The 226,163-nt window shown below is 70.8% G+C and carries 204 protein-coding genes, 19 pseudogenes and 1 riboswitch (2 of these 224 cut by a window edge); of the genes and pseudogenes, 109 read left to right on the top strand and 114 right to left on the bottom strand.

Annotated elements, in window-relative coordinates; genetic code table 11:
* From AQJ58_RS20865 to AQJ58_RS20850, 3 genes are all read left to right on the top strand, one after another.
* Window positions 1-138, top strand: partial view of an alpha/beta hydrolase domain-containing protein gene (locus AQJ58_RS20865; protein WP_067252221.1) — the end only. It extends 282 nt beyond the left edge of the window; the window shows 138 of its 420 coding nt (coding positions 283-420); its start codon lies beyond the left edge, outside the window; it ends in the stop codon at window positions 136-138.
* Window positions 139-282: 144 nt separating this feature from the next.
* Window positions 283-840, top strand: coding sequence for an NADPH-dependent FMN reductase (gene ssuE / locus AQJ58_RS20860; RefSeq protein ID WP_067252219.1), 558 nt, complete (start codon window positions 283-285; stop codon window positions 838-840).
* 269 nt (window positions 841-1,109) lie between these two features.
* Complete coding sequence (locus AQJ58_RS20850) at window positions 1,110-1,859, top strand: IclR family transcriptional regulator domain-containing protein (RefSeq protein ID WP_067252216.1); 750 nt, start codon at window positions 1,110-1,112, stop codon at window positions 1,857-1,859.
* A gap of 85 nt (window positions 1,860-1,944) precedes the next feature.
* Here AQJ58_RS20850 and AQJ58_RS20845 read toward each other — a convergent pair whose 3' ends face one another.
* The gene (locus AQJ58_RS20845; RefSeq protein WP_067252215.1) at window positions 1,945-2,739 is read right to left on the bottom strand and encodes an IclR family transcriptional regulator; all 795 of its coding nucleotides are present in this window, start codon (window positions 2,737-2,739) and stop codon (window positions 1,945-1,947) included.
* A 170-nt stretch (window positions 2,740-2,909) separates the two neighbouring features.
* Here AQJ58_RS20845 and AQJ58_RS20840 point away from each other — a divergent pair, with 170 nt between their 5' ends.
* From AQJ58_RS20840 to fdhF, 9 genes and pseudogenes are all read left to right on the top strand, one after another.
* Window positions 2,910-3,824, top strand: a complete 915-nt coding sequence (locus AQJ58_RS20840; protein WP_199844635.1) for an ABC transporter substrate-binding protein — start codon at window positions 2,910-2,912, stop codon at window positions 3,822-3,824.
* Window positions 3,821-4,651 carry an amino acid ABC transporter permease gene (locus AQJ58_RS20835; RefSeq protein ID WP_067252214.1) on the top strand — a complete coding sequence of 277 codons (831 nt, stop codon included), beginning with the start codon at window positions 3,821-3,823 and terminating at the stop codon, window positions 4,649-4,651. The genes AQJ58_RS20840 and AQJ58_RS20835 overlap by 4 nt, the downstream gene beginning before the upstream one ends.
* The gene (locus tag AQJ58_RS20830; protein ID WP_067252620.1) at window positions 4,651-5,400 is read left to right on the top strand and encodes an amino acid ABC transporter ATP-binding protein; all 750 of its coding nucleotides are present in this window, start codon (window positions 4,651-4,653) and stop codon (window positions 5,398-5,400) included. The genes AQJ58_RS20835 and AQJ58_RS20830 overlap by 1 nt, the downstream gene beginning before the upstream one ends.
* Window positions 5,397-6,311 carry a homocysteine S-methyltransferase gene (gene mmuM / locus AQJ58_RS20825; protein ID WP_267892073.1) on the top strand — a complete coding sequence of 305 codons (915 nt, stop codon included), beginning with the start codon at window positions 5,397-5,399 and terminating at the stop codon, window positions 6,309-6,311. The genes AQJ58_RS20830 and mmuM overlap by 4 nt, the downstream gene beginning before the upstream one ends.
* Window positions 6,312-6,473: 162 nt before the next feature.
* Complete coding sequence (locus AQJ58_RS20820) at window positions 6,474-7,457, top strand: isopenicillin N synthase family dioxygenase (protein WP_067252212.1); 984 nt, start codon at window positions 6,474-6,476, stop codon at window positions 7,455-7,457.
* A 157-nt stretch (window positions 7,458-7,614) separates the two neighbouring features.
* A pseudogene (locus tag AQJ58_RS45930) lies at window positions 7,615-7,689 on the top strand (ABC transporter ATP-binding protein); the annotation flags it as partial.
* A gap of 269 nt (window positions 7,690-7,958) precedes the next feature.
* Window positions 7,959-8,138, top strand: a pseudogene (locus AQJ58_RS41070) (DUF2252 family protein); the annotation flags it as partial.
* Window positions 8,139-8,556: 418 nt separating this feature from the next.
* Window positions 8,557-10,242, top strand: a complete 1,686-nt coding sequence (locus AQJ58_RS20815; RefSeq protein ID WP_067252210.1) for an NAD(P)H-dependent oxidoreductase subunit E — start codon at window positions 8,557-8,559, stop codon at window positions 10,240-10,242.
* Window positions 10,239-12,980 carry a formate dehydrogenase subunit alpha gene (gene fdhF, locus AQJ58_RS20810; RefSeq protein WP_067252617.1) on the top strand — a complete coding sequence of 914 codons (2,742 nt, stop codon included), beginning with the start codon at window positions 10,239-10,241 and terminating at the stop codon, window positions 12,978-12,980. The genes AQJ58_RS20815 and fdhF overlap by 4 nt, the downstream gene beginning before the upstream one ends.
* Window position 12,981: 1 nt before the next feature.
* On the opposite strand, the gene AQJ58_RS20805 is transcribed toward fdhF, so the two are convergent.
* From AQJ58_RS20805 to AQJ58_RS20785, 5 genes are all read right to left on the bottom strand, one after another.
* Window positions 12,982-13,854: a universal stress protein gene (locus AQJ58_RS20805; protein ID WP_067252615.1), complete on the bottom strand. Its 873-nt coding sequence runs from the start codon at window positions 13,852-13,854 to the stop codon at window positions 12,982-12,984.
* A 392-nt stretch (window positions 13,855-14,246) separates the two neighbouring features.
* On the bottom strand, window positions 14,247-14,705 hold the full coding sequence (locus AQJ58_RS20800) for an Hsp20/alpha crystallin family protein (protein ID WP_067252208.1): 459 nt from the start codon (window positions 14,703-14,705) through the stop codon (window positions 14,247-14,249).
* A gap of 57 nt (window positions 14,706-14,762) precedes the next feature.
* A complete protein-coding gene (locus tag AQJ58_RS20795) occupies window positions 14,763-15,050 on the bottom strand; it encodes a DUF1876 domain-containing protein (RefSeq protein ID WP_067252206.1) in 288 nt (95 codons plus the stop codon).
* 11 nt (window positions 15,051-15,061) lie between these two features.
* A complete protein-coding gene (locus AQJ58_RS20790; RefSeq protein ID WP_079079084.1) occupies window positions 15,062-16,417 on the bottom strand; it encodes a nicotinate phosphoribosyltransferase in 1,356 nt (451 codons plus the stop codon).
* A 36-nt stretch (window positions 16,418-16,453) separates the two neighbouring features.
* Window positions 16,454-17,062 (bottom strand): Rv1733c family protein, encoded by a 609-nt coding sequence (locus AQJ58_RS20785; RefSeq protein ID WP_067252203.1) that lies wholly within the window; start codon window positions 17,060-17,062, stop codon window positions 16,454-16,456.
* Window positions 17,063-17,392: 330 nt separating this feature from the next.
* On the opposite strand from AQJ58_RS20785, the gene AQJ58_RS45400 reads away from it, so the two are divergent.
* The 13 genes from AQJ58_RS45400 (at window position 17,393) to AQJ58_RS20730 (ending at window position 29,018) form a co-directional block, all read left to right on the top strand.
* Window positions 17,393-17,515 (top strand): hypothetical protein, encoded by a 123-nt coding sequence (locus tag AQJ58_RS45400; protein WP_267892070.1) that lies wholly within the window; start codon window positions 17,393-17,395, stop codon window positions 17,513-17,515.
* Window positions 17,516-17,819: 304 nt separating this feature from the next.
* Window positions 17,820-19,610, top strand: a complete 1,791-nt coding sequence (gene acsA / locus AQJ58_RS20780) for an acetate--CoA ligase (RefSeq protein WP_067252201.1) — start codon at window positions 17,820-17,822, stop codon at window positions 19,608-19,610.
* Window positions 19,607-20,653: a pyruvate dehydrogenase (acetyl-transferring) E1 component subunit alpha gene (gene pdhA / locus AQJ58_RS20775; protein WP_079079082.1), complete on the top strand. Its 1,047-nt coding sequence runs from the start codon at window positions 19,607-19,609 to the stop codon at window positions 20,651-20,653. Before acsA ends, pdhA begins: the two co-directional genes overlap by 4 nt.
* 2 nt (window positions 20,654-20,655) lie before the next feature.
* Window positions 20,656-21,648, top strand: a complete 993-nt coding sequence (locus AQJ58_RS20770) for an alpha-ketoacid dehydrogenase subunit beta (RefSeq protein ID WP_067252200.1) — start codon at window positions 20,656-20,658, stop codon at window positions 21,646-21,648.
* 1 nt (window position 21,649) lies between these two features.
* Complete coding sequence (locus tag AQJ58_RS20765) at window positions 21,650-23,023, top strand: 2-oxo acid dehydrogenase subunit E2 (RefSeq protein WP_067252198.1); 1,374 nt, start codon at window positions 21,650-21,652, stop codon at window positions 23,021-23,023.
* Window positions 23,024-23,025: 2 nt separating this feature from the next.
* The gene (locus AQJ58_RS20760; RefSeq protein ID WP_067252196.1) at window positions 23,026-23,280 is read left to right on the top strand and encodes an acyl carrier protein; all 255 of its coding nucleotides are present in this window, start codon (window positions 23,026-23,028) and stop codon (window positions 23,278-23,280) included.
* A gap of 14 nt (window positions 23,281-23,294) precedes the next feature.
* Window positions 23,295-23,993: a response regulator transcription factor gene (locus AQJ58_RS20755; RefSeq protein WP_067252195.1), complete on the top strand. Its 699-nt coding sequence runs from the start codon at window positions 23,295-23,297 to the stop codon at window positions 23,991-23,993.
* 2 nt (window positions 23,994-23,995) lie between these two features.
* Window positions 23,996-25,375, top strand: a complete 1,380-nt coding sequence (locus AQJ58_RS20750; protein WP_067252193.1) for a sensor histidine kinase — start codon at window positions 23,996-23,998, stop codon at window positions 25,373-25,375.
* Between the two features lie 98 nt (window positions 25,376-25,473).
* On the top strand, window positions 25,474-25,851 hold the full coding sequence (locus AQJ58_RS41060; protein ID WP_079079081.1) for a hypothetical protein: 378 nt from the start codon (window positions 25,474-25,476) through the stop codon (window positions 25,849-25,851).
* Entirely contained in the window at window positions 25,848-26,807 is a 960-nt protein-coding gene (locus tag AQJ58_RS20745; RefSeq protein WP_067252192.1) for an FAD:protein FMN transferase, read from the top strand. The genes AQJ58_RS41060 and AQJ58_RS20745 overlap by 4 nt, the downstream gene beginning before the upstream one ends.
* Window positions 26,804-27,490, top strand: coding sequence for a ferric reductase-like transmembrane domain-containing protein (locus AQJ58_RS20740; RefSeq protein ID WP_067252190.1), 687 nt, complete (start codon window positions 26,804-26,806; stop codon window positions 27,488-27,490). Before AQJ58_RS20745 ends, AQJ58_RS20740 begins: the two co-directional genes overlap by 4 nt.
* Window positions 27,491-27,645: 155 nt before the next feature.
* Window positions 27,646-28,815, top strand: coding sequence for an NADH-ubiquinone oxidoreductase-F iron-sulfur binding region domain-containing protein (locus AQJ58_RS20735; RefSeq protein WP_234360150.1), 1,170 nt, complete (start codon window positions 27,646-27,648; stop codon window positions 28,813-28,815).
* Window positions 28,812-29,018 (top strand): ferredoxin, encoded by a 207-nt coding sequence (locus AQJ58_RS20730; RefSeq protein WP_067252186.1) that lies wholly within the window; start codon window positions 28,812-28,814, stop codon window positions 29,016-29,018. Before AQJ58_RS20735 ends, AQJ58_RS20730 begins: the two co-directional genes overlap by 4 nt.
* A gap of 63 nt (window positions 29,019-29,081) precedes the next feature.
* Here the strand turns inward: AQJ58_RS20730 and AQJ58_RS44535 are convergent, their stop codons facing one another.
* A complete protein-coding gene (locus AQJ58_RS44535) occupies window positions 29,082-29,231 on the bottom strand; it encodes a hypothetical protein (RefSeq protein WP_234360148.1) in 150 nt (49 codons plus the stop codon).
* Between the two features lie 476 nt (window positions 29,232-29,707).
* Between AQJ58_RS44535 and AQJ58_RS20720 the strand changes: the two genes are divergently transcribed.
* On the top strand, window positions 29,708-32,038 hold the full coding sequence (locus AQJ58_RS20720) for a heavy metal translocating P-type ATPase (protein ID WP_107122100.1): 2,331 nt from the start codon (window positions 29,708-29,710) through the stop codon (window positions 32,036-32,038).
* A 601-nt stretch (window positions 32,039-32,639) separates the two neighbouring features.
* On the opposite strand, the gene AQJ58_RS20715 is transcribed toward AQJ58_RS20720, so the two are convergent.
* The 4 genes from AQJ58_RS20715 to AQJ58_RS20700 form a co-directional block, all read right to left on the bottom strand.
* Window positions 32,640-33,296: a potassium channel family protein gene (locus AQJ58_RS20715; RefSeq protein WP_067252185.1), complete on the bottom strand. Its 657-nt coding sequence runs from the start codon at window positions 33,294-33,296 to the stop codon at window positions 32,640-32,642.
* Window positions 33,293-33,952, bottom strand: a complete 660-nt coding sequence (locus AQJ58_RS20710) for a potassium channel family protein (RefSeq protein ID WP_067252183.1) — start codon at window positions 33,950-33,952, stop codon at window positions 33,293-33,295. The genes AQJ58_RS20715 and AQJ58_RS20710 overlap by 4 nt, the downstream gene beginning before the upstream one ends.
* Window positions 33,949-36,759, bottom strand: a complete 2,811-nt coding sequence (locus tag AQJ58_RS20705; RefSeq protein WP_079079080.1) for a cation-translocating P-type ATPase — start codon at window positions 36,757-36,759, stop codon at window positions 33,949-33,951. The genes AQJ58_RS20710 and AQJ58_RS20705 overlap by 4 nt, the downstream gene beginning before the upstream one ends.
* 179 nt (window positions 36,760-36,938) lie before the next feature.
* Window positions 36,939-37,835: a universal stress protein gene (locus tag AQJ58_RS20700; protein ID WP_067252182.1), complete on the bottom strand. Its 897-nt coding sequence runs from the start codon at window positions 37,833-37,835 to the stop codon at window positions 36,939-36,941.
* A gap of 208 nt (window positions 37,836-38,043) precedes the next feature.
* Here AQJ58_RS20700 and AQJ58_RS20695 point away from each other — a divergent pair, with 208 nt between their 5' ends.
* The 3 genes from AQJ58_RS20695 (at window position 38,044) to ppdK (ending at window position 43,165) form a co-directional block, all read left to right on the top strand.
* Window positions 38,044-38,748: a CBS domain-containing protein gene (locus AQJ58_RS20695; RefSeq protein ID WP_067252180.1), complete on the top strand. Its 705-nt coding sequence runs from the start codon at window positions 38,044-38,046 to the stop codon at window positions 38,746-38,748.
* 122 nt (window positions 38,749-38,870) lie between these two features.
* Window positions 38,871-39,551 (top strand): CBS domain-containing protein, encoded by a 681-nt coding sequence (locus AQJ58_RS20690; RefSeq protein WP_067252178.1) that lies wholly within the window; start codon window positions 38,871-38,873, stop codon window positions 39,549-39,551.
* 929 nt (window positions 39,552-40,480) lie between these two features.
* Window positions 40,481-43,165: a pyruvate, phosphate dikinase gene (ppdK, locus tag AQJ58_RS20685; protein WP_067252177.1), complete on the top strand. Its 2,685-nt coding sequence runs from the start codon at window positions 40,481-40,483 to the stop codon at window positions 43,163-43,165.
* 245 nt (window positions 43,166-43,410) lie between these two features.
* Here ppdK and AQJ58_RS20680 read toward each other — a convergent pair.
* From AQJ58_RS20680 to pflB, 7 genes and pseudogenes are all read right to left on the bottom strand, one after another.
* Window positions 43,411-43,850, bottom strand: a pseudogene (locus tag AQJ58_RS20680) (pyridoxamine 5'-phosphate oxidase family protein).
* Window positions 43,851-44,006: 156 nt separating this feature from the next.
* Window positions 44,007-45,077 (bottom strand): zinc-dependent alcohol dehydrogenase family protein, encoded by a 1,071-nt coding sequence (locus AQJ58_RS20675; RefSeq protein WP_067252175.1) that lies wholly within the window; start codon window positions 45,075-45,077, stop codon window positions 44,007-44,009.
* A 298-nt stretch (window positions 45,078-45,375) separates the two neighbouring features.
* Window positions 45,376-47,757: a phosphoketolase family protein gene (locus AQJ58_RS20670; RefSeq protein ID WP_067252173.1), complete on the bottom strand. Its 2,382-nt coding sequence runs from the start codon at window positions 47,755-47,757 to the stop codon at window positions 45,376-45,378.
* A gap of 85 nt (window positions 47,758-47,842) precedes the next feature.
* The gene (locus AQJ58_RS41050) at window positions 47,843-48,220 is read right to left on the bottom strand and encodes a universal stress protein (RefSeq protein ID WP_420712169.1); all 378 of its coding nucleotides are present in this window, start codon (window positions 48,218-48,220) and stop codon (window positions 47,843-47,845) included.
* 9 nt (window positions 48,221-48,229) lie between these two features.
* On the bottom strand, window positions 48,230-48,859 hold the full coding sequence (locus tag AQJ58_RS20660; protein ID WP_067252171.1) for a hypothetical protein: 630 nt from the start codon (window positions 48,857-48,859) through the stop codon (window positions 48,230-48,232).
* Between the two features lie 155 nt (window positions 48,860-49,014).
* Entirely contained in the window at window positions 49,015-49,743 is a 729-nt protein-coding gene (pflA, locus tag AQJ58_RS20655; RefSeq protein WP_067252608.1) for a pyruvate formate-lyase-activating protein, read from the bottom strand.
* A 5-nt stretch (window positions 49,744-49,748) separates the two neighbouring features.
* Complete coding sequence (pflB, locus tag AQJ58_RS20650) at window positions 49,749-52,007, bottom strand: formate C-acetyltransferase (RefSeq protein ID WP_067252169.1); 2,259 nt, start codon at window positions 52,005-52,007, stop codon at window positions 49,749-49,751.
* A 187-nt stretch (window positions 52,008-52,194) separates the two neighbouring features.
* Here pflB and AQJ58_RS44530 point away from each other — a divergent pair.
* Window positions 52,195-52,427 (top strand): annotated as a pseudogene (locus AQJ58_RS44530) (DNA-binding response regulator); the annotation flags it as partial.
* Window positions 52,428-52,572: 145 nt separating this feature from the next.
* The gene (locus tag AQJ58_RS20640) at window positions 52,573-53,556 is read left to right on the top strand and encodes an Acg family FMN-binding oxidoreductase (protein ID WP_067252165.1); all 984 of its coding nucleotides are present in this window, start codon (window positions 52,573-52,575) and stop codon (window positions 53,554-53,556) included.
* A 274-nt stretch (window positions 53,557-53,830) separates the two neighbouring features.
* Here the strand turns inward: AQJ58_RS20640 and AQJ58_RS41040 are convergent.
* Both AQJ58_RS41040 and AQJ58_RS20635 read right to left on the bottom strand, forming a co-directional pair.
* Window positions 53,831-54,103: pseudogene (locus tag AQJ58_RS41040) on the bottom strand (nuclear transport factor 2 family protein); the annotation flags it as partial.
* Between the two features lie 16 nt (window positions 54,104-54,119).
* Window positions 54,120-54,849: pseudogene (locus AQJ58_RS20635) on the bottom strand (molybdopterin-dependent oxidoreductase); the annotation flags it as partial.
* Here AQJ58_RS20635 and AQJ58_RS45650 point away from each other — a divergent pair.
* Window positions 54,803-55,381, top strand: a pseudogene (locus AQJ58_RS45650) (fumarylacetoacetate hydrolase family protein); the annotation flags it as partial. The pseudogenes AQJ58_RS20635 and AQJ58_RS45650 overlap by 47 nt on opposite strands.
* Window positions 55,382-55,514: 133 nt before the next feature.
* A pseudogene (locus tag AQJ58_RS45390) lies at window positions 55,515-55,913 on the top strand (transposase); the annotation flags it as partial.
* Here AQJ58_RS45390 and AQJ58_RS20625 read toward each other — a convergent pair.
* A pseudogene (locus tag AQJ58_RS20625) lies at window positions 55,838-56,295 on the bottom strand (transposase); the annotation flags it as partial. The pseudogenes AQJ58_RS45390 and AQJ58_RS20625 sit on opposite strands and share 76 nt — an antisense overlap.
* Here AQJ58_RS20625 and AQJ58_RS44520 point away from each other — a divergent pair.
* Complete coding sequence (locus AQJ58_RS44520) at window positions 56,273-56,746, top strand: cupin domain-containing protein (protein ID WP_234360146.1); 474 nt, start codon at window positions 56,273-56,275, stop codon at window positions 56,744-56,746. The pseudogene AQJ58_RS20625 and the gene AQJ58_RS44520 overlap by 23 nt on opposite strands.
* A 74-nt stretch (window positions 56,747-56,820) precedes the next feature.
* Here the strand turns inward: AQJ58_RS44520 and AQJ58_RS20615 are convergent, their stop codons facing one another.
* From AQJ58_RS20615 to solA, 8 genes are all read right to left on the bottom strand, one after another.
* On the bottom strand, window positions 56,821-57,804 hold the full coding sequence (locus tag AQJ58_RS20615; protein WP_067252162.1) for a D-2-hydroxyacid dehydrogenase: 984 nt from the start codon (window positions 57,802-57,804) through the stop codon (window positions 56,821-56,823).
* 1 nt (window position 57,805) lies between these two features.
* A complete protein-coding gene (locus AQJ58_RS20610) occupies window positions 57,806-59,257 on the bottom strand; it encodes an NAD-dependent succinate-semialdehyde dehydrogenase (RefSeq protein WP_067252160.1) in 1,452 nt (483 codons plus the stop codon).
* 43 nt (window positions 59,258-59,300) lie between these two features.
* The gene (locus AQJ58_RS20605) at window positions 59,301-60,581 is read right to left on the bottom strand and encodes an NAD(P)/FAD-dependent oxidoreductase (protein WP_067252157.1); all 1,281 of its coding nucleotides are present in this window, start codon (window positions 60,579-60,581) and stop codon (window positions 59,301-59,303) included.
* A 223-nt stretch (window positions 60,582-60,804) separates the two neighbouring features.
* On the bottom strand, window positions 60,805-61,572 hold the full coding sequence (locus AQJ58_RS20600) for an amino acid ABC transporter ATP-binding protein (RefSeq protein WP_067252156.1): 768 nt from the start codon (window positions 61,570-61,572) through the stop codon (window positions 60,805-60,807).
* Window positions 61,569-62,528 (bottom strand): amino acid ABC transporter permease, encoded by a 960-nt coding sequence (locus tag AQJ58_RS20595; RefSeq protein WP_067252155.1) that lies wholly within the window; start codon window positions 62,526-62,528, stop codon window positions 61,569-61,571. The genes AQJ58_RS20600 and AQJ58_RS20595 overlap by 4 nt, the downstream gene beginning before the upstream one ends.
* Before the next feature lie 7 nt (window positions 62,529-62,535).
* Window positions 62,536-63,555, bottom strand: coding sequence for an ABC transporter substrate-binding protein (locus tag AQJ58_RS20590; RefSeq protein WP_079079079.1), 1,020 nt, complete (start codon window positions 63,553-63,555; stop codon window positions 62,536-62,538).
* A gap of 144 nt (window positions 63,556-63,699) precedes the next feature.
* A complete protein-coding gene (locus AQJ58_RS20585) occupies window positions 63,700-64,380 on the bottom strand; it encodes a haloacid dehalogenase type II (RefSeq protein ID WP_067252153.1) in 681 nt (226 codons plus the stop codon).
* A gap of 109 nt (window positions 64,381-64,489) precedes the next feature.
* Window positions 64,490-65,626 (bottom strand): N-methyl-L-tryptophan oxidase, encoded by a 1,137-nt coding sequence (solA, locus tag AQJ58_RS20580; RefSeq protein WP_067252151.1) that lies wholly within the window; start codon window positions 65,624-65,626, stop codon window positions 64,490-64,492.
* 277 nt (window positions 65,627-65,903) lie between these two features.
* Between solA and AQJ58_RS20575 the strand changes: the two genes are divergently transcribed.
* Window positions 65,904-67,505, top strand: a complete 1,602-nt coding sequence (locus AQJ58_RS20575) for a PucR family transcriptional regulator (RefSeq protein WP_079079078.1) — start codon at window positions 65,904-65,906, stop codon at window positions 67,503-67,505.
* A gap of 282 nt (window positions 67,506-67,787) precedes the next feature.
* On the opposite strand, the gene AQJ58_RS20570 is transcribed toward AQJ58_RS20575, so the two are convergent.
* The 3 genes from AQJ58_RS20570 to AQJ58_RS20560 all read right to left on the bottom strand — a co-directional run bounded on the left by AQJ58_RS20570 (window position 67,788) and on the right by AQJ58_RS20560 (window position 71,842).
* Window positions 67,788-68,846 (bottom strand): tartrate dehydrogenase, encoded by a 1,059-nt coding sequence (locus tag AQJ58_RS20570; RefSeq protein ID WP_067252149.1) that lies wholly within the window; start codon window positions 68,844-68,846, stop codon window positions 67,788-67,790.
* A 79-nt stretch (window positions 68,847-68,925) separates the two neighbouring features.
* Entirely contained in the window at window positions 68,926-69,843 is a 918-nt protein-coding gene (locus AQJ58_RS20565) for a LysR family transcriptional regulator (RefSeq protein ID WP_067252148.1), read from the bottom strand.
* A 730-nt stretch (window positions 69,844-70,573) separates the two neighbouring features.
* Window positions 70,574-71,842: an aspartate aminotransferase family protein gene (locus tag AQJ58_RS20560; RefSeq protein WP_067252601.1), complete on the bottom strand. Its 1,269-nt coding sequence runs from the start codon at window positions 71,840-71,842 to the stop codon at window positions 70,574-70,576.
* A gap of 238 nt (window positions 71,843-72,080) precedes the next feature.
* On the opposite strand from AQJ58_RS20560, the gene AQJ58_RS20555 reads away from it, so the two are divergent.
* Together AQJ58_RS20555 and AQJ58_RS44515 are read left to right on the top strand one after the other, a co-directional pair.
* Complete coding sequence (locus AQJ58_RS20555) at window positions 72,081-73,706, top strand: PucR family transcriptional regulator (RefSeq protein ID WP_067252146.1); 1,626 nt, start codon at window positions 72,081-72,083, stop codon at window positions 73,704-73,706.
* Between the two features lie 570 nt (window positions 73,707-74,276).
* Entirely contained in the window at window positions 74,277-74,477 is a 201-nt protein-coding gene (locus AQJ58_RS44515) for a hypothetical protein (protein WP_067252144.1), read from the top strand.
* 448 nt (window positions 74,478-74,925) lie between these two features.
* Here AQJ58_RS44515 and AQJ58_RS20545 read toward each other — a convergent pair whose 3' ends face one another.
* Window positions 74,926-75,837, bottom strand: coding sequence for a LysR family transcriptional regulator (locus AQJ58_RS20545; protein ID WP_067252142.1), 912 nt, complete (start codon window positions 75,835-75,837; stop codon window positions 74,926-74,928).
* A 352-nt stretch (window positions 75,838-76,189) separates the two neighbouring features.
* Here AQJ58_RS20545 and AQJ58_RS20535 point away from each other — a divergent pair, with 352 nt between their 5' ends.
* Both AQJ58_RS20535 and AQJ58_RS20530 read left to right on the top strand, forming a co-directional pair.
* Window positions 76,190-77,344, top strand: coding sequence for an MFS transporter (locus AQJ58_RS20535; RefSeq protein ID WP_079079077.1), 1,155 nt, complete (start codon window positions 76,190-76,192; stop codon window positions 77,342-77,344).
* Between the two features lie 51 nt (window positions 77,345-77,395).
* A complete protein-coding gene (locus tag AQJ58_RS20530) occupies window positions 77,396-78,718 on the top strand; it encodes a D-arabinono-1,4-lactone oxidase (protein ID WP_067252139.1) in 1,323 nt (440 codons plus the stop codon).
* Between the two features lie 176 nt (window positions 78,719-78,894).
* Here AQJ58_RS20530 and AQJ58_RS45925 read toward each other — a convergent pair.
* Window positions 78,895-79,092 (bottom strand): annotated as a pseudogene (locus tag AQJ58_RS45925) (hypothetical protein); the annotation flags it as partial.
* Between the two features lie 5 nt (window positions 79,093-79,097).
* Between AQJ58_RS45925 and AQJ58_RS45920 the strand changes: the two are divergent.
* The 3 genes and pseudogenes from AQJ58_RS45920 to AQJ58_RS20520 form a co-directional block, all read left to right on the top strand.
* Window positions 79,098-79,142: pseudogene (locus AQJ58_RS45920) on the top strand (hypothetical protein); the annotation flags it as partial.
* Between the two features lie 58 nt (window positions 79,143-79,200).
* The gene (locus tag AQJ58_RS20525; protein ID WP_159056279.1) at window positions 79,201-79,524 is read left to right on the top strand and encodes a hypothetical protein; all 324 of its coding nucleotides are present in this window, start codon (window positions 79,201-79,203) and stop codon (window positions 79,522-79,524) included.
* On the top strand, window positions 79,521-79,769 hold the full coding sequence (locus tag AQJ58_RS20520; protein WP_067252135.1) for a hypothetical protein: 249 nt from the start codon (window positions 79,521-79,523) through the stop codon (window positions 79,767-79,769). Before AQJ58_RS20525 ends, AQJ58_RS20520 begins: the two co-directional genes overlap by 4 nt.
* Window positions 79,770-79,932: 163 nt before the next feature.
* Here AQJ58_RS20520 and AQJ58_RS20515 read toward each other — a convergent pair whose 3' ends face one another.
* Window positions 79,933-80,916: an AraC family transcriptional regulator gene (locus AQJ58_RS20515; protein ID WP_159056278.1), complete on the bottom strand. Its 984-nt coding sequence runs from the start codon at window positions 80,914-80,916 to the stop codon at window positions 79,933-79,935.
* Window positions 80,917-81,188: 272 nt separating this feature from the next.
* Here AQJ58_RS20515 and AQJ58_RS20510 point away from each other — a divergent pair, with 272 nt between their 5' ends.
* The 7 genes and pseudogenes from AQJ58_RS20510 to AQJ58_RS44510 form a co-directional block, all read left to right on the top strand.
* On the top strand, window positions 81,189-82,136 hold the full coding sequence (locus AQJ58_RS20510) for a carbohydrate kinase family protein (protein ID WP_234360144.1): 948 nt from the start codon (window positions 81,189-81,191) through the stop codon (window positions 82,134-82,136).
* A 32-nt stretch (window positions 82,137-82,168) separates the two neighbouring features.
* Window positions 82,169-83,332: an MFS transporter gene (locus tag AQJ58_RS20505; RefSeq protein WP_067252132.1), complete on the top strand. Its 1,164-nt coding sequence runs from the start codon at window positions 82,169-82,171 to the stop codon at window positions 83,330-83,332.
* A complete protein-coding gene (locus AQJ58_RS20500; RefSeq protein WP_067252130.1) occupies window positions 83,329-84,717 on the top strand; it encodes a flavin monoamine oxidase family protein in 1,389 nt (462 codons plus the stop codon). Before AQJ58_RS20505 ends, AQJ58_RS20500 begins: the two co-directional genes overlap by 4 nt.
* Window positions 84,714-85,133, top strand: a complete 420-nt coding sequence (locus AQJ58_RS20495) for a hypothetical protein (RefSeq protein ID WP_067252129.1) — start codon at window positions 84,714-84,716, stop codon at window positions 85,131-85,133. The genes AQJ58_RS20500 and AQJ58_RS20495 overlap by 4 nt, the downstream gene beginning before the upstream one ends.
* Window positions 85,134-85,216: 83 nt before the next feature.
* Window positions 85,217-85,864 carry a class II aldolase/adducin family protein gene (locus AQJ58_RS20490; protein WP_067252127.1) on the top strand — a complete coding sequence of 216 codons (648 nt, stop codon included), beginning with the start codon at window positions 85,217-85,219 and terminating at the stop codon, window positions 85,862-85,864.
* Window positions 85,750-86,172 (top strand): annotated as a pseudogene (locus AQJ58_RS41025) (aldehyde dehydrogenase family protein); the annotation flags it as partial. The gene AQJ58_RS20490 and the pseudogene AQJ58_RS41025, both read left to right, overlap by 115 nt.
* A 178-nt stretch (window positions 86,173-86,350) precedes the next feature.
* A pseudogene (locus AQJ58_RS44510) lies at window positions 86,351-86,499 on the top strand (transcriptional regulator); the annotation flags it as partial.
* 232 nt (window positions 86,500-86,731) lie between these two features.
* Here AQJ58_RS44510 and AQJ58_RS20485 read toward each other — a convergent pair.
* The 6 genes from AQJ58_RS20485 to AQJ58_RS45385 all read right to left on the bottom strand — a co-directional run bounded on the left by AQJ58_RS20485 (window position 86,732) and on the right by AQJ58_RS45385 (window position 90,013).
* On the bottom strand, window positions 86,732-87,910 hold the full coding sequence (locus AQJ58_RS20485) for an XdhC family protein (RefSeq protein ID WP_067252126.1): 1,179 nt from the start codon (window positions 87,908-87,910) through the stop codon (window positions 86,732-86,734).
* A gap of 23 nt (window positions 87,911-87,933) precedes the next feature.
* Window positions 87,934-88,821, bottom strand: coding sequence for a fumarylacetoacetate hydrolase family protein (locus tag AQJ58_RS20480; protein ID WP_067252124.1), 888 nt, complete (start codon window positions 88,819-88,821; stop codon window positions 87,934-87,936).
* Between the two features lie 12 nt (window positions 88,822-88,833).
* Window positions 88,834-89,166, bottom strand: coding sequence for a RidA family protein (locus AQJ58_RS20475; RefSeq protein ID WP_234360143.1), 333 nt, complete (start codon window positions 89,164-89,166; stop codon window positions 88,834-88,836).
* A gap of 84 nt (window positions 89,167-89,250) precedes the next feature.
* The gene (locus tag AQJ58_RS20470) at window positions 89,251-89,418 is read right to left on the bottom strand and encodes a hypothetical protein (protein ID WP_234360138.1); all 168 of its coding nucleotides are present in this window, start codon (window positions 89,416-89,418) and stop codon (window positions 89,251-89,253) included.
* Entirely contained in the window at window positions 89,403-89,840 is a 438-nt protein-coding gene (locus tag AQJ58_RS20465; RefSeq protein WP_199844632.1) for a cupin domain-containing protein, read from the bottom strand. The genes AQJ58_RS20470 and AQJ58_RS20465 overlap by 16 nt, the downstream gene beginning before the upstream one ends.
* Before the next feature lie 38 nt (window positions 89,841-89,878).
* On the bottom strand, window positions 89,879-90,013 hold the full coding sequence (locus AQJ58_RS45385) for a hypothetical protein (protein WP_267892068.1): 135 nt from the start codon (window positions 90,011-90,013) through the stop codon (window positions 89,879-89,881).
* A gap of 89 nt (window positions 90,014-90,102) precedes the next feature.
* Here AQJ58_RS45385 and AQJ58_RS45915 point away from each other — a divergent pair.
* A pseudogene (locus AQJ58_RS45915) lies at window positions 90,103-90,609 on the top strand (IS701 family transposase); the annotation flags it as partial.
* A 90-nt stretch (window positions 90,610-90,699) separates the two neighbouring features.
* On the opposite strand, the gene AQJ58_RS20460 reads toward AQJ58_RS45915, so the two are convergent.
* Window positions 90,700-91,260, bottom strand: a complete 561-nt coding sequence (locus tag AQJ58_RS20460; RefSeq protein ID WP_067252123.1) for a DUF1269 domain-containing protein — start codon at window positions 91,258-91,260, stop codon at window positions 90,700-90,702.
* 99 nt (window positions 91,261-91,359) lie between these two features.
* Window positions 91,360-91,662 (bottom strand): hypothetical protein, encoded by a 303-nt coding sequence (locus AQJ58_RS20455; protein WP_159056277.1) that lies wholly within the window; start codon window positions 91,660-91,662, stop codon window positions 91,360-91,362.
* Between the two features lie 504 nt (window positions 91,663-92,166).
* On the opposite strand from AQJ58_RS20455, the gene AQJ58_RS41005 reads away from it, so the two are divergent.
* Window positions 92,167-92,997, top strand: coding sequence for an IclR family transcriptional regulator (locus AQJ58_RS41005; protein ID WP_079079074.1), 831 nt, complete (start codon window positions 92,167-92,169; stop codon window positions 92,995-92,997).
* A gap of 125 nt (window positions 92,998-93,122) precedes the next feature.
* Here the strand turns inward: AQJ58_RS41005 and AQJ58_RS44505 are convergent.
* Window positions 93,123-94,463 (bottom strand): annotated as a pseudogene (locus AQJ58_RS44505) (MFS transporter); the annotation flags it as partial.
* A gap of 269 nt (window positions 94,464-94,732) precedes the next feature.
* Here AQJ58_RS44505 and AQJ58_RS20445 point away from each other — a divergent pair.
* Entirely contained in the window at window positions 94,733-95,488 is a 756-nt protein-coding gene (locus AQJ58_RS20445) for an SDR family NAD(P)-dependent oxidoreductase (RefSeq protein ID WP_199844631.1), read from the top strand.
* Here AQJ58_RS20445 and AQJ58_RS20440 read toward each other — a convergent pair.
* Window positions 95,458-95,934, bottom strand: coding sequence for an IclR family transcriptional regulator domain-containing protein (locus AQJ58_RS20440; protein ID WP_067252118.1), 477 nt, complete (start codon window positions 95,932-95,934; stop codon window positions 95,458-95,460). The genes AQJ58_RS20445 and AQJ58_RS20440 overlap by 31 nt on opposite strands.
* 345 nt (window positions 95,935-96,279) lie before the next feature.
* Here AQJ58_RS20440 and AQJ58_RS20435 point away from each other — a divergent pair, with 345 nt between their 5' ends.
* The 3 genes from AQJ58_RS20435 to AQJ58_RS20425 are packed head-to-tail and all read left to right on the top strand — an operon-like array spanning window position 96,280 to window position 98,641.
* Window positions 96,280-96,927: a carboxymuconolactone decarboxylase family protein gene (locus AQJ58_RS20435; RefSeq protein WP_067252596.1), complete on the top strand. Its 648-nt coding sequence runs from the start codon at window positions 96,280-96,282 to the stop codon at window positions 96,925-96,927.
* Window positions 96,924-97,796 carry a fumarylacetoacetate hydrolase family protein gene (locus AQJ58_RS20430; RefSeq protein WP_067252117.1) on the top strand — a complete coding sequence of 291 codons (873 nt, stop codon included), beginning with the start codon at window positions 96,924-96,926 and terminating at the stop codon, window positions 97,794-97,796. The genes AQJ58_RS20435 and AQJ58_RS20430 overlap by 4 nt, the downstream gene beginning before the upstream one ends.
* Window positions 97,793-98,641, top strand: a complete 849-nt coding sequence (locus tag AQJ58_RS20425; protein WP_067252115.1) for a fumarylacetoacetate hydrolase family protein — start codon at window positions 97,793-97,795, stop codon at window positions 98,639-98,641. Before AQJ58_RS20430 ends, AQJ58_RS20425 begins: the two co-directional genes overlap by 4 nt.
* 74 nt (window positions 98,642-98,715) lie before the next feature.
* Here the strand turns inward: AQJ58_RS20425 and AQJ58_RS20420 are convergent, their stop codons facing one another.
* The 9 genes from AQJ58_RS20420 to AQJ58_RS20385 all read right to left on the bottom strand — a co-directional run bounded on the left by AQJ58_RS20420 (window position 98,716) and on the right by AQJ58_RS20385 (window position 109,348).
* A complete protein-coding gene (locus AQJ58_RS20420) occupies window positions 98,716-99,156 on the bottom strand; it encodes a GlcG/HbpS family heme-binding protein (protein WP_067252114.1) in 441 nt (146 codons plus the stop codon).
* A gap of 76 nt (window positions 99,157-99,232) precedes the next feature.
* Window positions 99,233-99,994 carry an ABC transporter ATP-binding protein gene (locus AQJ58_RS20415; protein ID WP_067252112.1) on the bottom strand — a complete coding sequence of 254 codons (762 nt, stop codon included), beginning with the start codon at window positions 99,992-99,994 and terminating at the stop codon, window positions 99,233-99,235.
* Complete coding sequence (locus tag AQJ58_RS41000) at window positions 99,991-100,755, bottom strand: ABC transporter ATP-binding protein (RefSeq protein WP_079079072.1); 765 nt, start codon at window positions 100,753-100,755, stop codon at window positions 99,991-99,993. The genes AQJ58_RS20415 and AQJ58_RS41000 overlap by 4 nt, the downstream gene beginning before the upstream one ends.
* Window positions 100,752-102,803, bottom strand: a complete 2,052-nt coding sequence (locus tag AQJ58_RS20410; protein ID WP_159056276.1) for an ABC transporter permease — start codon at window positions 102,801-102,803, stop codon at window positions 100,752-100,754. The genes AQJ58_RS41000 and AQJ58_RS20410 overlap by 4 nt, the downstream gene beginning before the upstream one ends.
* A gap of 73 nt (window positions 102,804-102,876) precedes the next feature.
* Entirely contained in the window at window positions 102,877-104,091 is a 1,215-nt protein-coding gene (locus tag AQJ58_RS20405; RefSeq protein ID WP_067252110.1) for an ABC transporter substrate-binding protein, read from the bottom strand.
* 119 nt (window positions 104,092-104,210) lie between these two features.
* Window positions 104,211-105,929 (bottom strand): thiamine pyrophosphate-binding protein, encoded by a 1,719-nt coding sequence (locus tag AQJ58_RS20400; protein ID WP_067252109.1) that lies wholly within the window; start codon window positions 105,927-105,929, stop codon window positions 104,211-104,213.
* A 494-nt stretch (window positions 105,930-106,423) separates the two neighbouring features.
* Window positions 106,424-107,476 carry a VOC family protein gene (locus AQJ58_RS20395; RefSeq protein ID WP_159056275.1) on the bottom strand — a complete coding sequence of 351 codons (1,053 nt, stop codon included), beginning with the start codon at window positions 107,474-107,476 and terminating at the stop codon, window positions 106,424-106,426.
* Between the two features lie 242 nt (window positions 107,477-107,718).
* Window positions 107,719-108,522 (bottom strand): alpha/beta hydrolase, encoded by an 804-nt coding sequence (locus AQJ58_RS20390; protein WP_067252594.1) that lies wholly within the window; start codon window positions 108,520-108,522, stop codon window positions 107,719-107,721.
* Window positions 108,523-108,550: 28 nt separating this feature from the next.
* The gene (locus AQJ58_RS20385; RefSeq protein ID WP_067252105.1) at window positions 108,551-109,348 is read right to left on the bottom strand and encodes an SDR family NAD(P)-dependent oxidoreductase; all 798 of its coding nucleotides are present in this window, start codon (window positions 109,346-109,348) and stop codon (window positions 108,551-108,553) included.
* Between the two features lie 211 nt (window positions 109,349-109,559).
* On the opposite strand from AQJ58_RS20385, the gene AQJ58_RS20380 reads away from it, so the two are divergent.
* From AQJ58_RS20380 to AQJ58_RS20350, 7 genes are all read left to right on the top strand, one after another.
* Complete coding sequence (locus tag AQJ58_RS20380; protein ID WP_067252592.1) at window positions 109,560-110,852, top strand: amidohydrolase family protein; 1,293 nt, start codon at window positions 109,560-109,562, stop codon at window positions 110,850-110,852.
* A gap of 398 nt (window positions 110,853-111,250) precedes the next feature.
* The gene (locus AQJ58_RS20375; protein ID WP_067252103.1) at window positions 111,251-112,183 is read left to right on the top strand and encodes an ABC transporter ATP-binding protein; all 933 of its coding nucleotides are present in this window, start codon (window positions 111,251-111,253) and stop codon (window positions 112,181-112,183) included.
* Entirely contained in the window at window positions 112,183-113,058 is an 876-nt protein-coding gene (locus AQJ58_RS20370) for an ABC-2 transporter permease (RefSeq protein WP_067252101.1), read from the top strand. The genes AQJ58_RS20375 and AQJ58_RS20370 overlap by 1 nt, the downstream gene beginning before the upstream one ends.
* Window positions 113,059-113,078: 20 nt before the next feature.
* Entirely contained in the window at window positions 113,079-114,470 is a 1,392-nt protein-coding gene (locus AQJ58_RS20365) for a sensor histidine kinase (protein WP_234360134.1), read from the top strand.
* The gene (locus AQJ58_RS20360) at window positions 114,467-115,135 is read left to right on the top strand and encodes a response regulator (protein WP_067252100.1); all 669 of its coding nucleotides are present in this window, start codon (window positions 114,467-114,469) and stop codon (window positions 115,133-115,135) included. The genes AQJ58_RS20365 and AQJ58_RS20360 overlap by 4 nt, the downstream gene beginning before the upstream one ends.
* 110 nt (window positions 115,136-115,245) lie before the next feature.
* Window positions 115,246-115,476, top strand: coding sequence for an ATP-binding protein (locus AQJ58_RS20355; RefSeq protein ID WP_067252098.1), 231 nt, complete (start codon window positions 115,246-115,248; stop codon window positions 115,474-115,476).
* A 136-nt stretch (window positions 115,477-115,612) separates the two neighbouring features.
* Window positions 115,613-115,810, top strand: a complete 198-nt coding sequence (locus tag AQJ58_RS20350) for a hypothetical protein (protein ID WP_067252097.1) — start codon at window positions 115,613-115,615, stop codon at window positions 115,808-115,810.
* Window positions 115,811-115,829: 19 nt separating this feature from the next.
* Here the strand turns inward: AQJ58_RS20350 and AQJ58_RS20345 are convergent, their stop codons facing one another.
* The 5 genes from AQJ58_RS20345 to AQJ58_RS43390 all read right to left on the bottom strand — a co-directional run bounded on the left by AQJ58_RS20345 (window position 115,830) and on the right by AQJ58_RS43390 (window position 122,254).
* Window positions 115,830-117,419, bottom strand: a complete 1,590-nt coding sequence (locus tag AQJ58_RS20345) for a sensor histidine kinase (protein ID WP_079079098.1) — start codon at window positions 117,417-117,419, stop codon at window positions 115,830-115,832.
* Window positions 117,419-118,171, bottom strand: a complete 753-nt coding sequence (locus tag AQJ58_RS20340) for a response regulator transcription factor (protein ID WP_067252094.1) — start codon at window positions 118,169-118,171, stop codon at window positions 117,419-117,421. The genes AQJ58_RS20345 and AQJ58_RS20340 overlap by 1 nt, the downstream gene beginning before the upstream one ends.
* A gap of 31 nt (window positions 118,172-118,202) precedes the next feature.
* The gene (locus tag AQJ58_RS20335; protein ID WP_067252093.1) at window positions 118,203-120,482 is read right to left on the bottom strand and encodes an ArnT family glycosyltransferase; all 2,280 of its coding nucleotides are present in this window, start codon (window positions 120,480-120,482) and stop codon (window positions 118,203-118,205) included.
* Window positions 120,483-120,530: 48 nt separating this feature from the next.
* Window positions 120,531-121,805, bottom strand: coding sequence for a bifunctional glycosyltransferase family 2/GtrA family protein (locus tag AQJ58_RS20330; RefSeq protein ID WP_079079067.1), 1,275 nt, complete (start codon window positions 121,803-121,805; stop codon window positions 120,531-120,533).
* A gap of 302 nt (window positions 121,806-122,107) precedes the next feature.
* Window positions 122,108-122,254, bottom strand: coding sequence for a hypothetical protein (locus tag AQJ58_RS43390; RefSeq protein ID WP_159056274.1), 147 nt, complete (start codon window positions 122,252-122,254; stop codon window positions 122,108-122,110).
* A 110-nt stretch (window positions 122,255-122,364) separates the two neighbouring features.
* Here AQJ58_RS43390 and AQJ58_RS45910 point away from each other — a divergent pair, with 110 nt between their 5' ends.
* On the top strand, window positions 122,365-122,781 hold the full coding sequence (locus tag AQJ58_RS45910; RefSeq protein WP_420712168.1) for a DUF6192 family protein: 417 nt from the start codon (window positions 122,365-122,367) through the stop codon (window positions 122,779-122,781).
* On the opposite strand, the gene AQJ58_RS20315 is transcribed toward AQJ58_RS45910, so the two are convergent.
* The 6 genes from AQJ58_RS20315 to AQJ58_RS20295 are packed head-to-tail and all read right to left on the bottom strand — an operon-like array spanning window position 122,687 to window position 127,529.
* Complete coding sequence (locus tag AQJ58_RS20315) at window positions 122,687-123,103, bottom strand: 3-hydroxyacyl-CoA dehydrogenase NAD-binding domain-containing protein (protein WP_067252088.1); 417 nt, start codon at window positions 123,101-123,103, stop codon at window positions 122,687-122,689. The genes AQJ58_RS45910 and AQJ58_RS20315 overlap by 95 nt on opposite strands.
* Window positions 123,100-125,085, bottom strand: coding sequence for an acetoacetate--CoA ligase (locus tag AQJ58_RS20310; protein WP_199844629.1), 1,986 nt, complete (start codon window positions 125,083-125,085; stop codon window positions 123,100-123,102). The genes AQJ58_RS20315 and AQJ58_RS20310 overlap by 4 nt, the downstream gene beginning before the upstream one ends.
* A complete protein-coding gene (locus tag AQJ58_RS42585; RefSeq protein WP_159056273.1) occupies window positions 125,082-125,567 on the bottom strand; it encodes a Clp protease/crotonase-like domain-containing protein in 486 nt (161 codons plus the stop codon). The genes AQJ58_RS20310 and AQJ58_RS42585 overlap by 4 nt, the downstream gene beginning before the upstream one ends.
* Before the next feature lie 15 nt (window positions 125,568-125,582).
* Window positions 125,583-125,750 (bottom strand): hypothetical protein, encoded by a 168-nt coding sequence (locus tag AQJ58_RS43385; RefSeq protein ID WP_159056272.1) that lies wholly within the window; start codon window positions 125,748-125,750, stop codon window positions 125,583-125,585.
* A complete protein-coding gene (locus tag AQJ58_RS20300; protein WP_067252084.1) occupies window positions 125,747-126,682 on the bottom strand; it encodes a VOC family protein in 936 nt (311 codons plus the stop codon). Before AQJ58_RS20300 ends, AQJ58_RS43385 begins: the two co-directional genes overlap by 4 nt.
* A 1-nt stretch (window position 126,683) precedes the next feature.
* Entirely contained in the window at window positions 126,684-127,529 is an 846-nt protein-coding gene (locus AQJ58_RS20295; RefSeq protein ID WP_234360126.1) for a fumarylacetoacetate hydrolase family protein, read from the bottom strand.
* A gap of 246 nt (window positions 127,530-127,775) precedes the next feature.
* Between AQJ58_RS20295 and AQJ58_RS20290 the strand changes: the two genes are divergently transcribed.
* The 3 genes from AQJ58_RS20290 to AQJ58_RS20280 are packed head-to-tail and all read left to right on the top strand — an operon-like array spanning window position 127,776 to window position 130,332.
* Window positions 127,776-129,125, top strand: coding sequence for an acyl-CoA dehydrogenase family protein (locus tag AQJ58_RS20290; protein ID WP_234360124.1), 1,350 nt, complete (start codon window positions 127,776-127,778; stop codon window positions 129,123-129,125).
* An 11-nt stretch (window positions 129,126-129,136) separates the two neighbouring features.
* Window positions 129,137-129,652, top strand: a complete 516-nt coding sequence (locus AQJ58_RS20285; RefSeq protein ID WP_067252080.1) for a hypothetical protein — start codon at window positions 129,137-129,139, stop codon at window positions 129,650-129,652.
* The gene (locus AQJ58_RS20280; protein ID WP_067252078.1) at window positions 129,649-130,332 is read left to right on the top strand and encodes an NADPH-dependent FMN reductase; all 684 of its coding nucleotides are present in this window, start codon (window positions 129,649-129,651) and stop codon (window positions 130,330-130,332) included. The genes AQJ58_RS20285 and AQJ58_RS20280 overlap by 4 nt, the downstream gene beginning before the upstream one ends.
* A 959-nt stretch (window positions 130,333-131,291) precedes the next feature.
* Here the strand turns inward: AQJ58_RS20280 and AQJ58_RS20270 are convergent.
* The gene (locus AQJ58_RS20270) at window positions 131,292-131,939 is read right to left on the bottom strand and encodes a TetR/AcrR family transcriptional regulator (protein WP_234360122.1); all 648 of its coding nucleotides are present in this window, start codon (window positions 131,937-131,939) and stop codon (window positions 131,292-131,294) included.
* Window positions 131,940-132,150: 211 nt separating this feature from the next.
* Between AQJ58_RS20270 and AQJ58_RS20265 the strand changes: the two genes are divergently transcribed.
* Window positions 132,151-132,738, top strand: coding sequence for a flavin reductase family protein (locus tag AQJ58_RS20265; protein ID WP_079079066.1), 588 nt, complete (start codon window positions 132,151-132,153; stop codon window positions 132,736-132,738).
* A gap of 1,207 nt (window positions 132,739-133,945) precedes the next feature.
* On the opposite strand, the gene AQJ58_RS20255 is transcribed toward AQJ58_RS20265, so the two are convergent.
* The 9 genes from AQJ58_RS20255 to AQJ58_RS20220 form a co-directional block, all read right to left on the bottom strand.
* A complete protein-coding gene (locus AQJ58_RS20255; protein ID WP_067252072.1) occupies window positions 133,946-134,665 on the bottom strand; it encodes a TetR/AcrR family transcriptional regulator in 720 nt (239 codons plus the stop codon).
* A 424-nt stretch (window positions 134,666-135,089) separates the two neighbouring features.
* Complete coding sequence (locus tag AQJ58_RS43860; protein ID WP_199844628.1) at window positions 135,090-135,509, bottom strand: hypothetical protein; 420 nt, start codon at window positions 135,507-135,509, stop codon at window positions 135,090-135,092.
* Between the two features lie 9 nt (window positions 135,510-135,518).
* Window positions 135,519-135,641: a hypothetical protein gene (locus tag AQJ58_RS45380; RefSeq protein WP_267892067.1), complete on the bottom strand. Its 123-nt coding sequence runs from the start codon at window positions 135,639-135,641 to the stop codon at window positions 135,519-135,521.
* A gap of 5 nt (window positions 135,642-135,646) precedes the next feature.
* A complete protein-coding gene (locus tag AQJ58_RS20245) occupies window positions 135,647-135,835 on the bottom strand; it encodes a hypothetical protein (RefSeq protein WP_067252069.1) in 189 nt (62 codons plus the stop codon).
* Window positions 135,836-135,952: 117 nt separating this feature from the next.
* On the bottom strand, window positions 135,953-137,377 hold the full coding sequence (locus tag AQJ58_RS20240) for an MFS transporter (RefSeq protein ID WP_067252067.1): 1,425 nt from the start codon (window positions 137,375-137,377) through the stop codon (window positions 135,953-135,955).
* 307 nt (window positions 137,378-137,684) lie between these two features.
* A complete protein-coding gene (locus AQJ58_RS43380; protein WP_159056271.1) occupies window positions 137,685-137,825 on the bottom strand; it encodes a hypothetical protein in 141 nt (46 codons plus the stop codon).
* A 1,009-nt stretch (window positions 137,826-138,834) separates the two neighbouring features.
* Window positions 138,835-139,755 carry an IS3 family transposase gene (locus AQJ58_RS20230; protein ID WP_067252065.1) on the bottom strand — a complete coding sequence of 307 codons (921 nt, stop codon included), beginning with the start codon at window positions 139,753-139,755 and terminating at the stop codon, window positions 138,835-138,837.
* Window positions 139,752-140,060 carry a transposase gene (locus AQJ58_RS20225; RefSeq protein WP_030053558.1) on the bottom strand — a complete coding sequence of 103 codons (309 nt, stop codon included), beginning with the start codon at window positions 140,058-140,060 and terminating at the stop codon, window positions 139,752-139,754. The genes AQJ58_RS20230 and AQJ58_RS20225 overlap by 4 nt, the downstream gene beginning before the upstream one ends.
* A 171-nt stretch (window positions 140,061-140,231) precedes the next feature.
* Window positions 140,232-140,699 carry a winged helix-turn-helix transcriptional regulator gene (locus tag AQJ58_RS20220; protein WP_067252063.1) on the bottom strand — a complete coding sequence of 156 codons (468 nt, stop codon included), beginning with the start codon at window positions 140,697-140,699 and terminating at the stop codon, window positions 140,232-140,234.
* Between the two features lie 92 nt (window positions 140,700-140,791).
* Here AQJ58_RS20220 and AQJ58_RS20215 point away from each other — a divergent pair, with 92 nt between their 5' ends.
* A complete protein-coding gene (locus tag AQJ58_RS20215; RefSeq protein ID WP_067252061.1) occupies window positions 140,792-141,292 on the top strand; it encodes a PaaI family thioesterase in 501 nt (166 codons plus the stop codon).
* A 169-nt stretch (window positions 141,293-141,461) separates the two neighbouring features.
* Here the strand turns inward: AQJ58_RS20215 and AQJ58_RS43855 are convergent.
* Both AQJ58_RS43855 and AQJ58_RS43375 read right to left on the bottom strand, forming a co-directional pair.
* Window positions 141,462-141,551, bottom strand: a pseudogene (locus tag AQJ58_RS43855) (IS5/IS1182 family transposase); the annotation flags it as partial.
* Between the two features lie 127 nt (window positions 141,552-141,678).
* Window positions 141,679-141,822 carry a hypothetical protein gene (locus AQJ58_RS43375; RefSeq protein ID WP_159056270.1) on the bottom strand — a complete coding sequence of 48 codons (144 nt, stop codon included), beginning with the start codon at window positions 141,820-141,822 and terminating at the stop codon, window positions 141,679-141,681.
* A gap of 1,278 nt (window positions 141,823-143,100) precedes the next feature.
* Here AQJ58_RS43375 and AQJ58_RS20210 point away from each other — a divergent pair.
* The 5 genes from AQJ58_RS20210 (at window position 143,101) to AQJ58_RS20190 (ending at window position 147,171) form a co-directional block, all read left to right on the top strand.
* Window positions 143,101-144,432 carry a MarR family winged helix-turn-helix transcriptional regulator gene (locus AQJ58_RS20210; RefSeq protein WP_067252060.1) on the top strand — a complete coding sequence of 444 codons (1,332 nt, stop codon included), beginning with the start codon at window positions 143,101-143,103 and terminating at the stop codon, window positions 144,430-144,432.
* Entirely contained in the window at window positions 144,429-145,001 is a 573-nt protein-coding gene (locus AQJ58_RS20205) for a helix-turn-helix domain-containing protein (protein WP_234360120.1), read from the top strand. Before AQJ58_RS20210 ends, AQJ58_RS20205 begins: the two co-directional genes overlap by 4 nt.
* A 165-nt stretch (window positions 145,002-145,166) precedes the next feature.
* A complete protein-coding gene (locus AQJ58_RS20200; protein WP_067252056.1) occupies window positions 145,167-145,883 on the top strand; it encodes a ParA family protein in 717 nt (238 codons plus the stop codon).
* Complete coding sequence (locus AQJ58_RS43370) at window positions 145,880-146,737, top strand: hypothetical protein (RefSeq protein WP_159056269.1); 858 nt, start codon at window positions 145,880-145,882, stop codon at window positions 146,735-146,737. Before AQJ58_RS20200 ends, AQJ58_RS43370 begins: the two co-directional genes overlap by 4 nt.
* Before the next feature lie 122 nt (window positions 146,738-146,859).
* Window positions 146,860-147,171 (top strand): hypothetical protein, encoded by a 312-nt coding sequence (locus AQJ58_RS20190; RefSeq protein ID WP_067252052.1) that lies wholly within the window; start codon window positions 146,860-146,862, stop codon window positions 147,169-147,171.
* A gap of 227 nt (window positions 147,172-147,398) precedes the next feature.
* Here AQJ58_RS20190 and AQJ58_RS43365 read toward each other — a convergent pair whose 3' ends face one another.
* Window positions 147,399-148,217, bottom strand: coding sequence for a hypothetical protein (locus AQJ58_RS43365; protein ID WP_159056268.1), 819 nt, complete (start codon window positions 148,215-148,217; stop codon window positions 147,399-147,401).
* 32 nt (window positions 148,218-148,249) lie between these two features.
* On the opposite strand from AQJ58_RS43365, the gene AQJ58_RS42570 reads away from it, so the two are divergent.
* The gene (locus AQJ58_RS42570) at window positions 148,250-148,606 is read left to right on the top strand and encodes a hypothetical protein (protein WP_234360118.1); all 357 of its coding nucleotides are present in this window, start codon (window positions 148,250-148,252) and stop codon (window positions 148,604-148,606) included.
* A gap of 159 nt (window positions 148,607-148,765) precedes the next feature.
* Here the strand turns inward: AQJ58_RS42570 and AQJ58_RS20185 are convergent, their stop codons facing one another.
* Together AQJ58_RS20185 and AQJ58_RS20180 are read right to left on the bottom strand one after the other, a co-directional pair.
* Window positions 148,766-149,773 (bottom strand): M56 family metallopeptidase, encoded by a 1,008-nt coding sequence (locus tag AQJ58_RS20185; RefSeq protein ID WP_067252051.1) that lies wholly within the window; start codon window positions 149,771-149,773, stop codon window positions 148,766-148,768.
* A 4-nt stretch (window positions 149,774-149,777) separates the two neighbouring features.
* Complete coding sequence (locus AQJ58_RS20180; RefSeq protein WP_067252049.1) at window positions 149,778-150,203, bottom strand: BlaI/MecI/CopY family transcriptional regulator; 426 nt, start codon at window positions 150,201-150,203, stop codon at window positions 149,778-149,780.
* A gap of 140 nt (window positions 150,204-150,343) precedes the next feature.
* On the opposite strand from AQJ58_RS20180, the gene AQJ58_RS20175 reads away from it, so the two are divergent.
* Window positions 150,344-151,732: a glycosyltransferase gene (locus AQJ58_RS20175; protein ID WP_079079063.1), complete on the top strand. Its 1,389-nt coding sequence runs from the start codon at window positions 150,344-150,346 to the stop codon at window positions 151,730-151,732.
* Window positions 151,729-152,451 carry a polysaccharide deacetylase family protein gene (locus tag AQJ58_RS20170; protein WP_067252048.1) on the top strand — a complete coding sequence of 241 codons (723 nt, stop codon included), beginning with the start codon at window positions 151,729-151,731 and terminating at the stop codon, window positions 152,449-152,451. The genes AQJ58_RS20175 and AQJ58_RS20170 overlap by 4 nt, the downstream gene beginning before the upstream one ends.
* 110 nt (window positions 152,452-152,561) lie before the next feature.
* Here AQJ58_RS20170 and AQJ58_RS20165 read toward each other — a convergent pair whose 3' ends face one another.
* Entirely contained in the window at window positions 152,562-154,334 is a 1,773-nt protein-coding gene (locus AQJ58_RS20165; protein ID WP_324613791.1) for a hypothetical protein, read from the bottom strand.
* A gap of 178 nt (window positions 154,335-154,512) precedes the next feature.
* Here AQJ58_RS20165 and AQJ58_RS20160 point away from each other — a divergent pair, with 178 nt between their 5' ends.
* Genes AQJ58_RS20160 through AQJ58_RS20140 form a run of 5 tightly spaced genes read left to right on the top strand, consistent with a single transcriptional unit; the run spans window position 154,513 to window position 158,500 of the window.
* Window positions 154,513-155,181: a DedA family protein gene (locus tag AQJ58_RS20160; protein WP_067252046.1), complete on the top strand. Its 669-nt coding sequence runs from the start codon at window positions 154,513-154,515 to the stop codon at window positions 155,179-155,181.
* A complete protein-coding gene (locus tag AQJ58_RS20155; protein WP_067252044.1) occupies window positions 155,178-155,783 on the top strand; it encodes a phosphatase PAP2 family protein in 606 nt (201 codons plus the stop codon). Before AQJ58_RS20160 ends, AQJ58_RS20155 begins: the two co-directional genes overlap by 4 nt.
* Window positions 155,780-156,511 (top strand): phosphatase PAP2 family protein, encoded by a 732-nt coding sequence (locus AQJ58_RS20150; protein WP_067252043.1) that lies wholly within the window; start codon window positions 155,780-155,782, stop codon window positions 156,509-156,511. Before AQJ58_RS20155 ends, AQJ58_RS20150 begins: the two co-directional genes overlap by 4 nt.
* Entirely contained in the window at window positions 156,465-157,127 is a 663-nt protein-coding gene (locus AQJ58_RS20145; protein WP_067252041.1) for a response regulator transcription factor, read from the top strand. The genes AQJ58_RS20150 and AQJ58_RS20145 overlap by 47 nt, the downstream gene beginning before the upstream one ends.
* Window positions 157,124-158,500, top strand: coding sequence for a sensor histidine kinase (locus AQJ58_RS20140; protein ID WP_067252039.1), 1,377 nt, complete (start codon window positions 157,124-157,126; stop codon window positions 158,498-158,500). Before AQJ58_RS20145 ends, AQJ58_RS20140 begins: the two co-directional genes overlap by 4 nt.
* 6 nt (window positions 158,501-158,506) lie before the next feature.
* Here the strand turns inward: AQJ58_RS20140 and AQJ58_RS20135 are convergent, their stop codons facing one another.
* The 3 genes from AQJ58_RS20135 to AQJ58_RS45900 all read right to left on the bottom strand — a co-directional run bounded on the left by AQJ58_RS20135 (window position 158,507) and on the right by AQJ58_RS45900 (window position 160,187).
* Window positions 158,507-159,397, bottom strand: a complete 891-nt coding sequence (locus AQJ58_RS20135) for a COG4705 family protein (protein WP_079079062.1) — start codon at window positions 159,395-159,397, stop codon at window positions 158,507-158,509.
* Between the two features lie 12 nt (window positions 159,398-159,409).
* Window positions 159,410-159,904 carry a COG4705 family protein gene (locus tag AQJ58_RS45905; protein WP_067252037.1) on the bottom strand — a complete coding sequence of 165 codons (495 nt, stop codon included), beginning with the start codon at window positions 159,902-159,904 and terminating at the stop codon, window positions 159,410-159,412.
* Window positions 159,905-159,965: 61 nt separating this feature from the next.
* Window positions 159,966-160,187 carry a hypothetical protein gene (locus tag AQJ58_RS45900; protein WP_067252036.1) on the bottom strand — a complete coding sequence of 74 codons (222 nt, stop codon included), beginning with the start codon at window positions 160,185-160,187 and terminating at the stop codon, window positions 159,966-159,968.
* A 169-nt stretch (window positions 160,188-160,356) separates the two neighbouring features.
* On the opposite strand from AQJ58_RS45900, the gene AQJ58_RS20120 reads away from it, so the two are divergent.
* A complete protein-coding gene (locus AQJ58_RS20120; protein WP_067252034.1) occupies window positions 160,357-161,433 on the top strand; it encodes a bile acid:sodium symporter family protein in 1,077 nt (358 codons plus the stop codon).
* 27 nt (window positions 161,434-161,460) lie between these two features.
* Here AQJ58_RS20120 and AQJ58_RS20115 read toward each other — a convergent pair whose 3' ends face one another.
* Both AQJ58_RS20115 and AQJ58_RS20110 read right to left on the bottom strand, forming a co-directional pair.
* Entirely contained in the window at window positions 161,461-162,150 is a 690-nt protein-coding gene (locus AQJ58_RS20115; protein ID WP_067252032.1) for a response regulator, read from the bottom strand.
* A complete protein-coding gene (locus AQJ58_RS20110) occupies window positions 162,147-163,829 on the bottom strand; it encodes an ATP-binding protein (protein ID WP_234360116.1) in 1,683 nt (560 codons plus the stop codon). The genes AQJ58_RS20115 and AQJ58_RS20110 overlap by 4 nt, the downstream gene beginning before the upstream one ends.
* 233 nt (window positions 163,830-164,062) lie before the next feature.
* On the opposite strand from AQJ58_RS20110, the gene AQJ58_RS20105 reads away from it, so the two are divergent.
* From AQJ58_RS20105 to AQJ58_RS20095, 3 genes are all read left to right on the top strand, one after another.
* Window positions 164,063-164,923, top strand: a complete 861-nt coding sequence (locus AQJ58_RS20105) for an ABC transporter ATP-binding protein (protein WP_067252031.1) — start codon at window positions 164,063-164,065, stop codon at window positions 164,921-164,923.
* The gene (locus AQJ58_RS20100; protein WP_079079060.1) at window positions 164,920-165,801 is read left to right on the top strand and encodes an ABC transporter permease; all 882 of its coding nucleotides are present in this window, start codon (window positions 164,920-164,922) and stop codon (window positions 165,799-165,801) included. Before AQJ58_RS20105 ends, AQJ58_RS20100 begins: the two co-directional genes overlap by 4 nt.
* 68 nt (window positions 165,802-165,869) lie before the next feature.
* On the top strand, window positions 165,870-166,958 hold the full coding sequence (locus AQJ58_RS20095; protein WP_067252029.1) for an ABC transporter substrate-binding protein: 1,089 nt from the start codon (window positions 165,870-165,872) through the stop codon (window positions 166,956-166,958).
* A gap of 508 nt (window positions 166,959-167,466) precedes the next feature.
* Here AQJ58_RS20095 and AQJ58_RS20090 read toward each other — a convergent pair.
* A complete protein-coding gene (locus AQJ58_RS20090) occupies window positions 167,467-168,852 on the bottom strand; it encodes a sensor histidine kinase (RefSeq protein WP_199844627.1) in 1,386 nt (461 codons plus the stop codon).
* A gap of 113 nt (window positions 168,853-168,965) precedes the next feature.
* Complete coding sequence (locus AQJ58_RS20085; protein WP_067252027.1) at window positions 168,966-169,661, bottom strand: response regulator transcription factor; 696 nt, start codon at window positions 169,659-169,661, stop codon at window positions 168,966-168,968.
* A gap of 158 nt (window positions 169,662-169,819) precedes the next feature.
* On the opposite strand from AQJ58_RS20085, the gene AQJ58_RS20080 reads away from it, so the two are divergent.
* From AQJ58_RS20080 to AQJ58_RS20065, 4 genes are all read left to right on the top strand, one after another.
* A complete protein-coding gene (locus AQJ58_RS20080; RefSeq protein WP_067252025.1) occupies window positions 169,820-170,614 on the top strand; it encodes a hypothetical protein in 795 nt (264 codons plus the stop codon).
* Window positions 170,614-171,294, top strand: coding sequence for an ABC transporter ATP-binding protein (locus tag AQJ58_RS20075; protein WP_067252023.1), 681 nt, complete (start codon window positions 170,614-170,616; stop codon window positions 171,292-171,294). The genes AQJ58_RS20080 and AQJ58_RS20075 overlap by 1 nt, the downstream gene beginning before the upstream one ends.
* An 85-nt stretch (window positions 171,295-171,379) precedes the next feature.
* Window positions 171,380-172,051 (top strand): ABC transporter ATP-binding protein, encoded by a 672-nt coding sequence (locus AQJ58_RS20070; protein ID WP_159056267.1) that lies wholly within the window; start codon window positions 171,380-171,382, stop codon window positions 172,049-172,051.
* A 5-nt stretch (window positions 172,052-172,056) separates the two neighbouring features.
* Window positions 172,057-174,717, top strand: coding sequence for an ABC transporter permease (locus tag AQJ58_RS20065; protein WP_067252020.1), 2,661 nt, complete (start codon window positions 172,057-172,059; stop codon window positions 174,715-174,717).
* 264 nt (window positions 174,718-174,981) lie between these two features.
* Here the strand turns inward: AQJ58_RS20065 and AQJ58_RS20060 are convergent, their stop codons facing one another.
* A complete protein-coding gene (locus AQJ58_RS20060) occupies window positions 174,982-176,571 on the bottom strand; it encodes an alkaline phosphatase family protein (RefSeq protein ID WP_199844626.1) in 1,590 nt (529 codons plus the stop codon).
* 282 nt (window positions 176,572-176,853) lie between these two features.
* Window positions 176,854-178,170 carry a HAMP domain-containing sensor histidine kinase gene (locus tag AQJ58_RS20055; RefSeq protein ID WP_067252016.1) on the bottom strand — a complete coding sequence of 439 codons (1,317 nt, stop codon included), beginning with the start codon at window positions 178,168-178,170 and terminating at the stop codon, window positions 176,854-176,856.
* Between the two features lie 155 nt (window positions 178,171-178,325).
* Between AQJ58_RS20055 and AQJ58_RS20050 the strand changes: the two genes are divergently transcribed.
* The 5 genes from AQJ58_RS20050 to AQJ58_RS20030 are packed head-to-tail and all read left to right on the top strand — an operon-like array spanning window position 178,326 to window position 183,852.
* Window positions 178,326-179,006, top strand: coding sequence for a hypothetical protein (locus AQJ58_RS20050; RefSeq protein WP_067252015.1), 681 nt, complete (start codon window positions 178,326-178,328; stop codon window positions 179,004-179,006).
* Window positions 179,007-179,011: 5 nt separating this feature from the next.
* Window positions 179,012-179,752: an ABC transporter ATP-binding protein gene (locus tag AQJ58_RS20045; RefSeq protein ID WP_067252013.1), complete on the top strand. Its 741-nt coding sequence runs from the start codon at window positions 179,012-179,014 to the stop codon at window positions 179,750-179,752.
* Window positions 179,739-180,401: an ABC transporter ATP-binding protein gene (locus AQJ58_RS20040; RefSeq protein WP_067252010.1), complete on the top strand. Its 663-nt coding sequence runs from the start codon at window positions 179,739-179,741 to the stop codon at window positions 180,399-180,401. Before AQJ58_RS20045 ends, AQJ58_RS20040 begins: the two co-directional genes overlap by 14 nt.
* The gene (locus AQJ58_RS20035; RefSeq protein WP_067252008.1) at window positions 180,398-183,049 is read left to right on the top strand and encodes an FtsX-like permease family protein; all 2,652 of its coding nucleotides are present in this window, start codon (window positions 180,398-180,400) and stop codon (window positions 183,047-183,049) included. Before AQJ58_RS20040 ends, AQJ58_RS20035 begins: the two co-directional genes overlap by 4 nt.
* A gap of 56 nt (window positions 183,050-183,105) precedes the next feature.
* A complete protein-coding gene (locus AQJ58_RS20030) occupies window positions 183,106-183,852 on the top strand; it encodes a response regulator transcription factor (protein WP_067252006.1) in 747 nt (248 codons plus the stop codon).
* Window positions 183,853-183,966: 114 nt separating this feature from the next.
* On the opposite strand, the gene AQJ58_RS40985 is transcribed toward AQJ58_RS20030, so the two are convergent.
* On the bottom strand, window positions 183,967-184,170 hold the full coding sequence (locus AQJ58_RS40985; RefSeq protein ID WP_079079058.1) for an acyl-CoA carboxylase subunit epsilon: 204 nt from the start codon (window positions 184,168-184,170) through the stop codon (window positions 183,967-183,969).
* Window positions 184,171-185,234: 1,064 nt separating this feature from the next.
* Here AQJ58_RS40985 and AQJ58_RS20025 point away from each other — a divergent pair.
* Window positions 185,235-186,071, top strand: coding sequence for an ABC transporter permease (locus AQJ58_RS20025; RefSeq protein WP_067252005.1), 837 nt, complete (start codon window positions 185,235-185,237; stop codon window positions 186,069-186,071).
* Between the two features lie 55 nt (window positions 186,072-186,126).
* Here AQJ58_RS20025 and AQJ58_RS20020 read toward each other — a convergent pair whose 3' ends face one another.
* Both AQJ58_RS20020 and AQJ58_RS20015 read right to left on the bottom strand, forming a co-directional pair.
* Entirely contained in the window at window positions 186,127-187,059 is a 933-nt protein-coding gene (locus tag AQJ58_RS20020) for a lysylphosphatidylglycerol synthase transmembrane domain-containing protein (RefSeq protein ID WP_067252571.1), read from the bottom strand.
* 11 nt (window positions 187,060-187,070) lie between these two features.
* The gene (locus AQJ58_RS20015; protein WP_067252003.1) at window positions 187,071-188,558 is read right to left on the bottom strand and encodes a hypothetical protein; all 1,488 of its coding nucleotides are present in this window, start codon (window positions 188,556-188,558) and stop codon (window positions 187,071-187,073) included.
* Between the two features lie 222 nt (window positions 188,559-188,780).
* Here AQJ58_RS20015 and AQJ58_RS20010 point away from each other — a divergent pair, with 222 nt between their 5' ends.
* Window positions 188,781-189,572, top strand: a complete 792-nt coding sequence (locus tag AQJ58_RS20010) for a COG4705 family protein (protein WP_067252569.1) — start codon at window positions 188,781-188,783, stop codon at window positions 189,570-189,572.
* Window positions 189,573-189,686: 114 nt separating this feature from the next.
* Here the strand turns inward: AQJ58_RS20010 and AQJ58_RS20005 are convergent, their stop codons facing one another.
* The 7 genes from AQJ58_RS20005 to AQJ58_RS19975 form a co-directional block, all read right to left on the bottom strand.
* Window positions 189,687-190,958: a COG4705 family protein gene (locus AQJ58_RS20005; protein WP_067252001.1), complete on the bottom strand. Its 1,272-nt coding sequence runs from the start codon at window positions 190,956-190,958 to the stop codon at window positions 189,687-189,689.
* A 39-nt stretch (window positions 190,959-190,997) separates the two neighbouring features.
* Window positions 190,998-192,266 (bottom strand): sensor histidine kinase, encoded by a 1,269-nt coding sequence (locus tag AQJ58_RS20000; RefSeq protein ID WP_067252000.1) that lies wholly within the window; start codon window positions 192,264-192,266, stop codon window positions 190,998-191,000.
* A complete protein-coding gene (locus AQJ58_RS19995) occupies window positions 192,257-192,910 on the bottom strand; it encodes a response regulator transcription factor (RefSeq protein ID WP_067251998.1) in 654 nt (217 codons plus the stop codon). The genes AQJ58_RS20000 and AQJ58_RS19995 overlap by 10 nt, the downstream gene beginning before the upstream one ends.
* Window positions 192,911-193,295: 385 nt before the next feature.
* On the bottom strand, window positions 193,296-194,834 hold the full coding sequence (locus AQJ58_RS19990; protein WP_067251996.1) for an ABC transporter ATP-binding protein: 1,539 nt from the start codon (window positions 194,832-194,834) through the stop codon (window positions 193,296-193,298).
* Window positions 194,831-195,715 (bottom strand): ABC transporter permease, encoded by an 885-nt coding sequence (locus AQJ58_RS19985; RefSeq protein WP_079079057.1) that lies wholly within the window; start codon window positions 195,713-195,715, stop codon window positions 194,831-194,833. The genes AQJ58_RS19990 and AQJ58_RS19985 overlap by 4 nt, the downstream gene beginning before the upstream one ends.
* Window positions 195,712-196,731: an ABC transporter permease gene (locus tag AQJ58_RS19980; RefSeq protein WP_079079056.1), complete on the bottom strand. Its 1,020-nt coding sequence runs from the start codon at window positions 196,729-196,731 to the stop codon at window positions 195,712-195,714. The genes AQJ58_RS19985 and AQJ58_RS19980 overlap by 4 nt, the downstream gene beginning before the upstream one ends.
* Window positions 196,716-198,269 carry an ABC transporter substrate-binding protein gene (locus AQJ58_RS19975; protein WP_067251994.1) on the bottom strand — a complete coding sequence of 518 codons (1,554 nt, stop codon included), beginning with the start codon at window positions 198,267-198,269 and terminating at the stop codon, window positions 196,716-196,718. The genes AQJ58_RS19980 and AQJ58_RS19975 overlap by 16 nt, the downstream gene beginning before the upstream one ends.
* A gap of 217 nt (window positions 198,270-198,486) precedes the next feature.
* Here AQJ58_RS19975 and AQJ58_RS19970 point away from each other — a divergent pair, with 217 nt between their 5' ends.
* The 7 genes and pseudogenes from AQJ58_RS19970 (at window position 198,487) to AQJ58_RS19940 (ending at window position 205,148) form a co-directional block, all read left to right on the top strand.
* Window positions 198,487-199,476 (top strand): TauD/TfdA family dioxygenase, encoded by a 990-nt coding sequence (locus AQJ58_RS19970; protein WP_067251992.1) that lies wholly within the window; start codon window positions 198,487-198,489, stop codon window positions 199,474-199,476.
* 50 nt (window positions 199,477-199,526) lie between these two features.
* The gene (locus AQJ58_RS19965) at window positions 199,527-200,516 is read left to right on the top strand and encodes an ornithine cyclodeaminase family protein (RefSeq protein ID WP_234360177.1); all 990 of its coding nucleotides are present in this window, start codon (window positions 199,527-199,529) and stop codon (window positions 200,514-200,516) included.
* Window positions 200,513-201,856, top strand: coding sequence for an alanine racemase (locus AQJ58_RS19960; protein ID WP_067252563.1), 1,344 nt, complete (start codon window positions 200,513-200,515; stop codon window positions 201,854-201,856). The genes AQJ58_RS19965 and AQJ58_RS19960 overlap by 4 nt, the downstream gene beginning before the upstream one ends.
* A 50-nt stretch (window positions 201,857-201,906) precedes the next feature.
* A complete protein-coding gene (locus AQJ58_RS19955; RefSeq protein ID WP_067251990.1) occupies window positions 201,907-202,980 on the top strand; it encodes a cysteine synthase family protein in 1,074 nt (357 codons plus the stop codon).
* Entirely contained in the window at window positions 202,980-204,389 is a 1,410-nt protein-coding gene (locus AQJ58_RS19950) for an MATE family efflux transporter (RefSeq protein ID WP_067251989.1), read from the top strand. Before AQJ58_RS19955 ends, AQJ58_RS19950 begins: the two co-directional genes overlap by 1 nt.
* 98 nt (window positions 204,390-204,487) lie before the next feature.
* Window positions 204,488-204,697: pseudogene (locus tag AQJ58_RS19945) on the top strand (ABC transporter ATP-binding protein); the annotation flags it as partial.
* A gap of 2 nt (window positions 204,698-204,699) precedes the next feature.
* Window positions 204,700-205,148 (top strand): annotated as a pseudogene (locus AQJ58_RS19940) (GNAT family N-acetyltransferase).
* A gap of 149 nt (window positions 205,149-205,297) precedes the next feature.
* On the opposite strand, the pseudogene AQJ58_RS19935 reads toward AQJ58_RS19940, so the two are convergent.
* The 6 genes and pseudogenes from AQJ58_RS19935 to AQJ58_RS19910 form a co-directional block, all read right to left on the bottom strand.
* Window positions 205,298-205,702 (bottom strand): annotated as a pseudogene (locus AQJ58_RS19935) (superoxide dismutase); the annotation flags it as partial.
* Between the two features lie 27 nt (window positions 205,703-205,729).
* Window positions 205,730-206,410: an ABC transporter ATP-binding protein gene (locus AQJ58_RS19930; RefSeq protein ID WP_067251985.1), complete on the bottom strand. Its 681-nt coding sequence runs from the start codon at window positions 206,408-206,410 to the stop codon at window positions 205,730-205,732.
* Window positions 206,403-207,407 (bottom strand): ABC transporter ATP-binding protein, encoded by a 1,005-nt coding sequence (locus AQJ58_RS19925; protein ID WP_420712167.1) that lies wholly within the window; start codon window positions 207,405-207,407, stop codon window positions 206,403-206,405. The genes AQJ58_RS19930 and AQJ58_RS19925 overlap by 8 nt, the downstream gene beginning before the upstream one ends.
* Entirely contained in the window at window positions 207,359-208,237 is an 879-nt protein-coding gene (locus tag AQJ58_RS19920; RefSeq protein ID WP_067251982.1) for an ABC transporter permease, read from the bottom strand. Before AQJ58_RS19920 ends, AQJ58_RS19925 begins: the two co-directional genes overlap by 49 nt.
* A gap of 5 nt (window positions 208,238-208,242) precedes the next feature.
* Window positions 208,243-209,211: an ABC transporter permease gene (locus AQJ58_RS19915; protein ID WP_067252560.1), complete on the bottom strand. Its 969-nt coding sequence runs from the start codon at window positions 209,209-209,211 to the stop codon at window positions 208,243-208,245.
* A 26-nt stretch (window positions 209,212-209,237) separates the two neighbouring features.
* Window positions 209,238-210,821 carry an ABC transporter substrate-binding protein gene (locus AQJ58_RS19910; RefSeq protein ID WP_067251980.1) on the bottom strand — a complete coding sequence of 528 codons (1,584 nt, stop codon included), beginning with the start codon at window positions 210,819-210,821 and terminating at the stop codon, window positions 209,238-209,240.
* A 138-nt stretch (window positions 210,822-210,959) separates the two neighbouring features.
* Here AQJ58_RS19910 and AQJ58_RS19905 point away from each other — a divergent pair, with 138 nt between their 5' ends.
* Window positions 210,960-211,721, top strand: coding sequence for a metallophosphoesterase (locus tag AQJ58_RS19905; protein WP_067251978.1), 762 nt, complete (start codon window positions 210,960-210,962; stop codon window positions 211,719-211,721).
* A gap of 18 nt (window positions 211,722-211,739) precedes the next feature.
* Here AQJ58_RS19905 and urtE read toward each other — a convergent pair whose 3' ends face one another.
* The 5 genes from urtE to urtA form a co-directional block, all read right to left on the bottom strand.
* Entirely contained in the window at window positions 211,740-212,432 is a 693-nt protein-coding gene (gene urtE, locus AQJ58_RS19900; protein ID WP_067252558.1) for an urea ABC transporter ATP-binding subunit UrtE, read from the bottom strand.
* Window positions 212,433-212,442: 10 nt separating this feature from the next.
* Complete coding sequence (gene urtD / locus AQJ58_RS19895; RefSeq protein WP_067251977.1) at window positions 212,443-213,216, bottom strand: urea ABC transporter ATP-binding protein UrtD; 774 nt, start codon at window positions 213,214-213,216, stop codon at window positions 212,443-212,445.
* Entirely contained in the window at window positions 213,213-214,325 is a 1,113-nt protein-coding gene (gene urtC / locus AQJ58_RS19890) for an urea ABC transporter permease subunit UrtC (protein WP_067251975.1), read from the bottom strand. The genes urtD and urtC overlap by 4 nt, the downstream gene beginning before the upstream one ends.
* Window positions 214,322-215,209: an urea ABC transporter permease subunit UrtB gene (gene urtB, locus AQJ58_RS19885; protein WP_067251973.1), complete on the bottom strand. Its 888-nt coding sequence runs from the start codon at window positions 215,207-215,209 to the stop codon at window positions 214,322-214,324. The genes urtC and urtB overlap by 4 nt, the downstream gene beginning before the upstream one ends.
* 99 nt (window positions 215,210-215,308) lie before the next feature.
* Window positions 215,309-216,562, bottom strand: coding sequence for an urea ABC transporter substrate-binding protein (urtA, locus tag AQJ58_RS19880; RefSeq protein ID WP_067251971.1), 1,254 nt, complete (start codon window positions 216,560-216,562; stop codon window positions 215,309-215,311).
* A gap of 417 nt (window positions 216,563-216,979) precedes the next feature.
* Here urtA and AQJ58_RS19875 point away from each other — a divergent pair, with 417 nt between their 5' ends.
* The gene (locus tag AQJ58_RS19875; RefSeq protein WP_067251970.1) at window positions 216,980-217,471 is read left to right on the top strand and encodes a MarR family winged helix-turn-helix transcriptional regulator; all 492 of its coding nucleotides are present in this window, start codon (window positions 216,980-216,982) and stop codon (window positions 217,469-217,471) included.
* On the opposite strand, the gene AQJ58_RS19870 is transcribed toward AQJ58_RS19875, so the two are convergent.
* Together AQJ58_RS19870 and AQJ58_RS19865 are read right to left on the bottom strand one after the other, a co-directional pair.
* Window positions 217,428-218,543: a substrate-binding domain-containing protein gene (locus AQJ58_RS19870; protein ID WP_067252557.1), complete on the bottom strand. Its 1,116-nt coding sequence runs from the start codon at window positions 218,541-218,543 to the stop codon at window positions 217,428-217,430. The genes AQJ58_RS19875 and AQJ58_RS19870 overlap by 44 nt on opposite strands.
* Before the next feature lie 213 nt (window positions 218,544-218,756).
* Window positions 218,757-219,398 (bottom strand): superoxide dismutase, encoded by a 642-nt coding sequence (locus AQJ58_RS19865; protein ID WP_067251968.1) that lies wholly within the window; start codon window positions 219,396-219,398, stop codon window positions 218,757-218,759.
* Between the two features lie 198 nt (window positions 219,399-219,596).
* Here AQJ58_RS19865 and AQJ58_RS19860 point away from each other — a divergent pair, with 198 nt between their 5' ends.
* Window positions 219,597-220,049, top strand: coding sequence for a Fur family transcriptional regulator (locus AQJ58_RS19860; protein ID WP_067251966.1), 453 nt, complete (start codon window positions 219,597-219,599; stop codon window positions 220,047-220,049).
* Window positions 220,050-220,182: 133 nt separating this feature from the next.
* Here AQJ58_RS19860 and cobN read toward each other — a convergent pair whose 3' ends face one another.
* Window positions 220,183-223,770: a cobaltochelatase subunit CobN gene (gene cobN, locus AQJ58_RS19855; protein ID WP_067251965.1), complete on the bottom strand. Its 3,588-nt coding sequence runs from the start codon at window positions 223,768-223,770 to the stop codon at window positions 220,183-220,185.
* A gap of 53 nt (window positions 223,771-223,823) precedes the next feature.
* A riboswitch (cobalamin riboswitch) is annotated at window positions 223,824-223,900 on the bottom strand.
* A gap of 101 nt (window positions 223,901-224,001) precedes the next feature.
* Between cobN and AQJ58_RS19850 the strand changes: the two genes are divergently transcribed.
* The 3 genes in view from AQJ58_RS19850 to AQJ58_RS19840 are tightly spaced (each overlapping or abutting the next) and all read left to right on the top strand, a layout consistent with a single transcriptional unit that may run on beyond the window.
* Window positions 224,002-225,243: a nitrite/sulfite reductase gene (locus AQJ58_RS19850; protein ID WP_199844646.1), complete on the top strand. Its 1,242-nt coding sequence runs from the start codon at window positions 224,002-224,004 to the stop codon at window positions 225,241-225,243.
* On the top strand, window positions 225,240-225,914 hold the full coding sequence (locus AQJ58_RS19845; protein WP_107122094.1) for a precorrin-8X methylmutase: 675 nt from the start codon (window positions 225,240-225,242) through the stop codon (window positions 225,912-225,914). The genes AQJ58_RS19850 and AQJ58_RS19845 overlap by 4 nt, the downstream gene beginning before the upstream one ends.
* A protein-coding gene (locus tag AQJ58_RS19840) for a precorrin-2 C(20)-methyltransferase (protein WP_067251962.1) crosses the window boundary here: on the top strand, window positions 225,911-226,163 show its beginning. 1,235 nt of this gene lie beyond the right edge of the window; the window shows 253 of its 1,488 coding nt (coding positions 1-253); its start codon is at window positions 225,911-225,913; the stop codon falls past the right edge of the window. The genes AQJ58_RS19845 and AQJ58_RS19840 overlap by 4 nt, the downstream gene beginning before the upstream one ends.

Here is a 226,163-nt window from a genome sequence, read left to right as displayed (position 1 = left end):
GACGGTTACACCGCCGCGATCAGGGCCGCCGCCGAGGACCTCGTGGTGCGCCGGTTCCTGCTCGCCGAGGACGTCGACCGCGCGGTGACGGCGGCGGCCGACTGGTCGTCCCCACGGCACCGGTTCGAGCTGCCCTGAGCCGTGCCCCCCCAAGGCCGTCACCTTGCTGGAGGCACCGCGCACCTTCCCCTCCAGGTGGTCACCTCCAGGCGAGCGCGTGGTGAGCGCCCTGGACCACTCGGCCTCCTGACCGATCTCCCGCCCGATTCCGAAAGGCCCACCATGGCGATTGTCCTGTCCGTCTCCGGAAGCCCGTCCGCCACCTCGCGCACCGCGCGTCTGCTGCGCCACCTGGACCGCCGCCTGGCCGCGCAGGGCCACGAGGTGATCGCCCTCGACGTGCGGACCCTGCCCCCGGAAGCACTGCTGGGCGCGGACTTCGCACACCCGGCCGTCGTCGAGGCCGCCGCGCTGTTCGAACGGGCCGAGGGTGTGGTGATCGGTACACCGATCTACAAGGCGGCCTACTCGGGCCTCCTCAAGTCCCTCCTCGATCTGCTCCCGCAGTACGCGCTGGCCGACAAGACCGTGCTGCCGCTGGCGACCGGCGGCAGCACGGCCCACGTCCTGGCCATCGACTACGCCCTGCGCCCGGTGCTCAGCTCGATGGGCGCGACGCACATCGTCCCCGGCTGGTTCACCCTGGACAAGGACATCACGACGGACGCCGACGGCAGGGTGTCCGTGGCCCCCGCGTCGGCCGAGGCGCTGGCGGAGGTCACGGACCGGTTCTCGGCGGCACTGCGCGGCCGGACCCCTCATCTGGCGGCCACGGGCTGAGCCCCTGCCGGTGCCTCCGGGACCCGCCGGCCTCATCTCCGGCGCGGAACCCGGACCGGTTGCCGCGTCGACCCGAACCGTCCGGCAGTCCGGGCCCGGTCGGCTCCTCGCGGCGGCACCCGATTTCGCCACCGCCCGACCGGAGGTCCCGGCCGAGGCCGGCCCCGACGTCTTCGCCGTCGACACCGTCCCCGACGCACGGGAGGCCGAGGCCGTGCTGCCTCGGTCCCGGTGCCCGCGGCCTCGCCGGAATCTGTAGCATCCGGCGCATGGACGTTGCGACGGGTGCCCTGCCCAGAGGGCTCGGGCTGGTGGAACGGGTTGTCCGGGGGGAGCTCGACAGCCGAGGGGGACCCGGGGTGGTCCGGCTGGCGGAGGAGGGCGGGCTGGACAAGGGGCAGGCGTCGCGGTTGCTGCGGGATCTGGTCGGCACCGGCACACTCGCCCGGGACGGGAACGAGTTCCGTGCCGGGGCGGATCTGCTGGCCGTCGCGGCCGAGGCCGGGCCGTGGGGCGTGGAGAGCCGGACGCTGCTGCGGGAGTTGGTGGTCCGGTTCGGGGCGTGTGCGTACGTGGACGTGCTCTGTGGGGCGATGGTGCTCTCGGTGCGGGCCGAGCTGGCGGCCTGGGCCGAGTTCTCCTGGGCGCGGGCGGGACGGCTGACGCCGGTCTGGTGCACCGGGGCAGGGCGGGCGCTGCTCTTCGACCACTCGCGGGCGGAGGTGGCACAACTCCTGGGCGGCGAGGACTTCATCGGGGCGGGCGGCCCCTACGCTCCGCGGACCGTGGACGATCTGCTGGCACGGGTCGCCGCGGACGCCGGCCGCGGCGTCGCGCTGTGCGAGAGCGAGTACGACGAGGACGTGCTGGAGGTGGCCGCGCCGGTGCGGGACGCACGCGGGGACGTGGTGGCGGCGGTCAGTGCGGTCGTGCCGCACGCGGCGGCCAGGGACGACCGGGACGAGATCGTCGCCGCGATCGGTGACGCGGCGGCGCGACTGGCCTCCCTTCTCAGCTGATCCCCGGGCTGATCCCTCGGCTGATCCCGAGATCCCTCGGCTGATCCCTAGATCCCTCGGCTGATCTTGACCGGTTCGGGAATGCTCAGTCCTGGTCCGTCCCCGCGCCCGTCTCCTGGTCCGTCGAGCGCAGTGCGGCGGTCAGCCAGTCGCTCCAGCGGACCACCGACTCCGCGCAGGCCGCCGTCGCCGGCTCCAGACGGCGGCGCGGGCCGACGACCTGCACGGCGGCGACGATCTCCCCACGGAAGTCCCTGACCGGAGCGGCGAGCGAGTACAGGCCGGGCTCGGCCTCCTGGTCGACGACCGAGTAGCCCCGTTTGCGGGCCCCGTCCAGGCGGGCCAGGAAGTCGGTGAGGTCGGCCGGAGTGTGGGGGCCGTGCCGGACGAAGGCGGTGCGGGCGAGAACGGCGGCGACCTCGGTGTCGTCGGCGTCGAACAGCAGGGCCTGTCCGGCGTCGCTGCAGTAGGCGGGATAGGCGCGGCCCACCCAGGAGACGAACGAGGACAGCGCGGGCGGCATCGACTCGAGGATGGTCACCGAGCTGGCGCCCCGCAGGACTCCCAGGTAGGCGCACTCCCCGGTGTCGGCGGCGACGCCCTCCAGCGCGGTGCGGCCGTCCCGGCGCAGGCGTGCCTCGGTGATCTGCTGGGCACGCGCGTACAGCTCCCAGGCGACGGAGTAGCGCAGCGACCCGGGATCACGGCGCAGGAACCGGGCTGTCTCGAGGCTCCGCAGGATGCGGGAGACCTGGCTTCGTTCGCGGCCGAGCAGCGCGGCGACCTCGGCGGCGGTGTGGCCTCGCGGGTCCTGCGACGGGTGCTGGGCGAAGAGTCGGAGTACGGCCAGGCCGCGTTTCAGGCTGCTGTCGGTGGTCATCGCGAGCCGAGCATAGCGCCGGGCCGCGGTGCCGCCGCGCGCCTTTTATTGCGGGGACATTGCAGGCTTATGGCAAGGTCCGTGCAGGATGCGCAACTGGACTTGCCTATTACGCATCCAGGGATAGTCTCCAGCCATCCCTCGCACTTCAGGCTCATCAGGAGTTCGCCTTGTCCGCTCTGCGCCCGCTAGTACTCCTCGGTTCCGCGACGCTGCTTCTGGCGGGCTGCGCCGACCCCTCCCAGCCGGCCGACTCCTCCTCCGGCACATCGTCCGCCGCCTCCTCGGCCGCCTCCGCCGCCACCGCCGCGATCGCGAAGAACACCGCGCTCGCCGCCAAGGTGCCGGCGGCGTTGAAGGCGAGCGGGATCACGATCGCCAGTGACGTCAGTTACCCGCCGATGGACTTCTTCGCCGCCGACAACAAGACGGTCGTCGGCGCCGAGGCCGACCTCGACAAGGCCCTCGGGACTGTCCTCGGTGTCAAGGTCACCATCGTGAACGTGCCCTTCGACTCGATCCTGCCCGGCCTCCAGTCGGGCAAGTACCAGCTCGGCATCTCGTCCTTCACGGACACCGCCGAACGGGAGAAGGTCGTCGACTTCGTCACCTACTTCGACGCGGGCACGTCCCTGCTGGTCCCGGCCGGAAACCCCAAGGCGCTCAAGCCCGGGGACGACTCGCTGTGCGGTCGTACCGTCGCCGTGGCGAAGGGGTCCACGCAGGCCCTCGTGGACCTGCCGGCCCGGGCGAAGACCTGCAAGACCCCGATCAAGGTCAGCACCTTCCCGGACGGCACCGGTGTGAACCTCGCCGTCACCAGTGGCCGCGCCGACGCCGCCCTCGCGGACTCGCCGGTCGCCGCCTACGCGGCCAAGCAGTCCGGCGGCAAGCTGGAGGTCACCGGGGACTCCTACGGCAACGCGCCCTTCGGTATCGCCGTACCGAAGAACAGTGAGCTGACCGGGCTGCTCAAGTCGGCTCTGGAGGACCTCAAGGCGAGCGGCGGTTACGAGCAGGTCCTCGCCAAGTGGGGCCTACAGTCCGGCGCCTTGGACAAGTTCGAGATCAACGCGGCCTCATGAGCGAGGAGTTGCCGGTCTACCGCCGCCGCAGGCCGGGCCAGTGGGTGTTGACCCTCGTGGTCGTGCTGCTGGCCGCGAGCCTGGTCCAGTCGCTGATCACCAACCGGCGCTTCGGCTGGGACACGGTCGGTGCCTGGCTGTTCAGCCGTACGGTGATGACGGGCCTGCTGACCACCCTGGAACTCACCGCCGCCGCCATGGCGATCGGGCTCGTACTCGGCATCGCGCTGGCGCTCATGCGGCTGTCGGACAACGCCGTCGCCCGGAGCGTCAGTTGGGCGTACATCTGGCTGTTCCGGGGCACCCCGCTGCTGGTCCAGCTGCTGTTCTGGGGCTTCATCTCCGCGCTGTACCCGACGCTGTCGCTGCACCTGCCCCTCCTGCCGGCGATCGGTGACGTCCCCGCGAACTCCGTCATCACGACCTTCACCGCGGCCCTGCTCGGTCTCGGCCTCAACGAGGCCGCCTATCTCGCCGAGATCATCCGGGCCGGGATCGTCTCGGTCGACCACGGACAGCTGGAGGCGGCGGACGCGCTGGGTCTGTCCCGGGCCAGGGCCCTGCGCCGGATCGTGCTGCCCCAGGCGATGCGGGTGATCATCCCGCCGGTCGGCAACGAGACCATCTCCATGCTCAAGACGACCTCCCTGGTGAGTGTGCTGGCCTACGCGGAGCTGCTGTACTCGGTGCAGATCGTGTACGCCCGCACCTATCAGACGATCCCGCTGCTGATCGTCGCCAGCATCTGGTACCTGGCCGTCACGACCCTGCTGAACATCGGCCAGCACTACCTCGAACGTCACTTCGCGAAGGGCGGCAGCCGATGATGATCGAGGCCACCGATGTCCGCAAGTCCTTCGCCGGGCAGGAAGTGCTGCGCGGGGTCGACCTCTCCGTACCGCGCGGGACGGTCACCTGTGTGATCGGGCCCTCCGGGTCGGGGAAGTCCACCTTCCTGCGGTGTGTGAACCGTCTGGAGCGGCCCGACGGCGGGCGGATCCTGGTGGACGGCGAACCGATCGGGTACGAGCCGTACCGGGACGGGCTGCGCGAACTGCGCCGCCGTGACCTGGCCCGGCAGCGTCGTGACATCGGCATGGTCTTCCAGCGCTTCCACCTCTTCCCGCACCTGACGGCCCTCGCCAACGTCGCCGAGGGTCCGGTCGGCGCGGGACGGTCACGCGCCGAGGTCACCGACGAGGCGCTGGCGCTCCTCGACCGCGTCGGTCTCGCCGACCGGCGCGACGCCTACCCCGCCCAGCTGTCCGGCGGCCAGCAGCAACGGGTCGCCATCGCCCGCGCGTTGGCCATGCGGCCGAAGCTCATGCTGTTCGACGAGCCGACCTCGGCACTCGACCCGGAACTGGTCGGCGAGGTGCTGGACGTCATGCGCGGCCTCGCCGCCGACGGCATGACGATGCTCGTCGTCACCCACGAACTGGGCTTCGCCCGCGAGGTCGCCGACGAGGTCGTCTTCTTCGACGACGGCCGGATCCTGGAGTCCGGACCGCCCACCCGCGTCCTGACCGCCCCCGACCACCCCCGAACCCGCGACTTCGTGACGAGAGTGCTGTGACGACCTTCCGCGACGCCCTGGCCGCAGGCCCCCTCGTCCTGGACGGCGGCATGTCCAACGAGCTGGAGGCCCAGGGCCACGACCTGAGCGGCGGCGCCCTCTGGTCCGCCCGTCTGCTCCGCGACGCCCCCGACGCGATAGCGGCCGTCCACCGCGCCTACTACGCGGCAGGCGCACAGGTCGCCATCACGGCCGGCTACCAGGCCACCTATGACGGTTTCGCCCGACTGGGCATCTCCCGCACCGAGACCACGGCACTGCTGCGACGCAGCGTGTCCCTGGCCCGCCAGGCCGCCGAGGCCGCCCAGGCCGAGACCGCCGGAAGACGCTGGGTCGCGGCGTCCGTCGGCCCGTACGGCGCGATGCTGGCCGACGGCTCGGAATACCGGGGCGACTACGGCCTCACGGTGGCCGAGCTGACCCGTTTCCACCGCCCCCGGCTGGAGGCGCTGGCGGAGGCCGCCCCCGACGTCTTCGCCGTCGAGACCATTCCCGACCTGCGGGAGGCCGAGGCCGTGCTGACCGCCCTCGACGGGCTGGGCATCCCGGCCTGGCTCTCGTACAGCATCCGCGGGACGACCACCAGCGCGGGCCAGCCGTTGACCGAGGCCTTCGCGCTGGCCCGCAGCAGCGACGCCGTCGTCGCCACAGGGGTGAACTGCGCCCCCGGCGCCGACACGGCCGCCGCGCTGGCCCTGATCAGCGGACTGCCCGGCGTCGTCTATCCGAACGGCGGCGGCACCTGGGACCCCGAATCGCGACGCTGGCTGGGCGCCCAGGACGAGATCGCGGACCTCGCGCCCTCCTGGCTGCGCGCCGGCGCGGCGCTCGTCGGCGGCTGCTGCCGGGTCGGCCCCGCCGAGATCAAGGAGCTGGCCGACCGCGTCGGCGCTGCACCGGCAGGCCGCTGAGCGGCACGCCAAGGCCGACCGCACACCCCTGCACCCGTACGAGCCAGGTGGTCACGCGCCCGTGCAGCGCCAGGTGCTCCGCGCACCCGGCCCTGCGCGCCGGACACCACCGACCACCGCACGTCCCTCCTCCGCACACACCGCCCGCAAGGAACGCCACCCATGTCCCAGCCCGACTCCCTCCCGGTGATCGACCTCTCCGCCCCCGACCGTGACGCGCTCCACCGGGCCGCCCGCGACGTCGGCTTCTTCCAGTTGGTGGGCCACGGCGTCAGCCCCGCCGAACAGGCCCGGCTGCTCAGCACCGCCCGCGACTTCTTCGCCCTGCCCGAGGCCGACCGGCACGCCCTCGACAACCTCAACTCGCCCCACTTCCGCGGCTACACGCGGATCGGCAACGAGCACACCCAGGGCCGCCGCGACTGGCGCGACCAACTCGACATCAGCAACGAGCTTCCCGCTCACGTGCCGGCCCCGGGCGAGCCGCCCTACTGGTGGCTGGAGGGGCCGAACCAGTGGCCCGCGGCCCTGCCCGTGCTGCGGGAGGTTTCGCTGGAGTGGATGGACCGGCTCAGCGCGATCGCCCACCGGCTGCTCCACGAGCTGCTCGCGGCCGTCGGCGGCCCCGAGGACTTCTACGACGACGCCTTCTCCGGCCACCCGCGCAACCACCTCAAACTGGTCCGCTACCCGGGGCGGGCCCCGGAAGGGGACGACCAGGGCGTCGGTGTGCACAAGGACTACGGCTTCCTGACCCTGCTGCTGACGGACGAGGTGCCCGGACTCCAGGTGGAGACGCCGGACGGGCAGGGCTTCATCGACGTGCCGTATCTGCCGGGAGCGTTCGTGGTGAACCTGGGCGAGTTGCTGGAGGTCGCGACGAACGGCTACCTGAAGGCGACGAACCACCGTGTGGTCTCTCCTCCGGGAGCACGGGAGCGCTTCTCCGCACCGTTCTTCTACAACCCCCGGCTCGACGCCCGGATCGCCCCGCTCCCCTTCCCCGGCGCTTCGGAGGCGACCGGCGTGACGGAGGACCCGGACAACCCGCTGTTCGCGGAGTTCGGCTGGAACGAGCTCAAGGGCTGGGTCCGCGCCCACCCCGCGGTGGTGAGGAAGCATCATCCGGAGCTGACGATCGCATGACGGCAGGCGCAGCAGGGGCAGCGACCGGTCTCCGATCCGGCTGATCTGCTGCTTGTAGGGGGTGTCGGCGAGGCCGAAGAGCCGCCGCTGCCCAACGGCGGCCCTGCGTCCCCCCGCCCGGGTCAGCTCCTTCCCCCTCGAAGATCATTTCGCAGCGGAGATGACCGCGATGCCGGACGCCTCCACCACCGCCGCCCTGGTGGCAGCCGTCAAGGACTACCGCACCGTCACCGAAGGCTCCTCATCGAGCACATGACCCGCCAGACCGGGGCCGCCGGCCTGACCGAGGTGCGGGTGGTCTGCCATCCCCCGGCCGAGAACTTCCGAAGGAAGGCTCCCGCAGGCATCGGGCCTGCGGGAGCCTTCCGTTGTACCGCCTGCTCCGTGATGGGTGTTGCCGAGTCGAGGGGCAGCTGGTCGGCACGCCCGCCGAGCTGAAGAGGATTCCACGTTCAGCACCCGGGGGCGAGCGGGTCGTCGCCGGCCAGCGGCTCATGTGCCACGCTGGCCCGCGCCCACGCCAGGTCGGGGGACCGTATCGCGATCGCCGCGTACCTGGGCGGCGGCGACTCCTTCGACCGCGCGCTGGTGACCTTCGCCGAGCTGTACGCGGATCAGAACGAGAAGGACCACCAGGCCCTGGTCGATGCCATCCAGGCCGGACGGGTCCCGGCGTCATGAAGGCACAGGCGCACAGCAGTGCCGCGACGACCGAGAGCCGGCCCAGCCATGTGGCCATGGCGCCCGTCCGGAAGATCACTTTGGCCACACCGAAGAAGAAGACGGCGAAGACGCCGCCCCCGAACGCCGTCAGCAGCGCGGAGGCCACATACATCGTGGAGACGGTGTCGGCCTGTTGGGTGCTCGTACTCCGTCCCGCCGTGGCGGTGAGGGCCAGACCTGCCAGTACGAGGACGGAAGCCGCGACGCCCCCGACGCACCCTTCCGGGCCAGGTGTGAAGACTGCGGAGACAACGCGAGCCCGCACATCGTCTGCTGCCCCCGCTCAGGCGGCCTCCCACTGCAAGGGTCACGTCGAGCAGCGGACAGGGCCGTTGCCCGGATTGCGGTCCCTGGTTACCGGCTCCACGATGAGGTCATGACTCCCGTGGGCCGCGCGGACCGTTTCGACGCGTTGCAGGCCTTGGCCGACCGGCGTGGCCGGCCTGGACGCCGACTGATCGAGTCGCTGGCAGAGGCCAGGGCCGGAACCACGGACAGCCCCGAGACCTGGGCTCCGGCTGTCGCCGCCGAGATGAGCCTTCCCGCTGCCGCCGCGCTCGGACCGGCCGGGTACTACGCGGACCTCGCCTCCCCCCGCGGCCGCCGTCATGTCCGCGTCTGTGCAGGGACGGCGTGCTTCGCCGCACAGGCCGGACAACACCTCACGGAGGTGGAGCACGAGCTGGGTGTCACCGTGGGCATGGCCTCACCGGACGGCGGGACCTCACTGCAGGCCGTCCGCTGTCTGGGGTACTGCTACGCGGGTCCTGCCGCGCTCGACGGGGACACCCCCCGCGTCGGCCCAGCACTGGCCGGGCAGCTCGCCGGACGCGAGCCCCCGCGGGCACCGGCGATCCCGGCGGCCGACGACACCGGCGACCCCGTGCTGCTGGGTGGGGTGGTCGCCGGCGAGCTCCCGTGGCAGGTCTGGCCGCGGGTGGTCAGCGCCGGCTCTTCGGACGAGGTCCGACTGGAGGTGGCCGCATCCGGGCTACGAGGGCGCGGTGGCGCCGGTTTCCGGGTGGCCTCCAAGTGGGAGGCGGCCGGCCGGGCGCCCGGCACGGTCGTCGTGGCCAACGGGGACGAGGGGGACCCCGGCTCCTACGCCGACCGGCTGTTGATGGAGGCGGAGCCGGAGCGGGTGCTGGAAGGCTTGGCCCTGGCCTGCTTCGCGTGCGGGGCAGGCCGGGGCGTGGTTCTGGTGCGCTCGGAGTACCCGCTCGCGCTGGCGCGGATGCGGGAGGCGGTCGGGCAGGCGTACGACGACGGGCACTTCGGCTCGTCCGTGCACGGCACGGACACCGCTCTGGACGTCGAGGTGGTGGAGGGCGCGGGATCTTACGTCGCCGGCGAGGAGACCGCCCTGATCGCGAGCCTGGAGGGAGACCGGGGCTGTGCCCGTCCACGTCCGCCCTACCCCACCCGGCACGGTCTGTGGGGCGCGCCGACGGTGGTGAACAACGTCGAGACCCTTGCCTCCGTCCCGTGGATCGTCTCGCGGGGCGGAGCGGCGTACGCGCGGCGAGGGAGCCTCGACGAGACCGGGACGAAGCTGGTCTGCCTGTCGGAGGGGTTCGCCCGGCCCGGGGCGTACGAGGTCGAGCTGGGCACCCCACTGCCGCGGATCGTCACCGAGCTGGGCGGCGGTCTCAGGGACGGCAGCGAGCTCGCCGCGTTGCAGGTCGGCGGTCCATTGGGCGGTTTCCTCGGCCCCGACGCGCTGGACGTACCGCTGACCACCGCCGACCTCACTTCGCGTGGCGCAGCGCTCGGTCATGCCGGGCTGGTCGCGTTCGACCGGCGGGTCACCCCGCAGGAAGCGCTGCGGCACATCTGGCAGTTCGCAGCGGCGGAGAGCTGTGGCGCCTGTTCCCCCTGCCGTGTGGGCTCGCGTCGTGGCCTGGAGCTGGCGTCCGCCGACACCCCGCCCGGCCCTGAATGGGAACGGCTGGGACGTGTTCTGGCCGAGGCGAGCCTGTGCGCCTTCGGGCGGCGCATCCCACCCGCCGTGCGCAGCCTCGCCCGCGCCTACGGAGAGCGCCTGCCGGGGTGGGCGTCATGACCGGGAGCGAGATCGAGGTCGAGGTCGAGGTCCAGGTCGACGGTACGGCCGTCGCTGTTCCCGAGGGAGCGTCACTGCTCGCGGCCGTGCGGGCGGCCGGTGTCGAGCTGCCCGCGCTGTGCTCCGACGACCGGCTCAGCCCAGCCGGGTCGTGCCGTACGTGTCTCGTGCGGGCCGACGACTCGGTCGTGGCGGCCTGCGTGACACCGGCCGCGTCGGGGACGCGTGTGGAGGCCGCCGCCGACGATCTCCGGCACCTACGCCGGGACGCGGTCGAACTCATCGCCTCTGCCTTGCCTCCCCGCGCCCTCTCCGAGGACAACCTCAGCGAACTGGCCGAGGTCTGCCGGTCGTTGGGCATCGGCCCCGACACGGCTCGCGCTGCCGGAGGCAGGGGCAGGGACGGCTCCCACCCGTACGTCCAGTTGGACCGGGACCTCTGCATCGCCTGCGGGCGGTGCGTCCGCATGTGTGCCGAAGTGCAGGGCACCTTCGCCCTGACCCTGACCGGCCGGGGCGCCGACACCGTGGTCGCTCCCGGAAACGGCGGGCCCTGGGCCGAATCCGACTGCGTGGCCTGCGGCGGATGCGTGGACACCTGTCCCACCGGCGCGATCATCGAACCGGGACCAGGACGCGGACTCACCTCCGCCCACCGGCCGACCGCGACACGTACGACGTGCGGTTACTGCGGTGTCGGGTGTGCCCTCGACGTCGTCACCGCAGGCAGCGAGGTCACGGCGGTCCTCCCCGCCCGGGACGGCCCGGTCAACCAGGGACACGCCTGCGTCAAAGGGCGCTTCGCACACGGATATCTCACCTCCCCCGAAAGGCTCACCCGGCCCCTCCTGCGGCGCGACGGCCGCCTGGAGCCGGCGAGCTGGGAGGAGGCGCTCGGGCACGTCGCCGTCGGGATGCGCGCGGCCGTCTCGGACGGCGGCGCGGACGCCGTGGCAGCGATCTCCTCCGCCCGCGCCACCAACGAGGAGAACTACCTCGTCCAGAAGTTCATGCGGACCGTCATCGGAACCAACAACATCGACAACTGCTCCCGCCTGTGCCACTCCCCCTCCGCCGCCGGCCTCACCGCCTCCTTCGGGCTCTCCGGCGGCACCGACTGCTTCGACGACGTGGAGCGGTCCGACTGCCTGCTCGTGGTCGGCGCCAATCCCGTCGAAGCCCACCCGGTGGTCGGCGCGCGGCTGCTCCAGCGCGTACTGCGCGGAGCCGAGCTGATCGTCGCCGACCCCCGCGCCGTGGGGCTCGCCCCGCACGCCGACGTCCATCTGCGGCCCCGCCCCGGCACCAACGTGGCGCTCTTCCACGGGCTCGCCCACGTCCTGGTCACCGAAGGACTGGCCGACGAGGAGTTCCTGCGCGAGCGGGCCACCGGCCTTCCGGAGCTCACCCGGCTGCTGGAGGACTACCCGCCCGACCTGGTCGCGGAGATCACCGGGGTACCCGCCGCGGACCTGGTCGCCGCCGCGCGCCTGTACGGCAGGGCCGAGCGGCCCGCCATCGTCTACGGCCTCGGCGTCACCGAGCACCTGCACGGCACCGACGGCGTGCGTTCACTGGCCAACCTGGCGATCCTGCGCGGCGCCGTCGGCACCGACCGCGGGTACGGTGTGAACCCGTTGCGCGGCCAGAACAACGTCCAGGGCGCCTCGGACATGGGCGCTCTGCCCGACCTGCTGCCCGGCTACGGGAAGGTGACCGACCCCGCCGTACGATCCAGGGCTGAAGCTGTGTGGGGTGTACGGACTCCGGAACGCCCAGGTCTGCGGATACCGGACATGTTCGCCGCCGCGCGGGCCGGCAACCTGCGCGCGCTGTGGGTCATCGGCGAGGACGTCTGCGCGACCGACCCCGACAGCAACCGGGTGACCGAAGCACTTCGGGCGTGCCCTCTCGTCGTGTGCAATGAACTCTTCCTGTCCGAGACCGCCCGCCATGCCGACGTCGTCCTGCCGGCCGCGTCCTGGCTGGAGAAGGACGGCACCTTCGTCAACTTCGACCGACGGTTCCAGCGGGTCCGCCCCGCCGTGCCTCCGCCGGGTGAGGCACGGAGCGACTTCGGCATCGTCCACGCCCTCGCCGCCGCGATGGGGGCCGACCTGGGCTGCCCCACTCCGGCCCACGCCCTGGCCGAATGCGGGCGGGCCGCGCCCGTCTTCGCCGGTCTCTCCCATGAACGGCTGGACCGGGAGGGCGCCGTGCCGTGGCCGTGCCCCGACCCCGGGCGCCCGGGGGAGGCCAAACTGTACGAGGAGCGGTTCGCCACGCCGGACGGGCGGGCCCACCTCTCCGCAGCCCCGTACCTCCCGCCCGGTGAGCAACCCGACGACGACTACCCGCTGCTCCTGGTCACCGGGCGGCGCTGGGCGCACTACAACTCGGGCAGCATGACCCGCCGCGGCGGCAACCTCGCACTCGATCCCGTCGACCACCTCGACCTCCACCCCGACGACGCCGTTCGGTACGACGTACGGGAGGGGGCGCCGGTCAGCGTCGAGAGCCGCCACGGCAGCGCCCGGCTCATTGCCCGCGTCAGTGAGCAGACGGCCCCCGGCCAGGTGTTCAGCTCCTTCCACTTCCCCGCGAGCGGGGTGAACCGCCTCACCTCCGACCATGTGGACACCGTCACGTCCTGCCCCGAGTACAAGGTCACCGCTGTACGTGTTCACGGCGTAGTCAATGCGTCGGCCGGCCAGGAGATCGGGGACGGCCCCGGGTGATCTACTGATGGGGGACTACGGCGACCGGGCACGCGGAGTGGTGCAGCAGGGTGTGGGCAGCCCTGCCGAGTTGCAGGCCGAAGTGGCCGTGCCTGCGTTCGGCTCCGACGACGACCAGGTCGGCGTCGGCCGCCGCGTCGAGCAGGACGCGGTGGGCCGGACCCTCGACGGTGTGGCGGTGGACGGAGAGATCAGGGTGTTCCCGCTCGGCGTCGCGCAACGCGTCCTGCAGCTCGGCTGAGGCGCGCTCGTCGTGTGCCGGGCCCACGACATCCGCGGTGGTGGTGCTGTCCCCGTGCTCGAAGGCCGGGCGGCGCCATGCCCGTACGGCTGTCAGGGCGCAGCCCCGTGCCTGCGCCTCGCGGGCTGCGAACCGTACGACACCCGTGCGCTCGGCCGCGTCACCGACGCCGACCACGATCCGGCCGAGGGACCCCCGGACGTTGGGCGGGGCGCCCCGAACCACGACGACCGGGCATGCCGCGCGCGCAGCCACGGTCAGGCTGACGGATCCCAGGAGCAGCCCGGACACCTCACCTCGGCCGCGTTCTCCCACGACCAGGGCGAACGCGTCGGGCGCCGCGCGCAGCAGTGCGGACACGGCGTCGTCGGGGAGGACCTCCTCGGACACCTTCACTTCCGGTTCCCGGAGTCCGGCGCGTTGCGCACAGGAAGCGACGATGTTCTGCGCCATCACCTCCCCGGCGCGACGGCCGGTGGTGAACTGCGGCAGCGCACGCTCGTAACGCTCCCACCGGAAGGCATGGACCAGCCGTAGCGGCAGTCCGTGCCGTGCCGCCTCGTCCACCGCCCAGTCGACCGCCAGCAGGCTGGAGTCCGATCCGTCGACGCCCACGACCAGCGGGAGTTCCATCTCCGCCACCGCCTTCCCGTCCGGCTGCTGAGAGACCCCCCTGTGAATACCGTCGCACCGCCCGCGAGCCACCGCGACACAGGTCGGGCCCACCCTGGTCGGGTTGCGGTGGCCCTGACCGACCCGGAGCCCGCGATCACGCCGTGGGTGCGGCCGTCATGCCCAGTGCGTCGGCCAGCCCGATGTCTGCGGCGCTCGGCGGCCATGCGTCGGCCGATGTCACCGGGGTTGGCCGCACCGGCCGGCGGGACCCCCCGGGCGGCCGCCTCAGCCTCGCCGGTGTCCGGTGCGGGCGCGTCAGGCGTCCCGGGCCTTCCGTGCTCCAGACGGTGGATGTGCGCGTCCGGCCCGGGGAACACGGGCGTCACCTCGTCCGTGTCGGGGCTCCTGGCTCAGCCGGTGATCTGGATGCGCTGGGTCTGGCCCTTCTCGGTCTTGGGGACTCTGACCGTGAGAACGCCGTTGGTCAGTTCCGCGCTGATGTGCTCGGTGTCGGCGTTCGGCGGCAGCGTCGCGCGGTAGTCGAACTGGCCGATGCGGCGGGTGTGGCGGCGGACCGCCCCTGCGTGCTCCCGCTGCTTGACCTCGCCGTGGACGTCGAGCTCGCCCTCGGAGACCTCGACGGTGATCTGGTCCTTGTCCATGCCGGGCAGCTCCAGCTCCACCAGGTAGGCGTCCTCGGCGTCCTCGATGTCGGCCATGGGCGCCCAGGGCTCGGTCCCGCCGAACGCGGGCCATCCGCCGCCGGTGAAGGCGGCGTGCATGAGCTGGTCCACCCTGGTGCGGAGGTCGTCCAGCTCACGCATGGCGGCCGGAAGCGCGCCGCTGGTGTGTCGTGCGGGGTGTGTCATGGGTGTTCCCTCCTCGGTTTCACGGAATTCGGCCCGTATGGGGCCTTGTATGCGGGTTCACAGGGACCACGCGGTGGTCTCGCGCGTTCTGGGCCGGGGTGCGCCCACGCCCTCGATGTCGCGCTCGGCGGCTTGCAGCAGTTGCCTGGCCAGGTCGTTCAGCGCACGGCCGGCCGCCGGCTCGTCACCGATCTCCGGGACGTCGGCGTCCGCCGGATGGCGGTGCGGGGACCCGTGACCGGTGAGCTCCGTGGTGCCGGTGTCCAGCACCGGATGTGCCTTCGTCGTTCCGTCGTCGTCCTCGAAGAGGTGGAGACGGACCTTCCATTCCGACGTGTGCGGCATCGCTTTCCTCCTCAGGTCGGTACCGACCGCTGCGCTGCGAGCCGCTCCTCGATACCGTGCCGGACGCGGGCGGTGAGCGCGTTCAGCCGCTCCGAGGTCGCGGCGCGGGGCGCGGCCGGTGCGCGGATCCGGCGGGCCGCGGCGGGCAGGCCGCTCAGGTCCGCGGCGCACCTCGCCCGGCACTGGGCGAGCGTGGGCCGCGCGGCGGTGCGCCGGCCGTTCTCCATCACCGTCTCCAGCAGCGCGACGCCGTCGTCCGGTGGCCGCTCGTCGGCGAGAGCGATCACGTCCACGCAGCCGGCGTGCCGGAAGACCTGCTTCGGACCGGGTGCGGTGGCCTTCGCCGACGACAGTTTCATCACCGGGCGGCCGTCGTACTCCACCATCTTGTACGCGGAGTCCAGATACGGGGCGTCGGCCGACACCCCTACGCGCGTGCCGACGGCGTAGGTGTCGATCGGCGCGCCGGAGCGCACCAGGTCGTCCACGGCGTACTCGTCGAGGCCGCCGCTGGCGACGATCCGGACGTCCGGCAGGCCGGCCGCGTCGAGGATCGACCGTGCGCGTGCGGCGAGGTCTCCGAGGTCGCCGCTGTCCAGCCGGACGGCGCAGCCGGGCCCGCGGTCAAGGTCCCGCAGGACACGTGCCGCGAGGTGGACGCCCTCCTCGGTGTCGTAGGTGTCCACCAGCAGGGTCACCGGCCCGGGGTGGGAGCGGGCGAAGGCCCGGAAGGCACCCTCCTCGGACGCGAACGCCTCCACGTAGGAGTGGGCCATGGTACCGACGGCGGGTATGCCCAGGACGGTGGCCGCGGCCACGTTGCTGGTGCCGGCGAATCCGGCCAGTGCGCCGAGACGAGCGGCCTGGAATCCGGCCTGCGGGCCGTGGGTGCGCCGCAGGGAGAAGTCCACGACCGGGTGCCCGGCCGCCGCGAGCACACAGCGCGCGGCCTTCGAGGCGATCGCCGTCTGATGGCTGAGCAGGTTGAGCACGTACGTCTCCACCAGTTGCGCCGTCGGAAGGGGAGCCGTCACCTCCAGCAGGGGCTCGCCCGCGAGGACGACCCGTCCCTCCGGCACCGCCCGCACCCGGCCGGTGAACTCCAGGCCGAGGAGCGGCTCCAGATCTCGCGGTGGCCGGTGCAGCGCGGCGGCGAAGGCATCGGCGTCCTCGGGGCCGACACGGAAGCCGGCCAGGTGGTCCAGGGCGGACTCCAGCCCGGCCGCGATCAGGAAGCCGCGCCGGGGAGGCAGATCCCGTACGAACAGGCTGAACGTCGCCGGGCCGGTCATGCCCTCCCGCAGGTACGACATGGCCATCGTGACTTCGTACAGATCGGTGGTCGTCGCGTCCGACATGGGTGCCACCTCCTGGGCCTGCGTGGTCGGCGTGCGGTCGCGGGCTCATCGCCGGCGGAAGCGCGCGGACCACAGCGGCTCCGCCCGCTCCCACTCGGCCTCCCACTGCGCGTACCTTCTGCGGTCCAGCAGCAGACGCGTGCCCAGCCAGAGCGCGTAGGAGCCGTAGGCCATGCCGAACGCCGCCGCGCCGCCCATCAGCCACCCTGTGGTCCTCGCGTTGAGCGTGCTCGCCGGCGGGACGGTGACGGTTCCGTTGCGGTCCGCCCAGAGGCGCACGGCGGTGCCCTTGGACGTTCCCGGCTTCACCAGGGTGGTTCCGGTCCGCACGACGCCGGCCGCGTCGGTCCAGCGAACCTGCGCATACCGCTTCGCCGGGTTGCTGTCCCGCTTGACGTCCGCGGTCAACCGGGCGGTGACCTGGTGTCGTTCCGCCTCCTGGGCCCGGACGGTGCGCATCGACGCCTGGTACGCCGTCATCCCGGCGCTGTAGGCGGTCAGCGGCAGTCCCAGGACGAGGAGGGTCGTCAGGAAGCGGCGGAACCACCACTCGAACCTGTCGGACGGACGCCTCAGCGGATTCGCGCGTGGCGGCATGTGCTCGCCACGCGGCGAGGGCGAACCGGACGTGTACGGCGATCCTTGCGCGTCCATGGGCCGGCCTCCAGCGGGTCGCTGGTCACTTCCTCCGCTTCTGGTCCAGTCTCGGACACCGAAGGGTTCGGGTCATGGGCCGAAGGTCCTTGGCGGACCGGCGTACGGCCCAGGGAGCCGTACCTCGCATCCAGCGGAACGGCACGGTCGACGGCTCCAGGTGTGCACCGCCACCAGCGGGCGACGCCCCACCCGCGCCTCTCTCGACGCGAACCGCACGGCCGTGCCACTGCCCTCGCCCTCCTCGACACCGGTGCTCCGCCGCGCCGCGCGCCACTTCGTGCTGAGCACCCGCGCCGTCCGCACCGGGGACACATCGCCAACATCGGTGTGCACGGCAGACCCGTCACGCTGCATCTCGAATCCTTCCCCCTGGACCGGATGGACGACGCCTACGAGGAGTTCGCCCACGGCACCACCACGGGCACCCTGAAGGTCGTACTGCACCGCTGACGACAGGCCGACCGGCGCGCGCAAGGCAGGGCCGGCCGGCCGAACAGCCTGGGCCCTTCGGCCCTGTCCTCCGCCGGTGCTCAGCGGTGTCATGGAAGTGAGCCGAGGGGCCACAAAGAGACACGGAGAAGCGGAGCGGAGCCGCTCACCGTGTGATTCGGGCCCGCAAGAAGCGGGCGGCCCCCGGCTCCACCACGCCGTGAGCACGCCCCGCCGGTGCGCCGGACCGTGCTCCGCGGCCGAAGTGCAGTCATGGCCCCGCTCGGAGACCCTGGAGATCGGGGCAGTGCCGGGAGGAGCACCGATGCACTGGGAAACCGTCCCCAAGGACACCCACCCCGTGGTACCTCCGCGTCTCGCCGACTACGAGCCGACCCGCTCGGCCTTCACCTGGTCGCAGGCCCGCGAAGAGCTGGCCGGGCTTCCCGGCGGCGGCCTCAACATGGCCCACGAGGCGGTCGACCGGCACGCGGCTACGGAGCACGCGGACAAGGTCGCGCTGAGCTGCGTGGCCCGGGACGACTCCGTCTCCACCGTCACGTACGCCGAGCTGGCCCGCCGCACCGCCCGCTTCGCGAACGTCCTGCGGTCCCTCGGCGTCGGTCACGGGGACCGGGTGTTCACCCTGCTCGGCCGCTGCCCCGAGCTGTACACCACGGTGCTGGGCGCGCTGAAGAACACCAGCGTCCTGTGCCCCCTCTTCTCCGCCTTCGGCCCCGACCCGGTCGCGCAGCGGCTGCTTCTCGGGGACGCGCGGGTCCTGGTCACCACCGCGGACCTCTACCGGCGCAAGGTCGCCGGGCGACGCGTGTCGCTGCCCGGCCTGGAGCACGTCCTGATCGTCGGCCCCGGCGCCGCGGACCTGCCCGGCACGGCCTCCTTCGAGGACCTGATGTCCACCGTCCCCGACACCTTCGCCATCCCGTCGACGTCCCCCGACGACATGGCCCTGCTGCACTTCACCAGCGGCACCACCGGGACCCCCAAAGGCGCGGTCCACGTCCACGAGGCGGTCGTCGCCCACTACGCCACGGCCGCCTACGCGCTCGACCTGCATCCCGAGGACGTCTACTGGTGCACCGCCGACCCCGGCTGGGTCACCGGCATGTCGTACGGCGTCATCGCCCCGCTCGTCCACGGCGTGACGGTGGTCGTCGACGAGGGCGACTACGACGCACGGCGCTGGTACCGGATCCTCGGCGAACAGCGGGTCACGGTCTGGTACACCGCCCCGACGGCCCTGCGCATGCTGATGCGCGCCACACCGCGCCATGGCCCCTACGACCTGCCGCGAGCGCACGACCTCTCCGCCCTGCGCTTCATCGCCTCCGTCGGCGAGCCCCTCAATCCGGAGGCCGTCCTGTGGGGCCGGGACGTGCTGGGCCTGCCGGTGCACGACAACTGGTGGCAGACGGAGACCGGCAGCATCATGATCGCGAACTTCGCGGGCTGCGAGATCCGGCCCGGCTCGATGGGACGGCCGCTGCCGGGCGTCGAGGCGGCCGTGCTGGAGCAGGGTGGGGACGGCCGAGCCTTGGTCGTGGACGGCAAGGTGACCGAGGTGGGCACCCCCGGTGTCGAGGGTGAGTTGGCCCTGCGCCCGGGGTGGCCGTCGATGTTCCGCGGGTATCTGCACGACAAGGAGCGCTACGACGCTGCGTTCGCGGACGGCTGGTACCTGACCGGCGATCTGGTGAGCCGGGACGCCGACGGCTGGTACTGGTTCGTGGGACGCGCCGACGACGTGATCAAGTCGGCGGGGCATCTCATCGGCCCGTTCGAGGTGGAGAGCGCCCTGATGGAACACCCGTTGGTGGCGGAGGCCGGGGTGATCGGACGGCCGGACCCGGTCGCCGGCAACGTCGTCAAGGCGTTCGTGTCCCTGCGCCCCGGTACGGAGCCCACCCCGGACCTGGAACGGGAGCTGCTCGGCTTCGGCCGCCGCAAGCTGGGTCCCGCCGTCGCCCCGCGAGAGATCACCTTCGACCAGGACCTGCCCAAGACCCGCAGCGGCAAGGTGATGCGCCGGCTGCTGCGCGCACGGGAACTCGGCCTGCCCACCGGCGATCTGTCCACGTTGGAGGGATCCGCATGAGGCCGGCCCGCACGACCCGCACACGCGAACCCGCCCGGAAGACCTCCGGGGCCAGGAGACCCGGACAGGGGACGGACAGCGGGCACCGCACCGATCTGCTGGAGGCGATGCTGCGCATCCGGCGTTTCGAGGAGCGGTGCGTCGAGCTGTACAGCGCCACGAAGATCCGTGGCTTCGTCCACCTCTACATCGGCGAGGAGGCCGTCGCCGTCGGCGTCAACGAGGCGCTGACCCCCGAGGACGCGGTCGTCGCCACCTACCGCGAGCACGGCCACGCCCTGGCACGCGGCATCACCGCCGAGGCGGTCATGGCCGAGATGTACGGCAGGGCGACCGGGTGCAGCGGCGGCCGGGGCGGGTCCATGCACCTGTTCGACGCGAGCCGGCGCTTCTACGGCGGCAATGCGATCGTCGCCGGCGGGCTCCCCCTGGCCGCCGGGCTGGCGCTCGCCGACCGCATGCGCGACCGCAACCGCGTCACCTGCTGCTTCTTCGGCGACGGTGCCTTCGCCGAGGGCGAGTTCCACGAGACGGCGAACCTCGCGGCCCTGTGGAACCTGCCCCTGCTGTTCGTCTGCGAGAACAACCTCTACGCCATGGGCACGGCTCTGGAGCGCCACCAGGCACAGACCGATCTGGCGATGCGCGCCACCTCCTACGGCATGGTCGCCTGGTCCGTGGACGGCATGGACGTCGAGGCCGTGGAACAAGCCGCCCGGCGGGCCGTGGAGGGCATCCGGACCGGCACCGGTCCGCACTTCCTGGAACTGCGCACCTACCGCTTCCGCGCCCATTCGATGTACGACCCCGACCGCTACCGCGACAGGGCGGAGGTCGAGCGGTGGAAGTCCCGTGACCCGATCGCCCTGCTCATGGACCGCATGCGCGAGAGCGGAGCACCGGTCGACAAGGACGTCGCACGGATCGAGCGGCGCCTCACCGACGAGATCGACCACGCCGTCGAAGCGGCCGAACAGGCGCCGCAGGAGCCGGTCGAGACCCTGCTCCGGCACGTCACCAGCGCGGCGGAGGCGGTGACCTGACCATGGGCACAGATACCACGGCCGCGAAGACGACGTACCGGGAGGCCCTGCGCGAGGCGCTCCGGGAGGCCCTGCGCTCCGACGACCGCGTCTTCCTCATGGGCGAGGACGTGGGCCGCTACGGCGGCTGCTTCGGCGTCAGCCTCGGGCTGTTGGAGGAGTTCGGCCCCGAACGGGTCCGCGACACCCCGCTGTCCGAGTCCGCGTTCGTGGGCGCCGGCATCGGTGCCGCCCTGGCCGGGATGCGCCCGATCGTCGAGATCATGACGGTCAACTTCAGCCTCCTCGCTCTGGACCAGATCCTCAACAACGCCGCCACCCTGCTGCACATGTCAGGCGGTCAGCTGGCGGTACCGCTGGTCATCCGCATGACCACGGGCGCCGGACGGCAGCTCGCCGCGCAGCACTCGCACAGTCTGGAGGGCTGGTACGCGCACATCCCCGGCATCCGGGTCCTGGCCCCCGCCACGCTGGAGGACGCCCGCCACACGCTGGCACCGGCGCTCGCCGACCCCGACCCGGTGCTGATCTTCGAGCACGGCAGTCTCTACAACGTCTCCGGTGAACTCCCGCCGTCCGAGGGGCCGGTGGACCTGGACCACGCGGCCGTCCGCCGTCCCGGCACCGACATCACCCTGATCGCCTACGGAGGTTCGCTGTCCAAGGCCCTCGCGGCGGCGGACGAACTGGCCGCCGAGGGCATCGACGCCGAGGTGATCGACCTGCGCACGCTCCGTCCCCTCGACGTCGAGGCCGTCACCTCCTCCGTCGCCCGCACCCACCGCGCCGTGGTCGTCGACGAGGCGTGGCGGACGGGCAGCCTCGCCGCCGAGGTGTCGGCCCGGATCGCGGAGGACGCGTTCTACGAACTGGACGCCCCCGTCGAGCGGGTGTGCAGCGCCGAGGTCCCGATGCCGTACGCACGGCAGCTGGAGGAAGCCGCCCTGCCGCAGACCACCGACATCGTCGCGGCCGCGCACCGGGCGGTGGACTGACATGGCCGACTTCACCATGCCGTCCCTCGGCGCCGACATGGACGAGGGCACCCTGCTGGAATGGCTGGTGCAGCCGGGGGACCCCGTCCACAAGGGCGATCCGGTCGCGGTCGTCGAGACCGCGAAATCGACGATCGAGGTGGAGTGCTTCGCGACCGGGACCATGGCGGAGCTGCTGGTCGAGCCGGGTACGACGGTCCCGGTGGGCACTCCGCTCGCGGTGATCGGGACGCCGGCGAAGGACGGAGCGGGGAAACCGGGGAAGCGGACGACGCGCCGCGCGCCGAAGAAGGGCGGGCGCGCCGAGCCGACGCCGCCTTCACCGCCTCCCCCGCCGCCGGTCCCGGCCGCCGTACCCGCCACGGGCCCGCACCAGGTGCACGTCGAAGCGGGGCCCCTGGTCCGACACCTCGCCGAGCACAGTGGCGTCGATCTGGAGACGCTGCGCGGCACCGGACCGGGAGGACGCGTCACGCGGACGGACGTCGAGAAGGCGGCCGCCGGCCCCCCGCGCGCACGGGTCACCCCGCTCGCCCGGCGGCTCGCCGCGGAACTCGGCGTCGACCTGGCCACGGTGGCGGGGACGGGCACGGACTCGGCGGTCCGGGCCGCGGACGTACGCCGAGCCGCGCCCGGTCCGGCCGCACCCAGGCGCACGGACATGCGTCCTGCCGCCGAACACCCCGCCATCGCGCCACCGTCCGACGACCGGGCGACAGCCATGCGCGGGGTGATCGCCGACTCGATGAGCCGCGCCAACCGGGACATCCCCCACTACTACCTCTCCACCACGGTGGACCTGGCCGCCGCGACGGAATGGCTGCACGAGCACAACCGGCGCAGCCCGGTCGGCGAACGACTGCTGCCGGCGGCCCTGTTGCTCAAGGCGGCGGCGCTGGCCGCCCGGGAGGTCCCCGAGCTCAACGGGCACTGGAGCGAGGACCGCTTCACGGCCGGTGAGGGGGTGCACGTCGGCGTGGCCGTGTCCCTGCGCGGCGGAGGGCTCGTCGTACCGACGCTGCGCGACGCCGACACGCTCGCGCTCCCGCAGTTGATGGCCGCCCTGAAGGACATGGTCACCCGGGCCCGGACGGGCAGGCTGCGCGGTTCCGAGGTGTCCGACGCCACGATCACGGTCACCAACCTCGGTGATCAGGGGGTCGAGGGCGTCTTCGGCGTGATCCACCCCCCGCAGGTGGCCCTGGTCGGCTTCGGCCGGGTCGTCGACCGGCCGTGGGCCGTCGACGGCCTGCTCGGCGTGCGGCCCGTGGTCACGGCGACCCTCTCGGCCGACCACCGCGCGACCGACGGCGCCGTCGGCGCCCGCTACCTCACGGCCGTCGCCCGATTCCTGCAGAACCCGGAGCAGTTGTGAACATGAACCGAACCGAAGCACTCGACATGGTCAGGGAGTCGATCTCCCGTGTCGTCCCGGGCGCCGATGTCGCCGCCCTGGGGCCCGACGACGCGTTCCGCGACGTGCTGGAGATGGATTCCCTCGACTTCCTCAGTTTCGTCGAGGTCCTCAGCGAACGGTCCGGCGTCCGCATCGACGACGAGGACACCCCCCGGCTCACCACGCTGTCCGGCAGCGCCGACTTCCTGCTCGCCCACTCGGTTCCTCTGTCCTGAGCAGGCGGACCCCGATGAGCGCTGAGGCGACCGGCGCGGCCGACGAGACGCGCGTGCTGGTCGTGGAGGACGACCGGGGCATCGCGGAGTCGTTGGTACGCGGGCTGCGACAGGCCGGCTACGCCGTCGAGGACGTCCGCAGCGGCGGCGCCGCCCTGGCGGCCGCCTCCCCCGATGTCGTCCTGCTGGATCTGGGGCTGCCGGACATCGACGGGGTCGAGGTGTGCCGGAGGCTGCGTGCCCGGTCGGACGTCGCGATCATCGCGGTGACGGCGCGGGGTGAGGAGGCGGACCGGGTGGTGGCCCTGGACGAGGGGGCCGACGACTACCTGGTCAAGCCGTTCGGGCTGGCCGAGCTGCTGGCGAGGATCCGTGCGGTGCTGCGCCGGCGGCGCCCGGCCGGGCCGGAGATCGTCCGGCACGGTCCGCTCGCCCTCGACCTGCGCACCCGGCAGGTGTCGGTCGACGGACGCCCGGTGGCGCTGACGCCGAAGGAGTTCGCCATCCTGGAGTGCCTGGCCGCCGATCCGGGCCGGGTGGTGAGCCGGCAGCAGATCCTGGAGCGGGCCTGGGACGCCCACTGGTACGGACCGACGAAGGTGCTCGACGTGCACATCGCGGCGTTGCGCCGCAAGCTCGGCGTACCAGGGCTGATCGAGACGGCCTACGGGCACGGCTTCCGGCTCGGGCCGGTCCGGACACCCCCGGAGTAGCCGTGACCCGCCGTATCACCTGGACGCTCGTGGTCCTGACCTCCGTGCTGCTGGTCCTGGCGGTCGTGCCGCTGGCCGTGTCGCTGACGGCGCGCGAGCGCGTCGCCTACCGCGACAGCCAGCGCGCGGCCACCCGGGTGATCGCCGCGGCGGCCGAGGAACACCTCTCCGACGGCAGACCGGCCACGACGATGCGCAAGGAACTGAATGCCGCGGCCCGGGCGGGTGACTGCGCCGCGGTGTACGACGCCTCCGCGCGGTGGGTGGCCGGTACGCCGTGCGAGGCGGCGCAGGGTGAGGAGGCGGCGGAGCTGGTGGCGGACGTACTGCGCGGAGGCGAGCCGGAACCCCCGGAGAACGAGGGGCGTCTGCTGGCCGCGGAACCGGCCGGTGATGTGCGTGAACCCGCCGGCGCGGTGGTCCTGGCCCGTTCCTCCGCTCCCCTCGATGCCCGGATCGCCGCGATCTGGGGCTGGTCCTCGGCGATCGGTGCCGCGGGGCTCGCCGCCTCCGTGCTGCTGTCCGTCCGCCTCGCCCGCTGGGTGAGCCGGCCCCTGTCGACGCTGGACGCATCGGCCCGGCGGCTGGGCGAGGGGGCTCTCGACGAGCGGGCCGACGTGGGAGCCGGTCCGCCGGAGGTACGCCGGCTCGCCGCCACCTTCAACACCATGGCGGCGCGGACGGAAGCCCTCGTGCACGGCCACCGCGCCGTGATCGCGGACGTGTCCCATCAGTTGCGCACCCCGCTGGCCGCGCTGCGGCTGCGTCTCGATGTCCTGGCCGCCGGCGCGGACGACGCCACCGCCGCCGATCTCGCCGCCGCCCAGGAGGAGATCTCGCGGCTGTCCCGGCTGGTCGACGGGCTGCTGGCGGTCGCGCGCGCCGAGCAGGCCACGCCCCGCCCGACCGCCGTGCGCATCGACGAGGTGGTGGCCGAACGCGTGGCTGCCTGGGCGCCCGTCGCCGAGGAACGCGGCATCCGGCTGGCCGCCGGGTCCGACGGTGCGGCGCCGATTGTCGCGCTGGGGGCGGGGCACCTGGAGCAGATCCTCGACAACCTGATCGCCAACGCCGTGGACGCCGTGCCGTCCGGCGGGAACATCACCATCGACCGCCGTGCGGCCGGAGACGTCGCACGCGTGCGTGTCCGGGACGACGGTCCCGGGATGGCCGCCGGGGCGAAGGCGGTCGCCTTCCGCCGGTTCGGCAACCCCGAGGCCGGCGGTACCGGGCTCGGGCTGGCCATCGTCCACCGGCTGGTCACCGTCAACGGCGGCACCGTACGGCTGGAGGACACCCCCGGGGGCGGGCTGACCGTCGTACTGGCGCTGCCGCTGTGGCCGGAAGGCGGACGGGGGCGGGCCGGCGGACCGAGATCTTAACCGGATCCGAAGACGACCTGAGCAAGTTCCCCGGTGCCGTCGGCCCAGCCTGGAGATGTACACGGCCGACCCGGCCGCTGACCTCGAGGAGCCCCGCCATGGCATCCGCACCCGACGGCTTCCCTCCGAAGCCCCCACCGACCGGTCCCCTTGCGCGCGATCGCGGCCTGCGTCGCAGCCGCCGTCTGACCCGGTGGATCGCCGTCGCGGCCGTGGCCGGCGCGGCGGGGCTGGGCAGCCTCTACACGCACCTGCTGCCGGGAAGCCCGCCAGTTCCCGCCCCGGCCGTCACCCCGTCCGCGCAGAACCCCGGGACTTCCTCCTCCGCCCCGGCGGGCGAGAACGAAGGAAGCGACCATCACGAGGACGGCGGGGACGAGGGCGCGGCGCCCGCCGCTCGACCGGCACCGCAGCCTCCCGCCCAGGCACCGGCTCCGACCCGGCAGCAGCCGCACACGACGACGGGGGCGTCATGACCGCGCACACGCACGCTCCCTCCCCCGCCCGGACCGTCTTCCCCGCCCTGGGCACCACCGCCACCCTGCTCGTCACCGCCCCGGGCGCCCTGCCCGTCGCGGAGGAGGTCCTGCGGACCGAGCTCCGGGCCGTCGACCTGACGTGCAGCCGCTTCCGGCCGGACTCCGAACTCACCCGCGTCAACCTGGGCGCGGGTGCCCCGACGACCGTGAGCGAACACTTCGCCGACGCGCTCCAGGCCGCCCTGCGGGCCGCCCGGATCACCGGCGGCGCCGTCGACCCGACCGTGGGCAGCGCGGTGATCGCGCTCGGCTACGACCGTACCTTCGCCTCCGTACGCCCCGACGACGCACGCCCGGTGCCCGTCGGCCGCCGCGTGCCCGGCTGGCGAAGCATCAGGTGGAACCCGCGCACCCGGCGGCTGTGTCTGCCTCCGCGCACCCGTCTCGATCTGGGCGCGACCGCCAAGGCCCTCACCTCCGACCGGGCCGCCCGGCAGGCCGCCGCGGCAACCGGCTGCGGCGTGCTGGTCGGTCTCGGCGGCGACCTGGCGATGGCCGGGCCGGTCCCGGAGGGCGGCTGGCGGGTCGCTCTCGCCGACGACCACGCGCGGTCCGTGACGGAGCCGGGCCCCGCCGTGGCCGTGACCGGCGGGGCGCTGGCGACCTCCGGCGTCGGGGTGCGTACCTGGCGGCGCGGCGGGCGCGCCCTGCACCACATCGTCGACCCGGTCACCGGGGAACCGGCCGCGCCCGTCTGGCGCACGGTCACCGTCGCCGCCGCCACCTGCGTGGACGCCAACACGGCCAGTACGGCGGCGGTCGTGCTCGGCGAACGGGCTGTGCCCTGGCTGCGCTCCACCGGCCTGCCCGCCCGCCTGGTCGCCCTCGACGGCACCGTCGTACGTGTCGGCGGCTGGCCCCCGGACTCCCCCGCCCCCGGAGGTGCGCGATGACGACCCTCGCCCTGACCGGCAGCCCTCTGTGGTACGCCAGTCGTGCCGGCGGCACCCTCGCGCTGATCCTCCTCACCGCGACCGTGGTGCTCGGGATCGCCTCCGGCGGGCGGTCCGCACCACGCCGGATCGGCCGGTTCGAGATCGCCCTGCTGCACCGCAATCTGTCCCTGCTCACCCTGGTGTTCCTCGTCGTGCACGTGGTGACGGCGGTGCTCGATCCGTTCGTGCACCTGGGATGGGCGGTGTCCGTGATCCCGTTCGGGGCGTCGTACCGTCCGCTCTGGCTCGGGCTGGGCACGTTCGCTGCCGATCTGCTGCTCGCGGTGCTGGTCACCAGCGCTCTGCGGCTCCGGCTGGGGGTGCGGCGCTGGAAGGCGGTGCACTGGCTGGCCTACGCCGCGTGGCCGCTCGCCCTGTTCCACGGTGTCGGTACCGGCACCGACACCCGGCTGCCCCTCCAGCTGTGGCTCTACGCCGTGTGCCTTGCCTCGGTCGTCGCCGCCGTGTGGTGGCGCCTGGCGAAGGCCGGTCCGGGACGGGTGGCCGGGCGCCTGGCGGCCGCCGTGACCGCGACCGCCGTACCGGTGGTGCTGACCGCGTTCCTGGCCGCCGGGCCGCTGCAGCCCGGCTGGTCCCAGCGGGCCGCCACGACCGCGCTCCTGATCGGAGGCGGACGGTGAACACCTCGACTGCGGCCCCCTCCGGGCCCCACCGCGGGAGCCTCGGACCCGACTCTTACGGTGCCCGGCTGCTCACGGGATGGCATGCCACGGGACGCCCGGCCACCCTGGCCGATCACCTGCGACACCACGGGCCGCCTCCCCTCGCCGGGGACATGCCGGGACCGCTGGTGGACGCCGTCGAGGCGGCCGGGCTCACCGGACGCGGCGGTGCCGGGTTCCCGACGGCGCGCAAACTGCGGGGCGTGGCGGCCGGCCGCGGCCGGCCCGTGGTCGTCGTCAACGCCATGGAGAGCGAACCCGCCAGCCGCAAGGACCAGTTCCTGCTGGCCGTCGCACCCCATCTGGTGCTCGACGGTGCCGTCCTCGCGGCGGCCGAGGTCGGGGCCGACACCGTCCACGTGTGCCTGCCCCGCACCCGCACCGCCCAGCACCGGCAGCTCGGCGCCGCCGTGGAGGAGCGGCGACGCGCCCGCCTCGATCCCGTACGGATCCGGCTGCACGCCCTGCCGCACGGTTACGTCTCCAGCGAGTCGACGTCACTGGTGCGCTGGCTCGGCGGAGGCCCGGCCCGCCCGCAGGGCAGCCCTCCGCACAGCCACGAACGCGGCCTCGCCGGGCGCCCCACTCTCGTCCACAACGCCGAGACGCTCGCCCACCTCGCCCTCATCGCCCGCCACGGACCCGACTGGTTCCGGCAGGCCGGCACCGCGGAAGAGCCCGGCACCACGCTGGTCACCGTCTCCGGAGCCGTCGCCGCTCCCGGTGTGCTGGAAGCACCGCTCGGCACACCGCTCGCCACGGTGCTCGACCGTGCCGGGGGCCCCACGGCCCCTCTCCTGGCCATCCTGCTCGGCGGCTTCGGCGGCACCTGGCTCCCGGCGGAGAACGTACACACGCCCCTGGCCCGCCGCGACCTGGCTCCGCTGGGCGCGGCGCCCGGCGCGGGCGTCCTCGTCGCGCTTGCGCGCTCGGCCTGCGGGCTGGTCGAGACGGCTCGGATCCTCGCCTACCTGGCGGCCCACGGCGCCCGCCAGTGCGGCCCCTGCCGCTACGGACTGCCCGCCGTCGCCGCGGACTTCGCGGCCTTGGCCGCCGGACGGGCCCACTCGGAGCTGATGTCCCGCCTGCACCACCGGACCGCTCTGCTCCCGGACCGGGGCGCCTGCCGTCACCCCGACGGTGCCGCCCGCCTGGCCGCCTCCGCCCTGCGCGTCTTCGCCGGTGACGTCGACCAGCACCTCACCCACGCGACCTGCCCCGCGGCCCACCGGCCACCGGCGATCCCCGTGCCACCCGCCACACCCCCGGAGACCTGGCGATGACCCCGGCCCGGACCCTGCGCGTCGACCGCATCGCCTGCACCGGTCGGGGACTGTGCGGCGAACTGCTCCCGGAGCTGATCGACCTCGACGAGTGGGGCTACCCGATCCTCAAGGACCGGAGCGTCCCCGACCGGCTGCGCGCCCACACCCGACGGGCCGTCGCCGCCTGCCCCCGGCTGGCCCTCCATGTCGACGACGGGTGAGGGCGGATGGCCCGGACGGGTGAAGGCGGCAGGCCCGGCGGGCGCGTGGACTCGCGGTGCGCGTCAGTCGCCGTCCCCGCCGCCCGACGCCGTCTTGGAGAAGCCGTCGTGCCATGCCGCCTTCGCCCCCGAGTCGCCGATGCGGTAGACGTCCACGACGGCTCCCGCGGCCACCACGAGGGACAGCACCGCCGCCGCGACCGGCACCGGCACGGCGGGCCGGCGTGCGCCGCCCGAGGCCCGGAGGCGGAGGCGGCACGGCCGGACGCCCACCAGACGGCGGCGGCCAGGACGAACAGGCCCCCGGCCCAGGGGAGCAGGCCGTCGTCGCCCAGCTCGGCGTGCCGGCGCACCAGGGCGTCGCCGTCGACGTGTCGCTCCAGCCACTCCCCGGCCCGAGTGCAGGCGCGGTCAGCGGAACGAGGACGACGACATGCACGAGCAGTATGTGTGCGGGCAGGCCGTTGACCAGGCTCACCGGTGAGATCCTCCAGCGCGTCGGGGTGCCCTGTGTCGATCGGGCACGCCGGCCTGGCACAGCAACTTCTCAGCTTCTTCTGAGGATTTCGCGTGCCGTCCGTCCGGCCCGGAAGCAGGGCCGGACGTCCCCTTCCGTACGGCCGGGGTGCCGCGGTGGGATGGAGGGAACCGATCCGGCGGTCACCGTGCCGGATCCACCGAGGTGCGCCATGAACCACTCCCCTCTCGCCGCGCGACCGCGCCGCCTGACCGCCCCGGACGTGTCCCGGCGGCTGGAACCGGTCCTCCTGGCCGTCACGGCGACCGCCCTCACCGGCGGCGGCCTCGCCTGGCTCGCCGGTGCTCCGGACCTCGCCGACCTGTTCTGGGCCGTGGGTACCGTGGCAGCCGTCGTCCCCGCGGTGTGGTGGGTGCTGGCCGCGTTGCGGCGCGGACAGGCGGGCGTGGACCTGATCGCCGTCCTCGCGCTCGGCGGGACCCTGGCCGTGGGCGAGTTCCTGGCCGGTGCCCTGATCGCGCTGATGCTCGCCACCGGGCGGACCCTGGAGGCCGCGGCGCAGCGGCGCGCCTCCCACGACCTGCGGGCCCTCCTCGAACACGCGCCGCGCTCCGCACATCGGCGCACGGACGCGGGAGTGACCACGGTGCCGCTGGCCCAGGTCGTCCCCGGTGACCTGCTCGTCGTCCGTCCCGGTGACGTCGTTCCCGTCGACGGCCGTGTGCAGAGCAGCGTCGCCGTCCTCGACGAATCGGTGCTCACCGGTGAGCCGGTCCAGGTCGAGCGGCTCCCGGGCGCGTCGGTGCGCAGCGGCGTCGTCAACGCCGGAGGCGCCTTCGCACTGCGCGCCACCGCCACCGAGCGGGACAGCACCTACGCACAGATCGTGCGTCTGGCCCAGGAGGCCGGGGCCGAGTCCGCGCCCGTCGTACGGCTGGCCGACCGCTACGCGGCCTGGTTCCTGCCGCTCTCCCTCGTCGTCGCGGGGCTGGCGTGGCTGATCAGCGGTTCCGCCGTCCGTGCGGTCGCCGTCCTGGTCGTCGCCACGCCGTGTCCGCTGCTGCTGGCCGCGCCGGTCGCGATCGTCTCCGGCCTGTCCCGAGCCTCCCGTCTCGGGGTGGTCGTCCGGGACGGCGGCGCACTGGAGAACCTCGGACGTGCCCGCACCCTCCTGCTCGACAAGACCGGCACGCTCACCCGAGGCCGCCCGCGCGTCCTCGACGTCGTCGCCGCTCCCGATCTGAAGCCCGCGGACGTCCTGCGTCTGGCCGCCTCGGTCGACCAGTATTCGCCGCACGTCCTGGCCCAGGCCATCGTCGACGCCGCCGGGGAACGGGGACTGGAGCTGACGGTCCCGACGGACGTCAGAGAAGAACCCGGCCGGGGCGCCACCGGCACCGTTGCCGGACGGCACGTGTCCATCGGGCGCCTCGACCCCGGCCGCCCACGGCCCGCCTGGACCGGGGCGGTCGACAACCGCGCCCTCCTCGACGGCGCGGCCGTCGCCTGGCTCGCCCTCGACGGGGAGCCGGCCGGCGCCGTCCTGCTCCGCGACCCCCTGCGCCATGACGCCCCGCGCACCCTGCGCCACCTGCGCGCGGCCGGCATCCGGCGGCTGCTGATGCTCACCGGCGACCGCGCCGCCCCGGCCCGGGAGGTCGCCGCCGTCCTCGGCCTGGACGACGTACGGGCCGAGCTCAGCCCGGCCGACAAGGTCGCCGCCGTGCGCGCCGAACGCGAGCACGCGGTCACCGTGATGGTCGGCGACGGTGTCAACGACGCCCCGGCCCTGGCCGCCGCCGACATCGGTGTCGCCATGGGCGCGCGCGGCTCCACCGCGTCCTCGGAGGCCGCCGACATCGTCCTGACCACCGACCGCGTCGACCGCCTCGCAGACGCCGTCGTCATCGCGCAGCGCGCCCGCCGCATCGCCGTCCAGAGTGCCCTCGGCGGCATGCTGATGTCCCTGGCCGCCATGGCCGCGGCCGCGGTCGGCCTGCTCCCGCCGGCCGTCGGCGCGCTGCTCCAGGAGGGCATCGACGTCGCCGTCATCCTCAACGCCCTGCGCGCCTTGCGGGTCGACCAGAGTGCACGCCCGGCCCTCACCCCCGCCGCCGAAGCGCTCATCCACCGCTTCGCCGACGAACACCACGACCTTCAGGACGTCCTCGACGCCGTACGCGACGCGGCCGACCGTCTCTCCGACGCACCCGGCCCCACAGCCCTCACCGCCGTGGAGGAGACCCACCGCCTGCTCGTGGAACGGCTGCTGCCCCACGAGTACGCCGAGGAGCACGAGCTCTATCCCGCGCTCGCCCCCACCCTCGGCGGCCCCGAGGCCACCGCCACCATGAGCCGCGCCCACACCGAGATCGAGCGCCTCTCGCGGCGCATCGCCACCCACCTCGAACTGGCCCGCGCCGACGGCGGCCTGGCCCCGGAACAACTCGACGACCTGCGTTCCTGCCTCTACGGCCTCAACACCGTCCTGCGGCTGCACTTCACCCAGGAGGAGGAGAACTACTTCTCCCTCGCCCCGTGAGGATGCCGGCTCGCACCGCCACGACGGCGTCGACGAAAGCGGTTTCCCGTGACCGACCTTCACGGCCGGCTCGTCGGCGTGGTCGGCCGACAGGTCGGGCGGCACCTGGTGGATCCGCGTGCCGTCGAAGTGACCGTGCTGAGTGGCGTGGTGACATGGACGGGACGGCTGGACAAGGACCTCGTCCCCGAACTGCGGCGCGCTGGAACCGGCCGCGCGGGGCGGCGGCCCCGGTGGCCGGCCGGCGGAGGAGGTCTCCGATGGTCCGGGGTGAGGCGGCAAGGCCCGAGGCCGAGCGCCGGCTGCTGCGGGGGCTGCTCCTGAGCGGGGAACAGGCCCGCGACGCGGCTGCCCCCGCCAACGCGGCTCGGGTGCACGCCGAAGCCGCTCACGCGCGTGGCGCCCGCACCGCCGCCGAGCTCGTGGGCGCGGAGGTGCTGAGCACCCGGCACCGGGGGCCGCGCCCTGCGGCGCCACTGGATGCCCCGCCTGCGGGAGGCGCTCGACCGGGCCGACCTCGCGTGGGAGCAGGCCGGGCACGAGGACGGTGTCCGGCGGCGGTGGGCGACTCGGACGACAGAGCGGACAGAGCGGTGAGGGCTCACTGGAAGGCTGCGTCGATCTCCTGCTCCGTAGCCGTGTGGGAGACGAGGAGGAGTTCGTCGCCGGGGCGCAGCCGCTCCGCCGGGTCCGGCGCGGTCGGCTGTCCGTCGCGGACGATGGTGGCGACGACCGTGCCCTCGGGCAGCGCGATGTCGCCCAGGGCCCGGCCCGCCGTCCTGGACCGTTCGGTGATGGCGGTCTCGATGACCTCGACGCCCGCCTTGCTGAGCCGGAGCAGGGCGACGGTGTCGGTGGCGCCGGTGGCCTCCTCGATGAGCGAGATGAGCGGGGTGGCGGAGGGGACGGCGACGTCGACGCCCCAGCGTTGGTCGAAGAGCCAGGCGTTGTCGCCGTCGTTGACCCGGGCGGCGACGCGGGGCACCGAGAACTGCCGTTTGGCGAGGAGGCTGATGACGAGGTTGTCCTCGTCGTCGCCGGTGGTGGCGATGACGAGGTCGGCGGTCAGGACGCCGGAGTGTTCCAGGAGGGCCGGTTCGCAGGCGTCGCCCGCCACCAGCCGCACCGGGACGCGGCCTTCGATTGCGGCCAGGCGGTCGTCGTCGGTGTCGATGAGGGTGACCTCGTTGCGGGCGGCACAGAGCACCTGGGCGATCTGGGTGCCGAGCCGTCCCGCGCCGGCGATGAGCACGTTCACGTTCCCAGCTCCTTGTCGAGGAAGCCGCGCAGCCTGCCGAGCGCGGTGGCGGCGACGGCGAAGGTGACCAGGTCGCCCGTCTGCGCGGACGTGCCGTGCGCGGGGATGAGGGAGCGGCCCGCGCGGGTGACCTCGACGACGCGGATCTCGCCGTCGACGTCGAACTCGGACAGCCGCCGGCCGGCGAGGTAGGCGGGCACCTCCGAGCGGACGAGCAGGGTCTCGCCGTTGCCGAAGCCGAGTTCGGGGCTGAGGTGGCGGTGCAGCAGCATCCGGTGGAGCTGGTGGACGGTCCAGCGGACGCTGGTGATGGTGGGGATGCCGAGGTCGCGGTAGATGTCGGCGCGCCGTGGGTCGTAGATGCGGGCGAGGACGATCGGCACGCGATAGGTGTCCTTCGCCGTACGTGCGCTGACGATGTTGCTGTTGTCTCCGGAGGTGACGGCGACGAAGGCGTCCGCGTGCTCGATCCCGGCGGTCCGAAGGACGGCGCGACTGAAGCCGTTGCCCTCGTGGAAGCGGATGCGGGGGCTGTCGGGCAGCCGCCGGGCGGCCTTGGGGCGCCGGTCGACGACCTCGACGTCGTGTCCTTCCGAGGCGAGCAGGGCGGCGAGGCCGGCGCCCACCCGTCCGCAGCCGACGACGATCACTTTCACCGTGGGGCTCCTTTCCGGCGCGCGTCGTGCCGGCGCAGCCACGCCTTGCGGATCTCGTCCGCGAGCAGGGGCAGGGTGCCGAGTGCGGCCAGGACGGCCCAGTCGGCGGCGTCGAGCGGGGCGGTGTTGAAAACGGCCTGCAGCGGGGGCAGGTAGCTGATCGCGGCCATGAGGGCGACGCCGAAGCCGCCCGCGGCGAGCAGGGCGGGGTTGGACAGCAGGCCCACCTTCAGGATGCTCTGCCGTTCGGTGCGTACGGCGAGCGCGTTGAAGAACTGGCTGAGCACGATCCCCGCCTGGACCATGGTGATCGCCTCCCGGTAGACGGGCGTGTCCTTGGTGAAGTCGTCGAACGGGATCCCCGAGGCGACGACGTGCCAGAAGAAGACGGCGGTGACGCAGGCCGCCTGGATGCCGCCGAGGAACAGGATCCGTCCCAGCACGGCGGCCGAGAACAGCCGCTCCCGGCGCGAGCGCGGCGGACGCTCCATGACATCGGGCTCGGGCGGTTCGGCGCCCAGGGCCAGGGCCGGCAGTACGTCGGAGCCCAGGTCGATGGCGAGGATCTGCACCGCGCTGATGGGCACCAGCGGGAATCCCGCGAAGGTGGCCGCCAGGATCGGCACCAGTTCGCCGATGTTGTGGCTGAAGAGATAGACGAGGAACTTGCGGATGTTCTGGTAGACGGCGCGGCCGAGCCGTACCGCCGCCGCGATGGAGGCGAAGGAGTCGTCCAGCAGGACCATCGCGGCCGCCTCGCGGGCCACGTCGGTGCCCCCGGCCCCCATCGCCACACCGATGTCCGCGTGCTTGAGCGCGGGGGCGTCGTTCGCACCGTCCCCGGTGACCGCCACCACCTCGCCCCGCCGCTGGAAGGCGGTGACCACGCGCATCTTGTGCTCCGGGCTGACCCGGCACAGCAGCAGCTCGGACGGTTCGGCGAGCAGCGCGTCGAGCTCGCCTTCGTCCATCGCGTCGAGCCGGGCACCCGTCACGACGACCGGATCGGGCCCCTGTACGATCCCCACCCGGCGGGCCACGGCCTCCCCGGTCAGCGGGTGATCCCCGGTGACCATGACGATCCGGATGCCGGCCCGGCGGCATGCGGCGACCGCGTCGGTGACCTCCGGGCGCGGCGGGTCCAGCATGCCCACCAGTCCCAGCAGGGTCAGCCCGGACTCGGCCTCCGCCTGCGCGGGGCGGGGCCCGTCCACCTCCCGCCGCGCGACGGCCAGCACCCGCAGCCCCTGGGAGGCCAGCGCGTCGCCCGCCGCGACGACCGCCGCACAGTCCCGCTCCGTCAGCGGCTCCTGCCGTCCCTCCCGCTTCCTCGCGGTGCAGCGCGTCAGCACCTCCCCGGGGGCTCCCTTGACGTATGCCTGGTGGCCCGTCGCGGTGCGGTGGACAGTGGTCATCAGCTTCCGGTCCGAGTCGAAGGGGAACTCCGTCACCCGGGGTGTCGCGGCCGCCTCCGCCTCCAGGTCCAGACCGGCCTTGGCCGCTACGACGAGCAGCGCGCCCTCGGTCGTGTCGCCGAGCACGCGCCAGTGCTCCCCGGGGCCCGTCGGCGGCACCAGCCGGGCGTCGCAGCACAGGCCGGCCACCCTGAGCGGCTCGCGCACCGGCGCCGCGTCGGCGACCTCCCCGCCCGGGGCGTAGCCCACGCCCGTCACGTCATGCGTCACGCCGTCCGCCCACACCCGGGTGACGGTCATCTCCGCCTGGGTGAGCGTGCCGGTCTTGTCGGTGCACACCACGGTGGTCGATCCGAGCGCCTCCACCGCCAGCAGTTGCTTGATCAGGGCCTGCCGGCGCGCCATCCGCCGTACGCCGATCGCCAGGGACACCGACAGGGTGGCGGGCAGCCCTTCCGGCACCAGCGCCACCATCACCCCCAGCGCGAACACGAACGCCGGCAGGACCGACTCGCCGGTGGGCAGCCGTACGACGAACATCAGGGCCCCGGTCGCCAGGGCCGCCCCCGCCACCCGGCGGGCCATGACGGCCACCTGGAGCTGAAGCGGGGTCTTCTGCCGCGGCGCGGCGGCGGCCAGCCGGTAGATCCGCCCGAACTCGGTGGACGCGCCCGTGGCGATCACCACGGCACGCCCGGATCCGGCGACGACGTCGGTCCCCATGAAGACGCAGTTGCGGGCCTCCAGCGCGGGCCCGGCCGCCGCCGGTTCGGCCGTGCGGCCCACCGGGTTGCTCTCACCGGTCAACGGCGCGTTGTCGACCGCCAGTTCGTGCGCCTCGACCACCCGGCAGTCCGCCGACACGGCGTCCCCGGCCTCCAGCACCACCACGTCCCCCGGCACCAGGTCGCGGGCGGGCACCTCCAGCCGTTCCCCACCGCGCAGCACCCGGCAGGCGTGCGGCACCATCGCCGCCAGGGCCTGCGCCGTGCGCTCCGCCGAGTACTCCTGCGCGAAGCCGATGGCCGCGTTCAGCACGACGACGGCCAGGATGGCGATCGCCAGTTGCAGGGTGCCCGCCTCACGCGGCTCCTGAAGTCCGTACGCCAGGAAGGTGATCGCCGAGGCGACCAGCAGGACCACCGCGAAGAGGTCTGTGAACTGGGCCGCCAGGTCCCGCCATACGGCTCGGCGCCGCGTCCGCGGCAGTTCGTTGGGCCCGTGCTCCTCCAGCCTCTCCGCCGCCTGCGCCGGCGTGAGGCCACGGCGTGTGGTGTCCAGTGCGGAGAAGACCTCGGCGGCGGCGAGTTCTCGCACCCGCGGCGACGGGCCGGAGTCGGGCGCCGTCGTCGTCCGTTCACCGGCGCCGGGCGGGGCCTCGCTCGTGCGCATCAGACACGTCCGTACGGTGACGGGGACGGGATCGCCGCACGGATGACGCGGAAGGCCTTGCATGAGGCTTCCATCACCAACTCCCGGAGTCCGGCGGCGGTCTCACCCTCTCGCGGTTCAGGCGACGGCGCCCTCTGATCGTGTTGCCGGACCGACCGGGGTCACCAGGGCCGTCCGGGTCAGGGGGCCGGGCCGTCCGGCCCTCGGGTGGGGACGGTGATGACGGGGCAGCGGGCGTGGTGCAGCACTCCCTGGCTCACCGAACCCAGCAGCATGCCGGCGAACCCGCCGCGCCCGCGCGTACCCACGACCAGGCCGAGAGCGTGCTCCGAGGCTTCCGTCAGGACGCGCACCGGGTGACCGCGGACGACCTCGTGGTGCAGTTCCACCTCCGGGTGCGTCGCCGTCCGGCCCGCGACCGTCTCGGACAGCACCCGACGGCACTCCCGGATCGCAGCGCCCTCGTCGAGGACCCCCAGGAGCGGTGGGTGCCACACGTACAGGGTCCTGACGGCCGCGCCGCGCAGGGCCGCCTCCTCGAACACGAGATCGACCGCGGCCGTCGAATGCGGGCTGCCGTCGACACCGACCACGAAGTACGCGGGCTGCTGCGTGACGTGTTCCGGCTCCGGGACGACCACGACCGGGCAAGGGGCATGGGCGGTGAGGGGGAGCGCCACGGAGGCGGAGCCGAACAGTTCGCGCCGGGTACTCAGATGCCAGGACCCCACGACCACCATCGCGGCGCCCTGTGCCTCCTCCCGCAGAGCCCATGCCGGCTCCCCGTCGGCCAGCGTGGCCGACACCTCCACCGCCGGACGCCGGGACCCGACGAAGGCGGCCGCCTCGTCGAGCGCCCGTTCCCCGACGGTGCGCAGCGCCTGGCCCCACTGCTCCCAGGCCGGCCGTGCCTCTCCCTGCCGGTATCCGCCGAACAGCACCCCCCGGACGTGGACGAGACGCAGCGGCAGCCCCCGCCGGTCCGCCTCGTCGGCGGCCCAGGCCAGCGCGAGCCGCTTCGCGGGGTCGGGGTCGACGCCCACGACGATCGGCCGACGTCCGTCCGCACCGACCATGTCGTCCTCCCTCTGACCTCGACATCGGCTTCGGCCCGCTCTCCCTCCAGCCTCACCCCGTCCGTCGGACACCGCCACGCCACGGCTCCACGAGCGCGCAGCGGCTCCGCGGCGTCGGGCCGGTTGGGGCCGATCGGCCCATGCGGCTCGCGCGGGTCCGGCGGAGAGTGGAGGGAGGGACCGCACACGACACGAGGAGGCGGAAGTCATGTGGCACCGGATGGTGAGCGACCTCATGACCACACCGGTCGTCGGCGTGCGCCGGGACACCGGCTTCAAGGAGATCGCCAAGCTGCTCGCCGAGCACGACATCACCGCCGTACCGGTCGTGGATGACGACGACCGCGTCCTGGGCGTGGTCTCCGAGGCGGATCTGCTGCGCAAGGAGGCGGGCCTGCTGGATCCGGCCGGTCTGCTGCCGGTCCTGCGCCCTGGGCCCGCCGACCGCGCCAAGGCGGCGGCCACCACCGCCGAAGGGCTGATGAACAGCCCGGCCGTGGCGGCCAGGCCGCAGTGGACGGCGGTGGAGGCGGCCCAGGTCATGGAGCGGCACCACGTCAAACGGCTGCCGGTGGTCGACGAGGCCGACCGACTCGTCGGTCTGGTCAGCCGGGCCGATCTGCTGCGGGTCTTCCTCCGGGGCGACAGCGCCATCCGGGAGGAGATTTCCGGGGAGGTGCTGGTACGCACCCTCGGTGTCACCCCCGGTGCGGTCACCGTGCGCGTCGTTGACGGACGGGTGTCGCTGACGGGCACCGTCGAGCGCGCTTCGCTCGTCCCGGTCGTCGTACGGCTGTGCCAGGGCGTGGACGGGGTGGTCGACGTCGCCGCGGAGTTGCACCACAGGGTGGACGACACCGCGTCCGCCCCGCCGGGACCCGAGACGTCACACCGCGCCGGACTGGCCTCCTGACCGGGGCTGGAGCTGATCGCCATGAACGCGGTGACGCTCCTGCGAACGCCCATCCCCCGTTGCGCCTGGACATGGGTGCCACCGAAACGTGACCTGACGAACCCGAGACGAGGTGGTCGGACATGACCGGCACTCCGCACATCGTGAGCGATGTGATGACCCAGACGGTCGTGGCCGTCGGACGTGACGCGCCCTTCAAGGAGATCGTGCGGACGATGGAGCAGTGGAAGGTCAGCGCCGTGCCGGTGCTGGAGGGCGAGGGACGCGTGATCGGTGTCGTCTCCGAGGCGGACCTCCTGCCCAAGGAGGAGTTCCGTGACGAGGAGCAGAGCCTCACGCTGCAGCGGCAGCGCCTGGTCGATGTCGCGAAGGCCGGTGCGACCAGGGCCGAGGAACTCATGAGCACCCCCGCCGTCACCGTCCACGCGGACGCCACCCTCGCCCAGGCCGCGAGAATCATGGCCGTCCGGCATGTCAAGCGGCTGCCCGTGATCGACGGCATAGGGATGCTCCAGGGCATCGTCAGCCGTGCCGATCTGCTCAAGGTCTTCCTCCGGCCGGACGACGAGATCGAGGAAGAGGTGCGCCGCACGGTGGTGTCGTACCTGTTCCCGAGCTTCAGCCACGCCATCCATGTGGACGTGCACGAGGGTGTCGTCACCCTGCGCGGACACATCGGCGACTCCTCGCTCATCTCGGTCGCCGTGCGCCTGGCACGCGCCGTCGAGGGCGTCGTGGACGTCGAACCGCAGCTCACCGGTGAGTCGAGTGACCCCGGCGGACGGCGGGCGCACGGTTCCTGAGCCGCTGTCGTCCAGTCCCGTGCGTCGTCCGGAGGTGAAGGTCCTGCTCCTCGGCTCCGTGAGTTCGGCCGTGGCGGCCCGCGCACACCCACGGGTCTGCTCGAGGAGCACCGCGTCAGCGGGCTCCCGGTGATCGACGACGACCGCGAGGTCGTCGGAGTGATCTCCGACCCGACCTCGTACTGCGCCGGGATCGCAGGCCGCAGCCCGAGGGCGTCCGGGCTCGCTGCCGGCGTCTGCTCAGCGCCCGTGCCCGGCCCACCGAGGCCGGGAACCGTCCCGGGGCGGCCGACGGGGTGATGGCGAAGCCCGCCGTGGACGAAACGGGCACACTCGTCGGCGTCGTCACGCGCCGGGACCTGCTCCAGGTCTCTTGCGCACCGACGACGAGATCCGGCGGGACGTGCGGCATGAGGTCTTCCTCAACACGCTCTGGCCGGCCCCGTACACCGTCGAGGCAGCCGTGGAGAACGGCGTGGTCGGTCACGCTGACCGGTCAGCCGGCACGGCGCAGCGGGGTTCCGATCGCGGTCGGTATGACGCGGCGCCCGGACGGCGTCGTGGACGTCGTCGACCACCTCTCCTACCGCATCGACGCCAGGCCCCCTCAGCCCACCCGCCTCGCCGCGCACGGTGTCGCCGACGACCGCCACGCGCCGTTCAAGGACGTCGTACGGCTCATGGAGCGGTGGAAGCTCCCTGTTGTGTCTGCATGCATCCACCCGGCGGCAGGCCCGGCGTGCGCCCCTGCCGCATGTGCCTCGCGCCCCACGACGGGACCTCTCCGGGGATGTCTCGGGCAAAGGGGTGCGGATCCGCTGGGCCGACCGGCCCTGTGGAGGGGACCGACAGCACCTGCCCCTTCGGGTCCCGACGGGCGGAGGCTGAAGAAGTACCCAGCCAGAAGGCCGACGGAGGAGACCGACGTCATGGTCCGTTACGTGTACGACTTCACCGAGGGCGGCCGTGACCTGGCCGGCCTGCTGGGCGGCAAGGGCGCCAATCTGGCCGAGATGACCCGGCTGGGGCTGCCGGTCCCGCCGGGCTTCACCGTGACCACCGAGGCCTGCCGGGCCTTCCTCGCCACCGGCACCGAGCCGGAGGGGCTGGCCCAGGAGGTCTCCGACCGTCTCACGGCTCTGGAGGACGCGGCGGGACGGCGGCTGGGGCAACCCGACGATCCGCTGCTGCTGTCCGTCCGCTCCGGGGCGCGGTTCTCGATGCCCGGCATGATGGAGACCATCCTCGACATCGGCCTCAACGACGAGTCCGTGCTCGGCCTGGCGAAGGTCTCCGGGAACGATCGCTTCGCCTGGGACTCCTACCGCCGACTCGTCCAGATGTTCGGCAGCACGGTCATGGGCGTAGACGGCGCGGTTTTCGAGCACGCCATGGCCGATCTCAAGCGGACAAGGGGCGCGGTGAACGATCTGGGCCTCGACGCGGCGGACCTGGCCGGGCTCGTGGCGACGTACAAGGAGCTGATCCGCCGGGAGACCGGCGAGGACTTCCCGCAGTCCCCGGCCGAACAGCTGCGCCGGGCGGTCCTCGCCGTCTTCGAGTCCTGGAACGGCGAGCGCGCCCGCGTCTACCGCCGCCGCGAGCACATCCCGGACGACCTGGGCACCGCGGTGAACGTGCAGATCATGGTGTTCGGCAACCTCGGCGCCGACTCCGGCAGCGGGGTCGCCTTCACCCGGGACCCGGCCACCGGGCGGCCCGGCCTGTACGGCGACTACCTGGCGAACGCGCAGGGCGAGGACGTCGTCGCGGGCATCCGCAACACCGTCCCGCTGACCGCTCTCGCGGAGCTGGACCCGGTGTCGTACGAGCAACTGCTCATGCACATGAGGACGTTGGAGGCCCACTACCGGGATCTGTGCGACACCGAGTTCACCATCGAGCGCGGCAGGCTGTGGATGCTCCAGACCCGGGTCGGCAAGCGCACCGCCGAAGCCGCGTTCGCCATCGCCGCGGAACTGGCCGACGAGGGCCTGATCACCCCGGACGAGGGGCTGGACCGCGTCGACGGGGAGGGTCTCGCCCGGCTGATGTTCCCCCGGTTCGACACCTCGGCCGTCGGCGAGCCGCTCGCGCACGGGCTGCCGGCCTCGCCGGGCGCCGCGGTGGGCGCCGCCGTGTTCGACTCGGCCGAGGCGGTCCGCCGGGCCGCAGCCGGCGAGAAGGTCGTCCTCGTACGTCAGGAGACCACCCCGGACGATCTGCCCGGGATGATCGCCGCGCAGGCGGTGCTGACCAGCCGCGGCGGCAAGACCAGCCACGCGGCCGTGGTCGCCCGCGGCATGGGCAGGGTCTGCGTGTGCGGCGCCGAGGCGATCACCGTGGACACCGGGGCGCGCCGGTTCACCGTGGGCGACACCGTCGTCGAGGAGGGCACGGTCGTCTCCGTCGACGGCTCCGAGGGCACCGTGTACCTGGGCGCCGCTCCCCCGGCCGACTCCGCCGTGATGCGGTACTTCGAAACGGGTGAGCGGTCCGGCGCTCTGGTCGAGGCCGTGGCCCGCGCCATGGAACGAGCGGACGGCACGCGTCGACTGGAGGTCCGGGCGAACGCCGACACCCCCGAGGACGCGGCCCGCGCGCGGCGGTTCGGCGCTCAGGGCGTCGGCCTGTGCCGCACCGAGCACATGTTCCTCGGGGAGCGCCGCAAGCTGGTCGAGGCGATGATCCTGGCCCGTGACGAAAGCGAGCGCGAGAAGGCGCTGGGCGCTCTGCTGCCACTCCAGCGGCGGGACTTCACCGGCATCCTGGAGGCGATGGACGGTCTGCCGGTCACGATCCGGCTCATCGACCCGCCCCTGCACGAGTTCCTGCCCGACCGCACCGACCTCGCGGTGCGCATCGCCGCCGCCGAGGCCCGGGGCGCCGTTCCCGATCCGCACGACACCGAACTGCTCGACGCGGTGGGCCGCATGCACGAAGAGAACCCGATGCTCGGACTGCGCGGCGTGCGGCTGGGCCTCGTCGTCCCCGGGCTGGTCGCCATGCAGGTCCGCGCGATCGCCGAGGCGGTCGTCGAACGCACCCGCTCCGGGGGGCGGCCCCGGGCGGAGATCATGGTGCCGCTGGTCGGCGCGGTCGAGGAACTGCGCATCGAGCGGGCCGAGGTGGAACGCGTCCTGGCCGAGGTCTCCGAGGACTCCGGCGTGCCCGTGCACTGCCCGGTCGGCACCATGATCGAGCTTCCCCGGGCCGCGCTCACGGCCGGCCGGATCGCCGAGGAGGCGGAGTTCTTCTCCTTCGGCACCAACGACCTCACCCAGACCACCTGGGGCTTCTCCCGCGACGATGTCGAGGCGGCCTTCTTCTCCGCCTACCTCGACAAGGGCATCTTCGCCACCTCGCCGTTCGAGACCCTCGACCGCGACGGCGTGGGCAGGCTGGTCCGCATCGCCGTCGACGAAGGGCGCGCCGCACGCCCCGAGCTGAAGATCGGCGTCTGCGGCGAGCACGGCGGGGACCCGGGCTCCGTCCACTTCTTCCACGCCGCGGGACTGGACTACGTCTCCTGCTCGCCGTTCAGGGTCCCGGTCGCCCGTCTGGAGGCCGGGCGGGCCGCGCTCCCCGACACCGGCACGAGCGACAGCGGGTGACAGGGGGGCGGACTCGGTGAGGGCGGGTGGGTTCCCCACCCACGCCTCTCCGCCCGTGCTGCCGCCGAGGTACGAGTGCCTGTGCCGAGGTACGACCGCCTGTCGTGGACGAGGAGATTCCGGGACCGATCAGCCCTTCGAAGGGACCGGCGGGACCTGCTCCCGGACCCCGCTGACGAGCGAGGCTGCCCGGGAGCATCACCCCTCCCATGCCGGATGCCCTGAGAGGGCGTGGTGACGGGCGTTCAGAAGGGGAGGCGTGCGCCGTACAGGGTGTGTCCGCCGACGAGTACGCGTCCTGTGACCAGTTCCAGGTCGATGCGTACGAAGACCTGCTGCGGCGTCGGCTCCCAGCGACGGGGCCCGGTCCGCAGCAGCCGGGCGTGCTCCGCGGGGTCGGTCACCAGGGTGGCGGCCCCGGTGACCACGACGCTCCATCCGGCCTGGGCTGCGGCGTCGACTTCTCGGCCTCGAAAGCGATCACCGCTCCGTCGACCGCGCTCACGAGTTCGGAGGAGGCGGAGGTCCGCACCAGCACCGCGCTGTCGGAGTCCAGGCCGAAGTCGACCGGGAGAACGGCGGGAAGCGCCCGCCGTGTGTACACGATGCGCCCCACAGGCACCTCGGCCGGCAGACGCAGACACTCCTGCCGGTCGAGTTCGCGGAATCCGTCGTTGGCGTCCATCTTCCTTCTCGTCCCTCGGCTGACATCGCCGTACGGGCACTGCCCATCGTCGACGGCCACCCGTGTCCCTGGCCAGGGGCCATCGGTTCCCCGACCGCCCGAGACCGGCCCTGCCGGGCCCGGTGAGCGCGGTGGTCCGCCCGGTCGGCCGCCTCGTCAGGCCGCCGGGACGGCGACCTCGTCGTGCGGCTGCCCGCCGAGCACCACCTTGAGGGCTCCGGTGTCGGCGGCCCGGGCGAAGACGTCGTACGCCTGCTCCATCTGATCGAGGGGGAAGGTGTGGGTGACCAACTGCGCGGTGGGCAGCCGGCCGGCGGCGGCCATGCGCAGCAGGGTGGGGGTGGAGTGGGTGTCCACCAGACCGGTGGTGATCGTCACGTTCTTGATCCACAGGTCCTCGAGGTGCAGCGTGGCGGGCCGGCCGTGGACGCCGATGTTGGCCACGCGACCGCCGGGCCGCACCATGCGGGTGCACAGTTCGAAGCTCTCCGGGACGCCGACCGCCTCGATGACCACGTCGGCACCGAGCCCGTCGGTGAGGTCGGCGATCAGTTGCCCGGGGTCCTCGGCGGCGTCGGCCACGGCGTCCGCGCCGAGCTGTTTCGCGGCCTCCAGCCGGGACGCGGCCAGGTCGACGGCGACGACCCGCTCGGGCGAGAACAGACGCGCCGTGGCGATCGCCGCGAGGCCGATGGGCCCGGCGCCGACGACGGCGACCGTGTCGCCGGGGTGTACGCGGCCGTTGAGCACGCCGACCTCGTACGACGTCGGGAAGATGTCCGCCAGCAGCACGGCGTCCTTGCTCGGCACGGATCCGGGCAGCGCGTGCACGGAGAGGTCGGCATAGGGGACGCGGACGTACTCGGCCTGCGTGCCGTCGATCAGATGACCGAGGATCCAGCCCCCGCCGCCCCGGCACTGGCCGTACATGCCGTCCCGGCAGAACCGGCAGCGGCCGCAGGAGCTGATGCAGGAGACCAGCACCCGGTCACCCGGACGGACGGTCCGCACGTCGCTGCCGACCTCGACGATCTCGCCGACCGCCTCGTGGCCCAGGACCGTACCCGGCCGCACCTCGGGAACGTCGCCCTTGAGGATGTGCAGATCCGTGCCACAGATCGTGACGGCTCCGACCCGCACGATCGCGTCGGTGGGTTCCTTGACGGCCGGGTCCGGGACGTCCTGCCATGCGGACTGCCCGGGGCCGTGGAAGACATAGCCCTTCATGACGCTCCTCACCCTCCTGTGCACGACTGACGGGATCTCCTCTCACATCCAGCTTGTCCGGCAATCGCACGATCCGCTTGAGCAGTCCTTCCTCCCTCGCCTGCCGACAGTCCCGTGGGTCAGGGCGAAAGGCACCGCCGGACCCACCCGAACAGGGACCGAACGGCCCTTCCACCCACCCCGTCGGCCCCGCCTCGGCACGGTCCAGGGCGCGCAGATAGGTGCGGCCGATGCGGCCGAGGCCGTTGATCCCGACGCGGACGGTCATGGCGGTGAACTCCTTCGAGGGGAGAGGCGGTCAGGCGTCCCAGGTCCAGTCGGCGACCTCGGGCAGGTCGGTGCCGTGCTCGCGGATCCAGGCGTGGTGACGGGTGCGGGCGTCGGCCATCCGCTGGCGTACGGCGGCGGCGCGCACCGCGAGGCCGGGGACGCGGTCGATGACGTCCATGACGAGGCGGTAGCGGTCGAGGTCGTTGCGGACGACCATGTCGAACGGTGTGGTCGTCGTCCCCGACTCCTTGTAGCCGCGCACATGCAGATTGCGGTGTCCGGTGCGGCGGTAGGCGAGGCGGTGGATCAGCCACGGGTAGCCGTGGTAGGCGAAGATCACCGGTTTGTCGGTGGTGAACAGTCCGTCGTACTCGAAGTCGCTCATGCCGTGCGGGTGTTCCTCGCGCGGCAGCAGCCGGGTCATGTCGACCACGTTGACCACGCGGACGACGAGGTCCGGGAGGTGCCTGCGCAGCAGCTGGGCGGCGGCCAGTACCTCCTGGGTGGGCACGTCCCCGGCGCAGCCGAGGACGACGTCCGGCTGGCCGCCGTTCTCGGTGCCGGCCCAGTCCCAGATCCCGGCTCCGCGCGCGCAGTGGGCTCGGGCCTGGTCCATGGACAGCCAGTCGAAGCAGGGCTGTTTCCCGGCCACGATGACGTTGACGTAGTCGCGGCTGCGCAGGGCGTGGTCCGCCACCGACAGCAGGGTGTTGGCGTCCGGCGGCAGGTAGACCCGTACGACGTCGGGGCTCTTGTTGAGGACGTGGTCGACGAAACCGGGGTCCTGGTGGGAGAAGCCGTTGTGGTCCTGCCGCCAGACGTGGGAGGTGAGCAGGTAGTTGAGGGAGGCGATGGGCGCGCGCCACGCCAGCTCCCGGGAGGTCTTCAGCCACTTGATGTGCTGGTTGACCATGGAGTCGACGATGTGCACGAACGCCTCGTAGCAGGAGAACAACCCGTGCCGGCCGGTGAGCAGGTAGCCCTCGAGCCAGCCCTGGCAGGTGTGCTCGGAGAGGATCTCCAGCACCCGGCCGTGGTGCTCGAGGTGTTCGTCGATCGGGAGGTGCAGGGCCTGCCAGGCCTTGCCGCTGACGTCGAAGACGGCCTGGAGCCGGTTGGAGGCGGTCTCGTCGGGGCCGACCAGGCGGAAGTCCCGGCGTCCGCCGGTGTCGTGCATCACCCGGGCAATGAGGTCACCGAGGACTCGGGTGGGCTCGTGCAGCGTCGTGCCCGGTTTGTCGACGGACACGGCGAAGTCGTCGAGCGAGGGGATGGGCAGGTCGCGCACGAGGAGGCCGCCGTTGGCGTACGCAGTGGCGCCGAGCCGCTTGACACCGCCGGGGACGCAGTCGAGGACGTCGGCGGTCGGGCGACCGTCGGGCCCGAAGAGCTCCTCGGGCTTGTACGAGCGCAGCCAGTCCTCCAGTTGACGCAGGTGCGCGGGGTTCTCGCGGACGCCGGCCAGCGGCACCTGGTGGGCCCGCCAGGTGCCCTCGACCGGTTCGCCGTCCACCTCGGCGGGGCCGGTCCAGCCCTTCGGGGTGCGCAGCACGATCATCGGCCAGTGGACGCGTTCGGTGACGCCGTCCTCGCGGGCGGTCCGCTGCATGACGGCGATACGGTCGAGCGCGTCGTCCATCGCCGCGGCCATGGCCCGGTGGACCCGGGCGGGGTCGTCGCCCGTGACGTGGATCGGGTCGTGTCCGTAGCCGCGCAGCAGGGCGTCGAGTTCGGACTCGGGGAGCCGCGAGAGGACCGTCGGATTGGCGATCTTGTAGCCGTTGAGGTGGAGGATCGGCAGGACGGCACCGTCATGGACGGGGTCGAGGAACTTGTTGGAGTGCCAGGACGCGGCCAGCGGTCCGGTCTCCGCCTCGCCGTCGCCGATGACGCAGGCGACCAGCAGGTCCGGGTGGTCGAAGGCGGCGCCGTAGGCATGCGCCAGCGAGTAGCCGAGCTCACCGCCCTCGTGGATCGAGCCGGGCGTCTCCGGGGCCACATGGCTGGGTACGCCTCCCGGGAAGGAGAACTGCCGGAACAGCCGCGCCATGCCCACGCCGTCCCGCGGCACGTCCGGGTAGGTCTCGCTGTAGCTGCCCTCCAGCCAGGAGTTGGCCACGATCGACGGCCCTCCGTGGCCCGGCCCCCACACGCACAGGGCATCGAGTCCGCGCGCCTTGATGACGCGGTTGAGGTGGGTGTACACGAGGTTGAGGCCGGGTGAGGTACCCCAGTGGCCGAGCAGCCTGGGCTTGATGTGCTCCGGCTTCAGGGGCTCGGTCAGCAATGGGTTGGACATCAGGTAGATCTGCCCGGCGGCCAGGTAGTTGGCGGCCCGCCAGTGGGCATCCAGGGTGCGCAGTTCCTCGGCGGAGAGAGCGGTGGCGTCCTGGTGTTCGACCTTGGGCATGGGGTGCTCCGGAAGTCATCGGTTGGTGGAGGCGGCAGGAGCGGTCACGGGCGACGGGGCACGATCACGTGGGTGGGCGCTTCTCTCACGTCCGCTCGGGTACGACCGCTACGGCGCAGGCGGCGTGGTGGAGCACCCCGTGGGCGACCCGTCCCAGCCGGAGGCCGAAGTGCCCGGGATTGCGTCGGGCACCGACCGCCAGCGGGTCGGCCGCGTGCGAGGCGGCCAGGAGAACCTCTCGGGTCGGCCCTTCCAGCGTGCGCGCGTGCACCTGCAGGTCCGCCGGCGCGTGGTTGGGCGCCTTCTCCAGGACCTCGGTGCGTGCTGCTCGTGCAGTCGCGCGGGTTCGCCGGCGAGCAGGGGGCTCTCGCGCGAGCCGTCGATGCCCACGGTGATGGTGCGGAGCATGACTTCTGCCTCCTCGGGTGAAGGACCGATTCCAGAGTCGTCGCGGGCACCCCACCGTCGGCGGTCAGCGCAGCCAGCTGTGGTCGCGGACGAAGGGGAGCCTGGCCCAGAGCCGGCCCGCGCCCAGCGTGTCGCCCGCGGCGGCAGCGGCGAGGACGATCAGGGCGACGGCGTAGACGACGTGGTAGTCGGCGAACGGGTTCGTCGACATGCTCAGTGAGCCGTCCGAGAGGTGCTTGGCCGGCGGCCACTCGGCGATCCACATCAGCGCCATCATGGCGGTGCCGGTGACGGCGGCGATCCGCAGCGCGACCCCCGCGACCAGGGCGAGGCCGATCCCGAGCAGACCGAGCATGAACAGCCAGTCCGCCCACGGGTCACCCGCCCAGGCGTGGAAGGTCGACTCCATCGGCCCGACGGCGACGGATCCGAGGAAGCCCCTGGTCGGCGAGCCACCGTCGGTCCAGGCCTTACCGGACTGGGTGGCATAGCCCAGGCCGAAGGTCTTGTCGAGGAACGCCCACAGGAAGACGAACCCGGTGAGCAGGCGCAGGGAGGCGAAGGCGTAGGCCCGCGCGGTGTGCGTGCCGGTGTCCGCCGATGCGGCGGACTCGGATGCGGACGCTTTCCGGTTCGTGCGCAGCGACGGCAGGTGGAAGCCGGAGCTCCGGTGAGGGTGCTCGTGCACGGCCATGGTCGTGGTTCCCTTCGGGGACGGTCGGGGCGTTGCCTGACGTCACTCACTCTGGCCTCGGTCGCCGGGCGGCACCGGATGCCGAAGGTCTGCGGTCGTGGGGCCGAACGTCCCTGCGTCGGAAGGCCGTTGAGCGTCCCGCGCATGCTCGACCGTCAGTAGGCGGGCACACCCCGCGCGCGGAAGCGGGCGCGGACGCTCTCGGTCAGGGCCGGGTCGGGGACCGGGGTGTCGCGCAGCGGGAAGGGGATGCCGAGGGCCGCGTACTTGGGCGCGCCGAGCTTGTGGAAGGGCAGCACGTCGACCCGTCGGACCGTGCCCAGACCGGCGACGAACCGGGCCAGGGCATCCACGGACCTCGGGTCGTCGGTCCAGCCGGGGACCAGCACGTAGCGGATCCATGTCGGGACGCCGAGGCGGTCCAGGCGGGTGGCGAAGCTGAGGGTGGGTGCGAGCCGGCCGCCGGTCAGCTTCCGGTAGGCGCCGATGTCGAAGGACTTGATGTCCAGCAGGACCAGGTCGGTGTCGGCGAGGAGCTCGTCGCCCGCACGGGCCCCGAGAAAGCCGGAGGTGTCCAGGGCGGTGTGCAACCCGGTCTCCTTGCAGCGCCGCAGCACCTCACTGGTGAAGGCCGACTGGAGCAGCGGCTCTCCCCCCGTGATCGTCACCCCACCGCCGGCCGTGGTGAGGAAGGCGCGGTACTTCTCGATCTCCGCCATCACCTCGTCCACGGTCGTCTCCCGGCCGTCGCGCATGTGCCAGGTGTCGGGGTTGGCGCAGTACAGACAGCGCAGCGGGCAGCCGGAGACGAAGAGCACGAACCGGGTCCCGGGACCGTCCACGCCGGTGGACAGGTCCCAGGAGTGGATCCGGCCGGTCGTCATGGCCTTCACAGTGTTCCGTGGAAGGTGCGGCTGATCACGTCGAGCTGCTGCTCGCGGGTCAGCCGGACGAAGTTGACGGCGTATCCGGAGACCCGGATGGTCAGCTCCGGGTACTTCTCCGGGTGTTCCATCGCGTCCTTGAGGGTGGCACGGTCCAGGACGTTGACGTTCATGTGGAAGCCACCGGCGGCCGTGTAGCCGTCGAGGATGCCGACCAGGTTGCCGGCGCGCTCCTCGGGGGCGTGCCCCAGTCCCTCCGGGGTGATGGTCGTGGTCAGCGAGATGCCGTCGCGGGCCTGCTCGTACGGCAGCTTGGCCACCGACAGCGCGGAGGCGGCCACCCCGTGCCGGTCACGGCCGTTCATCGGGTTGGCGCCCGGCGCAAAGGGCTGCCCGGACCTGCGTCCGTCGGGCGTGTTCCCGGTGTGCTTGCCGTAGACGACGTTCGAGGTGATGGTCAGCACCGACTGGGTGTGCTCGGCGTCCCGGTACGTGGGGTGGTGGCGGACCTTGGCCATGAAGGACTCCACCAGGCCGACGGCGATGGCGTCGGCGCGGTCGTCGTTGTTGCCGTAGGCCGGGAACTCGCCCTCGGTGCGGAAGTCGACGGCCAGCCCGGTCGCGTCCCGGAAGACCTTCACCCGGGCGTGCTTCACGGCGGACAGGCTGTCCGCCGCGACCGACAGACCGGCGATGCCGCAGGCCATGAAGCGGTGGACGGGGTGGTCGTGCAGCGCCATCTCGATGCGCTCGTAGGCGTACTTGTCGTGCATGGAGTGGATGACGTTGAGCGTGTTGACGTACGTCTCCGCCAGCCAGTCCAGGACGCGGTCGTACGCCGCGGACAGTTCCTCGTATTCCAGGTACTCGCCCGTCAGCGCGGGCATCACGGGGGTGACCTGGTCACCGGTCATCTCGTCCCGGCCGCCGTTGACGGCGTACAGCAGCGCCTTCGCCAGGTTCACCCGGGCCCCGAAGAACTGCATCTCCTTGCCGACGGCCATCGCGGAGACGCAGCAGGCGATGGCGGTGTCGTCACCGTTGCCGGGCCGCAGCAGTTCGTCCGACTCGTACTGGACGGCGCTGGTGTCGATGGACACCTGCGCGCAGAACTCCTTGAAGCCGGCGGGCAGCCGGGGCGACCAGAGGACCGTGAGGTTGGGCTCGGGGGCGGGGCCGAGGTTGTAGAGGGTCTGCAGGAAACGGAAGGAGGTGCGGGTGACCAGCGGACGGCCGTCGACGCCGATGCCGCCGATCGACTCGGTCACCCAGGTCGGGTCGCCGGAGAACAGGGCGTCGTACTCGGGCGTGCGCAGGAACCGGACGATCCGCAGCTTGATCACGAAGTCGTCGATCAGCTCCTGCGCGCGAATCTCGTCGAGGGTCCCCTCGTCGAGGTCGCGCTGGAGGTAGACGTCGAGGAAGGTCGAGGTGCGGCCCAGCGACATCGCGGCGCCGTTCTGCTCCTTCACAGCGGCGAGGTAGCCGAGGTAGAGCCACTGCACGGCCTCGTGCGCGGTGAGCGCCGGGCGGGAGACGTCACAGCCGTAGGTCGCCGCCATACGGGTCAGTTCGCCCAACGCCTTGATCTGTTCCGCGAGTTCCTCGCGGTCGCGGATGACGTGGTCGGTGGACGGCCGGGCGTCGAGCAGGGCCTTCTCGGCGCGCTTGGCCTCGATCAGCCGGTCGGTGCCGTAGAGGGCGACGCGCCGGTAGTCGCCGATGATCCGGCCGCGGCCGTAGGCGTCGGGCAGCCCGGTGATGATGCCGACCTTGCGTGCGGTTCGCATCTCGGGTGTGTAGGCGTCGAAGACTCCGTCGTTGTGGGTCTTGCGGTAGGTGCCGAAGACCTTCGTCACGAACGGGTCGGGCTCGTAGCCGTACGCCTTGAGCCCGTTCTCCACCATACGGAGACCGCCGTTGGGCATGATCGCGCGCCTCAAGGGGGCGTCGGTCTGCAGGCCGACGATCAGTTCGCGGTCGCGGTCGATGAAGCCGGGGGCGTGCGAGGTGATCGTCGACGGAGTCGCGGCGTCCACGTCGAGGACGCCCCGCTCCCGCTCCTCCGGGAACAGCGAGCTGACCTTCTCCCAGACGGTCCGGGTGCGGTCGGTGGCGCCGGTGAGGAAGGACGCGTCACCTTCGTACGGGGTGTAGTTGGCCTGGATGAAGTCGCGCACGTCGATCAGCTCGCGCCAGCGGGTCCCGGCGAAGCCACGCCAGGTCGCGGTGGCCCGGTCGCCGACTGTCCCGGTTGCGGTCATCGCCGTTCCTCTCCTCGTCGTCTGTCCGGCACTCCCATGCTGGTCCGCGTTGATCGTCGCGGGGAGTGTCGGACGGCGCCCACGGCCGGGGCCGTACGGCCCCGGGGCGAAAGGCCGTACGGCCCACTTCGTCAGCCGCCCGTGAGGTCCGGGCGGACCCGGGTGCCCGAGCGGCCGTGCACGATCTCAGCGGATCAAGGGCTCCGGCCTCTCCTCTGCGGTCCGCACGGTGGCCTCGGGCCAGTCGATGCCGGCCCCCGCGACCACGGCCCGTCCGATGCGCTCGCTGCGCCCGGAGCCCGCGGAGAGCCCGGCCGTGCCGTCCGAACTCGCGGGCCTCTCGCCACGGGAGAAGGCATCCTGGACCTGATCGGCGAGGGGCTCACCAGCCGGGAGATCGGCAAGAAGCTCTACCTGTCGGTCGGACCCGCACCACGTGAGAGACGGGCCCATCGGAACCCCCGACGGGCCGGACGGCCCCTGCCTCGACGACACCCCGCACGAAACGCTGGGACGACCGCCGATGCCGGCGCCGCCTTTCCGCAGAGTGAGGGGATGAGCCCCGATGTCCTCCGTCGCCCTCGACGTCCAGACCCTGGAGACGATGGTCTCCGCCGCTGTGACAGCCCCCTCGATCCACAACACCCAGCCCTGGCGCTTCCGGCTCGACACGGAGACACGCACGCTGCGGATCTACGCGAACACGGACCGGGGACTGCCCCACACGGACCCGCTCGGCCGCGCCCTCCATCTTTCGGCCGGCTGCGCGGTGTTCAACCTCAGGGTGGCGATCACGCACTTCGGCTGGGAGCCGGTGACCCGGCTGCTGCCCTGTCCCGACCGGCCCGACCTGCTCGCCGCCGTACGAATCGGCGGCCCTGCCCGGGGGACCCTCCCTGGTCTGTACGACGCCGTCTGGCGCCGGCACAGCAGCCGGTTCCCGTTCTCCGAGCGGCCACTGCCCTCGGCGGTCGTCACGGGACTCACCGAAGCCGCCCAGGCCGAAGGGGCCGTACTGCGCCACTTCTCCTCCGCGGACACCGACCGCCTCCTCCGGCTCACCCGCGACGCGGAGCACCGGAACGCGACCCATCACGACCGTGCCGCGGAGAGCCGCCGCTGGGTGCGGCCGGAGGACGTCAGCGGCCTCGGTATGCCGCCCGAAGCGCTCGGCCCACAGGACTTCCGGGAAGTCGTCCCCATGAGGGACTTCGCCGCTCACCGGACACTCGGCGGGTTGCCCGCCCTCACCTTCGAGAAACGGCCCTCGATCGCCGTACTCTCCACCCCGCACGATCGCCGGGCGGACTGGCTGCGGGCGGGTGAGGCCCTCCAGCGGGTCCTGCTGGTCGCCACCGTCCACGGCGTCCGGACGTCACTTCTGCACCAGGCACTGGAATGGCCCGACCTGCGCCGACAGCTCGAACCGTCGACGAATGCCGGTAGCGCCCGAGCGCAGATGGTGATCCGCCTCGGGTACGGCCCCGAGGGGCCTGCGTCCCCTCGGCGCGACGTCCGTGGGACGCTCGAGGCAGGGGCCGACTCCTGATCCGGCGGCTCGTCCAGCCGGACCGGGCCACGGACACCACCCCGGCAACGTACCGGTCGTCTGCCCCCGGACAGCGGCCGATCCGGGTCTCCCCCGGTCCACCCAGGCCGTGAAGGCGGCGGCCGTGTCGATCCTGCCGTTGCCGGTCGTGTTCCTGTGCTTCCGACGGTGGATCGTGGCGGGCGGGGAACGGTCCGGGATCGACTGACGGGGGCTGCACCGGCCCCCTGCCGGCCGCGACGAGTCCCGCGACGGGCTCCACGTGGCGGCGGCTGATCAGCCAGCGGCCGTCCTCGTGTTCGAGATCGTCCTCGACCAGCCCCACCACGGTCCAGTCCGCGGGCCGGTGCCGCCCGTCCGCCGTGCGGGTGGCCATCCCGTGCCACACCGTGGCGTAGGCCTCCCGGTGGGGCCGCCCGTCGGTCCACTCGATCAGGGGCTGGCCCACGACGTGCGCGACCGTGGGCTCGTGCCGGCCGGACCGGCCCGCGGACATGAGGGCGGCGAAGTCGTCGCGCCCGTGGAAGCGCTGGGTGGGCCCGGGCATCACGTCGTAGCCGACGTCAGACCACGGTCACCGGGTGGCGTACCACCGCGTCGAACAGATGGCCCTGCGTGTGGAACACGGCGGTGTCCGGCTGGGTGCGGCCCGCCGTGTCCGTGGCGCGGGCCGGCAAATGGGTCGGGCCGGGCGTACCAGGTGTCCAGGGGACGGACCAGCGCGTCCAGGTGGCGGAACGCGGCCGCTCGTGCAGTCGGGCCCGCCGCCATGTCGTACCGCCGTCGGTGCTGACGTCGACCCGTACGACGGCGCCCGCACCCGACCAGGATCGGGCGTGCAGCACCTGGCTCTCCCCTGCCGGGAACGTCGCGCCGCTCGCGAGCTCGAAGGCGCTCTTGATCGTCTGCCGGGTGAGCGGCGTACTGCCCTCCTGCGGGTGGGCGGGGCCGAACAGCCGGTAGAAGGTGGGTGTTCCACGGCGAGTACAGCGGCTGCGCCGACACCTCGATGTCGCCGACCCATTTGATCGAGGCGATCCCCTCCCACGAGGGCACGAGCACCCGCACCGGGTGGCCGTGGTCGTACGGAAGCGGCTCGCCGTTCATCTCGTACGCGAGCAGCACGTCGTCCAGCGCCTTGGCCAGCGGCAGCGGGCGGCGAACCCGGCCCAGACTCTCGCCGCCGCTGACGTACTCGGCGTCGAGGCCACGGGGCTGCACGTCCACGGCGTACGGGGACACCCCGATGAGACTGAGCACCGTTCGCGTCGCCGACGGCCGCCACACCGCTGCCGCCCGGCAGGAAGGCGACGAACTCGTCCTGCTGCCCCACTCCGACGTCGGCGCGCTGCTCGCCACCGGCGACGACTGGCAGGAACGGGCGGCCGCCGCGGACGGCGAGCGCCTGCAGCCGGCCGGGGCCTCACCGGCCCCGCTCGTCCCCCACCCCAACAAGATCGTCTGCCTGGGCCTCAACTACGGCACCCACATCCGGGAGATGGGCCGCCCGACCCCCCACGTGGCCGGATACACGGTTGCCAACGACGTCACCGTGCGGGACTGGCAGCACCGCACCCGGGAGTTCCTCTCAGGCAAGACCTTCGAGGCCACCACCCCGGTCGGACCCGTCCTGGTCACCCCCGACGAACTCCCGCCCGGCGCCTCGGGACTGGACATCTCCTGCAGCGTCGACGGCCACACCATGCAGAAGTCCAACACCGCCGACCTGCTCTTCGACGTGACCGACACCATCGCCTACATCAGCACCGTCATCACGCTGCTGCCCGGCGACCTGATCCTCACCCGTACCCCGGGCGGCGTGGGCGCCGGGCGCCGGGGTGCGTGCCGAGCACCTCGACGATCTGGTCGCGGCGCGCCTTGGTCCTCGGCCTGCTCGTCCGCCCACCGGCCCGAGTCCAGGGCCGGCGCGAGGATGAGCTTCTTGAGTTGTCCCCGTTCGATCTGCCATCGGGCCCACGTTTCGGCTGCTCAAGCAGACGCTCGGTTCGACCAGGCCCCGTCTGCGGGATTCGGAAGCGGCCGACCGCTGGACCTGGCTCGTCCTGGCCGCACATGCTCAGCTCCCCCTCACTCGCCCGCTCGCAAGGGACCTCCGTCGGCCGTGTGAGCGGCCGGCGGAACCGAGCAGGCTCACCCCGGCCCGAGTGAGGCGGGGGTTCAGGAACCTGTGGGCGAAGACGGGCACGCCAGCCGGTGCACCGAAAGCCACCAGGCCCGGCCCCGGCCGCCCGCTCGGCTCGAAGAACCGACAACCGGGTCTGAAGACGGTCCTCAGCAAGGTGGCCACCCATGGCTGGGCGGACTTGGGCACCCGGCTCAGCAGCGCGCGGGCGTAGGGGGTGCGGCATCGCTGCCAGCTCGCGCCGGACAGGGTGGCGCCGATCGCGTGTACCAGGCCCACGTGGGCGTCGGAGATGACGAGTTGGACGCCGGACAGGCCGCGGGCTATGAGCGAGCGGCGATGAGCGAGCGCAGAAACGCGAGCCAGCCGGCGCCGTCCTCGGCGGTGGCAACGTCCAGGCCGAGGATCTCGCGGTGCCCGTCGGCATTGACGCCGACCGCGATCAGGGCGTGGACGTTGGTGATGCGGCCGCCCTCGTGGACCTTCTGCGTGAGTGCGTCGACCCAGACGAAGGCGTAGGGGCCGGCGTCCAGGGGGCGGTTACGAAACGCGGCGACCTGCTCGTCCAGGTGCTTGGCCATCGCGCTGACCTGTGATGTCACACGTTTCACGCCGCCGGCGCAGGCCGGGCAGCACCGCCTCAACGCCTGTGGGCCGACTATGCAGCACTTCCGCGTAGCGCCCACCCCGGGCGTGTCGGTCCATCGTGCGCCGAGAGCGTCGCGGGCAGCCGTCAGACCCTCCTTCCGCCCGCAGCCGGAACGCCTGATTTCCGGTGACCCGACTTACAAGACGTGGGCCCAGGACGCCGCCCGCGGGGAAACGGTCAAAACGGGTGTCTGGGAAGCCACCCCCGGCGAGACGCACTCGATCAAGGGCGAGTTCTTCGAGTTCTGCCACATCCTTTCCGGCGTCATCGAACTCACGCCGGAAGGCGGCGAGCCGGTGGTCTACAGGGCAGGCGACAGCTTTGTCGTGAAGCCGGGCTACGTCGGTGTCTGGAAAACCGTCGAAACCGTGCGCAAGATCTGCCTGACCGTTTCATAGACCCAGCTCGGCGATGCGGTACGAGGCGATGGGACCGGGCGGCTACCGCCCGGTCCCATCCGTGCTGCTGGCCTTCAGGCGGGGTGCGTGCCGTCGACCACGTATCCGCGCCGCTTGTCCACCACGTTGCGCAGCGGTCGGCCCTCGAGGTGCCGGGTGAGGTTGTCGAGGAACACCTCGACGAGCGCCTCCCGCTCGCTGGTGGTCTCGCCCGCCGTATGGGGGGAGATCATCACACCGGGCATGTTCCACAGGGGTGATGCGGCAGGCAGCGGTTCCTGGGCGAACACGTCCAGGGCTGCGCCGCCGAGCCGTCCGGCGGCGAGGTGGTCGACGAGCGCCTCCTCGTCGACGAGTCCGCCCCGGCCCACGTTGATCAGCCGTGCCCCCGGCTTCATGGCGGCGAGCACGGGGGCGTCGACCATTCCCCGGGTGCCCTGGGTGAGGGGCGCGGCCAGGACGACGTAGTCCGCTTCCGTCAGGGCGGAGCGCAGGGTCGACGCACCGTGGACCGTGCCGAAGTCGGGGTCGTCCGTGCGGGCCTTGCGGCCCGCGCCGGACACCCGCATCCCGACGGCGCGCAGCAGCCGGGCGATGGCCCGGCCGATCGGGCCCGTCCCCCAGACCAGCACGGTGCGTCCGGTGATGCTGTCGCTGGGGCGCGGACGCCACTCGCGGCGCCGCTGGTGCTCCCAGGTGCCGGGGAAGTCCTTGGCGAGGGCGAGGATCAGGCCGAGGACGTACTCGGCGGTCGGCTGGTCGTAGACCCCGCGGGCGTTGGTCAGGACGACGCCCGGATCGTCCACCAGGGCGGGGAACAGGAAGGAGTCCACGCCCGCTGAGGCCGCGTGGACCCAGCGGGGCGCCTTGTCCGGGTTGTCGGGCCAGGCCTCGCGGATGGCCGAGGTGATGGTGACCCAGGCCAGGAGGGCGTCGGCACCGGGGAGGAGGTAGGGCAGTTCCTCCTCGGTGGCGTAGACGGTGTCCGCGAGGCGTTCGATGAGTGCGGTGGCTGGGGGCCGGTTGCCGCGGTAGAGGACGACGAGTCGCTCGGGCATGTCAGGCTCCGACGGGTACGGCTATGTACTTGTACTCCAGGAACTCGTCGATGCCGACGCGTCCGCCTTCGCGGCCCAGGCCGGACTGCTTGACCCCGCCGAAGGGCGCGGCCGGGTTGGAGACCAGTCCGGTGTTCAGGCCGATCATGCCGCTTTCGAGACGTTCGCTGACGCGCAGGGCGCGGTCGAGGTTCTGGGTGAACAGGTAGGCGGCCAGGCCGAATTCGGTGTCGTTGGCGGCGGTGACGGCCTCGTCCTCGGTCTCGAAGGTACGGATCGCGGCGACCGGGCCGAAGATCTCGGTGTCGATGATCGCCGAGTCGGGGGCGATGCCAGTGAGGACGGTGGGCGGGTAGAAGCAGCCCGGTCCCTCGGGGAGTTCACCGCCGGTCAGGACGGTGGCGCCGCGCTTGACGGCGTCCCGCACCAGGTCGTGGGCCTTGCTGCGGCCGGCGTTGTCGATGAGGGGGCCGACGTCGGTGCCGGGTTCGGTGCCGTCGCCGACCTTCAGGGCGGCCATGCGGGCGGCGAGGCGGGTGGCGAACTCCTCGGCGACAAAGGTGTGGACGTAGATGCGGTTGGCTGCGCAGCAGGATTCGCCCATGTTGCGCATCTTGGCCACCATCGTGCCTTCGACGGCGACGTCGAGGTCGGCGTCGTCGAAGACGATGAGGGGGGCGTTGCCGCCCAGTTCCATCGAGGTGCGGATGACGGTGTCGGCGCACTGGGCCAGCAGGATCCGGCCGACCTGGGTTGAGCCGGTGAAGGAGAGTTTGCGGATCTTCCCGCCGCGCAGGAGGGGTTCGACGACGCCGGCGGCGTCGGTGGTGACGACGACGTTGAGGACGCCGTCGGGCAGACCGGCTTCCTTCAGGATCGCGGCGAGGGCGAGGCTGGTCAGGGGGGTCTGGGGGGCGGGTTTGAGGACGATGGTGCAGCCGGCGGCGATGGCGGGGCCGATCTTGCGGGTGCCCATGGCCAGCGGAAAGTTCCAGGGGGTGATGAGCAGGCAGGGGCCCACGGGCTGGCGGGTGACCAGCAGGCGGTTCCTGCCGTCGGGGGCGGTGGTCAGCCCGCCGTCGATACGGACGGCCTCCTCGGAGAACCAGCGGAAAAACTCCGCGCCGTAGGCGACTTCGGCACGCGCCTCGGCCAGGGGCTTGCCCATCTCCAGGGTCATCAGCAGCGCGAGGTCCTCGGTGCGCGCGATGATGATGTCGTAGGCGCGGCGCAGGATCTCGCTGCGCACCCGGGGCGGAGTGGCGGCCCAGGCGGCCTGCGCGGCGACCGCCGCCTCGACGGCACGCCGGCCGTCCGCGGGAGAGGCGTCGGCGACCTGGCACAGCTCCTCGCCGGTGGCCGGGTTGGCGACGGACAGGGTCCGGCCGGACTCGGCGTCCTGCCAGCCACCGCCGATGAACAGCTGCTTGGGAACATCACGGACGACAGTCATCGTGGGTATCTCCTTGGATGTGTGGTGAGGGGCTGCCGACCGGTCAGCGGATGCGGTCCAGCGTCTTGTAGTAGGCGCCCGCGAAGGGCAGGAACCAGGCAGTGCCGTTGTAGAGGGGGATGCGGGGCGGGGCCAGGTCGCGGACCGGGCTGGCCTCGGGGTGGCCGTCCAGCACCTCGGCCATGACCTGCCCCATGTGCGTGGCCATCTGCACGCCGTGGCCCGCGTATCCCATGGAGTAGTGGACGCCGTCCTCGGTCTGCCCGGCGTGCACGATGCGGTCCATCGCGAAACCGACGGAGCCGCCCCACACGTACTCGACCTTCGTGCGGGCGAGTTGGGGGAAGATCTCGCACATCTCACGGAACAGGACGGCCCCGCTCTTCTTGTCCGAGGCGGGGTCGGAGGGTGCGAAGCGGGCGCGGCCGCCGAACAGCAGCCGGTTGTCCGGGGTGAGCCGGAAGTAGTGGCAGACCTGGTTGGAGTCGACGATGAGGCGGGCCTTCGGGATGATGTCCCGGGCGAGGTCCTCGCCGAGCGGCTCGGTCACGATGATGAAGCTGCCCAGGCAGACCTGCCGGCGGCGCAGCCACGGGAAGTTCTTGTCGGTGTAGGCGTCGGTGGCCATCATGACCTGCCCGGCGCGGATCACACCGCGCTCGGTGCTGACCTCGAACCGGCCCGCGGCGGTACGGCGCACGCCGATGGCCGCGTTGCGCTCGTGGATCTCGACACCGGCGCGCTCGCACGCCTCGGCCATGCCGCGCACGAAGCGGCCGACGTGCAGTGCGGCGCTGAACGGGTCGAGCAGGCCGCCGTGGTAGGCGTCGGATCCGATCTCGGAACGCAGCTCGGACTTGCCGACCAGAGTGGTCTCGTGTCCGAAGTGCTTGGCCAGGTCGCGCTGTTGGGCCTTCTTGCTCTCGAAGTGCGCGGGGCGGGACGCGACGCCCAGGCGTCCGACGCGGCGGAACTGGCAGTCGATGGACTCCTCTTTCACGATCCGCTCGACGGTGTCCACGGCCTCGCCGTAGGAGTTGTAGATCTCGCGGGCCCGCTCCAGTCCGTACCGGCGGATGGCCTGGCCCACGCCGATCGTGAAGCCCAGGTTGGCCATGCCGCCGTTGCGCGCGGAGGCACCGGAGCCGATCTGGCCCTTCTCGACGAGGGTGACGCGGGCGCCTTTGCGGGCGGAGTGGAGGGCGGTGGACAGACCCGTCAGGCCGGCGCCGACGACCACCAGGTCGGTGTCCTCGGTCAGCGGCTTGCCTGATCGGTCGGGAAACGCCCCGGCGGTTTCTATCCAGTAGGGAATCGTCTTCATGTCGGGTCCTTAGCGGGGAGTTTCGAAGTGGGGGGTGACCGGGCACCGCCCGGAGTTCGCGGACTGAGAGATGGCGGGGGCGCTGACGCCGGCGAGGGCGAGTTCGACGTCGTATTGGGGGTGTTGAGGACGCGGACGGGCGGGAGGGCGTTGCGTCACCCGCGGTCGGCCGGCGCCTTCTCCACGCTTGTCGGCACGGCCGCTTCCGCGTGTCCAGCCGCTTCTACAGCACTCTTTCGAGGAAGGCCTGCGTGCGCTTCTCGCGTGGGTTGGCCAGCACTTCGCGTGCGTCGCCGCGTTCGACGGCGATGCCTTCGTCCATGAAGAGGACTTCGTCGGCGACCTCGCGGGCGAAGGCCATCTCGTGGGTGACGAGGAGCATGGTCATTCCGTTGCCGGCGAGGTCGCGCATGACGGCGAGTACTTCGCCCACGCGTTCGGGGTCCAGTGCGCTGGTGGGTTCGTCGAACAGCATGATGGTGGGTTCCATCGCGAGTGCGCGGGCGATGGCCACGCGCTGCTGCTGGCCGCCGGAGAGCTGGGCGGGGTACTTGTGGCCGCACCCCGCAAGGCCGACCGTGGCCAGCAGTTCCTGGGCCTGCTCCCGGCAGGTGGCGCGGTCCTTCTTCTGCACCAGCACCGGTCCGGACATGACGTTGCTCTCGGCGGTCATGTTGGGGAAGAGGTTGAACTGCTGGAAGACCATGCCAATACGGGCGCGCTGTTCGGCCAGCCGCTTGGGGCGCACGGCGTGGTAGGCGTCGTCCTTCTCGACGTAGCCGAAGTCCTCTCCGTTGACCTTGAGGACTCCGCGGTCGACGGTCTCCAGGCCGTTGATGCACCGCAGCAGGGTTGATTTGCCCGAGCCGCTCGGTCCGATGATGCAGGAGATCTCCCCGGCCGCGACGGTCAGGTCGATGTCCCGCAGGACCTGGTGACGTCCGAAGCTCTTGCACAGCTTGCGTGCGACGATTGTTCCGTCCGGGTTCACAGTAGCGACTCCCTCGTAGGGGGAACGAGTTGGCCGGCCCCGGTCCCGGGCTCGGCCGAGGTGGCGGCCGGGGTCAGCCGTGCCCGGGTGGAGCGGGAGAAGCGGCGTTCGATCATGGACTGGGGCACGCTCAGCGCCAGCGTCATGATCAGGTACCAGAGGCTGGCCACGATCAGCAGCGGGATCGTCTGGTAGGTGCGGGCGTAGATCGCCTGGGCGCTCTGCAGCAGGTCGGCGACGCCGAGCACGCTCACCAGCGACGTCTCCTTGAGCATGCCGATCACCTGGTTGCCGGTGGCGGGGATGATCGCCGGCATCGTCTGCGGGATGATCACGTGGCGGAGCTTGGTGAAACCCGACATGCCCAGTGACTCTGCGGCCTCATGCTGTCCGCGGCTGACCGAGGCGAACCCGCCGCGGATGATCTCGGACATGTAGGCGGCCTGGTTGAGCGTCAGCCCCACGATGGCCGCGGTCATCGGCGTCATGATCGCGTTCACGTTCACCGGCGTGGAGATGTCGGTGAACGGGACGCCGATCGAGAGATTCGGGTACAGCGCCGCGATGTTGAACCAGAAGACCAGCTGCACGAGCACCGGGGTGCCGCGGAAGAAGGTGATGTAGAGCTGGGCCAGCCCGGACACGGGCCGCTGGTGCGACATGCGCATCACCGCCAGCACCAGTCCCAGCAGCGTGCCCAGACCCATGCTCGCCGCGGTCAGCAGCAGCGTGACCAGCAGGCCGTCGAGGATGGTCTGCGTGGTGAAGTAGCTGAACACCACGGGCCAGCGGTAGTGCTCGTTCGTCACCGCGGTCCACACCAGGCCGCCGACGATCGCGATGGCGACGGCCCAGGCGACATAGTCGCGCGGACGTTTCGGCGTGATCCTCTTCTTCTCTTCGGCCCGTAGTTGAGGCACCGGTCCGCTCCTGGTCGTCGTCTCGATCACGTCCATCGGCGTCTCAGTCCTGCGGGACGGCCGCGGCCGCGGTCTTGATGCCGAGGTCCTGGAGCCCCCAGCGGCCCAGTGCCTGGGCGTACTTGGGGCTGTCGATGATCGCTTGGAGGGCGGCCTGCACCGCGGGGGTCAGCGGCGAGTCCTTCTTCAGGGCGACGGTCACGGGCTTGGTGGTCACCAGGGGCTTGAGGACGTCGAACGTCTCGGGCTGCTGCGTGGCCGCCCACTCGAGCGCAACGAAGTCGTACATCACGGCGTCGATCCGCTTGGAGACCAGCTGGGTGAGAGCGTCGTTCACGCTGGGCAGGGTCACGGCCTTGATGGCCGGCTTGCCCTTGCTCGTACAGTCCTCCTTCGACAGCTGGGGCAGCCACTGCAGCTCCTGGGTGCTGCCGGACGTGACACCGACCCGGTGGCCACACAGCGTGTGGGTGCCCAGTTTCTGCGGGTTGCCGTAGGGCACGGACACCCCGGTCCCGGCGTTGAAGTAGTCGACCATGTCGAGCGCCTGCAGCCGTTCCTTCGTGGCGCCCATGGTGGAGGCGGTGAAGTCGTACCGGTTGGCCTGCAGTCCGGTGATGATGGTGTCGAACTTGACGTTGTTGATCTGGAGCTTCAGCCCGAGCTCGGCGGCGATCAGCCGGGCCATGTCCGGGTTGAACCCGACCGGGGTCTTGTTGTCCGATGCCATGAACGTGGTGGGCGGGTACGCCAGGTCCATGGCCACCGACAGCGTGCCCTTGGCCTTCACCGCCGCGGGTAGCAGCTTCACCGCGTTCGGGTCGGGCTTCACACCCATCGAGATGTCGTCGGTGTGCTCGGCAGAGGGGCCGGATCCTCCGCCCTGTGCCGTGCTCTTCGCCCCCACGTTCTGCCCGGTGGCGCCGGCCCCGCACGCGGCGAGTGCGAGGGCCAGGGCGGTCGTGACGATCGGGATGCTCAACTGCCTGTTGACCTGCATGGCGGCCGCGACGGCGCCTGCGGTGCGGCGTACGGTTCTGCGGCCTGTGCGGTTGATTTCCATGGCGGTGCCTCCTGGGGAACGCGGGGATACGGGGAGCCTGTGATGCGAGGGACACGGGGGCCGTGATGCGGGGGATACGGGGAGCCCGTGATGCGGGGGGACGATGTGTGGGTCGGTCCGGGGGTGGGACGTCGTCGTGGCGCGTCAGATGCCCAGCATCCGGTTGAGCTCGTCGAGGGACTTGACGGTCACGTAGTCGTAGCCGTGGGTGACCGGGTCGTATCCGCGGTCCAGGAGGACGAGGTTGCGGAAACCCATGTCGTGCATCGGCAGCAGGTCGTAGCGGGTGTGCGAGGAGACGTGCACGAAGTCGTCGGGGGACGCGTCGAGCTGGTCGAGCATGTACTCGAACGCCGCGTAGCGGGGCTTGTAGTAGCCGGCCTGCTCCGCGGTGAAGACCGCGTGGAAGTCCGCGCCGAGCCGGGGCACGCTCTCCGCGAGGAAGGAGTCCTCGGCGTTGGAGAGGATGACCAGCTTGTAGTGCTCGCCCATCTTCTTCAGCGGTTCCGGCACGTCCGCGTGCGGGCCCCAGCTGCGCACGCCGTCGGCCAACCGCTTGCCGCCGTCCGGAGCGGCCTTCACGCCCCACTTGCGGCAGACCCGCTCGAAGGCGTCCTGCAGCGTCTGCTCGTAGGGGCGGAACGCGTCGAGGATCGAGTCGTAGCGGTAGCCGCGGAACTCCTTGACGAACTGGTCCCAGTGCTCGGCCGGGATCTGGTCACCGACGAGTTCACGGGTGATGGGGGTCATCGGCCACTCGATCAACGTGCCGTAGCAGTCGAACGAGACGTACTTCGGGCGGAACTGGAACGAGGGGATGGGCATGGAGGTACTCCAGTCTCTTGTGCGTGGGTGACCGATCAGATGCGGCATTTTTGTCATGCTCGCGACAGGCAATGGAGTGCGGGGCGACGCCGTGGACGATCGCCGGTGATCAGGCGGCGCCGACACCCGCCGGAGCGAGGAAGGCGGCGGGGTGCCGGGTGGTGCCGTCGAGCGCCAGGTCGGCGGCGATCTCTCCCATCGCGGGCGAGATCTTGAAGCCGCTGCCGGAGAACCCGGCCATGACGATGATGTCGTCCTCGCCAGGGAGGTGACCGACGAGCGGGTTCCCGGACCGGGTGTAGCCCTCCATGTAGGCCGACATCCTGATGGGGTCGGGGTTCAGGTCGGGCATGAGTTCATCGATGAGCTCGCGGAAGGTGCCGAGTTCCTCGGGGCGGACGGTGCGGTCGAGCCGTTCGGGCTCGGGCACCGGCGTGTGGTACTTGAAGGAGAGACCGAGCTTGACGGAGATGCCGTCGGGTGACGGGATTCCGAAGCAGTCGTGCGGTACGGCGCGCACGAACGAGGGAGCACCGCCCGCGAACCAGTCGTGGCGGGTGGGCAGGTGCCAGGAGCAGACCACCCGCCGTACGTCGACGGCTTGGGGAAGGTCCGGGAGCAGTGTGTTGATCCAGGGGCCCACGGTCACCACGGCGGTGTCCACGTGGTCGGTGCCCTGGTCGGTGACGACCCGCACCCCGCCGCCCGCCGCGGGGACGACCTCGCGCACCGTGGTGTAGCGGTGGAGCCGGGCGCCCAGGTGCTCGGCACGCGTAGCGGCGGCCTGGATGGACGCCTCCGGCCTGATGACGGCGCCCAACCGGTCCAGGACGGCGATGTGTCCGTCCGGGAGCCGGTGTTGCGGGTAGCGGCGGGCAAGTTCCTCTCTCTCCAGGACCTCGTGATCCAGTCCCTGGGCGGTGCTGGTGGAGAGGAGGAGGCTCATGGACGGTGAGGAGGCTTCCCCCATCACCAGGCTGCCGCTGCGGCGTCGCAGCGACCGGCCCGTCTCCGCCTGCAGCTGCTCCCACATCCGGTCCGCCAGCCGCAGCAGAGGAATGTACGCGGGCTCCCCGAGGTGGACGGCCCGGTAGATGCGGCTCTCGCCCCCGGCCGCGCCGCGGTCGTGACCCGGTGCGTACCGGTCGTAGCCGATGACCTCGGCTCCGCGGGCGGCCAGTCGCCACATGGCCTGGCTGCCCATGCTGCCGGCACCGATCACGGCGACGCGCTTCGGGATGCGCATGAGGTCGCTCCTCTCGATGGTGTGGTCTGGGTGGCAGTGGGCCCCAGCACGCTGCGGATACCGTGCGGACCTTCGTAGCTCGGATCCTGCCGGGGATGGCGTTCACTTTCCGCCCGGCGGAACCTGCAGGTCAACCCACACTCTGTTCCGGCTTGGAGCCTTCTCGAGACGGTCTGTCACGGCGGACGACCGGACTGCCCGAATGACGGGCCGCCTCTTGTCACGATGAGTGGCCGGTGTCATGGTGAGCCGCATTCCTTCGGAAGAAAGACCCCCTATGCCGCCCAGACACCCCGCAAACGGGCACTTCCCCACCCTCAGGGAGGTACTGCTCCTGCCCGTGCTCGCCGAAGGGATGCCGCGCGTGCTGGCCGGGGAGTCACGGTTGGACAGCCCGGTGCGCTGGGTGCACGTCACCGAGCTCCTCAACCCCGCGGACTTCCTGGAGGGCGGCGAGCTGGTACTGACGACCGGAATGCCGCATCCCGAGGATCCCTCCGAGCTGCGCGGCTACGTCGACCAGCTCGCGGACGTCGGCGCGGCCGGCCTGGTCGTAGAGCTCGGTTACCGATACCAGAAGGTGCCCCACGAGCTGGTGGCGGCGTGCCGCGCTCACGACGTGCCGCTGGTCGAGCTGGCCCGTGGCGTCCGGTTCGTCGACGTCACGCAGACGGTGCACACGCTCATCCTCGACGCCCAGGGGGCCCTGCTGCGCCGCGGCAGGGACATCCAGAACATCTTCACCGCCCTGACGCTGCGCGGCGCGGACCCCGAGGAACTGGTGCACACCACCGCGGAGCTCACCGGAGCCCCCGTGGTACTGGAGGACCTCACCCACCGGGTCCTCATGTGCGAACTGCTCGGTCGGCCGTACGAACCGGTGGTCTCGGCCTGGTCGCGGCGCTCACGAGCCGCACCGACACCGGAGACGATCACGCCGAGCGGCCCGGAGGGGTGGCTGATCGCACCGGTGCAGGACCATCACGGGCCATGGGGGCGGCTTGTGCTGCTGGAGAGCCGGCTCAACGCCGAGCCCGACCCCGAACACGTCCTCGTGCTGGAAAGCGCGGCGGTCGCGCTGACCATGGCGCGCCTTGCGGGACAGGCCTGGTGGGAGCGCCGGGCCCACCGCACCGTACTGCGCGACCTGTACGAACGGCGTTTCCGCTCCCCCGCCGACGCGCGTGCCCGCACCGAGGCGCTGGGGCTGCCCACCTCCGGACACCGGCTCTTCGCCGTGGTCATCCGCCACCCGTGCTCCAGCACCGAGGACGAGCACCTCGACGAACGGATCGCGAAGGCGCTGACGCACACGGGCGTGCGCGCCCTGGTCGGCGAGACGGCCCCGGGCCGGATCGGCGTCCTCATGGCACTGGCACAGGCGAGCGCCTGGCAGCCGGTCGCCGAGCGGATCGGTCGGCTGACCCGGGAAGAACTCGGACCGCGGGCGGTCGTCGCCGTCGGCCCCGGCGTGACCGACCTCGGCGGGATCGCCCGGTCGTGGCAGGAGGCGGAGCAGACCGCCGAGGCCATCACCGCGGCCACCCCGGAGCGGTGGTTCTACGTACCCGCCGACGTCCAGCTGCCGGACCTGCTGGGCGTCCTGCGCGCGGACACGCGCCTTCAACGGTACGCGGAACGGCAACTGACCCGCCTCATAGAGCACGACGACCGCAACAACGGCGATCTGCTCCCGGCGCTGCGCGCCTATCTCGCGGCTGCCGGAAACAAGTCGGTCGCGGCGAAACACGCCGGCATGTCCCGGCAGGCGTACTACCAGCGACTGCACACCATCGAACGTCTCCTCGGCTGCGACCTGGAATCCGGACTGCAGCGCACGTCCCTGCATGTCGCGGTACTGGTCCTGGACGCGGGCTAGGCGCCTGCGGGGGCGGCGAGGGCAGGTACGCACACCCGGCGCCGCTCTGAAGAGCGTCGACGACAGTCCGGCCCCGTGGTGGGGGCCCGACTGGAAGCAGGCGGGGCCCTACCACGGGGCCGGACCGTCGGCATCGCCGATACCGCAGAGCGCCCTGCACCGTTCGAACGACCCCTGCCACGGGTGCCGGCAGGGCGCGGATCGGAAAGGCGCAGCGCGCCGGAGTGGCCCGGCGAGCGGCGGGGGGCGTCGTCCCCGCCGCGCACCGCGGAGGGGGACGGCTCAGAGGAGCTCGATCAGCTTGTCGGTGAACTCGGCGGTGGTCGCGGTTCCGCCCAGGTCACGGGTACGGGTATCACTCTTGGCCAGAATCGCCGCGATCGCATCCGTGATGTCCTTGGCCGCCGCTCCATGGCCGAGGTGGTCGATCATCAGGGCCGCGGACCAGATCGCGCCCAGCGGGTTGGCGATGCCCTGGCCCGCGATGTCGGGCGCGGAACCGTGCACCGGCTCGAACATCGAGGGAAAGTCCCGCTCGGGGTTGAGGTTGGCCGACGGGGCGATGCCGATGGATCCGGCGACCGCGGCCGCGAGGTCGCTCAGGATGTCGCCGAAGAGGTTGGAGGCGACGACGACGTCGAAGCGGGCGGGGTCGAGAACGAACTTGGCCGCCAGCGCGTCGATGTGTTCCTGGTCCCAGGTGACGTCGGGGTGCCCGGCGGCCCGTTCGGCGATCAGCTCGTCCCAGAACGGCATGGTGTGGATGATGCCGTTGGACTTGGTGGCGGAGGTGAGCCTTCCTCGGCGGCGGGCGGCGAGCGAGAAGGCGTAGTCGGCGATCCGAGTGACCCCGGCGCGGGTGAACACCGCTTCCTGGATGGCCAGTTCCTCGGACGTGCCCTGGTTCAGCCGTCCGCCGATCTCGCTGTACTCGCCCTCGGCGTTCTCCCGGACGACGACGATGTCGACCTCGCCCGGACGCGCGCCCCGCACGGGACTCTCGATGCCGTCGAAGACACGGATGGGCCGGAGGTTGACGTACTGGCGGAAGCTGCGCCGAATCGGGATCAGCAGTCCCCACAGCGAGACGTGGTCGGGCACTCCCGGGTATCCCACGGCGCCCAGCAGAATGGCGTCCTTGTCGCGCAGTTGGTCGAGCCCGTCGGCGGGCATCATGGCGCCTTCCCGCAGGTACCGCTCGCACGACCAGTCGTACGACGTGTAGGACAGGCTGAAGCCGTGGCGGCGGCCGAGAACGTCGAGCACCTGCTGTGCTGGGGGCAGTACCTCGGCGCCTATGCCGTCGCCGGGGATCAGGGCAATGCGGTGGTTTGTCGTCATGCCGTCGATTGCAGCAAGGCAGGCCGTGGGGCGTCCAAGACGCAAAGCGGATATCCCTTATAGGCGGCGCTTATCAGCTTCAGCGGCGCCTGTCGGCCGCCACTGGTGCCTGTCGGCCGCCGGTGGCCGAGGTGGCGGCCGCGACGAACGCGGCGGCTGCCGGTGACAGGCTGCCGCGACGGCTGACGAGAGCGATGTCCAAGCTGGTCTCCGGCTCGATGTCCAGGACGCGGGCGCCCAGCCGCCGGGCGAGGTCCTGCCAGGAATCCATGATCACCGCGAGCCCTGCCCCGGCCAACACCAGCGGCATGAGCGACACCCGGTGCTCCGTCTCGGCGGCGATGGTGAACTCGATCCCCTGTTCCCGCAGCGCGTCGGCGTAGGCGCGCATCCCTGTACCCGGCTGTCCGACGATCAGCCGCTGTCCGGCAAGCTCGCGGCATTCCACCGCGGTCCGACCGGCGAACGGCCCGTCGGCCGGCACCATCAGCACGAAGCGCTGCCGCTCCAGCGCGTAGGCGACGACCTCCTTGTCGGAGAACGGCCCGGTGGACGCCAGGAGACCCAGTTCCACGGCACCCGTGCGCACCATGTCGACCACATCACGTGCGGTGAACGCCGCTTTGATGGCCACGGAGACGCCGGGGTAGCGGTGGCTGAAGGTACTCACCAGACTTGTCAGAGGTTCCACCGCCTGCGAGGGCACGGATGCCACGTCCAGGCGGCCCTCACGGAGCTCGTGCACCGCCGCGACGCTCGCCCGGGCCGTCTGCAGACTCCGCACGGCCTCCCGGGCAGGCTCGATCAGGGCTCTTCCGGCTTCCGTCAGCACCGCCCTGCGTCCGATGCGGTGGAAAAGCTCGGATCCGAGATCACGCTCCAGTGCCCGCACCGCCTGCGACAGCGACGGCTGCGACACGTACAGGGCCGAGGCCGCACGGTTGAACCCACCGCGGTCGACAATCGCCAGGAAGTACTCCAACTGCCGAACGTCCATACACGCCCTCTGTCCCTGCAAGAAACAAGCCGACGACTCGTCGGTCCCGACCATGGTGGTCCGAAGGACCGCCCCGACGAAGCACGGACCACCGATGCGTCACCGAACGTCGGTCACAGCCGACGGAGGCACGCAGTTGCTGTCGGTCCGAGGCAGGAACCCGGTGCCATCGCCACACGGTCGATCAAGACCAATCGCACCACACCCATTGCCGGACGGACACCGTCATGACTTGCGCCCTTACGCCGCTCGCGCGGCGCGCGGTCATCACCGCACTCCCCCGGCTCCGCCTGCTCCCCCGAGGCGATCGCGCACTCCCATCCGACCCGGCCCGGCCCGACGGCGCCGCGGGGGCCTGCCGCGAGGGCTCCAACCAGGAACAGCCCACCGTGACGATGGATGAACCCCGCGCCCGGGCGCACCTCCTGGAGCACTCAGTCGGCGCGTCCGACCGGCAGCAGCCGGCGGAGGACGTAGCCCGGTGGGCAGGTAACCGCGGTGACCACGAGCGAGGTCAAGAGCGGTCAGGCCGCCGAGTGCTCGTGGTGCGGATCGCGGAGCATTTCGGCTGTGATCAGAGCGACCAGGGCAAGAGCACGACCCCGCGTCCGACGTGCTGGTGCCACCGCGTACGGTGGCCCTCTCCGGACAGCCGGTGGTGGCAGGCGTCGGAGAAGCCGGTTGACAGCGGTCTCCACCCGCGTGCCGGGTACGGCCGAGGCGGCGCCGGTCATCGGCTCGCCTCTCCGGACGTGCCGGCCTCGACCGCGCTCACCCATGCCCGGAGGCCCTCGTCCACTGCCATCTCGTCGATGACGAGTGCCGGGATCATGCGCACGACCTGGTTCCAGGCGCCGCACAGCAGCAGGAGCAGGCCCTCGTCGACGGCGGCGCGCTGAACGCGGGCGGCCGTCTCCGGGTCGGGGCTGCCGTCCTCGGTGACGAACTCGGTGGCCAGCATGAGGCCGAGGCCGCGCACGTCGCCGATGCCGGGCGTCCGGTCGGCCACCGCCTCCAGTCCCTGGCGCAGCCGCTTGCCCATCGCCTCGGCGTTCTCGACCAGTTTCTCGTCGCGTACGACGTCCAGGGTCGCGCACGCCGCGGCGCAGGCGACGGCGTTGGCGCCGTACGTACCGCCCTGCGAGCCGGGCCACGCCCTGCTCATCAGCTCCTCCGAGGCGGCGATGCCGGACAGCGGGAACCCGCTGGCCAGGCCCTTGGCGGTGACGAGGATGTCGGGCGTCACACCGAAGTGGTCGTGGCCCCAGAAGCGGCCGGTGCGGCCGACGCCGGTCTGCACCTCGTCGTGGATGAGGAGGATGCCGTGGCGATCCGCACGCTCGCGCAGGCCCTCCATGAAGGCGCGGGTCGCGGGGACGTAGCCGCCCTCGCCCAGGACCGGCTCGACGATGATCGCGGCCGTGTCAGCCGGGGAGGAGATCGTCTGGAGGGTGTAGTCGAGCTCCTTCAGTGCGAACCGGGTTGCGGTCTCCTCGTCCCAGCCGTAGCGGAAGGCCGCCGGGAAGGGGGTGACGACCACGCCACTCATCAGCGGGGAGAAGCCGGAGCGGAAACGAATACCCGAAGTCGTCATGGAGGCAGCGGCGACCGTACGACCGTGGAAGCCGCCGTGACAGACGATCACATTCGGGCGGCCGGTGGCCTGGCGGGCCAGCCGCAGCGCGGCCTCCACCGCCTCGCTGCCGGAGTTGGTGAAGAACAGGCTGTCCAGGCCGGTCGGCAGCACCTCGCCGAGCTTGTCGACGAGGCGGCGCAGCGGCTGGTGCATGACCGTCGTGTACTGGCCGTGGATCAGTGAGCCCACCTGCTCCTGCGCCGCCGCCACGACCTTGGGGTGGCAGTGACCGGTGCTGGTGACGCCGATGCCGGCGGTGAAGTCCAGATAGCGGCGGCCGTCCTGGTCGAAGAGGTGGACGCCCTCGCCCCGAGCCACCACCACGGGCGTGGCCTGGCGAAGGTGCGGCGACAGTGCGGTCATGTTCATCTCCCGGCCTCGGTGTGCGGTCTGCTGCGGCCTTCCGAGCATCTCGGCGGAGCGGGGCCGCACCAACGCGCAATCTGTCCGGCCGGCACACGACATCCGGACGTTGTGTCAGGCTCATCGACGACCCATCGGACACCAACGACGCCCTGATCGCTCTTGCGCAGGTCAGGGACGCTTGTCACAGTGACCGGACACAGCCGGTCGCGTCCGTGCAGTAACCCTTGGAGAGACCGTGAACGACAACCAATCGGCCGTCCAGGGACCCACCCGTCCACTCACCGTCGCCACTGTCCTGGCCCTTCCTGTTCTGGCTGCCGGACAACCGACGGTCGTCACCGGCGCGCCGCATCTGGACCGTCCGGTCCGGTGGGTGCACATCACCGAGCTGACCGACCCCGCGTCGTTCCTCAAGGGCGGCGAGCTAGTCCTGACCACCGGAATGCCCCTGCCCCAGGACTCGGCCGGCGTGCGCCGGTACGTCGACGAACTCGCCGACACCGGGGCCGCTGCCCTGGTCATCGAACTCGTACGCCGCTACCACCGCCCGCCGGACACCCTCGTCGACGCCTGCCGGCGGCGCGGCCTCCCCCTCGTCACACTGGCCAAGGACGTCAACTTCCTGGAGGTCACGCAGGTCGTGCACTCCCTGCTGCTCGGCAACCAGACGGAGGCGATGCGCCGCGCTCAGCGCATCCACGAGGCGTTCACCGCCCTGACCCTGCGCGGCGCCGGCCCGGAGGACGTGGTGCGTGCGGCTGCGGACATGAGCGGAAGCACGGTGGTGCTGGAGAACCTGGTGCACCAGGCTCTGATCTGCGAACCGTCCGGGCTCACCGTGGAGGAGGCACTCGCCGACTGGGAACAACGCTCCAGGGCGACCGGCCCCGGCGACGCCACCACCACAGGCGGCCCGGAAGGCTGGCTCACCGCACCGGTCGAGTACCAGGGCGAGCGCTGGGGCCGAGTGGTCATGCTCCCGGCGCGCAGCTCAGGAGCAGCGTTCGGGCCGGAAAACATCACTCTGCTGGAGAGGACCGCGATGGCACTGACCGTCGCGCGACTCATCCACCCCGCTCCATGGGAACGCACCGCACACCGCAACGCCCTGCTCGACCTCGTGGAACAGCGCCACCGCTCCGCGGAGGACGCACACGCCCGCTGCGCCGCCCTGGGCCTGGCAACGGATCGAGGCCACTTCGTCGCCGCCCTGGTGGACCTGCCAGACGGGAAGGGGGCGGTCGAGACCGAGTCACGTCTTGTGCAGGAGTTGAGTACGGTGGGGGTGGCGGCCCTCGTCGGCGAGCTGGCCCCCGGCCGCCTCGGCATCCTGCTGGCTCTGCGCCCTGGCCAGCCCTGGCATCCCTTCATGGAGCGCCTGTCCGAAGCGGTGCGGGGGCTGGCCCCGGAAGCGATCGTGAGTGCGGGGTGCGAGGTCACCGACCTCACCGACAGCGCCCGGTCCTTCCGCGAGGCGGCCCGCGTCGCCGAGGCCACCCCGCCCGGCCAGTCCCTCCCCCGGAACCGCTCGTTCCATGAGCTGTCCGACATCGGTCTCCGCCGTATGTTGTACGCCCTTCGAGAGGACCCTCGTGTCCAGGAGTACACCGAACGGCAGCTCCGGCGCCTCATCGACCGTGACGCTCAGCACGGCACCGATTTGCTGACCACCCTGCGCCACTACCTCGAAGCGGCCGGCAACAAGACGACCGCCGCCCGCCGGGGCGGCCTTTCCCGCGAGACCATGTACCAACGCCTGCGCACCATCGAGCGTCTCCTCGACCGTGACCTCGAATCCGGCGACCAGCGCACGGAGCTTCACGTGGCACTCACAGCACTCGATGTCCTGCGAGCCAGCTGACACGGACTCCCTCCGCAGCTGACCGGGTGCTGGTGTGCGCGTGGTCCGCAGGCACCAACCACCGCACCAACCACGCCTGAAGCGGCGACAGAGGTTGGCCTCGTACATCTCCTCGCCAAGAGGCCGTCCGGCAAGGAAGATGCCACCGCAAGCGGCAGGGATGCGTCGGAAGTGCGCGTCGGGCTGGAACGTGGCGACGAAGCCGCGTACAGGCAGAGACGATGGCACCGGCCCCGGCCCCCAGCCGTCCTCGGTGTTGGCGGACACCCTGCCCGACCAGCCAGACCCCTCCGATCATGTCCCCGCCGAACACGCCGACCGTCACACCATCGACGGCCGACAGGTCTGGCGGGCAGGCCCGCGTTCGCATAGAGCGCGCGGACCGTCAGGGCGCGGCCGAGCACAGTCACCGCATCACTGCGGCCATCGCCTGCCATGCCGCCCGCGCCGGCGGCAGCGTCGACCAGCTCACGCAGCTCCTGCTGCACCCCGACCACGAAGGCGGACGGCACACCCGGCACATCGCGCTGCGCTCCGGGCAGTCGCGCGCCCTGGACTACATCCGCCCGGGTGTGGGCCAGCGCCTCGGACGCAATCAGCACCACCATCGCACTGGGCTCCCGGCACGAGGCGTACGAGGTCCTCGCCGCACTGCGCGACCGGATCGAAACGACACCGTGCCGCGGGGAACGGGGCCGGACCGCGCTGCGGGTGCTGCGGGCGCACCTGAACTTCGCCCAGATCGCGCGGCCTGCTGCACCACGCCAGTGAGCGGCAGACCGCGGAGGAAGCCGGAGTCTCCCGCACGACACTGCGGGCCGTCTACAAGACGGTCCTGAAGCCGGGAGGCTGGCTCCGCCGCCTGCGAGCCGGTCACGGCCAAGGGCTCCACCTGGTACCTGGGCGACGGCACCATCCCCGGACACGGCGACCACGCTCTGCTGTCTCGTTTCCGGTCCACTCAGTTCCCCCCGACCCGGCACTTGAGGAGTGGACCACCCCTACCGGACCCTGAAACGCCTCGCCGACCACGGCCTCGTCCAACACACCGGAGAGACATGGGCCCTCGCGCCACGTGCGCTGGAGGGCTTCGGTATCCGCCTCCCGGATGCTGACAACGGCCACACCGCAACGCCGGCACAGGGCTGGGTCAAGGTCGCCGAGCAACACGGCACCTGGGGCATGACCAACCTGTCACGTCACGGACCTACACGATCTTTCAGACAGACCCGACTCTGCCGAGCAGGCGTGTGGCGCGGCGGATGACGGTGATGGCGTGACGGTCGTCGGTTGCGCGGGTGGCGACGGCGATCTCCACGGGCGGTCCGTCGAGCGGGACGAACCGGACCTCCGGGTGGGGGTAGAAGCGGCCGGCGGCTTCGGCGTGCAGGGCTATGCGGCCGGTTGTCGCCACAGCTGACGGTATGGCGGCGGGGTGGCGCAGGGCGCCGCGGTTGTGGGATCCGTCGGCGGCGGGGCCGGACCATGCTTCGAGTGCGGGATGGGCGAGGGCGGTGGGCAGCCACGGGCAGTCACTGACGTCGGCCTCGGTCAGACGGTCGGCGTCGGCGAGAGGGGAGCGGGCGGGGACGACCACGACCCGGGGCATGGTCAGGGCGTGCTCGAAGACGAGCCCGTCGACGGGGCCGACGTACTGGACGATGCCCACGTCGACCCGGTGGCTGCGGACTGCTTCGTACTGGTCGGCCAGGTCCAGTTCGGCGTAGGAGAAGGCGATCCCGGGATCGTGTCCGTGCACCGCCGCGGTCAGGTCCGTCCAGCGTTCGGCGAGTCCGAATCCCAGGACGCCCAGCGTGAGGAGCTTTTCGTCAGCGGCGCGGCGGCGGCGGTGTTCGGTGAGGGAGTCCACGGTGTCGAGCAGAGTCCGGGCCTCGGCGATCAGCCGCTCGCCCTCAGGGGTGAGGGTCACCCGGCGGCTGGTGCATTCGAAGAGCCGGGTGCCCAGTTCCCGTTCCAGCCGCTGGATGTGGCGGCCGAAGGGCTGGGGGCTGATGTAGTGCCGCTGTGCGGCCCTGCCGAAGTGCAGTTCCTCTGCCAGTGTCACCGCGTAGCGGAGCGCCCGGATGTCCCTGCCTGTACCTCCGTGCCTCCCGCTCCGTACCGCCCGCACTGCCGGTGCTTCCGTTTACGTCAGAGGAGTCCGGGCCGTCAACACCTCGGTCACGGCCGGTTCACAACCATTTAGGCTGATGATCCCCGGCGTGCTCCTCTGGTGAGGTGAGTCCACGGGAGGCACTGCCTCTGTGGCTCGGATGACGAAGGAGTCATCATGGCTCGGCATCGCGTTGTGCTGCGCGGCGGCACCGTCCTCACCATGGATCCGCGTCTGGGGGACCTGTCCCGAGGTGACGTGCTGATCGAGGACGGTGTGATCGCCGCGGTGGCACCGGACCTCTCCGTCGACGAGGCGGAGACGGTGGACGTCACGGGGCACATCGTGGCGCCCGGCATGATCGACACACATCGGCACACCTGGCAGACGCAACCTCGTCCCCCTCCAGCTGCTGCTCCCCCAGCAACTGGAGGCCATCGAACCGGCCTCGAAGGTCTCCGACTTCGCCGTCGTCAACGGTGTCTCCGGATTGGCGGCGCTCGTCGCCCTCCCCCTATGCGGCGCGCTGTGCGACCGTTCCCGCAGCCGCTTCGGCCGGCGCAGACTCTGGCTCGCCGTCGGTGCCCTGGCCTTCGCCGCCGGACTGATCGTCACCGGCGCACAAACGACGGTCACAGGCGTGACGGTGGCATGGTCGGCGAGCATGCTGGGACTCAGCGCGGTCACCGCCGCACTGACCGCCGTCATCGCCGACCGCGTCCCCGAGAACCAGCGGGGAATGATCTCCAGCGCCATCTACGGCCCTCAGGCCCTCGGCGTGGTGGTCGGCATCGCCGCTACCTCGGCCTTCGCCCTCTCCCCCCAGGCAGCGTTCGCCGTCATGGCAGCCATGCTGATCATCTGCATGGTGCCGTTCCTGCTGCATTACCGTGAGGCCGCCTACGGCAGTGAACCGCCGCTGCGGCTGCGCGCCGTGCTCACCTCCATGGGCAGCTCACTGAAGAACCGTGAGTTCTCCTGGGCCTTCGGCGGACGGCTGCTGGTCAACCTGGCGAACTCGCTGGGTGTCTGCTATACGCTCTACTACCTCACCGACGCGCTCAAGGTGCCCGATCCTGACAGCGGGCTGCTCGTCTGCACCGTCGTCTACCTCCTGGCCGGGCTGGTAGCGACCGCTGTCGCTGGAGCGCTGTCGGACCGCCTCGGCAGGCGAAGGATCTTCGTCGCCCTGGCAGCGCTGCTCCAGGCGGCGTCCGGCTTCCTTCTGGCAAGCTTTCCGACCTACTCCGTCCTGCTGGTGACATCCGCGCTCATGGGCGCAGGCTTCGGCGCCTACATGGCTGTCGACCAAGCGTTGATCACCCAGGTGCTGCCCGATGCCGAGAGCCGCGCCCAGGACCTCGGCATCATGAACATCGGCTCCATCATCCCACCGGCCCTGGCCCCGTTGATCGCCAGCGTCATCATCAACTCCCGACACGGCTATCCGCTCCTGTTCACCCTCGTGGGCGTGACCGCGGCCATCGGAGCCCTGCTCGTCTACCGCATCCGTTCCGTCCGCTAGCAGCGCCGCGAAGGCGCCATCACCTGCCGCTGTCAAGAAAGGAAGACGGATATGGCAACGACTCACCACGGTGCGGACAGAGGCGTGTGGCGCAACTGGGCCAGTAACGTCGCAGTCCGACCGGCGCGAGACGTCGCCCCCGCCTCGGTCGACGAACTTCGCGCCGTCGTGCGCCAGGCCGCGGAGGACGGCCTGACGGTCAAGCCCGTCGGCAGCGGCCACTCGTTCTCCGCCGCGGCCGCGACGGAGGGCGTACTGATACGGCCCGACCGCCTCACCGGCATCCGCACCATCGACCGGAACGCCGGCACCGTGACCGTCGAAGCAGGTACGCGACTCAAAGACCTGAATGCCGCCCTGGCCCAGAGCGGTCTGTCTCTCACGAACATGGGCGACATCATGGAGCAGACCGTCGCGGGAGCAACCAGTACGGGCACCCACGGCACCGGCCGCGACTCCGCCGCCATCGCAGCACAGATACGCGGTCTTGAACTGGTGACCGCGGACGGCTCCTTGCTCACATGCTCGGAGAACGAGAACCCGGAGGTGTTCGCCTCCGCGCGCATCGGGCTGGGCGCGCTCGGCGTGGTCACCGCGATCACGTTCGCCGTGGAACCGCTGTTCCTTCTCACCGCGCGCGATGAGCCGATGACATTCGACAGGGTCACCGCGACCTTCGACGAACTCCACGCCACCAATGAGCACTTCGAGTTCTACTGGTTCCCGCACACCGACAACTGCAACACCCTGCGCAACAACCGCAGCACCGGTCCACTCGCCCCGACGGGCCGGTTCAGAGGCTGGTTCGAGGACGAGTTTCTCTCCAACGGTGTTTTCCAGGCAGCCAACTCGCTGGGGCGGGCCGTGCCCGCCGCCGTCCCGGCCATAGCGAGGGTGTCGAGCCGGGCTCTTTCCGCCCGCACCTACACGGACATCCCGTACAAGGTCTTCACATCCCCCCGCCGCGTGAAGATGATCGAGACGGAGTACGCCCTCCCGCGCGAGGCACTGATCGACGCCCTGCGCGAGGTGAAGGCCATGGTCGACCGTTCGGATCTGCGGATCAGCTTTCCCATCGAAGTGCGTACGGCACCCGCGGACGACATCACCCTCTCCACGGCGTCGGGCCGTGAGAGCGGATACATCGCCGTCCACACCTACCGGGGCATGCCCTACCGCGAGTACTTCGCCGCGGCGGAGCGCATCTTCACCGCGCACGGCGGACGCCCGCACTGGGGCAAGCTGCACACACGTGACGCCGACTACTTCTCGGCGGCGTATCCACGCTTCGGTGAATTCACCGCGCTGCGTGACCGCCTCGATCCGGATCGGCGCTTCGGCAACCCATACCTTCGACGAGTCCTGGGCGACTGACCCGGCCCTGTCCACAGCTCATGGCAGAAAGGTGGTCGTTAAACCCATGTCCTCCACACCGTTGACGGGTCTGCCGCACGATCGGGTGCTCTCCACTCCCGCCATGATCGGGGTGTACGCCCGTCATCGGCGTACAGCGCAGCGGCAGCGGACCGGTACCCGTCCTGGATCAAAGCGGCCTGACCACGGGTGAGGATGAGGGACAACGGTCGGCAGCGTCGGTCGGCAGCGAGGTGGACCTTGCTGGTTAACCCGCCCCGGGAGCGGCCCAGTTCGGCGGCCCGCAGTCGTGCACGATGGCGCAGGCGCAGGGCACGGCGCCGTTCCCGCCCGGTCTCACCAGTTCGACGGGCGCCTCGCCTACCGGGTCGAGCGCCGCCTGTTCTCCTTCATCTCCTTCAACTGGCGGGCCCGCCCGCTGACCGGCTACGAGACCGCCCTGAACCTGATCTCGGCGACTACCACCCGCACCCGGGTTGACCGTGACCGCCCGCCTGGACACCGGCAGCTACCCCACCGGAATCGAGATCAGCGAACAGCACGCCGCCGCGCTCACCATCCGCCCCGCCGACTTCCAGGGGGAGTGGAACCACACGATCCCGCATGAGCCCGGCATCCCCGACGTTCCCCTCCATCCGCCCGGCCCCAGATCGCAGCCCCGTCATGCGCACACCTTGGGCGCGACCCTGGCCACCCACCCCCTCCTGACCGGCCTCGAGCGTCACGACCTGGACGCGCTCACCGCCAACGTCCGCGAACGCCTCGACACTCTCCCGCCCCTGCAGCGGCCCGGCACCGCAAGATGACCACGGAGAACGTCATCTGGGCCGCCGTCCTCGATCAGCGCGGCCTGTGCCGCTCCCTGACCGCCTACCTCTTCCGCGTCGGAGAGAACCAGATGAGAGCCCTGATCAAGCAGGTCCGACCCCACCTGGAAGACCTGGGCGACCACCCGGCACCGATCCCCGCCCGTCTGATCGACCCCAGCGACCTCGCCAACTATGTCATGCACGCGACATCCGCACACCGCGAAGGCAAATCAACCCACTAATTCATCGACGCTCCCAAATCCCCGACAGGAATGCCAGGCCGACTGCGTCGGCCTCCTCGCTGACGGGAAAATCGGGCCGGGCGCCTGGTAAGCCGGTGACTCCGTGATGCAGGTCAGCTCGCCCGACAGGATGGCGATGGGGATCCGCCAGCGGAGTCAAGCGTCAAAAGAGCCGCACGCTTTTTCGCGCTTGGGTGGGCGTGGTGTCGGTCCATCGTTTGTAGGCGCGGCGGAACTCACGCGGGTCGCTGTAGCCGATTTCAGCTGCGATGGCGGTGATCGACCTGCGTGTTTGGGTCAGCAGTACGTCGGCCTGCTGCCGCCGTACCCGGTCCTGGATCGTGCCGAAGCTGTACCCGGCTTTGGCGAGGTGACGATGAAGGGTGCGGGGGCTCATGCCGAGCGCGTCCGCGACCTGCGTCGCCGTTCGGCGGGAGCGGAGGTCCTGGCGAAGTGTGCCTTCGACGGCCGCTACGACGTCGTCGACCGGGTCAGCCTCCAGGATCGCGCGCGTTGCCTGCAGAGCGGCGTCGAACTGTGTGGCGTTCGCCGTGGGAATGCGCCGCTCCTCGAGGGAACCGGGCATGGTGAGAGTCGTGCGTTCGCAGTCGAAGGTGACCGGACAGCGCCACAGTCGGGTGTACGCCGCAGCCCACGGTGGCGGCGGGTAGGACAGTTCTGCGGCCAGCGGGCCGGATGACGGGCCGAACATGAGCCGGGTGAGGACCACGATCCCGGCGAAGGCCTCCTCGCTGAGGAAGGTCAGCAGGTCCGGCTCGTGGGTGCGGGGCAGGAGCTCGATCACGTTTGCCTGGTCCGTGCGGGACACGACGTAGTCCATCATCGTGCCCGCCCCTTGGTGGAACCGGGTCGCGACCTCGCGAGCCTCGGCGCCCGTCGACGCGGACCGCACGGCGGTGCCGAGTGTTCCCCAGGTGAGGAGTGGGTCGCGGCTTCCGATCATGAGGCCGATCGGTCCGGCGGGCAGTTCCTTCAGGGCGCGGCGGATCACGGTGATCGCCTGCCGGTAGGAGACCAGCGTCCGGGACTGTTCCAGCCGGGCCCGGTCAAGGCCCGTGCCCGCGAACCACCTGGCCGTCTCGATTCGGTCCTGGTCGGCCAGTTCGAGCAACCCGGTCAGGATCACCGGAGGAATCGTGGCCTGGTTCAGCTTGGCTTTGTCCACAGTCCGCCTCCTCGGCATCCTGTCGCCGCAATCTCCCAGCGCCGGAGGCGAGGAGGGTGCGCGTTCGCGCCATGACGGGGGGAAATGCTGCCATAAGCGTCACACCGCGCCCAGATTCAAAGCGGCGCTTCCTACCGTCACTCAACCGTTCGTGGTCGCGGCCCGGCAACCGGCCGGCGCTTGGCGACGCACGTCGCACCACGAGCCGGAGCGAGGTGGAGGAGGAACACACGATGAGCGACGTGATGAAGATGGCGTGCGTGGGCGTGCACGTGCTCGACCATCTGGTGATCGGGATCGCGTCCATCCCCGAGCACAACGACGGTCAGCTGGTCGAGACCATCCGGGCCACAGCCGCCGGCACTGCCGGCGGGACAGCACTGGTGGCGGCGCGGCTGGGAGCCGATGTCCGCAGCATCGGAGCGATCGGGGACGACGTCCTCGCGGACACGCTCCTGGCGCTCCTGGTCCGCGAAGGCGTGGACACCTCCGGTCTGCTGCGCAAGGCGGGCCACCAGACATCGGCCTCCGTGCTGCCTGTCCGCCCGGGCGGCGACCGCCCGGCCTGGCACTGCATCGGGGCGAACGCGGTGTTCACCCCCGTCGACGTCACCGACGAACAACTGCGTGACCTGACGCATCTGCACCTCGGTGGTCCGGAGTTCCTGGGTGGCGACGCCGCCGCCTCGCTGCTGGCCCGGGCCCGCGCGTGCGGTGCGACGACCTCGGTCGACATGCTCGCCCCCGGCGACCCGACCATCCTTCAGTGGATCGCCGCCGCGCTGCCCGAGACCGACTACCTGCTGCCCAACCATGAGCAGGTGATGGGCCTCACCGGCGCCGACGACCTGGTCACCGGCGCCCGCGCGCTCGTGAGCGCCGGCGCCGGGTGCGTGGCGGTGACCCGCGGAGCCCATGGTGCCGTGGTGGTGACCGCGGACGAGGTGGTGGAGGTCCCGGCCTACGCGGTGAAGGTCGTCGACACCACCGGGTGCGGCGACGCGTTCAGCGCGGGCTTCCTGCGTGCGCGGTCGCTCGGGCTGGGGCTGCGGGAGGCGGCCGAGATCGGCTGCGCGACGTCGGCACAGGTCGTCGCCGGCCTCGGGACCGACGCCGGCACCTACACGCTCGACGCCGTTCGCGCGTTCGCCGCGACCGCCGACCGCCTGGACACACAGTGAGCCGCCGCAGGAGACCGAGCGGGACGACGCTGATGGTCTGCGCTGCGTACGCCGCTCAGGGTGTCGGCTACGCAGCGGTCGTCACCGCGCTTCCCGCGGCCAAGGACCGCATGGACTTCAGCGACACCGTCCTCTCCGTGATTCTGCTCGGGGTCTGCGTCGCCGCGGTGTTCGGGTCGGTGCTGGCGGACGCGGTCGCCGTGCGCCGTGGGAGCCGGAGCGCGCTGTGCCTCGGATTCCTGCTGCAGTCCGCCGCTCTCGCCGGGATGAGCCTCGCCCCCGACCGAGTCGTCTACCTGGGCGCGGTCGCCGTCTACGGTCTGGGCCTGGGCACGGTCGACGCGGGCAACAACATGCAGGGCGTCGCCCTGCAGAACCGCACCGGGGTGCCCATGATGGGCCGCCTGTACTCGGCCTTCACCGTCGGCGGCATCATCGGAGCGCTCCTCAGCTCGGCTCTGGCCACCCGCGGTGTCTCCGCACTGACCCTGGTCGGGGGCGTTGCCTTGCTGCAGCTCGCCGTGGCGCTCACCGGCCGGTTCCGGCTCGTGCCGCAGCCTCCGCCCCGCCCGGCGGACACCACCTCGCCCGGCCGCCGGCGCATCCCGCTCCCGCGAGCGGCGATCTGGGCTGTCGGGTCGCTCGTCCTCGTCGCGTACGTGCTGGACGCGGCGGTCTCGACCTGGAGCACTGTCTATCTCTCCGACGGGTTGAGGACCTCCGCCGCTGTCGCGCCGGTCGGCTACGCGGCCTACCTGGCGATGGTCCTGCTCGCCAGGCTCGTGACCGACCCGGCCACGCTGCGCTGGGGCCGACGTCGCGTCGGTGTCGGCGCCCTCGTTGTCGGCACGATCGGGTGCGCCCTCGTCGTCGCCGGCCCGGGCGTCGCGGCGACGGTCGCGGGGTTCGCGGTCGCCGGGATCGCCACCGGCGTCCTGGTGCCGATCGCCTTCGAGGCCGCCGGTCTGCTGCTGCCCGCCCGCAGCGACGAGGTCATCGCCCGCGTCAACATCTTCAACTATGCCGGCGCCGTCGCCGGAGCTGTCGTCCCGGGCCTGCTCGGCACCGGTGCCGGCCTCCGGCTCGGGTTCGTGGCACCCGCGCTCGCGCTCCTGCTCGTGCTGTCCCTCGCCCGTCGGCTCCCGACGCATACTTCCGCTTCCCTCAAGCCTCTGCCCGAAGGAGAACCAGCATGACCGACAGCGTCGATCTCGACGTCGTGGTGGTGGGAGCCGGGCTTTCCGGTCTCGCCGCCGCCCGCAGCCTGCAGCGGTACGGACTGCGCGTGAAGGTGTTCGAGGCGCTCGACAGAGTCGGAGGCCGGGTCGACTCCGCCACCGTCGCCGACGCGCGTGTCGATCTCGGAGGCACCTTCGTCGGTCCCGACCACGACCACATCAACTCCCTCGCCGACGAGGTCGGCGTGGGCCGCTACCTTACGCACGAGGCCGGGGACAACCTGCTGATGTGGCGCAAGGACCGCAAGCGGTACCGCGGGGCCGTACCTCCGATCGGTGCCACCTCGTTGCTGGACCTCGCCCGTATCCGTTCCACCCTGGAGCGGATGAGTCGCAGGATCCCCGTCGGCCGCCCGTTTGACGCCCCCGACGCTGCGGGCCTCGACGCCCAGACGCTCGGCGGCTGGCTCACCGCCAAGCACGCCGGGCAGGGCACCCAAGACCTGATGGCGGTGGTGTGCAAGACCTCGTGGGGCTGCGAACCCTCGGAGATCTCACTGCTGCACGTGCTGCACTACATCGCCCAGGCCGGCGGGCTCGACTCGATGCTAGACACCCGCGACGGCGCCCAGGAGCAGCACTTCGTCGAGGGCTCGCACGAGGTCGCGGTCCGCGTCGCCGACGGACTGGGTGCGGACACCGTCCGCCTGGGGTCGCCGGTCCTGCGGATCGACTGGAGCGACGACGCCGTGACCGTCCACACCGACGACGGCCCCACCACCGCACGGCGCGTCATCGTCGCGGTGCCGCCGGCCATGCGACGCCGGATCCGGTTCGTCCCCGAACTCCCCGCCGCGCACCGGCGCCTCTCACAGCGCTGGTCGCCCGGCGTCCTGTCCAAGATCTACGCCGTCTACGACACGCCGTTCTGGCGCGAACAGGGCCTCAGCGGCATGACGATCTCCGACGAAGGCCCCGTCTTCATCACCTTCGACGCCAGCCCTCCCGACGGCTCCCGCGGCGTCGTCCTCGGCTTCATCGGAGGCGACTACGCACGCGAGTGGGACGCGGTGGACGCCGACGAACGGCGTGTGCGCGCTCTCTCGGCACTCGCGGACCTCTTCGGTGAACGCGCACTGCAACCACGCGGCTACACCGACCAGCGGTGGGGCGAGGAGGACTGGCTCGGCGGCGGGCCCACGGCGGCACCGGGCCCCGGAGCGGTCGCCTCGTTGCACGCCCGGCTGGCGGAGCCGGTCGGCCCCATCCACTGGGCCGGCACCGAGACCGCGCGACGCTGGGCCGGATTCATGGACGGCGCCGTCGCGGCCGGCGAGCGCGCCGCGCGCAAGACGGCCATCGAACTCACCGCCACCACGCACGACGAGAAGGCAAGCCGATGACCTGGAGCACCCACCACAGCCAGCTGACCACCGCCACCGCCCCCCAGCTGTGGGAGCGATGGACGAACGCCGCCCTGTGGCAGCTCGACGACCCCGGCGTCGCCTGGGCCCAGATCGACGGCCCCCTCACCGTCGGAACCACCGGAGTCGTCAAGGACCACGGCGCCCCGGCCCAGAAGATCGAGTTCACCCGCGTCGAACACGAACGCGCCATGGACTTCGTCATCCGGCTGCCACTGGCCACCCTGACCATCACCCACGACATGGAGCCCGTCGGCGAGGGCATGCGCGCCACCCACGGCGTCGTCCTCGACGGCCCCCTGCACCGCCTCTACGCCGTGTTGCTCGGCAGGAAACTCGCACGCCGGCTCCCCCTCGTGGTCCGCAACGTGACGGCCGGTGCCCTGACGCACTGAACCGTCCGCACAAGCCCCCGACAGCCGTCACCCCATGCAACGGCAAGAAGCAACGGCACAAGAACGGACACGGTGACCACGCAGTGGACGACACGACCGAACGGAAGACCCGGCAAGCTCTCGTCGACGCGAGCCGGCACCTCCACGACACCGGGCTCGTCACCGGCACATCGGGAAACCTCAGCGTCCGCATCGGTGACCAGGTACTCGTGACGCCGTCCGGAGTCAGCTACCAGACTCTGGAACCCGCCGACATCGCCCGCGTCACACTCGACGGCGACGTCCTCGACGCGGGCGCGACCTCACCCTCCTCGGAAACCCCCCTCCACCTGGGGATCTACCGCACAACCGACGCCGAGGCCATCGTGCACACGCACGCGCCGTGGGCCACCGCCCTCGGCCTGGTGCGCGACGAGCTGCCCAGCGTCCACTACTCCATCCTCCTGCTCGGAGGCCCGGTCCGCGTGGCGCCCTACGCGACCTTCGGCACCCAGGAACTCGCCGACAACGTGCGCCACGCGATGCTCGACCGGAAGGCCGCGCTCATGCGCAACCACGGTGCGGTCGCCAGTGGCGCCACCTTGGCCGAGGCGGTCCACAACGCCGAATCGGTCGAATGGCTCGCATGCCTGTACCTGCGGGCAGCCCACGTCGCAGAGCCGGCGACGCTGACGAGCGAGCAGCTCGAAGACGTATGGCGCCGTGCCACAGCCAGCGGATACCGGCCCTGACCCAACCTCCTGGCGCCGGCGCCACAAGGCACGACGAGGTCGTCGGTACCCACCCCCCGGTGCACACCGAGGAGGAGGTACGCGCGGCCGTCGACCTCGCCCGCACCGAGGCCGCCTGGTGGGCCGGCCTCAGCTTCACGGAGCGCGGGCGGCACCTGACGGCGTGGAAGACCACGATGGTCCGGCGACTGCCCGAGCTCATCGAAACGGTGCACCGCGAGACCGGCAAACCGGTCGGCGACGCGACGCTCGAGGCAGGGCTCGCGATCGAACACATCGCGTGGGCTGCCGGACACGCGCGGAGGGTACTCGGTCGGCGCAGGGTGTCCGCCGGCCTGCTGATGGTCAATCAGTCCGCGTCGACCGGTGCTCCCATGATCTCCAGCGGTGCGGTCAGCGGGTCGGACCGTGCACGCACACCATCCACCACGACGCCGACCCGTACGGTGTGCGCACCAGGACGGTGCCTCTGGGCCGGTCGGTCACGTCCTGACTGCCGGGGACGTCGCCGAGTTCGACACCCGCACCCCACACGGCGTGGCGAACGCCGGCCCCGGCCAACCGGTCGAGTACCTGATCATGTTGGGCCCCAGGGCGAACGCCTACGACCGTGCACCCCTCCAGCCGCTGGCCGCAAAAACCGCCAGCCCCAGCGCGACCCAGGCCGGCCACGAAGAACAGCCACAGGCTCTACAACCCGCCCCAACACCAGCGACACCACAACCTGCACCCAGGCCCACGGCCCAGGGCCGCCCAGAACCCTGGAACTCGTCTCGGCGTCGCTCGAATCAGCGGCCGCCGAAAAGCACCCTCGAGCCCATGAATTCGGGCCCATGACCAAGCACGGAAACTCCATCCCAACGCCGTTCAGCGCGGACAGCCCTCAGCCGATCCGAGCCCTCTCCCTTCCTGGCCGATGCGCCCCGTATGCAAACGGTGGTGGATCGGACCCTCGGTGGCCTTGAGCGGACATCCCGGGGCGTCGGTGCGAGCTGCGACGATGTCGGCCGCGATCGACACAGCGGTCTCCTCCGGCGTGGTCGCCCCGATGTCCAGACCGATGGGCGAATGAAGCCGGAGCAGGTCGTCGTCCGTCAGTCCGGTGGCGCGAAGGGCTTCCAGTCGCTGCGCATGAGTCCTGCGTGACCCCATGGCCCCGACGTACGCGAGGGGCAGACGCAGGGCCGACTCCAGCAGCGGGAGGTCGAACTTGGCGTCGTGGGTGAGGACGCAGACGACGGTACGTTCGTCCAGTGCCCCGGCGTCGGCCAGGGAACGCAGGTGGCGGTGCGGCCAGTCGACCATGACCTCGTCGGCGTCGGGAAAGCGCTCGCGGGTGGCGAAGACCTCACGGGCGTCGCAGACGGTGACGTGATAGCCGAGGAAGCCGCCGATGCGCGCGACGGCGGCGGCGAAGTCGATCGCGCCATAGACCAGCATGCGCGGTGGCGCCGCGTACACGGCGGTGAAGAGGGTCACTTCGCCCGGTGCGGCGGGGTCGCAGCCGCCGTCGGCGGCGAAACGGTGGGTGCCTCCCGCGCCTCGGGCGAGCAGCGCCCGGCCGAGGCGGTCCGCGTCCGGATGGGCCGGCGGGTCGCCCACCGCGCCGGAGGCGGTGAGGGCTCTTGCCGAGCCCAGCTCGTCTCCGGGGCTTTCCACGACGGTGGCCAGTGCGACGGCCCGGCCTTCGGCGAGGGCGGCAAGGACGCAGCGGACTGCTTCCCGGGATGCGTCGTCCGTGACGCGCCGCACCACGACATCGATGACCCCGCCGCAGGACAGCCCGACCGCGAACGCGTCGGTGTCGCTGTAGCCGAAGGAGATCCGTTGCGGGACCCCCGTTTCCAGCACCTCCAGGGCAAGGTCGTACACCGCGCCTTCGACGCAGCCGCCGGAGAGACTGCCGAGGACCCGTCCGCCGGCGTCGACCGCGACACAGGTGCCCGGCGGCCGTGGCGCGCTGCCCGTCACCTCGACGACGGTGGCGAGCGCGAAGGGACGGCCGTCCGCGCACCACTCCTCCAGCTCCGCGGCGATGTCGATCATCCGCTCCTCGTCACATGGTCCAGTCAGGTCAGCTGGGTGAGCGTCACCCTGTTGCGCAGTTCCCCCAGCCCACTGACCCGGGTGACGACCACGTCCCCGTGGCCCAGGAAGATCTGCGGTTCACGCGCGTTGCCGATGCCGCTCGGCGTGCCGGTGAGGACGACGTCCCCGGCGCGCAGGGTCATGCCGTGGCTGAGTTCGGCGATGATGCGGGGAATGGAGAAGGCCATCTGGGCACTGGAGGCGTCCTGCAGGAGCCGCCCGTTGAGCTCGCACTGCACCTGGAGACCGCCGATGTCGTCGATCTCGTCGCTGGTGGTCAGCCACGGACCCAGCGGCATGGTCGCGTCGATGCTCTTGCCCTTGAGCCACTGGCCGCCGTGCGCCCGCTGGAGGTCGCGCTGGGAGACGTCGTTGGCGACGAGGTAGCCGAAGACATGCTCCAGGGCCTTCTCCTCCGGGATCGACCGCCCGTCGCGGCCGATGACGAGGGCGATCTCGGCCTCGTAGTCCCACTTGGCGGAGACGGCGGGGTCGTAGGCGATGGCGTCCACCGGACCGATGACCGTGTCCGGCCCCTTGGTGAAGAAGGCCGGGTGCTCGGGGCGGGAGGCGGGGTCCTGGCCCTCGCGCTTGCCCTTGGACTCCTCGAAGTGGTCCCAGTAGTTCCAGCCGGTGCACAGGATGTCGCGGTTGAAGCGGTGCAGCGGTGACTCCAGGCGGACCTCGGACAGCGGCCTCGTCTCGGCTCCGCGGAGAGCCGCGCGGGCCGCGTCGAGTGCCGCCGGGCCGCCGCGGACGACGTCGTCGACCGTGCCGAGGGAAGCGGGCAGCAGAGCGACGGTCGCGTCGGCCTCGTTCACGGCCCCGGCCCTGCGGACACCGCCGACGGTGAGGGAAGCGAGTTTCATGACGACCGCCCCTCAGTCCTGGATCGCGGCGATGGCGTTGATCTCGATCAGGTAGTCCTTGTTCACGAACTTCGAGACCTCGACCATCGTGGAAGCGGGCGCCACGCCGGTGAAGTACTGGCGTCGTACGGCGTGGATGGCGTCGAAGTCCTCCATGTTGCGGACGTAGACGTCGACCCGGGCGATGTCGTCGAGCGTGCCGCCCGCCGCCTCGACGGCGGCGCGGAGGTTCTGGCAGACCTGGTGGGTCTGCGCGGTGATGTCGCCGACGCCAGTCACGGTGCCGTCCTTGGCGCGGGCGGTCATACCGGAGACGAACAGCAGCCGGCCGCGGGCCTCGGCCACGTCGCCTGGGCGAAGTGACCGTTGGGGGCGCCGAGTTCGGGGGAGATGATTTCCTGCTTGGGCATGGGTGATCCTTCGGGATGGTCAGCGGGCGTCGTCGGGGCTGGAGTACCAGTCGGGCTGGGTGGGGTAGTGCGGACCGTCATAGACCTCCAGGAGGATCGACTCCTCCTCGGCCAGGGTCGGGCCGTGCAGGCTGCCCTTGGGGTTCCAGTAGAAGGAGCCCTCGGTGAGGGTCAGGCCCGTCGGCACGTACGTGTAGCGGCCCTTGAGGCAGAACATGAACTGGTTGGAGGCGTGCGAGTGCCGCGAGAGTCATGGGTGTGCTCCTGGGGGGCGTTCTCGCCGAGGTCCTTCAGTTCGACCAGTCGGCTGCGGTAGCGGGTGGTGCCGCGGTTGGTGAGCATGTGGACCTCGCCGGGCTCGCGGTACACGACCCCGCCGGACGGCTCGTGCACCAGCCGGGGTTCACCGCCGGCCAGGGCGTCGATGCGGTTGTCGGCCGCTTCGAGCGCGATGACGAGGTAGGGGTTGCGGTGCTGGTGCCAGGGCTGGTTGGCGCCCGGTGCCAGGGTGATCTCCCAGACCCGCACATGGTCGTTCTCGAAGACGATCTCCTGGCCCACAGAGGCCAGCTCGACCTCGGAGCCGTCGGGGGCGGTGACGGTCGTCATGGGGACTCCCAGTGTTTTCGATATTCTGTGATGGCTCGTCAGGTACGGGGCACCGGGCGGCCGGTGATCCGCTCGTACAGCTCGGCCGCGCGGCCTTCGCCGGCCGGGTCGTACGGCACGATGGCCGCCACATGACCGTCCGGCCGCAGCAGGACCAGCGTGTCGTCGCCCACCCCGAAGCGCTGCCGGACCCGCTCCCCCGGGTCGAACAGCGCCCGGTCGCGCAGCCCTGAGTCCTGTGGGGCGTCCCAGCGGCTGACCGCGTAGCTTCGTCGCCGGGCACGCCGAGACCTGGTGGGCCTCCGACGCCCGCCTGGGCGGATACGGCCCCACCTCACCCTGCCGCCTGGTCGTAGCCACCACCGCCCCAGCCAGCCTGCCGGACAAGGCCACCTGGTATCTGGCCACTAACCTGCCCCACCCCGACGCCCCCCACGCCGCGACCAGCCCGCACCCGCCGGCCGACCTCGCCGAGACTCGGCCGGGCCGACTTCCAGGTCCGCTCCGACCTCGCCATCCGCCGCCACCAGACCCTGGTCAACTGTGCCTTCTCCTTCTGCTGGGACCAATGGTTCCCCCCGACGAGGGAGAGGAGGACTGGCCCTGACCCACCGGCCCCAACAGCCCTGCTGGCCCAGGGTCTTACGCGCCATCCGTTCCTGGCTTTCCCCGTCACCCTTAATCGCTGGTGGCGAGCCTGGACGGACAAGGAGCCGCCCTCCGAGTTCCAGGCCCTGATCGACGCCGTCACCACCGGACACGGCATTGACCTCTACCGCCGGATCCAACGAACTGCCCGTAACGGGGCACTGTTCGCGGCGGTCGACCACGGACTTGGAAACACGTACTCCCGGGCGCCCTACTGCTGATGCGTGGCGGAGGAGAGGCCGACGTGCTGGGCGCCGGCGTCGGCCGTCTGCCCCTTGGCGGTATGGGACCAGGAACGCAGCGCAAGGCGGAAGGTCTCCTCGTCCTGCTCGTCGAGTGACGTGTGCAGGACCTCGCCGCCGAACTGGGCCATGCGCGGCAGCGCCTTGTCCGGTGTGGCCTCGGCGATGAGGGCGATCACGGCTGCGCCGCCGGGAATCAGACGCTGACCGAGCTTCTTGATGAACTCGGTCTGGTCCTCGTCCCGGGAGTTGGCGCCGATGACGCCACCTGTGGCCGCCCCGATGGCGGCGCCGAGGAGCGGCTGCAGGAGCAGCATCCCGATGATGCCGCCCCACAGGGCGCCGTCCACTGCGCCGGCGGCGGCGGGGCTGAGCCGGCCGTGGAGCTTCACCTCTCCCTCGTCGTCACGGGTCACCAAGACCGCGTCGACGACGTGAACCGTGTGCTCGGTGTCCAGTTGGCGCAGTTCGACCAGCGCCGCCTCGGCGACGTCCTGGTTCGGGTACGCGACGGCGATCATGTCGGTCATCAGTCTCTCCTTCGGATTCCAGAAAAGTACGAGGTGGCGCAGGCGAAGCGGTGGGCTGCTGTCGCGGGCTCTCCGGCCCCCGATAGGACAATCATCGACTCAATCGACTGTCTCAGTCAACTGAACAAGTCGATAGTTCCAGTCGCGTGCTTGGCGGTGCTGGCGCATCGATGCGGCGGCAAGACAGGGGGTCCCCAGGCCGACCTCGAAGACCGTCGACCGGCTGCCGATGCCGCTGCGGCGATCACCACGATGGGCGCGACCGCGACCCTCTGTGACCCGGACAGAGGTCAGCATCACCTCCGGCGCCGGCATCGTGCGCATCCGGGTCACCGACACGGGCGCCCCGGCCGGAGCAGCCGATCCGACGAACTCCAGCCGCCGATCGGTGATCTCGGCCATGGACTCGTCGGTATCCGTCAACGGGCCACCATGTACAGCGGCGCCGTCACCATAGGGCCACGGGCCACGGCTGGATCGTGGACGTCGTGCTCGACGTACCGTCCACGCCGGCGCTGCCTATTGCGGGAGGACAGCTGCCATGACCACGGCGCCGATCATCGACGGCCAGCCCCTGCGCGCCGAAGCCTGCGGGCGGTACCGGCGGAGTCGTCAGCACCGATGCCGCCCTGAAATTCCTTGTCGCGGCCGTCCACGCCGTAGCGGCAGGTGATTCCGTCATACTGCCGAGAGTGGCAGGGGCCGATGTCAGCACACCGAGATCGGCGCCCGAGCCAAGGTGCCCTTGCGCCCGTCTCTACAGACCGGTCCGCGAGGCCGACCTCGATCGTCGCATTCCCCGGATCCCAGGTGATTCAATAGTCACTTCCATAGGATGAAAGTCGTGGCGCCCGGTCCGACGGCGCCGCACCAGTGCCCTGGTCCGCACCAGAAAGCGAGACGTGAGTGCCGCAGCGCAAGGACACGACGGCCGAGACGACCGGCTCGGGCGACAGCGCATCCGCTCCGGCCAAGCGCAGCTACCAGGTCGAAGCGTTGGCCAAGGGTCTGCGGATGCTGGGGCTGTTCTCCGAGCAGCGGCCGACCATGAAGCTCACTGACATGTCCGCCGAGACCGGAGTCCCGTTGCCGACCGCGTTCCGAATGGCGGCCACCCTGGTGACCGAGGGATTCCTCGAGCAGCTCCCGGACGGTGCGTACCGGCCGGCTCCCAAAGTACTCACCCTCGGCTTTTCCGCGCTGCGCGGCCTGGACCTCGTACAGCTGGCGGACGGTCCGCTGCGCAGGCTGGCCGCTGCGACGGGGCAGACCGTCAACCTGGGGGTCCTGTCGGACGACTCTGTGCTGTATCTGGTGCGGCTGCGCAACAACGACCTCGTGACGGCGAACATCCAGGTGGGTTCGAGGCTTCCCGCGGTCCGTACCTCCATGGGCAAGCTGCTGCTGAGCCAGCTGAACGACGGCGAGTTGCAGGCCCGGCTGCCCCCCGAGTCCTTCGCCGGACCGACGGGCCCGAACGCGTCCCGGTCTCTGGAGGAGCTGCGGCCGGTGCTCGCGGAGATCCGCCGCCAGGGCTGGGCGGTTCAGGACGAGGAACTCGCCTACGGACTGCGTTCGGTGGCCGCACCGGTGCGGGACGCGTCGGGCACCACCGTCGCGGCCGTCAACATCGCCGTACCCGCCATGGAGTTCCCGACCACCCGGCTGGTCAAGGAGTTGCGCCCGCAGGTCGAGGACGCCTGCGCGGAGATCTCCCGGCTGCTGGGCGGCAGGTGACCAGTACGGGCCCGGGCCCCGCGCCGGCCGGCCGGACCCGCACCTACCGCGGCCTCCCGCCGGCCGTCCGAACTGGCGCCGCGGTGCTTTTGCCGAGGAGCGCCTCGACTAGTTCGAGAGCTCCTCGAGGGAGGTCTGGCGGGTCTCGATACCGAGCGCGCCTGGACGGCCAGTCCGACGACCAGGCACGCGGTGAAGAGGCCGAAGACCCCCGCGACACCTGCCTCGCTGTCCAGAATCCAGCCGATCACGGTGGGTGCCGCGACCGCTCCGAAGCCACGCAGCGAGCTGGCGCTCATCACACCCCAGGCACGCATGCGGGTCGGATAGAGCTCGGTCGTGTAGGCGTAGACGAGGGGGTCGATGCCACTGACGCCGACCAGCATGATCCCACCGGCGATGAGCAGGGCGGGCCAGGTATGGAGGTTGCCCGTCGCCGCCAGCACCGTGGCGAGTACGGCACCCACCAGTGCTGTCGCATAGCCGATGAGGAACCAGCGGCGGCGCCCTGTCCGGTCCACGGTGTTGCCGACCAGGATGATCACGCCGATCGCGGCCAGCGTGACGACGGCACTCAGCAGACTGGCCGTCGACGGCGCGACGCCGGCGGTCTTGATGTAGAGGCTGGGCATCCAGGATGTCGCGCCGAGCAGCACGAAGAAGACGGTGAACCACAGCACCCAGACCATCAGGGTGCGCCGTCGGTAGTCCGCGGAGAACAGCTCGGCCAGCCTCGTGGAGCGCAGGTCCGCCTGCGGCACCGCGACATCGGCGGTGGCCGACTGCTCCACACGACTCTGACCGGGTACGACACCAGCCGCCTTTTCCATCGACGCGACCACGGCCTCGGCCTGCGCCAGCTGGCCGCGGCGAATCAGCACGCGCGGTGACTCGGGCAGAGTGCGCCAGGCCACGAGGGCCACAAGGAGAGGCGCGCCGCCGATGGCGAAGAGCAGTCGCCAGGCGTTCTCGTCGGCGAACGTCGCCAGCAGCACCGCCGCGGTCAGTGAGGTCATGAGATTGCCCAGCGGCGAGGCGAGCTTGTACAGCACGGTGACGCGGCCGCGTTGCCTGGCCGCGACGAACTCGCCGAGCATCGCGGAGGCCACCGGGGCTTCCGCCCCCAGGCCGAAGCCCTGGATGAGCCTGATGGCGCCCAGGCTGTCGCTGCTCCAGGAAAACACGGAGATGAGCGCGAACACGCCCATGACGACGAGCGAGGCGAGGAACACCGGACGACGCCCGATCCGCTCACTGACGAGCCCGAAGCCGATCGCACCGAGCGCCTGTCCCAGGAAGCCGGCGCTGACCAGGAGTCCGGCCTCGCTCGAGGTGAGTCCGTAGGTCGCCGACACGGCGCTGAGGACGGCGCCGATCGAGACGATGTCGAATGCGTCGAAGAAGGTTCCGGCTCCGAGCGTGCCCACGATCTTTCCGTGGAACCGGGAGACCGGCACTCGTTCCATGCGGCCGATCAGTTCGGCGGCCTCTTGGGTGGTGCTGGTGCTGTGTGAATTCGTGACAGCCATATGGCAGCTCCTCATTGAGCTCCAGTCGGGGGCTGCTCCAGCTCATACTTTCATTGAATGAAAGTCACTTTTGCAATGATGAAACACAAGCATGCACCCCAGGGGCAGTCAAGACGCCGGACACCGTGGACACCGCACGGGTCAGTCGCTATCGTCCTCCCGTAGGGTGAAACTAGCTTTTACTCAGCGAAATTCGGAGGCGTTCGATGGGATGGCTGGGCCTGGACGGCAGAAGTGCTTTGGTGTTCGGAGCAGGCGGCCTCGGTGCGGCCTGCGCCCGAGGGCTGGCCCATACCGGTGCGCGCGTCGTGGTGGTGGACGTGGACGAGACCCGCCTCAAGGCACTGCGGGAGGATCCCGGGTCGGCGAACGCGGAGATCCGGACACTGGTCGCCGACGTCACCACCCCGGAGTCCTGCGACGAGGCCGTGGCCGCCGCCGCCCGCCTGCTCGGCGGACTGGACGTACTGATCCACGCGGTCGGCACGAACGACCGGCGGCCGGTACTGGACACTCCCGACGCGGTCTGGGAGCAGATCCTCACCCTGAACCTCTCCAGCGCCTTCTGGATCGGCAGGGCGGCCGGGCGGATCATGCGCGAGGCCGGACAGGGCCGCATGGTGTTCTTCTCATCGGTCTCCTCCAAGCTCGCCCATCGACACCACGCCCCGTACGCGGCGACGAAGGGTGGCCTCGACCAGCTGGTCAAGGTCATGGCGCGGGAGTGGGCCGACGGCGGAGTGACGGTCAACGCGGTAGCGCCGGGATACACGGAGACCGAGCTGACCCGCGCCTACCTCGACAAGCCCGGGATGCGCGAGGAGTTGGTCGGCCTGGTGCCCGCCGGACGCCTCGGCACCCCGGAGGACGTGGTGGGGGCCGCGCTCTTCCTCGCCTCGGAGCGCGCCTCGTTCGTGACGGGCCAGGTGCTCTACGTGGACGGCGGCCGCACGCTCGTCTGACCGGCTCCTCGACGACCGCCATGCAATCGCGAGACCTCGCCGCAGGCGCTCTGCAGGACCGGGCACAGCTCTGCGACGAGGCGTTCCACGGGCAACCCCCGTGCCGGAGCAGCCATTCCGACGGCGTCCGTGACAGGCGCCGCCACGGAGCGCAGGCCATAGGCGAGCTCCTCGCCCTGCGCCACCCAGCCCCGCCGACGGATCCCCGCCAGTGCATCGCGTAGTTCGTCCAGCGGCCCGATGGCGTTGGGGCCGGCCGCCCCGGCGAAGGGCCGCTCGCTCAGGCACCGCTCCAACTCGGCGTCGTCGAGGCTGGGGAGGAGCATCTTGCCGATCGAGATGGTGACCGCCGCAAGGCGCGATCCCACCTGGATATTGGCGGTGACCAGGTCGCCGTTGCGCAGCCGGACGAGACGGAGAACGCGGTCGTCGGGCAGCGTCCCCATGTTCGCCGTCAGGCGGTCGCTTCGGCCAGGCGGCGCAGGGGACCTTCCGCCAGCTGCACCAGACCGAGGCCGCGCAGCGCGGAGAGACCGAGGGTCAGGACCTTGGGGGCGGGATGGCATGAGCCGTCGAGCAGTCACTCAAGGAACCCCTCGGTTATCAGCGTGGCGGCGAGACGGAACTCCGTCGGCAGCTCGCTTTCTGCTGACGGAGTTGGGGTCCGGGACACGGGCCTGCCAATTCTCACTTTCCGGAAGCATGACTTTCGTCATGCGAAACCTTCTTTTGCGTAGCGAATCCAGACGTTAGGGTGAGGACAGATCGATGAAACGGCCGAAGGAGTGCTGATGAGGGCTCGACTGGCCGGGCTGCTGCCCGGAGAACTCGACGGGCAGCAGACGGAGGTCTACCAGGCCATCACGGGCGGACGCCGCGCGGCGGGACCACAGTCGTTCGCCCTGGCCGACGCGGACGGCCGTCTGCGCGGCCCGTTCAACGCGATGCTCCTGAGCCCCCCGGTGGGTCACGCCGTGCAGGCCGTGGGCAGCGCCGTGCGCTACGACAGCGTCCTGACCGACCGGGTGCGCGAGATGGCCATCCTCGCCGTCGCTGCCCACTGGAACAGTGACTTCGAGCGCGAAGCCCACGAGGCCGTGGGGCGCACGTGCGGACTGAGCGACCGCGTGATGGCCGCACTGCGCGTCGGAGCCGTACCCCCTCTCACGGATCCGACCGAGCAGACCGCACTGCGGATCACACAAGCCCTCATCCTCACCGGGGAACTGACCGACGAGGAGTACGACGACGCCGTACGGACGCTGGGCTCGCGCGGCCTCTTCGAGCTCACCACGCTGGTCGGGTACTACGGCCTGCTCGCCCTCCAGCTGCGCGTCTTCGCCGGCGAAGGACCGTCGGCCGACCAGACGGCCGCAGAACTGCCATCCCTACCCACCACCACCCTTCACCCATCACCATCGGACAGGCGGAACACATGAAGCTGGTCACCTTCGACGAAGGACGCGTCGGCAGGCTGGAGCTGGAGGAGCAGCTCGTCCTCCCTCTGGAGGTCGGCTCAACACGCGAGTACTTCGAGCTCGACGGCAAGGTCTCGGAGACCGGCGAGCGCATCGCCCTCGACGACGTCAAGCTGCGGGCGCCGATCGTGCCGAAGAAGTTCTTCCACACTTCCGGCAACTTCCGTGAGCACGAGGACGAGTCGAAGAACGTCGACTGGTCGCACCCCATGCACAAGGGCATCGTCTTCTTCCAGAACGTCGACGCGATCGTCGGCCCGGACGAGCCGGTCATCTACCCCGAGCACCTCACCACCGAACTGGACTACGAGCTGGAGATCGCGGTCGTCATCGGCAAGCCCGGCAAGTTCTTCGGCGTGGACGACGCCCCCGACCACATCGCCGGATACGTCGTCTTCAACGACATCACCGCCCGCGACATCCAGCGCCGCGAGATGGAGTCCGGGGTCTTCTCCTTCTGCAAGGCCATCGACACCTTCTGCCCCGTCGGCCCCTACATCGTCACCGCCGACGAGATCCCCGACGCACAGAACCTCGGCATGGAACTGCGCGTCAACGGCAAGGTCCGCCAGAAGTCCAACACCAGCCGGATGTCCGTCTCCATCCCGCACCTGGTCGCCTACCACTCCCCGCAGGGCTACAGCGCCGGCGACCTGATCACCACCGGCACCGTCCAGGGCGTCGCGGGCTTCAGCGGCGACCCCGACATGTACCTCAAGCCGGGTGACGTCATCGAGGCCGAGGTGGAGCGCCTCGGCGTCCTGCGCAACCGCATCGTCAGCTGGGAAGAGGGCCACGGCACCCCCGTACCGCAGAAGGTGGACTGGTGAGGCTCGCGGTACTCGACGGACGCGCTGTCCTGGTCGAGGGAAGCTGGGCGGCCGACATCGCCACGGCGTCGCAGGCACGGTTCTCGTCCGACCCGATGGCGCTGTTCGACAGCTGGCAGGAGCTGCGGGAATGGGCCGGCGGCCTGTCCCGTGACGCATACGGGCTGCCCGTCGCCCCCGACGCGCTCGGCGCTCCCGTGCCACGCCCTCGTCAGGTGTTCGCCGTCGCCCTCAACTACCCGCCCCACGCGGCGGAGGCCGGTTACACGCCGCCGGACGAACCTCTGGTCTTCACCAAGTTCCCGACGTGCATCACCGGCCCCGAGGTCACGGTCGAACTGCCCCCGGGCAAGGTCGACTGGGAGGTCGAGCTGGTCGCGGTGATCGGCGCACACACCCACCGTGTGTCCGAGGACCGTGCCTGGGAGAGCGTCGCGGGGCTGACGGTCGGGCAGGACCTATCCGAGCGAGTCGTCCAGCTGGCCGGGAAGCCGGCCCAGTTCAGCCTGGGGAAGTCCTTCCCCGGGTTCGGGCCGACGGGACCGGTTCTCGTCACCCCGGACGAGTTCGACGATCCGGACGATCTGGAGATCACGGGCCTGCTCAACGGCGAGGTCGTCCAGCACGACCGCACCAAGTCGATGATCTTCCCGGTTCCCGAGCTGATCGCGAGGCTCTCGGCCATCGTGCCCCTGCTGCCGGGTGACCTCGTCTTCACGGGCACACCCGCCGGTGTCGGCAACCGGATGAACCCTCCGCGTTACCTCACCGTAGGCGACGAACTGGTCAGCCGGATCCCGGGGATCGGCGAGATCCGTCAGCGGTTCTCCGCACCGACCGCCTGACCCGCACGACGAAGAGAGGGAGCCGGCCCGTCACGGGCCGGCTCCCTCTCTTCATGCCAGTTGACAGCAGGCGGTCAGAGCGTCTTGAGGAAGGCCTCGATGGCCTCCTCGGCCACCTCTGCGTCCTGGTCGGAGCGCCCTCCGGAGACGCCGAGAGCGCCCACGCACACTGCGGGGCGACCGTCCCGCGCGGGCACCCACACCGGGACACCGCCCTCGACGGCGATCCCGCCGAACATCTCCGGCAGACCGAGCAGGCCCGGACGCCCGCCGGATGCCGCGATGTCCTCGAAGTGCTTGCTCGGCTTGCGGAACCCCGCCGCGGTGCGTGCCTTCGCGAGGGCGATGTCGACACCGGCGGGCTGGGTGCCGTCCATGCGGTGAAGGACGACGAGCTGCCCTGAGGCGTCGACCACGGCGACCGCCACGGTGATGCCCGCGCGGTGCGAAGCCGCGACCGTGGCGTCCGCGAGCAGTACGGCGTCGTCCAGGCCGAGCGAGACGATGTGGAGCATGTGGATCCTCAAGTCATGGGAAGGCGGCCACAAGGTGACTGCGGCCGCCGGAGTGCGGATGGCGAGCGGGGTCTGATCACCCCTCCTTGTCGGCTGGTTCTGCGGCATCACCGCCCGCCGACTCACCGAGGTAGCTGGCCGTCAGCAGGTCTCGGCGCGCGGCGAGTTCGGCGCCCGTGCCGGTCAGGACGATGCGGCCGTGGGACATCACATACGCACGGTCCGCGACACCGAGCGCGAGGGCCACATGCTGCTCGACGAAGAGCACCCCCGCGCCCATGTCGCCCGCGGCACGGCTCAGGACCGGCAGCAGCCGCTGCACGATGACCGGTGCCAGGCCGAGGCTCAGCTCGTCCACCAGCAGCAGCTTGGGGCGGGACACCAGGGCCCGCCCGATGGCGAGCATCTGCTGTTCTCCCCCGGAGAGCAGGCCCGCCTTGCGGGCGAGGCACTTGCGGAGTTCGGGCATCAGGTCGAGGATCTCGTCGACGGACGCGCCGCCGCGAGAGCGGGCGAGGGCCATGTGCTCGCGCACGGTGAGCCCGAAGAACAGAGCCCGGCCTTCGGGGACGTAGGACACACCCTCTCGGGCCAGGCGGTGGACGGGTTTGCCGGCGACCGGCTCGCCGTGCACCGTCACGGTGCCCTGCATCGTCTGCACGAGCCCGACGACCGCCGCGAGGGTGGTCGTCTTGCCCGCGCCGTTGGGCCCGAGCAACGCCACGACCTCGCCGGGTGCCACCTCCAAGGTCACCTCGCGCGTGGCGGGCACACCGTTGTATCCGGCCGTGAGCGAGTCCAGTCGCAGGGCGAGCGCATCGGTGAGGGTGCTGGTCATGCCGCGGCCTCGCTTCCCAGGTAGGCGGAGATGACGACGGGGTCCCGACGGATCTCGTCTGCGGGGCCGGAGGCGATCACTCTGCCGAAGTCCAGCACCATGACCTGGTCACAGGTGCTCAGGACGAGCCCCATGTCATGGTCGACGAGGAGTACGCCCACACCGTCGTCGGCGAGCAAGCGGAGCCGGGCGCCGAACTCCTGGCTCTCGTCACTGTCGAGCCCGGCCGCGGGCTCGTCCAGCAGAACCAGGCGTGGCCGGGAGGCGAGCGCCCGCGCGACCCCGACCAACTTCCGTCGGCCCAGGGTGAGTTGGGCAGGATAGCGATCCGCAACCGCTTCCAGGCCGGTGAGTTCGAGGGCCCGTGCCACATCCGATGTGTGGTCGGAGGCTTTCGCACGCCGAGGGGTCAGACTTCCGAGGGCGGCCGCAGCCGTGCGCTCGCGTGCGGTGAGGAGGTTCTCCCGGACGGTCAGGTCGTCGAAGAGTTCCACGGACTGGAAGGTCCGGGTCAGTCCCTGACGGGCACGCCAGTGGGCCGGCCGCCGGGTGATGTCCGTACCGTCGAGGAGAACGCGCCCCGCCGCCGGGCGCGTGTAACCCGTCAGGGCGTCGATCAACGAGGTCTTCCCCGCGCCGTTCGGGCCGATCAGGCCCGTGACCTGGGCCTCGGGGACGGCGAAGGTGACGGCGTCGACCGCGGTCACACCGCCGTACGCGACGGTCAACCCGTCCACGGAGAGCAGCGTCGAGTGCGTCATGAGGTCACCGTCCTGCGCGGGTCGGCTGTCGCCGGTGTGTTGTTGTCGTCGGGGGCCGGCGAGGGTGCATCGGTGTCCTTGGAAGCGGACATCCGGGTGCCGAGACGGCGGACCGCGGCCACCGGCCCCTTGGGACCGAGGAGTTGGCCGGAGACTCCGTCGGGGTTCTGGACGGCCGTCAGGGTCAGGGCGATACCGGCCACCAGCCCCTGGTACTGGCCGATGTGGAACCAGCGGTCCAGCAGACTGACGAAGAGCCCGGCGGGAGCGAACATGACACCGGCCATGGCGGCTCCGGTGATCCGTCCGACGCCGGCCACGTAGACGACGGCCAGCAGGCTGAGCGAGTTGAACACGGCGAACTGCGACGGGGAGACCGTGCCCTGCTGATAGGCGAGGAGACAGCCGCCGATGCCCGCGACGAAGGAGGACAGCGCGAAGGCGGACAGCTTGGCCCGGGAGACGTTGATACCCGCGGCCGCCGCGGCCCGCTCGTTGGAGCGCACGGCCAGGAACATCCGCCCAGGCGCCCCGAGGCGTGTCCGGGCCACCATCCAGCCCGCGAGAACGGCGACGAAAAGGGCGAACGCCCCGAAGATGAGACGTGGATAGTCGTCGCCGCGCGCGATACCGAGGTCGAGACCGAACAGCTGGGGCGAGGGCACGTCCTTGCCGGCCAGGCCACCGGTGAACGACGTCGCGTTGAACACCAGCGCGTCGAGGGTGTAGCCCGCCGCCAGCGTGATGATCGCCAGGTGCACCCCGCGGATACGCAGCGCGGGCAGACCGACGACGATCCCGACCGGGACCGCGCCCACGGCGGCGAGCAGGAAGGACAGCGGAAACGGTACGCCCCACGACAGCGAGAGGTGGCTGAGCAGGAAGGCGCTCATGCCGGCGAGCGACATCTGGGCGAGCGAGACCTGGCCGACGTAGCCGGTGAGCACGACCAGCGACAGACAGATGACGCCGGTGCCGATCGAGTTGATCATCGCGGAGCGCAGCGAGCCCTGAAGGGCGGCGAGCAGGAGCAGGCCGGCGCCGAAGGTCAGTACGGCGGTCAGTGCGGGACGTACCGGCCGGCCCACTGTGGCCGTGCGCAGTTCCGCCAGCTCCCCCCGGGCCGCCAGACGCTTCGTCAGCAGCGGCAGGGCGATCAGGATGGCGAGGAACGGGAGGCCTTGCGCCACGCCCTGCTGGGGGAGCCAGGTCCACACCGTGAGCAGTTTGGTGATCTCCGACTGGGCCATGCCGAGGACGAGACCGGCGGCGGCTGTGACGGCGAAGGACGAGAAGCGGGCCACGAGCGCGACACCCAGGGCGGGGACGATGAAAAGGGTGTACGAGGACGGGTCCAGGGTCGATATCGGCGCGATGAGGATGCCGGCGGCCGCGGCCATGACACTGGCGATCACCCAGTTGACGGCGGCGATGCGATGGGCGGACAGCCCGATCAGCGCCGCGCCCGCGTCGTTCTCCGCGGCGGCACGGGTGGCCAGCCCGAAGGGAGTGAAGCGGTAGACGGCCGCGAGGACCGCCGCGAGCACGACGACGAGGCCGGCGAAGTAGAGCCGGTCCACCGGGAAGGTGACCCCGGCCAGGCTGAGCGTCGAGGTGGGCAGGATCGGGTTCGTGGAGCGGCCCTGGGTGCCGAAGTTGAGGACGGCGATGGCCTGCAGACCGAGCATGACGCCCACCGAGGCGCAGACACGGGTCAGGGGTGCGGCGTGCTGCAGCGGGCGGTATACGACGACGTAGAGCAGCAGGCCGAAAAGGGCGCTGTAGACGAGCGCCGCGGCCATCGCGACCGGCGTGGACAGGCCCGACGAGGAGAAGGTCCACGCGTGCGGCAGGCCGATCCAGGGGAACTGCAGGGTGCCGCGGTCGCGCAGGTCGAGGAAGACATAGGCGCCGAACATCGCGACGGCGCCGTGGCCGAAGTCGACGACTCCGGCGCTTCGGTGCTTGAGAACGAGGCCCAGGGCGAGGATGCCGTAGACGGCACCGGACCCGAGCCCGAGCAGGAGGAACAGGAAGTACGAGGACATGCCACCATCTCCGGTGCGGGGCAGTGCGGTCGACGGACAGGGGCCGGGCATGTGCCCGGCCCTCAGGGGCGTGTCAGCCCGTGAAGTCGGAGCCCGCCGTCACCCACTCGTCGCCGACGGAAGCGGACTTTCCGTTCTTGACCTGGTAGATGCGCTGGTAGGCGTTGCAGACCGCGGTGCTCTTGCCGAGCTGCTTGCCGTCGCAGGTGTACGGGTGCGACAGGAAGTTGTGGTGGTCCGGGCCGGTGCGGAAGGCGGAGAGGATGCTCTGCGTCGTCAGCTTGGAGGGGTCGGTCTTCCTGAGCGCGGCCTGGATGTTCAGGACGGAGCCGAAGCCGGCCAGGGTGCCGGTCGCCCGGACCGTGTCCTTCGCGTACTTGTCCATCACGGCGTTGAACAGCTTCGCGTCCTTGCTGCCGCCGTCCAGGGGTTCGAAGGGCTGGGCCGTGTACAGACCTTCGGCGGCGGCACCGGCGGCCTCGAGCGCCTTGGGTTCTATGCAGGGGCCGATGCCGAGCAGCTTCGCGTGGTTGCCGACGGACTGAAGGGCGCGCAGCGCGTTGGAACAGCCGTTGGGGAGGTTGACGTAGACAGCGTCGGCCCCGCTCTGTACCACGGCCGCGGCCTGTGCGGACAGGTCGGCCGCCGCCGGCGGCACCGCGACTCCCTTCACGCTCTTGGCACCGGCGTTCAGCATGGTGGGCTTGATCACGCCGAGGCCGGTCGACTTGCCCTGGCTGTCGTCGGTGTACATCACCGCGCCCTTGGAGACGCCGAGCTCCTTGACGGCGTACGCGGACAGCGCGGCGTTGTCGCCCTGGGACGTGCTGTAGAACTGCACGGAGTTCTTGCCGGTGTTCTCCGCCGGAGTGAAGGTCATGCCGCCCAGGTAGGCGAGGTTGGCCCGCTCCCACACCTTCATCGCGGCGCCGGCGCCGGTGTCCGCGGCACCCAGGATCGCGACGGGCTTCTGGTCGAGGATCTGGTTGGCGCAGCGGGTGGAGGTGGCCGGCTGTCCGTCCGTGACGCAGCTGACCAGCTTGATGGGGTGGCCGCCGATGCCGCCGAGGTACTCGTTGACGTAGTCGACGGCGGCCTGCTCCCCCTTGAGAACCTCCGGGAACGTGACGGGACCGGACTCCAGGTTGAGGACACCGAAGACCACCGGTGTGCCGCCGGCGGGGTTCTTCTTGCCCAGGATGTCGGCCGAGGCCGCCGCCGAGTCGGTGGAGGTGTCGTCCGAGGACGAGCACGAGGTGAGCAGCATGGTGGCCGCCGCGACGGCCACGAGACTCAGAAATCTGGACTGGGTTCCCACACGAACAGGGGGCATGACGACTCCTCGTTGAGTGCACGTGCGTGGTGGACAAGGCAGGAATGCGAGAAGAAGGAGGAACGGGAACTGCCTCAGCGGACGGGGCGGCGGGTCGCCGCGCCGAAGGCCGGGAACATGGGGTGTGGTTCGAAGCGCACGCGCACGTCGAGCAGTGCGGGCAGCGGACTGGCGAGGGCACGGGCCCAAGCGGGCGCCAACTCGTCCCAGGTCTCTATCCGTTCGCCGTGGCAGCCGAAGCCGCGTGCGACCGCCGCGTAGTCCGTGCCCGCCAGCTCGGTTCCCAGCTCGAATCCCGAATGCTGCTGGCTCGCCCGGATGACGCCCCAGGCTTCGTTGTTGTGGACGACGTGGAGCGCGTGCAGGCCGTAGCGGCGGGCGGTGTCGAGTTCCTGGATGGTGAAGCCGATGGAGCCGTCCCCGGTGATGTGCACGACGGTCCGGTCGGGGTTCAGGGCTGCCAGGGTGTTGGCGTAGGGCAGGCCGAAACCCAGTTGCGCCATCCCCGCCTCGTGGAAACGGGTCCGTGAACTGTGCGTCGGGGTCAGGCTGTTGCTCCAGAAGCTGGTGTGACCGCCGTCGTAGACGACCAGGCTCTCCTCCGGAATCAGCTCCCCGAGCGCCTTCGCCAGGGCCGCCGGATGCATGACCGGACCGGTGTCCGCTGCGAGTTTGTCGAGTTCGGTCAGGTGTGCCTCGTACTCCTCTCGCAGACTGGCCAGCCAGTCGGTCCTGGCGGAGGACGCGGCCGAATCCTCTTGCACGTCGTGGCATTGAGTCAGTGCGTCGCCGAGTTGCGCCAGCACCGCGGTGGCGTCTCCCACCAGCCCGATGGACACGGGTCGAGCGTGTCCGATGACCGAGGGCTCGATGTCCACCTGGATCAGCCGCTGCTCCGGTTCACCCCGTACGACCGGAGCGCCGTCCTGCCACAGCCACGAGGAGAACCGGCATCCGATCGCGAGGACCAGGTCCGCCTCACGCATCGCCCGGATGACGGCAGGCCCGCCGATGACTCCGCCATGTCCGACGAACGCCGGATCCTCGGTGGCGACGACGCCGATACCCGACTGTGTCGTGGTGGCGGCGGCACCCAATTGCGTGACAAGCCGGCGGAATGGGGCGTCAGCTCCCACGGCACCGCCGCCGGCGATCACCAACGGGCGCCGGGAGCGCGCGAGCAGTGCGGCCGCATCGGCGACCGCCACCGGATCGGCGACCGCCGGCCGTGGGGAGACGAAAGCCGCACGCGTGACGGCCGACTCGTCCGCGCCGAAGTCGACCGACGCGGCCAGCACGTCCCGCGGGATGTCCAGGTGGACCGGCCCCGGGGTACCCGTCAGCGCGTGCCGCAAGGCGGTCCCGAAAGCCTCCGGAAGACGGCGGGCGTCGCGGACCTGGGTGTTCCACTTGGTCAGCGGCCGCAGCGCGTCGACCGCGTCGAGTTGCATCAGCGCGCCGCGCCCCGGAGAAGTGTCGGCGGAGTGACCGCTGACGGTGATCGCGACCAGCGCGAGGTTGTTGGCCCTGGCGCTGCCGAGCCCGGCCATCAGGTTGTGCGTGCCCGGGCCCTGCTCCGCAATACAGACCGCGGGGACCCCGGTGGCCTGGTAGACGGCGGTGGCCATCAGGGCCCCGGCGGCCTCATGGCGGGTACCGATGTAACGAAGCTCCGGGTGCTCCCCGATCGCGCGCAGCAGCGGTCCGAGGGCGCCGCCCGCGACACCGTGGATGTGGTGGATCCCGGCGCTGCTCATCAGGTTGGCCAGCACATGACCTGCGTCGATCGGCATGGGGTGCTCCTCATCCCGGATCGTTGCTGCGTGTGCAGGTCGAGTGCCCCGGGCTCAGGTGGATCGGGTTTCGCTGGGAAGAGAACATCCAGCAACTTTCATTGAGAGAAAGCGCCTTTCGCAGTTGCGTGGGGGACAGTAAACCGCAGGTGTCCGCACGTGTCTACGGCCTCTTCGGGGTAACCCTGGCGAAGCGCGCCGGAAACGACTTCTCGGGGCACGACAACCCGCAGACGGCCGCGCTCCTCCAGGAGTGCGGCCGTCAGATGTTGCCGTCCGTGGGCTGGTCAGGTCTCTCTGTCTGGGCGGACGATCGCGTCGGAGTCGAGCCGGCCGCCGGCGGTGAGGAGGACGGTGGCCACGACTGCGGCCGCGAGTGCGGTGTCGCGGGTTCTTCCTGTCGAAAGCGGCACGGCGGACTCCCGTGTGGGCGGGTGAAGTGAAGTGATGTGCGGGACCACCCCGGGCCGGTCCGTCGGCCCGGGGCGTCGGGCTCAGCCGCGCGGGCTGCCGGCCTGGTCGATCTGGACCAGCAGGCCGCTGAAGTCGCGCACCAGGACGCTCTGGGTGCCACGCGCCACCGACGCGTGGCCGTGCGGTGTCACGATCGTGACACCGGCCGCCTTCAGACGGGCGACCAGGCGCGGAAGGTCGGTGGTCGAGATCTCGTAGGAGGGTGCGCCCGGGTCGGTCCGGGCGGGCCGGAAGTCCGTACGGGCCAGGTCGTCGTACTCGAAGAACTCGCAGCGCACCTCGGGCGCGCAGTTGCCGGTGGCCGCGGCCCAGGTGGAGCCGTGGGTGATGCCGAACATGTCCGCGAGGAAGTCCGCCATGACCGGGTGCTCGTAGGGGCCCACCAGCCAGGAGAAGCCCGGATCGATATCGAAACCCAGCAGGTCGCGGTAGAACGCCAGGGAGGCGGTGTCGCTCTTGGCCACGAAGTCGATCTGGCCCCGGATCACGTAACGCATGCCCGGGCCGTCGGTGACCGCGGGCGGGTCGACCGTGAACCAGTCGTCGGGACCGGACCGCTGCACCACCTCGACGGGCATGCGGTCGGGGTCACGGACCCAGGTGGTGATCGTGCCGGTCCCGGTGCCGTCGGGGATCGAGCCGCCCTCGCGCAGGGTCGGGGTGTGGGCGGCGCGCAGTGCCGCGAAGGCGGCCTGGGCGTTCTTCACGCTGAGCGTCAGCTGCATCTGGCCCGGGTCGGCGGGACCCGCCTGTTGCGGGGTCTGGAGCACCCCGCGGTACTGGGTGAAACGCAGGACGAAGGTCTCGTTCGGTACGGCGATGTCGACAGTGCGCGACCGGACGCGGGTGCCGCCGAGCGCGGACTGCGTGGGGTCCGGTGACCACCGGCTGGGTCTGCTCGCGAGTTCGAGGCCCAGGACGCCGTGGTAGAAGCGGATGGTCGCGTCGAGGTCGGCGACGGTCTCCCGGTAGGCGACCGGTGCGTTGACCACGGTAGTGGTGGAGGCGTCGGCGGCTGCCGCGGCGGGTCCGGCCGAGGTGGCGGCTGCCTGGGCCGTGGCGAATGCGGACATGGCCAGAGCCATGGCCGCCGCCATGCGGGTGAGGCGACGCCGGGGGACCCGCTTCCCCGGGCGTCGGGCTGAGGGGATGTACGACGTTCGCGTGCGCATGGTGGCTCCGAGTGTTCGGTGGCGCATCGTCTGAGGTCACCTCACGGTGAAACTGCCTTCTGGGTCGCACTGCTGCCGAACGGCCTCCGGTAAGCGGGAAGCCATCCGTTCCCGTGGGCGGCGGCGGGCCGCCGCCCACCAGGTCAACGGGGGGCGGTCACGTCACGGACGAAGGCCACCGCGGAGGCGAAGACCGGTTCCAGGTCCGTGAGGCCCTGCCACAGATGGTCGGCGCCCTCGACGGGATCGAGCCGGACCTGTACGCCCGCGGCGGCCAGGGCTGCCGCGAGGGCCTCGCTCTGCCCGAAGGGCACCGCGCTGTCGGCGGTTCCGTGCGCGATCAGGAACGGCGGGGCGTCGCGGTGGACGTGACTGATCGGACTCGCCTCACGGGCGAGCTCGGGCACCTTCCGCGCGGGAGCGCCGAGGAGCCGCGCCTCACGGGTGTCCTCGGGGTCGGAGGACAGGCTGTGTTTCGGATCGGCGCCCGCCATGGCCGGCAGGTCCGCGGGGCCGTACCAGTCGACGACCCCGCGCAACGGCCGATCGGTGCGCAGTGCGAGCAGCGCGGCCAGATGGGCCCCGGCGGACTCGCCCCACAGGACGACCCGGTCCGCGTCCAGGCCGAACAGTTCCGGCCGTTCGGTCAGCCAGTCCAGCGCCGCCGCCAGATCCTCCAGGGGCGCTGGGAACAGCGCCTCTCCGCTGAGCCGGTAGTCGACGGAGGCGACGGCGAAACCCTGGATGGCCAGGCGTTCGAACGGCGTCGGCTGCCAGCCCGAGAAGGTCGGCGCGAACATCTTCCGGCTGCCGCGCAGCCAGCCGCCGCCGTGCACGAAGACGATCAGCGGAGCAGGTCCGGGTCCGGCGGACGGCAGATACAGGTCCAGCTGGAGCGGACGGAAGCCGAGCGGCTCGGCGTACACCAGACCTTCGTGGACCCGCACGCCAGTGGCGTGGCCGTCCACTGCCACCTCAGGCACCGATCATGTTGAAGCCGCCGTCGGCGTTGAGGTACACGCCGGTCATGTGGGCGGCGTCGTCGGTGGCAAGGAAGAGAGCCGTGCCCGCGAGTTCGGCCGGGCCCGGGATGCGGCGCATCGGCGTCTTGGCGATCATGTCCTCGCGGCGGCCCGACTTCCAGTCCGCGCGATCGAGGAGCGTCTGGGTCTCGATGAAGCCCGGCGCGAAGGTGTTGACCCGCACGGTGGGGGCGAAGGCCTGGGCGTAGGACTTGGTGATGCCGAGGATGCCGTACTTCGCGGCGGCGTACTGCGGAGCCCGCGCACTGCCGCGCACGATCACCGTCGAGCCGATGTTGACGATGGCGCCGTGACCCTGCTCCAGCATCCGGGCGCCGAACTCATGGACGCAGAGCATGGTCCCCTTGACGTCCACGGCAAGGACGTGGTCGATGGACTCCTCGGTGAGGTCCCGCCAGGACATCTGGTCGCCCGCGACGTCGCCGACGTTGTTGACCAGCACGTCCAGCCCGCCGAAGCGCTCGAAGACCTCGTCGGCCATGCGGATGACGTCGGCGTGGATCGCGATGTCCGCTTGTACGGTGAACGCCTCGCCGCCCACGTCCTTGATGCGGGCAACCGTCTTGTCCGCCCCGGCCGCCGAGCTGCGGTAGTGCACGGCGACCCGGGCACCTTCCTGCGCGGCGCGGACGGCGATCTCGGCGCCGTATCCGGTGCCGGCGCCGGTGACCAGCACGGTGCGACCCTCGAAGCGACGGGGGACGAAAGCGGCGGGGGTCTGCTCAGTCACGGACTTCCCCTTTCTCAGAGATTTTTCATTAAGCGAAAGTTACTTTCACATCAACCGCGGGCTTCAATGTAAACGGCGGCAGCCCCACTGTCCACGGCCACGAGACCTTGACAGCGCCTGCTTGCGAGCAAATACTCACCGCAACCGACAATGTGAAAGCAAGTTTCACTGGACGAAAAACTTGCGTCGGGAACCGACTTGGAGCGTGATGATGCGACGCACTGTCTTCACTGGTGGTCTGGTCTTCGACGGCACGGGCACGGACCCCTTCCCCGGTGAGGTGGTCGTCGAAGACGGGCGGGTTACGCGGGTGACACACGGCTGGTCCCAGGCGCCAGGAGAACAGGACGACATCCTGGTCGACTGCACTGGCAACACCGTCATGCCAGGTCTGATCGAGGCCCACTCCCACCTCACGTTCCCGTCCGCGGTGGGTCATATCGACCCCGGCTTCAACCCGCCCGTGGACGTCTCCTTCTTCCGCCGCGGTGTCACACCCGCCGACCATCTCGCCAGGGCGGAGCGCAATGCCCGCATCCTGCTCGACGCCGGATTCACCACGGCCTACTCGGCCGGCTCGCTCACCGCCGACTCGGTCGAGGTCGAGTTGCGCGAGCGCATCCGCTCCGGGGCCGTCCCCGGACCCCGGCTGCGTGCGGGCAGCTTCGAGCGGGACAACAACCCGCTGCACCACGGAGCGGTCTCCGTGGAGACCGGTCCGCCCGCCGTGCGCAGTTTCATCGCCGAACAGGCCGCCCTCGGCTTCGACAACGTCAAGTTCCTGCTCAGCAACGACGACGTGTTCACCCCGGGCGGCTCGCAGCAGACCCAGTACTCCACCGAAGAGGTGCGCGCCGCACAGGAACAGGCAGCGGAGTCCGGCGTCTGGCTCAACTGCCACGCCCAGTCCGCCGAAGCGGTCAAGCTCGCCGCCCGTCACGGCTTCCGTGCCGTGTACCACTGCACCTACGCGGACGAGGAGGCCCTCGATCTGCTGGAGTCCCGCAAGGACGACGATCTCTATGTCGCCCCCGCCGTCGGCATCGTGTACGCCAACGTGTACGAGGGCGAGGAGTTCGGTATCACCCGCGAGGTCGCCGAGCGGATGGGCCAGCCGCAGTGTCTGGAGACCATGGCCGAGCTCTACCCGCAGATGCGCCGCCGCGGCATTCCCGTGCTTCCCGGCGGTGACTACGGCTTCCCGAACAACCCCATCGGTCGCAACGCCCGCGACCTCGACCTCTTCGTCCGGGTCTTCGGCTACACGCCGGCCGCGGCCCTCTCCGCCGCCACCATGCTCGGCGGCCGGATCATGGGCATGGGTGACGAGCTCGGCCTCCTCGCCCCCGGATACCTCGCGGACCTGCTGGTCGTCCGCGGCAACCCCGTGCAGGACGTCACCCTTCTCGAAGACCGGGACAACCTGCTCGCGATCGTCCAGGAGGGCCGCTTCCACAAGGCCGACCCGGCGCTCAAACTCGCCGGCACGCACACCGCCGCCTGATCCGAAGGCGGCCTCGCCACACCGGGCCTCGGGCTCCCCAGCCGGGCGGGAACTCCTTCCCGCCCGGCTGCGTTCGTCAACGCCCGCTGCGCCCCATCTCCGAAGCTCACCCTCGTTGTTGACGTCGCCGGGACGACCAACGGCGTAGCCGAGGAGATCCCCGGACGGGCCGTTTCTGGGAGCGCCCGGGCCGGCCGAAGCCGCACCGGACGCTGCAGGTCATGCGGCACCCCCTCGACGCAATGCCTGACTCTGACGCCCGAGTGGTACCGCGGTACCACTCGGGCGTCGAAGATTCGCCCGCAGTCCCACAGTTCTGCGCCGCGGCGCCCGTAGCGTCGCATTCAGACGCCGCGGCGCATCCGCGGCTGAGTTCGAGGAAGGGAAGGCCCACACCCATGATCGAAGTGCGTGAGCTGACGAAGCGCTACGGCGACAAGACGGTCGTCGACAACCTGAGCTTCACCGTCAAGCCCGGTGAGGTGACCGGCTTCCTCGGCCCCAACGGTGCGGGCAAGTCCACGACCATGCGCATGGTCGTAGGCCTGGACGCCCCCACCAAGGGCTCCGTCACCGTCAACGGCAAGGTCTATGCCAAACACGCCGCGCCGCTGCACGAGATCGGCACTCTGCTGGAGGCCAAGTCCGTCCACCCCGGGCGGAGCGCGTTCAGCCATCTGACGACCCTTGCCCACACCCACGGCATCCCGCGCAAGCGAGTCGACGAGGTCATCGAGCTGGCGGGTCTGACCAGCGTGGCCGGCAAGCGGGTCGGCGCCTTCTCCCTCGGCATGGGGCAGCGCCTCGGCATCGCCTCGGCCCTCCTGGGCGACCCGGCGATCATCATGCTCGACGAACCCGTCAACGGCCTCGACCCCGAGGGCGTCCTCTGGGTCCGCAACCTTCTCCGCAGCCTGGCCGACGAAGGCCGCGCCGTCATGCTCTCCTCCCACCTGATGAGCGAGACCGCCCTCATCGCCGACCACCTGGTGATCATCGGACGCGGCCGCCTCCTCGCCGACACCACTGTCGACGACTTCACCCGGCAGGCCGGAGGCGGAGGCGTGAAGGTGGCCACCGCCGAGGCCGCGAGGCTGCGCGCGCTGCTCGCCGGCCCGGACGTCACCATCAGCTCCGCGTCCGCCGAGGAACTCCTGGTCGCCGGACGCAGCGCCCACGAGATCGGAGCGATTGCCGCCCAGCACGGGGTGGCCCTCTACGAACTCACCCCGCAGGCCGTCTCCCTGGAAACGGCCTTCATGGACCTCACCCGCGATGTCGTCGAGTACCAGAGCGCCTCGGCCGACGCCGCTGCACGAAAGGCCGCCTGATGCCCACCCTCACACACCGCCGCGCCGACAAGAGCCAGAACCTTTCCGCGGCACCCGAGCCCGGGACGGCCGTCCCCCCGACGAAGTACAAGGTGACCGGCATCCGGGTGCTGCGCTCTGAGTGGGGCAAGTTCTGGTCGCTGCGCTCCAGTTGGATCACCCTCGGCGTCGCCGTGTTCCTGCTCGTCCTCTTCGGCACGGTCGCCGCCTACACCTACAGCTCCGACGGCGCCGCGCCCGGCGGCCCGCCCGGCGGCTCGTCCTCCGACAGCGACGCGGTCAGCCTGGCCCTCACCGGGGTGTCCCTCGCGCAACTGGCCATCGGCGTGCTCGGCGTCCTCCTCGCCGCGGGCGAGTACAGCACCGGCATGATCCGCTCGACCCTGGCCGCCGTACCGCGCCGGCTGCCGGTGCTGTTCTCCAAGGCCGCCGTGATCGGCCCGGTCGCCCTGGTCCTCACCACGGTCGGCGCGCTGGCCGCGTTCCAACTGGGCGTCCCGGGTCTGGACGACGAGAAGATCTCCCTGTCGCTGTCCGACGACGGTGTGCTCCGCAGCCTGCTCGGCGCCGGCGTCTACCTCGGCCTCGTCGCCGTCTTCGGCGTCGCCCTCGGCATGCTGCTGCGCTCCTCCGCCGGAGCCATCGCCGCCCTGGTCGGCATCCTGCTCATCCTCCCCGGGCTCGCCTCCCTCCTCCCCGACTCCTGGTACGACACCCTCAACCCCTACTTCCCCAGCAACGCCGGCTCCGCCGTCTACGCCCTCCACGACTCCTCCGACTCGCTCTCCCCCGGCACCGGACTCGCGGTCTTCGTCGGCTGGGTCGCCCTGACCCTCGCCCTCGCTGCCTACCGGCTCCGCAAAGCCGACGCCTAAGCCGGGCACAAGGACGAATGGTGTCGACTTTCCCGGAACGCGCAGCCTCTGCTGCGGGCACCGACCGGGGGACGGCGTTCCCGCTGTCCCCCGGGCTCGACGCTGCCTGGGCGCACCCGGTCCTGGGCAGCCTGTTGCGCGGGCAGAACCACCGCCAGTGGCTGGACCGCCGGCATCCGTGGCTGCTCGACACGGCGGTGGTGCTGTTCGTCATCGCCCTGAGCCTGCCGGACCTCCTGGGGGGCAGCAGCAGCTCTCCCTTCGGGGGCATGGACTCCCGAGACGAACTGCCGACCGCTGTCGTCCTCGGATTCGTCGCTGCGATGGCCATCCCCTTGTGGTGGCGCCGCAGGGCGCCCTCCGTGACGTACTTCGTGACCGCGTCCGTGTCCTTGGTCCAGTGGTCGGCGGGCCTCTGGTCTCCGGCCGGCATCAGCACGCTCATCGCGCTCTACACGCTGGCCCGGCGGGGTTCACTGCGTGTGCTGGGCTGGGCCGCCGCGCTGGCCGCGACCGAGGTGCTCCTGACCGCCTATGTACTCGTACCGGTCGACCACCCGTTGCTCGGCTCCTTCTTCCTGCTGGGAACGACCACGGCGGCCATCACCATCGGCCTGACCCTCCGCACCCGCCAGATGTATCTGGCGGCCCTGGAGGACCGCGCCAAACGCCTGGAAGTCGAACAGGAGCAGCGCGTCCGCCTCACCGCGGCCGCCGAACGCTCCCGCGTCGCCCGCGAGATGCACGACATCGTCGGCCACAACCTCTCCGTCATGGTCAGCCTCGCGGACGGCGCCGCGAGGCTCGCGGCGAACAACAACGAACAGTCCACCGAGGCCCTCCGTATCCTCGCCGACACCGGCCGCCAGGCCCTGAGCGAGCTCCGCCGCGTGCTCGGCGTGCTGCGCGACGACCAGGATGAGAAGCGCCTGCTCAGCCCGCAGCCGACCGTTCGCGACCTCGACCCTCTCCTGGCCCGGGTGCGTGCGGCAGGCCTGAAGGTCACCTACCGGACCATGGGAAATCTCGACTCACTGGGCAGCGGCGTACAGCTCACCGTCTATCGCGTCGTCCAGGAATCACTCACCAACACCCTCAAGCACGCCGGTACGGGCACCACCGCCGAGGTCGCCGTGACGGCCGACGCCGGCACTGTACGGATTCGGGTCACCGACACCGGCGTACCGCCCGGCGTCACACCACAACCGATGACGGAGCCGCGGAGCACCGCCGACCCCGGCCACGGGCTCGTCGGCATGCGCCAACGGGCCGCCATGTACGGCGGTACCGCCACCATCGGTCCGCGCGACACCGGACACGGCTGGCTCGTGGACGTGGTACTCGACGTACCCGCCGCCACCGCCCTGCCGGTTCCAGGAGAAGAGCCGGTTCCAGGAGACCATCTGCCATGACCACGGTGTTGATCGCCGACGACCAGCCCCTGCAGTGCATGGGCTTCCGCATGCTCATCGCCGGCACCCCCGGCCTGGAACCGGTCGGGGAGGCCTCTCATGGCGCCGAGGCCGTCCGCATGGCCGCCGAACTCCGCCCGGACGTCGTTCTCATGGACATCCGCATGCCGGGCATGGACGGCATCGAGGCCACCCGCCAGATCGTCGCCTCCGGCGGCCGCACCCGCGTCCTCATCGTCACCACCTTCGACCTCGACGAGTACGCATACGAAGGCCTGCGCGCCGGCGCCAGCGGCTTCCTCCTCAAGGACGCCCGCCCTGAAGAACTCGTCGCCGGTATCCAGGCGGTCGCCAGCGGCGACGCCGTCGTAGCGCCGAGTCTGACCCGCCGTCTGCTGGACGCCTACGCCCACCAGGTCCTCGCCCCGTCCGACGCACCCGCATCCCCGGAGTCACCGTTGAACAGGCTCAGCGATCGCGAACGCGAGGTCCTGGTCGCCATCGGACAGGGCTGGACGAACTCGGAGATCGCCGAGCGATTCGTGCTCACCGAGTCCACGGTGAAGAAACACGTGGGCCGGGTCCTCGCCAAGATCGGGGCGCGTGACCGCATCCAGGCCGTGATCATGGCGTACGACGCCGGGCTGGTCAGGGCCAAGCCGTAGCCGTCATCTCCTGCTGCACAGCATGCACCTTCCCCCCGGCAAGCCGTGTTGCTTGAAACCCCGACGTACGGCGCGGCCGTCACGTCGTCTACAACCTGCACGGACACTTGGTGCTTGTCACCAAGTACCGGCGGCCGCTGCCCCTGGCCGTGTACGTCGCGGGCTACCGCATCGTTCAGAAGGCGTTGACGAACGTGCGCAAGCACGCCGCAGGCGAGCACGCCCGGGTCCGTCTGTCATTCGGCCACGACTCCCTGCGTATCACCGTGGAGAACGATCTGCCCCTGGCGGTGCGCCGGCTGACCAACTGTCTGGACGAGGGGGAACCGGCCTCGGGCTGATCAGCTCGCTGGAGCGGAGCGCCGCTGTCGGCGGCCAGGTCGCGATCGGTCCGGTCGCGACCGGGGGATTCACCGTGGATGCGAAACCGCCGCTGGGCCGCTCCCGGATCGCCTGCCGGGAGTGCAGTGACGATCCGTGGGGATCGGCGTGTTCGGGCCAGTGGCCGGCTTGACCGCGATCACCGAGTTCTACCGGCGTTTCCTGTCGTGTGTCACTGATATGAAGCACATCTGGACCACCGAAGTACTCGACGCCAGAACCACGAAACGGGTGATCGTGGACACCGACGGCCTCATCACGCACCTGCGTGCCGAATCGGTGCTCCTGTCGTAGTCGGCCGACAAACGATGTCCTACGTCGTGAACCGGCCGGGCGGTCGGCGCGTGAAGGCGGGCAGCGCCGAGGGGACGTCCGGCTCCGATACACAGCCTGCTCGGCCATCGACCACTGGGAGCAGCAACCGGAAGGTGCATCCCGATCCGGCTCGCACGTCGAGCTCAAGACGTCCGCCGTGGCCCTGGGCGATCGCCGAGGCGATGGCGAGGCCGAGGCCGCTGCCGCCTTGGTCGCGGGATCGGGAGGGGTCGACACGGTAGAAGCGCTCGAAGACCCGCTCAGCCTCCTCGGCGGGCAGACCAGGGCCTTGGTCGACGACTTCGATCACACAGACCGCCGTGCCCACCGCCAGCGGAGGAGCGGCACTGGTACGGCCCCGGCGGTCGGTGCCACCGGTCGTCGCACCCGCACGGGCCGTGCCCACACGGACGTCGACCGGGGTGCCGGGCGCTGTGTGGACCAGGGCGTTGGACAACAGATTGTTGACGACCTGGAGAAGACGAGCGGGGTCGCCCACGGTCTCCACCACGTCGAACTCGGAGTCCTCTGCCGTGGCATCCAGCGGGCTGAGCGTGACACGGTGCAGGCCGCGCGCGCGTACGGTCGCCGCGCTCACCGCGTCGGCCGCGAGCGAGAGCAGGTCCACGGGGACCCTGCGGTACTCGGGCTCCTGGTCGAGTTTGGCGAGCAGCAGCAGATCGTCGACGAGGTGGTTCATGCGCAGGGCATTCTTGGCGACCTGTTCGTCGGCCTCCCGACGCTGGTCGGCGGGCCGGTCGGGATGGCGCAGGGCGAGTTCGGCGAAGCCCTGGATGGAGGTGAGGGGCGTACGGAGTTCGTGTCCGGCGTCGGCGACGAATCGGCGCAGCCGGGCCTCGGAGAACTCGCGCTGGCGGAGGGCCTGTTGGAGCCGGTCGAGCATGTCGTTCAGTACGGTGCTCAGGCGGCCGGTCTCGGTACGCCGATCGGTGTCGGACAGCCGCAGGCTCAGGTTGCCCGCGGCGATGTCCTGGGCCGTGCGCTCCATCCGGGTCAGCGGGAGCAGGCCGAGGCGGACCACCCAGCGGCCGACGGCGACCAGCCCGACCACCGCTACGGCGAATACGGCCACGTTGAGGACGAGAAGCTGGGACATGGTCCCCTCGACGGTGTCGAGGGGAAGGGCGACCACATAACTGGTGTCGTCGGCTCCCGTTCCCCACAACACCCTCCAGTGGCTGTCTCCGGACTCGGCCGGCACGGTGGCCTGCTGCCCCGGAGTCAGGTTCAACTCGCTCGTGGAGCTCGGGAGTTTCGGCCCCGGCGGGTCCCCGCCGCCGAGCGTGCCGCGCTTCGCACCTGAGGCGTCGTAGAAGGTGACCCTGAAGTCGGAGGGCAGGCTGACGGAGCCCGGAACCGGCTCACTCGCCGGCCTGTCCCGGCCCGGGAAGGCCTGTTGCGGGAGGATGAACTCCGTGAGCTGCTGGTCGACACGGTCGAGCAGCCACGAGTGGAGCACGAGGATGCCGATGGTCTGTGCCGTGAAAACGGCGACCGCCGCGAGCAGGGTTGCTCCCAGTACCAGGCGGCTCCGCAGCGATCGGAGCCACCGTGTCAATCCGCGGATCACCGGTCGGTTCCGGTGCTGTGGTGGTCCCGAGGCAGCCGCAGGCAGTAGCCGACCCCGCGCACGGTGTGCAACAGCGGGGGGTCGAAACGATCGATCTTGCGCCGCAGGTACTTCACATAGGTCTCCACGATGCGGCCGTCGCCCGTGAAGTCGACCCCCCACACCTGGTTGAGGATCTTGGTTTTGCTCAGCACGCGGTTGCTGTTCTCCAACAGGTAGGTGAGCAATCTGAACTCGGTGGGCGAGAGCGGGATGTACTCGCCGGCCCTGTGCACCTCATGGGCGTACTCGTCCATTTCCAGGTCGGCGAAGCGCAGGACGCCCTTCTCGGCGCCCTCCACGTCGTACATGGCGTCCGGGTCCGTGCGGCGCAGAATGGCGTGGATGCGCAGCAGCACCTCCTCGATACTGAAGGGCTTGGTCACATAGTCGTCGCCGCCGGCCGTCAGGCCCGTGATGCGGTCGGTGACCTCACCACGGGCGGTCAGGAACAGCACGGGCGTTCGCACCCCCGCCGCCCGCAAGGTGCGGGTGATGGCGAAACCGTCCAGGTCGGGCAGCATGACGTCGAGGAGAATAAGGTCGGGACGGAAGCCCTCGACGTCCCGCAGCGCCGCCTGGCCGGTGGCAGAGCTGGCCACCTCATAGCCGGACAGCCGCAGCGCGGACTCCAGCAGCATGCGGATACTGGGGTCGTCCTCGACCACCAGCAGGCGGTGCGGAGCACGGGCGGCGGGCTGTTCGGCCATGGATGCGGAGTCGTCCGTTCTGCCTCTGCTGCTACTTCGCAGCGCAGTCGTACAGGGTGGTGCCGGTACGGCCCATCATGCCGCCCGATGTCTGGTCACTAGTGGAGCTCTTCGTGCTGCCGCCGTACTCCTTGGCCGGGACCTTGGTGCAGTTCTCGCTGATCCAGGTCGAACGTTGCGAGGCGGCACTGTCCTTGCCGCCCATCATGGCGCCCATGCCGGCCATACCGCCCGAGGAGTCGGAGCCGAGGACGTAGCGCAGTTCACCGCTCTTCGTCCACTTCTTCAGCTGCGCCACGGAGGGCGCGTCGTCGCTGCCCATGAAGCCTCCCATGCCGATCACCGTGGCGTCGCTGTCCAGGATGAACGCTGTCGCGCTCTGGGCGCCGCCTTCGACGGCAAGGGTGATGCGAGCGCCCTTGGAGTTCTCGGTGGCGTAGTTCAGGATCTTCCGCTGCTCGGAGGTGAGGGTGGTGGCGCCGCCCAGGCGGACCATGCCGGATCCGCTGCCGCCGCCGTTTCCGGGGAGCGAGGGCATGGTGCTGCCGGATCCCGATTTCGAACCGCCGCCGCTGGTCCCGCCCGGCATGCCCTCCGGCATACCGCCCGAGGTCCCGCCAGGCATACCGCCGGATCCCTCCGGCATCTCCATGCCCTCGGGCATCTCGGCGGTGCCCCCGCCGGGCATGCCCGACCCGCCGCCGGACCCTTCAGGCATCTCCATACCCTCGGGCAGCTGGAAACCACTCCCGCCACTGCCACCACTTCCGCCAGCGCGGAACGGTCCTCCGCCGCCGAAGGACATCGAGGCGGGCCCGGCGGTCGGGTTGGAGCCGCCCATCGCGGATCCCGACCCGCCCGGTACGCTCACCGCCCATGCGGCGGGCGCGAGCAGCACAGCCAGCAGGGCACCGCCCAGGGCGACCGGCAGCAGCCTGGCGTTGAGCGCAGCCGCCAGCACCAGTGCGACGACGGCCAGTCCGATCACCAGCACCAGCCAGGCCAGCCACCCGTTCCAGGACGGCACCCGGCGGATCACGATCGCGGCCCAGATCACGCTCACCAGCACGGTTCCAGCGCCGACGGGCAGCGCCCAGACCGCGCCGGCCCGGTGCGCCCGTGCCAGCGCCGTCACCAGTCCGGCGGTCAACGCGGCTACAGCGGGGGCGAGTTGGGTGGTGTAGTAGGGGTGGAAGGTACCTTCCTGAGTGGAGTACACCAGGCCGGACACCACGAGCCAGGTCCCCCACAGCACCCACCCGGACCCGGCGAGGGACTCCCCCGCCGAGGTCGTGCCGCGCCGGCGCAGCACCGCTCCGACGATCGCGACGATCAGCGCCACACCGCTCGCGGGCAGCAGCCAGCTGATCTGCCCGGCGACCTGGTCGTTGAACAACCGCAGCAGACCCGACTCCCCGCCGAACCCGCCCCCGAAGTTGCCCATCCCACCGGTACTCCCGCCACCGAAGATCCGGCCGAGCCCGTTGTAGCCGGTCACCAGGTCCCAGGCACCGCCGTCGGTGCTGCCACCGATATAGGGCTGCTCCCCCGGCCACCAGGCGACCATCGCCACCCACCACAGCGAGGACACCGCGCACACGGCACCAGCGATCAGCAGCCGCACGATACGCGCGAGCCACGGTCCGCTCGCGCCGACCAGCCAGGCCGCGGCGAGGGCCGGCAGCACCATCCAGGCCGCCATCATCTTCGTGAGGAAGCCGCAGCCGATCAGGAAGCCGCTCGCGCACAGCCACCATGTGCCCTGCCGAGTCGCCTGGGACTGCAGGGCCCGCGTGAGGGCATAGGCCGCCGACACCAGGAACAGCACCAGCAGGGTGTCGGGATTGTTGTCCCGGTTGATCGCCACGGTGATCGGGGTCAGCGTCATCACCAGGGCCGCGATCAGCGCGGTTGCCTCGCCCGCCCAGCGGCGGACCGTTCGGTGCAGTACGAAGATCGCGGCGACGCCCTCCAGCAGCTGGGGCAGGATCAGCGCCCAGCCGTGCAGGCCGAAGATCTTGCTGCTGATCACCTGCGGCCACAGCGCGGCCGGGGGCTTGTCGACCGTGACGACTCCGGCCGGGTCGAAGGCGCCGAAGAGGAAGTTGGTCCAGCTCTGGCCCATCGACTTCACGGCGGCCGAGTAGTAGGTGTTGCCCCAGCCGAGCGAGCCCAGAGCCCAGCCGTACAGCAGAGCGGACAGGAGCAGGATCGCCCCCAGGGCGGCCGGGGCCGCCCAACGTGGCAGGGCACGGCCCGTGCCCGGCAGACGCACGACAGTGCTTGTCTGCGCCTCAGTAGCGCTGGTCATGGCGGGATTCACTCTCAGGAGGTCATACGGGGATCAGGGGACGGGGATTCAGGACGTGCGACGGCGGAACACGGCCAGCCGCAGCACCAGGAAGCGGACACCGGTCACCAGGACCGAGGAGACGGCCAGCACCAAGGTCTCGGCGCCCGCCGACGCGTCGGGCTCCGCGTCCCGGAACAGCAGCACCGCACCGGAGGTCACCAGGTAGCCGAGGACGAACAGGGCTCCGGCGCTCAGGTGGGCGCGACGGGCGCCGACGTCGGGCGCTGCATAGCGGAAGGTGAGACGGCGATTGGCCTCGGTGTTGAGGAGCGTGAGCACCAGCAGGGAGACGAAGTTGGCCAGGACGGGCGGCCACCAGCCGCGCAACAGCCAGTACAGCAGGGCCTGTCCGGCGGTCGACGCGATGCCGATGGCGACGAAGCAGCCGATCTGCCAAGCGAGTTGGGCACGTGCGGCATCCGGTGCGAGCACCGCGTCCGGGTGTTCGGCCGCCGGCTCCGGACGGCTCGGCACCGGCACCCGTGCCGCCCCTGACGCCTTCAACCGGGCCATGCGCCACAGCCCCTTGAGGTCGTCGGTGGCGGTGCCGACGACGTCGACGCGGGTGTCGACGTCCTCCACCCAGTCCACGGGCACCTCGTGGATCCGCAACCCGTTGTGCTCGGCGAGCAGCAGCAGTTCGGTGTCGAAGAACCAGGCGTCGTCCCGGGTCTTGGTCAGCAGCGGGCGCAGGACCTCGGTGCGGGCGGCCTTGAATCCGCACTGGGCGTCGGTGAAGCGGGCGCCGTGGGTGAGCCGGATCAGCCCGTTGTAGCAGCGGGAGATGAACTCGCGGCGCGGACCGCGCACCGTACGGGCACCTGGGGCGAGACGGCTGCCGATGGCGAGGTCGGAGTGGCCGCTGGCCAGCGGAGCGATCAGCGGCAGCAGTCCGTCCAGGCCGGTCGACAGGTCGACGTCCATGTAGACGACGATGTCGGCGTCACTGGCACCCCAGACGGTGCGCAGGGCCAGGCCGCGGCCCTTGCGGTCCATATGCACCACACCGACGCCCGGCAGCTCCTGCGCCAACTCCTGGGCCACGGTGAGGGTGCCGTCGACACTGGCGTTGTCCGCCACCGTTATCTGCCACGGGTAGGGCAACTCGTCGCGCAGCCGGGCGTGCAGGGTGCGGATGCATCCGGGCAGCGCCCGTTCCTCGTTGTAGACCGGGATGACGATCTCGACGGTCGGCGTGCGGGTGGCAGCGTCGGAGGCATCGGCCGGCGACGGCGACACGAAGCGTCGCCCGGTACGCAGGCCACTGCTGGTGTATGTCATGGAATCCTCTGGCGGTGGGGGTCTGTGGGGCGGCTCCCGTACGCGACCGCGGCCCACGGTGCGCGAGCCGACTCTGACGTGCGCAGCAGGGGAAACGCGGGGTGCAAGCTGGGAACTTGCGGGGAGCTCGCTGTCACTCCGCCGACGGCAGCTGCGGAGGACGGCACTGATCCTCACCGGGCGACCCGGGAAGCCGAGGTCAGGCGCCCGGGAACCAGCCGAGAGACGGCTATGGATTGGGAGACGGCACGCGTCCGGCCATCGCCGATCGGCCACATCGCTTTGCACACAGGGGTGTGACGTCAACGATCGGCCACATATCCCGCGAACGCTACGAGCAGATCACCGCCGCCGACCGGGAACTGGTCGGGCAGATGCAGCGCATCCAGTTCACCATCGGCGACCATGCGCTGGAGATCGAGCCGATGCAGCCCAACGGCGGCGCGCATCCCGCGGCGGGTGAGGAGCCGTTCGGCGTCAACGTGTCGCTGCAGATCTATGCCGATGACCTGGGGCTGTCGCTGAGTACGGTCCGCAGCTACCGGTTCGCCGCGCACCGGTGGCCCGCGGGCCAGCGGTGCGCGGCGTCTCCCACAAGGTTCACTACATCCTCGCCGGGATCGTGGACGATGCCGAGCGGTTCGAGGCGATCGACGCCCCGCCGCTGGACGAACGGGTGCAGATACGGCGCTGGACGACGGACTTGGCCAAGAAGTACGTCGGGCAGCGCCCGGACCGCCCGGAGACACCCGCTCAGAAGGTGGCGGCCATTCATCGCCTGGCCGACGATGACGAGGTCGCGGCCCAGGTGGCCACGGACGTGCTGCGCCGTCCGGCGGTGGCCGCCAGAGTCGTCACGGACGACACCGCCCGGCACATGGTCAACAAGGCCCAGACCACACAGCACAAGACGGGGCGTGGCCGCACATCTCCTGCAGCTGACTTGGCGTCACCCCGGAGGAGCTGCTGGCGATGACCACGTCCGCCGGTGTGGCGGCGTCGAGGTCGGTGAACAGCCTCTGCTCGAGGTCAATCCGCTCCGGGCCGCTCTCCTGCACGAACCGCGCCCCGGCGACGGCCGTGGCCAGGTCCTCGGCGAAGGTGAGCCGCTGTGGCGACGCACCGTCGGTCAGGCCGAGCCGCTCGAGGGTCGGCCAGGCCTGGGCGACGCTCTCCCGCAGGCGCTGTTCGGCTCCTTCTCCCGGGTCGTGGGCGACGACGTCGTGGCCGTTGGCCAGGAAAAGTGCCGTCCAGCTCGCACCGATGAGTCCGGTGCCGACGACGGTGACGCGGCTCATCGGTTCTCCTCGCGGGCGCGCGCGTAGGCGGCGTAGGCGTCGAGGGCGCTCGGTTCCATCAACACTCCTGGCGAGGCGACCTCGTCGGTGGTCGCGCCACGGAGGATCTTCTTGATCGGAACCTCCAGCTTCTTGCCGGTCCTGCTGTACGGCACGGCGGGGACAGGGACGATGCGGTCAGGCACATGCCGCGGGGACAACGCCGTGCGGATCTCTCTGGCCAGCTGCGCCTTCACGGTGTCGTCGACACTCACTCCAGGTGCCGGCACCACGAAGAGGATGAGCTCGCCCATACCGCCCTGCGGGTCCTCAAGGTGGACCACGACGGCGTCGGCCACCAGCGGCACGTCCTCCAGGACCCCGTAGAATTCACCGGTACCGAGGCGGACTCCGCCTCGGTTGAGGGTGGCGTCAGAGCGACCGGTGATGGCGCACGAACCTGCCTCGGTGAACCGGCACCAGTCACCGAACCGGAAGACGCCGGGGAAGTCCTCGAAATAGGCCGCCCGGAGCCGGCTCCCGTCCTCGTCGCCCCAGAAACCCACGGGCATGGACGGCATCGGCGAGGTGATCACCAGTTCGCCGAGTTCGCCGACGACGACGTCGCCCTTCTCGTCGAAGGCCTTCACGTCGACACCCAGGCTGGGGCCGGACATCTCACCGGCGTAGACCGGCTGCAGAGGGGATGCCTGCACCAGGCCGGTGCACACGTCCGTCCCGCCCGAGCCCACGTTGAGCAGCACGCGGTCGCCGAACTGCTCGTACACCCAGCGGAAGCCCTCGGCGGCGAAGGGACTGCCGGCCGCGCTGAGCTGCCGCAGCCTGGAGAGGTCGAACTCCTCGGCAGGCCGGACGCCCTCCTTGCGGCAGGACATGAGGTAGCCGGGGCTCGCCCCCATGAAGGTCGCGCCGGTCTCTGCGGCCAGCTTCCACTGGAACCGCAGGTCGGGGTGGAGCGGATTGCCGTCGATCATGACGATGCCGCTGCGGACCAGCAGCGCCGAGACCTGCGTGTTCCACATCATCCAGGCGGTAGTGGTGAACCACAGCAGCCGGTCGCCAGGGCCGAGGTCCCAGTGGAACGAGTGGTTCTTGAGATGCTCGAGGAGGATGCCGCCGTGGCGGTGCATGATGGCCTTGGGCTTTCCGGTCGTGCCGGACGAGAACAGAACGTAGAGGGGGTGATCGAACGGTACGGCTTCGAAAGAAAGGGGCTCGTCGGTGTCCGCCAGGAGGCCCGTCCAAGGCAGGGTGTCCTCGACGGTCAGTGGGCCGTAAGGCACGTGCACAACATGCTCGGCGGTGGACAGCGCGGCACGGAGTTCGGCGACTTCGGCGCGCTTGTCGATCCGCTTCTCACCGTAGGTGTAGCCGGCGACGGTAAACAGTACCTTTGGCTCGATCTGCTCGAACCGGTCGATGGCGCTATGAGCGCCGAACTCCGGGGCGCAGGCGGACCAGATGGCGCCGAGGCTCGCAGTGGCGAGGAACGCGACAAGCGTCTCCGGCATATTTGGCAGGTAGGCCGCCACCCGGTCGCCCCGGGTGACTCCCAGGCGCCGCAGCCCCGCACGGACCCGGCGCACCTGCTCGGCCAGCTCCGCGAAGGTGAGCTCGACCCGGTCGCGGGTCTGTGAGACGCCGATGACCGCCGGCCGATCGGCGTCCTCGGGCTGTCCGAAGCAGTGTTCGGCGTAGTTCAGGGTGGTGCCGGGGAACCAGCGCGCGCCGGTCATGTGCCGGTCCGTGAGCACCGTGGTCGGCGGAGTATGTGCCCGGACGCCGAAGTAGTCCCACACGCTCTGCCAGAAGTCTTCGAGGCTGTCGACGGACCAGCGGCGCAGTTCATCCCAGGAGGCGAAGTCGTGCCCGCGCTGCACGCGCAGCCAGCGCAGGTAATCCTGCACACGGGTCTTCTCGCGGGCCTCCGGGTCCGGCTCGTAGAGGACCTCGGGGACGGTCGGGAGTGTCATCTCGCTCATCGCTGTACCACCTCGGTGGACTTGCCGGTCAGGAAGTCGTTCACTCGTTGCTTGGCTTCAGGGCTGCTCAGCGCGACGGCGGCCATCAGCGACTCCATCAGCAGACCCGTCTCGGGGTCGGTCTCGGCGATGCGCGGCAGGGCGTGCAGAATCGCGTAGTTGATGACAGGCGAGTTGTTGGCGATCTGCTTGGCCGGCTCCAAAGCCTTGTCGAGTCCCTGACCGCTGTCGACGAGGTAGACCGCCAGCCCGTCACGCAGGCTCTCCTCGGCGTCCAGGAGGCGGCCGGTGAGCATCAAGTCGGTCATCGCTGCACGCCGACAACGCGGTAGACCCGTACCGACGCACCGCCACCTACGAACAGGCCGCGTGCGCCCTCCGGGAGGGCGAAGAAGGCCGTCCCGCTCAGCGACCCGAAGGTGGGCGGCGGTGGCGAACTCGAGGCCACCGCCGACGACAGGCCCCTTGAGTACCGCGATCACCGGCACACCGCTGCCCTAGAGCTTGGCGAACGCGGCGTGCCACATACGGGAGTGATGAACACCCTCGAACGCGTTCCGCTCGCTCATCTCGTCGAAGTCGAGACCTGCGGAGAAATGGTCGCCCTCGGCCGTGATGACCGCTGCCTTGGCCCACGAAGGCAGGGCGCCGGTTGGCCGGTTCACCCGCTGTGCGAACCGATCATCAGTTCTGCCAGGTCCTCGGGCTCCAGGAACGACGGCGGCGGCGGCGGACCCCAGCTGTAGAGTGCGCGGGAATCGGTCCAGTCCTGGGGCGTCCAGAGCTGGTCGTCGACGATGCAGTCCATGTCGGCGTAATACTCGCTGAAGTTGCCGGCCGGATCCTTGAGGTACCAGAAGAAGTTCGAGCCGATGTGGTGGCGACCCAGTCCCCACACGTGCCGCGCCGGGTCCTTGGCCAGCATCGCGCTCGCCCCGCGGCCCACCTCGTCCACGTCGTCGACCTGCCACGAGGTGTGATGCAGCAACGGGAACGGCGCCTGCTGGACCAGGACGTTGTGGTGGTCCGTCGAGCAGCGCAGGAACGCGGCGAACGGGGGGATGCGATCGCTGACCTTGAACCCGAGACCCTCGGTGAAGAACCGTTCGGTGGCGGGCTGATCGGTGGAGCCGAAGACGACGTGGCCGAGTTTCCGGGGCCGTACCCGGGTCTCGCGCAGCACGCCGGGGGCGCGGCTGGTGTCCCGCACGACGTCCCCGGGGGCGTTGTAGCCCGGCGCCGGCGTGCCGGCCGCGGCCAATCGCGGGGCGACCTCCAGCCGGACCTGGACGCCCGTCACGGGGTCGGCGGTGACCAGCGCCGTCTCCGAGCGATCGACGCCCACCCCGAGGCGGGTCAGCGACGCGGTCGCGCGGTCGAGGTCATCGGCGTCGTCCACCCCGACCGTGAGGGACGCCAGGTGACGGCGCGGAGCGTGGACGAGCTCGAGCTGTTCCCCGCCGTCCGTCGTCGACAACCGGGCGGTGGTGCGATTCCCGGATGAGGAGTGAGTGAGCCCGAAGTCCACGTAGTAAGCCACCGCCGAGGGCACGTCCGGGACGCCGATGGTGATGGACCGGAGACCGTGCAGTGTCATCTCATTCCTCCGATGCGGCGCTGCCGGAGCCGTAGCCGGGGCCTGCGGTGAAGGTGGTGTGGATCGCTCCGACGGACTCGACGAAGCTCGTCAAGGTGTCGCCGGGACGCATGAACCGTTGCGGCGTGCGGCCCATCCCGACCCCGGCGGGTGTGCCGGTGAAGACGAGGTCCCCCGGCAACAGCGGACACACCCGCGAGAGGCGTGCGATCAGCTCGGGCACACCGAAGATCATGTCCTTGGTGTTGCCGGCCTGCAAAAGCTCGCCGCCCACCGAGCACCCCAGGTCGAGAGCGCCCGGGTCGGCGAACTCGTCGATCGAGACGATGGCGGGCCCGGTCGGCCCGAAACCCGAAAACGACTTGCCCAGCGAGAACTGCGGTACCGGCCCCGCCAGCTGAACCTTCCGTTCGGACAGGTCCTGACCGACCGTCAGCCCGGCCACGTAGTCCCACGCGTCGCCCTCGGCGACGTGTTCGGCCCGCCGGCCGATCACGGCCACCAGTTCGACCTCGTAGTCGACGTCCGGGCTGGGCAGCGCCACGGTCGCCTCGGGACCGGTGACACAGACGGGGAACTTCGTGAAGACCGGCGGGGCCTTCGGTAGCTCCTGGATGCCGGCCTCGGTGGCGTGATCGCGGTAGTTGAGCCCGATCGCGAACACCTGACGGGGCAGCCGGACCGGTGCCTCCAGCAGGGCCGGATCCACCGGATGCACAAGCGGCTCGCGCAACCCGGCCACAACGTCCTTCAGCTCGTCCCAGCGCTCGAGCGCCTCCAGCACGTCGGAGGGGAACGAACCGCCGGTCGCTGCCCCGATGTCGATCCCACCGCCGTCCACCAGCATGGTCAGCCGGCCTGCGTAGCTGGCAATCCTCACCGTTCAACTCCCCTTCCGGACCGGAACCTCTGCTGCTCGGCAGCGTGCGGCCCGCGTGGACTCGGCCGGCGCCGCCCGATCAGTGAACTGTACGGTACAGTACATCATTAGCGCGAGCAAGCCTCCGTGAATGGGGCAGCCGCCTTGACAGTCACACTGTACTGACCCGTACAGTTCACCCAAGTCCGCTGTCTCGCTAGGCAAGGAGAGTCCATGTCTCAATCCACTGCCCGCAGGGAGCCGCCGATGCCTCCGTCGATGCCTCCGCCGGGCCCGGTCGAGGATGTCGGGGCTGTGGAGTCGCCGTGGCTCACCGACGCCGGGCGCGCGGTGCGCGATCGCATCAGGGAACTGCAGCCGCTGATCCGGGAGCAGGCACGCGAGGGCGAGCGGATCGGGGCGTTGACTCCCGACGTGCTGAAGGCCCTCGACGAGGCCGGCATCTACCGGATGACGATGCCGGTCGAATGGGGCGGTACTGCCCTCGGCGCCCGGGATCTGGTCGAGGTCGTCGCGGCCCTGGGCGAAGGGGACGGCTCGGCCGCCTGGAGTGCCTTCGTCGGGGTCGGGCTGCGGCATTTTCTCGCGCTCGAGCCGCGGCTGGTCGAGGAGATCCGCAAGGACGTCGAAGGCTGGGTGGGGCCGGCCATGGTCGGTGCCTCGGTGTTCGCCACGAAGGTCGGGGACGCCCGCAAGGTCGATGGCGGCTGGATGGTCCGCGGCCCGTGGCCGTTCGGCAGCGGCTCCAAGCACGCCCGCTGGGCGATGGTCGGGGTCGCTTTCGACCCGGCGGTGGGCGGCGGCACCGGCCGTGGTGTGGTGGTGCTGGAACGGGAGCAGTTCGAGATCCTCGACGACTGGCACGTGATGGGCATGTCCGCAACGGCGAGCAACAGCTTGCAGGTCGAGCAGGAGGTCTTCGTCCCCGACTACCGCTTCCTCGACGTCGGCGAGTTCCCGCCTCGGCTGGACGAGCTCCGGCGCCGCTACGGCGGCGCGTTCCGGCAGAGCATGCGGGGGTTTCTGACGACGGTGGTGCTGACCAAGACCTCGATCAATCTGGGTATGGCGCGTGGTGCGTTGGCGTGTTTCGCGGAACAGGCGCGCAAGAGCAAGCCGTTCACCCTGCCGTATCCGACGGTGTCCGAGATGGCGTCGGCACAGGTGGCCGCCGGGCGTGCCCTGGCGATGATCGTGCTCGCCGGTTCGACGATCGAGCGGTACGCCGACCAGGTCGACGCCCGCACCGAGGCCGGGCTCGAGTTCAGCGACGCCGAGGAGTCCGAGATCAGCCTCGCGCTGGCGTACTCGGCGAACCTCTGCGAGGACGCGATCAACCTGCTCCAGAAGACGCTCGGGTCCTCGACCATCTCGCTGTCCAACCCGATCCAGCGGTTCGTCCGGGACGCGCGGGTGGTCACCTCGCACGGCGCGATCCGGGTGGACCCGCTCGCCGAGCAGAACGGCAGGCGGCTGCTGGGGATCGCGCCCTTCCCCATGATCGGCGCCGCCGTCCCGCAGCGCGGCACGCCCGCCCCCGGGAACGCGCCCGCCCCCGCGTAGGAGTTCGTGCGATGAGCGATTTCAGCGTGGTGGACGGTGTCGCGACGATCCACGATCCCGAGCTGTACCGGACCCGGTTGGACCAGCCCGACTACAAGGATGCGGTCGCGGCGTCTACCGACCCGGACGTCGAGGCGATCAAACGGCTCGTCATCGGCTTCGAAGCCGACCTGGCGGGGCTGGTGCGCGACCGGACCATCGAGAAGAACATCAGTGAGGTCATGGAGAAGTACGTCGTGCGGGACTATGTCCAGCACGACCCGAACGCTCCCGGCCACGGGCGTGACCTCCTGATCGAGTTCTTCCGGCACGTGCCGCTGAACGGCGGAACGCCGCCTCCGGTGGTCAGCGTCGTCGTCGAGGGAGACCTCGCCTGCGGGATGATGCGCCGGCCCAACCCGGACCCGGTGATCCCGGGTGCCACCTATGACCGGAACATCCTCACCCTGTTCCGCACCAAGAACGGCCAGTTGTCGGAGCACTGGAGCGCTTACCAGAAGCGCGTACCCCGAGAGGAGCCGATGTGAGCGGCGCGGACGGCGTCCTGAAACTCCAGATCATCGTGGGCAGCACGCGGCCGGGCCGGCTCGGCCTGCCGGTCGCCGACTGGACGGTGGAGGCGGCCGAGAAGCACGGCGGCTTCGAGGTGGAGCTGGTCGACATCATGGACTACGCGCTGCCCGTGCTCGACGAACCCGGCCATCCTCGGATGAGCCGTTACGAACACGAGCACAGCCGCCGCTGGAGCGCGAAAATCAAGGAGGCGGACGCTTTCGTCTTCGTGACCCCGGAATACAACCACGGGCCGTCCGTCAGCCTGCTGAACGCCGTGGACTACCTGCACGATGAGTGGCTGTACGCGCCCGTCGCCTTCGTCAGCTACGGCGGAGTGGCCGGCGGCCTGCGCTCGGTGCAGGTGATGAAGCAGGTCGTCACCAGCGTGCGCATGATGCCGATCCCGGAAGGGGTCGCCATCCCCATGGTGATGCAATACGTCCAGGACGGGGTGTTCACCCCGCCCCCGCCGGTCGCCGGCGCCGTCCCGCCCATGCTGACCGAACTCGCCCGCTGGGCCGAAGCGCTCCGTCCGCTGCGGATGGGGCCGCCGCCCCCGTCGCCGCTGCCCGGCCCGCCGATCATCCGGCCCGGATCCACCCCGGCCCCCGGTGCCCTGGGCGCGGACAGCATGCCCGCCAACAAGTTCTGACCCAACACTGACCAAGACTGACCACTGAATCTCCTGTTGCCCGCGCCGCCCCCCGTCGCGGGCAACAGGCATGTCCGGGTGAGGCGCCAGGACCTCCCTCCACCTCAGCTCGAGGACCGGCTCCGAGACAGCCGATCTGCATGGGCGCGACGGTGGTGGCGAGTTGCTCGAACAGGGCCTGCAGCTGGCGCCGCATGTTCGGAGCCGCGGCGCAGGATCTCCGGGCGGGCGCCGGGCAGCAGGATGACGGACCGCAGGAGGGCGGCGTTGCGGGCGAACGATTCGAGCACCAGGGCGACCGCCTGGCGGATCGTGTCCTCGGGGGTGGGTCCGGCCCCGGCGGGCGTCGTCGTCGAAGGGGGCGCGAGCGGCGGTGACCCTGGTCATGCCGCGGTCGTGGACGGCCAGGGACAGCCCGTCCTTCGTACTCATTGGTGCACCATCCTCATGTCGGAGCCGGTCATCGGGTGATCAGATGAAAGGGTTCCGGCGCACCCCTGGTCCTCGCCGGGCCATCGCCACGACCGCTCGACCTTCGAGGTCCACTGTGAGTTCTGCGAGGCCCGGCGGCCCAGGACACCCCCGACTGACTACAGGGCTATGCGCCAATGAGCGCCGATCAATGAGCGACCGGCTGAGGTGTCCCGGGACCACCGGGTGTCTTCCCGCTGCGCCAACAGCGAGGACACACAAGTGAGTATCGGTGGGTGCCGGCAGGTCGAGTGCCGTGACGTCGGTATGAGGGTTCAGTGACATCGTCGTCCTTCCGCACGCGAGGGGGGATGACGCACGCCCGCCATTCGGTCCGGAGTCGGTGAGATGCACAGAAGGGCTTTGCGCGGCGGCACCGAGCGGGGTGGTCCACTCTGCACTGACGGTGCGGTACATATGAAGCCGGTCAAGGGAATTGCACAGTTCACGGCGACTTCCCAGCGGCCGCCGCCGACCTCCGAACGCGGTCAGCGTCTCCTGGGCGGCGCCCAGGAGAGGACGTCCCCGGCGCCATCGGGAACCTTCGGCAGTTCGCCGGCATCCCGGTTGCGCAGGGCGCGCAGGAAGACGGCCGCCGTCCAGCGGGCCAGCCCTTCCAGGAAGGCGTGGTCGAGTTCCTGGCCCAGCGCGATCAGCGCGTCCATCTGGACTCCGGCCGCCGCCATGCGGATGAACAGCCCGGCGTATGACTCGGGGTCGGGCAGGTGGTACCCGTGCCGGACGGCGTCCTCGCGCAGGGTCGCGGCCACCACGTCGACGACGTGCGGCACGCCCAGGGTGCGCATGGTCTCGATCAGCTCCGGGTGCCGGTTCGACTCGGCCATCATCACCCGGAGGAAGGCGAGGAACTGCGGGGAACTCGTCGCCTGCAACACCTTGAGGACGACGTGGGTCAGTCGGTCCTCGGGATCGCCGTCGGAGGCGAGGGCGGCCTCGTCGAGCGCCAGGTCCAAAGCGGTGCCGGAGCGCTCGGTCACGGCGCGGAAGAGTTCCAGCTTGTCACCGAAGTGGGCATAGACGGTGGTCTTCGAGACGCCGGCGTGGGCCGCCACGGCGTCCATCGAGGTCCGGTCGAAACCGCCGGACAGGAAGAGTTCGACGGCCGCATCGAGCACGGACTCCCGCTTGCCTCGAGGCGCGCGCTTCCGGAGGTGTCCATACTCGGCCATCTCGCTCCTCGTCACCGCCCTGGCCTTACCGGTTGACCACAAGCTGCACTCTACCGTACAGTCTGACTGTACTGAACGGTACAGTGCAGCCTTGGATACTGCGGTGAGCGCGGACGCCGGTCGCCGACGCGACCGCCGTCCCGCTCCGAAAGGACTGATGACCGTGCGCAGCCAACAGACTGCTTCCCACTGGGCCGTGGACCGCGGGCCGCGACCCGACCCCGCGGCCGCGCTGGACGCCCGGACCCTGCGGGAGGCGTTCAGTTGCTTCCCCAGCGGAGTGATCGCCGTTTGCGGCCTGACGGACGGTGGGCCGACCGGCATGGCGGTGAGCTCGTTCACCTCCGTGTCCCTGGAGCCACCCATGGTGTCGGTGTGCATGCAACTGTCCTCCAAGACCTGGCCCCGGCTGCGGGATCTGCCGCGGCTTGGGCTCAGCGTGCTGGGCGAGGATCAGGGATCCGTGTGCAGTGCGCTGGCAGGCCCGGAGAATGACCGGTTCACCGAGGTGGGCTGGGAGGCGGGCGAGGATGGCACGGTGTTCCTCCATGGCGCGGTTACCTGGTACTCCTGCACCCTGCGCGCCGAAGTGCCGGCCGGCGACCACTGCATCGCGCTGCTGGAGATCGACCGCCTGTGGAGCCGGCCGGCCGAGCCGCTGGTCTTCCACGGCAGCCGCTTCCGGCGGCTGGAGAGTCACGAGCCGACGGCAGGCCTGGTGACCGCCGGGTCGAGCACCTCCTGAGACTCCGGTGCGCGGGGTGCGCCGCGCGGCGTGCGGGGTGCGGGGTGCGCCGCGTGCGGCGAGGCGAGGTCTGCCGTCAGATGCCGCGCAACGGCACCAGGGCGCCGGCGGCCGCGCCAGGGTAGGCCGCACGGGACCCCCGCAACCGACCACCGGACCACCGCCAGCAAGCTGCTGATCACCGGCTTCCTCGCCGACGTCTTCGCGGCCCGCAACGCCAATGCGGTGGCCGACTACGTCGCACCCGGGCTGGTCCAGCACGGCGCCGACCTCCCTGACGGCGCGGAGGCGTTCGCGGTGCACCTGCGCGCGGAGTTCGCGCGCGAGCAGGGCGCTCCACCCGAGCCGCGCGAGCCCGTCTTCGTGGTCGGCGGCGATGACCTGGTCTGCGCCTGCGAGTACCTGCCGCAGCCGGATCCGGATATTCCCGGCGCCGCCTTCGACTACTACGCGTTCACGACGTACCGCGTCCACGACGGCCGGATCGCGGAGCGCTGGCCGTCCCTCAACAAGATGGCCCCGCCGCGACCGCCAGTGGCGGGGACGCCGTCCCGGGCGGTCACCATCGGCGCCGCCGCCGACAACGATCCCGAGGCGAACAAGCGACTGGTGCTCGACTTCTGCCGCTGCGTGTTCGATGCGCAGAACGCGGATGCCGTCATCGACTTCGTCGCCGAGGACTACCACCAGCACGTCTCGCATTGCCCGGAAGGGCGGTCGGGCCTCCAGGCCTTCGTCCGCAGCCTCTTCCCTGGCGGCCCGGTCCCGGCCCCTCCCGAGCCCCTCAACCCTCCGGTACTGCTCCTGGCCGAAGGGGATGTCGTGGTGCCCGCCGGGCTCCTCCCCCAGCCGGAACCGGACGGCAGCGGCGCTCTGTATCCCTACTTCGTCTATGACGCCTATCGGGTGCGGGGAAAGCTGCTCGCCGAGCACTGGAGCGGCATCACGAAGGCCGCTCCTCCCCGGCACCCCGGCCCACCACCCGCTCTGCCTCCGGACCCGACTCGGCTATCGCCCAACTGCCGCAGCCGCTCCGTTCGACGCGCTAGGGCCGCTGACCACGAGGGTGCGCCAGGTCCGTGGACCTTTCGGCGGCCGACACTCTTGGGGACGTTCGGTGTCGTCTGGACGACACCGAACGTCCCCAGTACGGGCGAGAGGCGTGCCGATCGTCCCGGCAAGTCGGTGCAGCCTCGCCGTCGCGGTCCTAGTTCTGTTCGGCGCCCGGCATCCACGGGTAGGAGTAACCGGCCGGAGGCTCCATGGCCGCAGGCTCGCCTTCGTCGTCGGTGGGGCGAGGGCGCAGCCCACGCAGGAAGAGTTTCGTGACCCAGGTCGCGTGGTTCTCCAGGAGATCCGGTGACGGATGGAACCGGGCGTCGGTGATGGCATCGAGTTGCATGCAGGCGGCGCCCATGCGCATGAACAACGATGCGTGCGCGGTGGGGTCCGCGAGCGTGTACCCGTGCAGGGTGGCATCGTCCGCCAGAATCGAGGCGACGACCTCGACGGCGTAGGGAACGGCGGAGCTGCCCAGCAGGATCCGGGCCAGCTCGGGGCGCCGAGTGGTCTCGGCCACCATGATGCGAAGGTAAGCGATCATCGGGGGAGCCGTCGTCCCGCGCAGCAGGGCGACCAGCACCTGGGCGAGCCGTTCCTCCGGTGAGTTGTCGGCACCGTGCAGCTTGTTCTCGAGGTCGACGTTCAACGTCGACGCGCCGCGGTCGACCACCGCCCGGAACAGACCCACCTTGTCGCCGTAGTGGGCGTAGACGGTCGTCTTCGACACGCCGGCTCGCTCAGCCACGGCGTCCATCGACGTCCGGTCGAAGCCGTCGTCCAGGAAGAGTTCCACGGCCGCGTCGAGGATCAGTGTCTTCTTGTCCCGCGTGCCGTTGGTGGCAATCCTTGCCCGGTCCTTGCGCACAGCAATCGCTCCTTCTCCTGGCTCCAGCCCACCAGCCTGCCACAACGGCAGACCGGCCCGATGGCGCCGGGACCAGGACCTCGACCCGACTGCACTGAACCGCACAGTCCTGCACGAGGAGTCACGGTGCTCCTGGCGGACGGCGGACGGCGAAGGCCGATGGTCGTGTCGGTAACGGACCGGGGTGGGCCGGTCGAGCCAGACGCGCGAGGAGAAGGAGCGGGGACGTCGGTGCTGCTGCAGCGCGCCGGACCTGTCGAGCCAGGTCGACGTCAGGACGGCGACGGCACCGGCCCGGCGGTCGCCAGGCGACGGAACCGGCTGCTGTGGAAGGCCGGCCCGCCGGGGAACTGCCGCAGGCCTTCCTCGGCCCAACGGCGTCTGCCGGCGGTTCCACCGCCGGCGATCCCGTCACGGTCACGCGTTACCGACCCACGGGATCCGTAGGCCCAGCAGGAGCCCCCGGACCACCGGGGAAGCCCAGCCCGCCCGGACCAGCGGAACCGCCGGGGAAGCCCCCCGGCCCGCCCGGACCGCCGGGAGCCCCCGCCTCCTGCATCGCTGCGATCAGCGGGAACGGGGGGAGCCTCAACACCTCACGGCCGTTGATCTCTGCCATCGGGTCCAGCCGGAGGGCGCCGTGGGTGGCCAGCACCCGCGCGTCCCGGGCGAACCGCTGGATCGGATTTTCGAACCCGCCGTCCACGCGGCGGGCCGAACCCACCGAGGTGGACAGCACCGAGGCGCCGAACATCAGCGGACCGACCCAGGTGTCCAGGGAGCTGAACACCTCCTCCACCGTCTGGTCGGGGAATCCCAGGGAGTTGCGCAAGGCGGTGGCCACGATCACCAGTCAGCCGGCGGAGCCGTCCCCGGTGCCGAGCGCGGTGATGATTTCGACGATGTCCAGGGCGCGCAAGGCGTGTCCGCCCAGCTCCGGCGGGATGGTGATCTTGAACAGGTCCAGGTCGCTCATCGCTTTCAGGTCTGCGGTTCCAGTTCGCCGAGTTCTTCGCCGAGGGCGCCGTTTCGCCGCAGCATCGGGACCATGGCCTGGACTTCGTCGCGGATCCGATTCCCGGTCTCGCTGAGGTAGGGCGACTCCCGCAAGGTAGTGATCGGCGGCACGAATGCGGGGGTGTCCTCGTTCAGTTGGGTCTGCCGGCTCAACGCTCTTCCTCCAGATGTGCGGTGTGTTGCTCGAGAGCTGGTGCGAGCCGATGGGGACTGCCTTCGCGGCGTCGGCCAGGCCATGCCCATGCCACAGAGGGCGGCGCCGGAGCTCGGTCAGGGCTGCCGGGCGGCGTCCGGGGCTTCAGCGCCCTGCGAGGCTTCGGCGTCGGAGGCTTCGGCGCCGTGCGGGGTTTCGGGGCCGTGCGACTGCGGGCCCGGATCGGGCACCCGGATCGGGTAGCGAGGCAGGAGCGCCGCCATCACGACGACCAGGGCGCAGGCCCCGATCAGGCCGAACAGGGCCGGGGTGTAGCTGCCCGACTGGTCCTTGACCGCTTGGACGACGACGGGGATGGCGCCGAGCATCAACATGTCCAGCGCCAGGGCCAGGCCCTGGATCTGGCCGAAGGCGCGCAGCCCGAAGTACCGGCCGAGCAGGAACGGCCCGATGGTGCTCTCCGACCCCATCGTCACGCCCAGCAACGCCATCCCGACGAAGAGGGTCCAGACCGTGCCGTGGCTGGCGGTCAGGATGACCAGCCCGACGAGGACGCTGCCGAGGAAGGGCAGGCAGGCCCGCGGCGTCCGGGCCCGGTCGAGCACGACGCCGGCCAGCAACTGACCGACGATCGAGGCGAAAAACATCGTCGACAGCGCGAGCGACACCTGCGTCTCGGTGTACCCGCGCTCGCCCAGCAGTGCCACGGCGTTCAACCGGACACTCATCGCTCCGGCGGCGGCGAGGCCGAGCAGCACCACGATGGACAGCCAGGTGCGGGTGCGCACGGCGGCCCACAGCGACACTCCCGGAAGTGGCGGGGGCGGTGGCGTGTCGTGGGGTGCCTGCCGTGTGGCGGAGCGGTCCCGGCGGGACTGCCGGACGTCGGCCGGCTCCGATAGCAGGAACACCTGCGCCGGCAGTGCGATCACCAGCACGCACAGCGCCAGCACCAGGTACGTGTCCCGCCACCCCATGGTCCGGAACAGCAGGTCGCAGATCGGGGACAGGATGGTGCCCCCGAGGCTGGTGGCCACCCCGATCATCCCGAAGCCGACGCCGCGATGGCGGGGGAACCAGGACGAGATCACCTTGAACACCACGGCGAGGCTGGCCACGTAGCCCACCGCGGAGGACACCACCAGGACCAGGCCCAGTTGCGCCTGGCTGCGGCCCACCATCGAGATGGCGGCCGTGCCGACGGCGTACAGGACGGTGCTGGGAAGGGCTACGGCCCGGGCACCCCAGCGATCCACCCAGCGGCCGCCGAAGGGGAGCACGATGGGCGCGATCAGCAGCGGAAGTGTGAACAGGGTCAGGGTCGCCGACCTCGACCAGCCGAAGTCCCTGGAGAGCGGGCCGATCGCGAACGTGGTCGTGACGGACAACCCGGCGGGGCTGAAGGTGATCGCGATCGCGCAGGCGATGGCTGCCTTCCAGGCCTGCGCCGGATAGAGCCGCAGAGCGGTGAGATAGGCAGCGCCGGGGTGTGCCGCTGTGACCGTACCCCCCGCGGAATGATCTGTTTCGGGCTGGACCACCGTTGGCCTCCTCAGCGGATCGTGGACAGGCGTGCGACCGCGTCGAAGCGCGGGGGGTCAGAAGGATCGGGAAGAACACACCGATATGAACTGGTCCGTACAGTTCAGTAATTGGAGTGTAGGAGGGCAGCGGCGGCTTGTCGATAGGACGAACGAACTGGCGTGAACCCCTGACGAGGGCGGTCGGCCGCTGCCGGACGAGCACCGCCTGATCACCGATTCGATCCGGTCCGTGCCGGGGTCGCGATGCTCGTGGGCGGCGGGCGTCGGACTCGCCGGGGCAGTCCGCTGACGGACCGCGCCGAGCTCAGTGGTCGGGGTCGTGAAAGGCCGGATCAGGCTGGCCGGACCGGAAGTCGCGGTGGACCAGGATGGCCTGGAGCACGAGCAGCAGAGCCACCAGGGCGATGGCAGCCAGGACGGTGGTAACGGTCAGGACGGTCTCCATGCAGGGAGTCCCGAGCGCGGGCCCGGGGAGCAGCGCAGGCGACCAGCAACGCTCCGCCTGCCCCCAACGAGCGCATCCCATACGTGAGTCCGCTGGTGGTGCCCAATCTCGTCCATGGCCTTCCGCGTGCCAGTCCGCCAGGGGTCTAACTGGTCCGGTGACGGGGTGCCGACGTCGCCGACGACCGTGCAGCTGATGCCGTCGGGGTGAGGGTGACGCGCAGGATGCTCGTCACGGAGTCGTCGAGGGGCGGCCCCATTTCCACCGGGCCGCCGTGGCTGTCAGTGCCGCTGATGCTGCGAAACCCTCCGCCCATGGCGTTCCCAAGGTGGTGGGCCCACTCGTTGCCGTGCTCGGTGAAGTCCACGGGGAAGGTCCCGATGCCCTGTTCCCACACGACGGCCTCCAGCCGCTTCGACGACGTCGAGGGTCACTGGCCATAGCTGCCAGGACCCCGACGTCCCGCGATCAAGGTCATCGTCCCGTTTGAGTCCAGAGGGACGCTACTCAATACAGCCGTCACAGGCCGCCCCTGCCAGCGTGAAGCGCGTGACGACCCGTCGCAGCGCGCGGCGGCGCTGGAGGTGGCGGCGGGGTGCTTGTCGCCCACCCGCCCCCGGCCTGGAGAGAGCGATGGCGATCTGACGAATCCGCTAAGGACGACTGCCTGCGTAATGCGCTGAGCTGCCAATCCAGTGATCGTTTCGGAATGTAGTGATCTCCGTGGGTTTTTCTATTGCCGGGTGGCTCTGGCGGAGCGAGTCTGTGCTGGTCAGGGTGGTCTGCAGGCTTGGGGGATCGGGGTGGGTCATAGAGCGTGGCTGCGGGCGCGGCCGGTGGTGACAAGCTGGTTGGCTGGCCTGGTGCAAGGAGGTTGATCCCTGCGTATCTGTGATCAGGAGGAGGATCGGGCAGTGCCCGTCGCACCGTTTCCGGTGGATGTCAGCGGTCGTTTTCTCCCGATGTTTCATCCTGGGCTGAGGTTCCCCCGCTGCGCGGGAGTGGCTGACTAGCAGGTCAGGGCGGGTTGACGTGGTTTCAGGTTCACTGGTTCGTCCGCTGCCTGGTCGCCGTAGTGCTTCTCTTCGAACTCGATGGGGCTGAGGTAGCCGAGGCGCTTTTGAATGCGGCGGGGGTTATAGAAACCGTCGATGTACTCGAAGAGCGCGAGATTCACCTCGGCTCTGGTGTCGAAGGTCCGTCCGCGGATGCACTCGGTCTTGATCAGCATCCACAGGTTCTCCGCCAGGGCATTGTCGAAGGAGTCGCCGACCGAGCCCATGGACGCTTGAACACTTGCTCTGACCAGGCGTGTTGTGAGCTTGATGGACGTGTATTGCGTGCCGTGGTCGGCATGGTGGACGAGTTCGCCGGGGGTGACCTCGCGGCTGGCCAGCGCGTACTCAAGGGAGGTGAGGACCAGGTCGGCGTCCGCGCGGGCGGAGGCCTCCCAGGCCACGACTCTGCGGGAGAAGGCGTCGCGGATCGCCGACAGCCACAGTGGCCCCTCCAGGGTGGGGATCATGGTCAGGTCGGTGACCCACAGCCGGTTCGGCGCGTGTGCCGTGAAGTCGCGTTGCACCAGGTCAGGGGCGAGGTCGGCGTCTGGGTCGCGGCGGGTGAAGCTCTTGCTCCTGCGGGGGCTGATCCCGGCCAGGCCGGCCTGGCGCATGAGCCGCTCGACCCGCTTGCGGCCGACATGGACGCCCTCGCGCTTGAGGACGGCATGGATCCTGGGCGATCCGTAGACCCCGCCGGAGTCCTGATGGATCTGCCGGATCTGCCCGGTCAGCTCGGCGTCCTTGAAGATCCGTTCGCAGGGATCCTTCCCGGCCTGGCGCCAGCGGTAGTAGGTGGAAGAGGGGATGTGCAGTTCCCGCAGTACGGGCTCGACCCCCAGGTGCGGGTGCTCGTCGAGGAGCGCTCTCACCTGGGCCGGGTCGGGTCGAGCTGAGCGGCGAAAAAAGCCGAGGCCGTCCGCAGGACCTCGTTCGCCCGGCGCAGGTCCCGCACCTCGCGCCGCAGCTGGGCGAGCTCGTTCTTCTCTTCGGTGGTGAGCAGGTCATCCCGCTCGCCGGCGTCGGCCTCTGCCTGCCGGATCCAGTTCCGCAGGGCTTCGTGATGCACGCCGAGTTCCTCGGCCATGCGGCGGATCACGGGTTTCGGCTCGGCCGTCCGGTACATCCGCACCGCACGCTCACGCAACTCCAGCGGGTACTTCCTCGGGGCAGGCATCGTCTGGGCTCCTCTCATGAGACCCATCTGACCTGCTGTCACCTTTCCCCGCATCTCGGGGGAACCTCAGAATTAGCGTTTGATCCCGTGATGTCGGGCCGCGCCAGGAGATGGTGGCGCGGGCGGGACGTCGGTGGAGCATGAGCCAGCCGTAGGTCTCATGCCGATGACTCACAATCGAAGCCGGGCACCGGGGCCGAGCCGGGCGGTGACTTCCTTAGGAGCAAGGGGGGAGTGTTCCTCGGAGCACTCGACGACGACGCGGACCGGAGCGCCGCAGTCGGTGTGGCGAACGTCCAGTAGGGGGCCCTCGGAGCCGAGGGCGTACGCCTCGCCCCACTGGCTCAGCGCCATCAGGACGGGCCACAGATCCCAGCCCTTGCGGGTCAGGCGGTACTCGTTGCGGGAGCGGCTGCCCGGTTCCTGGTAGGGGACTGTCTTCAGGACGCCGGCCGCGATGAGCTTCCGGAGGCGGTCGCTGAGGACGGCCTCCGACAGACCGATGTGGCGGTGGAAGTCGTCGAAGCGGCGGACTCCGTTGACGGCGTCCCGAAGGATCAGCAACGTCCATTTCTCTCCGACCACGTCGAGCGTGCGCTGGACGGGGCAGTTCTCCGTGCTCGCCTCAAGCCACTCCATCCAACCATGGTAAGGCCTGGCTGCGCCATTGACAGCCAGGTGAGTCGGAAGCTAACTTCACTTACAAAAGTCAGATCGGAAGGCGCTCGGTCGTGGGACGAACACGTACATACCAATGGGAAGATCCCGCGATTTTGGCGGAAGCCGCCGGACGCATGGCCGGCATCGACTTCCTGCGCACGATGCAGGCGGGGCAACTGCCAGGGCCGCCCATCAGCTCCGCCATCGACTTTGATCTGGACGAGGTGGAACTCGGCAGGGTGGTCTTCTCCCTGACGCCGGGAGAGGAGCACTACAACCCGATCGGCAGCGTGCACGGCGGCATCTTCGCCACCGTGCTCGACTCGGCCGCGGGATGCGCCGTCCAGAGCACCCTCCCGCAAGGCATGGCGTACACCTCACTCGACCTGACGGTGAAGTTCCTACGGCGGATCACCGTGGAGACAGGCACGGTGCGCGCCGTCGGCACGGTTGTGAACAAGAGCCGTCAAACGGCACTGGCCCAGGCGCAGTTGATAGATGCGAAAGACCGTCTGGTCGCCCACGCCACCAGTAGCTGCCTGCTCTTCCCGGTTCCTCCACCTCAAGGGTGAGCCTCGACGACGACCGGTGAACCGGATCTTGTGGCCCACTCACCGACGCCTCGTCCCAGGACCCCCGGACGGCATTACAGGCGGGACCACGACGATGCGGCTCACGCCCGTCATCGGCGTACAGCGCAGCGGCAGCGGACCGGTACCCGTCCTGGATCAAAGCGGCCTGACCACGGGTGAGGATGAGGGACAACGGTCGGCAGCGTCGGTCGGCAGCGAGGTGGACCTTGCTGGTTAACCCGCCCCGGGAGCGGCCCAGTTCGGCGGCCCGCAGTCGTGCACGATGGCGCAGGCGCAGGGCACGGCGCCGTTCCCGCCCGGTCTCACCAGTTCGACGGGCGCCTCGCCTGCCGGGTCGATTTGCCCGTTCGCCGGTGTCCCGTTCCCTACGCCACGGCCTGTTCCAGTTCGTCGAGGAGCTCCGCTTCGACCGCCATCCCGGCCGCCTGGTGAGGTGGGCAGGCGACCGTGGAATCCACGCTGACCAGGCCGAGATCGACATCACCGCGGGCCACAGCTTCAGCGATCATGGCCTCGACCAGGAGCCGTAGCTCTCCGACACGTCCTGCCAGGGGCTGCGTCCGGAACCTCGAAAGGTGACCGCCACCGGCAGCGAAGAATCCGCTGGTCAGCCCCCGGCCCCTGGCAGCCGACCACCGCCATTCAGCGCCCCGTCAGCGGCTCATCGGCCCGACTGCTCCCCGCGCCGCCCCCATCCGCAAGGCGAATCAGCGCGACCTCACATCACCCTGACCAGCGGCAATACGCTCGACAACCTAAAAGGGTGCGGATTCGACCCGGATTCGCCCCGAGGGCCCCAGACTCCAAAACGAACAGCAGTTGACCTGCAGTGATGCTGATTCCTGCCGCTGTACCGAGCATCCGTCGACAGAGGAGTTTCACAATTGAAACTAAGTGGACATTTTTGGGCGATTAGCGCCACGTAGTGAGTGGTCGCACCCGCCGGCGCCGCCTCTGGCTCCCCCGAGCGCGAACCGCACAGCAGCACCACCCGGCGCTCCACTCTCGCGACTAGGGGCTGACAGAACAGGGCTCTGACCAGCCTCTTTACAGAAGCCCTTCCGCCTGACAGAAGCCGCCTTGCCGAGCCCGTGCACGCCTCACGACCCTGTTTCCAACCACGGCACGCGGGGCGACGGCGCCCCGCCGACAGGGACGGGAACCTTCATGCCGCACATCACCGCTTTCGCCAGGAACCAGTGGTACAGCTAGCGCATCTTTCTGACCTGCGCTTATGTGAGGCGACGAGGCTGTGACCTGCTAGGACGGGTTGCAGAGGCGTACGGAGGCAGTCAGAGGAAACCGCTCTGATTCGACCCCGGTTCGACCCGGGTCGCTCGGAGGCAGTCAGAGGCATCAGCCCCTGAAACTGGCCTTTGAGGGACCTGAGTTGGCCGGTGCGGATCACGAGTGAGCGACTCTGGCGGGGCTCTGTTTCGACCTCGGTCGAGCTGCGATGGGGACGCCTGCCTCCACTCGGGGCCGGTATGACGAGGGCCTCCAGGACGGCAATCCTGGAGACCTTGCCGACGCCGATGGAGGTCGGTCCCGGACACCACCCGTGGTTTTAGCGGGCCTGGGTGGCGTCCACGTCTTTGCGAGACGACCCCACCGTGACAGACAGCACCCATCACGACCTCTCTCGACCAAACGCATCCCAAATCAACGGCGTTGTTCTGGGCTACGCCCAACTTCCGTCGGCCGCAACCGATCTCATTCTGCTCGGCGATCTCACCGGACGCTATGCCACCGGTAGTTACAGCCGACTCTCCTCCGACGGCCGGACCGTGATCCCGCGCGGGGACCGTCAGGGCGCGGCCGAGCACGGACACCGGATCACCGCGGCCATCGCCTGCCACGTCGCCCGCGCCGGCGGCAGCATCGACCAGCTCACGCAACTTCTGCTGCACCCCGAGCACGAAGGCGGACGGCACACCCGGCACATCGCGCTGCGCTCCGGGCAGGCACGCGCCCTGGACTACATCCGCCGGGTGTGGGCCAGCGCCTCGGACGCGATCAGCAGCACCAGTGCGCTGGGCTCCCGGCACCACGCGTACGAAGTCCTCGCCGCACTGCGGGACCGGATCGAGACGACACCGTGGCGCGGCGAGCGTGGACGGACCGCGCTGCGGGTGCTGCGGGCGCACCTGAACTTCGCCGAGATCGCGGGCGGACCCCTGCACCACGCCAGTGAGCGGCAGACCGCGGAGGAAGCCGGAGTCTCCCGTACGACGCTGCGGGTCGTCTACGAGACGGTCCTCAAGCCGCGTGGCTGGCTGCGGCGTCTGCGGGTGGGTCATGGCCGGGAGGGCTCGACCTGGTACCTGGGCGACGGCAACATCCCCGATCGCGGTGGCCCGGTTCTGCTGTCTCGTTTCCGGTCCACTCAGTTCCCCCCCGACCCGGCACTTGAGGAGTGGACCACCCCTGAGACGGCCACGACGGCCGACATCGACTCCACCGTCCTCGGACAACTCATGGGCCACGACGCCTTCGCCCACCACGCCCTCGGCAGCGCCGCGCTCGTGATCATCAGTGCCCTGCACGTGCGCCCCGACCAGACCGTTGCCGAGCTCCTCGGTACGTCCTCGGTCTCCCGCGCCACCACCTACCGGACCCTGCGACGCCTCGCCGACCACGGCCTCGTCCAGCACACCGGGGAGACCTGGACCCTCACACCGCGTGCCCTGGAGGGTTTCGGTATCCATCTCCCGGACGACGCTGGCAACGGCCACACGCCAGCACAGGGCTGGACCAAGGTCGCCGAGCAACACGGCACCTGGGGCATCGCGGCCCGGCGCAAGGCCCTTCACACGGCGGAACGGAAGGCCTACCAGGAGGCACTGGCCCGGCTTGCGGAGCACCACAGCAGGGCTCTCGTGATCGTCCGCGACGGCCGTCAGGTCCTGGTACCCGTGCCGCGCCCCGACGAGATCCCGCCGACGTGGCACGCCCCGGACGGCCGGGTCCTCGACCCGGTCACAGGTCGTCCGGCCGCCGATTGGCGGGTCGCCACAGACGGCCGGCTGATCCTCATCACTCCATCCGACCAGCGCAGTTACGACGAGCTGGCCGCTGCCCATGCCGAAGCCCTCAGCGAATGGGAGTCCGTCGCATGAACCCACATTCCCCACCCACCCCCGGCACGAGCGAGGCGGTGACGCCCCAGGCTCTGCGCCAGCAGTACGAGGCCGGTGCCACGGTCGACGAACTCGTCACCGCCAGCGGCCTGTCCTACGGCACCGTCCTCAACCGGCTGCACGACGCCGGGACCGTCATGCGCACCTCCTGGCAGACCCGCAGGATGCGGCAGAACCCACAAGCCCGCCAGCGCCTCGCCGCCCATCTGCGCACCCTGTACGAGCAGCACAGCGCAACCCTCACCGAACTCGCCACGGCAGCGGGAGAGACGAGGCGCGGTGCCCGGCGCCTGCTGATCGAGGCCGGCGGCACCGTGCGCACCACCCAGCAGACCCTGCGGATACGCGCCGCAGCGCGGGCCGCCGAACGGTACAAGGTCGCGCTGTCCCTGCGGGCGCGGTACGAGGCCGGCGCCACGGTGCCGGAACTCGCCAGGGAGCACAGCTACTCCGTCGCCACCGTCTACCGGCTCCTGCACCAAGCAGGCACCCACATGCGGCCCCAGCACCACCACGGACCCGCCCACACCCCGAGGAAGCGGCCATGAGCCCCCACCTCCTCGTAGGTGCGCCCCACCCCGCCTGGCAGATCAAAAAGGCGGCCATGCGCCAATCCGGCCGCCACGTGGCAGCACGGGCACCCCCGTCGTCGGCCCGCTCGACAACGCACGTACCAAACAACACCCCTTCCCGTTTCAGGAGATCAAGCACACGTGAACGAGAACACCCGTCACAAGACCCTGGCCGCAGCCACAGACCACGTCTGGGACGCCTTCGTGATCGTCGTCGGCATGCTCAAGGGCGGCACCGGCAAGACCACCTCGGCCTGGTTCATCGCCCTCTACTACGCCGTAGTCCTCGGCCTGCCCACCCTGCTGCTGGACGCCGACGCGACCAGTCAGTCCGCCTACGACTGGTTCAAGGTCGCCCAGGCCGCCGGCTTCGAAATCCCGGCCAACCTGGTTGTCGAGCGGTACCCGTTCGACGACATCGCCGAGTACATCCGGCTCAAGCGCGCCGAGTTCGGCGCGATCGTGGTCGACGCCGGCGGCGGCAGCGCCCGCATCTTCCACGAGGCTGTCACCGAGGCGAACCTGCTGCTCGTCCCGGTCGCCCCCACCAAGATCGAGCGCCGCAAGCTCGTGGCCACCTTCGACGAGGCCGAGCGCGCCGCCGCCCGCAACGAACACGGCGTCACCGCCCATGTCGTCATGGTCAAGGCCGACGACCGCACCAGCCTGCCCGGCCGGGCAAAGGACCAACTGCTCGACCCCGCAGAGGGCGAGGGCATCGGCCCCGACCGCGACGAGGCGTTCCCGCTCGCCGAGACCACCATCCACTCCTGGGTGCACTACATGGAGGCCTTCGGCGAGATCCCCACCGAACTGAGCGAGTACGCCGAGCTGATGAAGGAGCTGACCGCAGCATGACCGAACGCCTGAAGCCCCCCGCCCGCCGCACCGGCGGTCGTACCTTGGGCGGAGCCAGGAAGACGACCCCTCCGCCCCCTCCCCCGGCCGCCGAGCTCACGCCCGAGCAGTACGCTGCCGAACAGGCCACCGCCCCGGGCGAAGGCCGTCCCACGGTCAGCGAGCCGCAGGTTCAGCCCGCTCCTTCCGCTGTTCCCAGCCCCGAGGGGTCGGCACAGGGCCGGGCCGAGGCGATGCCCGAAGTGGCACAGACGTCCGCCCAGCCGACTGCAGAGGCCCCGAGCGGCCCCGTCCCGGAGCCGGCCGCCAGTCAGCCAGTTCGCCCGGCCGTCGCCGCCACCAGGGCGGAGACGGAATTCGCCGGTCAGCCGGTGGAGCAGCAGGTATCGCCTGTTCTTCCGGCTACCGAGCCCGCAGCACCTGCCATCCAGCCCACGCAGCCAGCCGCACCCGTTGTGCAGCACGGCACGTCCGCGGCTCCCGGCTCAGCCTGGGGCGCCGAGGTGGCGCTTCGCCCTGCAGATTCCCCGACGGCCGCAGGCGGCAACGGGTTCCCGGTGAGGACCGATGTTCCACGGGCTCACCAGGAGCAGGATGCGCAATCGCAGGCAGCGCCCAGCGAAGGAACACCGTGGGCTCAGGGATCCGGCCGTCCCAAGGACATTCCTGAGACCGCCGTCGTTCTCAACCAGCGCATCATCGCGCGCGAGAGTCTCGACTCGTCGGTCCCCGCGGCGCTGAAGCTGAAGAAACGGCTCAAGCGCTTCGCGCTGGACAACGAACTGGACCACCTGCCCATCGGCGACATCGTCTCGGTCGCACTGGACGAGTGGCTCACCACCCGCGGGTTCTGACCCGACCGCAAGGCACAGGGCGGCCACCCTCACGCAAGGGGGCGGCCGCCCCGTGCCGACTATTCCAATAATCCAATAGGCGGATAGCTATCCGCCTATCCGGACCGACCGGAGCAGCTCGCGTGCCTGATCACTCCCCCTACGCCCGCCGACTACGTGAAATCGCCGACGCGCTCGACGCCGAGCCCCAGCAGACCGATGACGTTCTCACGCCGCACCCGGACACCCTGGACGTCATCAGAAACCGGCACACCAAACGCGGACAGTTCAACCACGCCGTCCCCGAAGTCCTCCAGCTCCAGCGCCGGATCCGCCGCTACAACGCCGACACCGGCGTACCGCACGGAGACATCGTCGCTCTCGCCCTCGACACCTGGCTCCGCGCAAAGGGCTACCCGCCCGACCTCAAGCCACGAGAGACAGACGTTTCCTGACCGGCCTTCTCGGCCGTTCCTGCGACCTGGTCGCGCAGCATGTCTTGGGCACGGCGGCTGCGGTCACGATGCCGACTGGACGGCGAGCGCCTTGCTTGGGTCACATTGGGCCGTCGTCGAGGGGTGCTGCCGGGCGAAGATGACCGCTCCCAGCCATGACGGGCATCGTTCTTTACCTCGCTCCGGAGAAGAGGGAACGGCAAATCCTTCCCTGAGTCGGTGCAGCATCACTCGGTCATGGCAGCGGCCGCCGGTGCGTCACTGTCAGCAACGGCCGTGCCTGCGGCGCTACCGCGCAGGGAGGGAAACCTCCTCTTCCAGCGCTGTACGTCATGTCGCTCTCGGACGGAGAAACGGTGGCCGACGGTCTCCTCCAGCGAGACCAGTCGGGTAAGGAGGTCCAGCCGTTCTTTGTCAGACAGTCTCTTGCTGCGCAGACGAACGATAATTTCCTTGGCTTTCGTCAGGTCTTCGCGCTCAGCCCGCTGCTTTTGCCGTGAACGGTCTGCCGGGGACTGGTGCTCGGGCTGGGGCTGCGGCTGAACGTTGACCGTGAGAGACGGAGTGGGAGGCCTGGGCGTTGGCACCGGAGCAGGTGTCGCCATCATTCGCCTCGCGGACGCCAGGATGTCCTGTTCTGCCTGTGAGGCTGGCGTGCCCCGCTTGAGGAGCTTTTCTACCCGGGCGACCAGAGCGCGTGTCTGGGTAACGTCGCGGTTTCGCTGAGCCTTGCCGAGGCGGTTGAAGAGGCGTTGCCGATCACGGTCCTGTCCGTTGAGCCAGTCACGGGCCTCCGCGAGCACCGCGCTCAGCCGGCTGAGGGCTGTACCCCGACATCTACTGATCTCTTGCTCGGCCTGTTCACACAGGCTCTGCACTGAGCCTGTCAGCCCGGCATGCATGTCCAACTTGATCAGGCGGATCAGGTCCCCGATCTGCGGCGAAGGATCGGATGCCGTTTCATCGCCTGCTCTCCTGCACACGTCCTGCAGCCGTGCGGGGTCGTGGCCCTCGGTGTTCCAGACTCGTTCCACGACGGGTGTCACGAGCCAGCCGTCATCTGCGATTTTGCAGTCTGATGGATGCACGCAAGCGTCGGGCTCGCCGACACGTCGAGCCAATTGACGAAGACCTTATCGTAACGAACCGATATGGAAGGCCAGTTCAGAGCAGTGATTTCAACGAAAAGTGGCAACGGGTTGTCGCCCTGGCCGGCCTACCCAAAGGCACCCGTTTCCACGATCTCAAGGTGTTTTACACCACCACACTCGGCGGACCAGGCCAGCACGATCCGAAGACGGTTCAAGCCCTTTCTCGGCACGCTCGGTTCACCGAAACATGGGACACCTATGCGCGCCCACCGAGGGCGGCCGAAGGCCTGCGCGTGACCGCATTCGGCGATGCATTCCGTTCAATGCAGCAGAGCAGCGATTGACTGCAGCACGGCCTGCCTGATCGACGAACCTCTCGTCGACTCTCCCCACCGGCGGCGGTTACTTCTTCGCCCTGCCCGGCGTCCGCGACAGCAAGGACTGGTTCGGCCGCGGACTGCGGGCGATCTGACTACGCGTAGCCGACAGGTCCGGCCGCCTCGTTACGGGCGGTGCTCCTGAAGTTCCCGGCGATCGTGTTCCCCGAAGCAGAAGTCGGGCCCATGCCGGTGTTCTCCGGCCGACGGGGCGCTCGCCGTGGCGGCGTACGCCGCGCACTGCGCACTGTCCACCATCTGATCGCTGTCGGATGCAGCGTTGGCGAGGCTCGCGCAGCACGCAGCGAGCAGGAGGCCACCCGCGACCAGGGGGAGGCTCCGGCGCGGGGGCGGCGGGGCCAGCAGGGCCCGCACCCGTTGCGGCACCGCCCCGCCGGTCGCGGCCAGTGCGGCCGGGAACGAGGTACCGGCGGATGCCAGCGCGGCGCGCCCGACGGCGTGCGCGACGATCTTTCGGTCGCCGACGCGCTGCGCGGCCTCTTCGTCGGCCCAGCGTTCCAGGACGAATCCGCCCGCGACGGCCAGCGGCCGCAGCAGCGGGTTCAAGGCCGCCGTGAGCCGCCACAGGATCTGGAAGAGGTGATGGCGGCAGCGCAGGTGAGCACGCTCGTGTGCGAGGAGGGCCTCGCGCTCGCCGTCGCTGAGAGAGCGCAGCATTCCTCGGGAGACCACGATCCGGCCCGGCGACCCGGGCAACGCGAAGGCCATCGGGACGTCGTCGTCGACCACGACCAGCTCCGTGCCCTCCGGCAGCCGGGCGCACTCCCGCCGCGCCCGGACGATGAGGCGGACCTGTCCCACGACGGCCACGCCCAGCGAGACGACGCTCACGGCCAGCATGAGGGCGCTGCCTCCCGCAACGACGAGGTAGACCGGATCCTCGGCTTGCAGGGCGGCCACGGACCAGCGGCCCTCCTCCGCGACTTCCGGAATCTGTGCCACGCCGGTGAAGGCGAGCAAAGCGAGTGCCCCCGCCCAGCCGATCGCGGTCACGAGCGCGGCGCAGGCCAGGGCCCAGGCAGCGCGGCGAGGGGGCAGCGCGTGCGCCAGTCGGGGCGTGAGCACGGCGAGCACAGCCGCGACTACGAAAGGGACGTAGACACTGATCAGCACGGCTTCACGCCCTTCCCGCCGAGCGGTCATCTCCGGTGCGAGCGTCGTGCCCGGACAGGAGCTGATGCAGCACGTGCTCGTCCTGCTCGGACAGTTCCGAGACGAAGCGGGCCAGGACCGCCTCGCGGTCGGAACCACCCTCAAGCAGCGACCGCATGCGCTGGGCGGTGTGCGACGCCTCGTCGCGCACCGGCTCGTACGCGTAGCCGCGGCCCTCGCGGTGGCGGACGAGCATCTCCTTGTCGTACAGCCGGGACAGGATGGTCAGGACGGTCGTGTAGGCCAGGTCGCCCGGCAGCGCCTCCCGGACCTGGCCGGCGGTCAGCGGGCCGTCGGCGCTCCAGAGTGCGGCGAGCACATCGCTCTCCAGTTCGCCGCGGGCTCGCCTGCCGGACGCCTCGCGAGCGCCGCCATCCCCTCGTTCCTGCACCGGATGCCTCCGTTCGCCGACTGTCCGCACAGACTACCCGCCCACCTCCTACTAGTTGTAGGAGGTATGCTCCGGGCTTCGAACCGCGAACTACTACAACTCGTAGAGTTCCATCGCTCCCGTCCCTGCGGAGGAAACCCATGCCCCACCGCGCGAGCACGGCGCCCAGACACACACCCACGGGCGCCCCTCCTCCGCAGTCCGCCGCCACGCCCGGCGCGGGGCGGGTCGCGATCGTCTCCGCGAGCGTCGGGGCCGGTCACGACGGTGCCGCCGCCGAGCTCGCCCGCCGTCTCACCGCGCAGGGGTATGCCGTGGACCGGCTCGACCTGCTGGACCTGCTCCCCGCCCACCTGGGCCGCACGGTCCAGGAGGGCTACCACCGGATGCTGGTGCGGGCCCCCTGGGCCTACCAGCGGATCTACTCCAGCACCGAGCGGGCCGGGGGCGGCGGCCCGGTGGCGCGGGCGCTGCTGCGCACGGCACAGGACCGGGTGCTGCGCGCCCTGCCGCCGGGCACCGACGCCGTCGTCTCCACCTACCCCGGGGCCAGCCGAGTCCTGGGCAACCTGCGCCTGGACGGTCGACTGGCCGTGCCGGTCCTCACCTATCTGACCGACTTCTCGGTGCATCCGCTGTGGGTCGCGCCGGGCGTGGACGTCCACCTCGCCGCCCACGCCGTGCCCGCCGCCCAGGCGCGCACGGCCGGGGCCCGGGACGTGCGCGTGCGCGGGCCGGTCACGGACCCCCGTTTCCGGCCCTGCGACGTACGGGAGCGTGGCCGCGCCCGGGAGAGGTTCGGGCTGCCGTCCCACGCCCCGCTGGCTCTGCTGGTCGCAGGGTCCTGGGGGGTGGGCCCGGTCCGTACGGTGGCCCGGGAGCTGCGTGACTGCGGCGCCGCCGTCCCGGTCGTCGTCTGCGGCCGCAACGAGGCCCTGGCCGAACAGCTGCGCGCCGACGGCATCGACCATGCCTTCGGCTGGGTCGACGACATGCCCTCCCTGATGCACGCCGCCGACGTCCTCGTCCAGAACGCCGGCGGGCTCACCTCACTGGAGGCATTCGCCTGCGGCCTGCCCGTCGCCAGTTACCGCTGCATACCCGGGCACGGGCTGACCAACGCCGCCGCCTTGGACGAGGCCGGTGCGGCCGTCTGGATACGCGACCCGGCCGACCTCAAGGCGGTGCTGTGCGACCTGATCGACGGCCCGCTCGGACGCCGGCAACGGGCAACGGGACTCGCCCTGTTCGCTCAGTCCCCCGACGGCTGCCCGACGGCCGAGATTGCGCGCGTGCACCGGTCAGGAGCCCCCGGCCGGGGTTTCCGCCCGGTTGTACAACGGCACCGGACGAAGCGCCGGCTCGCCACCACGGCCGTCCTCGCGTCCGTCGTGTGCGCCGGCGCCGTCGCCACCGGGGTGGCGACGACCTACGACGGTCCCGACCTCATCCACGCCATCAGCCACCGCCTCGACCCGGACGGCTTCCCACCGGAGCACACCTCCCCGTCGGAGGACGACCACTCGTGAACATCGCCCCGACGCTGCGCACGGCCGCCCGCGCCGCCGTACCCCTCCTCGCCGCCGCCCACGCCGCACCCGTCGTCTCCACCTTCGGACCGCTGCGCAACCGCCTCATGCCCCGCCTCTCGGGCCGCGGCCGCACCAACCACATCGCCCTGACCTTCGACGACGGCCCCGACCCCCGCTCCACCCCGCACTTTCTACGGCTGCTCGCCGGACGCGGAGTACACGCCACGTTCTTCCTGCTCGGCAGCGAGGCACACCGCTCCCCCGGCCTGGTCCGCGAGATCGCGGCGGCCGGTCACGAGGTCGCCGTCCACGGCTGGCTGCACCGCCCCCTGCTGCTGCGTGGCCCGCGCGCCACCTACGACGACTTCCGCCGGGCCCGCGACACCGCCGCTGCGATCACCGGACGGCAGCCCTCGCTCTTCCGGCCCCCGTACGGCGTCATGTCCACCGCGGCCCACCTCGCGGCCCGCCGCCTCGACCTGACCCCGGTGCTGTGGACCTGCTGGGGGGAGGACTGGACGGCACGCGCCACCCCGCACTCCGTCCACCGCACCGTCACCACCGACCTGGACGGCGGCGGCACGATCCTGCTCCACGACTCCGACTGCACCTCCGCCCCCGGCGCCTGGCGCTCGGCGCTCGGCGCACTGCCCCGGATCCTCGACACCTGCCAGGAACGGGGTTACGACGTCGGCCCGCTATGCGACCACAGCTGACCAGCACGAACGCCGAACAGTCGGGGTACCGGCTCGGCAGCACGCCTCGCCGGCAGCTGCCGCGGCTTCGCCAGGCGCGCCTGCGCGTGTAGGCCCGCCTGGCGCCCTCGCTACTGAATCGCGGGAGGAGCAGCCGGGATGTGGGCCGTGGTGATCGTCATCGGGGTACCGGTGACGGCGATGAGATAGGTCCCGGGACCGTGGCCACCGGGCAGGGCGCGGAACCCTCCCGCGGGTTTCACGTGGTACTCGGCGGAGGCGTGCGGGGCGAGCACTGCGGGGCCGGAGGAGATGGTCCACCAGTTGGAGGCGCCCTGGCCGGTGCGGCTCGCGAAGTGCGGGGTGAGCGCCGTACCGGTGGTGTTGACGGCCCGCACGTCGATGGCGGTGACGCCCACGCGCGCGTGGTGCGTGGCGAAGCGCGGCGAGAGGCTCATGCGCAGGGGCGGCGGGCTCGCCGCGGCGATCGCGACGCACACCAGGGCGGGGGCGAGCAATCCGCCCGCCAAGACAGCCTTCGCACGGCCGAAGACGTGGGGAAGTCGCGGCTGCCAGGCGGTGGCGAACGCGGCGGCCGGGACGGTGGCGGCGGCCGCGAGCCACAGTGGAGTCATCATCAGGAAGTAACCGTCCTGCGAGCGGGTGGCGAGGTAGAACACGACCCATGGCAGGACGGTGAGGGCGGGGCCGAGACGCCGGACGAACAGCAGGGTGGCGGCCAGCAGGCCGAGCAGGAGCAGCTGGCTGCCGTAGGAGTAGAAGTCGAGGCGGCCGCTGCCGTCGGTGAAGTAGTAGGAGATGCCCATCAGGCCCTGGCCGTGCAGGATCGCCTTCTGGTCGAGCGGCAGGAGTACGCCCTGCAGCCAGGCGGAGAAGCCCTCGATGGCGAAGTAGGCATTGGCCGCTGCGCAGGTGAGAGCGGCGGCAGCCGTGTAGCGGGCGGTCACCGCCAGAGCCCGCCGCGGCCCGAGTTCCCCGCGCCGGACGGCATACAGGCCGATCAGCAGGAACGGGGCGAGGAACCAGGCGAGCTGCTGGGCCGCGCAGGCAGCGCCCAGGCACGCCGCCCGCACCACTCCCCCCGAGCCGAGACGGCCGCCCTCACCGGTGGCGGGCCAGCGGACCACCACGGGGACGAGCAGGGCGAGAGCCGTGATCGCCGGATAGCCGGCGTAGGCGTAGTGGGGCAGGAGGCCGAAACCGAAACAGACCGCGGTGGCGGCTGACCTCCAGGGTGCCGGAAGCAAGAACCACAGCAGGACCGAGGAGACGAGCAGCGCAGCCGTGGTGACCAGGGTGGCGGCCGCCGTCGAGTGGACGACGGCGTGCACCGGTGCCGCGAGCAGCGCGGTCAGCGGCGGGTAGCCGTAGGTGTAGTCGGCGCCCCCGGACATGGTCTTGGTGATCCCGACGCGCGGCGAGCCGAACAGCCAGGGCCACGGCCGGCCGTAGACGGGATGGCCGTGCAGGATCTCGTTCGCCGCCTGGGCGGTCAGCACTCCCTCGTCGGTGCCCGCGTGATCGAGCAGGTAGCCGCAGATCACCAGCGCGACGGCGGTCATCAGTACGACGACGTCGACCCTGATCAGCGCGCGACGGCTCCGTACGAGGAGGCTGAGAACGGCGCAGACGAGGATCGAGGCGTAACAGACGGAAATGACGCCGGCGACCGCCGGACGTGAGGCCATCGCGGTCGTCCAGGCGGCCCGTGTCCCGATGAACAGGCTGATCGCGGCCACGAGGGTCATCCCGCGATGCAACTGCTGGGGCCCGGCGCCCGGGACACCGGACACCCGGACCGGGGTCGGGGGCGGCGCCGTCGAGTTCGTGGCCCCACGCCGCAGAGTCCAGGTGCCGGTCCCTGTGCGATAGGTGTCAGCCATGACGCCCGTCTCCTCCGCCTCGTGCTCCGTTTGAGTGGCCGTTTGCATCCGGCCACCCACAGAACATCTACTACATCTTGTAGATGTAGGCTCGGCGAGTGCGGTTCCCTCCAGGCCAGGTACACGTGGTTGGGCGAATCGCAGACACCAGATCACCTGCCGGAAAGGCCTCCTCGCCATGACCACACCGTTCCATCCGGCATCACAGCTGGCCGTGAACGTGCTGGACGCTCATTCGCTGCTGGCGACGTTCGGCGTGCTGGGCGTCGGAGTGGTGATGTTCGCCGAGACAGGGCTGCTGGTCGGCTTCTTCCTGCCGGGCGACTCGCTGCTCTTCACAGCCGGTCTGCTGTGCACGGGCTCGGCGGAGTCGAGTGTGCACCTGTCGCTGGGACCACTCCTGATCGCTGCGGCGGCCGGCGCCCTGGCCGGAGCCCAGTGCGGCTATGTGCTCGGCCGGAAGGCGGGCGGAGCACTGCTGGCCCGTAGCCGCTCGCAGCGTCTGCACCAGGGTGCGAAACGCGCCGAGGAACTGCTGGAGCGATACGGACATGCGAAGGCGATCACGCTGGCCCGTTTCGTGCCGGTGGTGCGGACCGTACTCAACCCGATGGCCGGCGCGCTGGAGGTACCGGTGCGCACGTTCACGTTGTGGCAGATCATCGGCGGCCTCGTGTGGAGCCTCGGACTCACCCTCGCGGGGTACGCGCTGGGCTCGTCGATCCCGAACGTCGACCGCTACCTGCTCCCGCTGGTCGCGTTGATCATTTTCGTGTCGCTGATCCCCCTGGCCGCCGAGGCGTACAGGGCACGGCGGGACGGCCGGCCCGAGGGGGGACACCGGTGATCATGGCTTTCGACGGGTCGTCTGTCGACGGCACCGCGTATCTGGATGTGGTGCGACTGGCCCGGCATGCGCCGTCCTGGCTGGACGGAGCGGTGTCGTTCTGGTCGACGTACGGGCTCGCGGTCTTCGCCGTGCTCGCGGTCGTGGGCTGGTGGTTCGCTCGACGGGGCGGAGATGCGGCTGCGGTGAGGGCGCTGGCCGTCCCGGTGGTCGTGGTCGTCGCGTACGGCGTGGATGCCCTGGTGAAGCTGGCGATGCGCGAGGACCGGCCGTGCCAGAGCCTTCGAGTGAAGACCCTGGAGACATGTCCGGCGCCCGGCGACTGGTCCTTCCCCAGCAACCACGCGGCGATCGCGGCCGCCGCTGCCGTAGCCCTGCTCTTCGTCTCGCGTCGGCTGGGGGCGGCCGCGGTCGTCGCGGCCCTGGCGATGGCAGTCTCGCGGGTGTGGGTCGGCGCGCACTATCCGCACGACGTCCTGGCAGGCGTGCTGGTCGGTGGCCTCGTCGCACTGATGGCGATGCTCGCACTGCGACGGTGGTCGCGATCGGTGGCCCGGTGGATCGGCTCCGGCCGCCTGCGCCGACTGCTGAGCGCCTCATGAACCGGCGCGACGCCGCCGACCTGGCCGGGATGGTCGGTCTCGGCGCCTGGGTGGCGTTCGGCGTCCTCACGATGGTGGTGATCGGCCAGGACGGCGCTCAGCTGTGGCCGGACAACGGTTTCCTGGCCTGGTCGCTCGGCCATCGGCCGGACGTCGCCGGGGCTCTGGCCCGAGGGGTGACCGATACCGGCAGCGGTGCCGCCCCTTACGTCCTCACCGTGTTGGCCGGCATGGTCGCGGGACGAACCGCACGGCGCCGGATGGGGGCCGCCGCACTGGGCCTTGCCTGTCTGGGAGCCGGTCAGGCGCTGCGCTACGGGGTGATGGAAGCCGTCCAGCGGCCACGTCCCGCCCGTGCCGGCTGGGCGGCGTCCGCGGGCGGTTGGGCGTTCCCCTCGGGACACACCACCACAGCGGCCCTCACTGCCGGACTGCTGATCGTCGCGGTCTCACTGCGCGCCCCGCGCGGCGCCACCCCGCTCCGGGTCGTCATCGGGTGCTGGGGCGTGCTGGTGGGCCTGTCCCGGGTCTATCTCGGCGTGCACTGGTTCACCGACGTCATCGGCGGCTGGCTGTTCGCCACCGGATGGCTCGGAGTGTGCCTGTACGCGATGACCCGATGGCTGCCCGCATCGTTCGTCTCTGGTACGCCCCGTGCGCCGGACATTCCAACGGAGGACCATGCGCCACAAGATCCTGGTCGTCGAGGACGATCACGCCCTGCGTGACGTGCTGCGTCGCGGCCTGCTCGACGAGGACTTCGACCCCGTGGCCGCCGCCGACGGCGCCACCGCCCTGCGGCTGGCCACGGACGACATCGCGGCCGTCGTCCTGGACGTCGGGCTGCCCGACGCGGACGGCCGGGACGTGTGCCAGGCGCTGCGTGCGGGCGGGTTCGCCGCCCCGATCATCTTCCTGACGGCCCGCCATCACCTCACGGACCGGCTGTCCGGGTTCTCCGCCGGAGCCGACGACTACCTGCCCAAGCCGTTCCATCTCGCCGAACTCGTCGCCCGGCTGAGGGCCGCACTCAAACGGGCCGCCCCCGCGGCCGTGGCCACCGCCGGAGACCTGGTCCTGGACGCGACCCGGCACAGCGCGCACGTCGGCGACGTCGACATCGACCTGTCTCCCACGGAGTTCCGTCTGCTGGCCACGCTCATGGCCGCAGGCGGGACCCTCGTATCCCGCCGCGACCTGGTCAGGGCCGCCTGGCCGGACGGCGCCCAGGTCAGCGACAACACCCTCGACCAGTATCTGAGCCGACTGCGCCGCAAGCTGCGCGAAGCGGGCAGCGGCCTCGGCCTCACCACGACACGCGGGATCGGGCACCGGCTGTCATGAACCGGCTCGCGCGCCGACTGGCGCCCCGCACGTTGCGCGGTCGGCTCTCGCTCGTGGCGCTGACCACCGCCGCGCTCCTGATGACCGTGCTGACCGTCGCGTTCAACACCGCGATGGACCGGCACCTCCAGCACCAGGCTGACGACGAACTACGCAACCGCGCCGCCGCCGTCGCCACCACCGTCGACACCAGCGGGCCCCGAGTGCGGGTCCTGGAGACCGTCAACGACAGCCTGCTCGACGCGAACGTGTGGATCTACACCGGGACACGCCTGCTGGAGAAACCACCGTCCGCCGCAGCCGACAGCGCGCTGACCCAGGCCGCCGACCGGCTCGCCGGGCGGGGCAGGCCGGTCTGCGCGACCGTGCACACCGACAACCCCCGTTTCGTCCGCCTGTGCTCCCGACCCGTGACCGGCCTTCGCAGCACCGCCATCGTCGTCACGGCCGTGGATCTCGCCCCGTACCGCAGCTCCGCCGGCACCCTGCTGTCGGGCTCGCTGATCCTGGACGCTGTCATGCTCGCGTGCACCTACGCGCTGACGCGGCTGGCCGTCGGGCGGGCGCTGCGCCCCGTGCGCACCATGACCGACCAGGCCACCCAGTGGAGCGCCGTCGGTTCCGGCCAGCGTTTCGGCGCCGAGGACCAGCCGGCCGAACTGGCCCGCCTGGGCACCTCGTTGGACGCACTGCTGGACCGTATCCGCACCGTGCTGCGTCACGAGCAGCAGCTGACCGGGGAGTTGTCCCACGAACTGCGCACCCCGCTCACCCGGATCGTCGTCGAGCTCGACTGGTGGCGGGCCCGCCCGCGCTCGGCGGCCGAGACCGACGCCACCCACGAGGTGATCGCGGAGGCCGCCCAGTCCATACGCACCATCTGCGACACGCTGTTGAACGACGCCCGCGAAGGCGGGCAGACCACCGGCACGGCCGTGGGTGCCGCCGCTGTCGCTCCCGTGCTACGGCGGCTGGTCGAGGACCTCGACGCACGGAAGCAGCTGAAGACCGTCGTCGACGTGCCGGACCAGGAGCTTGAGGCGGGCGTCGCTTCCGCTCTTCTCGAACGCATCGTCAGCCCGCTGCTGGCCAATGCCGTTCGCTATGCCGACTCCACGGTGACCGTGTCCGCACGGCAGTTGCCCAGCGGCGTCCGCATCGACGTCACCGACGACGGTCCTGGCGTACCGGAGGAGTTCCTCGACCATCTCTTCCAGCCCGGCCGGCGCGCGGACTCCGACGACGGGCACGACGGGGCGGGCCTGGGACTGCCGCTCGCGCGGCGCCTGGCCCGCGCCGTCGGCGGCGAGGTCTCCCACGACCCCGAGCACACACCCGGGGCACGTTTCCTGGTCGACCTGCCCGCCGGGTGACCGGACTCAGTCGGCCTGCTGGGCGACCGTCTCCCGCTCCGGTGTGCGCGGGACGGCGGTCCTGCGCTCCTGGACCTGTGCATAGGCCATCAGGCCGACCAGAACGGCCAGCAGCACGGCCGAGGAGCCCGCGGTACCGAGATCCAGGCCTCCTTTGGCGACCGGCTTGGTCAGGAAGTCACCGGCCGTGGCGCCCAGCGGGCGGGTGAGGACGAAGGCGATCCAGAACAGAAGCACGTTCGGGACGGCGGGCACCTTCATCAGGACGACGAGGACGGCGAGCGCCCCGGTCACGAGCAGCGCGCCGCCCGCATAGCCGAGGCCGGAGCTGTCGGAGAGGAAGTCGCCCATCGAGGTGCCGAGGGTGTTGGAGACGAGGATTGCAGACCAGAACAGGGCCTCGCCGCGGAAGGTGACGATGTCGCGGATCTGGAAGGTCATGCCGGTCGCCTTCCAGACGGCGAAGATGATCAGCAGCATCGAGATGAGGATCGCGGCGCCGGTGGGGTAGCCGAGACCCAGGCCCTGCGGTCCCCAGCCGAGTGAAGTGGTGCCGCCCGAGAGGTACTTGGTACTGGCGTCGCGGTTCATGAAGTCGGACGTCGTGGTGCCGGCCATGCTGGTCGACAGGATCACGGTCCAGTAGAAGAACGGGTGGTAGCGGCTGGACCTGAGCTGGACGACCAGCGTCACCACGAAGACGAGGAACAGCGCGATCGTGGTGAGGAAGTAGCCGAGCTTGAGGGTCTGCGCGAAGAGGTCGCCGGCCGTCTCGCCGAGGGTGGTGGCGGCGATCTTCATGATCCAGAACGCCAGCGTGACCTCGGGGAGCTTTTTCATCACCGACTTGGTCGTGCTCGCGACGTCGAGATCGGTGAACATTTCCGGTTGCTGCAAGGTGGGGGGCTCCTATGCGGTTGTAACGGCAGGGCGCCCGCCCCGCGATGGGGACGAGCGCCCTGTGCCATGAGGCGACCTCGAAGAGTGATCGCCGCAACCGACCTTGGCAGCGTAAACCTGAACGCATCCTGAACGCCTGCCGCGTGCCTGCTCAGGCCGCGTGCCGCGCTGAGGCTCCGTCACATCCCTTCGGGTCACGGAGAGATACACGACCAGAGCGAGTATGACCGTCAAGAACAGGGCGCTGGTGATGACGGTGCCGAGGCCCAGGCCGCCGTCGCCGGTGGGCTGGGAGAGGTGGTCGCCGATGGACGCGCCGAGCGGACGGGTGAGGATGTAGGCGATCCAGAAGCTCCACACCGCGTCCAGGCCGAGCTTGAGGTGCGCGAGGGCGACTGCGGCGATGGCCAGGCCGAACAGGACCGCGGAGAGCCAGTAGCCCAGGTCCATGCGCTCCGAGACCAGGTCACCGGCCGCGGTGCCGAGGGCGAAGGTGAACAGCACGGCGAGCCAGTAGTAGGACTCGCGGCTCGTGGTGTCGATGTGGTGGATGGACAGGGTCCGCTCACGCCGCGGAACTGCACCACCAGGACGACCGCCAGCAGTGACCGGCCTTCTCGTTGAGCAGGTCGGCCGCGGTCTCGCCGACCGTCGTGCACAGCACCTTGATGACCCAGAAGTAGACGGTGACTTCGGGCACCTTGTTCCAGCCCAGTCGGCGACCGGACGGTGACACCTGGGAGTCGGCCGCCGAGAGCCCGGGCGTCTGTGAGGTCTCGTATGGCATGAGGCCCGACCGTGCCACGGGATACCTGAACGCATCCTGACTGCCGTGCGTCACCGGCTGCCCCATCCGCCTCACCCGAGCACCATGAGTGCCATGACGACTCGTGATCACGGCGCCTGCATAGCGGCGTTCCGCCCCGTCCCCTCCGCCGCCATGGAAGAAGTCCGCCTTGAACCGTCCGCCAGCCTCCCCACCGCCTGCCGACCGGGTGACGGCCTGGCTGCGCCACCGGCTCGGCCGGGCCGTAGTGCTCTCCTACGTCGCCGCCCTCCTCCTGCCCGGCCCCGGCCTGTGGCTGCGCAGCGACCACACCGTGCCGATCGGCACGGTGACCGGCCTGCCCCTGAGCACCGCCCCGCTGCTGCTGTCCCTGGTGCTCTTCTCCGCCGGACTCCAGGTACCGGTCCGCGAACTGGGCCGCCTGCTCCGCAAGCCGACCGCCCTGCTGGCCGGGATGGTCCTCCACCTCGTGATCCCGCTTCTGGTCATCCCCGTCGTCGCGTTCGGACTGCACCGCACCCCTGACAGCGACGGCGGCAGCGGACTGATCACCGTGATGATCCTGATCGTGGCGATGCCTGTGGCCGCCGGAGCCACCGTCTGGACCGGCAAGGGTGACGGTGACCAACCCACCATGGTGGGACTCGTCCTCGCCTCCACCCTCCTCAGCCCGCTCACCATCCCGCTGGTCATCACCACTTTGGTGCCGCTCCTGGACGAGAGCTACGCGGACACGCTCGCAACGACCGGCCGCACGGCCAACGGCGGCTTCGCCCTCGTCACCGTGGTCCTCCCCTGTGCCGTCGGTATCCTGCTCCGACTCGCGCTGCCGACGACGTGGCTCAACCGGGTCCTGCGCGTGATCGTGCCCGTGGCGCTGGCCGGATCGCTCGTCCTGACCTACGTCAACGCCAGTGGCGCCCTGAGCTCCTTCCTCGCCCACCCACGCCCCCTCCTGTTCGCCGCCGCACTGGCCGTGGCTGCGCTCGTCTGCCTGCTGTCCTTCGCGTTGGGCCGGACCGCCGCGCGGCTCCTGCATCTGGACGGCCCCGTCTCCTCCTCGCTGACGCTCGCCTGCGGCATGAACAACAGCAGCGCGAGCGCGGTGCTGATCACCACCACGCTGCCCGACAAACCACACCTGCTCCTGCCAGTGCTCGCCTACGGGCTGCTGCAGAAGACAGCCGCGAGCCGGGTCGTGCAGGCAGCGGGTCGTCGGCACCCGCCCTGCCCCGCGTCACCGTGAACGGGCTCGATGAACAACAACGTCCGCTCAGTGCGTGATGCGGTAGAGGTGCTCGGGGCGGCCGGTGGTCCCGTAGCGAAGTTCGAGCCGGACCATGCCCTCCCTGACCAGGTAGGAGAGGTAGCGCTGGGCCGTGGCGCGGGAGACGCCGGTGCGTTCGGCGGCCTCCGCAGCCGACAGAGCGTCGTGCGCGCCGCGCAGGGTCTGGTGCAGCAGGGCAAGCGTCGGCGCGGAGTGGCCCTTCGCAGGGACACGGGGCACGGCCGGCGGCCGGGCGGCGCTGAACAGAGCGTCCACGTCAGCCTGGTCGGTCTCGGGGACCGTACCCAGGGCGTCCATACGGTGCTGGAGCTCCCGGTAGGCGGTGAGCCGCTCGGCGAGGTCGGGCGCGCCGAAGGGCTTGACCAGGTATCCGACGGCGCCGAGCTTCATCGCGATCCGTACCGAGGTGATGTCCCGGTCGGCGGTGATCATGATGGCGTCGGGGCGGTCGCCGCCCTCGTCACCGCTCAGCCGGCGCAGCACGTCCAGTCCGCTGCCGTCCGGCAGAAAGATGTCGAGCAACAGCAGGTCTGGGTGGAGGTGGCGCACCGCGGCCAGCGCCTCGGCCACCGTCGCTGCCTGGCCGACCACCTCGAAGCCCCGGACGCGGGACACGTAGTCGCAGTGGATGCGGCTCACTCGGAAGTCGTCGTCCACCACCAGGGTCCGGATCACCAGCGATCACCGCCTGCCACGCCGTCCAGTACCGGTGAAGCGGTCGTGAAGAGCGCGCCCCGTGGGCCGGGCGCGGTATCGGGCACCGGCAGCATGACGGTGAAGACGGCGCCGGGCCCTTCACTGACGGCAATCGTGCCGCCGTGCCGCTGCACCAGCCGGTGGACGAGCGCCAGGCCGAGGCCGCGCCGGGCGGTGCCGCGGTCCGGACGGGTCGACCAGCCGTCCTCGAAGATGGACTCGGCGGTGTCCGGCGGGATGCCGGGGCCGGTATCGGCCACCTCCACCCGCACCGCGTCGACGGCCTCGATCAGCGACAGACAGACCTCGGCACCGCCCGAGGGAGCCGATCCGGTCGCGGACGCGTCGATCGCGTTGTCCAGCAGGTTGCCGATGATGGTCAGCAGCCGAGGCAGATGCGGCGGGTCCTCGCCGAGGGCGGAGTCCTCGCTGAGGACGATCCGCACCCCGCGTTCCGCGGCCACCGTGATCTTGGCGACGATCAGTCCCACGAGCAGCGGGTTGCCGATCCGTTCCCGTACGGATTCGGTCAGCGCCTGCTCGGCGCCGGCCGTGTCGACGGCGAACTCGTAGGCGGCGTCGTGGTCGCCGATGTCCAGCAGCCCTGCCACGGTGTGCATACGGTTGGTGAACTCGTGCTGCTGGGCGCGCAGCGCGTCCGTCAGCCCGCGCACCGAGTCCAGCTCGCGCAAGAGCCCGATCATCTCGGTGCGGTCGCGCACGGTGACCACGGCACCCAGTTCCCGTCCGTGGAGGGCGACCGGCATCCGGTTGACGACCAGGCAGTGGTCGTCGGTGAGCACGCTGATGTCGCTGCCCACCAGGGTGCCGTCCAAGGCGCGGCGCAGCCGCCCGTCGGGCAGGACTTCCGCCAGCGTGCTGCCGAGCGCGGTCCCCAGTCCGAGCAGGTCGCGTGCCTCGTCGTTGACCAGCGTGATCCGGCCGTCCGGGTCGAAGGCGACGACTCCCTCACGGATTCCGTGCAGCATCGCCTCCCGGTCCTGCAACAGCCCGGCGATCTCCTCCAGCTCCAGCCCGAACGTCGTCCGCTTGAGCCGTCTGGCCAGCAGGAACGCGGCCGTCGAGCCGAGCGCGACGGCGATGGCGCTGTACAGGCCGAAGGTGGGCAGCTCACGCCACAGCTCACCCAGCACATAGTGCTCGGGGATCCCTGCGGACACCTCGCCGACCAGCTTTCCGGTGGGCCCGTACAGCGGGGCCTTGCCGTTGGCGGAACGCCCCGTCGCGCCCTGGTCGGTGCCGACATGCGTCCTGCCGTCCAGCACCACGATCCGGTCCCCCGTCGGTTCACCGACCAGTGCCGGGTCGGGGTGCGAGTGGCGGATACCGCGCAGGTCGAGCACGACCACGTACGACGCGCCCGACGCCTTGCGGATTCTTTCGGCCACCGTCTGTACGACGTCGCCACCGCCCCCGTACTGCATGGCGCGGCGGATCTGTGGTTCCGCGGCCGTGGTCTCGGCGATGGCCAGGGCTCGCTTCTCGTAGGCACGGTCGATCTCGCCGCGCTGCGCGAAGGCGAACAGCACGAAACCGATCAGCCCGGTCAGCGCCAGGATGGCCAGCTGGTTGGCCAGAATTCGCGCGGAGAGCCGCCCCTTCCCACCGCGGCCGATCGGGATACGGATGCGTCTCACGGGTGCCTCTGCCTGTCGTACGGGGCCCGGGCGCGGCCCCTGCGCCGTACCCGTGGTGGCGTGATTGTGCTCCCGGCACCGGCCTTCTGCCCACCCCCGACCGCTGAGCAGAACGAGCAAAAGCATGGCTAACACGACTAACGCGGGATACGGATGAAACAGCGACGTAACACCCGCCGGCCCCTAGCGTCTGCCTTCCTCGACCTCCGAGGTCAGGAAGGAGACAGCCTCAGATGGCTTCGCGAAACGATGTTGCGACGAGCCCCGGCGCCGAGAAGACCGGCCGGGACAGCGCACGAGTCGAGATTTCAGGACTCACCAAACGGTTTCTGACTCCCGCGGGTGAGGTGTTCACGGCGCTGCAGGACGTTTCGTTCACCGTGGAGCCGGGCCAGTTCTGCGCGGTGGTGGGCCCGACCGGCTGCGGCAAGTCGACGACGCTGAGCATGGTGTCCGGGCTCGACCGGCCCAGTGAGGGATCGGTCAAGGTCGGCGGCCGTGAGGTGGACGGCGTCACCGAAGGCGTCAGCTTCATGTTCCAGAGCGACGCGCTGCTGCCCTGGAAGACGGTCCTCGGCAACGTGTTGATGGGCCCGGTCTTCCGCAGGGTGCCCAAGCAGCAGGCCCAGGCCTCGGCCCGTGACTGGCTGCGCCGGGTGGGCCTGACGGGGTTCGAGGACCGCTACCCGCACCAGCTCTCCGGCGGCATGCGCAAGCGCGTGGCGATGGCCGCGGCGCTGATCAACGAACCCCGGATCCTGATCATGGACGAGCCGTTCGGCGCCCTGGACGTGCAGACCAAGGCGATCATGTCGACCGAGCTGCTCGGTCTGTGGGAGCAGATCCGCCCGTCGGTCATCTTCATCACCCACGACCTCGACGAGGCGGTGGCGCTCGCCGACCGGGTCGTCGTCATGACGTCCAGCCCCGGCTCGGTCAAGGCGGTCTTCGACATCGACCTGCCCCGCCCGCGCGGCTCGGTCCAGGAGATCCGCTTCCAGCCCCGCTTCATCGAACTTCAGCACCAGATCTGGGACTCGCTGCGCGAGGAGGTGGAGCGCGCCTACGCACGCACCGCAGGAGGTACGGCATGAGCACGACGTCCACCGTCTCCATGGCCCCGGTCAAGGGCGACTCACCCATCTCGGCCGCGGCCGCCGCCAGGAGCGCCGTCCGGCGGCGCACCGCACTGGTGTGGGCTGGGCGCATCGGTCTCGCGGCCTTCGTCCTCGGCGGCTGGCAGGCCTTCACCGCCTGGGGGATCGTCGACAAGTTCTTCTTCGGGCAGCCGTCCGGCATCGCCCAGCGGCTGGTCGACCTGTTCCGGCACGGCACCGAGTTCGGGTCCTTCTACGCCAACATCTGGACCACCATCCAGGAGGCGCTGGCCGGCTTCGCCCTCGGGGCCGTCACCGGAGTGGTCTTCGGCGTCGCGCTCGGTCAGAGCCGCTTCCTCGCCGACGTGCTCGGCCCCTACATCAAGATGGTCAACGCGATCCCGCGGATCGTCCTCGGTTCGATCTTCATCGTCGCCTTCGGCATCGGTGTGCTGCCGAAGATCCTGCTCGCCGCCGTGCTGGTGTTCTTCATCGTCTTCTTCAACGCCTTCCAGGGCGTCCGCGAGGTCGACCGCAACATCCTCGCCAACACCAAGGTCCTCGGCGCCTCGCAGCTGCAGACAATCCGGCACGTCACCGTGCCCTCCGCGCTCACCTGGATCATCGCCAGCCTGCACAGCGCCTTCGGCTTCGCCATCGTCGGCGCGCTGGTCGGCGAGGTGCTGGGCGCGCAGAGCGGTCTCGGCCTGGTCATCAAGACCGCGCAGAACAATTTCGACCCCAACGGCGTGTTCGCCACGATGCTCGTCATCTCGGTCATCGTGCTCGGCGCCGAGTGGCTGATCGGCAAGCTCGAGCACTGGCTGCTGTCCTGGCGCCCGCCGGCCCCGTCCGAGGCCGCCAACACCATCTGACACCTCGCCCTTCCCCCCCTCCTTCCCTCAGCACCCTCAGCACCCTCAGCAAAGGAATGTGATCAGCCATGTCCAGACGACCCGCCGCCGTCGCCGCGTCCGTCCTCGCCGTTCTCGCCCTCGGCACCACCAGCGCCTGTTCCAGCAACTCCTCCGCCTCGACCGGCAGTTCGGGCTCCACGCCGACCGTCAAGCTCATGGCCGGCGGCCTCGACAAGCAGATCTACCTGCCGTACCAGCTCGCCCGGCAACTCGGCTTCTACAAGAAGTACGGCGTCGACGTCCAGCTCAGCACCGAGCAGGACGGCGGTGTCGGCGCCGAGGAAGCCATGGCCTCGGGGCAGGTCGACATGGCGGGCGCCTGGTACAACCACACCATCGAGTTCCAGGCCAAGGGCAAGGCCGTCGAGGACGTCGTCCAGCTGTCCGGTGCACCGGGCGAGCGAGAGATGTGCACCAAGAAGTCGGGCGTCACCTCGGGCGCCGACTTCAAGGGCAAGACCCTCGGCGTCACCGACCTGGGGTCGGGCACCGACACCCTCACCCAGTTCCTGGCCGCCAAGAAGGGCATCAAGACCAGCCAGTTCCACCGGATCGCGGTCGGCGCGGGCTCCACCGCCATCGCCGCGCTGCAGAACGGGAAGGTCGACTGCGTCATGACGACGCAGCCCACGGTCGCCGCGATCCAGAAGAAGGGCGTCGGTACCTCCGCGATCGACCTGGCCACCACGCAGGGTGCCACGGCGGCGATGGGCGGCGCCTATCCCGCGGCCAGTGTGCTCGCCCGCACCGACTGGGTGAACTCACACAAGGACACGGTGCAGAAGGTCGTCGACGCGCTCGTCGCCACCATGCACTGGATCAACACCCACAGCGCGACCGACATCGCGAACAAGCTGCCCGCGTCGTACGTGTCGAACCAGTTGGTGACCAAGGCCGACTACATCTCGGCCCTGACCGAGGACAAGGGGCAGTTCCTCCCTGACGGCCTCATGCCGGCCGGCGGTCCGAAGACCTCCCTGGCGACGGAGAAACTGGTCGGCAATGTGAAGGGGTCGGTGGACCTCAGCAAGACGTTCACCAACGACTTCGCCCTCCAGGCCAACAAGACCGAGGGCTTCAAGACCACCACGACCCCAGCAGGACCGAACGGCTGAGCCGCACTCATCGCTCAGGGAGCCGCCCAAGCCCAGTCGGCCGGGCGGCTCCGGCCCGTGACCCGCCTCCCAAAAATGATCACCAGGCCACTTTCAAGAGCGGAGAAGGTGGACATAAGCTCCCATACCGTCGAGACGAGAGTGGGGTGGCGTGACGCTCCCCGTCCGCCCCCGTTCGTCCCCAAATCACCGGCAACGCCGACACTCCTCAGCAGTGGCACCGGGGCATGACGCTGATCGCCACGGCCAGCCTGTTCATCGGCACCCGCTCGGCCCGGACCCAGGCGATGCTCGCGCAACCGTCACCGCCGCGCCCGCCACCCTCGCCCCGCACAGCACCGCTGTGTACGCCGTACGACCACAGGGCTGCCACCGCGCGCTCCCCACCAGCACGGACCAGCACATGTACCTGATCGCCGTCACCGCCAACCCCATGACGATCACCACGGCATCCCTGGGGAACGCCGCCCACCCGGGCTGGCGGAGAGGCACCTACGACACCGATGAATCACGGCAACGCCCCTGGAGGAATCACGGGCAGCCGCACGTGGAACTCGGCGCCGGTCTGAGAATCGGCGACCCACACGCGGCCGCCGTGAGAGGTGACCACGTCGTGGACGATCGCAAGGCCCAACCCGACGCCGCCGGAGTTCCGGTCGCGGGCGGACTGGACGCGGAAGAACCGGTCGAAGACCTGCTCGCGGTGGGTGGGGTCGACCCCCGGACCGTCGTCGGCCACGACCAGCTCGGCAGCCGGGTCCGCCTCGACTCGGCCGGCGTTCCCGTACCCGCGCCCACTCCCATCCCCGACGGGGAACAGACGTACGGCGATCCTGGCGTGCGCGTGCCGTTCCGCGTTGTCGAGCAGGTTGCGTACAACAGCCCGCAGCTGCTGCGGGTAGCCCTGAACGCGGACCGGCGACAGCCCAGACAGGTCGACGTCCACTTGACCGCGGGCACGGATCGCCTCGACCTCGGTCAGCAACAGCTCGTCGAGGTCCACCGACGAAGCGGGAGCAGCGCCGTTACCGTTGCCCGACCGCGACAACTCCAGCAGTTCCTCGACGAGTTGATCCAGTCGCCCCACCTCGCGGTGCACGTCACGGGCAAAGACCGGCCACTCGGTGGCCGCCGGGTGGGCCAGCCCTACTTCCGTACGCGTCCGCAGCACCGCGAGCGGGCTGCGCAGTTCGTGCGAGGCGTCGCTGACGAACTGGCGCTGTCGCTCGCCTGCCTGTTGCAGCCGCTCCAGCATGGCGTTCATCGTCCTTGCGAGCCGCCCGATTTCGTCCGTACCGGGCGGCTCGGGTACGCGAAGGTCCAGTTCGCTGGAGGTGATCTCCGCGACCTGGCGGCGCATGGCCTCTACCGGACGCAGCGCCCGCCCGACCAGCAGCCAGGCCGTACCTCCGGCGACGACCAGGATCACCGGACTCGCGACAAGGAATGCGGAGAGCGCGGCGTCCACGCCTTCTCCGACAGGTTCGAGTGAGGCAGCCGCATAGACGGCCACCGGGCGGCCGGCAAGGTGGGCCGGGACACCGACCGCCCAGTAAGGAGCGCCGTCACCTATCGGCAGCCGGCGCAGTCGGCTGCCGACCGCATGATCCGTCGGGCGTTGTGGCAACAGGGGGCCAAGGCCGCGCAGTTCGGGGCTGGCGGCGAGCACTGTTCCGTGCTGGTCGACGATCTGCAGGACCGGACGGTCCTCGTTGGTGCCGGGCAGCACCGGCAGTGCACCGGACGTCAGCTGGGACGCCGTGTCCTGTGCCCGCTCCGTGGCCGCCGAGCGGGCATTGCCGTTGAGGTCGTTCCTGACGAGGGCGAGTACGACGACCGAGGCGAGCACCAGACCGGCTCCGACCACCAGGACGGCAAGCAGCGTCAGGCGCACACGAATACCGCTCGGCCGGCATCGGAGCAGCCGCCCCGACCACCCCAACCGTCCCTGTGGTCGCGACGCTCCGTCGGCAATGCGGCCGGCCACGACGGACAACTCCCCCGGCCCTATCCGCCGCCGGCATCGAGCCGGTAGCCGACACCGCGCACGGTCTGCACCGCGTGCCGAGAGAACGGCAGGTCGACCTTCCGCCGCAGGTAGCCGATGTAGACATCGAGCACCTTCGACTCCTCCTCCAGCGCGAAGTCCCACACCTCGTCCAGGGCCGATCGCCGGGTGACAACCTGCCCGGCCCGAGCCATGAGCAATTCCAGAAGGGCGAACTCCCGGGGGGTCAGCTCGATTTCGGTCCCGTCACGGCGGCAACTGCGGGCGCCCCGGTCGAGTACGAGGTCACCGGCTGTGAGGATCCGGGCGTCGGCCTTCGTCGTACGGCGGATCAGCGCCCGCACCCTGGCGAGCAGCACCTGGTAGGAGAAGGGCTTGGCCAGGAAGTCGTCGGCGCCCGTGTCGAAGGCGCGGAGCTGGTCGGGTTCGGCGCTGCGGGCGGTCAGCACCAGGACGGGGGTCGCCACGCCCGTGTCACGCAGCCGGGCGCACAGCGGCAGGCCGCCCAGCCCCGGCAACATCAGGTCGAGGAGGATCAGATCATAGGTACGGTGCAGCAGCCGGTCCCAGGCGAGCAGGCCGTCCTCCACCGTCTCCACGGCGAAACCGTCCTGGTGCAGGCCCTCGGCCAGAGCCTCGGCGAGCGCGGTCTCGTCCTCCACGACAAGAACCCGGGCCGACTGGCGAGCTGTCATGACGACACCTCCCCTGACTACCACTTTGCATTGACTTTACCTCGCCCCAGTAAGAGAGCGGCAAGAGACGGCCGTCACCTCCCGAACGGGCTCTCTCTTAATGGGCGCTTACCCGGGGCCGCACACGCTGTGGGTTCACCAGGCCCTGGGGAGGAGCCATGACCCGCAAACCCACCCTGCTGACCATGATCGGCGTCCTGATCGGCTCCGGTATCGCCGTCGGTGCCTGCAGTTCCGGTGCCGGCCCATCCGGCGGCTCGGGCACCTCGTCCAGCCCCGCTCCGGCCCCCTCCGCTCCGTCATCGACCGCACCGCGTGACCGGGCGTACCACCCCGTGATCGATCCGGCCAAGTTCAGCAACCGCGTCACCAACCGGTACTTCTCGCTCCCGGTCGGCACCACGCTGGTGTACGAGGGGACCCGCGACGGACGTCCCCAGCGCGACGAGGTGGTCATCACCAAGGAGACGCGCGTCATCATGGGCGTGCGCTGCACGGTCGTCCGGGACACCGTGACGAGCAACGGGGCCCTGGTGGAGAAGACCACCGACTGGTACGCGCAGTCCGCCGCCGGCGATGTCTGGTACTTCGGCGAGGCCACCGGCGAGTACACCAACGGCAACCTCACCAGCACCAAGGGCTCGTGGGAGGCCGGCGTGGACACCGCTCAGCCGGGCGTCGTCATGAAGGCGCACCCCAGGCCCGGTGACAGCTACCGCCAGGAGTACCGGCCCGGCGAGGCCGAGGACATGGCGAAGGTGCTGCGTACGACGGCCACGGTCAAGGTGCCGGTGGGGCGGTTCACAAACGTCGTCGTGACGAACGACACCGACCCGCTCAACCCCGACAAGGCCGACCACAAGTCGTACGCACCGGGCGTCGGACTGGTCCTGGCCGACCGGGTCCGCAGCGGCCACCACGAACACATCGCACTCGTCGAGAGGCGCGGCTGATGTCCACCGCGGCGGCCGTCGAAGCCGACGGGCTCTACGTCATCTACCGCGAGCGCGACCTGGAGACCGTCGCCCTGCGGGGAGCGGAAATCGCTCTGCCCGAGGGCACCTGGACCAGCCTGATGGGCCCGTCCGGCAGCGGCAAGAGCACCCTGGTCCATGTCCTGGGCGGCCTGCTCGAACCGAGCGGTGGCCGCGTCGTCATCGATGGCGAGGACATCACCCGCCTGCCGCCCGCGGAACGCGCCCAGCGACGCCGACGCCGCATCGGCATGGTGCTGCAGCGCGACAATCTCCATCCGCTGCTCGATGTGGGGGACAACATCGCCCTCCCGCTGCGCCTGGACGGGCGGCCTGCGCCTCACATCCGCAGTCGCGTACGCGAGCTGCTCGACAGCCTGGGCCTGTCCGACCGCGCGCGACAGCCGGTGGGGCAGCTCTCGGGCGGCGAGGCGCAGCGGGTGGCGATCGCTGTCGCCCTCGCGGCCCGGCCCACCGTGCTGCTCGCCGACGAGATCACCGGCGAGCTGGACGCGCGGACCGCCACCGGTGTCCTCGACATCCTGGCTCGCGTACGGGACGACGAGGGCGCGGCGATTCTGACGGTCACCCACAATCCGTCCGTCACGGAACGGGCGGACCTACGTCTGAGGATGCGCGATGGAATCGTCATCGAGTGAACCGGCGCCCGAATGCCCGCCAGAGTTCCCCTCCGCGTCCTCGGCCAAGGCTCGGACCGAGCCCCCGGCGGTGCGCGCCGAGCGTGTGACCCGCGTCCATCGCGACGGGCGGCGCGAGCTGAAGAGCCTGGACCAGGTGTCGCTGACCGTGTCGGCCGGCGAGGTGGTGGCCGTGACCGGTCCCAGCGGGGCGGGCAAGACCTCCCTGCTCCACATCCTCGGCGGCCTCGACACCGGGTACCAGGGCCGTGCGTGTGTCGCCGGGACGGACTGGCAGACGCTGCACGGGAGTGAACGGGCCCGCTTCCGACGGCGCACCTGCGGGTTCGTCGTCCAGGGGCTGGCCCTGCTGCCGCAGGCGACGGCCGCCGAGAACATCGAGGTTCCGCTGCTGCTCGACGGTGTCGCGCCGGGCGCCCGGCGGACTCGGGTCGCCGAAGCCCTCGCCCTCGTCGGCCTGGAGGACCAGGGCGCCAAACTGCCCGACCAGCTCTCCGGCGGTCAGCAGCAGCGCGTGGCCATCGCCCGGGCACTGGTGAACGGACCGGCCCTGATCCTCGCCGACGAGCCGACCGGCAGCCTCGACTCGACGACCGCCGCGTCCGTGGTCCGCCTGCTGCTGGCTGCGGCCCGGGAACGCGGAGCCGCGGTGGTGCTGGTGACCCACGACCCGCAGGTCGCCCGGCACGCCGATGCGAGCGCCCGCCTCCACTCGGGGCGGCTCGACACCCCCGTACACGAGTCACCCAAGGAGTGAGCGGCATGTTCTGGCTCGTCCTGCAGATCGCGCGCCGCGCGCCGCTGCGACTGCTGCTGGCAGCACTGGCCGTCGCGCTCCCCGTGGCCACGCTGGCCGCGACTCTCCTGTACGTCGACGACGCCTCCCGCGCCATGACGAGGGTCGCCCTTCAGCCGATCCAGGTGGAGATGCGCGCCCTCGCCACGACCCTGGACAGCGACCCCGTACGGCTCGGGCAGCAGCTGCAAACCGTGCACGGGGTGAAACAGGCCGACGTCTTCGCCTCCGCCGACGTCGTGGTGTCCGCGCCGGGCTCGCAGGCCCGGGTGAGCGCGCGGCTGTTCGCCGTCGACCCGGCATACCTGGCGCACCATCCGTGGGTGCACGCGTACGGCGACCTGCGGGCCGGGGTGCTGCTCAACGACGCCGTGGCTGCTTCACCCGGCTTCTCCGGGGCGCGGCGGGTCACCGTCGACCTGCGCGGCGACTACAAGCCGCTCGGGCTGTCCGTGCCGGTCGCGGGCCGGGCCGACCTGCGGGATGCCACGACCTGGTACGCCATCCCCGCCGGAGACGTCCAGGGCGACATCGCCGAGGTGCCACGGGCGATCGTCATGGACTACGCAACCTTCCGGCGGACTGTCCTGCCCGCCGTCCGCCACGCGCTGGGGCCCTCCACCTCCATCACCAACCCGGGGCTGTCCGAACTGCCGCCGGTGAGCCTGGAATCGCATGTCGCCGTCGACCACGGCACCTACCCCGCCGACCCGTCCGCCGCCGAGCGGTGGTCGGGCACCCTGCGCCGGACGCTCGAGCGCCGCGCACCCGGTGACGTCCTCGTCGCCGACAACGTGGCCGAACCACTCCTCGAAGCGGGCACCGACGCCACCAACGCCAGGTCCCTCTTCTTCCTCCTCGGCATCCCCGGAGTGCTGGTGTCGGCAGCCCTGGGCCTGGCCGCCGCCTCCGCACTGGCCGAGGCCCACCGCAGGGAGGACGCACTGCTGCGCCTGCGGGGCGCGTCCGACTCCCACCTCGTACGGCTGGCCGTCGAGCAGGGGACGCTCGCCGGTTCCGCCGGGACTGTCATCGGTCTCGTGGCAGCGGGCGCCGCGGTGTCCGGCGTCGTCGGACACCCCGCGTGGCGCGACATCCCGGCGGGCTCGCTGACCGTTGCCGTCGTACTGTCGGCCCTCGTTGGCACCTCGGTGACCGCCGCCCGCCTCATCCCGCTCGTCCGGGCCGGACGCAAGGCCGCGCTCGTCGTCGACCGGCGCCTGCTGCCGCCGCCACGGCCCCCGCTGTGGCGCCGCGCCCATCTGGACGCCGTAGCTCTCGCCGTCGGGCTGGGCATCCTCGTCGGCAACTTCGCCTCGGGCGGGCTGAAGCCGGTCCCGGTTCAGGGACCGGCCCTGGCCCTGACCTTCTACGTACTGCTCGCACCGCTGCTGCTCTGGCTCGGCACGGCCCTGCTCGCCGTACGCGGTCTGCTGGCGCTGCTCGCCCGTTGGAGCAGGCCCGATCGGCCCCGGCCGCTGACCACCTGGCCGGGGACCATGCTGCGCTGGCTGGGCCGCCGACCGTCCCGTACGGCCGTGGCGTTGACCCTCGGAGTACTCGCGGTGGCGTTCGCCGCGCAGACAGCGACCTTCGCAGCCACCTACCGCACTGCCGCTCACCAGGACGCCCAGGCATCGTTCGGCGCCGATCTACGGTTCACACCCGCCACCGAGGTGACACAGCCGCCGCCCGACGGAGGGCCTGGAGTACGGGCGATGACACCGATCCGCGCCGTTCCGGCCCGCGCGGGCAGCGACCGTAAGACGATCATGGCCGTGGATCCCGCCTCGTACCGCTCGGCGGCCGTCACCGCGCCGCAGATCACCCGGGGCGTAGGGCTCGACTCCCTGGCCCACCGGGCGAACGGCGTACTGGTCTCCCAGGAGATCGCCCAGGACTTCGGCGTGGCCCCCGGCGACACCATCCCCGTCACCGTCTTCCCGGACGACCTCGACCTGTCCCAGAAACTCGACCTGCATGTGATCGGCGTCTACCGCGCCTTCCCGCCCACCGACCCCCTCTCCGAGATGGTCATGAGCGTCTCCGAAGTCCCCGCGCCGGTGCCTCCACCGGACTTCTATCTCGCGGGCGTGGCCCCGGGAGTCAGCCCCGGCGCGGTCGCCGACCGGATGCGGCGGGAGGGCAAACCCGCGGGCTACACCGTCTCCACGCTCACCGAACGCGTCCGGCAGCAGCAGCGCGGGCTGACCGCGCTCAACCTCGACGGTCTGAGCCGTATCGAGGCCGTCTCGTCCGGCGCGGTCGCCGCGCTGGGGGTCGGGCTGCTCGGCGCCTTCCTGATCCTCGAACGCAGAAGGGAGTTCGCCGTCCTGCGCACGGTCGGCGCAGATACCGGACAGGCCCTGACCGGCCCCGTCGTCGAGGGCACCGTCGCCGTGGTCGGCAGCCTGCTGATCGGCATACCCCTGGGCCTTGGCGTCGGCGTGCTCTCCATCCGCGTCCTGGGCCTGTTCTTCGCCCTTCCTCCGCCCCTGGTCACCGTCCCCGTCGATGCCCTCGCCCTGCTGGCCGGCCTGGTCGTGACCCTCTCCGCACTCGCACTGGGCTTGGCGCTGCGCCGCATCGGCCGCATCGAGGTCACGGCACTGCTGCGGGAGCCGTGAGCACACGCTTCGACAGGGAGGCCGCACAACGCCGGGCCGGTGTCTTGACGTCGCGAGCAGGCCACGCCCCAGCCAGTCGGAGCAGCCGCGCGCCGCCGCCGATCGACGGTGGACGTCCTGCTGGTAGCCCGTCCGTCGACGCCGGCACCGCAGCCGTGTCCAGCAACAACTCCGTGCCGTCACGGTTGCGAAGTTCCGCGATCCCGACCGCGATGGAAGCGGCCGGTGCGCCCCGCCCGCGTCAGGCGGGGCGCACCGGACCGGTCAGCGGACCGGCAGCACCGTGGTGTGCTCCTCGCGCACAGCCTGCAGAGAGCGGGGGTTCAGACCGAGCAGGCTCAGGATCGTCGGTGCGATCTGCTTGGTCTGCACGCTCGTGGAGTCGCGCACGCCGTCCGGAACCGAGGCGCCCGACACCACCAGCGGAACGTCGAGGTCGTCAGCGTGGGCGCCGCCGTGCTCGGCGATCTTCTTGGTGCCGCCGGTGTAGACGACGCCGTACTGCGCGAGGCCGAAGATGTCCGGGACACGGGTGTCGCCGGCTTCGACGTGGAAGTAGTGGGCCGCGGCCTTCCCTGCGTAGACCTTGCTGAGCCCGCTGCGGGTGAAGGTCCTGGGCGCGGCGTTGATGTCGGTGCCGGTGCCGCTCTGCGCCAGCAGGTACCTCTTGGCGAACTCGGTGGCGGCTTGCGAGCGGTCGGTCAGCCAGAGCAGCATCGCGTCGTCGTCCACGGAGTGCGCGACCAGATCGCCGGCGGCGGGATGGAGTTTCTTCCAGGCGGCGTTGAGGCCGTCCAGCAGCGGGCCGTCGTCGATCCGGGTGAGCGCGGTGGGGTCGGTGGGCGACTGGCCGTGCTTGGCGGACAGGATGACCGTGGTGCTGTCGGCCAGATGCCGCTTGGCGATCTCAGAAGTCAGGGCGCCGATCTGCGCGTTGACGAAGTCCAGGTTCTTCGTCAGCAGCGGTCCGGGCATGTTCTTGGCGGTGTAGCCACCCTTGAGGCCGTCGGAGGCGGGCAGCTTCTGCGCGGTGGAGACCGACTGGAAGTTGAGGCCGAAGATCGCCGGGGTGCCGACCTTGTGGGTACGGCTGTGGTCGTAGCCGTCGATCTCGTTGAGGACGGCCTTCACCTTGTAGCCGTCGTACTGCTCGGTGGCCTGGTTGTCCTTGGTCCAGTCGTCGCCGGCCGGGTAGCCCAGGGCGTCGCTGTTGATCTCGGGCGTGAACAGGTCCTGGACGCCGGTGCCCGAGGGCCCGTTGAGGATTTCGTACGCCGCGTGCTTGTCCGACCACGCGGTGCGCAGGCCTGCGCTGCGGGCCACCTCGAAGATGGTGTTCACCTTGAGGTAGGAGTGCGGGTAGACCGGTTTGCAGGTCTTGGGGTCGACCGGCAGCTTGGAGGCGTTGATCAGGCTCGCCGGGTTGCCCGTCATCGACAGGATGCTGTCCGGCAGGCCGGTGAGGCCCTGACCGGCGTCGATGGATGCCTGGTTCTTGTCCAGGTCCTCCGTGAGGTCCACCTCGACACCGGGCTTGACGGCCTTGCAGCTGGTGGTCCCGGCGGGCAGGAGCGCCGCGTTGTAGGTGTCGTCGTAGTAGACGCCGGTGGTGCCGGGGCCGCCACCGGTCGCCTGGGCGACCATGCCGGGGAAGGAGTCGGACGGCGTGGTGGTCCTGGCGTGGGTGTACTCCACGCCGCCGCCGACCAGCCGCGCCAGTGCCGAGTTCGGGTGCCGGGAGACGTACCAGGCCAGGTCCGACTGGTGCAGTCCGTCGACCGAGATCAGCAGGACGTGCTTGGCAGGGGCCTGGTGGTGGGAGGCGGCGAACGCCGAGGGCTGGATGGCAGTCACGCCGGTCAGGACTCCGGCAGCAGCGAAAACGGCTGCGAGTCTGACATGACTTCTGGACATGTGTGCATCTCCCGGCTCTTTGGGGCGATTTGCGAGGCGGGCCCATCAGAGTCGCGTCTTGCGTACCGGAAACGGCGCGTGTGTGAACGCCCACGGAAGAAGCGGTCGCGTCTTCATCAAGCAGGTCTGCTTTTCTTCAAGACCGACGGAAGGCCACAGACCTGTCGAGCAGCCCGGTCCGTGAGAGAGCCACGACCGGGAGGGCGGCGCAGGACGGTCCTCTCATCCAGACGACTCTTGTGCCTCGTCCCGGTCGACGGGAATGAGCAAGGTGAAGGTGGCAGGGCGAGCACTGGCCAGGGAGATCCTGCCGCCGAGCGAGACGGCCAGGTCCCGGGCGAGAGCCAGGCCGATACCCGCTCCCGGTCCGCCCCCGGTGTGCCCCCGGTCGAACAGCCGGGCCGGCTCGCCCGCCACGGCACCCTCGTCGCTGACGTCGATGGCGAGGGCGTCCTCCAGGTCCCGCACGGTGACCCGGACGGTGCCGCGCCCATGCACGCGGGCGTTGTCCAGCAGGATGCCGAGCACCTCCGACACGGGCGCGCCTGGGACCAGGACATCGGTCGGTGTGTCCCGTGCGGCGCACTCCAGGCGTCTGCCGTCCCTGGCGAACAGGCCGTGCCAGCGTGCCTCGGCGTCCCGCAGCAGTTGCCCCACCGCGATTTTCCCGGCGGCGGAGGGGGACACCTTGCTGGCACCCGACAGGCGCAGCACCTCCTCCACCGTGTGGTGCAGTCGGTGGGTGGTGGCCAGTGCTTCGGTCAGGACGGGTCGCAGCCCGGCGTCGTCGTCCTGGGCGAGGCCCGCCTCCAGGGCGAGTTGCAGACCAGTGAGGGGGGTGCGCAGCTGGTGGGAGGCGTTGGCGGTGAAGTCGCGTTCGTGACGGAGGAGTTCGGAGAGGCTGTGCAGCATCTCGTTGTGGGTGCGGGCGACCTGGTCGATCTCGCCGATGCTGCTGGGGGCGGCACGGGCGTTCAGGTCGCCCTCGGTCACGGCCCGGCAGTGGCGGGACAGATCCTCCAACGGGGCTGCCAGGGCCCGTGCCTGACGGCGGGCCACGACCACCGCGACGGCCAGCGCCAGAGCCGCCACCCCCAGCAGCACCGCCCACGCGACGAGGACGCGGTCGCGCACGGAGGCTGCGGGGGACGAGACCCGCACGACGCCGATCACCTGCTCGGCGTGGGAGACGGGCACGGTGACCACCAGGTCGCCACCCGAGTGGCCCCGTACGGCCTCACCGCCCAGGGCTCGACGGACCGGTGCGTCGCCCGAACGGGGGCCGCTGCCCGCCCGCAACCGCGACTGCGGGTCGTACAGACCGAGGTGGCCGCCTGCCGGGGGCCTCGGCAGTTCCGCCGGGTCGCCGGCTGCGTAGTCCGGGCTCACACGTACGGCCGCGGCCAGGGCGGACCGCTCCAGGGTGTCGCGCTGGTCGGCGTACAGGGACGACCTGATGGCCAGGGCGAGCGGGACGGCGAGGAGGACGACGGCGACCAGAGCGGCGGTCAGGGCGACTCGCACCACACGCTGTCTCATGACCCCATCATGCGGGCCGTTCACCAGGGCGGACGTGCTGCGCCACACGGTTTTGCCGTCCTCTAACCCACGGCGAGCAGGGCGTTAACCGGCCTCTCCCTAGCGTCGGTGCTGTGGATCGTCCGGTCCGAGGACTCCTCTGGAGGGCAGTGGTCATGGCAGCACGCACACGGACGTACGCGGTCGTCGGACTGGCCTTGGTGGCAGCGGTGACCGTGGGCTGTTCCGGGACGGGTTCAGGCTCGGGCTCGGGTTCGGGCTCCGGTTCGACGACGTCCCCGGCCGCTCCCACGGCCGGTTCCTCCTCCGGAGGCGGAGGTGGCAGCGGCGGGCAGAACAACGCGGCGCCCACCGAGTCCAACCCTCCCGGTGACATCCCCGACAACCAGGCGTTCGTCGCCTACCAGCCGAGCGGCGGTGCCTTCACCGGCTTCACGGTCAAGGTGCCCGAGGGCTGGGCCCGCACCGGCCAGGGCGGCACCACCGTGTTCACGGACAAGCTCAACACTGTGAAGATCACGGCGGTTTCCGCTGCCGCCGCGCCGACGACCGGCTCGGTCACCAGCAAGGTGATACCGCAACTGCGCTCCCAGGTACCGAAGTTCGCCGCTCCCAAGGTGTCGGAGGTGACGCGGCACTCCGGCCGTGTGGTCCTGCTGACCTACCAGGGCGACTCGGCGAAGGACCCGGTGACCGGCAAGGTGGTGCGGGACGCGTTCGAACGGTATGCCTTCTATCGCGCGGGACACGAGGTCGACCTGACCCTGTCCGGCCCGGTCAAGGCAGACAACGTCGACCCCTGGCGCATCGTCAGCGACTCCTTCGCGTGGCGGTGAGCCCGATGCCAGTCGACTCGTACGACTCCCGCGGCTCCGCCGACGATGTACTGACAGCCCGAGAGCTGTACCGCTTCTACCGGGCCGGCGAGGAAGAGACGCTCGCGCTGCGCGGGGTGTCGCTGACGGTGCGACGTGGTGAGACCGTCGCGGTCGTGGGACCGTCCGGGGCCGGAAAGTCGACTCTGCTGGCATGCCTGGCCGGACTCGACGAACCCTCAGGCGGCGAGGTCCGCGTGAGCGGCGTACGGATCAGCCATCGGCCGGAGACCGAACGGGCCCGGCTGCGCGCCCGGCACATCGGCGTCCTGCTGCAGACCCGCAACCTGCTGCCCCACCTGAATGTGCGCGACAACGTCCGCCTGCCGCAACGGGCGCAGGGCCGCAGGGCCCCCGTCCCGGCCGAGACCCTGCTGGCGCAGGTGGGGCTGGCCGGGCGGACACGTGCCCTGCCCCGGCAGCTGTCCGGCGGCGAGCTGGCGCGGGCAGGGCTCGCCGTCGCCCTGGCCAACGCGCCCGCCGTCCTGCTTGCCGACGAGCCGACCGGTGAACTGGACGGCGAGACCGAGCAGTTGGTGCTTTCACTGCTGCAGGAGCGGGCCACGCAGGGCTGCGCGGTGCTGCTCGTCACGCACAGCGCGGAGGCGGTCCGGGTCGCGGACCGGGTGATCACGCTGACAGACGGCAGGGCCACCAGCGCCGCGCCGCCGCACGACCGCGAGGAGGCACACGATGTCGTCGGATGACGTGCTCGTCAGCTGCACGGACGCGGCCCTGACCTTCGGCCGAGGAGCCCAGGCGGTCGTGGCCGTGCACGGCGCCGACCTGACGATCCGGGCCGGGGACCGGCTCGCGGTGGTCGGCCCCTCGGGATCGGGCAAGAGCTCGCTGCTCCATCTGATCGCCGGACTCGAACAGCCCACCCGCGGCACCGTCACCCGCGCCGCCTCCCTCGGGCCGTACGACATCGGCCTCGTGTTCCAGGGCGACAGCCTGATCCCCGCCCTGAACGTGGCCGAGAACACCGCCCTGCCCCTTGTCCTCACCGACCGCGCGGAAGACGAGGCCAGGCAGGCCGCGCTCGCCGCGCTCGCCCTGGTGGACGCCGCCGATCTCGCCGAACGGCTGCCCGAGGAGATCTCCGGCGGCCAGGCCCAACGGGTGGCCGCCGCCCGGGTGCTGGCCCAGGCGCCTCGCCTGATCCTCGCCGACGAACCCACCGGCCGCCTCGACCACGCCACCGGCGCCCATGTCCTGGACGCCCTTCTGACGGCTGCCGACCACACCGGTGCGGCCCTCGTCGTCACCACCCACGATCCGGCCGTCGCCGCCCGGCTCACCGTCCGGCGCAGCATGCGCGACGGACGACTGCTCGCACCCGAGGAGGTGTCATGATCACCGCATGGGCTCGCGGCCTGGCCCGCCACCGCACCGGCCGGCTGCTGGCCGCCCTGGCGGGCGTCACGCTCGCGGTCGCCCTCGTCGCCGCGCTCGGCTCCTTCCTCACCGCGTCCAAGGCGACGATGACCCAGCGCGCCCTGCGCTCGGTCGCCGTGGACTGGCAGGTCCAGGTGCAGCCCGGCGCCGACCCTAACGCCGTTCTGTCCCTCGTGCAGAAGACTCCCGGCACCCGCACCGCGCTGCCCGTCGGCTTCGCCCACACCAGCGGCTTCACGGCCCGTGTGCAGGGCAGCACCCAGACCACCGGCCCCGGCGTCGCCCTCGGACTGCCCGACGGCTACCGTGCCCGCTTCCCGGACGCCCTCCGTACGCTGTCGGGCTCCTCCTCCGGCGTCCTCTTGGCCCAGCAGACCGCCTCCAACCTGCACGCCGCCCCGGGCGACACCATCGGCATCCAGCTTCCCGGTGCCGGCCCGCGCCAGGTCAAGGTGGACGGCGTGGTCGACCTGCCCCAGGCCGACTCCCTCTTCCAGACCGTCGGTGCCCCCAGCCAGTCGCAGCCGACCGCGCCCCCAGACAACGTCGTCCTGCTGCCCGCCGCCCGGTTCGCCTCCCTCACCCGCGGCGCCACTGCCGTCACCACCCAGGTCCACGTCGCCCGCGACAACACCAGGCTGCCATCCGACCCGGCCGCCGCGTTCTCCTCGGTCACCGGTGCCGCCCACAACCTGGAGGCCCACTCCGCAGGCACCGCCCTGGTCGGCAACAACATCGGCGCCGCCCTCGACTCCGCCCGCCAGGACGCCCTGTACGCCCAGATCCTCTTCCTCTTCCTCGGCGTGCCAGGAGCGGTCCTCGCAGCCGCGCTGACCGCGGCGGTCGCCTCGGCCGGCGGAGAACGGCGGCGCCAGGAACAGGGGTTGCTGCGACTGCGCGGGTTGCGGCCCCGTCAGATCACTGGTCTCGCGGGCCTGGAAGCCGCCCTCATCGGTCTCGTCGGGGGCCTCGCGGGGGTATGGGTCGCCGCGCTCACCGGCCGTCTGGCGTTCGGTGCGGCCTCGTTCGGCGCGAGCGCGGGGCAGTGGGTCGTGTGGTACGCGATCGCCTTCGTACTGGGAGCCGCGGTGGCCGCCGGTGCCGTGCTCGTCCCCGCGCTGCGGGACCTGCGCTCGGTCACCGTCGCCGACACCCGCAAACAGGAGGGCGTACGTCCCTCCCGATCGCCCTGGTGGCTGCGGTACGGCCTGGACTTCGTGCTCCTGATCGGCTCGTGGCTGGTCTTCCGTGCCTCTTCCGGCAACCAGTACGCGCTGGTCCTCGCCCCCGAGGGCGTTCCCAGCATCTCCGTGTCCTACTGGGCCTTCCTCGGCCCCGCCCTGCTGTGGATCGGCGCGGCCCTGCTGCTGTGGCGCCTGACCCTGCTGGTCCTCACCCGTGGCCGCCCCGTCCTGACCCGGCTGGCCCGCCCACTGACCGCGACCTTGGCCGGGACCACCGCGGCGGTACTGACCCGGCGCCGACGACCGCTCGCCCGCTCGGTGGTGCTGCTCGCCCTGGCCGTCTCCTTCGCCGTGTCCACCGCCGTCTTCAACGCCACGTACCACCAGCAGGCCGAAGTCGACGCCCGGCTCACCAACGGCGCCGACGTCACCGTCACCGAACCACCAGGGGCCCAGGTCCCACCCGCTTCCGGAGCGGCCCTGAAGATCTCAGGTGTACGGCACGTCGAACCCCTCCAGCACCGCTTCGCCTACGTCGGCTCCGACCTCCAGGACCTCTACGGCGTCCGCCCGGACACCATCGCCAGGGCCACCTCACTCCAGGACGCCTACTTCGCCGGCGGCACCGCCCGGCAGCTGATGCAACGCCTTGCCCAGCACCCGGACAACCTCCTGGTCAGCGTCGAGACCGTCAACGACTTCCAGCTCTCCCCCGGCGACACCGTCAACCTGCGCGTCCAGGACGCCCGCACCAAAGCCCTGCACACAGTCCCCTTCCACTACGCGGGCATCGCCAAGGAATTCCCCACCGCCCCCAAGGACAGCTTCTTCGTCGCCAACGCCTCCTACGTCGCCAACGCCACCGGCAGCGACGCGGTGGGCGCCTTTCTCCTCGACACCGGCGGCAGCCACCAGAAGCAGATCGCCGCACAGCTGCGGAGGCAGCTCGGCACCGGTGCCACCGTCACCGACCTCACCCAGACCCGCGGCAGCGTCGGCACCAGCCTGACGTCGGTCGATCTGGCGGGCCTGACACGCATCGAACTCGCCTTCGCGGTCCTGCTGGCCGCGGGAGCCGGTGGGCTCGTCCTCGCCCTCGGGCTCGCCGAACGCCGCCGTACCTTCGCGATCGCCACGGTCCTCGGCGCGCGGGCCCGTCACCTGCGCGGCATGGTCCTCACCGAGGCCCTGCTGCTGGCCGCCGGCGGTCTCGCCGGAGGCGCCCTGATCGGCTGGGCCCTGTCACAAATGCTGGTCAAGGTCCTGACCGGCGTCTTCGATCCGCCACCCGCCGGCCTCTCTGTCCCCGGACTCTACCTCGCACTCACCGCCACTGCCGCCGTCGCCGCCATCCTCGCCGCGGCCCTCAACGGCATCCGCACCACCCGACGCCCCGCCGTGGAGGAGCTCCGCGACCTGTGAACACGCCCCGCGCGCAGGACGAGCTCCCCACCCTGTGCACTCCTAGGCTGTGGTCCATGCGCACGCCCGCCGCACCGGACCGCTACCGTCACCGTGTCCTTGTCGTCGAGGACGACGACACCATCGGCCGCCATCTGAATTCCGGCCTGCGCGGCCACGACTACGCGCCGACCTGGTGCCGTACGGGGGCGGGCGCGCTGGCCGAGGCCGCGCGGGCACCGTACGACGTGCTGCTGCTGGACCTGGGGCTGCCCGACATGGACGGCCTGGACGTGGCCCGGGATCTGCGGGCCCGCCTGCCCGATCTGCTGATCGTGGTGCTGACCGCGCGGACCGAGGACATCGACGTCATCGCCGGACTGGATGCCGGGGCCGACGACTATCTCGTCAAACCGTTCAGCATGACCGTGCTGCTGGCCCGGCTGCGAGCGCATCTGCGGCGGCAGTCCGTGGCCGCCCCGGTCCGGAAGCCGGTGCGGCTGGGCGATCTGGTCGTCGACGTCTCCGCCCGGCGATGCGCGCTGCACGGTGTCGAGATCCCCCTGCGGGCCAAGGAGTTCGACCTGCTCGCGGTGCTGGCCGAGCGGGTCGGCGAGGCGGTGTCGCGGGAGTCGTTGATGTCCGAGGTGTGGGACGAGAACTGGTTCGGACCCACCAAGACTCTCGACGTGACGATGGCGGGCCTGCGACGCAGACTGACCGAGGCGGCGCAGGCCGGGGGCGGTCCTGTCCGCCTGCCGGAGATCGCCACGTTGCGGGGGCACGGATACCGGCTGGAACGGCCGCCGGATCCGGTGGATTGAGAAGCGGCTGACGTGTCAGCGAGCGAGAGTCGCTTCGGGGGCGTCTGCATGATCAATGTCGGTGGAATGGTGTCACCGAACCAGTTCCCGGCGGGTCAGCCGGACCTGCCTTGGTCAGTGCTGCCAGCTGTGCGGGGCACGGAAGCCGGGAGTGCGCTCAAGACGACGCCAGCCGGCCTTGGAGCGGGCGCACTGGGCCGGGTCGGCTGCGGTCTGGGTGGCGGCACGAGCTATCAGGACCACGGTGATGGCGGCCAGCTCATCGGGGTCGGCATGGCCCTTCTCAAGGCGGAGTAGCTTTTCGCAAGGAGCGCTCATGGTTGTCTTCTCCGTTCGATGGACTGCTCAGCCGGATTCCGACTGCTCGGGACGCCTTCCTCCGCGGTCGAGGGGCGGGTAGGGGTAGTCCTCGAATGCGTCGAGGGTGATCACCGTCAGCAGCCCCATCGGGATAAAGAGAGCCATGAGGAGAACGGGGCCTTCCGGACGGAGCGTGATCACACCTGAGGCGTACCGGCAGTGGAGTTCAGCGTGCGGCCGGACGGGTCGCCTCGCACGCCAGGCCACGGGAACGTGCGCCGTTCAGGTGGTGTTTGCGCCGAGCCGCCGGGCTACTGGCTCACAGAGGGGCACCGCCGGAGCTGGTGGGGCAGTCGGGCAGTGCGCCCACGGACAAGGGCCGCTCGCGCCTGGAGCGGTTTCGCGATCCCTTCCCTTGCTCCTGCCGCCGCAGTCGCGGGTAAATGGCGGCGGGTGCCGGATAGCTGGGTGGCCAAGGCGTCAGATCGTGCTGCCCTGCTGGTGGTGGCTGACCGGCAGGTGGCGGTTGATGTGGCGCTGGGGGAGTTCTCCCTTGCGGGGGCGTCACAGTGGGGCGGTGTGCTGCGGGGTGTTCCGGTGTGGGTGAATGCCGAGCTGCGCTCACGCGGCCAGGCGTGGCTTTGCTTTCCGGACGGCCCGCGACGGCGGATCCGTCCGGCCAGCCAAGCTCGCCTTGATCACCGGGGGGGGGGGCTGCGGGTGCCGTTCTTGGGCGAGGGCACCTCGCCGCCGGAGGGAGGCGAGCGGGTCGCATGAGGTGGAGGTAGGCAACACCGGTGTGCGGCGCGCAGACGACGACTTCCCCATCCGGCCGCCAACGATAGAAGCCCGCCCCACCGCAAGCCCCAGGTGGCGCCGGAACAAAACCGATACCGCAAACTCGGTCAGAAGCCGACGCCCACAGTCACCGCCGAACGACTCCCACCTTCAGTCAAAAAGCCGGGCACCCGGACCGCGGCGGCCCGGCGTCGACGTAGACTGTCTCGTTCACATCAGGTGCGTGGTCTGGCTGATTGCACGGCATCACTCGGCCCAGGCAGCGGGTCCTTGAGGTGGGGAACGTGACGTCGAGTGCGGCATCCCTCGTCCCGGTCAACATCACCCTCGGCGTCCTGCTCGCCGCTCTGCTCCTGGCGGCGGCTGTGGTCGCGGGGCGGTTCCGTCTCGACCCCCACCCGTACAAAAGCCGAGCCCGGGAGATCCTCGTCGCCGGGCTGAGGGCCGCGGCGCAGCTGGCCGTCGTGTCGGTGGTCATCACGTGGGCCGTCAAGTCCGTGCCAGGGCTGTTGGCGTTTCTTGTCGTCATGTTCTCGGTGGCGGTGCGTACGGCGGGACGGAGAGTCACCAGCGACCGCACCTGGTGGCTCACGGCCGCCCCGATCGCCGCCGGCGTGGTGCCGGTCGTCGCGGCACTCCTGCTGACGGGGCTCGTCCCGCTGCGAGGCATCGCGCTGATCCCGATCACGGGCATCCTCATCGGCGGCGCACTCACCGTGACCGTCCTCGCCGGACGCCGTGCCCTGGACGAACTCACTCAGCGCCATGGGGAGGTGGAAGCCGCGATGGCATTGGGCTTCCCTGACCGAGACGCACGGATGGAGATCGCCCGCCCCGCGGCGTCAGAGGCACTGCTGCCGGGCCTTGACCAGACTCGGACCGTGGGGCTGGTCACCCTTCCCGGCGCATTCGTCGGCATGCTGATGGCAGGAGCGAGTCCCGTGATGGCCGGGGCGGTCCAGTTGTTCGTCCTGATCGCGCTCATGGCAGTGCAGTCCGTCGCGGTCGCGGTGACGCTCGAACTCGTAGCCCGCGATCACCTGCACCGCCCGGTTCCCGGAGCGCCGAAAGGATCGCAACGCACGGCGAGGCGGCCGATGAAGCGGCTGCCGTGTCGCTGAGGACAGGGAGATGTGCGGCCGCTGGAGAGGCACGGTGCAAGGGCGTTCCGCTGCCTCAGAGCGCCGAACGACGGGCGAGCAACCCCAGGACCAGCAGTCCCGGTGCCATCGGCAGCCAGCCGGTGAGCAGGCGGTAGCCGATGACCGCCGAGATCGCCGTCTGCCCCGGTGCTCCGGCGGCGGTGAGCGCGAAGGCGAGCGCGGCGTCCAGCGACCCCAGTCCACCGGGCGTGGGAAGCAGGGCCGCCGCCCCACTGGCCACGAGGTAGGCCATCACCACATGGCTCGTGGGCAACGCGAGACCGAGCGCACGGACGACGGCCACGACCACACCCGCGTGCAGCAACGCGAACGCGACCGAGCCGCCCCACAGTGCGCAGGCCCGCCCTCGGGAGCGATGCACCTCCCGCACGTCGGTCACGGCCCGCCCCACAGCCCGCCTGATCCGACCGCTGGCCACCACCGCCAGCACGACGGCCGCCGCCACGACCGGCACCAGGACCAGCACGTGGGGGCCCCGCACCGACAGCGAGACAGTGCCCGGTGACGCCACCAGCAGGACGACTCCCAGCACGCACCGGACGATCCCGCCGACTGCCGCCTTCACCGCCAGCGCGGTCGCCGAGCGCCTGGTGGACAGGCCGCACCGCGTCAGGAACCGCAGGTTGACCAAGCTCGCCCCGGCTCCCGCGGGCAGGATGTGGTTGGCTGCGCACGCCGCGAACTGAGCGGCCACCAGCCGTCCCCTCGGCAGCCGTTCAACGACCGCCCCCTGCTGCGCCACAGCAGCGCACACCCACGTGGCGACAGTGGCGAAGCAGGCGAGCACGAGCCATTCCCCGTCGGCGGCGGCCAGTTGGTCGGTACCGGTGTCGAGGGTGGCCCGGTGCGCCGCGAGCATGGCGCCGGCGGCGACGAGCACCACAAGAGTGATGCCCAGCCGGACGTAGAGGCGTCGGCCCGCGGTCACGGTCACGCTGTCGGACACGGTCGCCACGGTCACCGCCCCTGCCGGACGAAGGGGGCGACGTAGGCGTGCAGAGCGCCGGCCCGCTCCATGGACCAGGTGCGTGCGTAGGCGGGCGGGCGGTCGCCGGGCTGGGCGAGGACGGCGAGGGAGGTCCGGTGGGCGGCCCGGGCCAGTGCGGCCGCGGTGGTGCTGGTGTCGTGGCCGTCGGTCTGTGCCGAGCCGCAACCGGTGTAGAAGGCGATGGGCACGGCCTCGTGGCCGCTGAGCAGGCACGGCGGCCGTACGCCGAGCGTGTGGAGGGCTGAGGCGGTGCGGGACCAGTCGTCACGGCTGGCGGCGGAACTGCGCAGAGTGTGTTCCAGGACGACGTACTGCACGGCCAGATGAGCCGCCAGACAGGCCGCGACGAGGCTTACGGCGACGGTGCGCGCGCTCCCCCGAGTCGGGGCGCTGACCAGGTGAGCGAGACCATGGGCGACGGGGACGGCGAGCAGCGCGTAGGCGGGCAGCAGGAAGCGGGGGGCCGCGTAGCCGATGAGGAACAGGTAGGGGACGGCGGCCGTGACCGCGCAGGTCAGCGGCAGCAGGACGGGCAGGGCGCGGCGGACACGGACGGCGGTGACCGCTCCGAGCGCGGCGAGGACGGGCAGCGCGAACCACCACAGGCTCACCACCGGGTTGGGGGCCGATCCGGTGCAGGGACGGCAGAGGGTACGCCCGCCGAGACTGCGCAGCTGGTCGACCACCGCCAGATGCCAGCCGAGGCCGCCCTGGATGCGGGAGGCGTCGGAGAGGCGTTGCGCGAGGCCGCCGTAGCTCAGGTACGCCTCGATCACCCACTCACCGGCGCCGGCCAGCAGGCCGGCGATCAGTACGGCGAGGAGGCGGGGGCGGCGTACAGCCAGGGCGAGCAGCGGCAGCACTACGTAGACGGCGTCCATCGGGCGCATCCACGCCATCAGCGCCGTGCCCGCGAACGCGCCCCACCAGGCCGCCCTGTCACGTGCGTTCTCCCGGACCCGCACGAAGCAGCCGACGGCGACCAGGGCGCCGACGGCGACCCAGTAGTTGGGCATGGCCTGCGGGCCGTAGAACAGGGTCACCCAGAGGGAGGCGAACAGGGCACCCGCCAGCGCCAGGACGCGCGGCATGACGTGGGCTCGCCAGATGCGCAGGGCGAAGTAGAGGCCCAGACCGGAGAGGACTGCCAGGTAGACCCTGAGAAGGGCGGTGGAGTCGGACCATGACGCGATCGGCGCGACGAGCAGAGAGATGCCACGGGCGCGGGGCGCGCTGAAGAAGGCGGCGGGAACCTGGCCGCTGACCTGACTGACGTAGACCGTCTCGTCCCAGCCGAGACCAAGATCCGGTCGTACGAGGACGAGCTGGGCGAGTGTGAAAGCCCCCGCGACCGCCGCGAGCCAAGGTTCGCCGCACCGGCGCCGAGGCCGGGCCGACCGAGTCGGGAAGCCGGTGCGGGAGGCACCGGTCGTCGTGACGTTCGAGCCGTCGGCCATCCTGCACCTTTCGTCATCACGCGCCCCGGAACCAGGATCTCCTACACGTCGTAGGAGATCCCTTCACCGTACGGCTTGTCGGTTAGAGACGGGTGAGAGGAGTCGCCTCCCTCACCCCGGTCCACGGTGAGGGGAGGGCGGGCCGCAGCCCACGCGGGAGGCCCGAACGGCGTAGTGGACCGTTCAGGTTGCGTTCATGCTCGGACTGCCATCGTGCGGATCATGACCGCTGAGCCTGTCCTCGACGAACGCCCCCTCACCCCCGCACGCCAGCTTGCGAACAAGGTGCCGGAGGTGACCGTCTATTTCTGGATCATCAAGGTGCTGACCACCGGTATGGGCGAGACGGCGTCGGACCTCTTGGCCCGTACGCTCGGCCCGATCCCTGCGGTGGCGCTCGGCGGCCTCGCACTCGTGGCGTCTCTGGCCGTGCAGTTCACGCTCCGCCGGTATGTCGCCTGGGTCTACTGGACCGCCGTCGTCATGGTCAGCGTTTTCGGCACGATGGCCGCCGATGTCCTGCACGTCGGCCTCGGCGTGCCGTACGCCGTCTCGACACCTGCGTTCCTCGTCGTACTGGCCGCGGTGTTCGCCCTCTGGTACGCGAGCGAACGGACCCTCTCCATCCACACGATCCGGTCCCGTCGCCGCGAGGCGTTCTACTGGGCGGCCGTCCTGGCCACCTTCGCCCTCGGCACCGCGGCGGGCGATCTCACGGCCACCGTCGGCTTCGGCTACCTGGGCTCGGTCGCCCTTTTCGCGGCCGCCATCTGCGTACCCGCCCTGGCCCACCGCTTCGGGGCCCTCGGCGCGGTGACCGCCTTCTGGACCGCCTACGTCATCACCCGCCCCCTCGGAGCGTCCCTCGCCGACTGGATGGCCCTCCCCCACACCCGTGGCGGCCTCGCCCTCGGCCTGGCTCCGGTCACCCTCGCCTGGACGGTGGCGATCATCGGATTCGTCGGCTACCTGGCCGTGTCACAGCGCGACAGGGGCGCACACGCGGCGGTATGAGGTGAGGCCGCGCAATGCGCCCCGGTGGGCTCTGCTGCGGGACACGGGGGCGGTCGGAGCCATCGGCACCGGCTTCGACCGCCCCGACGGGGTTAGCGGAGAGGGGGTGACCGGTCAGCCCATGTCCGTCAGGAGGGCGTTCAGTTCCTTCTCCTGCTGCGCGGGCGGCATCGGCGGGTTCGAGTGGTCGATGCCGAAGGTCCCCAGCACCTTGTCCATCTGGGCGTCGATGGAGGTCCACCCGGTCTCGTCCAGCGGCTGCAGCGAGGCCTGGTCGGCGTCCCACAGGTCACGCAGCGACTGCGCGGCCGCATGCGCACCCTTCTCGTTCCCGGAGCGGGCGTCCTTGAGCGAGGTGGAGGCGAGGGTCTTCAGAGCGGCGACCTTGGCGGGCGGGAACTTCTTCACCGCCTCGCCAGGGGCCATCTGGACCGCGGAGGTGTTGTCCTCCTCCGGCGCCGGGCCGGTGTGCGGCTGACCGTGGGCCCAGATCAGCAGGCCCGTGGTGGCGACCGCGAGCAGTGCGAAGCCGGCCAGACCGACGCGCTCCTTTCGCAGGTCGCCGGTGGTGTGGGCGGCGTGGGCGGCCTCGTAGGTCTCGGTCACGTCCGAGCGCGTCACCGTCAGGTAGACCACGGTGGCCAGGATCAGGCCGAGGAAGATCAGGCTGGTGGTGAAGGTGCCCAGCGCGAGGCCGGTCGGCTCGCCCGGCTGAGCGACCTTCGGGGAGGCGAGCCAGTCGCCGATGTTCGCGCCCAGCGGGCGGGTCAGGATGTAGGCGAGCCAGAAGGACAGCACCGGGTTCGCGCCGAACTTCCACAGCAGCGTGATCGCGGCGATGAGGCCGAGCGGCAGCAGCACCGAGGCGCCCGGACTCCAGCCGGTGAGCTCGAGGGTCCAGTCGCCGGTCGCCGTGCCGAGCGCGAAGGTGACGAGAACGGCGAGCCAGTAGAACGACTCGCGCGGAAGCGTGGTGACCGAGTGGATCGACAGCGTGCGCTCGCGCAGCCACCACACGCCGAAGACCACCGCGAGCAGCACCGAGAAGACCGCGGAGCTGATCCACAGCGGCACGTTGAGCTGGTCGGTGAGGATGTCGGTGTACAGGGTCCCCGTGACGCTGACAACGACCACGGTCAGCCAGTAGGGGAAGGGGACGTACCGCTTCAGCCGTAGCTGCACGGCCAGGACCACCACGAACACCCCGGTGAAGATCCAGGCCGTGTTCACCAGGCCGACGCCCAGCTTCATGTTGATCCAGTCGGCGAAGCTCTCACCCACCGTGGTGCACAGGATCTTGATCACCCAGAACCAGATGGTGACCTCGGGGACCTTGTTGAGCATGAGGCGCCCGTTGCGCGTGCGCGCTTCCGTTGTCGTTGTCATGCGGGCCAGGTTCGCGCGGAGAACCTGCAAGCAACCTGACTACGTGACCGCACCCACGGCCGGGAGCGTCACCTCGACGTGACCGCGGCCGTCCGCGATCGCGCGGACCTCCGCACCGGCCGAGGCGGCGATGCGCCGGACCACCGGCAGCCCCAGCCCAAATCCGTCGCCGCCGGTCACACCCGCCTCGAAGACCCGCTCGACGTCCGAGGGATCGAACCCGGGGCCGTCGTCCAAGACATCGACCACGACAGCCGCCCCCTGTTTGCGCGCGGTGATCCACACACGCGTCTTCGCATGCCGCAGGCCGTTCTCCAGCAGGGGTGACAGCAGCGACACGGCGACGTCGGGCGCCACGGCCACCTCGATCTTCGCGGGAAAGGCGACCTCGACCGCGCGACCGCCAATCGCCTGCCGCGCGGCGGAGCGCAGATCGCACCGGGTCCCCTCGTCCGTGCGGGCGCGCGCGGCGCGCAGAATCGTCGTGATCGCCGCGTCGAGGCGGTCGGCCTCGCTCAGGACCGCCTCCGGTGGTACCGGTTCGCCGGACAGCTGCGCCAGCTGCGCCTCGCCCCGCAGGACCGTGAGCGGTGTCCGCAGTTCGTGGGCGATCTCGTCGGTGAGCCGGCGTTCGTCCGCCAGTGCGTTGTCGACGCGCTCCAGGAGGCGGTCCAGCGTCTGTGCCAGTTCCCCGAACTCGTCCCGGGGGGCGCCGAGGTTGAAGCGGCGCCCGGGTTCGTGATGGCCCCAGTCGTCGGCGAGGGCGGCCATTTCGTGCACGACCCGCAGCGCGCGGCGCACCACGAGATGCGCGACACCGCCGGCGAGGAGGATCGTGAGGCCGCCCAGGATCAGCGACAAGGTCAGACTGCGCTGCTCGGACGTCTCATAAGGCGTGAGGTCCACCCGGACGACCACCATGACGTGGTGGCCGTCGACGGGGACCTGCCGCGCGTACAGGAGGGAGTCGCCGACGGTCGCGGTCTGCGAACGCCCCGAGTCCACCAGTTCCGCGACACGCCTGACCACGCTCGCCGGTACGTTCCCGTCGATCAGGCGGCCGTCGGCATACACCCAGGCGACCTCGTCCAACGCCTCACTGCCGTTCTCCGTGAGCACGACACGGCCGCCCTTGGCGGTGATGTTCGCCGCGACCGCCTCGGCGCGCGTACGGGCCAGATCGTGCGCGTCGGCGTCCGTCACCCTGCTCAGCAGCACGTGCGAGACGACGACCAGGATGGCGACCACGGCGGTGGCGATCAGGACGGTGAGCGCGACGACGCTTCTGCGGAATCCCGTCACTGCCATCGGTAGCCCACGCCACGGACCGTCGCGAGCCGTTCGGCCACACCCAGCGGACCGAGCTTGGTCCGCAGCCGACGCACATAGGAGTCGAGGGTGTTGTCGCTGACATGCGCCCCGTGCGGCCAGCCGGCGGCGACGAGGGCGTGACGGCGCACCGCGTCGCCCTGCGAGGCGATCAGGCGGCCCAGTAGACGGAACTCGGTCGGGGTCAGGCTCATGCTCGCCGCATCGTAGGTCACCATGTGCTTCGCCGGATCGAGGACGACCTCGTGCGATGCGGGCGCCACAGTGGAACGGCGCAGCAGGGCCCGGACGCGGACCAGCAGTTCCGGGATGTCGAAGGGTTTGGTCATGTAGTCGTCGGCGCCCGCCTCGAACCCGCCCACCTTGTGATGCAGACCGTCCAGGGCGGTGAGCATCAACACCGGCACATCGACGCCGCGAGCCCTCAGGGCCAGGCAGACATCGCGGCCGTCGGCGTCCGGCAGCCCGAGATCCAGGACGACCAGCTGGGGCACCGGTGCGAGCTGCCGTAGCAGGCTGTCCGCCGTGGCAGCGACGGAAACGGTGTGACCGTCGTGCTCCAGGGCACGCCTGAGAATGCCGCGAACCGCCGCGTCGTCTTCACACACCAGGATGAAAGCCACGTGCCGACCCTAGATTCTCGCCTCTCAATACTCCATCTGCCCCGGCCAGACACTCGACTCCGGCCCACCCCCTGCCGGGACGGCACGGTGGCTGGCACGTCCGAGCGTATGCAAGACCTCCCAGGGGGTGAGCTTGATCGAAGAGGGAGCCTCGGCTGTCGGTGTCCCCCTTCAACTCCGGATTTCGCCGCAGCGGCTCACGCCCGTCCTCACGACGCTCCTACTTGGGCACACACAAGATTGCAGAGACTCAGGCAGGTCGAAACAGCGTGCAGCGCCCTCCGCCTCCTGGATCGATCTCGTACGGACACCGCACGAGAACCCATACGGGCCGAGTCCGCGTCACCGGCTTCAAGTCTCTTCGGCGGTGCACGGCGGCCCGCGGTCAGGGCCTCGCGGCAGGCGCGGACGTGCCCAGCAGTGCCTGTGTCGCCTCGTGCTGTGGGTCGGTGAAGACGTCGGCCGTGTGGCCCGACTCGACGACGCGGCCCGCCTCCAGGACGGTGACGGTGTCCGTGCGGTCGGCGATGAGGGACAGGTCGTGGCTGATGAGGACGAGGGTCGTGCCGCGACGCTCGCGCAGGTCGGTGAGGAGGTCCATGATCGCGTGGCCTGTGTCGGGGTCCAGCGCGGAGGTGATCTCGTCGCAGATCAGCACCTCCGGCTCGGCGGCCAGTGCTCGCGCGATGGCGACGCGCTGGCGCTGCCCGCCGGACAACTCGTGCGGGTAGCGGGCGGCGAAGGCGGGCCGCAGTCCGACCTGCTCCAGGAGGTCGGCCACTCGTTCGCCGACGTCCCTGGACGCGCAGCGGCGGTGCAGCCGCAGCGGGCGCCCCACGGCGGCGCCGACGGTGTGGCTCGGGTTCAGCGCGCCGAGCGGGTTCTGTGTGACGAGTTGCAGTCGGCGCCGCTGTGTACGGGTGCGTCCGCGCAGGCCGGTACTCAGGGGCGTGCCGGACAGGTGGATCGTGCCGGAGGTGCTGCGCTGGAGTCCTACGGCGGTGCGGACGAGCGTGGTCTTGCCGGAGCCGGAGACGCCGACGATGCCGGCCGCGGAACCGGCGGTAACGGTGAGGCCGACGTCGGTGAGGGCGGGCGTTCCACGGAAACTCACGTGCAGGTCCCGTACTTCGAGGGCGGGTGCGCTTCTCCTCTCAGCGGTCAGGGCGGCTGAGGGCCGTGCGGCGGGCGTGCGCATCGGCGGGGGCAGGTGGACACCCAGTTGTACGGCCTCGTCGGCGAACTGCTCGACCACAGCGGGGTCGTGGCAGGCGAACACGACGGCGAGGTGGTGTTCGCGGGCGAGGTGCTGCAGCAACTGGCCGATCTCGTCGCGCAGTTCGGGATGGAGGCCGGCGGTCGGCTCGTCCAGGAGGAGGATGTCGGGGCGGCGGGCCAGGGCGCGGGCGAGGGCGACGCGGCGCTGCTGTCCGCCGGAGAGGGCGCCGGGGCGGCGCGCGGCGAGGTGGCCGTCGTCGTCGGGGAGTCGGACCTCGGTGAGGATTGCTGCGACTGCCTCCGCGCTGCGGTCCGCGGCGAGTTCTCGGACGAGGCTGCGGACTCGCATACGGGGGTTGAGGCCGGAGCCGGGGTCCTGGCCGACGTAGGCGAGTCGGGTGCCGCGCAGGGCACGCAGTTGCGGGTCGGAGAGGGCGAAGACGTCGTGGCCGAGAACGTCGACGTGGCCGGCGGTGCGTGTCGTTCCGGGGGGCAGGAGGCCGGTCAGCGCGCGCAGCAGGGTCGTCTTGCCGGCGCCCGAGGGGCCGGTCAGGGCGACCAGTCGCCCGGGGTGTGCGGTCAGGGACGCGTCGCGCAGCAGGAGGCGGCCGTCGGGCGCGGTCACCGTCAGGCCGGTGACCTGGACGGCTGGTGTGCCGCTCGGCGGGTTCTCGGGCTTGGCGTACGGGTCGGGCGTGTGGCTCACAGGGCGGTCATCGCCTTCCGGCCGGTCTGGGGGGCGAGGGCGGCGGTCGCGAGGTTGACGCTGAGGGCGAGGAGGGCGACGGCGATGCTCGGGGCGACCACGGACCAGGGGTTGAGGAGGATGCCGGGGGAGTTCTCCCGGATCATCAACGCCCAGTCGGCGGCCGGGGGTTGAGGGCCGACCTGGAGGAAGCCGGCCGTGGCGACGAGGTACACGGCGGCGACGAAGCGCAGCCCGAACAGGGCGAGCAGGGTGGCGCGCAGGTTGGGCAGGATCTCCCGGACGACGAGATACCAGAGGCGTTCGCCGCCCGCTGCCGCCGCCTCGACGTACCCGGTCTCGGCGATGGGCGCCGCCGCACTGGCCGCGAGGCGGACCGCGTAGGGCACACCGAGCACGACGGCGGCGGCGATGACGGCGAGCCGGCCGCCGTCGGGCCAGGACAGGGTGACGAGGAGGATGCCGAGGACGGCCGGGAGCAGCATCATCAGGTCGGCGGTCCGTTCCACGAGCCGTCCTACGAGGGGGCGTACGGCGCCGATCGCTCCGAGGAGCGCGGCTGTGCCCGTGACCAGGGCCGCGACGAGCAGGGAAGACAGGACGAGGTCGCGTCCGCCGGCCAGCAGCCGGCTCAGCACGTCCCGGCCCAGCTGGTCGCCGCCGAGCAGGGCACCGTCCGCGCCGGGTTCCGCGTAGGGCACAGTCACCGGGGTGCCGATGGCGTGCGGGGCGATCCAGGGGCCGATCAGGGCGAGGCCGGTCAGGAGGATTGCCGGCAGGACGCGCAGGGCGAACCTCGTGCGGGATGCCTTCGCCGTCGGCCTCCCCTCGGTGCGGGAGGGTTTCAGCGTCGGCTCGGCGTCGCTGCCGGGTGTCGTCATCGTCGTCCTCCTGTCACCACGGTGCGTACCAGGTCGGCCAGGAGCAGTACTGCGGTGATGACGGCGCCGGACAGTGCCGTGACGCCGACGATGACGGGACTGTCCCGGTCGCTGACCGCCGAGGCGAGCACCGATCCGATGCCGGGGTAGTTGAAGACGGTTTCGACGACGACCGCGCCGCCGAGCAGCATGCCGGTGGAGGTGGCGAGGCCCGTGGCGATGGCGGGCAGGGCTCCGGGCAGTACGTGGTGGGTGAGGACGCGGTGGGGCGGCAGTCCGTCGAGCACGGCGGTCTCCACGTGGGGGGCGCGGGCCTCGTCGGCGAGGGCAGCGCGCACGATCATGGTGTTCCAGCCGACCTGGGGGATGGTCAGGGCGAGTGCGGGCAGCACCAGCATGTCCCAGGAGGCGGGGGATCCGTCGGCGCCGGTGAGGGTGACCGCGGGCAGCCAGCCGGTCCACAGAGACAGCACGAGGACCAGGGCGACGGCCACGACGAACTCTGGCAGGGCGAGGACCGCGGTCGCCGAGCCCGACACGGCCCGGTCCAGACGTCCGCCGGGCCTCAGGGCGGCCCAGCAGCCCAGGGCGAGGGACAGGACCGCGGTGAGCAGCAGGGCGAAACCGCCCAGGAGCAGGGTGTTGGGGAAGGCCGAGGAGACCAGGTCGGTGACCTTCTCACCGCGCGCGGAGATGCCGAGGTCGCCGGTGGGCAGGCCGGTCATCCAGTCCCAGAAGCGTTCCAGGGCAGGGCGGTTGAGGCCCAGCAGTTCGCGGCGCGCCGCGAGGTCGGCCGCGCTCTCACCGCGTTCGGAGGTCGCGTCGGCGGCGTCGCCCGGGAGCAGTTCGACGGCGACGAAGACCAGTGCGAGCAGGAGCGCCAGCAGAGCCGTCCGCTTCAGCAGCGCGCTCCCCACCCGTGCCAGGAACAGGAAGGACGCGCGGGCTGGCCGCTTCCCCGGGGCGGGCGGGGCAGCGACCGGTGCGACGGGCTCGGAGGTCAACTGGCCAACCATGCGCCTTCTAGCTGCACCCTTCCGTACCCGGGCAGCTTCGGCAGGCCGCGCACCTTGGCCCCGGCGAGGTCGATGCCGTCGGCCATGCCCCACAGGAGGTAGCCGGAGCTGTCGTACTCGATCTGCTGGAGCTGCCCCAGGAGTTGGGCGCGCTGGGCGGCGTCGGCAGTGCCGATGGCCTTCTGGTAGGCCGTGTCGAACTCGGTGGACTTCCAGCCGGCCTCGTTCTGGCCGCTGTCCGAGACCATGGTCTTGCTGGCGAAGAAGACCACGGAGTCGTTGGTGCCCCAGTAGGTGGTGTAGAGGTCGCCCTTGAGCCAGGTCTTGTCCCAGAAGACGGCCGACTCCTGCTTGACGACCTTCACCTTGACGCCGGCCTCGCGGACCTGGGTGGCGAAGAGGGTGGCCGACTCGGCGAGGCCGGCTATGTCCTCGGTGGTGAGCAGTTCGTAGGTCTTGGAGGTGTCGAACTTCGCTTCCTTCAGCAGCTCCTTGGCCTTGGCGAGGTCGCGGGCGCGCTGCGGGATGCTCTTGTCGTAGGCGGGGTCGCCGGTGCCGAGGATGTCGTTGGCGATGGTGCCGTAGCCGGACAGGACCTGCTTGACCATGGCCTCGCGGTCGACGGCGAGGCGCAGTGCCTCGCGCACCTTTGGGTCGGCGAAGGGGCCGTCGGCGGTGCGCATGACGATCGGCATCGCCATGTCGTTGGGGCGGCGCACGGTCTGGACGTCCTTGCGGGACTCGGCGGTCCGGGCGGCGACGGCGCCGACGTTGGAGGCGAGGTCGATCTGCCCGGCCAGCAGGGCGTTGGCCATGGCCTGCGGACTCTCGAAGATCTTCACCTCGATGGCGTCGAGGTACACGTCGCCGCCGTACCAGTCGTCGTTGCGGACCAGGCGGGCGTTGCCGGTGCGGAACCAGTCGAGTTTGAAGGGGCCGGTGCCGGGCGCCTTCGCGATGTCCTTGTCGGTGGTGCCGTCGGGGACGACGAAGGTGGTCAGGCGGGTGAGCAGCGGCAGTTCGGCGTTGGCGTAGTCGGAGACCAGGACGACGGTGTCGGTGCCCTCGGCCGTGATGTTCTTCGCCTGGATGCCGGGCAGCCGGGAGGCGCCGGCGGGGGTGGCGCGCAGGCGCTTGAGGGAGTAGACGACGTCCTTGGCGGTGACCGGGGACCCGTCGTGGAACGTCGCTCCTCGGGCGATCTTGAACTTCCAGGTCTTGAGGTCCCCGGAAGGAGTCCAGCTCGCGGCCAGCCGGGGCTCGGTGTTCGGCTTCACACCAGGCACGGTGAGCGTGTCGTATACGAGGCTGATGATCAGGTAGTCGCTCTCGTTGGCCTGGGAGCCGTGCGGGTCGCGGGTGATGGCACCGGCCCGGCCCAGGGCGCCGACACGGAGGGTGCCGCCCTTGCGGGGCTTGGCGGAGCCGGTGGCGGACCCGGTCGGTTCGGCGTCATCGCCGCCGCCGCAGGCGGCCAGCAGAGCGGTCGCGCCGACGGCGCCACCGGCCCACAGGAGTTGACGTCTGTTCAGGTCCACTTTGTCCTCGATTTCACGCGTGGCTCGAATGCTTAGGTTTGCCTATCCTGATTTACGGCTGTCGCACAAGAGGGCACGTACTGTGATCCTGATCAACTTAGGTAAGCCTTGCCTACTTGTTGTGGTGTGGCTATGTTTCCGTTCGGTCAACGCGGCCTCTCCATCGACAGAGGCCCACCGCCCGCCCCTCACCCGCACCGGAACGGACGGTTCACCCATGCCGACGGCAGCCACGCCTGTACGTCAGCTCCACCCCCAGGCCGTGACCGAACTGCTCACCACGGCCCGTGCCCTGCTCGACGTCTTCGACGGCGTCTCCACCCACCCCGGACTGCTCACCCAAGTCCCCGATGCCGCCGCCAAGTTGAGCGACGGCATCCGGCACGCCTGCCGCCCGGTCGACACCGCCGACGGACTGTTCGTGCTGCGCGGCCTCCCGGTCGACGACGAGGCGATCGGCCTCACCCCCGGCCACTGGTCGACCGCCGGGAACGCCGGCGCGCTGCACGACGTGGTCCTGCTCCTGCTCTCCACGGTGATGGGCACGCCGCTGGCCTGGGAGGGCCAGCAGGACGGCCGGTTCGTGCACAACATCGTCCCCTCGCCGGGGCACGAGGCCGAACAGACCGGCGCCAGCAGCCGTGTGCTGCTCAGCCCGCACACCGAGGACGCTTTCCACCCCGGCCGCGCCCATCTGCTGGTACTCGGCTGTCTGCGCAACCCGGACGCCGTCGCGACCACGGCCGCCAGCATCCGCCGGGTCGAACTGGACGTGCAGGACCAGGAGTTGCTCAGCCTGCCGGTACTGCCGATCTTGCCCGACGACGCCTACGCCGAGGCACAGGGCTACGACGGCACCCCGCCGCCCGTGCCGACGGTGTGGCAGTCGCCGGACGGGCCGACCCTGCGTTTCGACCCCGCCTACACCCCCCTGGACGAGGCGCCCGAGGAACACCGCGCGGCCTACGGCCGGCTGGAGGCCGAGCTCTCCCGGGTCTCCGTGGCGGTGGCCCTGACGCCGGGAGACGTCCTGGTCGTCGACAACGACCTCGTCGTCCACGGCCGCGTCCCCTTCAAGGCGCGCTACGACGGCACCGACCGCTGGCTGAAACGTTCCTCCGTGCGGGTGCCGGGCCGCCGTACCCGTCCGCCGGCCGAGCGGTTCGAGCACGGCTACGGCCAGGCGGCCGTCGAGGCGTTCGCATGACCGACATCGGCACCGGCACAGACACCGACATCGCGGAGACGGGGAGCACCATGGCGTCCGACGACACTGCCCTGCGGATCCTCAGCACCAGTGACGTGGCCGGCATCGACATCACCCTGTCCGACGTCGTCTCCGTCGTCGAGCAGGCGTACCGCACGCTGGCCGACGGCAGGTCCGACAACCCGCGCAAGCTCACCGTCAAGCCGGAGGACGGCCACTCGGTGGCGTACGCGATGCTCGGCCGCGACGGCGAGCGGGGCGTGGTCGCGGTGAAGACGTCGTACAAGTACGGCCTGCACGAGGACCGCGACAAGCAGCACTACTACACGACGCTGACCCTGTACGACGACGAGACCGGGCTGCCGGTCGCGATGCTGGACTGCGGCCGGGTCGGCGCGCTGCGCACCCCGGCGGTCTCGGCGCTGCTGGCCCGCGAACTGGCCGTGCCCGGCGCCCGCAACGCCCTGGTCATCGGCACCGGCACGCAGGGACGGCTCGCGCTGCCGTTCCTGCTGACCACGCTGCCGGACCTGGAGCGGCTGATGCTTTTCGGCACGCATGCGGACGGCATCCGGGCGGTGCGCGAGCAGTTGCACGCGTACTTCCCCGACCGGGAGCTGGAGATCGTGACCGATCTGCGCGCGGCGGCCGGCGACGCGGACATCGTGCTCGCCACGGCGGGCCCCAACACCCCGGCGTCCGTGGACGCGGAGTGGCTCAGGCCCGCCGCCCTGTCCGTCCTCATCGGCTACGGGATCGGGCCGTCGACGCTGCACCGGGCCGACCGGGTGATCGCCACCAGCGCGGCGCAGATGCGCGTCACGGGCGTGGACATGGCCGATGCGGACGGGCAACTCCGTGACGTGGACGCCGAGTTCCCCGAGGTCCTCGCGGGCCGCGCCGAGGGCCGTACGGACCCGGAGCAGCGGATCTTCGCGTACAACAGCGGGCTGGTCGTCACCGACATCGCCCTGGGCCACCGGTTCGCCCAACTGGCCCTGGCCCAGGGGCTGGGCACGGCGGTACCGCTGTGGAGGTGACCACGGCGCTCCCCTCACACACGACACCCGCGGTACGGGCCCTACTCGCCGGCCCCTTGCTGGACGAGCTGAGCCACGGCCTCGACGGCCCGTACCACCTACTGCTCCCCGAACGCTTCGACGCGAACGCCACGGCGTTCCGGAACGTGTTCGACGAGACGGGGGTGGACGGCCGTGTGTACTACGCGAAGAAGGCCAACAAGGCGGCCGTCTACGCCGAACGGGCGGCCGTGGCCGGCCTGGGCGTGGACGTGGCGAGCCATGGGGAGCTGCGCGAGGCCCTGGCGGCCGGGGTGCGCGGCGAGGACCTGGTGGTGACCGGTCCGGCCAAGGCGGACGGGCTGCTGCGGGTCGCCGTGCTCCAGGGCGCGCTGATCGCCGTGGACGCGCTGGACGAACTGGACCGGCTGATCCCCCTGGCCGATGAACTCGGCCGTACGGCACGGGTGTTGCTGCGCCGCCTGCCTCCGGAGCAGCCGCACAGCCGCTTCGGTCTAAACGATGGAGAGCTGGAAGCAGCCCTGCGGCGATGCGCTGTCGAAGGGCCCGTCGACGTGGAGGGGTTCAGCTTCCATCTCTCCGGCTACGACGTCCGCCAACGCACCGACCTCGCCGCAGAGTTGGTCACCCTGTGCACGCGCGCCCGGGCTCTCGGACTGCGCGCCGACCGGATCAGCGTCGGCGGCGGCTTCGCCGTGGACTACGTGGCGGCGGAGGACTGGCGGCGGTTCGAGGAGAGCCGGCGCCCCGAACACTTCCACGCGGAGAAGTCCTTCGGGGGTTTCTATCCGTACCACTCCCCCGTCGCGGGCGCCGACACCCTGCGTACGATCCTGGCGGCCACCCCGACGGGCCAAGTCGCCACTCTGGCTGAGCTGTTGCGTGCGGCCGGGGTCGCCCTTCTCGTCGAACCGGGCCGGGCGCTGCTGGACCAGGCCGGGTTCACGGTGTTCCGCGTGCAGGGCGTCAAGGAGCGCGACGGGTACGCGATCCTGACCGTGGATGGCAGCAGCCTCAGCCTGTCGGAGCAGTGGTTCGACAGCGAGTTCCTGCCGGACCCGGTGCTCGTGCCCGCCACTGCCCGTCCGGTCGCCGACGCGGGGCCGTACCCGGCGTGCGTGGGGGCGGCGACCTGCCTGGAGTCGGACATGCTGACCTGGCGCAAGATCCCCTTCCCGGTGCGGCCGGCCGTCGGTGACCTGCTCGTGTACCTGAACACGGCGGGCTACCAGATGGACTCCAACGAGTCGCCGTTCCACGACCTTCCGCTGCCCCCGAAGGTCGTCGTCGAGCTCTCGGGATCCCGTTTCCGCTGGCGCCTCGACCGCCATCCCCGCTGAAGACCGATCGACGACCGACCAAAGACCGCCTGAAGACCACAGGAGCCTCCATGGACGACCCCCTGTACCGGCCGCCCATCGTGCGGCAGGTCTCCGAACTCATCGGCGCCACCCCGCTGTTCGAGCTGGCCCGTACGGAGAGCGACGCCCGGCTGCTGCTGAAGCTGGAGCAGTTCAACCCGACCGGCACCGCCAAGATACGGATGGCCCGGCAGATGGTCGTCGACGCCGAGGAACGCGGCCTGCTGCGCCCCGGCGGCCGGATCATCGAGTCGACCTCCGGCAACACCGGGCTCGGCCTCGCCGTCGTGGCCGCCGAGCGCGGCTACACCTTCACCGCCGTCGTCGACCACCACGCCGCCGTCGACAAGCTGCGCGCGATGAAGGCACTCGGCGCGGAGCTGGTGTACGTCGCCGACGACGGGGACGAGGAACTGGCCACCGCCGCCCGCGAGGAGTTCGCGGAGAAGATGGCCGCCGAGTTGGACAACGCCTACTTCACCGAGCAGCACAACAACATGGCGAACGGAGTGGGTTATCACCCGGTGGCCCGCGAACTCCACGCCGCGCTGGATGGCCGTATCGACATCCTCATCGGCGCGGTGGGCACAGGCGGCGGACTGTTCGGGACCGGGGGTCCGCTGCGGGAGACGGTACCCGGGGTGCGGATCGTCGGCGTGGAGCCGAAGGGCTCGATCGCGTTCGGGCCGCCCGCGCACGACTACCACCAGTCGGGAACCGGCACGCCCGAGGGCGCGACGATCGGGGCGATGGTCGACTACTCGCTGCTGGACGAGGGCGTGAAGGTCGGCGACGTCGAGGCTTTCGCCACGGCGCGGGCCGTCGCCCGGCGCACCGGGCTGCTCCTCGGCGGCTCGGCAGGCGGCGTCGTGTACGAGGCCCTGGCCCGGCTTTCCGCGCTGCCGCCCGGCACGACTATGGTCGCGTTGATCAACGACGGCGGGGAGAAGTACATGGACACCGTCTTCGACGACGACTGGATGGCCGCCCGTGCTCTCCTCTCCCCCCAGGTGGAGCGCGAAGTCGACGAGTTGCTGACCAAACTCCGCCGACTCCCCACCCCGCCGCACTCCTCGCCGGACCCCTCGCAGGAACAGGACTGATGCAGCCCGCCCTCGCCCGCCTCCTCACCGACGGCCGTGCCCTCGCCACGCTCGCCGTGCCGCTCGCGCTCACCCAGCTCGCCCAGGTCGCGCTCACCACCACCGACACGATCATGATGGGCCTGCTCGGCACCGAGGCCCTGGCGGCCGGCGGCCTCGCCATGGTGATCTTCAACCAGTTGCGCACCATGGGCGTCGGCCTCGTCACGGCCGTCGGCAACCAGGTCGCCGCAGCGGACGCGCGCGCCGAGACGCGGGGCACAGAGGCCGAGGGCGCCGAGGCGGAGGCCGCTCGCGAGGAGGTCCGGGACCTCGTCCGGGCGAGCCTGCTGCTGTCCACCCTCGCGGGTCTCGCGGGCGCGCTGCTGATGGTGCTGATCGGGCATGCCGTGGTGTTCCTCGGCCAGGACGCGGACGTGGTCGCCGCGGCGAAGCCGGTGCTGTACACGATGGCACCCGGCCTGGTGCCCTGCCTGTGGTTCCAGGCGATACGCCAGTTCACAGTCGGCATGCGCCGCCCGCAGGCCCTACTGCGCATCACGATCGCCTCCATCGCCGTCAACGCGGGGCTCAACTGGGTCTTCATCCATGGAACCTGGGGCCTGCCGAAGCTGGGCCTGCCGGGCATCGGGCTCGCCACGACCTCGGTGTACGGGCTGTCGTTCCTGGCGCTGTACCTCTCCGCCCGCCGCGATCCACGGCTGGCGCCGGTGCTGTCGCTGAGCATCTGGAAGACCCGCCCGGCCACCCTGCGCCGACTGACGGCACTCGGAACGCCGATCGCCGCCACCTACGGTTCCGAGGCGGGCTTCTTCTCCGTCGTCGCCCTGCTGGTGGGCAGCTTCGGCACGGCCGCGCTGGCCGCGCACACCGCCGTCAACCAACTCGTCTACATCGTCTTCCAGATCGCCGTCGGCCTCTCCCACGCCGCCTCCCTCGGCGTCAGCCGCGAACTCGCCCTCGGCAACACCGGGGCCGCCCAGCGACTGAAGGCGACGGCCCTGGCCTGCGCCGCCGCGGTCATGGCGGTCGTGGCGGTCGTCTACGTCGCTCTCCCGGGCCTGGTGCTGGCGCCGTTCTTCGAGGGCGAGAGCCGGACGGCCACCGACCTCGCCACGAACCTCCTGCTGATCGCCGCGGTGATGCAGTTCTTCGACTGCTCCCAGAACATCGGCGTCGGCCTGCTGCGCGGCCTCGACGACACCAAGGGCGGCTTCCGCGTCACCCTCGTCGGCTACTGGCTCGTCGGCCTGCCTTCCGCCGCGCTTCTCGGCTTCGCCACCGGCTGGGAGACGGTCGGCATCTGGCTGGGCCTGCTCGCCGGCCTCGCCACGACCGCGCTGCTCCTGTTGCGTCGCTTCAACCAGGGTGTAGAGCGCCTGCACGGGGTCGCGACGGCCCGGCCCTGAGCCCCTGCTGCAACCGGGGGCCCGCAACAGATCACTTTGGCCGTCTTACCCAACGGCGTCGCGGCGATCTTCTGGCAGGGACGGCGACGGTGAGGTAGATGAGGGGTTCCGGACTGATCTGCGACGAGATGACCGCGATGCTCGACGCCTCCACCACCGCCGCCCTGGTGGCAGCGGTCGAGGACTATCGCACCGCCACCGGTGCTGGACTGCTCGCCGTCGGCCACGACCAGGTGCTCCTGGACCGCTGGTGCGACCGCACCGTCCACTGGGAGAAACTGACCGCCGCAAAAGCCAGGGAGCAATAGGGATGCAGTCCACGACGATCAAGCGCGCCGTCGCGCGGGACGCAGACCGCCTCACCAGCCTGATCCAGAACTGCGGTGCCTACCGGGGACCGTACGCCTCGATCATCCCCGACTACCGGGTCACCGCCGACTACATCACCCGGCACCAGGTCTTCGTGGCCGTCGATGAGACCGGACGGCTCCAGCGCTTCTACGCCCTGCTGCTGAACCCACCGGAGTTGGACCTGGCCTTCGTGGCGGACGATGTTCAGGGAGGGGGGTCGGACGGCTCCTCATCGAGCACATGATCACTCAGGCCGGGGCGGCCGGCCTGACCGAGGTGCGGGTGGTCTCCCATCCCCCGGCCGAGGAGTTCTACCGACGCCTGGGCGCCGTGCGGGTGGGGGCCGTCGCCCCCTCACCACTGATGGTGAACTGGGAGCGGCCCGAGTTGCGGTTCACCACCATCTGAGACCGACAAACAGCCTCTCAAGCCGTCCTCAGCAACAGGAAGGCTCCCGCAGGCATCGGGCCTGCGGGAGCCTTCCGTTGTACCGCCTGCTCCGTGAAGGGTGAGAAGACGATCACGAGCAGGACGTCGGTGCCGACGCGATTACAGCGTCACGGGCGGAGCAGCAGGCTGTCGCCGCGCTCCTTGGCTGCGGCGTAACGCCGGGCCACGTCCTGCCAGTTGACGACGGCCCACATCGCGTCGATGAAGTCGACCTTCTGGTTCTTGTACTGCAGGTAGAAGGCGTGCTCCCAGGCGTCGAAGACCAGGATCGGGGTGGAACCCTGGCCGACGTTGCCCTGATGGTCGTAAACCTGCTCGACGATCAGGCGCCCGCTGACGGGCTCGTAGGCCAGGACACCCCAGCCAGAGCCCTGGGTGGTTGCGGCGGCCTTGGTGAGCTGGGCCTTGAAGCCGGTGAAGGAGCCGAAAGACTCGGTGATCGCGTCGGCGAGGTCGCCCACGCCGTCGGCGGCTAGAGGCTCGCCGCCGCCGTCCTTCGGGCCGGTCATGTTCTGCCCCGCGGCGGGGAGGGGCAAGCCTCAAGCCGTCGCCGTGAGAGCCCCAGAGGAATTCAGGCTCTCCCAGCGCACCGTACGGTCGCACCAGCGGTTCAGCAACATGTGATCGTGGCCGACGGCAAGCAGGCCGGCACCGGTCGAGGCCCGGTAGTCCTCGACTGCAGTGACCAGGGCGGCTGCCGTGGAAGCGTCAAGCATCGCGGTCATCTCGTCGCAGATCAGCCAGCGGGGGCGTAGGACGAGGGCGCGGGCGAGGCAGGCGCGTTGGAGTTGGCCGTCGCTGACTTCGTGGGGCCGTCGGCTCAGGAGGTCAGGGGTCAGGCCGACGGTCGCGGCGAGTTCGGGGACGCGGTCGGGTGCTTCGGCGCGGCGGCCGGTGGCGCGCAGTGGTTCGGCGATGAGGTCGGTGAGTCGTAGCCGTGGGTCGGCGGAGAGTCTGGGCTGTTGGAAGATCACGCCGAAGGCGGTGCGCATGGCGCGTGGGGCGCGGTGGCGCCAGCGGTGGACCGGTTCGCCGTCGAGGAGGAGGGTTCCGGATTCGGGGCGGTGCAGCAGGGCCGCGACGCGGGCGAGGGTGGACTTGCCGCAGCCGCTGGGGCCGAGCAGGCCGACCGCCTCGCCCTGGGCGATGGTGAGGGAGACGTCATGGACGACCGGGGTGCGGCGGTCGTATCCCGCTGTGATGGAGCGCAGTTCAAGCACGGATGTCCTCCGGGACGTGCGGGTGGTGGCAGGCGACGCCGTCGGTCATCGGAGGCAGGGTGGCGCAGTCGGCCGTCGAGCGGTCGCAGCGGGCGGCGAAGGTGCAGCCGGCGGGGAGGTCGCCCAGTTCGGGGGGCATGCCGGGGATGGGGGTGAAGGCGCGGTCTGGGAGGGCCTGGAGGAGGCCGTGGCTGTAGGGGTGGCGGGGGCCCGCAGTCCCGAAGAAGGCGTTGGCGTCGGCGAGTTCGACGATGCGGCCCGCGTACATGACGGCGATGCGATCCGCGATGTGTTCGGCTGCCGCCAGGTCGTGAGTGATCATCAGCAGGGCCCGGTCGGCGGCGTCCACGTGGCGGCGTAGTTCGTCGACTGTGTGGTTCACCAGGTCGCGGTCCAGGCCGTTCGTGGGTTCGTCGGCGAGGAGGAGGGGTGCGTCGCCGACGAGGGCGAGGGCGGTGGCGGCGCGTTGGGCGAGGCCGCCGGAGAGTTCGTGGGGGTGGCGGTCGAGGTGGGTCGCGGGGTAGGCGGCGCGTTCGGCGGCTGCCTCGGCGGTGGTGCGTACGGCCGTGCGGCCCCGGGTCGGAGTCAGGGCGGCGACCGTCTCCTCCAGGTGGGAGCGGATGGTGCGGACGGGGGTGAGGTGGGCGGCCGGGCTCTGTGGGATCAGGCCGATCATGCGGCCCCGGACCGTGCGGGCGAGGGTGTGTTCGTCGGCGGAGAGGAGGTCGAGGTCGCCGAGGCGGGCCTCGCCCGCCGTCTGGGCGTTGGCGGGGAGCAGGCCGAGGAGGGCGGAGGCCAGGACGGACTTGCCGCAGCCGCTCTCGCCGATCAGGGCCAGGCACTCCCCCGCGGCCACGTCGAAGTGTGCGTCGGTGACGGCGGCGATCCGGCGCCCGCGCGGCATGAGGAAGCGGACCGACAGGCCGCGTACCGACAGCACGGGGGCGGTCACAGCATCAGCTCCGATCGGCGGCGCGGGTTGATCCGTTCCCGCCATGCCCCGGCCAGGCCGGCGATGGCGAGGGTCGGGATGATGAGGAACAGGCCGGGAAAGAGCGTCGGCCACCACTGCCCGGCGAGGAGCGAGCCTCGCGCGGTCTGGATGAGGGTGCCGAGGCTCGCGGTGTGGGTGGGAAGGCCGAGGCCCAGGAAGGACAGGGCCGACTCGTGCCACATGGCGTGCGGAACCATCAGTACGGCGGCCAGGGCGGCCTGGGGCAGCACGGCCGGCAGCAGGTGTCGTACCGCAACCCGTCGGCGGGACGCCCCGCCGGAGACGGCTGCGTCGATGTACGGGCGTGAGCGAAGGGACAGGACCTCGGCGCGGACGATCCGGGCCGTCGACAGCCAGTGCGTCAAAGCCACCGAGATCACGACCGGCCACACGCCCGGGCGGAACATCGCCACGATGAAGATGCCGAGCAGGAGGTGGGGGACGGAGGAGACCGTGTCGACCAGGCGCATGATGCCCCGGTCGGCCCAGCCGCCCAGCGCCCCGGCCGTGGCCCCTACGGCGGTGCCGATCACCGTCGCCGTCAGCGCCGCCGCCACGCCGACGAGCAGGGAGACCCGCAGGCCGTAGACGCAGCGCAGGAGCAGGTCGCGGCCTACGTCGTCGGTGCCGAACGGGTGTGCCCAGGAGGGGGGTTGGAGCTTGGCGGCCAGATCCACGGCCTGCTGGTCGAGCTGGACCAGGGGTGGGACGAGCAGGACGGCAAGGACGGTCATCGTCACCAGCGCGGCGGACGTGCGCAGACGGATGGCGTGCGTGGAGCGGCGATTGGTGCCGTGGGTACGCCACCTGGGTTCAACTGCGGCTTCAGCCATGGGAGTCACATTTCACTCAGCTTCACCCTCGGGTCGATCAGTCCGTAGAGCAGGTCCGCAAGGAGGTTTCCGGCGAGGACGGCGGCGGTGGCCAGGGTCGTGAGGGCGGCCAGGAGCGGGAAGTCGACGGCGGTGGCCGCCTCCACCGTGGCCGCCGCGATGCCCGGCCAGCTGAAGACGCTCTCCACCAGCAGGGCGCCGGTGATGAGTTCGGGGACGCGGGAGCCGATGAGCGTGAGGACGGGCAGGAGGCCGGAGCGCAGGGCGTGGCCGAGGAGGACGGTGTGTTCGCTCAGGCCGCGGGCTCGGGCGCCGCGTACGGGGTCTTCGGCGAGTGCGTCGGCGACGCCCTGGCGGACGTAGAGGGTGAACCACGGGAGTTGGGAGACGGCCAGTACGCCGGCGGGGAGGACGAGGTGGCTCGTCACCTGGCTGGCTGTGACCGTTTCGCTGGCGGTGTCGGTGAGGCCGCCGGCCGGGAGGATGTCCAGTTGGAGGGCGAACAGCCAGATGGCGAGGAGCGCGATCCAGAAGACCGGGGCCGCCTCCAGGGTGTAGGCGAGTGACGTGACCGCACGGTCGAGCCATGAACCCGGGCGCCGGGCGGCCAGCACGCCCAGGAGGGTGCCCATCAGGACGGCACCGACGAACGCGACCGCGCACAACAGCGTCGACCACGCCAGGCGTTCGCCGATCACCTGGGCGACCGGCTGCCGCAACACGCTGGACCGGCCCAGGTCGCCGGTGAGCGCGGAGGTCAGCCAGTGCCACCAGTGTGCGGCGAACGGCTCGTCCGCGCCGAGGTTGGCGCGCAGCCGGTCCAGGGTCTCCTGGTCGGCGCCGAGCGCGGCGGTCCCGGCGTATGCCTTGACCGGGTCGAAGGGGGAGGCGGCGGCGATCGCGAACACGCCGAAGGTGACGACGAGCAGGACCGGGACGGCGAACAGCGCCCGCCGCCCGGCCAGCCGGGCCATCGCTCCCCAGGGCAGGGAGGTCCGGGTCACTTCTTCGGCTGCCAGTCCTCGATGTTCCACCAGGGGCCGCTGGCGAAGCCGTGCTCGTGCGGCTCCAGCTGCGTGGTCAGTCCCTGCCAGCGGTCGGCGAGGACGTAGACGTGGTCGATGTGGGTGAGGAAGGTGTAGCCGGGGTCCTTCACGAGTTCGCGCTGGAGGGTGTCGTACGCCGTCTTCCGCGTCGCCTCGTCCTGACTGCGGCGGCCGGTGTCGAGGGCCTTGTCGACGGCCGGGTTGTCGTAGCGGCCCATGTTGTTGAAGCCGTTTCCGGCGAGGGAGGAGTGCAGGAGGGTGTAGAGGCCGAAGTCGGGGTCGCCGATGCTGCCGAAGCCCGCGAGGACCGCGTCGTTCTTCATGCGCGGCTCGATGACTTCCCACGTGGCGCTCTCCACCTTTACCTCGATGCCCGCCTTCTTGGCGTCGGAGGCGTAGGCGAGGGCGTGGTCCTGGCGGACCTTGTCGCCGGAGGGGTAGAGGAGGGTGAAGGAGGCCCGCTGGCCGTTCCTGGCGCGGATGCCGCCTGCTGCCGCCTTCCAACCGGCCTTGTCCAGGACGCTCTTGGCCTCGGTGAGGTCCTGGGAGCGTTCGATGCCCTTCGCGTACCAGGGGTCGTCGACCGGCAGCGGACCGTACGCGGGGCGGCCCGCGCCGTTGAGGATCTTGTCGACCATGGCCTGGCGGTCGACGGCGGCGTCGAGGGCCTGGCGGATCGCTCGGTCGCCGGTGACCTTGTTGGTCGTGGGGAGGGTGACGGTGCGGAAGTCGTAGGACTTCGCGTCGTACGTCTTCCTGTCCGCGTCGTTCTTGAAGGTCGCGGCGAGATTGGGCGGGAGGATCGCGCCGTCGAGGTCGCCGGAGCGCAGGCGGGTGGCGCGTACGTCGTCGTCCTCGACGATCGCCATGGTGAACTTCTCGACCTTCGGCGCGCCGCCCCAGTAGTCGGGGTTGGCCTTGAAGGTGAGCTTCTCGCCCTTGCTCCAGCCGGCCAGGACGTACGGGCCCGTGCCGATCGGCTTGGTGTTGAAGGAGCCCGTGTTGGGGTCCTGCTTGCCTGCGACGTGCTCGGGGACGATCGGCAGGACCGTGCGGCCGGCGAAGGGCGCGTATGGGTACTTGAGGGTGAAGACGACCTTGTCGTCACCGTCCGCGCGCACGTCCTTGATGGCGTCGAGTTCGCTGCGGGAGGTGTTGTTGGTCTTCTCGTCCAGGATGGTCTTGTACGTGAAGACCACGTCCGTGGAGGTCAGTGGCTCGCCGTCGCTGAACTTCACGCCGTCGCGCAGGTTGTAGGTGTAGGTGAGGCCGTTGTCGGCGACCTCGGGGAGTGTCTTCGCCAGCGCGGGGGTCAGCTTCAGGTTCGCGTCGCGGGCGAGGAGGCCGTCGAAGATCTTGGAGTTGCCGTCCTTGCCGTAGCCGAGCAGGGGGCTGAGGGTGTCCGGCTCCGAGGCCACTCCGATCACCACCGAGTCGGTCTTGCCGCCGTCCGCCCCGCCACCGGGTGCCGAGCACGCGGCAATCCCGGTGACCACCGCTGCCGCGACGGCGGCACCGCGTATCCGACGGATCGTCATGAGCCTCACACCCTTGTCACTTTACTGCGGTGAACATGTTGTTGCACATCAGTTGCAAGTGAGGTGTTACCCAGGACCGTCGGACATCAGTCCATAGACTGATCAAGGCAAGTCGGCAGTCCTGTTCTGGGAGGCACCGTGCTCGTGGCCCATGTGAGCGACATCCACATCGGCGGCAGCGCGCAGAGCGTGGAACGGGCCATGCGGGTACGGGACTACCTCAACGGGTTCCCCTCCCCCGTCGACGCCGTCGTCGTCACCGGGGACATCGCCGATCACGGCCTGGTGGAGGAGTACGAGGTCGCCCGGGAGGCGATGCGGTACGACGCGCCCACCCTCGCCTGCCCCGGCAATCACGACTCCCGGCCGGAGTTCCGCAAAGTGCTCCTCGACCATGGGGGGAGGGACGGCGAGGCCGGGCCGGTCAATCAGACACTGCGCGTCGACGGGCTCACGATCCTGCTGTGCGACTCCAGCATCCCCGGCCGCCACGACGGCCATCTGGACGACGAGACGATCGACTGGCTGGAGTCGGAACTCGCCCGCGCCGAAGGGCCGGTGTTCGTCGGCATGCATCACCCGCCGATCGCGCTGGGCCTGCCGCCGGTGGACGCGATCAGACTGAACCACCCGGAGCGGCTGGAGCAGGTGTTGCGCCGCCACGACCAGGTAAAGGCCGTACTGGTGGGGCATGCGCACACGGCCGCATCGGCAGTCTTCGCGGGGCGGCCGCTGGTGGTCGCGCCGGGTGTCGTCTCGACGCTGATGATGCCGAGCGAGCTGGTGCTTCCCGAGAAGTGGTCCGAGGACGACGCGCTGGACTTCGACCGGCCGCCCGCCTTCACCCTGCATGTCTTCGACGGCGAACGGCTCGTCTCCCACACCCGCGTCGTCCTCTGACGGCACGCAGGGAATTCCTCAGACGCTGAGCGCCGCCCGTACGGTCTGCTCGGCGCCCGTTCCGCCCTCGCCGGAGGAGGTCGTCCGGCCCGCCTCCAGGACGTAGTAGTGCTGGGCGGCCCGCATGGCGAAGCCGACGTGCTGTTCGACGAGGAGGACGGAGAGTCCGCCGCGCCGGGCGAGGGCCAGGATCGTCTCCTCGATCTCGGCGACCACGGACGGCTGGATGCCCTCGGTCGGCTCGTCAAGCAGGAGCAGCCGCGGGCGGGTGACCAGGGCGCGGGCGATGGCGAGTTGCTGGCGCTGGCCGCCGGAGAGCAGGCCGGCCCGGCGGGCCGACAGCTCGCGCAGGACGGGGAACAGGTCCAGTGCCTCGGCGATCGCCTCCTTGCCGTCCGGGCGTCCGTCGGCGACGAGTTGGAGGTTCTCGGCGGTGGTGAGGTGGGGGAAGGACTGCTGGCCCTGGGGGACGTAGGCCATGCCGCGGGTGACCCGCTGGTGCGGGGCGAGGCGGGTGATGTCCTCGCCGTCGAGCAGGATCGTCCCGCCGGTCGGCTTGATCAGGCCCATGGCGGCGCGCAGCAGGGTGCTCTTGCCTGCGCCGTTGTGGCCGAGGACGGCCGCGACGCCGTCCTTCGGCACCGCGACGGTCACGCCGTGCAGCACGGTGGTGCGGTCGTAGCCCGCCCGTACGGTGTTGATCTCCAGCATGGACGTCACGTCACGCCTCCTCGGCGACAGCTGCGGGGGTGGGCTCGGGTTCGGAGGCGCGCCCGAGGTAGACCTCCTGGACCCGGGGGTCGGCCTGGACCTCGGCGACGGAGCCCTCGCTGAGGACCTTGCCGGCGTGCAGGACGCTGACGCTGCGCGCGAAGGAGCGCATGAAGTCCATGTCGTGCTCGATGACGACGACCGTGTGGTCCTCGCTCACCCGTCGCAGCAGCTCGCCGGTGGCCTCGCGTTCGTCGTGGCTCATACCGGCGACAGGTTCGTCGAGCAACAACAGCTTCACGTCCTGGACCAGCAGCATGCCGATCTCCAGCCACTGCTTCTGACCGTGGGCGAGGACACCCGCCGGGCGGTCGCGCAGGTCGGTGAGGCCGGTGGTCTCCAGCGCCTTCGTCACCGCCTCCGGTACGTCCTTGCGGCGCCGCAGCATCGTCCACACACCCCGTCCGGCACCGGCCGCGATGTCGAGGTTCTGCAGGACGGTCAGTTCCTCGAAGACGGTGGCCGTCTGGAACGTACGGCCGATGCCCATGCGGGCGATGCGGTGCACAGGCTTGCCGAGGAGTTCCTCGCCGCCGAAGCGGACCGACCCGGTCGCCTTCACCAGACCGGTGACCGCGTCGACCAGGGTGGTCTTGCCGGCGCCGTTCGGGCCGATGAGGAAGCGCAGGTCGCCGGGGCGGATGTCCAGGTCGACACCGTCGACGGCCGTGAAGCCGTCGAACGTCACCCGCAGGTCGCGGACGGTCAGTCCCTCGCCGCTCATGCTGTCTCTCCAGTCGCAGGAGTACGAGTACCAGCGACCGTGCCGGTACTGGCACGGCGCTTACGCAGGACGATGCCCAGCGAGGCGAGGCCGCCCGGCAGGAAGCCGACCGCGACCACGAACAGCAGGCCCTGGAGGTACGTCCACGCGGCCGGGAAGGCGTCCGAGAGCGTGCTCTGCGCCCAGGCCACCGCGATCGCACCGAGCACCGCCCCCACCAGCGAGGCCCGCCCGCCGACCGCAGCCCCGATGACGAAACCGATGGACGGCACGATCCCGATCAGCGCCGGGGAGATGATCCCGACGGCCGGGACGAAAAGGGCGCCCGCCAGGCCCGCCATACCGGCCGCCACGACGTACGCGACGAGCTTGACGTTGGCCGGGTTGTAGCCGAGGAAGCGCACCCGCTCCTCGGAGTCCCGCACGGCGATGAGGAGTTCGCCGTAGCGGCTGACGAACAACTGGCGGGCCAGGGCCATCAGCAACAGCAGGACGGCGGCGATGATGAAGTACACCATCCGCTGGTTGACGGGGTCGTCCAGTGAGTAGCCGAAGAAGCCCTGGATGTCGGTGAGGCCGTTCGTGCCGCCGGTGGTGGCCTGCTGGCCGATGAGCCAGATGGACAGGGCGGCGGCCAGGGCCTGGCTGAGGATCGCGAAGTAGGCGCCCTTGACCCGGCGTTGGAAGACGAAGAAGCCGAGCACCGCGGCGACCGCCATCGGCAGCAGGACCGTCATGGCGAGCGCGAAGGCAGGGTTGGCGAAGGGTTTCCACCACCAGGGCAGGGCGTCGCCGGTGCCGTAGAGCTGCATGAAGTCGGGGAGTGTCTCGCCGGTCGCGGCGGCGTCGGTGAGCTTGAGGTGCATGGCCATCGCGTAGCCGCCGAGGCCGAAGAAGACGCCCTGGCCGAGCACCATGAGCCCGCCCCGGCCCCAGGCCAGGCTGACGCCGACGGCCACGATCGCGTAGCACAGGTACTTCGCGAGGAGCGAGAGCCGGAAGTCGGAGAGGGCCAGCGGGGCCACGCCGAGGAGGACGACGGCGCCGAGGGCGAAGGCACCGGGGACGCGGAAGCGTTCCAGCACAGGTACGGGGGTCGCAGTCGTCATGCCAGGCTCCGGGTGCGCAGTGTGTACAGGCCCTGGGGTCGCCACTGGAGGAAGGCGACGATCGCCACGAGCACGATGACCTTCGCGACGCTGACCGTCGTCGAGTATTCGAGGACCGACTGGAGCACGCCGAGCGCGAAGGCGGTGATGACGCTGCCCTTGAGCTGCCCGATGCCGCCCACGACGACGACCAGGAAGGCGTCGACGATGTAGTTGGTGCCCATCGTCGGGCCGATCGGGCCGACGAGCGTGAGCGCGACGCCGGCCACGCCCGCGAGGCCCGAGCCGATGAAGAAGGTCAGGCGGTCGACCTGGCCGGTGGCGATGCCGGACACCTCGGCGAGGTCCCGGTTCTGCACGACGGCCCGGATGCGGCGGCCCAGCGGGGTGAGCCGGAGGATCAGCGTGAGGGCGAGGACGCTCAGCAGGGCCAGGCCGAGGATGAACAGCCGGCTGTTGGCGAAGGTGACGCCGCCGCCCAGGGAGATGTTGCCGGTGAGCAGGTCCGGGGCGTGGGTCTGCACGTTGGGGGCGCCGAAGATGTCCCGGGCGAGCTGCTGGAGCATCAGGGAGACGCCCCAGGTGACCAGCAGGGTGTCCAGCGGCCGGGTGTACAGGCGCCGGATGAGCAGCCACTCCAGGAGCGCTCCCATGGCGCCGGCGACGAGGAAGGCCACGGGCAGGGCGACGAGCAGGGAGACGCCCGCGCTGCTGATGGACTTCTGCAGGACGTACGTCGTGTAGGCGCCGGCCATGATGAACTCGCCGTGCGCCATGTTGATCACGCCCATCTGACCGAAGGTCAGGGTCAGGCCGAGCGCGATGAGCAGGAGGACGGCACCGATGCTGATGCCGGTGAAGGACTGGTTGAGGATGACCGTCATGAAGCGGCTCCGGGTCGGGGACGGGAGTGCGGGTGCGGGCTTGCCATGGGCGTGACCCGGCCCCGTGACAGGAGCCGGGTCCACCGGTGAGGGTGTGGCTCAGGAGAGGCCGGACGCCCAGTCGTAGCCCTTGAGGTAGGGGTCCGGCTTGATCGGGCTGCCCGAGTTCCACACCTCGGTGATCAGGCCGTCCGCACCGACCTTGCCGATCCGGGCCGTCTTGTAGACGTGCTGGGTGGCGCCGTCGACGGTGACCTTGCCCTCGGGGGCGTCGAAGGTGATGCCGTCCGAGGCGGCCTTGACCTTGGCGACGTCGAAGGAGCCCGCCTTCTCGACCATCGCCTTCCACAGGTAGACGGAGATGTAGGCGGCCTCCATCGGGTCGGAGGTCGGCTTGTCCTTGCCGTACTCGGCCTGGTAGGCCGCCACGAACTTGGTGTTGGCCGCGCCGGGCGTGGTCTCGTAGTAGTTCCATGCGGTCAGCTGGTCCGCCAGGTACTGGGTGCCGATGCTCTTCACCTCCTCCTCGGCGATGGAGACCGACAGCACCGGCATGCTCTTCGCGGTCAGCCCCGAGGACTTGTACTCCTTGAAGAAGGCCACGTTGCTGTCGCCGTTGAGGGTGTTGAACACGGCGTCCGCGCCGGAGTCCTTCACCTTGTTGACGATGGTGCCGAACTCCGTGGAGCCCAGCGGGGCGTAGTCCTCGCCGACCACCGTCATGCCCTTGGCCTTCGCGTACGCCTTGATGATCTTGTTGGCGGTGCGCGGGAAGACGTAGTCGCTGCCGACCAGGTAGAGCTTGGTCAGGCCCTGCTTCTTGAGGTAGTCCAGCGCCGGGACGATCTGCTGGTTGGTGGTGGCGCCGATGTAGAAGATGTACGGCGACTCCTCCAGGCCCTCGTACTGCACGGGGTAGAAGAGCAGCGACTTGTACCGCTCGAAGACCGGCTTGACGGCCTTGCGGCTCGCCGAGGTCCAGCAGCCGAAGGTGGCCGCGACCTTGTCGTCCTTGATGAGGGCCTCGGCCTTCTCCGCGAAGGTCGGCCAGTCGGAGGCGCCGTCCTGGCTGACGGCCTTCAGCTTCTTGCCCAGCACACCGCCGGCGGCGTTGATCTCCTTGATGGCCAGCAACAGCGCGTTGTGGACCGTGACCTCGCTGATGGCCATCGTGCCCGAGAGCGAGTTGAGCAGGCCGACCTTGACCGTGCTGCCGGAGGTGTCGGCCTTGGCTGCGGAGTCCGACGACGTGTCGCTGCCGGTCTTCGCGCCACAGGCGCTGAGGGCAGCGGACGCGCCGGCCGCCGAGATACCGGCCAACAGGCCACGTCTGCTGATGCTGAGCCCGGACATACAGAACCTCCAAGCCCCGAAGGGGCGGTGCGAAGCGAGCGGAAAGACTCTGGGGAGGGATGAAGAGGGAATCGAAGGAGCGCGCTTCAGGAACGGCGGCGTTGGCGCACGGATCCCCCAGCCGTATCGGGGTGCCGTCCGGGCTGGTCGCTGAAGTGCGTCCACAGCCTGTGGGGAAACTGTTTCCGCCGCGTTTCGGCGCAATTGAAGAACAGTTTCCAGTGGAAGTAAAAAGAAGGCCGAAAAGAAAAAGCCGTCGCTGAAGATGCGCAGGTGACGGCATCTCAGTGACGGCAATTAATGCTTCCTGCCGAAAGGATCCGTTTTCCCGGTTCCTCTTGTCAAGGGTGCGGTGATCGGCGGTAGGCTCACAGCCGACCCCTTACGGGGGACCAGGGCTTCGAGCGGAGGAGTGCGATGGCTAGGCGGCCCCAGGAACTGCTCCATCTGCTCACACGGGCCGAACGCCTCTCCGTGCGCCGAGTGCAGTCGGTACTGGACGAGTTCGACTGCTCGGTGGAGGCGTGGCGGGTCCTCGACCTGCTCTCCGACGGCCAGGGACACAACATGACGGCCCTCGCCGACCATGCCTTCCTGCCGGCGCCGAGCCTCACCAAGCTGATGGACCAACTCGTCGACCAGAACCTGGTCTTCCGCCGCGTCGACCCCGCCGACCGACGCCGTGTCCTGGCCTACCTCACCCCGCGGGGCACACAGCGCTGGCAGCAACTGGTTCGCGAAGTGCGGGCCGACTGGGCGGAGTTGGAGCCCCTGCTCACGGATGAGGCCGGGGAGCGGCTGGATGCTCTGCTGGAACGGCTGGCCGCGGCACTGGACGGTGGACGTGCGACGACGGGCGGCCGGGTCACAACAGGTCGTGGGGAGCGCGCAGTTGGGCGAGGACGTTGAAGTCGAGCCCGTCCGCCTCGGCCAGGTAGATGCGCTGGCGCACATGCCGGCCGTCCAGGCTCAGCAGGCCGCGCGGACCCTCGTAGGAGACGGTGTCGGCGGCGGCACCGATGGCGGACACGTCCAGGGTGCGTGCCCGTTCGATGAGCGCGGCGAGCAGCAGCACGCCCTCGTAGCAGGACTCGCCGAGACTGCCCGGGGTGGGGGCGGCCATCCCGAAGCGGTCGGCGTACTGGCCGTGGAAGTCCATGGTGTTCTGGTCGGCCAGTGAGGCGAAGAAGCCGGCCGTGCTGTAGAGGTCGGCGGTGGCTTCGGGGCCGCTGCCGAGCAGCATGTTCTCGTCCATCAGCGTGCTCAGCCTGAGGCACCGCTGATCGAGCCCGGAGGCGGCGAAGGCCCGGTTGAAGCGGATCGCGTCGCTGCCGACCAGCAGCATCAGTACGGCGTCGGCGTCGGCGTGCTCGATCCGGCGCAGTACGTCGTGGAAGTCGTCGGTGCCCAGCGGCAGGTACGCCTCCCCGCAGACCCTGCCGCGTGCGTCGCGTGCGTAGCGGCGGGCGGCCCGGGCGGTGTGCCGGGGCCAGACGTAGTTGTTGCCGACGACGAACCAGCGACGCACGCCTCGGGTCTCGGCGAGCAGGCGCATGGCGGGCAGCAGCTGCCAGGCGGGGGTCTCACTGGTCATGTAGACGCCGTCGGTGCGCTCGCCGCCCTCGTACAGGGCCGTATAGACGTACGGCACCCGGTGCGCGATCCGGGGAGCCACCGCCTGCCGCACCGACGAGATGTGCCAGCCGGTGACACCTTGAACCGTGCCCGTCGCCACCAGGGCCTCGACGTCCTCCGCCACCTGGTGCGGCTCACCGCCGCCGTCGACTTCGAGGAGCCGCAGTTCCTTGCCCAGGACACCGCCCGCCTTGTTGATCTCCTCGGCGGCCAGCCGCGCACACGCCTCGCAGGTGGGACCGAACACCCCGGCAGGCCCCTGCATCGGGTACACGAGCGCGACGTTCAGCGTCGAATCGTCGGCCGTGAACCACTCGGGGGTGTGGAAACGGACGGGGCTGTACATGGCCCCCATGATTGCCGTACCGCCCCCGGGGCCCAAGCAACAGCCCGGATCGAGACCGATTCGTAGGGATTTTCACAGCGCGCAGTGGGTCGGCCGTGACCAGCAGAAGGGCTCCTGCGAGCGGTCTCGCAGGAGCCCTTCCTTGTGCTGCCTGCACGCGTCGGGTGAGAAGACGATCACGAGCAGGACATCGGTGCGGACGCGGCTACGGCGTCACGGAGCGAGCAGCAGGCTGTCGCCGCGCTCCTTGGCTGCGGCGTAGCGCCTGGCCACGTCCTGCCAGTTCACGACGGCCCACATGGCGTCGATGAAGTCGACCTTCTGGTTCTTGTACTGCAGGTAGAAGGCGTGCTCCCAGGCGTCGAAGACCAGGATCGGGGTGGAGCCCTGGCCGACGTTGCCCTGGTGGTCGTAGACCTGCTCGACGATCAGGTGCCCGGAGAGCGGTTCGTAGGCGAGGACGCCCCAGCCGGAGCCCTGGGTGGTGGCGGACGCCTTCGTCAGCTGCGCCTTGAAATTGGCGAACGAGCCGAACGACTCGGTGATCGCGTCCGCCAGCTCGCCCACGCCGTCCGCCTCCAGGGGCTCGCCGCCGCCGTCGCCGGTCATGTTGTGCCAGTAGATGGAGTGCAGGATGTGCCCGGAGAGGTGAAAGGCCAGGTTCTTCTCCAGGCCGTTGATCGAACCCCACGACTCCTTGTCCCGCGCCTCGGCGAGCTGCTCCAGCGTGTCGTTCGCGCCCTTGACGTACGCCGCGTGGTGCTTGTCGTGGTGCAGCTCGATGATCTCGGGGCTGATGACCGGCGCAAGGGACGCGTAGTCGTACGGAAGCTCCGGGAGCGTGTAGATCGCCATGTCCAACGTCCTCCGACGTTATTGCCAATGGTATGCAGCTGCACGCTAACAGTACTAGCGACCTCCGATCGATCAGGCATTGGACCTAGGTCTGTGGACGTGTCGCAGTCGGGCGCAAAGTCACCCATCCGGGAACCTTCTGTTGTTGCAAGACGTTCGCAACAACCTGCACGCAGGATCCAGGGGAAGGGCAACGCCGTGAGCGGGAACTCGCAGTTGGCGCACTACGACCAGACGGCACCGCCGGACACCCGCGCACTCCTGCGACGGCACGGACTGCGTTGCACCCCGGGCCGGCTGCACGTCCTGTCCCTGCTGTCCGCGCCGGACCTCCACCTCTCCATCGCGGAAGCCTGCGAACGGCTCACACGCCTGGGCGACGCGATCCACCCCACAACCGTCTACCGGACATTGGAGGTTCTGACGGCCACCGGCCTGACCCACGCGGTCCACGGCCCGGGCGCGACGCGCTACGGCATCACCGGCGCGCCCCACCACCACACCGTGTGCCAGGAGTGCGGGCACGTCGCGGCCCTGGCGAGCACGCGTCTGACCGAAGCCGTGGGAAAAATCGAGGAGTTGACGGGGCTACGGCCCGACGCCTCGGGTTCGCTGCTCGTCTACGGCCGGTGCGCCGACTGTGGTGAATGAGCGCTGAATGAGCGGCGAAAGGGTGCGGGGCGCCGTCCATGGAACGGACAGCTGTCAGGCATACGGCGCCCCGCACTATTGCAATCTAAAGGCTATTGCGAACCACTTGCAATAGAGATCGCGAGGTTGCCGGTCATCCCTCGCCTTCGAGGTCGCCCTCCGTCTCCAGATACACCTGCCGCAGCTCCTCCAGCACCGCCGGATCCGGCTTCTCCCACATCCCGCGCGACTCCGCCTCCAGCAGCCGCTCGGCGATGCCGTGCAGGGCCCAGGGGTTGGCCCGTTGCAGGAACTCCCGGTTGGTCGGGTCCAGGACGTAGGTCTCGGTGAGCTTGTCGTACATCCAGTCGGCGACCACCCCGGTGGTGGCGTCGTAGCCGAACAAGTAGTCGACGGTGGCGGCGAGTTCGAAGGCCCCCTTGTAGCCGTGCCGGCGCATCGCCTCGATCCAGCGCGGGTTGACGACCCGGGCGCGGAAGACGCGGGAGGTCTCCTCGACGAGGGTGCGGGTGCGGACCGTCTCCGGGCGGGTGGAGTCACCGATGTACGCCTCGGGGGCGGTGCCACGCAGGGCGCGGACGGTGGCCACCATGCCGCCGTGGTACTGGAAGTAGTCGTCGGAGTCGGCGATGTCGTGCTCGCGGGTGTCCGTGTTCTTCGCGGCCACCGCGATCCGCTTGTACGCCGTCTCCATCTCGTCGCGGGCCGGACGGCCGTCGAGCTCGCGGCCGTAGGCGTAGCCGCCCCAGACCGTGTAGACCTCGGCGAGGTCGGCGTCCGTGCGCCAGTCGCGGGAGTCGATGAGCTGGAGAAGTCCGGCGCCGTACGTGCCGGGGCGGGAGCCGAAAATGCGGGTGGTGGCGCGGCGTTCGTCGCCGCCTTCCGCCAAGTCGGCCTGGACGTGGGCCCGAACGTGGTTGACGTCGGCCGGCTCGTCCAGCGACGCGGCGAGGCATACGGCGTCGTCGAGCAGACCGATCGTGTGCGGGAACGCGTCCCGGAAGAAGCCCGAGATACGCAGGGTGACATCGATGCGAGGGCGGCCCGACTCCTCGTAGGGGATGGGCTCCAGGCCCGTCACACGGCGCGAGGCGTCGTCCCAGACGGGGCGGATGCCGAGGAGAGCGAGGGCCTCGGCCACGTCGTCGCCTGCCGTGCGCATGGCGCTGGTGCCCCACAGGGACAGGCCGACGGAGGTGGGCCAGTCGCCGTTGTCGGTGCGGTAGCGCTCCAGGAGGGAGTCGGCGAGGGCCTGTCCGGTCTCCCAGGCGAGGCGGGAGGGGACGGCCTTGGGGTCGACGGAGTAGAAGTTGCGGCCGGTCGGCAGGACGTTGACCAGGCCGCGGAGAGGTGAGCCGGAGGGACCTGCCGGGACGAATCCGCCCGCCAGCGCGTGCACGGTGTGGTCGATTTCGGCCGTCGTGGCGGCCAGGCGGGGGACGACCTCGCGGGCGGCGAACTCCAGGATGGCGGCGACCTGTTCGCCGTGTTCGGTGGGGACGGCGGCCGGGTCCCAGCCGGCGTCCTCCATCGCCTGGACGAGGGCGCGGGCCCTGTCTTCCGCCTCGTCGGCCGTCGTACGGGTCGCGGCGGACTCGTCGAGGCCGAGGGCCTCGCGCAGGCCGGGGAGGGCGGTGGCGCCGCCCCAGATCTGGCGGGCGCGCAGGATCGCGAGGACGAGGTTGACGCGGTCGGTGCCGGCGGGCGGGTTGCCGAGGACGTGGAGGCCGTCGCGGATCTGGGCGTCCTTGATCTCGCAGAGCCAGCCGTCGACGTGGAGGAGGAAGTCGTCGAAGCCGTCGTCGTCGGGGCGGTCGTCCAGGCCGAGGTCGTGGTCGAGGCGGGCGGCCTGGATGAGGGTCCAGATCTGGGCGCGGATCGCGGGGAGTTTCGCCGGGTCCATGGCGGCGATCTGGGCGTGTTCGTCGAGTAGTTGTTCCAGGCGTGCGATGTCGCCGTAGGAGTCGGCGCGGGCCATCGGCGGGACGAGGTGGTCGACGAGAGTGGCGTGGACGCGTCGCTTGGCCTGGGTGCCCTCGCCGGGGTCGTTGACCAGGAAGGGGTAGATCAGGGGCAGGTCACCGAGGGCCGCGTCGGGGCCGCAGGCGGCGGACAGGCCGGCGTTCTTGCCGGGCAGCCACTCCAGGTTGCCGTGCTTGCCGAGGTGGATCATCGCGTCCGCACCAAAGCCTCCCTCCGAGTCCGAGGTGGCGATCCAGCGGTAGGCGGCCAGGTAGTGGTGGGAGGGCGGGAGGTCCGGGTCGTGGTAGATCGCGATCGGGTTCTCGCCGAAGCCGCGCGGGGGCTGAATCAAGATCAGCAGGTTGCCGAAGCGGAGGGCGGCGAGGACGATGTCGCCGTCCTTGTTCCGGCTGCGGTCGACGAACATCTCGCCGGGCGCCGGGCCCCAGTGCTGCTCCACCGCCGTGCGGAGTTCCTCGGGGAGGGTGGCGAACCAGCGGCGGTAGTCGGCCGCCGGGATGCGCACCGGATTGCGGGCGAGCTGCTCCTCGGTGAGCCAGTCCTGGTCGTGGCCGCCCGCCTCGATCAGCGCCCGGATCAGCTCGTCGCCGTCGCCCGAGGCCAGCCCGGGGACGTCGGCGCCGCCGAAGTCGTAGCCCTCGTCGCGCAGTCGGCGCAGGAGGACCACCGCGCTGGCCGGGGTGTCGAGCCCGACCGCGTTGCCAATGCGGGAGTGCTTGGTCGGGTAGGCGGAGAGGACCAGCGCGAGGCGCTTGGCGACCGGCGGGATATGGCGAAGACGGGCGTGGCGTACGGCGATTCCGGCGACGCGGGCGGAGCGCTCCGGGTCGGCGACGTAGGCGGGGAGACCGTCGGCGTCGATCTCCTTGAAGGAGAACGGGACGGTGATCAGGCGTCCGTCGAACTCGGGGACGGCGATCTGGCTGGCCGCGTCGAGTGGGGAGACGCCTTCGTCGTTCGCGTCCCAGTCGGAGCGGGAGGAGGTCAGGCACAGGGCCTGGAGGATCGGGACGTCGAGGGAGGTCAAGGCGCCCGCGTCCCAGGACTCGTCGTCTCCGCCGGCGGACGCCTCGGCGGGGCGGGTGCCGCCCGCGGCGAGGACGGTGGTGACGATCGCGTCGGCCGCGCGGAGCTCCTCGATCAGCTCGGGCTCGGGGGCGCGCAGGGAGGCGACGTACAGAGGCAGTGACCGGCCCCCGGCTCCCTCGACGGCGTCGCACAGGGCGTGCACGAAGGCGGTGTTGCCGCTCATGTGGTGGGCGCGGTAGTAGAGCACGGCGATGGTCGGGCCGTCCGCAAGCTGCGCCCCCCTCGGCAGCGGGCCCCAGGTGGGGGCGGGCGCCGGTGACTCGAAGCCGTGCCCCGTGAGCAGCACCGTGTCGGAGAGGAAGCGGGCGAGCTGCTCCAGGTTGGCCGGGCCGCCGTGCGCGAGGTAGGCATGCGCCTCGGCGGCGATACCGACGGGGACGGTGGAGGCGGCCATCAGCTGGGCGTCGGGCGCCTGTTCACCGGTGAGGACGACGACCGGGCGGCCGTCGGCGAACAGCAGGTCGAGGCCGTCCTGCCAGGCGCGCAAACCGCCGAGGAGACGTACGACGACCAGGTCGACGCCGTCGAGGAGTGCGGGGAGGTCTTCGAGGGCGAGGCGGGCCGGGTTGGCGAAGCGGTACGGGACCGGGCCGTCGGCCGCGCGGGCGCTCAGCAGGTCGGTGTCGGACGTCGACAGCAGAAGGATCATGCGGCGTCGGCCTTCCTCGGGGTGTCCGCGCCCCGGGCGGTGTCGGACGGCGGGAGTTCCTGACTCACCCGGCCCCACGGGGGCGGGCTCACAGTGGCGGGACCGCGCCGGACTCGCACCGGGCTTCCTCCCCTGTCGCCGTCGTGGCGTCGGCGGACCGGGTGATCCACCGGAGAGCATAGTAAGGGTCACGAGATGAGGGCGGGGCATACATTCCAGGTGATCGTGGGTATGCTCGCCGCCATGTCCACGGCTGAACTCCGTCCAACATCCCAGGCCACAGCGGTCTCACGGGATCGCGGTGACGCCTGCCCGGGGTCGCTTCGACTGCACGCGGCGGACGACGGGGCGCTGGCCCGGATCCGGCTGCCCGGTGGCGTGCTGACCGTCCGCCAGGCCGAGGCACTGGGGGAAGCGGCACGGCTTCTGGGCGACGGCGAGCTGCATCTGACCTCGCGCGGCAATGTCCAGTTGCGGGCGCTGCGCGGCGGCTGCGGCTCGGAGTTGGCCGCGCTGCTGGACGCGGCCGGGCTGCTCCCCTCGCCGGGACACGAGCGGGTGCGGAACATCGTCGCCTCGCCGCTGTCCGGTCTCGACGGACGCGGCCTGTGCGACGTACGGCCCTGGTTGACGGCCCTCGACGCGGCGCTGTGCGCGAGCGAGGCGGCGCGGGGGCTGTCGGGGCGGTTCCTGTTCGCGCTGGACGACGGGCGCGGGGACGTGGCCGGGCTCGGCGCCGATGTCACGGTACGGGCGACGGCGGACGGGGGCGCGCTGCTCACCCCGGGAGCGGTCCGGGTGTCCGGGGAGGATGCGCCGCGGGCCGCGCTGGTAGCCGCGGAGGCTTTCCTGGACACGGTTGCCGTGAGCGGCACCCAGGCTTGGCGGATCGCCGAACTCGCCCTGACAGAAGACGACTTGACCCGGACGGTCCACCGCCGCCTGGCCGACGAGGACATCGGCCACCGAAGGGCGCCGACCGAGACCACCCGTGCGGACGGACCGTCTCCCGGAGTCGTCGGCGGGGCGGTGTCGGTCCACGTCCCACTGGGGCGACTCTCGGCCCGCCAGTGGCGGGAGTTGACGGACGTGGCCGACGGCGAACTGCGGCTGACCCCATGGCGCGGGGTGGTCCTCCCGGTGCCGGGCGGGACCGCCGAGCCGCTCGCCCGACTGTGTGCCGTCGGCCTGGTCACCGACCCCGCCTCCCCCTGGCCACGCGTCGGCGCCTGCATCGGCACACCCGGATGCGCCAGGTCCCACGCCGACGTCCGGGCGGACGCGACCCGCGCCCTGGGCGTAGCCGACACCGTTTCCCTCCCCCTGTACTGGTCGGGCTGCGAACGCCGCTGCGGACACCCCCAGGGCGAGCGGATCGACGTCATCGCCGTCCCGGGCGGCGGCTACCGGCTGTCGGCCGACCCCTCCCATGACTCCCACCTCGCCGCCGTCCGAGCGGCGATCACCCCATGAGCCGTACAACGACCACCGAGAGCAGCGAGACGAACACCGTGACCAGCTACGACTACGAGAAGGACGGAGCGGCCATCTACCGCCGGTCCTTCGCCACCATCCGCGCGGAGGCCGACCTCGCGGGCCTGCCCTCCGACGTCAGCCAGGTCGCGGTCCGGATGATCCACGCCTGCGGCATGGTCGACCTCGTCCACGACCTGGCCTACACGCCCGCCGTCGTGGCCCGCGCCCGCGAGGCCCTGCGCGCCGGCGCGCCCGTCCTCACCGACGTCCAGATGGTGGCCAGCGGCGTGACCCGGGGGCGGCTGCCCGCCGGCAACGACGTGCTGTGCACGCTCTCCGACCCGGCCGTCCCGGAGCTGGCGGCGAAGCTCGGCACCACCCGCAGCGCCGCCGCGCTGGAGCTGTGGCGCGACCAGCTGGAGGGCGCGGTCGTCGCCGTCGGCAACGCACCCACGGCCCTCTTCCGCCTCCTGGAGATGGTCGGGGAGGGCGCGCCCCGGCCCGCCGCCGTGATCGGCGTGCCGGTCGGGTTCGTCGGGGCCGCCGAGTCCAAGGACGCGCTGGCGGCCAACACGTCCGGCCTGGAGTACCTGGTGATACGGGGCCGTCGCGGCGGCAGCGCCATCGCCGCCGCCGCGCTCAACGCGATCGCGAGTGAGGAAGAGTGAGCGGGAAGCTGTACGGGGTGGGGCTCGGCCCCGGTGACCCGTCCCTGATGACGGTACGGGCGGTCGAGGTCATCGCCGAGGCGGACGTGATCGCCTACCACAGTGCCCGGCACGGGCGGTCCATCGCCCGCTCGATCGCGGCGAAGCACCTGCGCGCCGACCACGTCGAGGAGCCACTGGTCTACCCGGTCACGACAGAGACCACCGACCACCCGGGCGGCTACCAGGGCGCCATGGAGGAGTTCTACG

This window comes from Streptomyces sp. DSM 15324 (assembly GCF_001514285.1).
In the GTDB taxonomy this organism is placed as follows: domain Bacteria; phylum Actinomycetota; class Actinomycetes; order Streptomycetales; family Streptomycetaceae; genus Streptomyces.
Note: the sequence above shows the minus strand (reverse complement) of the source record. Positions and strands in the feature narration are given on the sequence as shown.

Coding starts and splice junctions, on each gene's coding strand:
- AQJ58_RS20075 (WP_067252023.1), top strand. CDS start 170,614: ATGTCCACCGCGGCGGCCGTCGAAGCCGACGGGCTCTACGTCATCTAC.
- AQJ58_RS20460 (WP_067252123.1), bottom strand. CDS start 91,260: ATGACCGACATGATCGCCGTCGCGTACCCGAACCAGGACGTCGCCGAG.
- AQJ58_RS20000 (WP_067252000.1), bottom strand. CDS start 192,266: ATGGCAGTGACGGGATTCCGCAGAAGCGTCGTCGCGCTCACCGTCCTG.
- AQJ58_RS19970 (WP_067251992.1), top strand. CDS start 198,487: ATGCCGACGGCAGCCACGCCTGTACGTCAGCTCCACCCCCAGGCCGTG.
- AQJ58_RS19985 (WP_079079057.1), bottom strand. CDS start 195,715: ATGACGACACCCGGCAGCGACGCCGAGCCGACGCTGAAACCCTCCCGC.
- AQJ58_RS20805 (WP_067252615.1), bottom strand. CDS start 13,854: ATGGAACTCCCGCTGGTCGTGGGCGTCGACGGATCGGACTCCAGCCTG.
- AQJ58_RS20670 (WP_067252173.1), bottom strand. CDS start 47,757: ATGCCCAAGGTCGAACACCAGGACGCCACCGCTCTCTCCGCCGAGGAA.
- AQJ58_RS20505 (WP_067252132.1), top strand. CDS start 82,169: ATGGTCTGCGCTGCGTACGCCGCTCAGGGTGTCGGCTACGCAGCGGTC.
- AQJ58_RS20735 (WP_234360150.1), top strand. CDS start 27,646: ATGCCGGGACCGCTGGTGGACGCCGTCGAGGCGGCCGGGCTCACCGGA.
- AQJ58_RS20065 (WP_067252020.1), top strand. CDS start 172,057: ATGTTCTGGCTCGTCCTGCAGATCGCGCGCCGCGCGCCGCTGCGACTG.
- AQJ58_RS20835 (WP_067252214.1), top strand. CDS start 3,821: ATGAGCGAGGAGTTGCCGGTCTACCGCCGCCGCAGGCCGGGCCAGTGG.
- AQJ58_RS20225 (WP_030053558.1), bottom strand. CDS start 140,060: ATGCCTGCCCCGAGGAAGTACCCGCTGGAGTTGCGTGAGCGTGCGGTG.
- urtC (WP_067251975.1), bottom strand. CDS start 214,325: ATGACGACTGCGACCCCCGTACCTGTGCTGGAACGCTTCCGCGTCCCC.
- AQJ58_RS20440 (WP_067252118.1), bottom strand. CDS start 95,934: ATGGGGACGCTGCCCGACGACCGCGTTCTCCGTCTCGTCCGGCTGCGC.
- AQJ58_RS20445 (WP_199844631.1), top strand. CDS start 94,733: ATGGGATGGCTGGGCCTGGACGGCAGAAGTGCTTTGGTGTTCGGAGCA.
- urtB (WP_067251973.1), bottom strand. CDS start 215,209: ATGACGGTCATCCTCAACCAGTCCTTCACCGGCATCAGCATCGGTGCC.
- urtA (WP_067251971.1), bottom strand. CDS start 216,562: ATGTCCGGGCTCAGCATCAGCAGACGTGGCCTGTTGGCCGGTATCTCG.
- AQJ58_RS20500 (WP_067252130.1), top strand. CDS start 83,329: ATGACCGACAGCGTCGATCTCGACGTCGTGGTGGTGGGAGCCGGGCTT.
- AQJ58_RS20340 (WP_067252094.1), bottom strand. CDS start 118,171: ATGGCCGAACAGCCCGCCGCCCGTGCTCCGCACCGCCTGCTGGTGGTC.
- fdhF (WP_067252617.1), top strand. CDS start 10,239: ATGACCGGGAGCGAGATCGAGGTCGAGGTCGAGGTCCAGGTCGACGGT.
- AQJ58_RS20755 (WP_067252195.1), top strand. CDS start 23,295: ATGAGCGCTGAGGCGACCGGCGCGGCCGACGAGACGCGCGTGCTGGTC.
- AQJ58_RS20595 (WP_067252155.1), bottom strand. CDS start 62,528: ATGGACGTGATCGAGACGACGACCAGGAGCGGACCGGTGCCTCAACTA.
- AQJ58_RS20590 (WP_079079079.1), bottom strand. CDS start 63,555: ATGGAAATCAACCGCACAGGCCGCAGAACCGTACGCCGCACCGCAGGC.
- AQJ58_RS43380 (WP_159056271.1), bottom strand. CDS start 137,825: ATGGAGACCGTCCTGACCGTTACCACCGTCCTGGCTGCCATCGCCCTG.
- pflA (WP_067252608.1), bottom strand. CDS start 49,743: ATGACGACCGGCCGGATCCACTCCTGGGACCTGTCCACCGGCGTGGAC.
- AQJ58_RS20575 (WP_079079078.1), top strand. CDS start 65,904: ATGCCGCCCAGACACCCCGCAAACGGGCACTTCCCCACCCTCAGGGAG.
- AQJ58_RS20300 (WP_067252084.1), bottom strand. CDS start 126,682: ATGACACTGCACGGTCTCCGGTCCATCACCATCGGCGTCCCGGACGTG.
- AQJ58_RS20310 (WP_199844629.1), bottom strand. CDS start 125,085: ATGAGCGAGATGACACTCCCGACCGTCCCCGAGGTCCTCTACGAGCCG.
- urtE (WP_067252558.1), bottom strand. CDS start 212,432: ATGCTGGAGATCAACACCGTACGGGCGGGCTACGACCGCACCACCGTG.
- AQJ58_RS20705 (WP_079079080.1), bottom strand. CDS start 36,759: ATGCGCACGAGCGAGGCCCCGCCCGGCGCCGGTGAACGGACGACGACG.
- AQJ58_RS41060 (WP_079079081.1), top strand. CDS start 25,474: ATGGCATCCGCACCCGACGGCTTCCCTCCGAAGCCCCCACCGACCGGT.
- pdhA (WP_079079082.1), top strand. CDS start 19,607: ATGAGGCCGGCCCGCACGACCCGCACACGCGAACCCGCCCGGAAGACC.
- AQJ58_RS20380 (WP_067252592.1), top strand. CDS start 109,560: ATGCGACGCACTGTCTTCACTGGTGGTCTGGTCTTCGACGGCACGGGC.
- AQJ58_RS19910 (WP_067251980.1), bottom strand. CDS start 210,821: ATGACGATCCGTCGGATACGCGGTGCCGCCGTCGCGGCAGCGGTGGTC.
- AQJ58_RS20165 (WP_324613791.1), bottom strand. CDS start 154,334: ATGGCTGACACCTATCGCACAGGGACCGGCACCTGGACTCTGCGGCGT.
- ppdK (WP_067252177.1), top strand. CDS start 40,481: ATGGTCCGTTACGTGTACGACTTCACCGAGGGCGGCCGTGACCTGGCC.
- AQJ58_RS19925 (WP_420712167.1), bottom strand. CDS start 207,407: ATGGCGGGAACGGATCAACCCGCGCCGCCGATCGGAGCTGATGCTGTG.
- AQJ58_RS19965 (WP_234360177.1), top strand. CDS start 199,527: ATGGCGTCCGACGACACTGCCCTGCGGATCCTCAGCACCAGTGACGTG.
- AQJ58_RS20410 (WP_159056276.1), bottom strand. CDS start 102,803: ATGTCCTCGTACTTCCTGTTCCTCCTGCTCGGGCTCGGGTCCGGTGCC.
- AQJ58_RS20205 (WP_234360120.1), top strand. CDS start 144,429: ATGAACCCACATTCCCCACCCACCCCCGGCACGAGCGAGGCGGTGACG.
- AQJ58_RS20375 (WP_067252103.1), top strand. CDS start 111,251: ATGATCGAAGTGCGTGAGCTGACGAAGCGCTACGGCGACAAGACGGTC.
- acsA (WP_067252201.1), top strand. CDS start 17,820: ATGCACTGGGAAACCGTCCCCAAGGACACCCACCCCGTGGTACCTCCG.
- AQJ58_RS20010 (WP_067252569.1), top strand. CDS start 188,781: ATGACCGCTGAGCCTGTCCTCGACGAACGCCCCCTCACCCCCGCACGC.
- AQJ58_RS20770 (WP_067252200.1), top strand. CDS start 20,656: ATGGGCACAGATACCACGGCCGCGAAGACGACGTACCGGGAGGCCCTG.
- AQJ58_RS20605 (WP_067252157.1), bottom strand. CDS start 60,581: ATGAAGACGATTCCCTACTGGATAGAAACCGCCGGGGCGTTTCCCGAC.
- AQJ58_RS20420 (WP_067252114.1), bottom strand. CDS start 99,156: ATGCTCCACATCGTCTCGCTCGGCCTGGACGACGCCGTACTGCTCGCG.
- AQJ58_RS20040 (WP_067252010.1), top strand. CDS start 179,739: ATGTCGTCGGATGACGTGCTCGTCAGCTGCACGGACGCGGCCCTGACC.
- urtD (WP_067251977.1), bottom strand. CDS start 213,216: ATGAGCGGCGAGGGACTGACCGTCCGCGACCTGCGGGTGACGTTCGAC.
- AQJ58_RS43375 (WP_159056270.1), bottom strand. CDS start 141,822: ATGATCGCTGAAGCTGTGGCCCGCGGTGATGTCGATCTCGGCCTGGTC.
- AQJ58_RS41000 (WP_079079072.1), bottom strand. CDS start 100,755: ATGACGCACTCGACGCTGCTCTCCGTGGACGGGTTGACCGTCGCGTAC.
- AQJ58_RS20030 (WP_067252006.1), top strand. CDS start 183,106: ATGCGCACGCCCGCCGCACCGGACCGCTACCGTCACCGTGTCCTTGTC.
- AQJ58_RS19875 (WP_067251970.1), top strand. CDS start 216,980: ATGGCTAGGCGGCCCCAGGAACTGCTCCATCTGCTCACACGGGCCGAA.
- AQJ58_RS45900 (WP_067252036.1), bottom strand. CDS start 160,187: ATGCCATACGAGACCTCACAGACGCCCGGGCTCTCGGCGGCCGACTCC.
- AQJ58_RS20760 (WP_067252196.1), top strand. CDS start 23,026: ATGAACCGAACCGAAGCACTCGACATGGTCAGGGAGTCGATCTCCCGT.
- AQJ58_RS20360 (WP_067252100.1), top strand. CDS start 114,467: ATGACCACGGTGTTGATCGCCGACGACCAGCCCCTGCAGTGCATGGGC.
- AQJ58_RS20690 (WP_067252178.1), top strand. CDS start 38,871: ATGACCGGCACTCCGCACATCGTGAGCGATGTGATGACCCAGACGGTC.
- AQJ58_RS20295 (WP_234360126.1), bottom strand. CDS start 127,529: ATGCTGGTGGACGGCGGTGGGATCGACATCGGGGCAGCGACCGGCGGT.
- AQJ58_RS20745 (WP_067252192.1), top strand. CDS start 25,848: ATGACCGCGCACACGCACGCTCCCTCCCCCGCCCGGACCGTCTTCCCC.
- AQJ58_RS20330 (WP_079079067.1), bottom strand. CDS start 121,805: ATGACATACACCAGCAGTGGCCTGCGTACCGGGCGACGCTTCGTGTCG.
- AQJ58_RS20660 (WP_067252171.1), bottom strand. CDS start 48,859: ATGGCCGTGCACGAGCACCCTCACCGGAGCTCCGGCTTCCACCTGCCG.
- AQJ58_RS45380 (WP_267892067.1), bottom strand. CDS start 135,641: ATGAGCGACCTGGACCTGTTCAAGATCACCATCCCGCCGGAGCTGGGC.
- AQJ58_RS20510 (WP_234360144.1), top strand. CDS start 81,189: ATGAGCGACGTGATGAAGATGGCGTGCGTGGGCGTGCACGTGCTCGAC.
- AQJ58_RS43390 (WP_159056274.1), bottom strand. CDS start 122,254: ATGCGCGCCGCCGTTGGGCTGCATCGGCTCGATCTCCAGCGCATGGTC.
- AQJ58_RS20530 (WP_067252139.1), top strand. CDS start 77,396: ATGGCAACGACTCACCACGGTGCGGACAGAGGCGTGTGGCGCAACTGG.
- AQJ58_RS20700 (WP_067252182.1), bottom strand. CDS start 37,835: ATGGTCGGTGCGGACGGACGTCGGCCGATCGTCGTGGGCGTCGACCCC.
- AQJ58_RS20395 (WP_159056275.1), bottom strand. CDS start 107,476: ATGTCCGCATTCGCCACGGCCCAGGCAGCCGCCACCTCGGCCGGACCC.
- AQJ58_RS20415 (WP_067252112.1), bottom strand. CDS start 99,994: ATGACCAGCACCCTCACCGATGCGCTCGCCCTGCGACTGGACTCGCTC.
- AQJ58_RS20315 (WP_067252088.1), bottom strand. CDS start 123,103: ATGAGCCGCGTCACCGTCGTCGGCACCGGACTCATCGGTGCGAGCTGG.
- AQJ58_RS20080 (WP_067252025.1), top strand. CDS start 169,820: ATGACCCGCAAACCCACCCTGCTGACCATGATCGGCGTCCTGATCGGC.
- AQJ58_RS20640 (WP_067252165.1), top strand. CDS start 52,573: ATGTCCTCCGTCGCCCTCGACGTCCAGACCCTGGAGACGATGGTCTCC.
- AQJ58_RS20795 (WP_067252206.1), bottom strand. CDS start 15,050: ATGCCGCACACGTCGGAATGGAAGGTCCGTCTCCACCTCTTCGAGGAC.
- AQJ58_RS20485 (WP_067252126.1), bottom strand. CDS start 87,910: ATGATCGACATCGCCGCGGAGCTGGAGGAGTGGTGCGCGGACGGCCGT.
- solA (WP_067252151.1), bottom strand. CDS start 65,626: ATGCGCATCCCGAAGCGCGTCGCCGTGATCGGTGCCGGCAGCATGGGC.
- ssuE (WP_067252219.1), top strand. CDS start 283: ATGGCGATTGTCCTGTCCGTCTCCGGAAGCCCGTCCGCCACCTCGCGC.
- AQJ58_RS20160 (WP_067252046.1), top strand. CDS start 154,513: ATGACCACACCGTTCCATCCGGCATCACAGCTGGCCGTGAACGTGCTG.
- AQJ58_RS20290 (WP_234360124.1), top strand. CDS start 127,776: ATGTCTCAATCCACTGCCCGCAGGGAGCCGCCGATGCCTCCGTCGATG.
- AQJ58_RS20565 (WP_067252148.1), bottom strand. CDS start 69,843: ATGGACGTTCGGCAGTTGGAGTACTTCCTGGCGATTGTCGACCGCGGT.
- AQJ58_RS20100 (WP_079079060.1), top strand. CDS start 164,920: ATGAGCACGACGTCCACCGTCTCCATGGCCCCGGTCAAGGGCGACTCA.
- AQJ58_RS20015 (WP_067252003.1), bottom strand. CDS start 188,558: ATGGCCGACGGCTCGAACGTCACGACGACCGGTGCCTCCCGCACCGGC.
- AQJ58_RS20150 (WP_067252043.1), top strand. CDS start 155,780: ATGAACCGGCGCGACGCCGCCGACCTGGCCGGGATGGTCGGTCTCGGC.
- AQJ58_RS20455 (WP_159056277.1), bottom strand. CDS start 91,662: ATGGCCGAGATCACCGATCGGCGGCTGGAGTTCGTCGGATCGGCTGCT.
- AQJ58_RS20430 (WP_067252117.1), top strand. CDS start 96,924: ATGAAGCTGGTCACCTTCGACGAAGGACGCGTCGGCAGGCTGGAGCTG.
- AQJ58_RS20145 (WP_067252041.1), top strand. CDS start 156,465: ATGCGCCACAAGATCCTGGTCGTCGAGGACGATCACGCCCTGCGTGAC.
- AQJ58_RS19865 (WP_067251968.1), bottom strand. CDS start 219,398: ATGGCGATCTACACGCTCCCGGAGCTTCCGTACGACTACGCGTCCCTT.
- AQJ58_RS19915 (WP_067252560.1), bottom strand. CDS start 209,211: ATGGCCCGGCTGGCCGGGCGGCGGGCGCTGTTCGCCGTCCCGGTCCTG.
- AQJ58_RS20815 (WP_067252210.1), top strand. CDS start 8,557: ATGACTCCCGTGGGCCGCGCGGACCGTTTCGACGCGTTGCAGGCCTTG.
- AQJ58_RS20585 (WP_067252153.1), bottom strand. CDS start 64,380: ATGCCCATCCCCTCGTTCCAGTTCCGCCCGAAGTACGTCTCGTTCGAC.
- AQJ58_RS19955 (WP_067251990.1), top strand. CDS start 201,907: ATGGACGACCCCCTGTACCGGCCGCCCATCGTGCGGCAGGTCTCCGAA.
- AQJ58_RS20570 (WP_067252149.1), bottom strand. CDS start 68,846: ATGACGACAAACCACCGCATTGCCCTGATCCCCGGCGACGGCATAGGC.
- AQJ58_RS20050 (WP_067252015.1), top strand. CDS start 178,326: ATGGCAGCACGCACACGGACGTACGCGGTCGTCGGACTGGCCTTGGTG.
- AQJ58_RS20105 (WP_067252031.1), top strand. CDS start 164,063: ATGGCTTCGCGAAACGATGTTGCGACGAGCCCCGGCGCCGAGAAGACC.
- AQJ58_RS20370 (WP_067252101.1), top strand. CDS start 112,183: ATGCCCACCCTCACACACCGCCGCGCCGACAAGAGCCAGAACCTTTCC.
- AQJ58_RS20035 (WP_067252008.1), top strand. CDS start 180,398: ATGATCACCGCATGGGCTCGCGGCCTGGCCCGCCACCGCACCGGCCGG.
- AQJ58_RS20045 (WP_067252013.1), top strand. CDS start 179,012: ATGCCAGTCGACTCGTACGACTCCCGCGGCTCCGCCGACGATGTACTG.
- AQJ58_RS20085 (WP_067252027.1), bottom strand. CDS start 169,661: ATGACAGCTCGCCAGTCGGCCCGGGTTCTTGTCGTGGAGGACGAGACC.
- AQJ58_RS19920 (WP_067251982.1), bottom strand. CDS start 208,237: ATGGCTGAAGCCGCAGTTGAACCCAGGTGGCGTACCCACGGCACCAAT.
- pflB (WP_067252169.1), bottom strand. CDS start 52,007: ATGACCGCAACCGGGACAGTCGGCGACCGGGCCACCGCGACCTGGCGT.
- AQJ58_RS20175 (WP_079079063.1), top strand. CDS start 150,344: ATGCCCCACCGCGCGAGCACGGCGCCCAGACACACACCCACGGGCGCC.
- AQJ58_RS20435 (WP_067252596.1), top strand. CDS start 96,280: ATGAGGGCTCGACTGGCCGGGCTGCTGCCCGGAGAACTCGACGGGCAG.
- AQJ58_RS20335 (WP_067252093.1), bottom strand. CDS start 120,482: ATGACCAGCGCTACTGAGGCGCAGACAAGCACTGTCGTGCGTCTGCCG.
- AQJ58_RS40985 (WP_079079058.1), bottom strand. CDS start 184,170: ATGAGCGCTCCTTGCGAAAAGCTACTCCGCCTTGAGAAGGGCCATGCC.
- AQJ58_RS20285 (WP_067252080.1), top strand. CDS start 129,137: ATGAGCGATTTCAGCGTGGTGGACGGTGTCGCGACGATCCACGATCCC.
- AQJ58_RS20820 (WP_067252212.1), top strand. CDS start 6,474: ATGTCCCAGCCCGACTCCCTCCCGGTGATCGACCTCTCCGCCCCCGAC.
- AQJ58_RS20730 (WP_067252186.1), top strand. CDS start 28,812: ATGACCCCGGCCCGGACCCTGCGCGTCGACCGCATCGCCTGCACCGGT.
- AQJ58_RS20785 (WP_067252203.1), bottom strand. CDS start 17,062: ATGGACGCGCAAGGATCGCCGTACACGTCCGGTTCGCCCTCGCCGCGT.
- AQJ58_RS19950 (WP_067251989.1), top strand. CDS start 202,980: ATGCAGCCCGCCCTCGCCCGCCTCCTCACCGACGGCCGTGCCCTCGCC.
- AQJ58_RS20140 (WP_067252039.1), top strand. CDS start 157,124: ATGAACCGGCTCGCGCGCCGACTGGCGCCCCGCACGTTGCGCGGTCGG.
- AQJ58_RS19845 (WP_107122094.1), top strand. CDS start 225,240: ATGAGCCGTACAACGACCACCGAGAGCAGCGAGACGAACACCGTGACC.
- AQJ58_RS20560 (WP_067252601.1), bottom strand. CDS start 71,842: ATGACCGCACTGTCGCCGCACCTTCGCCAGGCCACGCCCGTGGTGGTG.
- AQJ58_RS20055 (WP_067252016.1), bottom strand. CDS start 178,170: ATGAGACAGCGTGTGGTGCGAGTCGCCCTGACCGCCGCTCTGGTCGCC.
- AQJ58_RS20695 (WP_067252180.1), top strand. CDS start 38,044: ATGTGGCACCGGATGGTGAGCGACCTCATGACCACACCGGTCGTCGGC.
- AQJ58_RS20610 (WP_067252160.1), bottom strand. CDS start 59,257: ATGACTGTCGTCCGTGATGTTCCCAAGCAGCTGTTCATCGGCGGTGGC.
- AQJ58_RS20675 (WP_067252175.1), bottom strand. CDS start 45,077: ATGAAGGGCTATGTCTTCCACGGCCCCGGGCAGTCCGCATGGCAGGAC.
- AQJ58_RS42570 (WP_234360118.1), top strand. CDS start 148,250: ATGGATGCACGCAAGCGTCGGGCTCGCCGACACGTCGAGCCAATTGAC.
- AQJ58_RS20480 (WP_067252124.1), bottom strand. CDS start 88,821: ATGAAACTCGCTTCCCTCACCGTCGGCGGTGTCCGCAGGGCCGGGGCC.
- AQJ58_RS20850 (WP_067252216.1), top strand. CDS start 1,110: ATGGACGTTGCGACGGGTGCCCTGCCCAGAGGGCTCGGGCTGGTGGAA.
- AQJ58_RS20520 (WP_067252135.1), top strand. CDS start 79,521: ATGACCACGGAGAACGTCATCTGGGCCGCCGTCCTCGATCAGCGCGGC.
- AQJ58_RS20095 (WP_067252029.1), top strand. CDS start 165,870: ATGTCCAGACGACCCGCCGCCGTCGCCGCGTCCGTCCTCGCCGTTCTC.
- AQJ58_RS20005 (WP_067252001.1), bottom strand. CDS start 190,958: ATGACAACGACAACGGAAGCGCGCACGCGCAACGGGCGCCTCATGCTC.
- AQJ58_RS20615 (WP_067252162.1), bottom strand. CDS start 57,804: ATGCCCGAGCGACTCGTCGTCCTCTACCGCGGCAACCGGCCCCCAGCC.
- AQJ58_RS20800 (WP_067252208.1), bottom strand. CDS start 14,705: ATGACACACCCCGCACGACACACCAGCGGCGCGCTTCCGGCCGCCATG.
- AQJ58_RS19850 (WP_199844646.1), top strand. CDS start 224,002: ATGCTCGCCGCCATGTCCACGGCTGAACTCCGTCCAACATCCCAGGCC.
- AQJ58_RS20720 (WP_107122100.1), top strand. CDS start 29,708: ATGAACCACTCCCCTCTCGCCGCGCGACCGCGCCGCCTGACCGCCCCG.
- AQJ58_RS19980 (WP_079079056.1), bottom strand. CDS start 196,731: ATGGTTGGCCAGTTGACCTCCGAGCCCGTCGCACCGGTCGCTGCCCCG.
- AQJ58_RS43370 (WP_159056269.1), top strand. CDS start 145,880: ATGACCGAACGCCTGAAGCCCCCCGCCCGCCGCACCGGCGGTCGTACC.
- cobN (WP_067251965.1), bottom strand. CDS start 223,770: ATGATCCTTCTGCTGTCGACGTCCGACACCGACCTGCTGAGCGCCCGC.
- AQJ58_RS20765 (WP_067252198.1), top strand. CDS start 21,650: ATGGCCGACTTCACCATGCCGTCCCTCGGCGCCGACATGGACGAGGGC.
- AQJ58_RS20830 (WP_067252620.1), top strand. CDS start 4,651: ATGATCGAGGCCACCGATGTCCGCAAGTCCTTCGCCGGGCAGGAAGTG.
- AQJ58_RS20400 (WP_067252109.1), bottom strand. CDS start 105,929: ATGCCGATCGACGCAGGTCATGTGCTGGCCAACCTGATGAGCAGCGCC.
- AQJ58_RS20740 (WP_067252190.1), top strand. CDS start 26,804: ATGACGACCCTCGCCCTGACCGGCAGCCCTCTGTGGTACGCCAGTCGT.
- AQJ58_RS20265 (WP_079079066.1), top strand. CDS start 132,151: ATGACCGTGCGCAGCCAACAGACTGCTTCCCACTGGGCCGTGGACCGC.
- AQJ58_RS20495 (WP_067252129.1), top strand. CDS start 84,714: ATGACCTGGAGCACCCACCACAGCCAGCTGACCACCGCCACCGCCCCC.
- AQJ58_RS19870 (WP_067252557.1), bottom strand. CDS start 218,543: ATGTACAGCCCCGTCCGTTTCCACACCCCCGAGTGGTTCACGGCCGAC.
- AQJ58_RS20845 (WP_067252215.1), bottom strand. CDS start 2,739: ATGACCACCGACAGCAGCCTGAAACGCGGCCTGGCCGTACTCCGACTC.
- AQJ58_RS20465 (WP_199844632.1), bottom strand. CDS start 89,840: ATGACGACCGTCACCGCCCCCGACGGCTCCGAGGTCGAGCTGGCCTCT.
- AQJ58_RS20220 (WP_067252063.1), bottom strand. CDS start 140,699: ATGGAGTGGCTTGAGGCGAGCACGGAGAACTGCCCCGTCCAGCGCACG.